The organism is Xanthomonas sp. 10-10, from assembly GCF_040182365.1.
In the GTDB taxonomy this organism is placed as follows: domain Bacteria; phylum Pseudomonadota; class Gammaproteobacteria; order Xanthomonadales; family Xanthomonadaceae; genus Xanthomonas; species Xanthomonas arboricola_F.
This window is the reverse complement of the sequence record NZ_CP144460.1, coordinates 115,343-346,028: the sequence shown is the minus strand read 5'-3', so window position 1 is coordinate 346,028 and position 230,686 is coordinate 115,343. Positions and strand designations below refer to the sequence as shown.

At 64.4% G+C, this 230,686-nt stretch carries 185 protein-coding genes, 2 other RNA genes and 2 pseudogenes (1 of these 189 only partly in view); 72 read left to right on the top strand and 117 right to left on the bottom strand.

Features of this window, described 5'->3' with window-relative positions:
- Positions 1-29 precede the first annotated feature (29 nt).
- From VZ068_RS01380 to egtB, 3 genes are read right to left on the bottom strand one after another with little or no spacing between them, the layout of a single operon-like run.
- Positions 30-299, bottom strand: coding sequence for a DUF3253 domain-containing protein (locus VZ068_RS01380; protein WP_349656667.1), 270 nt, complete (start codon positions 297-299; stop codon positions 30-32).
- A gap of 15 nt (positions 300-314) precedes the next feature.
- Entirely contained in the window at positions 315-1,301 is a 987-nt protein-coding gene (gene egtD, locus VZ068_RS01375) for an L-histidine N(alpha)-methyltransferase (RefSeq protein ID WP_349656666.1), read from the bottom strand.
- Positions 1,298-2,587 carry an ergothioneine biosynthesis protein EgtB gene (egtB, locus tag VZ068_RS01370; RefSeq protein WP_349656665.1) on the bottom strand — a complete coding sequence of 430 codons (1,290 nt, stop codon included), beginning with the start codon at positions 2,585-2,587 and terminating at the stop codon, positions 1,298-1,300. The genes egtD and egtB overlap by 4 nt, the downstream gene beginning before the upstream one ends.
- Before the next feature lie 65 nt (positions 2,588-2,652).
- Between egtB and VZ068_RS01365 the strand changes: the two genes are divergently transcribed.
- Positions 2,653-3,834: an aminotransferase class V-fold PLP-dependent enzyme gene (locus VZ068_RS01365; protein ID WP_349656664.1), complete on the top strand. Its 1,182-nt coding sequence runs from the start codon at positions 2,653-2,655 to the stop codon at positions 3,832-3,834.
- A gap of 125 nt (positions 3,835-3,959) precedes the next feature.
- On the opposite strand, the gene VZ068_RS01360 is transcribed toward VZ068_RS01365, so the two are convergent.
- The 4 genes from VZ068_RS01360 to VZ068_RS01345 form a co-directional block, all read right to left on the bottom strand.
- The gene (locus tag VZ068_RS01360; protein ID WP_349656663.1) at positions 3,960-5,432 is read right to left on the bottom strand and encodes a glycine betaine ABC transporter substrate-binding protein; all 1,473 of its coding nucleotides are present in this window, start codon (positions 5,430-5,432) and stop codon (positions 3,960-3,962) included.
- Complete coding sequence (locus tag VZ068_RS01355) at positions 5,429-6,166, bottom strand: ATP-binding cassette domain-containing protein (protein ID WP_349656662.1); 738 nt, start codon at positions 6,164-6,166, stop codon at positions 5,429-5,431. Before VZ068_RS01355 ends, VZ068_RS01360 begins: the two co-directional genes overlap by 4 nt.
- 48 nt (positions 6,167-6,214) lie before the next feature.
- On the bottom strand, positions 6,215-6,532 hold the full coding sequence (locus VZ068_RS01350) for a calcium-dependent protein kinase 21 (protein ID WP_349657623.1): 318 nt from the start codon (positions 6,530-6,532) through the stop codon (positions 6,215-6,217).
- A 67-nt stretch (positions 6,533-6,599) separates the two neighbouring features.
- Positions 6,600-7,805, bottom strand: coding sequence for a fatty acid desaturase (locus tag VZ068_RS01345; protein ID WP_349656661.1), 1,206 nt, complete (start codon positions 7,803-7,805; stop codon positions 6,600-6,602).
- A 151-nt stretch (positions 7,806-7,956) separates the two neighbouring features.
- On the opposite strand from VZ068_RS01345, the gene VZ068_RS01340 reads away from it, so the two are divergent.
- The 3 genes from VZ068_RS01340 to VZ068_RS01330 all read left to right on the top strand — a co-directional run bounded on the left by VZ068_RS01340 (position 7,957) and on the right by VZ068_RS01330 (position 11,476).
- Entirely contained in the window at positions 7,957-8,793 is an 837-nt protein-coding gene (locus VZ068_RS01340; protein WP_349656660.1) for an ATP-binding cassette domain-containing protein, read from the top strand.
- A 249-nt stretch (positions 8,794-9,042) separates the two neighbouring features.
- Positions 9,043-10,062 carry a TIGR00266 family protein gene (locus VZ068_RS01335; protein WP_349656659.1) on the top strand — a complete coding sequence of 340 codons (1,020 nt, stop codon included), beginning with the start codon at positions 9,043-9,045 and terminating at the stop codon, positions 10,060-10,062.
- A gap of 376 nt (positions 10,063-10,438) precedes the next feature.
- Entirely contained in the window at positions 10,439-11,476 is a 1,038-nt protein-coding gene (locus VZ068_RS01330; protein ID WP_259159604.1) for a patatin-like phospholipase family protein, read from the top strand.
- 733 nt (positions 11,477-12,209) lie between these two features.
- Here VZ068_RS01330 and VZ068_RS01325 read toward each other — a convergent pair.
- Both VZ068_RS01325 and VZ068_RS01320 read right to left on the bottom strand, forming a co-directional pair.
- Positions 12,210-14,411, bottom strand: a complete 2,202-nt coding sequence (locus tag VZ068_RS01325) for a TonB-dependent siderophore receptor (protein ID WP_259159605.1) — start codon at positions 14,409-14,411, stop codon at positions 12,210-12,212.
- A gap of 344 nt (positions 14,412-14,755) precedes the next feature.
- Complete coding sequence (locus VZ068_RS01320) at positions 14,756-15,238, bottom strand: Lrp/AsnC family transcriptional regulator (protein ID WP_055853825.1); 483 nt, start codon at positions 15,236-15,238, stop codon at positions 14,756-14,758.
- 128 nt (positions 15,239-15,366) lie between these two features.
- On the opposite strand from VZ068_RS01320, the gene phhA reads away from it, so the two are divergent.
- A complete protein-coding gene (gene phhA, locus VZ068_RS01315) occupies positions 15,367-16,257 on the top strand; it encodes a phenylalanine 4-monooxygenase (protein WP_349656658.1) in 891 nt (296 codons plus the stop codon).
- Between the two features lie 298 nt (positions 16,258-16,555).
- Positions 16,556-17,200 (top strand): DUF4375 domain-containing protein, encoded by a 645-nt coding sequence (locus VZ068_RS01310; protein ID WP_259159614.1) that lies wholly within the window; start codon positions 16,556-16,558, stop codon positions 17,198-17,200.
- Positions 17,201-17,503: 303 nt separating this feature from the next.
- Here the strand turns inward: VZ068_RS01310 and VZ068_RS01305 are convergent, their stop codons facing one another.
- The 10 genes from VZ068_RS01305 to VZ068_RS01260 form a co-directional block, all read right to left on the bottom strand.
- Positions 17,504-18,619, bottom strand: coding sequence for a GDSL-type esterase/lipase family protein (locus VZ068_RS01305; RefSeq protein WP_349656657.1), 1,116 nt, complete (start codon positions 18,617-18,619; stop codon positions 17,504-17,506).
- Between the two features lie 274 nt (positions 18,620-18,893).
- Positions 18,894-19,559 (bottom strand): RpiB/LacA/LacB family sugar-phosphate isomerase, encoded by a 666-nt coding sequence (locus VZ068_RS01300; RefSeq protein WP_259166813.1) that lies wholly within the window; start codon positions 19,557-19,559, stop codon positions 18,894-18,896.
- Between the two features lie 279 nt (positions 19,560-19,838).
- Positions 19,839-20,594, bottom strand: a complete 756-nt coding sequence (kduD, locus tag VZ068_RS01295) for a 2-dehydro-3-deoxy-D-gluconate 5-dehydrogenase KduD (protein WP_259159622.1) — start codon at positions 20,592-20,594, stop codon at positions 19,839-19,841.
- Between the two features lie 182 nt (positions 20,595-20,776).
- Positions 20,777-21,631: a 5-dehydro-4-deoxy-D-glucuronate isomerase gene (gene kduI / locus VZ068_RS01290; RefSeq protein WP_259166810.1), complete on the bottom strand. Its 855-nt coding sequence runs from the start codon at positions 21,629-21,631 to the stop codon at positions 20,777-20,779.
- 688 nt (positions 21,632-22,319) lie between these two features.
- Entirely contained in the window at positions 22,320-23,378 is a 1,059-nt protein-coding gene (locus VZ068_RS01285) for a LacI family DNA-binding transcriptional regulator (RefSeq protein WP_064507993.1), read from the bottom strand.
- A gap of 141 nt (positions 23,379-23,519) precedes the next feature.
- Entirely contained in the window at positions 23,520-25,103 is a 1,584-nt protein-coding gene (locus tag VZ068_RS01280) for a family 43 glycosylhydrolase (protein ID WP_259159630.1), read from the bottom strand.
- Positions 25,104-25,319: 216 nt separating this feature from the next.
- Positions 25,320-26,603 (bottom strand): TRAP transporter large permease, encoded by a 1,284-nt coding sequence (locus VZ068_RS01275; RefSeq protein ID WP_046965389.1) that lies wholly within the window; start codon positions 26,601-26,603, stop codon positions 25,320-25,322.
- Positions 26,603-27,124 (bottom strand): TRAP transporter small permease, encoded by a 522-nt coding sequence (locus tag VZ068_RS01270; protein WP_259159632.1) that lies wholly within the window; start codon positions 27,122-27,124, stop codon positions 26,603-26,605. The genes VZ068_RS01275 and VZ068_RS01270 overlap by 1 nt, the downstream gene beginning before the upstream one ends.
- 10 nt (positions 27,125-27,134) lie before the next feature.
- Positions 27,135-28,133 carry a TRAP transporter substrate-binding protein gene (locus tag VZ068_RS01265; RefSeq protein ID WP_259159635.1) on the bottom strand — a complete coding sequence of 333 codons (999 nt, stop codon included), beginning with the start codon at positions 28,131-28,133 and terminating at the stop codon, positions 27,135-27,137.
- A 37-nt stretch (positions 28,134-28,170) separates the two neighbouring features.
- Positions 28,171-28,992 carry a 2-keto-4-pentenoate hydratase gene (locus tag VZ068_RS01260; protein WP_349656656.1) on the bottom strand — a complete coding sequence of 274 codons (822 nt, stop codon included), beginning with the start codon at positions 28,990-28,992 and terminating at the stop codon, positions 28,171-28,173.
- A 138-nt stretch (positions 28,993-29,130) separates the two neighbouring features.
- On the opposite strand from VZ068_RS01260, the gene VZ068_RS01255 reads away from it, so the two are divergent.
- The 3 genes from VZ068_RS01255 to VZ068_RS01245 all read left to right on the top strand — a co-directional run bounded on the left by VZ068_RS01255 (position 29,131) and on the right by VZ068_RS01245 (position 32,968).
- The gene (locus VZ068_RS01255) at positions 29,131-30,183 is read left to right on the top strand and encodes an alpha/beta hydrolase (RefSeq protein ID WP_349656655.1); all 1,053 of its coding nucleotides are present in this window, start codon (positions 29,131-29,133) and stop codon (positions 30,181-30,183) included.
- Positions 30,180-31,802, top strand: coding sequence for a carboxylesterase/lipase family protein (locus VZ068_RS01250; protein WP_349656654.1), 1,623 nt, complete (start codon positions 30,180-30,182; stop codon positions 31,800-31,802). The genes VZ068_RS01255 and VZ068_RS01250 overlap by 4 nt, the downstream gene beginning before the upstream one ends.
- Before the next feature lie 185 nt (positions 31,803-31,987).
- Entirely contained in the window at positions 31,988-32,968 is a 981-nt protein-coding gene (locus VZ068_RS01245; RefSeq protein ID WP_349656653.1) for a rhamnogalacturonan acetylesterase, read from the top strand.
- Between the two features lie 509 nt (positions 32,969-33,477).
- Here VZ068_RS01245 and VZ068_RS01240 read toward each other — a convergent pair.
- From VZ068_RS01240 to VZ068_RS01200, 9 genes are all read right to left on the bottom strand, one after another.
- A complete protein-coding gene (locus tag VZ068_RS01240; protein WP_259159646.1) occupies positions 33,478-34,020 on the bottom strand; it encodes a hypothetical protein in 543 nt (180 codons plus the stop codon).
- Positions 34,021-34,249: 229 nt separating this feature from the next.
- Positions 34,250-34,717, bottom strand: coding sequence for a metallophosphoesterase family protein (locus tag VZ068_RS01235; RefSeq protein WP_349656652.1), 468 nt, complete (start codon positions 34,715-34,717; stop codon positions 34,250-34,252).
- Between the two features lie 167 nt (positions 34,718-34,884).
- The gene (locus VZ068_RS01230; RefSeq protein ID WP_349656651.1) at positions 34,885-36,438 is read right to left on the bottom strand and encodes a PepSY-associated TM helix domain-containing protein; all 1,554 of its coding nucleotides are present in this window, start codon (positions 36,436-36,438) and stop codon (positions 34,885-34,887) included.
- The gene (locus tag VZ068_RS01225) at positions 36,435-36,707 is read right to left on the bottom strand and encodes a hypothetical protein (RefSeq protein ID WP_259159652.1); all 273 of its coding nucleotides are present in this window, start codon (positions 36,705-36,707) and stop codon (positions 36,435-36,437) included. The genes VZ068_RS01230 and VZ068_RS01225 overlap by 4 nt, the downstream gene beginning before the upstream one ends.
- Complete coding sequence (locus VZ068_RS01220) at positions 36,697-36,996, bottom strand: hypothetical protein (protein WP_349656650.1); 300 nt, start codon at positions 36,994-36,996, stop codon at positions 36,697-36,699. The genes VZ068_RS01225 and VZ068_RS01220 overlap by 11 nt, the downstream gene beginning before the upstream one ends.
- 389 nt (positions 36,997-37,385) lie before the next feature.
- Positions 37,386-39,569 (bottom strand): 1,4-alpha-glucan branching protein GlgB, encoded by a 2,184-nt coding sequence (gene glgB, locus VZ068_RS01215; RefSeq protein WP_349656649.1) that lies wholly within the window; start codon positions 39,567-39,569, stop codon positions 37,386-37,388.
- A gap of 11 nt (positions 39,570-39,580) precedes the next feature.
- Positions 39,581-42,931, bottom strand: coding sequence for a maltose alpha-D-glucosyltransferase (gene treS, locus VZ068_RS01210; RefSeq protein WP_259159655.1), 3,351 nt, complete (start codon positions 42,929-42,931; stop codon positions 39,581-39,583).
- Positions 42,928-46,041 carry a maltotransferase domain-containing protein gene (locus VZ068_RS01205; protein WP_349656648.1) on the bottom strand — a complete coding sequence of 1,038 codons (3,114 nt, stop codon included), beginning with the start codon at positions 46,039-46,041 and terminating at the stop codon, positions 42,928-42,930. The genes treS and VZ068_RS01205 overlap by 4 nt, the downstream gene beginning before the upstream one ends.
- A 523-nt stretch (positions 46,042-46,564) precedes the next feature.
- Positions 46,565-46,705, bottom strand: a complete 141-nt coding sequence (locus VZ068_RS01200; RefSeq protein WP_349656647.1) for a hypothetical protein — start codon at positions 46,703-46,705, stop codon at positions 46,565-46,567.
- A 228-nt stretch (positions 46,706-46,933) separates the two neighbouring features.
- On the opposite strand from VZ068_RS01200, the gene VZ068_RS01195 reads away from it, so the two are divergent.
- From VZ068_RS01195 to VZ068_RS01185, 3 genes are read left to right on the top strand one after another with little or no spacing between them, the layout of a single operon-like run.
- Positions 46,934-48,676 (top strand): ShlB/FhaC/HecB family hemolysin secretion/activation protein, encoded by a 1,743-nt coding sequence (locus tag VZ068_RS01195; protein ID WP_349656646.1) that lies wholly within the window; start codon positions 46,934-46,936, stop codon positions 48,674-48,676.
- 22 nt (positions 48,677-48,698) lie between these two features.
- A complete protein-coding gene (locus tag VZ068_RS01190; protein WP_349656645.1) occupies positions 48,699-61,334 on the top strand; it encodes a hemagglutinin repeat-containing protein in 12,636 nt (4,211 codons plus the stop codon).
- A 1-nt stretch (position 61,335) separates the two neighbouring features.
- Positions 61,336-61,695: a hypothetical protein gene (locus VZ068_RS01185; protein ID WP_349656644.1), complete on the top strand. Its 360-nt coding sequence runs from the start codon at positions 61,336-61,338 to the stop codon at positions 61,693-61,695.
- Between the two features lie 65 nt (positions 61,696-61,760).
- On the opposite strand, the pseudogene VZ068_RS01180 reads toward VZ068_RS01185, so the two are convergent.
- A pseudogene (locus VZ068_RS01180) lies at positions 61,761-61,967 on the bottom strand (IS5/IS1182 family transposase); the annotation flags it as partial.
- A 79-nt stretch (positions 61,968-62,046) separates the two neighbouring features.
- Here VZ068_RS01180 and VZ068_RS01175 point away from each other — a divergent pair.
- Together VZ068_RS01175 and VZ068_RS01170 are read left to right on the top strand one after the other, a co-directional pair.
- Positions 62,047-63,161 (top strand): IS3 family transposase gene (locus tag VZ068_RS01175; protein ID WP_349656643.1). Its coding sequence is split into 2 segments (ribosomal slippage): positions 62,047-62,299 and positions 62,299-63,161, totalling 1,116 coding nucleotides; the frame shifts between segments, so codons are not numbered across the junction.
- Between the two features lie 135 nt (positions 63,162-63,296).
- Positions 63,297-63,788, top strand: coding sequence for a hemagglutinin repeat-containing protein (locus VZ068_RS01170; RefSeq protein ID WP_349656642.1), 492 nt, complete (start codon positions 63,297-63,299; stop codon positions 63,786-63,788).
- Positions 63,789-65,024: 1,236 nt separating this feature from the next.
- Here VZ068_RS01170 and VZ068_RS01165 read toward each other — a convergent pair.
- The 16 genes from VZ068_RS01165 to VZ068_RS01090 form a co-directional block, all read right to left on the bottom strand.
- On the bottom strand, positions 65,025-65,309 hold the full coding sequence (locus tag VZ068_RS01165; RefSeq protein ID WP_349656641.1) for a hypothetical protein: 285 nt from the start codon (positions 65,307-65,309) through the stop codon (positions 65,025-65,027).
- Positions 65,310-65,834: 525 nt separating this feature from the next.
- Positions 65,835-66,290, bottom strand: coding sequence for a hypothetical protein (locus VZ068_RS01160; RefSeq protein WP_349656640.1), 456 nt, complete (start codon positions 66,288-66,290; stop codon positions 65,835-65,837).
- Between the two features lie 393 nt (positions 66,291-66,683).
- Positions 66,684-67,304 (bottom strand): DUF4142 domain-containing protein, encoded by a 621-nt coding sequence (locus tag VZ068_RS01155; RefSeq protein WP_259166775.1) that lies wholly within the window; start codon positions 67,302-67,304, stop codon positions 66,684-66,686.
- A gap of 363 nt (positions 67,305-67,667) precedes the next feature.
- Positions 67,668-68,045, bottom strand: a complete 378-nt coding sequence (locus tag VZ068_RS01150) for a hypothetical protein (protein WP_349656639.1) — start codon at positions 68,043-68,045, stop codon at positions 67,668-67,670.
- Between the two features lie 594 nt (positions 68,046-68,639).
- On the bottom strand, positions 68,640-69,224 hold the full coding sequence (locus VZ068_RS01145) for a hypothetical protein (RefSeq protein WP_349656638.1): 585 nt from the start codon (positions 69,222-69,224) through the stop codon (positions 68,640-68,642).
- A 143-nt stretch (positions 69,225-69,367) separates the two neighbouring features.
- The gene (locus VZ068_RS01140) at positions 69,368-69,568 is read right to left on the bottom strand and encodes a hypothetical protein (RefSeq protein ID WP_259166769.1); all 201 of its coding nucleotides are present in this window, start codon (positions 69,566-69,568) and stop codon (positions 69,368-69,370) included.
- A 918-nt stretch (positions 69,569-70,486) separates the two neighbouring features.
- Entirely contained in the window at positions 70,487-70,837 is a 351-nt protein-coding gene (locus VZ068_RS01135; RefSeq protein ID WP_349656637.1) for a hypothetical protein, read from the bottom strand.
- A gap of 142 nt (positions 70,838-70,979) precedes the next feature.
- On the bottom strand, positions 70,980-71,537 hold the full coding sequence (locus VZ068_RS01130; RefSeq protein WP_349656636.1) for a hypothetical protein: 558 nt from the start codon (positions 71,535-71,537) through the stop codon (positions 70,980-70,982).
- 325 nt (positions 71,538-71,862) lie between these two features.
- The gene (locus VZ068_RS01125) at positions 71,863-72,486 is read right to left on the bottom strand and encodes a hypothetical protein (RefSeq protein WP_349656635.1); all 624 of its coding nucleotides are present in this window, start codon (positions 72,484-72,486) and stop codon (positions 71,863-71,865) included.
- Positions 72,487-72,541: 55 nt separating this feature from the next.
- On the bottom strand, positions 72,542-72,895 hold the full coding sequence (locus tag VZ068_RS01120) for a hypothetical protein (RefSeq protein WP_349656634.1): 354 nt from the start codon (positions 72,893-72,895) through the stop codon (positions 72,542-72,544).
- A gap of 92 nt (positions 72,896-72,987) precedes the next feature.
- Positions 72,988-73,371, bottom strand: coding sequence for a hypothetical protein (locus VZ068_RS01115; protein WP_349656633.1), 384 nt, complete (start codon positions 73,369-73,371; stop codon positions 72,988-72,990).
- Between the two features lie 124 nt (positions 73,372-73,495).
- Positions 73,496-73,732 carry a hypothetical protein gene (locus tag VZ068_RS01110; protein WP_349656632.1) on the bottom strand — a complete coding sequence of 79 codons (237 nt, stop codon included), beginning with the start codon at positions 73,730-73,732 and terminating at the stop codon, positions 73,496-73,498.
- Between the two features lie 434 nt (positions 73,733-74,166).
- Complete coding sequence (locus VZ068_RS01105) at positions 74,167-74,553, bottom strand: SymE family type I addiction module toxin (RefSeq protein WP_349656631.1); 387 nt, start codon at positions 74,551-74,553, stop codon at positions 74,167-74,169.
- Positions 74,554-75,206: 653 nt separating this feature from the next.
- Entirely contained in the window at positions 75,207-75,578 is a 372-nt protein-coding gene (locus VZ068_RS01100) for a hypothetical protein (RefSeq protein ID WP_349656630.1), read from the bottom strand.
- Positions 75,579-75,784: 206 nt separating this feature from the next.
- Entirely contained in the window at positions 75,785-76,024 is a 240-nt protein-coding gene (locus VZ068_RS01095; protein ID WP_349656629.1) for a hypothetical protein, read from the bottom strand.
- 110 nt (positions 76,025-76,134) lie between these two features.
- Entirely contained in the window at positions 76,135-76,485 is a 351-nt protein-coding gene (locus VZ068_RS01090) for a SymE family type I addiction module toxin (protein WP_349656628.1), read from the bottom strand.
- 611 nt (positions 76,486-77,096) lie between these two features.
- Here VZ068_RS01090 and VZ068_RS01085 point away from each other — a divergent pair.
- Positions 77,097-78,467 (top strand): PIN-like domain-containing protein, encoded by a 1,371-nt coding sequence (locus VZ068_RS01085; RefSeq protein WP_349656627.1) that lies wholly within the window; start codon positions 77,097-77,099, stop codon positions 78,465-78,467.
- 549 nt (positions 78,468-79,016) lie between these two features.
- On the opposite strand, the gene VZ068_RS01080 is transcribed toward VZ068_RS01085, so the two are convergent.
- The 13 genes from VZ068_RS01080 to VZ068_RS01020 all read right to left on the bottom strand — a co-directional run bounded on the left by VZ068_RS01080 (position 79,017) and on the right by VZ068_RS01020 (position 95,842).
- Entirely contained in the window at positions 79,017-79,856 is an 840-nt protein-coding gene (locus tag VZ068_RS01080; protein ID WP_349656626.1) for a putative phage abortive infection protein, read from the bottom strand.
- Positions 79,853-80,293 (bottom strand): hypothetical protein, encoded by a 441-nt coding sequence (locus VZ068_RS01075; protein ID WP_349656625.1) that lies wholly within the window; start codon positions 80,291-80,293, stop codon positions 79,853-79,855. Before VZ068_RS01075 ends, VZ068_RS01080 begins: the two co-directional genes overlap by 4 nt.
- Before the next feature lie 105 nt (positions 80,294-80,398).
- The gene (locus tag VZ068_RS01070; protein ID WP_349656624.1) at positions 80,399-81,193 is read right to left on the bottom strand and encodes a nucleotide-binding protein; all 795 of its coding nucleotides are present in this window, start codon (positions 81,191-81,193) and stop codon (positions 80,399-80,401) included.
- Positions 81,194-81,368: 175 nt separating this feature from the next.
- A complete protein-coding gene (locus VZ068_RS01065) occupies positions 81,369-81,758 on the bottom strand; it encodes a hypothetical protein (RefSeq protein ID WP_349656623.1) in 390 nt (129 codons plus the stop codon).
- A gap of 111 nt (positions 81,759-81,869) precedes the next feature.
- Positions 81,870-82,316 carry a hypothetical protein gene (locus tag VZ068_RS01060; protein WP_349656622.1) on the bottom strand — a complete coding sequence of 149 codons (447 nt, stop codon included), beginning with the start codon at positions 82,314-82,316 and terminating at the stop codon, positions 81,870-81,872.
- Between the two features lie 105 nt (positions 82,317-82,421).
- Positions 82,422-82,622: a KTSC domain-containing protein gene (locus VZ068_RS01055; protein WP_349656621.1), complete on the bottom strand. Its 201-nt coding sequence runs from the start codon at positions 82,620-82,622 to the stop codon at positions 82,422-82,424.
- Positions 82,623-82,675: 53 nt separating this feature from the next.
- The gene (locus VZ068_RS01050) at positions 82,676-83,059 is read right to left on the bottom strand and encodes a hypothetical protein (RefSeq protein WP_349656620.1); all 384 of its coding nucleotides are present in this window, start codon (positions 83,057-83,059) and stop codon (positions 82,676-82,678) included.
- Positions 83,060-83,119: 60 nt separating this feature from the next.
- The gene (locus tag VZ068_RS01045; protein ID WP_349657622.1) at positions 83,120-83,329 is read right to left on the bottom strand and encodes a hypothetical protein; all 210 of its coding nucleotides are present in this window, start codon (positions 83,327-83,329) and stop codon (positions 83,120-83,122) included.
- Positions 83,330-83,516: 187 nt separating this feature from the next.
- The gene (locus tag VZ068_RS01040) at positions 83,517-87,380 is read right to left on the bottom strand and encodes a LamG-like jellyroll fold domain-containing protein (RefSeq protein ID WP_349656619.1); all 3,864 of its coding nucleotides are present in this window, start codon (positions 87,378-87,380) and stop codon (positions 83,517-83,519) included.
- Between the two features lie 220 nt (positions 87,381-87,600).
- Positions 87,601-88,629 carry a pectate lyase gene (pelA, locus tag VZ068_RS01035; protein ID WP_349656618.1) on the bottom strand — a complete coding sequence of 343 codons (1,029 nt, stop codon included), beginning with the start codon at positions 88,627-88,629 and terminating at the stop codon, positions 87,601-87,603.
- Entirely contained in the window at positions 88,629-89,606 is a 978-nt protein-coding gene (locus VZ068_RS01030) for a pectinesterase family protein (RefSeq protein WP_349656617.1), read from the bottom strand. The genes pelA and VZ068_RS01030 overlap by 1 nt, the downstream gene beginning before the upstream one ends.
- A gap of 13 nt (positions 89,607-89,619) precedes the next feature.
- Entirely contained in the window at positions 89,620-92,820 is a 3,201-nt protein-coding gene (locus VZ068_RS01025) for a TonB-dependent receptor (RefSeq protein WP_349656616.1), read from the bottom strand.
- 241 nt (positions 92,821-93,061) lie between these two features.
- Complete coding sequence (locus VZ068_RS01020; RefSeq protein ID WP_349656615.1) at positions 93,062-95,842, bottom strand: TonB-dependent receptor; 2,781 nt, start codon at positions 95,840-95,842, stop codon at positions 93,062-93,064.
- A 284-nt stretch (positions 95,843-96,126) separates the two neighbouring features.
- Here VZ068_RS01020 and VZ068_RS01015 point away from each other — a divergent pair, with 284 nt between their 5' ends.
- The gene (locus tag VZ068_RS01015; protein WP_349656614.1) at positions 96,127-97,149 is read left to right on the top strand and encodes a sugar kinase; all 1,023 of its coding nucleotides are present in this window, start codon (positions 96,127-96,129) and stop codon (positions 97,147-97,149) included.
- A 178-nt stretch (positions 97,150-97,327) separates the two neighbouring features.
- On the opposite strand, the gene VZ068_RS01010 is transcribed toward VZ068_RS01015, so the two are convergent.
- Positions 97,328-97,615 (bottom strand): hypothetical protein, encoded by a 288-nt coding sequence (locus VZ068_RS01010; RefSeq protein WP_349656613.1) that lies wholly within the window; start codon positions 97,613-97,615, stop codon positions 97,328-97,330.
- Between the two features lie 166 nt (positions 97,616-97,781).
- Positions 97,782-98,990, bottom strand: a complete 1,209-nt coding sequence (gene fabV / locus VZ068_RS01005) for an enoyl-ACP reductase FabV (RefSeq protein ID WP_259159282.1) — start codon at positions 98,988-98,990, stop codon at positions 97,782-97,784.
- Between the two features lie 315 nt (positions 98,991-99,305).
- Here fabV and VZ068_RS01000 point away from each other — a divergent pair, with 315 nt between their 5' ends.
- Both VZ068_RS01000 and VZ068_RS00995 read left to right on the top strand, forming a co-directional pair.
- A complete protein-coding gene (locus VZ068_RS01000; protein ID WP_349656612.1) occupies positions 99,306-102,656 on the top strand; it encodes a winged helix-turn-helix domain-containing protein in 3,351 nt (1,116 codons plus the stop codon).
- Entirely contained in the window at positions 102,653-103,060 is a 408-nt protein-coding gene (locus VZ068_RS00995) for a hypothetical protein (RefSeq protein ID WP_259159280.1), read from the top strand. Before VZ068_RS01000 ends, VZ068_RS00995 begins: the two co-directional genes overlap by 4 nt.
- Before the next feature lie 837 nt (positions 103,061-103,897).
- Here the strand turns inward: VZ068_RS00995 and VZ068_RS00990 are convergent.
- Positions 103,898-104,530 (bottom strand): response regulator transcription factor, encoded by a 633-nt coding sequence (locus tag VZ068_RS00990; protein ID WP_349656611.1) that lies wholly within the window; start codon positions 104,528-104,530, stop codon positions 103,898-103,900.
- On the bottom strand, positions 104,527-105,753 hold the full coding sequence (locus tag VZ068_RS00985) for a sensor histidine kinase (RefSeq protein ID WP_349656610.1): 1,227 nt from the start codon (positions 105,751-105,753) through the stop codon (positions 104,527-104,529). Before VZ068_RS00985 ends, VZ068_RS00990 begins: the two co-directional genes overlap by 4 nt.
- 32 nt (positions 105,754-105,785) lie before the next feature.
- Here VZ068_RS00985 and VZ068_RS00980 point away from each other — a divergent pair, with 32 nt between their 5' ends.
- The 4 genes from VZ068_RS00980 (at position 105,786) to VZ068_RS00965 (ending at position 108,592) form a co-directional block, all read left to right on the top strand.
- Positions 105,786-106,283 (top strand): PEMT/PEM2 methyltransferase family protein, encoded by a 498-nt coding sequence (locus VZ068_RS00980; protein ID WP_349656609.1) that lies wholly within the window; start codon positions 105,786-105,788, stop codon positions 106,281-106,283.
- 207 nt (positions 106,284-106,490) lie between these two features.
- Positions 106,491-106,913, top strand: coding sequence for a DUF2141 domain-containing protein (locus tag VZ068_RS00975; protein WP_259159276.1), 423 nt, complete (start codon positions 106,491-106,493; stop codon positions 106,911-106,913).
- 25 nt (positions 106,914-106,938) lie between these two features.
- Positions 106,939-108,456: a carotenoid oxygenase family protein gene (locus tag VZ068_RS00970; RefSeq protein WP_349656608.1), complete on the top strand. Its 1,518-nt coding sequence runs from the start codon at positions 106,939-106,941 to the stop codon at positions 108,454-108,456.
- A gap of 61 nt (positions 108,457-108,517) precedes the next feature.
- Positions 108,518-108,592, top strand: a non-coding RNA gene (locus tag VZ068_RS00965) — sX9 sRNA.
- Positions 108,593-108,598: 6 nt separating this feature from the next.
- Here the strand turns inward: VZ068_RS00965 and VZ068_RS00960 are convergent.
- Positions 108,599-109,711: a serine hydrolase domain-containing protein gene (locus tag VZ068_RS00960; protein WP_349657621.1), complete on the bottom strand. Its 1,113-nt coding sequence runs from the start codon at positions 109,709-109,711 to the stop codon at positions 108,599-108,601.
- A gap of 391 nt (positions 109,712-110,102) precedes the next feature.
- Here VZ068_RS00960 and lldD point away from each other — a divergent pair, with 391 nt between their 5' ends.
- Complete coding sequence (lldD, locus tag VZ068_RS00955) at positions 110,103-111,263, top strand: FMN-dependent L-lactate dehydrogenase LldD (protein ID WP_349656607.1); 1,161 nt, start codon at positions 110,103-110,105, stop codon at positions 111,261-111,263.
- Positions 111,264-111,537: 274 nt separating this feature from the next.
- On the opposite strand, the gene VZ068_RS00950 is transcribed toward lldD, so the two are convergent.
- From VZ068_RS00950 to VZ068_RS00935, 4 genes are all read right to left on the bottom strand, one after another.
- Positions 111,538-112,353, bottom strand: coding sequence for a hypothetical protein (locus VZ068_RS00950; protein ID WP_349656606.1), 816 nt, complete (start codon positions 112,351-112,353; stop codon positions 111,538-111,540).
- A gap of 75 nt (positions 112,354-112,428) precedes the next feature.
- Complete coding sequence (ligD, locus tag VZ068_RS00945) at positions 112,429-115,170, bottom strand: DNA ligase D (RefSeq protein WP_349656605.1); 2,742 nt, start codon at positions 115,168-115,170, stop codon at positions 112,429-112,431.
- Between the two features lie 9 nt (positions 115,171-115,179).
- Positions 115,180-116,151 carry a Ku protein gene (locus VZ068_RS00940; protein WP_349656604.1) on the bottom strand — a complete coding sequence of 324 codons (972 nt, stop codon included), beginning with the start codon at positions 116,149-116,151 and terminating at the stop codon, positions 115,180-115,182.
- The gene (locus VZ068_RS00935) at positions 116,151-116,549 is read right to left on the bottom strand and encodes a hypothetical protein (RefSeq protein WP_349656603.1); all 399 of its coding nucleotides are present in this window, start codon (positions 116,547-116,549) and stop codon (positions 116,151-116,153) included. Before VZ068_RS00935 ends, VZ068_RS00940 begins: the two co-directional genes overlap by 1 nt.
- 153 nt (positions 116,550-116,702) lie before the next feature.
- On the opposite strand from VZ068_RS00935, the gene VZ068_RS00930 reads away from it, so the two are divergent.
- Positions 116,703-116,882: a hypothetical protein gene (locus tag VZ068_RS00930; protein ID WP_349656602.1), complete on the top strand. Its 180-nt coding sequence runs from the start codon at positions 116,703-116,705 to the stop codon at positions 116,880-116,882.
- A 105-nt stretch (positions 116,883-116,987) separates the two neighbouring features.
- Here the strand turns inward: VZ068_RS00930 and VZ068_RS00925 are convergent, their stop codons facing one another.
- Positions 116,988-117,383, bottom strand: a complete 396-nt coding sequence (locus VZ068_RS00925) for a DUF779 domain-containing protein (protein ID WP_259159268.1) — start codon at positions 117,381-117,383, stop codon at positions 116,988-116,990.
- A 450-nt stretch (positions 117,384-117,833) separates the two neighbouring features.
- Here VZ068_RS00925 and VZ068_RS00920 point away from each other — a divergent pair, with 450 nt between their 5' ends.
- The gene (locus tag VZ068_RS00920) at positions 117,834-118,403 is read left to right on the top strand and encodes a hypothetical protein (protein ID WP_349656601.1); all 570 of its coding nucleotides are present in this window, start codon (positions 117,834-117,836) and stop codon (positions 118,401-118,403) included.
- A gap of 75 nt (positions 118,404-118,478) precedes the next feature.
- The gene (locus VZ068_RS00915) at positions 118,479-119,807 is read left to right on the top strand and encodes a peptidoglycan-binding domain-containing protein (RefSeq protein WP_349656600.1); all 1,329 of its coding nucleotides are present in this window, start codon (positions 118,479-118,481) and stop codon (positions 119,805-119,807) included.
- 268 nt (positions 119,808-120,075) lie between these two features.
- On the opposite strand, the gene adh is transcribed toward VZ068_RS00915, so the two are convergent.
- The 5 genes from adh to VZ068_RS00890 form a co-directional block, all read right to left on the bottom strand.
- The gene (adh, locus tag VZ068_RS00910) at positions 120,076-121,605 is read right to left on the bottom strand and encodes an aldehyde dehydrogenase (protein ID WP_349656599.1); all 1,530 of its coding nucleotides are present in this window, start codon (positions 121,603-121,605) and stop codon (positions 120,076-120,078) included.
- A gap of 231 nt (positions 121,606-121,836) precedes the next feature.
- Positions 121,837-122,328, bottom strand: coding sequence for a hypothetical protein (locus VZ068_RS00905; RefSeq protein WP_349656598.1), 492 nt, complete (start codon positions 122,326-122,328; stop codon positions 121,837-121,839).
- Positions 122,329-122,513: 185 nt separating this feature from the next.
- Entirely contained in the window at positions 122,514-122,894 is a 381-nt protein-coding gene (locus VZ068_RS00900; protein WP_349656597.1) for a cupin domain-containing protein, read from the bottom strand.
- 127 nt (positions 122,895-123,021) lie between these two features.
- Entirely contained in the window at positions 123,022-123,321 is a 300-nt protein-coding gene (locus VZ068_RS00895; RefSeq protein WP_349656596.1) for a hypothetical protein, read from the bottom strand.
- A gap of 306 nt (positions 123,322-123,627) precedes the next feature.
- Positions 123,628-125,754: a TonB-dependent receptor gene (locus VZ068_RS00890; protein ID WP_349656595.1), complete on the bottom strand. Its 2,127-nt coding sequence runs from the start codon at positions 125,752-125,754 to the stop codon at positions 123,628-123,630.
- Between the two features lie 157 nt (positions 125,755-125,911).
- Here VZ068_RS00890 and VZ068_RS00885 point away from each other — a divergent pair, with 157 nt between their 5' ends.
- From VZ068_RS00885 to VZ068_RS00800, 18 genes and pseudogenes are all read left to right on the top strand, one after another.
- On the top strand, positions 125,912-127,114 hold the full coding sequence (locus VZ068_RS00885; protein ID WP_349656594.1) for an amino acid aminotransferase: 1,203 nt from the start codon (positions 125,912-125,914) through the stop codon (positions 127,112-127,114).
- Positions 127,115-127,816: 702 nt separating this feature from the next.
- Entirely contained in the window at positions 127,817-128,833 is a 1,017-nt protein-coding gene (locus tag VZ068_RS00880) for a class 1 fructose-bisphosphatase (protein ID WP_259159253.1), read from the top strand.
- 183 nt (positions 128,834-129,016) lie between these two features.
- The gene (locus tag VZ068_RS00875) at positions 129,017-129,775 is read left to right on the top strand and encodes a hypothetical protein (protein WP_349656593.1); all 759 of its coding nucleotides are present in this window, start codon (positions 129,017-129,019) and stop codon (positions 129,773-129,775) included.
- A gap of 287 nt (positions 129,776-130,062) precedes the next feature.
- Entirely contained in the window at positions 130,063-130,590 is a 528-nt protein-coding gene (locus VZ068_RS00870; protein WP_349656592.1) for a hypothetical protein, read from the top strand.
- Positions 130,591-131,679: 1,089 nt separating this feature from the next.
- Positions 131,680-131,802, top strand: a pseudogene (locus VZ068_RS00865) (fructose-bisphosphatase class I); the annotation flags it as partial.
- A 307-nt stretch (positions 131,803-132,109) separates the two neighbouring features.
- Entirely contained in the window at positions 132,110-132,577 is a 468-nt protein-coding gene (locus VZ068_RS00860; RefSeq protein ID WP_349657620.1) for a LuxR family transcriptional regulator, read from the top strand.
- A gap of 79 nt (positions 132,578-132,656) precedes the next feature.
- Complete coding sequence (locus tag VZ068_RS00855) at positions 132,657-133,043, top strand: hypothetical protein (RefSeq protein ID WP_259166680.1); 387 nt, start codon at positions 132,657-132,659, stop codon at positions 133,041-133,043.
- 114 nt (positions 133,044-133,157) lie between these two features.
- On the top strand, positions 133,158-133,412 hold the full coding sequence (locus VZ068_RS00850) for a DUF2164 domain-containing protein (protein ID WP_114996586.1): 255 nt from the start codon (positions 133,158-133,160) through the stop codon (positions 133,410-133,412).
- Between the two features lie 70 nt (positions 133,413-133,482).
- Positions 133,483-133,872, top strand: coding sequence for a hypothetical protein (locus VZ068_RS00845; protein ID WP_259159251.1), 390 nt, complete (start codon positions 133,483-133,485; stop codon positions 133,870-133,872).
- 321 nt (positions 133,873-134,193) lie between these two features.
- The gene (locus VZ068_RS00840) at positions 134,194-135,822 is read left to right on the top strand and encodes a TldD/PmbA family protein (RefSeq protein WP_349656591.1); all 1,629 of its coding nucleotides are present in this window, start codon (positions 134,194-134,196) and stop codon (positions 135,820-135,822) included.
- 762 nt (positions 135,823-136,584) lie between these two features.
- The gene (locus tag VZ068_RS00835; RefSeq protein WP_349656590.1) at positions 136,585-138,219 is read left to right on the top strand and encodes a TldD/PmbA family protein; all 1,635 of its coding nucleotides are present in this window, start codon (positions 136,585-136,587) and stop codon (positions 138,217-138,219) included.
- A 14-nt stretch (positions 138,220-138,233) separates the two neighbouring features.
- Positions 138,234-139,568, top strand: coding sequence for a TldD/PmbA family protein (locus VZ068_RS00830; RefSeq protein WP_349656589.1), 1,335 nt, complete (start codon positions 138,234-138,236; stop codon positions 139,566-139,568).
- Complete coding sequence (locus VZ068_RS00825; protein WP_349656588.1) at positions 139,565-140,383, top strand: DUF4159 domain-containing protein; 819 nt, start codon at positions 139,565-139,567, stop codon at positions 140,381-140,383. Before VZ068_RS00830 ends, VZ068_RS00825 begins: the two co-directional genes overlap by 4 nt.
- 247 nt (positions 140,384-140,630) lie before the next feature.
- A complete protein-coding gene (locus VZ068_RS00820) occupies positions 140,631-141,623 on the top strand; it encodes a MoxR family ATPase (RefSeq protein WP_349656587.1) in 993 nt (330 codons plus the stop codon).
- Positions 141,624-141,633: 10 nt separating this feature from the next.
- A complete protein-coding gene (locus VZ068_RS00815) occupies positions 141,634-142,530 on the top strand; it encodes a DUF58 domain-containing protein (protein ID WP_349656586.1) in 897 nt (298 codons plus the stop codon).
- A gap of 525 nt (positions 142,531-143,055) precedes the next feature.
- Positions 143,056-144,246 carry a BatA domain-containing protein gene (locus VZ068_RS00810; RefSeq protein WP_349656585.1) on the top strand — a complete coding sequence of 397 codons (1,191 nt, stop codon included), beginning with the start codon at positions 143,056-143,058 and terminating at the stop codon, positions 144,244-144,246.
- Positions 144,243-146,495: a hypothetical protein gene (locus VZ068_RS00805; RefSeq protein WP_349656584.1), complete on the top strand. Its 2,253-nt coding sequence runs from the start codon at positions 144,243-144,245 to the stop codon at positions 146,493-146,495. The genes VZ068_RS00810 and VZ068_RS00805 overlap by 4 nt, the downstream gene beginning before the upstream one ends.
- Complete coding sequence (locus tag VZ068_RS00800) at positions 146,492-148,234, top strand: carboxypeptidase regulatory-like domain-containing protein (protein ID WP_349656583.1); 1,743 nt, start codon at positions 146,492-146,494, stop codon at positions 148,232-148,234. Before VZ068_RS00805 ends, VZ068_RS00800 begins: the two co-directional genes overlap by 4 nt.
- 564 nt (positions 148,235-148,798) lie before the next feature.
- Here VZ068_RS00800 and VZ068_RS00795 read toward each other — a convergent pair.
- The 6 genes from VZ068_RS00795 to VZ068_RS00770 form a co-directional block, all read right to left on the bottom strand.
- Positions 148,799-149,236 (bottom strand): nuclear transport factor 2 family protein, encoded by a 438-nt coding sequence (locus VZ068_RS00795; protein WP_349656582.1) that lies wholly within the window; start codon positions 149,234-149,236, stop codon positions 148,799-148,801.
- A 93-nt stretch (positions 149,237-149,329) separates the two neighbouring features.
- Positions 149,330-150,703, bottom strand: coding sequence for an NAD-dependent succinate-semialdehyde dehydrogenase (locus tag VZ068_RS00790; RefSeq protein WP_349656581.1), 1,374 nt, complete (start codon positions 150,701-150,703; stop codon positions 149,330-149,332).
- A gap of 124 nt (positions 150,704-150,827) precedes the next feature.
- Entirely contained in the window at positions 150,828-151,598 is a 771-nt protein-coding gene (locus VZ068_RS00785; protein WP_349656580.1) for an SDR family oxidoreductase, read from the bottom strand.
- A 360-nt stretch (positions 151,599-151,958) separates the two neighbouring features.
- Complete coding sequence (locus tag VZ068_RS00780; protein WP_259159229.1) at positions 151,959-152,255, bottom strand: YciI family protein; 297 nt, start codon at positions 152,253-152,255, stop codon at positions 151,959-151,961.
- A gap of 46 nt (positions 152,256-152,301) precedes the next feature.
- Complete coding sequence (locus VZ068_RS00775) at positions 152,302-153,108, bottom strand: SDR family NAD(P)-dependent oxidoreductase (protein ID WP_259159227.1); 807 nt, start codon at positions 153,106-153,108, stop codon at positions 152,302-152,304.
- Between the two features lie 109 nt (positions 153,109-153,217).
- Positions 153,218-154,186 (bottom strand): enoyl-CoA hydratase/isomerase family protein, encoded by a 969-nt coding sequence (locus VZ068_RS00770; RefSeq protein ID WP_259159226.1) that lies wholly within the window; start codon positions 154,184-154,186, stop codon positions 153,218-153,220.
- 300 nt (positions 154,187-154,486) lie between these two features.
- Between VZ068_RS00770 and VZ068_RS00765 the strand changes: the two genes are divergently transcribed.
- Positions 154,487-155,464 (top strand): helix-turn-helix domain-containing protein, encoded by a 978-nt coding sequence (locus tag VZ068_RS00765; RefSeq protein ID WP_349656579.1) that lies wholly within the window; start codon positions 154,487-154,489, stop codon positions 155,462-155,464.
- A gap of 178 nt (positions 155,465-155,642) precedes the next feature.
- Here VZ068_RS00765 and VZ068_RS00760 read toward each other — a convergent pair whose 3' ends face one another.
- Positions 155,643-156,278 carry a DUF938 domain-containing protein gene (locus tag VZ068_RS00760; RefSeq protein WP_349656578.1) on the bottom strand — a complete coding sequence of 212 codons (636 nt, stop codon included), beginning with the start codon at positions 156,276-156,278 and terminating at the stop codon, positions 155,643-155,645.
- 113 nt (positions 156,279-156,391) lie between these two features.
- On the opposite strand from VZ068_RS00760, the gene VZ068_RS00755 reads away from it, so the two are divergent.
- Entirely contained in the window at positions 156,392-156,820 is a 429-nt protein-coding gene (locus tag VZ068_RS00755; protein ID WP_259159221.1) for a hypothetical protein, read from the top strand.
- Between the two features lie 85 nt (positions 156,821-156,905).
- Here VZ068_RS00755 and VZ068_RS00750 read toward each other — a convergent pair whose 3' ends face one another.
- A complete protein-coding gene (locus VZ068_RS00750; protein WP_349657619.1) occupies positions 156,906-157,709 on the bottom strand; it encodes an EcsC family protein in 804 nt (267 codons plus the stop codon).
- Positions 157,710-157,875: 166 nt separating this feature from the next.
- Between VZ068_RS00750 and VZ068_RS00745 the strand changes: the two genes are divergently transcribed.
- The gene (locus tag VZ068_RS00745) at positions 157,876-158,334 is read left to right on the top strand and encodes an SRPBCC domain-containing protein (RefSeq protein ID WP_259159220.1); all 459 of its coding nucleotides are present in this window, start codon (positions 157,876-157,878) and stop codon (positions 158,332-158,334) included.
- A gap of 13 nt (positions 158,335-158,347) precedes the next feature.
- Here VZ068_RS00745 and proP read toward each other — a convergent pair whose 3' ends face one another.
- The 8 genes from proP to VZ068_RS00705 form a co-directional block, all read right to left on the bottom strand.
- The gene (proP, locus tag VZ068_RS00740; RefSeq protein ID WP_349656577.1) at positions 158,348-159,838 is read right to left on the bottom strand and encodes a glycine betaine/L-proline transporter ProP; all 1,491 of its coding nucleotides are present in this window, start codon (positions 159,836-159,838) and stop codon (positions 158,348-158,350) included.
- A 621-nt stretch (positions 159,839-160,459) separates the two neighbouring features.
- Positions 160,460-160,789 (bottom strand): thioredoxin family protein, encoded by a 330-nt coding sequence (locus VZ068_RS00735; protein WP_349656576.1) that lies wholly within the window; start codon positions 160,787-160,789, stop codon positions 160,460-160,462.
- A 135-nt stretch (positions 160,790-160,924) separates the two neighbouring features.
- Positions 160,925-161,323 carry a host attachment family protein gene (locus VZ068_RS00730; RefSeq protein ID WP_005994775.1) on the bottom strand — a complete coding sequence of 133 codons (399 nt, stop codon included), beginning with the start codon at positions 161,321-161,323 and terminating at the stop codon, positions 160,925-160,927.
- A 106-nt stretch (positions 161,324-161,429) separates the two neighbouring features.
- On the bottom strand, positions 161,430-162,566 hold the full coding sequence (locus tag VZ068_RS00725) for an alpha/beta hydrolase (RefSeq protein ID WP_349656575.1): 1,137 nt from the start codon (positions 162,564-162,566) through the stop codon (positions 161,430-161,432).
- 298 nt (positions 162,567-162,864) lie between these two features.
- Complete coding sequence (locus VZ068_RS00720) at positions 162,865-163,905, bottom strand: AI-2E family transporter (protein ID WP_349656574.1); 1,041 nt, start codon at positions 163,903-163,905, stop codon at positions 162,865-162,867.
- 149 nt (positions 163,906-164,054) lie between these two features.
- A complete protein-coding gene (locus tag VZ068_RS00715) occupies positions 164,055-167,777 on the bottom strand; it encodes a M48 family metalloprotease (protein WP_349657618.1) in 3,723 nt (1,240 codons plus the stop codon).
- A gap of 280 nt (positions 167,778-168,057) precedes the next feature.
- Complete coding sequence (locus tag VZ068_RS00710) at positions 168,058-168,501, bottom strand: NUDIX domain-containing protein (protein ID WP_259166660.1); 444 nt, start codon at positions 168,499-168,501, stop codon at positions 168,058-168,060.
- 205 nt (positions 168,502-168,706) lie between these two features.
- Positions 168,707-169,918: an MFS transporter gene (locus tag VZ068_RS00705; RefSeq protein ID WP_349656573.1), complete on the bottom strand. Its 1,212-nt coding sequence runs from the start codon at positions 169,916-169,918 to the stop codon at positions 168,707-168,709.
- A 207-nt stretch (positions 169,919-170,125) separates the two neighbouring features.
- Here VZ068_RS00705 and VZ068_RS00700 point away from each other — a divergent pair, with 207 nt between their 5' ends.
- From VZ068_RS00700 to VZ068_RS00685, 4 genes are all read left to right on the top strand, one after another.
- Positions 170,126-170,740 (top strand): TetR/AcrR family transcriptional regulator, encoded by a 615-nt coding sequence (locus VZ068_RS00700; RefSeq protein ID WP_259159209.1) that lies wholly within the window; start codon positions 170,126-170,128, stop codon positions 170,738-170,740.
- Between the two features lie 315 nt (positions 170,741-171,055).
- Positions 171,056-171,712, top strand: coding sequence for an SDR family oxidoreductase (locus VZ068_RS00695; protein WP_349656572.1), 657 nt, complete (start codon positions 171,056-171,058; stop codon positions 171,710-171,712).
- A 110-nt stretch (positions 171,713-171,822) separates the two neighbouring features.
- Positions 171,823-172,887 carry a M4 family metallopeptidase gene (locus tag VZ068_RS00690; protein ID WP_349656571.1) on the top strand — a complete coding sequence of 355 codons (1,065 nt, stop codon included), beginning with the start codon at positions 171,823-171,825 and terminating at the stop codon, positions 172,885-172,887.
- Positions 172,884-173,195, top strand: coding sequence for a protealysin inhibitor emfourin (locus tag VZ068_RS00685; protein ID WP_259159206.1), 312 nt, complete (start codon positions 172,884-172,886; stop codon positions 173,193-173,195). Before VZ068_RS00690 ends, VZ068_RS00685 begins: the two co-directional genes overlap by 4 nt.
- 415 nt (positions 173,196-173,610) lie before the next feature.
- Here VZ068_RS00685 and VZ068_RS00680 read toward each other — a convergent pair whose 3' ends face one another.
- The gene (locus tag VZ068_RS00680) at positions 173,611-174,051 is read right to left on the bottom strand and encodes an SRPBCC family protein (RefSeq protein ID WP_349656570.1); all 441 of its coding nucleotides are present in this window, start codon (positions 174,049-174,051) and stop codon (positions 173,611-173,613) included.
- A gap of 272 nt (positions 174,052-174,323) precedes the next feature.
- Between VZ068_RS00680 and VZ068_RS00675 the strand changes: the two genes are divergently transcribed.
- Genes VZ068_RS00675 through VZ068_RS00665 form a run of 3 tightly spaced genes read left to right on the top strand, consistent with a single transcriptional unit; the run spans position 174,324 to position 177,206 of the window.
- A complete protein-coding gene (locus VZ068_RS00675; RefSeq protein WP_349656569.1) occupies positions 174,324-175,493 on the top strand; it encodes an HDOD domain-containing protein in 1,170 nt (389 codons plus the stop codon).
- 3 nt (positions 175,494-175,496) lie between these two features.
- A complete protein-coding gene (locus VZ068_RS00670) occupies positions 175,497-176,063 on the top strand; it encodes a hypothetical protein (protein ID WP_259166652.1) in 567 nt (188 codons plus the stop codon).
- 15 nt (positions 176,064-176,078) lie between these two features.
- Positions 176,079-177,206, top strand: coding sequence for an XVIPCD domain-containing protein (locus tag VZ068_RS00665; RefSeq protein WP_349656568.1), 1,128 nt, complete (start codon positions 176,079-176,081; stop codon positions 177,204-177,206).
- A 670-nt stretch (positions 177,207-177,876) separates the two neighbouring features.
- Here the strand turns inward: VZ068_RS00665 and VZ068_RS00660 are convergent.
- A complete protein-coding gene (locus tag VZ068_RS00660; RefSeq protein WP_349656567.1) occupies positions 177,877-180,168 on the bottom strand; it encodes a PAS domain-containing protein in 2,292 nt (763 codons plus the stop codon).
- A 350-nt stretch (positions 180,169-180,518) separates the two neighbouring features.
- Complete coding sequence (locus VZ068_RS00655; RefSeq protein ID WP_349656566.1) at positions 180,519-181,484, bottom strand: hypothetical protein; 966 nt, start codon at positions 181,482-181,484, stop codon at positions 180,519-180,521.
- A 162-nt stretch (positions 181,485-181,646) separates the two neighbouring features.
- Here VZ068_RS00655 and VZ068_RS00650 point away from each other — a divergent pair, with 162 nt between their 5' ends.
- On the top strand, positions 181,647-183,167 hold the full coding sequence (locus tag VZ068_RS00650) for a helix-turn-helix transcriptional regulator (RefSeq protein WP_349656565.1): 1,521 nt from the start codon (positions 181,647-181,649) through the stop codon (positions 183,165-183,167).
- A 132-nt stretch (positions 183,168-183,299) separates the two neighbouring features.
- Positions 183,300-183,479, top strand: a complete 180-nt coding sequence (locus VZ068_RS00645) for a CsbD family protein (RefSeq protein ID WP_259166645.1) — start codon at positions 183,300-183,302, stop codon at positions 183,477-183,479.
- A gap of 636 nt (positions 183,480-184,115) precedes the next feature.
- Here the strand turns inward: VZ068_RS00645 and VZ068_RS00640 are convergent.
- Positions 184,116-184,493 (bottom strand): helix-turn-helix domain-containing protein, encoded by a 378-nt coding sequence (locus VZ068_RS00640; protein ID WP_349656564.1) that lies wholly within the window; start codon positions 184,491-184,493, stop codon positions 184,116-184,118.
- On the opposite strand from VZ068_RS00640, the gene VZ068_RS00635 reads away from it, so the two are divergent.
- A complete protein-coding gene (locus tag VZ068_RS00635; RefSeq protein WP_349656563.1) occupies positions 184,452-185,756 on the top strand; it encodes an SDR family oxidoreductase in 1,305 nt (434 codons plus the stop codon). The genes VZ068_RS00640 and VZ068_RS00635 overlap by 42 nt on opposite strands.
- A gap of 282 nt (positions 185,757-186,038) precedes the next feature.
- Here VZ068_RS00635 and VZ068_RS00630 read toward each other — a convergent pair whose 3' ends face one another.
- Positions 186,039-186,662 carry a dihydrofolate reductase family protein gene (locus VZ068_RS00630; protein ID WP_349656562.1) on the bottom strand — a complete coding sequence of 208 codons (624 nt, stop codon included), beginning with the start codon at positions 186,660-186,662 and terminating at the stop codon, positions 186,039-186,041.
- A gap of 450 nt (positions 186,663-187,112) precedes the next feature.
- Here VZ068_RS00630 and VZ068_RS00625 point away from each other — a divergent pair, with 450 nt between their 5' ends.
- Both VZ068_RS00625 and VZ068_RS00620 read left to right on the top strand, forming a co-directional pair.
- The gene (locus VZ068_RS00625) at positions 187,113-188,294 is read left to right on the top strand and encodes an MFS transporter (protein ID WP_349656561.1); all 1,182 of its coding nucleotides are present in this window, start codon (positions 187,113-187,115) and stop codon (positions 188,292-188,294) included.
- Positions 188,295-188,537: 243 nt separating this feature from the next.
- Positions 188,538-188,984 (top strand): hypothetical protein, encoded by a 447-nt coding sequence (locus tag VZ068_RS00620; protein WP_349656560.1) that lies wholly within the window; start codon positions 188,538-188,540, stop codon positions 188,982-188,984.
- A gap of 6 nt (positions 188,985-188,990) precedes the next feature.
- On the opposite strand, the gene VZ068_RS00615 is transcribed toward VZ068_RS00620, so the two are convergent.
- The 8 genes from VZ068_RS00615 to VZ068_RS00580 form a co-directional block, all read right to left on the bottom strand.
- Complete coding sequence (locus VZ068_RS00615) at positions 188,991-189,530, bottom strand: hypothetical protein (RefSeq protein ID WP_349656559.1); 540 nt, start codon at positions 189,528-189,530, stop codon at positions 188,991-188,993.
- 145 nt (positions 189,531-189,675) lie between these two features.
- Complete coding sequence (locus VZ068_RS00610; RefSeq protein ID WP_349656558.1) at positions 189,676-190,038, bottom strand: hypothetical protein; 363 nt, start codon at positions 190,036-190,038, stop codon at positions 189,676-189,678.
- 530 nt (positions 190,039-190,568) lie between these two features.
- Positions 190,569-190,700, bottom strand: a complete 132-nt coding sequence (locus tag VZ068_RS00605) for a demethoxyubiquinone hydroxylase family protein (protein WP_349656557.1) — start codon at positions 190,698-190,700, stop codon at positions 190,569-190,571.
- A gap of 132 nt (positions 190,701-190,832) precedes the next feature.
- A complete protein-coding gene (locus VZ068_RS00600; RefSeq protein WP_349656556.1) occupies positions 190,833-191,240 on the bottom strand; it encodes a VOC family protein in 408 nt (135 codons plus the stop codon).
- A gap of 376 nt (positions 191,241-191,616) precedes the next feature.
- A complete protein-coding gene (locus VZ068_RS00595) occupies positions 191,617-192,879 on the bottom strand; it encodes a hypothetical protein (RefSeq protein ID WP_349656555.1) in 1,263 nt (420 codons plus the stop codon).
- A 336-nt stretch (positions 192,880-193,215) separates the two neighbouring features.
- The gene (locus VZ068_RS00590) at positions 193,216-193,623 is read right to left on the bottom strand and encodes a hypothetical protein (protein WP_349656554.1); all 408 of its coding nucleotides are present in this window, start codon (positions 193,621-193,623) and stop codon (positions 193,216-193,218) included.
- 239 nt (positions 193,624-193,862) lie between these two features.
- Entirely contained in the window at positions 193,863-194,588 is a 726-nt protein-coding gene (locus VZ068_RS00585) for an RNA polymerase sigma factor (protein WP_349656553.1), read from the bottom strand.
- A gap of 72 nt (positions 194,589-194,660) precedes the next feature.
- On the bottom strand, positions 194,661-195,014 hold the full coding sequence (locus VZ068_RS00580) for a SymE family type I addiction module toxin (protein WP_349656552.1): 354 nt from the start codon (positions 195,012-195,014) through the stop codon (positions 194,661-194,663).
- A gap of 605 nt (positions 195,015-195,619) precedes the next feature.
- Here VZ068_RS00580 and VZ068_RS00575 point away from each other — a divergent pair.
- From VZ068_RS00575 to VZ068_RS00565, 3 genes are all read left to right on the top strand, one after another.
- On the top strand, positions 195,620-195,841 hold the full coding sequence (locus VZ068_RS00575) for a hypothetical protein (RefSeq protein WP_349656551.1): 222 nt from the start codon (positions 195,620-195,622) through the stop codon (positions 195,839-195,841).
- Positions 195,842-196,013: 172 nt separating this feature from the next.
- Positions 196,014-196,400 (top strand): hypothetical protein, encoded by a 387-nt coding sequence (locus VZ068_RS00570; protein WP_349657617.1) that lies wholly within the window; start codon positions 196,014-196,016, stop codon positions 196,398-196,400.
- A 274-nt stretch (positions 196,401-196,674) separates the two neighbouring features.
- Positions 196,675-198,387, top strand: coding sequence for a reverse transcriptase domain-containing protein (locus VZ068_RS00565; RefSeq protein ID WP_349656550.1), 1,713 nt, complete (start codon positions 196,675-196,677; stop codon positions 198,385-198,387).
- A 142-nt stretch (positions 198,388-198,529) separates the two neighbouring features.
- Here VZ068_RS00565 and VZ068_RS00560 read toward each other — a convergent pair whose 3' ends face one another.
- The 3 genes from VZ068_RS00560 to VZ068_RS00550 form a co-directional block, all read right to left on the bottom strand.
- Entirely contained in the window at positions 198,530-199,381 is an 852-nt protein-coding gene (locus tag VZ068_RS00560) for a serine protease (protein ID WP_349656549.1), read from the bottom strand.
- A 369-nt stretch (positions 199,382-199,750) separates the two neighbouring features.
- Complete coding sequence (locus VZ068_RS00555) at positions 199,751-200,227, bottom strand: hypothetical protein (protein ID WP_349656548.1); 477 nt, start codon at positions 200,225-200,227, stop codon at positions 199,751-199,753.
- Positions 200,228-200,714: 487 nt separating this feature from the next.
- Complete coding sequence (locus VZ068_RS00550) at positions 200,715-201,158, bottom strand: helix-turn-helix domain-containing protein (RefSeq protein WP_349656547.1); 444 nt, start codon at positions 201,156-201,158, stop codon at positions 200,715-200,717.
- Positions 201,159-201,269: 111 nt separating this feature from the next.
- Between VZ068_RS00550 and VZ068_RS00545 the strand changes: the two genes are divergently transcribed.
- A complete protein-coding gene (locus tag VZ068_RS00545) occupies positions 201,270-202,505 on the top strand; it encodes an MFS transporter (protein ID WP_349656546.1) in 1,236 nt (411 codons plus the stop codon).
- A gap of 52 nt (positions 202,506-202,557) precedes the next feature.
- On the opposite strand, the gene VZ068_RS00540 is transcribed toward VZ068_RS00545, so the two are convergent.
- Complete coding sequence (locus tag VZ068_RS00540) at positions 202,558-203,247, bottom strand: glutathione S-transferase family protein (protein ID WP_349656545.1); 690 nt, start codon at positions 203,245-203,247, stop codon at positions 202,558-202,560.
- 181 nt (positions 203,248-203,428) lie between these two features.
- Positions 203,429-204,181 carry an SDR family oxidoreductase gene (locus VZ068_RS00535; protein ID WP_349656544.1) on the bottom strand — a complete coding sequence of 251 codons (753 nt, stop codon included), beginning with the start codon at positions 204,179-204,181 and terminating at the stop codon, positions 203,429-203,431.
- Positions 204,182-204,316: 135 nt separating this feature from the next.
- Between VZ068_RS00535 and VZ068_RS00530 the strand changes: the two genes are divergently transcribed.
- Together VZ068_RS00530 and VZ068_RS00525 are read left to right on the top strand one after the other, a co-directional pair.
- Positions 204,317-205,204 carry a LysR family transcriptional regulator gene (locus tag VZ068_RS00530; protein ID WP_104585934.1) on the top strand — a complete coding sequence of 296 codons (888 nt, stop codon included), beginning with the start codon at positions 204,317-204,319 and terminating at the stop codon, positions 205,202-205,204.
- A 172-nt stretch (positions 205,205-205,376) separates the two neighbouring features.
- A complete protein-coding gene (locus VZ068_RS00525) occupies positions 205,377-207,458 on the top strand; it encodes a M13 family metallopeptidase (RefSeq protein ID WP_349656543.1) in 2,082 nt (693 codons plus the stop codon).
- 443 nt (positions 207,459-207,901) lie between these two features.
- Here VZ068_RS00525 and VZ068_RS00520 read toward each other — a convergent pair.
- The 3 genes from VZ068_RS00520 to VZ068_RS00510 all read right to left on the bottom strand — a co-directional run bounded on the left by VZ068_RS00520 (position 207,902) and on the right by VZ068_RS00510 (position 209,528).
- Positions 207,902-207,978: non-coding RNA, sX9 sRNA (locus VZ068_RS00520), on the bottom strand.
- 60 nt (positions 207,979-208,038) lie between these two features.
- Positions 208,039-208,851, bottom strand: a complete 813-nt coding sequence (locus VZ068_RS00515) for a hypothetical protein (protein WP_349656542.1) — start codon at positions 208,849-208,851, stop codon at positions 208,039-208,041.
- Positions 208,852-208,874: 23 nt separating this feature from the next.
- On the bottom strand, positions 208,875-209,528 hold the full coding sequence (locus VZ068_RS00510) for a glutathione S-transferase family protein (RefSeq protein ID WP_349656541.1): 654 nt from the start codon (positions 209,526-209,528) through the stop codon (positions 208,875-208,877).
- Positions 209,529-209,992: 464 nt separating this feature from the next.
- Here VZ068_RS00510 and VZ068_RS00505 point away from each other — a divergent pair, with 464 nt between their 5' ends.
- Positions 209,993-211,099, top strand: a complete 1,107-nt coding sequence (locus tag VZ068_RS00505) for an ATP-grasp fold amidoligase family protein (protein ID WP_349656540.1) — start codon at positions 209,993-209,995, stop codon at positions 211,097-211,099.
- A gap of 520 nt (positions 211,100-211,619) precedes the next feature.
- Here the strand turns inward: VZ068_RS00505 and VZ068_RS00500 are convergent.
- Positions 211,620-213,260: a ricin-type beta-trefoil lectin domain protein gene (locus VZ068_RS00500; protein ID WP_259166608.1), complete on the bottom strand. Its 1,641-nt coding sequence runs from the start codon at positions 213,258-213,260 to the stop codon at positions 211,620-211,622.
- Positions 213,261-213,560: 300 nt separating this feature from the next.
- A complete protein-coding gene (locus VZ068_RS00495; RefSeq protein WP_349656539.1) occupies positions 213,561-214,223 on the bottom strand; it encodes a hemolysin III family protein in 663 nt (220 codons plus the stop codon).
- Positions 214,224-214,397: 174 nt separating this feature from the next.
- Here VZ068_RS00495 and VZ068_RS00490 point away from each other — a divergent pair, with 174 nt between their 5' ends.
- From VZ068_RS00490 to VZ068_RS00480, 3 genes are all read left to right on the top strand, one after another.
- Positions 214,398-216,893 (top strand): DEAD/DEAH box helicase, encoded by a 2,496-nt coding sequence (locus tag VZ068_RS00490; RefSeq protein ID WP_349656538.1) that lies wholly within the window; start codon positions 214,398-214,400, stop codon positions 216,891-216,893.
- Positions 216,890-218,686, top strand: a complete 1,797-nt coding sequence (locus tag VZ068_RS00485; RefSeq protein WP_349656537.1) for a ribonuclease H-like domain-containing protein — start codon at positions 216,890-216,892, stop codon at positions 218,684-218,686. The genes VZ068_RS00490 and VZ068_RS00485 overlap by 4 nt, the downstream gene beginning before the upstream one ends.
- Positions 218,687-219,353: 667 nt before the next feature.
- A complete protein-coding gene (locus VZ068_RS00480; protein WP_349656536.1) occupies positions 219,354-220,139 on the top strand; it encodes a DUF1868 domain-containing protein in 786 nt (261 codons plus the stop codon).
- A 207-nt stretch (positions 220,140-220,346) separates the two neighbouring features.
- Here VZ068_RS00480 and VZ068_RS00475 read toward each other — a convergent pair whose 3' ends face one another.
- From VZ068_RS00475 to VZ068_RS00465, 3 genes are all read right to left on the bottom strand, one after another.
- Positions 220,347-221,462: a saccharopine dehydrogenase NADP-binding domain-containing protein gene (locus VZ068_RS00475; RefSeq protein ID WP_259159136.1), complete on the bottom strand. Its 1,116-nt coding sequence runs from the start codon at positions 221,460-221,462 to the stop codon at positions 220,347-220,349.
- A gap of 57 nt (positions 221,463-221,519) precedes the next feature.
- Positions 221,520-222,368 carry a hypothetical protein gene (locus tag VZ068_RS00470; RefSeq protein ID WP_259159135.1) on the bottom strand — a complete coding sequence of 283 codons (849 nt, stop codon included), beginning with the start codon at positions 222,366-222,368 and terminating at the stop codon, positions 221,520-221,522.
- Positions 222,369-222,668: 300 nt separating this feature from the next.
- Positions 222,669-223,250: a hypothetical protein gene (locus tag VZ068_RS00465; RefSeq protein ID WP_349656535.1), complete on the bottom strand. Its 582-nt coding sequence runs from the start codon at positions 223,248-223,250 to the stop codon at positions 222,669-222,671.
- On the opposite strand from VZ068_RS00465, the gene VZ068_RS00460 reads away from it, so the two are divergent.
- The gene (locus tag VZ068_RS00460; protein WP_349656534.1) at positions 223,241-223,681 is read left to right on the top strand and encodes a hypothetical protein; all 441 of its coding nucleotides are present in this window, start codon (positions 223,241-223,243) and stop codon (positions 223,679-223,681) included. The genes VZ068_RS00465 and VZ068_RS00460 overlap by 10 nt on opposite strands.
- 493 nt (positions 223,682-224,174) lie before the next feature.
- On the opposite strand, the gene VZ068_RS00455 is transcribed toward VZ068_RS00460, so the two are convergent.
- Together VZ068_RS00455 and VZ068_RS00450 are read right to left on the bottom strand one after the other, a co-directional pair.
- The gene (locus VZ068_RS00455; protein ID WP_349656533.1) at positions 224,175-225,785 is read right to left on the bottom strand and encodes a M56 family metallopeptidase; all 1,611 of its coding nucleotides are present in this window, start codon (positions 225,783-225,785) and stop codon (positions 224,175-224,177) included.
- Positions 225,786-225,788: 3 nt separating this feature from the next.
- Positions 225,789-226,178, bottom strand: coding sequence for a BlaI/MecI/CopY family transcriptional regulator (locus VZ068_RS00450; RefSeq protein WP_064509858.1), 390 nt, complete (start codon positions 226,176-226,178; stop codon positions 225,789-225,791).
- A 516-nt stretch (positions 226,179-226,694) separates the two neighbouring features.
- On the opposite strand from VZ068_RS00450, the gene VZ068_RS00445 reads away from it, so the two are divergent.
- Positions 226,695-227,852: a hypothetical protein gene (locus VZ068_RS00445; protein WP_349656532.1), complete on the top strand. Its 1,158-nt coding sequence runs from the start codon at positions 226,695-226,697 to the stop codon at positions 227,850-227,852.
- Positions 227,849-230,686, top strand: partial view of an AAA domain-containing protein gene (locus tag VZ068_RS00440; RefSeq protein ID WP_349656531.1) — the 5' portion only. 2,685 nt of this gene lie beyond the right edge of the window; 2,838 of the gene's 5,523 nt are visible here — the first part of the coding sequence; it begins with the start codon at positions 227,849-227,851; the stop codon falls past the right edge of the window. Before VZ068_RS00445 ends, VZ068_RS00440 begins: the two co-directional genes overlap by 4 nt.

The following is a 230,686-nucleotide window of genomic DNA, read 5'->3' as shown; positions in this document are numbered from 1 at the left end:
TGTCGGCCGCTTGTCGCGCACGCCAGTCCTCAGTCGAACTGTGGCCCGCGCATCAGGCGAACCGGTCCGCGAACCTCCGGCAGCTGCACTGTCCTGCCTTGCTGGGTGACACGGACGACGCCGGCGCGTGCGGCTGCCGCGGCCACCTCGCGCACCTGCGGCATCAGGTTGGGCCACACGGCAGCGTCGTCGCTCAACGCGCGCGCCACCTCTGAGGGGCAGATTGATTGCTCAGGCTGCCGTTGTGAGAGCAAGTGCCGCATCAGCGCGGCGATCTGCGCATCACTGGGCGGTTGCACGCCTGCCCCGCGTGCTCACAGTGGGCGAAGCAGGCGCAGGCCGAACCAATCCTTTGTGTCGTTCCAACCGTGCGTGACCTTGAGCCCGGCGGCCGCGGCCAGTTCGGCAAAGCGCGCGTCGGTGTACTTGTAGCTGTACTCGACCTGCATGGCTTCGCCACCGGCAAAGACGAAGTCCTTTCCGCCCACGTGCACGCGCTGGTCGCGTTGACTGATCAAGAAGGTTTCGATGCGCCCGCGCTCGCGCGCATACACCGCATGGTGACGGAAGCCGTCCAGATCGAAGTCGCTGCCGATCTCGCGGTTGAGTCGCGCCAACAGGTTCAAGGTGAACTCGGCCGTGACACCGGCCGCATCGTTGTAGGCGGCTTCGACCAGGCTGGCGTCCTTGTCCAGATCAATACCGATCAGCGCGCAGCCATCGCTTCCCATGGTCTGGCGCATCGCGTCCATCAGGGCAATGGCAGCGGTGTCGGTGAAGTTGCCCAGCGTCGAGCCGGGGAAAAACACCACATGGCGGCGCGAGGGTCGCTGCGCAGCGGGAAGGCGCAACGGCTTGGTGAAGTCGGTGCAGACCGGCAGCATCTGGATCTGCGGGAATTGCTGGGCCAGCCGCGCGGTGCTTTCCAGCAGTGCGGTGCGCGAAATTTCCAGCGGCGTGTACGCCACCACATCGCGTAACCCCTGCAGCAGCAGCTCGGTCTTGCGGCCGCTGCCGCTACCGTATTCGACCACGTGCACTCCGGCACCGATCGCTTGTGCGATCGCCGGCATGCTGGCTTCCAGCAGTCCCAGTTCGGTGCCGGTGAGGTAGTACTCCGGCTGCCGGGTGATGGCTTCGAACAGCTGCGAGCCGCGCGCGTCGTAGAAGTATTTCGACGGCAGTGTCTTCGGGGTCTGCGACAAGCCGGCCAGTGCGTCGGCGGTGATGTCGTCTGGTTGCGGGCGCAGGTCCGTCAGCGCGGCGTGCGCGCGTTGCATGGCATGGGCGGCGGCGTTCAAGGCAGGTCCTTGGCAAGGCGCACGCCGGCAAACTGCCAACGCGCATCGGAGGGGAAAAAGTTGCGGTAACTGGCGCGCATATGACTGGCCGGCGTGGCGCAGCTGCCGCCGCGCAGTACCCATTGCGCATTCATGAATTTGCCGTTGTATTCGCCCAGCGAGCCGGGCCAGGGCGCAAAACCGGGATACGGCAGATAGGCGCTGCCGGTCCATTCCCAGACATCGCCGAACAGCTGCTGCATGCCGGTGTCCACTGCCTGGGCAGCGCGCGGATGCAGTGCGTCGGTATCGACGAAATTGCCTTGCACCGACACACCGACAGCAGCCTGTTCCCACTCGGCTTCGGTGGGCAGTCGCGCACCGGCCCAGCGGGCGAAGGCATCGGCCTCGAACAGGCTCAGATGACAGACCGGCGCATGCGCATCGCGCGCGCGCCAGCCATCCAGGGTGAATTCGCGTCCATCTGTGTCCCAGTACAACGGATGTTGCCAGCCCTGCGCCTGCACCATCGCCCAGCCATCGCTGAGCCAGGCACCGGCGCTGCGGTAACCGCCAGCGTCGATGAACTCCTGAAACTCGGCATTGGTCACGACGCGATTGGCCAAGGCGTGGGCACCGATCAGCACGCGGTGACGCGGCGACTCGTTGTCGTAGGCGAAGGTGTCGGCCTGCGGCCATGCCGCTGCGCCGATCTCCACGATCTGTTCGTCGCGCGCCTGCCAGCGCAACGTGCTGGCGACTGCAGCAGGCGGTGCCGGCGCATCGCGATAGGCCGGCTGCAGCGGATTGCTCCACAGCGCGTGCTTGATGTCGGTCAGCAGCAACTCCTGGTGCTGCTGCTCGTGCTGGATGCCCAGTTGCACGATGGTGCAGGCCTGCGCATCGAGCGCGCCATCTTGCAGGCGCTGGTGCATGTGAGTGTCCACAGCCGCGCGATAGTCGCGCACCTGTTGCAGCGATGGACGCGACAACACCCCGCGACGTGCGCGCGCATGCATCGGGCCGACGCTCTGGTAGTAGCTGTTGAACAGAAAGTCCCACGCCGGATCGAAGACGCGGTACGCAGGGTCGGCCTGCAGCACGAAGCGTTCGAAAAACCAGGTGGTATGCGCCAGATGCCATTTGCTGGGGCTGGCGTCGGGCATGCTCTGCACCATCGCATCTTCAGCGCTCAGGGGTGCGGCGAGGCGATCGCTCAGCGCGCGGGTCTGCGCGTAGCGTTCCAGCAGCGTCAGCTGCTGTTGCTGGTGGTGGCCCAGCAGAGGTGAGAGTGCAGACATCGCCATATGCTTGAGGAGCGCCTGTGAACGCGCCGTGTCGGCGGCATGGCAGCCAGCGGTAAGCTGTTGGCATGTCATCGTCTTCGCTGCCCAGCTCGCTCCCCACTCCTGTCCTCTGGGAACATCGGCAACGTGCGTTTGCGCTGTCCGGCGATGTGCTCTATCTGGATGCCGCCTCGCGTGGGCCGTTGCTGACTGCGGTGCAGGCCGCGGCGCATCGGGCCGTCGATGCGATGGCCACGCCATGGCGGTTGCCGTTCGATGCATGGCTGCACGACATCGAGCGGTTGCGCCGCTTGGCCTCCGGCCTGTTCGACAACGATGTCGATGCGGTGGCATTGGTGCCATCGGCCGCGCACGGGTTGGCCACGGCCGCACGCAATCTGCCACTGCATCGCGGCGATGCAGTGCTGCTGCTGGATGGGCAGTTCCCGTCCAACCTGCTGATCTGGCAACGGCGCTGCACCGAGGTGGGCGCACGCATCGTGGCGGTACCGACCACTGCCGGCATGGTGCTGACCGATGCGGTGCTGGAGGCGGTTGAACAGACGCCTGCGCTGCGCATCGTCAGCCTGCCGCATGCGTACTGGCTGGACGGGCGGCAGCTCGATCTGGACCGGATCAGCGCCGCGGTACATGCGCGCGGCGCGGCGCTGGTGCTGGATCTGAGCCAGAGCCTGGGCGTCATGTCGACCGACCTGTCGCGTTGGAAACCTGAATTCGTGGTCAGTGTCGGCCATAAATGGTTGCTGGGACCGATGGGCCTGGCGTGGCTGTGGGTGGCGCCGCACTGGCGCACGCACGGCGTGCCGATCGAAGAACACTGGATCGGTCGCGATGCCGGCAGCAGCTGGGAGTTTCCGGTGGCGCAGGCACCGGACTATCGCGAGGGTGCGCGGCGGTTCGATGCCGGCGGCGTTGCCGACCCATTGCGGATTGCGATGGCGACAGCCGCCTTGCAACAGGTGACGGCCTGGCAACCTGCGCGTATCGCCACGGCACTGGGCGCATTGACCACGCAGTGGGATGCGGCCTTGTCCGCACGCGGTCTCGGCCATTGGTGCACGCCCGGTCATGCGCCGCACCTGACCGCGTTACGGCCGCCAGTGCCACAGTTGGATGCGGTGGCGAAGACGTTCGGCGAACAGGGTGCGATCTGCACGCGGCGGCACGGACGTTTACGTATCGCGCCGCACGTTGGTGTCGCCGAGGATGCGCTCCTACGCCTGATTGCGGCGTTGCCGGGCGAATGAAGCGCCACGCCAGCGCATGTAGGAGCGGACCTGGCCGCGACTGGACGCGATCCGGGTAAGGCGGTGTCGCGGCCTGGTCCGCCCTACGGGCTCAGGCGCATCGGGGTCTGCGGTTGAATCGTTGCTCAACCGCGCTGGCTGAGCCGCAGGCCACGCGGAGTTGCCCAACGCTCCAGCCCTTCGAATGCCGCCTGCACCAGCAGTGCGAGGACGGCGGCGGGAATCGCGCCTTCCAGAATCAATCCGATATCGTCCAGACGGATGCCGGTGAGGATCGGCTGGCCATATCCACCGGCGCCAATCAATGCACCCAGGGTCGCAGTCCCCACGTTGATGACCGCCGCGGTCTGGATACCGGCCACGATGGTGCGACGGGCCAACGGCAATTCCACACGCCACAATCGCGTCCAGGCGGGCAAGCCGATCGCTTCGGCGGTCTGACGTAGTTCGCGCGGAATCGAGGTCAGCCCGGCATGCGTATTGCGCACGATCGGCAGCAGGCTATACAGAAACAGCGCGGCAATGGCCGGCTTGGCACCGATGCCGAACAACGGGATCATGAAGACGAACACCGCCAGTGAGGGCAAGGTCTGCAGCACCCCGGTCAGCGACAGCACTCCCTGGCCCAGGCGCGGCCGCCGCGCTGCGAGCACGCCCAGGGGCAACGCGATCAGCAAGGCAAAACCCAGCGAGATACCCACCAGCGCCAGGTGCTCGCGGGTGTTGCGCAGCAAACGGCCGATTCGCGAATCGCCTTGCGCGGTGGCCGCAACGCCCAGCCATTGCGCGGCCGCTGCAGATTCGCTCTTGCGCTCCAGCTTCACCTGCGCATTGAGTTGCTGCATGGCCGCTTCGTCGATGCGTCCCTGCAGGCCTTGCAAGGTCTGCAGCATCTTCGGCGCACGCTGTGTCAGATCCTTGCGGTACAGGAACACGGCCTGGTAGTCCGGGAAATACTGGCGGTCGTCGCGCAGCACCTGCAGTTTGTAGTACGGAATCTCCGCATCGGTGCTGTACAGATCGGTGACCTCGATGGCACCGCTCTGCAGCGCGCGGTAGGCCAGATCGTGATCCAGGCCAGTGGCGGCCTGCGGCAGGGCATAAGCGGCGCGCACGCCCGGCCAGCCGTCGGCACGCTGCATGAATTCGTTGCTCAGCCCGATCTTCAAACCCGGGTGGCGCGCCAGTTCCGACAACGTGGTGATGCCCAACGCCTGCGCGCGCTCGCGCCGCATGCCGAATGCATAAGTGTTCTGAAAGCCGAGCGACTGCGTCATCGCCAGCCCGCGCGCGTCCAGTGCCGCGCGCAGCTCGGCGTGGCTGGCCTTGGGCAACTGCAGCAGTTCTTGTGCCAGGGTGCCGGTGTATTCGGCGTAGGCATCGATCTGGCCGGTTTCCAGCGCGCGCCACAGGATGCGCGTGCCGCCGAGCTGGGCGCGATGCTGCACATCCACCCCGTCCCGCTTGCCGGCGGCAGTGGCGATTTCGCCCAGGATCACTGCTTCGGTGAAGTTCTTCGAGCCCACGGTGACCTGCGCAGCGTGTGCGCCCAGGCTGCACAGCAACAACAGCACTGCCACAACCGCACGCGCGCTCATGCGACGTCGCCGATGCTGCGCTGGGCAGTGAAAAACCGCTGCACGAACGGCTCGGCCGGGTGCTCAAGCAGCGCGCGCGCAGTGCCCTGCTGCACGACGCGGCCGGCGCGCATCAGCACCAGGGTGTCGGCCAGATACGCCGCCTCGGCAACATCGTGGGTGACCAGCACCACGGTCTTGCCGAGCTGCGCAAACAGCCCGCGCATCTGCGCCTGCAGGTCGTAGCGCACGATCGGGTCGAGTGCACCCAGCGGTTCGTCCAGCAACAGCGCCGGCGGGTCCAGCATCAGCGCGCGGATCAGGCCAACGCGCTGGCGCTGCCCGCCCGACAGCTCGGCCGGATAGCGCCCCAGCAACTCCGGCGGCAGCTGGCACAGCGCGCACAACGTCTCCAGGCGGGCATCGATGCGCTCGCGCGTCCAGCCCAGCGTCTGCGCCAGCAACACCACATTGCTGCGCGCATCCAGATGCGGAAACAGACCGCCCTCCTGGATCACATAGCCGATGCGCTGACGCTGCGCCTGCAGCCGCTCGCGTTGCAGTGGCGTGCCATCGAAGGCGACCGTGCCGCTGTCGGGCCATTCCAGCCCCACCAGCAGGCGCAACACGGTGGACTTGCCGGCACCGCTGGGCCCGATCACCGCGGTGGTGACGCCGCTGTCGAACGCCAGGCTGACGTTATCGAGTGCGAGAGACTGGCCGTAGCGCCGGCTGACCTGATCGAGTGTGAACATGCGCTCGAGCTTGCCGAAGGCGACGTCAGCCGGGCGCGAAGGCGCGCGTCAACGCGGCGGCGCCAGCAATTCGCGTGCGCTCAGATAACCATCGCCGTTGGCGTCCTGGCGTGCGAAGCGCTCGATCAAGGTGGCGCGATGCGCGGCGCGGGTAATCGGCTTGCCGCGCCGGCCAGGCAGTTCGTCGCCCTGCAGCACACCATCGTGATCGGCATCGCGCTGATCGAAGGCGTAACTCATCCAGGCCAGATATTCATCGCGGCTGACCCGGCCATCGCCATCGGTATCCATGCGCTTGAGATAGTCCTGGCTGTCCTGCACCTGTGCGTGCGCTGCGCACGCGCACGCACAGGCGAGGCATGCCATCGACAACGCGCGCGCCACCAGGCCCTTCCAGCCGCGTGCGCACACCGCAGCACGCGTACCGCTGCGCTTACCCGCCACTCAGCGCATAACCCTTGAGCCGCGCGGCATACGCCTGTAGCGCAGCATTGCCGCTGGCTTCGGCCTCATGGCACCACTGCTGCAACTGCTTAAGACGCTCGGACGCATCATGGCTGCGTGCTTCCAGCACGGCGGTCAGGCGCGCGCGGTACTCGACCAGCGTGCGCATGCGCGGACGCTGCGCCACCCAGGCCTGCAACTGCGCGCGCGCATCCGGCTTGAGCCAGCGCCCGTCATCGACCAGGCCTTTACGTAGACGCCGCGGCAACAACTCACGCAACTTGGCGCCGGTCGCAGCGGCCTCCTCGCGCAAGGCCGGCTTGAGCACGTTGCGCTGGTAATCGGTCATGGCCTGGAAGCGATGCGACAACAGCGCCTTCAGGGTATCGGCATCGGGTACGGCGATATTGGGGCGGATATCCAGCGATGGCGCCACGCGCAGCACCTTGGCCAGACCCACGGCCTGCAGCCCGCGAATCGCAATCCAGCCGATATCCAGCTCCCAGCGCCGCATCGAAAATCGCGCCGAACTCGGGAACGCATGATGGTTGTTGTGCAGTTCTTCGCCGCCGATCCACAGCGCCCACGGAGTGAGGTTGGTGGAGGTGTCGGCGGATTCGAAGTTGCGATAGCCCCACCAATGGCCCAGGCCATTGACCACGCCGGCCGCCCAGAACGGAATCCACGCCATCTGGATCGCCCATAGCGCAATGCCGGGCAAACCGAACAACACACCGTTGAGAACCAGCAGCGCGATCGGCCCGGCATTGGCGTGCGGGGTGTACAGATGCCGCTCGATCCAGTCGCTGGGCGCGCCCTTGCCGTACTGCTCGATGTCGGCGCGTTGCGTGCGCGCCTCGCGATACAGCTCCACGCCGCGCCAGAACACCTGCCTGATGCCCTTGGTCTGCGGGCTATGCGGGTCTTCCTCGGTCTCCACCTTGGCGTGGTGCTTGCGATGGATGGCCACCCATTCGCGGGTGATCATCGAGGTGGTGAGCCAGGTCCAGAAGCGGAAGAAGTGCGCCACCACCGGATGGAAATCCACGCCGCGGTGCGCCTGGCTGCGATGCAGGTACAAGGTCACCGCAAAGATGGTGAGCTGGGTAAACACCAGCAGCACCGCCAACATGCCCCACACACCCAGCCCGGCCACGCCGGCGGTCAGGAAGTCGATGATCGGATCGGACAACATCGGCAGTTCCACGGTGGCGGTGTCTCGTTGGTCGATGCAGACATGATGGGGGCGATCGCGGCAAACTTCACCCTTCGGATGCGTAGGGTGACGTCCGCTTTTCTAAAGCGGTTCACACGTGTCTTCTCCTCCACTGCCAGATGTCTTGCGTATGACTGTTGTCACCGATGTTGCCGATGATTTTGCCGATGCGACTGCGTTGATCGAACTCGACCAGGCAAGTGTGATGCGCGGCCAGGTCCGTGTGCTGCACACGTTGCGTTTGCGCATCGCGCTTGGCCAGCACACCGCCATCCTCGGCCCCAACGGCTGCGGTAAATCGTCCTTCATCAAGCTCATCACGCGCGAGTTGTATCCGTTGGCGCGTGGCGATGGTCAGCCTGCGGTGAAGGTGCTGGGACAGGCGCGCTGGCAGGTGGACCGGTTGCGCTCGCAACTGGGGATCGTCACCGGCGACCTGAGTGTCAACCTGGCCGACATGCCGGGGCTGGATGTGGAAAGCGCGGTGCTGTCGGGGTTTTTCGCCAGCTATGTGGTGCCGCCGCATCGTGAGATCAGCGACGACATGCGCGCGCGGGCGCGCGAGGCCCTGGCACTGGCGCGCGCCTTGCCGTTGCTGGACCGCCCCTATGCCGAGCTGTCGGCCGGCGAGACCCGCCGCGTGCTGATCGCGCGTGCCCTGGTCAACCGCCCGCAGGCGCTGCTGCTGGACGAGCCGTCCACCGGGCTGGACCTGGTGGCGCGCCAACACTTGCTCGACACCTTGCGCGACCTCGCACGGCAAGGCATCACGCTGGTGCTGGTGACCCATCACATCGAAGAAATCGTGCCGGAAATCGCACGGGTGATCCTGCTGCGCGGCGGCAAGGTGGTCGCCGACGGCCCGCGCGATGCGTTGCTGACCGATGCCGGCCTGTCGGCAGTGTTCGACGGCCCGGTGCGCGTGCACCGCGATGGCGAGCGCTACTGGGCCACAGTCGGGGAGTGAACCGGCGGCGCTGCTGCAACGATCAGGGTGACGCCCCGGCCGGAGGCAGGCGCCGACCAGACCCACGCCAGCGCCAGCACAACGGCTTGACCACGACCGCGACGGCCGCGTGCAGGTCCGGCAGCACGCCTGCGACGTCCAGCGGTCGCAACCGCGCCTGAGCGTCCTGCACGGCATGACCTTGGACACGGGACGCGGTGGGCGTTGCTGCGGCTAGACTCGCCGCACACACAGACAGGAGTCGTCCCGATGGCCCAGTGGTACTTCCATATTCCCGGACAGGCCGACCGCATCGGCCCGCTGGACGATGCCAGCGCCCGCGCGTACGCCCAGCGCCAGCCCGACGCACTGGCCTGGCGCGATGGACTCGATGGCTGGACGCCGGCGCGTCAGCTGGCCGACCTGCAGGGCGCCGGCAGCGCACCGCCACCGCTCGGCAGCGTCGCCGGCGCCGGGCGCGCCGATGAGATCGACTACCGCATCGTCGGCAACGACATGCAGTTTGTCGAAGTGGAACTGGACCCGGGTGAGAGCGCCATCGCCGAGGCCGGCGCGCTGATGTACAAGGATTCGGCGGTGCAGATGGACACCGTGTTCGGCGACGGCTCGCATGATGGTCAAGGCGGCAGCAGCGGCGGGCTGATGGGCAAATTGCTGTCGGCCGGCAAACGCGTGGTCACCGGCGAAAGCATGTTCACCACCGTGTTCACCCATGCCGGCAGCGGCAAGGCCAAGGTGGCCTTCGCTGCGCCCTACCCCGGCACGGTGCTGGCGCTGCGACTGTCCGAGCATGGCGGGCGCCTGATCTGCCAGAAAGACAGCTTCCTGGCCGGCGCGCGCGGCGTGTCGCTGGGCATTGCCTTCCAGAAGAAGATCCTCACCGGCCTGTTCGGCGGCGAAGGCTTCATCATGCAGAAGCTCGAAGGCGACGGCTGGGTGTTCGTGCATGCGGGCGGCACCTTGATGGAACGCGAGCTCGGCCCCGGCGAACGCATCGACGTGGACACCGGTTGCGTGGTCGCCTATCACGCCGGCGTGGACATGGACGTGCGCCGCGTGGCCGGATTGAAGAGCATGTTCTTCGGCGGCGAAGGCGTGTTCCTGGCCACCCTCACCGGCCCCGGCAAGGTATGGCTGCAATCGCTGCCGTTCTCGCGCATGGCCGGCCGCATGCTGCAGGCCGCCCCGCAAGCCGGCGGCCAGCAACGCGGCGAAGGCTCGGTGCTCGGCGGCCTGGGACGGCTGCTGGATGGCGATAACCGGTTTTGATGGGGTGAAGTGGCTGGCGGGTGTGCTGCCACTCTTCTCCCGCCGGGAGAAGGTGGCGCGTGGCGCGGGATGAGGGGCGGGCGAGGCCTGCTGCGCGCTCATTCCCATCTGGCTTCGTTCCGTCCCCTCACCCCAAGCCCCGCTCCGCGCCCCGGCCCGCGCTTGCAGCGCGGGGGAGAGGGGCTCTGGTTCCGTGCTGCATGCAGGTGGCTGCGCTCATCGCATGAATGAACCGGCTTGCTTCTCCCGCCGGAACAAGGGAGTGCAACGCCTGCCGACGATGCCGTTGTGAATGAGCTCCACTCACGCCAACCACCAGCGCCACAGTGACGGCGCGCGTGTATTCTCCCTCGCCTTTCCCATCGACGTTTTCGCCATGACTGCGCTCCGCCGCCCCCGCTCGCTTGCCCTGTTGTCCATGCTCGGTCTGCTCTGCGCCTGCGGTGGAGAGCCGCGCCCTGCAGCGCCTGCGCCGGTGGTGCAGGCGCCTTCGTCGGCTGCGGTCAAGCCGGTGAAGATCGGCATCGCGCTCGGCGGCGGCGCGGTCAAGGGCTTTGCGCATATCGGTGTGATCAAGATGCTCGAAGCCAACGGATTTGCGCCTGTGGTCGTGTCCGGGACCAGCGCGGGCAGCGTGGTCGGCGCGCTGTATGCAAGCGGCATGGATGCGTTCGAGATGCAGGAAAAGGCGGTCGCGCTCGACCAGACCAGCATCCGCGATGTGCGGCTGTTTTCCGGCGGGCTGGTGCAGGGCCAGAAGCTGCAGGACTACGTCAACGATCAACTCGGCGGCAAGCCCATCGAGAAATTGCGCAAGCCGTTTGCAGTGGTGGCCACGCGCCTGGAAGACGGCGAGCGCACCGTGTTCGTGCGCGGTAACGCCGGCCAGGCGGTGCGTGCATCCAGCAGCATTCCCGGCGTGTTCGAGCCGGTGACCATCGGCAAGTTCCATTTTGTCGACGGCGGCGTGGTCAGCCCCGTACCGGTGGATGCCGCGCGTCAGCTCGGCGCCGAGTTCGTGGTGGCAGTGGATATTTCCAGCAAGGCCAGCGGCAAGAATCCGGGCGATCTGCTGGGCACGGTGAACCAGTCGATCTCGATCATGGGCCAGCGCCTGGGCGAAGCCGAACTGAAACGTGCAGACGTGGTGGTGCGCCCCAAGGTCAACGACATCGGCTCGGCCGACTTCAATCAGCGCAGTGTCGCCATCCTGGAAGGCGAACGCGCCGCGATGGCCGTGATGCCGCAGATCCGCGCCAAGATCGCGCAGTTGCAGGCCGCGCGCAGCAGTGCCACGCGCAACGCGGCCGACCAGGCCGCAGCGGCGAAACAACAGGCCTACCAACGCTGCCTGGAACAACGTTCGCGCTGGCAGAAATTGCGCGGCAAGGACGAGGACTGCGTGGCGCCGTAAGGCGGTTGTCGTGCGGCGGCAGCTGCGCTGCGCACGATGCGTTGTCCGGTTCGAGGCAAGGGTGATCGCGGGGGCGTTGTAGCAGCCGCCGGATGCTGCGGTCACTACTCGCTGCGTACAAGCGCGCCTTTGAGTGCAATGGCGACCTGCATTACGCACGTTGGCGCGCGTGGGCGGGCTCTTTGCTGCCCGGTAGATGGTCTTGCGCATCGGCGCTGTCGGGACGGCGTCGCGGCCAGGTCCGCTCCTACGAAGCGTGGAATCTCGGCCGGATGGTGGGTGGCGGTGTCTGCCTGTGTGCCGGCGTTGCACGCCGTCGCGTGCGATGTATTGATCCAGGCGAATGCGTTTCTTTTTGCGTTGGTCGATGCTTGCAGCCGAAGCGCGGGTGCTGCGTCGGGACGGCGTCGCGGCCAGGGCCGCTCCTACGAAGCGTGGAATCTCGGCCGGATGGTGGGTGGCGGTGTCTGCCTGTGTGCCGGCGTTGCACGCCGTCGCGTGCGATGCATTGATCCAGGCGAACGCGCTTCTTTTGCGTCGGTCGATGCCTGCTGCCCAGGCGCGGATGCAGTGTCTGTCCGGCGTCGCGGCCGGAGCCGCTGCGATGCAACAGCAACATTACCTTGGGTGCTGTTTCAGGACCTATGGTTGCGACATGACCTGCGGTTGCGATGCCGGGCCGATGATCGTGGTGCATGCACCGCGCGGTGATCGGCCCGGCATCGTGGTTTCTTCAGTACCGCCAGCGCAGGGACACGCTGACAAAGCGCGGTTCGCCGTAGTTCTGGTAATCCAGGTTGGCCCAGTAGGTCTTGTCGAACGCGTTGCGTACCGCCAGCGTGGCTGTCCACTGATCGCTGATGCGGTAGTTGGCGTTGAGGTGCACCAACGCATACGGGTTCTGCACCACGGTGACCGGTGTGGTGGCGCCGCTGCCGTCGCCGGTGGGGCGTGCGATGTTGAAGCCGCGCACCGCGCTCTGCCAACTGACGCCACCGCCGATGCTCAGGCGGTCCCACGCGCCGGGCAGGCGTACCTGGGTGGACAGCTGCAGATAGTCCTCGGGCAGGTTGGCGTAAATCGCATCGGTGGGCGGGCGCGTCACCTTGACGTGGGTAAAGCCGGCGTTGACGGTCCAGCCGGGCAGGATCTCGCCGTTGAAATCCATTTCCCAACCGCGGCTCTTGGTGCCGTTGATGCCGATGTAGGCCGAATTGCCGTCCGGCAACGAGGATTCCGGCTGGGTCATGTCGCGCACCGCGAAGTTGTCCTGCTTGGCCTCGAACACGGCGGCGGTGGCCATGGCGCGACCGTCGAGCAGTTGCGCCTTGATGCCGGCTTCCAGATTGGAGCCTTCCACCGGTGCAAGCAGGTTGTTGTCCTTGTCGCGGTAGTTCTGCGGATTGAATATCTCGGTGTAGCTGGCGTAGAGCGACACGTCCGGCACGATGTCGTAGACCAGGCCCACGTACGGGGTGACTTCATCGCTCACCTGGTACCGGCCGCTGGTGCCGGTGTAGGCGCCGTTGGTGTTGAAGGCCTGGGTGCGGGTTTCCCAGGAACTCAGGCGTGCGCCGGCGATCAGCGACAACGGCTCGGCCAGGCGTAACCGAGTAGAGGCGTACACGCCGCGCTGGGTGGTGCGCGCTTCGCGGCGGGAGCCGGTGCGGCTGTAGGTCACCTCGGGGGCATCGCCATCCCAGTTGCGGATGTTGGGAATCCGATAACAGCGCTCGGGCGCGCCGCTTTCGTTGATGCACGTTCCCCAGCCGCTGGGGTACTGCTGGGCAAGGCCGTACGTGGTCGATTGCAGATCCTGCCAGCTGCCGCCCAGCACCACGTCGTGCCGGCGGCCGAACAGCGAGAACCCGCCCGACAGGTACACATCCACGCCATCGCGCGCATCGCTGGTTTCGCCGGTGCCGGTGCGCAGGAACACGCCGCTGCCATCGGCGGCAGGGTAGCCGGTGCCGTAGACGCGAATGCTTTGCACATCGCCCTTGGTGTGCGCGTAGTTGACGCGCAGCAACCAGTCCTCGCCGAAGCGTTGTTCCAGATTGGCGAATGCAGTGCTGGTTTCGCGCTGCCAGCGGGTCCATTCCGGTGCCATGTTGGTCGAGCGCGACAGATTGGCCAACCTGCCATCGGCCGCAAAGAACGGCACCGTGCCCCAGGTCGAACCGACCGGGCTGTTGTCCTGGCGCTGGTAGCCCACGGTGAGCGTGGTGCTGTCGGTCAGGTCGCCTTCCAGCACCGCCATGCCGGACATCTTGTTGTCGTGGTAACGATCGTAGTAATAGTCGCGGTCCTGCCAGGCCGCAACCACGCGGCTGCGGAAGCGGCCATCGTCGGTCAGCGGGGCGTTGACGTCGGCCTGCATGCGGCGGAAGTCCCAGGTACCTGCGCTTGCGGCAACCGAAGCGTCGAACGTCTTGCCCGGGCGCTTGCGCAGCAGGTTCACCGTGGCCGAGGGAATGCCCGCACCGGTCAGCAGGCCGTTGGCGCCGCGGATCACTTCGATGCGGTCGTAAAACACCGTGTCGTATTCCTGATTGGTCGCGCCGCTGTAGGTGGGCAGGCCATCGACCTGGAAGTCGGTGATCTGGAAACCGCGCGCAAAATACAGCGGGCGCTGGGTGTCGTAGAACGACACGTTGACGCCGGTGACATTGCGCATCACGTCATCGATGCTGAAGAGCGACTCGTCCTCCAGCCGCTGCAGCCCGATCACGCTCACCGATTGCGGCGTCTCCTGCAGCGTCAGCGGCAAGCGCGTGGTGGTGGCCGGTTGCGCGCGGCTGACCGCGCCATTGACGGTGACCTGGTCTAGCGTCTTGGCATCGGCCAGGTCGGCGGCGTGCGCAGCAGCGGGCCAGGTCAATGCGCACAGCAAGGCAACAGACAGCGGAGTCAGTGGGTGGGTCGGTGCAGGCATCGGTCTCTCATCGATCGTGGGGCGCACGCCAGGGCGTGGCGACAGGAAGCAGGCATGCGTCGGCGTGCTGCTCGGGCGACGAGCTGGCTGGCCTGGCGAGGCTGGCGGATCGACGAACAGGACGTGGCCGGAGGCGGCCGGACGTTAGGTAAATGTAAATCGTTATCGTTTGCAGGGCAAGTGCGGCGTGGTTGGGTTACGTGGGGCGAGCTGCGTGGCGGCGACAGACAAGCGGGCGTCGCAGGTCAGCCAAGCCGCTTGATCGCGCCAGGGCTCCGCGCGCTCGGGTGCGCCTTACGTCGTCGAGAACACGCTTTGCGCGCCCAGGCAAGGCAACTGCCGCGTCACGCCAGATGCGACAGCGGCAAGCCTTCGGGCGCCTTGACGGTGCGCAGGACGAAACTGGAATTGACGTCGGACACGCCGGTGGCGTTGAGCAACCGGTCCAGCAGAAACCGCGAAAAATGCTCCAGATCGCGCACCTGGACCTGTAACAGATAATCCATGTCGCCGGTCAGCGCCCAGCACGCCACCACTTCGTCCCAACCGCGCACGCCATCGGCGAACAACTCGATATCGGCCTGACCGTGCTGCTCCAGCTGCACGCGCACGAAGGCCTGCAGACCCAGCCCCAGCGCGCGCGCATCCAGGCGCGCGCCGTAGCCGGCGATGATGCCGGCGGCCTCCAGCCGTTGCGTGCGCCGCAGGCAGGCCGATGCCGACAGATTCACCTGCACGGCGAGTTCGGCGTTGCTGGTGCGTCCCTGCGTCTGCAGCAGGGCCAGCAACCGCAGATCGGTGCGGTCAAGAGCGATAGGTTGGTCCATATGTTGCGCAGCAGCAGATCGATACGCACAAATCTTGCGCGATACCGGCAGCGTTGCGCAAGATTCGCAATCCTGTTGCGCGGCGATCCGGCTAAGGTGAATCCCTGTCGCCACGGAAGTCCTGCCGCATGAACACTGCCCCGCGCCGCGTCGAAAACCAGCTCACCGACAAGGGCTACGTGCCGGTCTACACCACCGCCGTGGTCGACCAGCCATGGGACGGCTACAGCAGCGACGACCATGCCACCTGGGGCACGCTGTACCGCCGCCAGCGCGCGTTGCTGGTGGGCCGCGCCTGCAATGAGTTCCTGCAGGCGCAGGACGCCATGGGCATGGACGACAGCCAGATCCCGCGCTTCGACGCGCTCAACGCGGTACTGCAGGCGGCCACCGGCTGGACATTGGTCGGCGTGGAAGGCCTGCTGCCGGAGCTGGATTTTTTCGATCACCTGGCCAACAAGCGCTTCCCGGTGACGTGGTGGATCCGCCGCCCCGATCAGATCGACTACATCGCCGAGCCGGACCTGTTCCATGACTTGTTCGGCCACGTGCCGCTGCTGATGAACCCGTTGTTTGCCGACTTCATGCAGGCCTATGGCCGTGGCGGGGTCAAGGCGCACGGCATCGGCCCGGACGCGCTGCAGAATCTCACCCGGCTGTACTGGTATACGGTGGAGTTCGGACTGATCGCCACGCCGCAAGGCCTGCGCATCTACGGTGCCGGCATCGTGTCATCGAAGGGCGAATCGCTGTATTCGCTGGACTCGCCCGCGCCCAACCGCATCGGCTTCGATCTGCAGCGCATCATGCGCACGCGCTACCGCATCGACAGTTTTCAGAAGAGCTACTTCGTCATCGACAGCTTTGCGCAGTTGATGGAGGCGACCAGCCCGGACTTCACTCCGATCTACGCTGCATTGGCGCAACAGGCGCAGGTGCCGGCCGGCGATGTACTCAGTAGCGATGCGCTGATCCAGCGCGGCAGTGGCGAAGGCTGGAGCCGCGACGGCGACGTGTGAGGCGTTGCGCTGGTGACGCGGTGGCAGCGGTGGGGCGGCGGTGCGCTTGACGAGCGCGGCAGGTTGGTCGTGTTTGCACCGTACTGCGCTCGCTGTGGGACGCAGTGCGGTGCGATTGCTGGATTCGGCACGCAATCGCGCGCGGGCGAGTGCGTTGCCCTCACGCGCCTCGCCCAAGCGACAGCCTGACCCTGGCCAGGCGCTGCGCCATCGCGCGACGGGAATATCGGATACGTCGCGGCTCGACACCGCTGCCAGCGCGGACTATGGTCCAGATTCCCCACCTCGCCTTCGCTCAATGGACCTGACGCATCTGCGCATCCGGCGCTTGGAGCTGGACGACACCCGCCTGCTGTTCACCCTGGCCAACGGCATCCGCATCGACGAGCCGATCCAGGCACATCGATTGTTGCTCAAGGCAGCGCCGCCGCAGCGCGCGCAATGGCAGATCACCGACGACGGCCATGGCGTGAACTGGCCCGCGATCGCACCGCCCACACCGGAAGGCCTGCTCAACATGCCCGAGCTGCTGTGGCGCCGCCGCGCCGCACGCGCGCAGGCAAAGCTGGCCAGCTTGCGCGGACGTCTGGATGGGCTGTCGCCTGGCGAACGCGAGCTGGTCGCACTCGCGCGGCTGGATGCAGACATGACCGAGAGCGGCTACGCCCGCTACTTCGACCGCTGGGATGCGGCTACCCGCAGCGACGCGGTGCGCGGTCTGGCGGCGATGGGCGCGGCGCAGACCCGCCAGGCGATCGAAGGCCTGGGCGCAGTGTTCGAACGGCTGGAAGAAGACCCCGACCTGCTCAGCATCGAGGACATCCTCGACGCGATGAACGAAGCCGACCGCCAACGCGTGCAGGGCTGGGAAGAGGTCTATTACCGCCGCTCCGGCGACCTGGCGCGGCTGGGGCTGGTGCATTACGGGGTGGACAAGGCCTGAGCTGCTGCGCTGCGGTTGCCGAGCTGCGGCTTGCCTCAGCCCGCAGTCATAGCCGGCACTGCGCATCCTCCACGCCGGGCACGCGCTCCCACTGCCAGGTGTCCCCTCACAGTCTTGCCGGTCATCGGCAGAGCACCGTCGACGTCCCCTGCAGTACATCCGCGTTTGCGCTGGCGGACCAGCCGAGTGCCGAGGCATGCCGCTTGGCGATCTGCCCGGCACTGCTGCCTCCTGCCGGCACATTGGCCGCCATGCACGATGCAGCGCCTGGCTGCTGCGGCTGAACCGCATGTCGAGCTGTGCCTAGCGGGATGCTGTGTACGCCAGCAACAGCACCAACGGGTCTTCCCCGGTTTGCTGTAACGCGTGCGTGCTGCCCGGCCGCGTCAGCAGCGCATCGCCTGCAGCGACCTGGTACTGCTTGCCATCCAGCGCATACAGGCCACGACCGCTGACGATGTAATAGATCTCGTCCTTGTCGTGCAGGTGCAGGCCGATGCCGGCGCCCTTGTGCAGCACGCGTTTGCGCAGCACGAACTTCAGCTCCGGCGCGTCCGCGAAGAATGGATACGCCGTGGTGGGACCGGCGCCGCCGTGTGGCCCGGGCTGATCGCGGGCCAGGTCGCGCTCGTGCACCACCAGCGACGGATGCGCCTGTGCAGCGCGTTGCGCGGCGGTGTCGGGAGCTGCGCCGCAGTCGGCGTCGCGACGCAGCTGGGGTTTTAGCTCAGGCTGGAGCTGCGCCCAGCCGTGCACGACCAGGCAGGCGACTGCGGTGGCGCCGGCACGGCTGAAGTGGGTGCCGTCTGCCTTGTTCTGCCCGGGCACGAACAGGAAATACGGCTTGGCAGCCTGTTCGCCGAGCGCACGAATCCAGTCGCTGGAACTGGCGTTGAGATCGATCAGGCCGACGTGTTCTTCGGCAGCCAGTTGCTGCATGGCCACGGTGTAGCGGCCATGCGTGTCGAGCAATGCACCGAAGTCGTAGAGCAGGCGCGCGGCCGGGGTGATCAGAATGGGCGTCGCCCCCTGATCACGCGCAACGGCGATATAGCGGCGCAGGAACTGCACGTAGTCGGTCGTTGGGTCGGTGTAGCGGGTGGGATCTTCGCGCTTGGCGTCGTTGTGGCCAAACTGGATCAGCAACACGTCGCCGCGTTGCAATTCTTTTGCGATGGCATCAAGGCGCCCTTCGGCGATGAAACTGCGCGTGCTGCGCCCACCTTTGGCGTGGTTGTGCACCCGCCACTGGGCCGGGTCGAACCAGTCCTGCAGCATCTGGCCCCAACCAGCCTGTGGAGCGCGCTCGGCACCGTATTCGGCGGCGGTGGAATCGCCGGCGATGAAGATCCGTCGGGGCGCCGCGTGGGCGAGGTGTGCGGAGAGCAGCAGCAACGATGCGAAGAGCAGCAGACGCATGGTGGACTCCGGGGAAATGCTGAGTGCTTGACGCCGTTCCTTCTCCCACCGGGAGAAGGTGCCCGCAGGGCGGATGAGGGTGCGACTGCATTGGAACTATTGGACAGTGCCGGCGTCGTCCAAGCCTTCTCCGTTTGCAGTGCTGTCTGCCGCCGTACCCTCACACCCCCCGCTCCACGCTCCTGCCCGCACTAGCAGCGCGGGCGCTCCAATGGCGCGCAAGCGGTACCTTCTCGCCCCGGAGGGAGAGGGGCTTTAGCGCTTCGGGGGCCGGTTAAGCTGCCGCTGCTGCAGCGGCTTCGGGCTTGCCCAGTACACCGGCGACGAAGGCGCGGATCTCGGCGTCCTGGGCATTGTCGAAGAAGCACTGCTGGAAGCGCTCGCCGCCGATGGCCTGCTTGATCAGTTCCGGGTCGATGGCGCGCAGGCCGTCGAGGTAGGACTTGGCAGTGGCCTGCTTGACCTGGGTCAGGATGCCGGCGTTGGCGGCCTGCGATTCGCGACGCTCGGCCGGGTAGCCCAGGCCACGCTCGCCGCTGAAGGCCTTTTCGAAGATGTAGCGCACGTTGATTTCCGCGCCCCAGCCGTAGCCCTTGGCGAATGCCAGCGACAGCGCGTTGCCGTTGTTGACCTGCGCGAACAGGTAGGCGTCGGTCGGCTCGATGCAGTAACCGCAGAACACACCCGGGTGGGCATTGAGCGACATCATGGCGCCCTGGCCGGTGCCGCAACCGGCGACGACGAAGTCCACGGCCTTGGAATTCAGCAGCAGGCTGGCGACGATGCCCAGGTGGATGTAGGTCAGGCGGTGGTCGTTGTCGCCGTCCATGCCGACGTTGAAGACGGTGTGGCCCTGCTCGCCGGCGACGTCGTTGAGCTGCTGCAGGATCACCGGGTTCTTGGCGGCCTGGCTAAACTCGTTCATGAGTGCGATTTTCATGGGAATGCTCCGATTGGTTGGGGAAGTGGTTCGGAAAACGTTGGAAACGACGGTGTTGCTGCCAGATGCTTCGATGGCCTGCCCCTACGGCGCCTTGGCGCCAAACGACCAAGGCGTGACCCAGGAGCTGCGTGCCGTTGGTCGTGGTTGCGGGCGGGTAGCTGCCCTCATCCGCCCTGCGGGCACCCTCTCCCGCGCGCGGGAGAAGGACGTGCATCGCGGGATGGCGAGGACGGCTGCGCGCCTTGGAGGGTGCGCGCCATCGCGGTGCGATCTGGATCAGCGCGCCAGCCAGCCGCCGTCGACCGGGATGATGGCGCCGTTGACGTAGTCCGAGGCGCTGCTGGCCAGGAACACCGCAGTGCCGCCGAGGTCGGCCGGCACGCCCCAGCGCGCGGCCGGGATGCGGTCCAGGATGGACTTGTTGCGATCGGCATCCGCACGCAGCTGCGCGGTGTTGTCGGTGGCCATATAGCCCGGTGCGATGGCGTTGGTGGTCACGCCCTTGCTGGCCCATTCGTTGGCCAGCAGGCGGGTGATGCCGGCGATGCCCGACTTGCTGGCGGTGTAGGACGGCACGCGGATGCCGCCCTGGAACGACAGCATCGAGGCGATGTTGATGATCTTGCCGCGGCCCTGGGCGATGAAATGGCGGCCGGCGGCCTGCGCCATGAAGAACGCCGACTTGAGGTTGACGTTGAGCACGTCGTCCCAGTCCTGCTCGCTGAAATCCACCGCGTCGGTGCGACGGATCAGGCCGGCGTTGTTGACCAGGATGTCCAGTCCGCCCAGGCCGGCGATGGTCTCGTCGACGATGCGCTGCACCGGCTCGATGCTGATCAGGTTGGCTTCGATGGCGAGGAAGCGACGGCCCAGCGCCTTGACCTTTTCTTCGGTCTCGGTGGGCGCCTGGATGCCGGCGGCGGCGATGTCGGCGCCGGCCTGCGCCAATGCCAACGCAATGCCCTGGCCCAAGCCGGTGTTGGCACCGGTGACCAGTGCGACCTTGCCTTCGAGACTGAACGGATTGCTCATTACCTTATCGCTCCTGCTGGGTGTGCCACGTTGTGATGGGTGAGCCGCGCGGGGCGCGGCAGAGTGCGTTGATGTGGTTCGAACTGCTGCACCGCCAACGCCCAAGGTGGAGCGCGCCGACGGTGCCGGTGCCGGCCTGGATTGCAGGCGTCACCCAAGCGGACGGAGTGCGGGAACCGGGCTTACTTGAGCTGGCAGATGTCCAGCACGTGCATGTCGGTGTAATCGAGGTTTTCGCCGCCCATCGCCCAGATGAAGGCGTAGTTGCTGGTGCCGGCGCCCATATGGATGGACCACGGCGGCGACACCACCGCTTCGTTGTTCTGGATCACGATGTGGCGCTGCGCGTCGGGCTCGCCCATGAAGTGATACACACGATCGTTGGCGCCGAGGTCGAAATAGAAATACACCTCGCTGCGACGGTCGTGCAGATGCGGCGGCATGGTGTTCCAGACGCTGCCCGGCTTGAGCACGGTCAGGCCCAGCAGCAGCTGCGAGGACTGGCAGGTGGCCGGCACGATGTACTGGTAGATGGTGCGCTCGTTGCTGGTTTCCAGCGCGCCACGGTCCAGCGCCACGGCATCCTTGATCGACAGCTGTTTGGTCTCAAAACGCGCATGCGCCGGCGTCGAGGCCAGATAGAACCTGGCCGGGTTGGCGGCGTCGTCGGAGGCGAAGCTGACATCGGTGCTGCCCATCGCTACGTACAGGCCGTCCTTGGGGCCGAGCGTGTAGGCGGTGCCATCCACGGTCACGGTGCCGCTGCCGGCGCCGACGTTGATGACGCCCAGCTCGCGGCGCTCCAGAAACGGGTGGCCGGCGGCGGAGGCCGGCTCGGTCTGCCTGGGCAGCTCCAATGCGGTGCCGAGCGGCGCTGCACCACCGAGCACGAAGCGCTCGTAGTGGGTGTATTTGAGCGTCACCGCACCGTCGACGAACAGGCCGTCGAGCAGGTACAGCTCGCGCAGGTCGTCGTTGCTGGCGCCCTTGATGGCGTCGGGATGGGTGGCGTAGTGGGTCTTGCAGTACAGGGACATGCGCGATCTCCGGTGCCAAGCGCGGGGGGATTGGCTTGTACCAGGCCATTCTACCGGTACTGGTTAACCGGTGTCATTGCGCAGTGCACGATGGGGAGCTGGCCTTGCGGCGACTTGTCCCTTCTCCCTGCGGGATAAGGTGGCGCGCAGCGCCGGATGAGGGTGCCAGGCCGCGCGTCGTGTTGAAGAGCGCGGCCTGGCAGTCGGTGTGCGTTTGCGCGCTTGGTTCATCCCGCGCTTCTCGGATGGCTGCCTGCTGCCGTTTCAGATGGCTGTCTGCCGCCTTGCCCTCACCCCAACCCCTCTCCCGCAGGCGGGAGAGGGGCTTCACGGCAGCGACCGGCCGACTGCCTTCCCCCGCCTGCGGGGAAGGTGCCGGAATGACGAACTGCCTTCTCCCGCCTGCAGGGAAGGTGCCGGAATGACGGACTGCCTTCTCCCGCCTGCGGGGAAGGTGCCGGAATGACGGACTGCCTTCTCCCGCCTGCGGGGAAGGTGCCGGAATGACGGACTGCCTTCTCCCGCCTGCGGGGGAAGGTGCCCGAAGGGCGGATGGGGGCAAGCCGTTGGCCGATCGAGCCAGCTGTTCTCACCTCGACGGGCGCACTGTCCTGCAAGGTGGAGCGGAAGGCCGGCACCGCGTGAGGCCGCGGCGCGCGGCCCTCAATCTTCCGGCGCGGCGCGGCGCTCAATCTTCCGGCGGTTGGCAGGAGTCGCGCACGATCAGGTGCGGGCGCACGCTGGCGGTGGGGAGTTGCGGGGCGTTGTCGGGCTGGATCAGCATCGCCGCGGCAGTGCGGCCGGTGTCGCGGGTGTGGCGACGTACCGAGGTCAGCGGCGGCCACAGCCGCGAGGCCAGCGAGCTGTCGTCGTAGCCGATCACCGACAGCTGGCGCGGGATGCTGATGCCGGCGCGCAGCGCCACCTTGTAGATACCGGCGGCCATTTCGTCGTTACCGGTGAAGATGGCGGTGGGGCGCTTCTTGCCCAGCAGCAGCTTTTCGGCCGCGGCCACGCCCGACTCGAAGGTGTAGCCGGCTTCGACGATGCGTTCGGGCGGCAGTTCGATGCCGCGCCGGGTCAGTGCATCGGCAAAGCCGGAGGTGCGCTCGATCGAGGAGCGGTAGGCGCTGGGGCCGGTGACCAGGGCGATGTCGCGGTGGCCGAGCGAGAGCAGGTAATCGGCCGCTTCCGCTGCGCCGTCGCGGTCGTGGGTGATGACCGTCTGCGAGGTGGTGTCCAGCGCGATCGAGGCGATGCGGGTGTAGCGGCAGCCGATCTCGGCCAGCATGTCGGCCAGTGCCTGATCTTCGGAGGCGCGCGGCACCAGGATAACCCCATGCAGCTTCTGCGCCTGCGCAAACCGGCGCACGCCTTCGATGTAGCCGGGGCTGCGGCTGTCGCAGGGGTGCACCACCAGCTCGAAGCTGGAGCCGCGCAGCGCGTCCAGCGCGCCGTACTGCATGTCCACGATGTACTGCGCGGTGGGGTTGTCGTAGACCATGCCGATCAGGAACGAGCGCCGGAACGCCAGCCCGCGCGCGAGCGGGTCGGGCGCGTAGCCGACCTCGCGCATCAGCGCCTCGACCTTCTCGCGGGTGTCCTGGCGCACCAGCGGCGAGTTGTTGATGATCCGCGACACGGTCTTCTTGGACACGCCCGACATCCGCGCGATGTCGTTGATCGTGGCTACCTTGCCCTTCGGCAGGCCGGGCATTCCCTCTTCAGGCATCTTGCGGGCGGGCATAGCGGTCAACCAGTGAAGTTGATTGGATTCTACCGGCCCTGGGGCCGGCAGACCTGAGCGACGCCTGCCGCTGCACCGGACCTGCCAGGCCGGGCCTGCCGCAGCGGGGAGCGCCATGGCATGCCCGGCAGTGCAGACCGGTCAGTCCAGGGCGCGGTAGCGGAAGTTGCGGAACTCCACCTGGCCCTGCCCGGCGGCGTACAGCGCCGGTTTCAGGGCCAGGAACTTGCCGGCCACGTTGTGGTGGTAGCCGGACACTTCCATCTGCACCGGATACTTGGTCCAGGTGGTGCCGTCGGTGCTGCTGTGGATGGTGACGATGTGGCGGTTGTTGGTGACCCGCAGCCACAGGGTGCCACCGGTAGCACTGGGAGCCAGCGTGCCGGGGCGTTCCTCGCCGTAGCGGTGCATGACGAAGTTCTCGCCATTGCTGCCCACGCCGGCGTAGAGCTTGTCGCTGTAGAACAGCAGTGCCCCGCCCTGCCCGCCCGGCGCGACGGTCATCTGCACCTCGAACTGGTAGGCCTGATCGGTGGCGATCACCGTCAGCGGCGAGGCGTTGCGCGGGGCGGTGCCCTTGCCCTGCAGCCGCAACACGCCATCGCCGACCCGCAGGCGCCTGGCCTCGTCGGCGGCCGGGTTGAAGAAGGACCACTGCGGGCCCAGCGTGCTGGCGCGGAAGTCGTCCGACAGCGCCAGACCGTGCGACAGGGCCTGCCCGCTGGGCTTTTTCAACGGCGTGCCCAGGTCGCCGCCCTTGGCGACGAACCAGCCGTCCGGAGTCCATTCGATCGGGTCCAGCAAGGCCTGCCGGCCCAGCGTCCAGTAGCCGTGCTCGTAGCCGTGGTACAGCATCCACCAGCGCTTGTCGGTGCCTTCCACCAGGGTGGCGTGGCCGCGCGACCACCACGGCTCGTCGGCGCTCTTGGTGCGGGTGATCGGGTTGTTGGGCGCGTTCTGCCAGGGGCCGTGGATCGAGCGCGAACGCGCGGTGATCACCATGTGCCCGGTCGGCGGGCCGGCGGTGCCGCCGACCGCGGTGGTCATGTAGTACCAGCCGTTGTGGCGGGTGATCTTGGGGCCTTCCTGCGCGTAGCCTTCCACGTCCCAGCTTTCCGGGTACTTCCAGCCGTCGTAGACGTGCTTGGGGGTGCCGACCACCTTCAAGCCGTCGTCGGACAGTTGCACGTAATCGCCACCGCTCAGGAACAGATAGCGCTTGCCGTCCTCGCCCACCGCATGGCCGGGGTCGATGTACTTGCCAAGACCAATGTCGATCGGCGCGCTCCAAGGGCCCTTGATGTTGTCGGCCCAGACCACGAAGTTGCTGCGTTCGCCCTGGTCGCCACGGCGCGCCGGGAAGTAGATGTAATAGCGCTTGCCGTGCTTGATCAGGTCCGGCGCCCAGATCGCGCCGACGTTCTGGGTGATGGCGTGGCCCAGCGGCTGCCAGTTGACCAGATCGCGCGAATGCCAGATCGGCAGGCCCGGATAGGCGTCGAACGAGGACAGCGTGAGGTAGTAATCCTCGCCATCCTTGAGCACCGACGGATCGGGGTGATCGCCGGCCAGCACCGGGTTGAGGAAGGTGCCGTTGCCCTGATCGGCAATGCGCTGATGTTCGATGCCGCGCTTCCAGTCGGCCGCGCCGCCCAGGCCGGCACACAGCAGCAATCCGGCAGCAACCAGCCAACGCAGCCGGGATGAAGTGATACGTACACGCATGCTGTCTCCTAGTCCCCAAAGGATGGGGCGATGCGGTCACCGGCAGGCAGTACCACCGGTTGACCGAATGAGGCGGAAACCTCCCGCCAGCAGCAACGTCCTGCACGCTTGGCAAGGCGTCGCACGCGCCCGGCAGGTGTGGCATCGATGCGGCATCACCTGCCGCATCGATCCCGCCCATCCACCAGGCACCCGATCGCTCAGCGCGTCATGGCCTTACGCGCGCAATGCGCGTGGCAACCACAGCGACAGTTCGGGGAAGAACGCCACGATCAACAGCACGCACAAGGCCGCCAGCCAGAATGGCCAGATCGTGCGCATGCTCTGGGCGATAGTGATCTGCCCGATCGAGGTGCCGATGAACAACACCGAGCCGATCGGCGGAGTGATCAGCCCGATGCCGCCGGCCAGCACCATCACCAGACCGAAGTGGATCGGGTCGATGCCGTAGGCCTTGACCACCGGCAGGAAGATCGGCGTGCAGATCAGGATCTTCGGCGCCAGGTCCATGAACATGCCCAGCAGCAACAGCATCACCACGATCATCAGCAACACGGTGTTCTTGCTGTCGGCGATGGCCTGCAGGAACTTCACCGCCGCCGCTGGCACCTGCAGATAGGCCAGCAACCAGCCGAACACTGCAGCCGTGGCGATCACGAACAGGATCACGCCGGTGGTGCGCGCGGCATGCGTCACGGCGGCGAAGAACTCGGCCCAACGCAGCTGGCGATACAGCAGCGCGGTGACGATCAAGGCGTACACCACCGCGATCGCCGCGCTCTCCACCGCGGTGAAGATGCCGGCGCGGATACCGATGAAGATCAACGCGACCAGGCCCAGGCCCGGTAGTGCACCGAACAGGCGCAATGCCACCGCGCGCCAGCCCGGGAACGGCTCGGTGCCGTAGCCGCGATGGCGCGCCACCGCATAACCGGTGACCATCATCGCTGCGGTCATCAGCAGCGCCGGCACGATGCCGGCCGCAAACAGATCGGCGATCGACAGGCCGCCACCGGCCGCGGCCGAGAACAGGATCAGGTTGTGCGAGGGCGGTACCAGCAACGCCACCAGCGCGGCGGTCATGCTCACGTTCACCGCGTAATCGCGGTCGTAGCCGCGCTTGATCATCTGCGGGATCATGGTGCCGCCGACCGCCGACACATCGGCGATCGCCGAACCGGACACGCCGCCGAAGAACAGCGACGACAGCACGCTGACCTGGCCCAGGCCACCACGCACGCGCCCCACCAACGAGGAGGCCAGCGCGATCAGGCGCTCGGAAATGCCACCACGCAACATCAGCTCGCCGGCGAAGATAAACAGCGGAATGGCGATCAACGACGCCGAGCCGCTGCCGGCGGAAATCTGCTGCACCAGCACCACCGTGGGCAGGTCCAGATACAGCAACGTGGCCAGTGCGGCCGCGCCCAAGGCGTAGGCCACTGGCACGCCGATCAGCAGCAGCACCACGAAGGTTCCCAACAACATGGCGATGCCCATCAGCGCACTCCTCCGGTGTGGATCGGGCGCAGCACACGCCACAACTTGTACAAGGCAAACACCACCATCAGCGCACCGCCGATGGACAGCGGCAGGTAGTTGATGCTCTGCGGCATCTGCGCGCCGGCCATCTTGATGTCCAGGCCATCGATCAGCAGCGCGGCGCTCCACCATGCCAGCACCACGCCGATGGCGATGATCATCAGCGGGCGAATCACCTCGAATATCTTGCGCACCAGCGGCGGCACGTGTTCGCCCAGCAGGTAGAAGCCGAAGTGGCGGTTGGTGTGCACACCGGCGGCGGCGCCCAGGCTCAGCGCGGTGCTCAGCAGCAACAGCGTCACCGGCTCGGTCCAGCTGGGCGAGTCGTTGAGCACGTAGCGGGTGAACACCTGCCAGCCCTGCACGACCACCAGGCCCAGCAGCGCCAGCGACGCCACGCCAATGGCGATATCGGAAACGCGGTCCAGCGCGCGCTGCAACGGCGCGACCGGGACGGCGACGGTCTCGGGTTCGGTCATCGGGATACCTCTATGCGAAATCGCGGATGCGGCGGTACAGCGCTTCGATCTCCGGCTGCTTGCGGTACTCGGCCAGCAGCGGTGCGGCGGCGGCGCGGAACGCCGGCATGTCGACCTGGTTGAGCTTCACGCCGTAATCGATCACCTGCTTGCGCGCGACCGTTTCAGACGCATCCCACAACTGGCGCATCACCGGCACCGACGCACGCGCCAGTTCCACCACCAGGCCGCGATCGGCCGGGCTCAGCGATTCGAAGCTCTTGCGCGAGATCACCAGGATGTCCGGCGCGTAGGAGTGCTCGCTCTGCGACCAGTAATGCGCCGCCTCGAAATGCCGGCTGGACTGGAAGCTGCGCATATTGTTTTCCGCACCGTCGATCATGTGCGTTTCCATCGCCGAAAACGTTTCGCCCAGCGACATCGGAGTGGGGTTGGCGCCCAGCATGCGCATCAGCTTGAGGAAGATGTCCGAGGAGGCCACGCGCAGTTTCAGGCCCTTGAGATCTTCCGGGCGGTGCAGCGGATGCTTGGTGTTGTAGAAGCAGCGCGCGCCGGAGTCATAGATCGCCAGGCCCACCAGATCGCGCTGTTCGAAGCTGCGCAGGATGCTGTCGCCGACATGGCCGTCGATGACGCGGCGCAGATGCGGCACCGAGTCGAAAACGTACGGCAGGCACAGCGCCTGGGTGAGCGGGAAGGTGTTGTTCAACGCACCCGAATACACGCGGGTGATGTCGATGGCGCCAAAGCGCGCCATGTCGATCGCCTCCGACTCGCGACCCAGCTGGCCGGAGTGGTACTGGCGCAGCTTGAGCCGGCCATTGGTACGCGCTTCGAGCTGCTTGCCGAACCAGCGCACCGCTTCCACCGTGGGGTAGTCGCCGACGTGCACGTCGGTGGCGGTCAGCAGCTGCCCGCCGGGAATCGGCGTGGTGGCGCCGGCACCCAGCCAGGGGCCGGCCGCGGCGGCGCCGAGCCCGGCACCGAGGAAATGTCTGCGTGTGATCATTGGCGCCCTCCCAAGCGTCTGGTCACCGGGTCCACCGTTACTTGGCGGACACAGCCGTACAGGAAATGTCGCCGATGCCGGCGAAGCGAATCAGGGCACGCTGTCCCACTTCAATGTCATGGATACCGGTGGCATTGCCCGTCGCAATGAGATCACCGCGCTTGAGCGGGCGCCCGCGCCGGGCCGAACGGCTGAGCGCGAATGCGTAGGCCGCGCGCAACCCGCCTGGCAGGGTGGTGGCGCCGCCGGTACCCACCACCTGGTCGTCGATCAGCGTTTCCGCAGTCAGCGCGGACTCGTCGCGCGCCAGCCAATCGGTCACTTCCGGCCCCAGGATCAGCCCGTTGTTGTTGCCGAAATCGGAAATCACCACACGCGGGCCCAGCTTGTTGATGGTCGCCAGCGGGCTGCTGGCGATCTCCACGCCGATGAACAGCGTGGCCGGCAACGCAGCGGCCTCATCTGGCGTGTAGTCGATCTTGTCGCCCGGCGCATCGGCCTCCAGCCGAAGCACATACTCCGCCTCCACTGCGCCGAAGCCGCCGACATAGATCGGAAACTCGGTTGTTCCACCGGTAGCATTCCAGAGCTTCTGAGAGAAGATCGGGCCAAGCAGACGCTCGTCGCCGGAGGCATCGCGGCGCTCGGCGGCGATGTACCCCACCTTCCAGCCAACCACGTGGTCGTGCCACTGGCTGATGGCGATGTCCTGCACCTGGTAGGCAGTGACCAGATCGACGGGGATTTGCCCGGGAAAGTCGGGAAGCGAGGCCCCTGCACGGCGTGCCTCCACAAAGCGCTGGGCGATGTCGGACAGCGTGGATGTGGACGTTGGCGGGGTGGCGGCGTCGTTGCTCAAGGGTGTCTCCCTGATAGGTGTTTTGTTGCACTGCCAATCGACAGCGGCACGGTGTGCTGTATATGGTAAACCGGTGTCATTGGCAATGTGCAGTGCGACATTGTGACCGCGATACCGAAGTGGCCCTGGGAGGGGTAGATGCAGCAGACACGCCAAAAACACCTTGGAAACCTGGCGGTGCGGGCCCTGCGCCGCTGCCTGGCCACGACCCTGGCCGTCCTGGCAATGGCCAGTGGGCCGGCCTGGTCGGCAGAGCGCGCCAGCGCCGACACCGCTGCCGAGCAGGCCAGCCGGATCCCGCTGTGGCCGCAGGCGATGGCACCGGGGGACACCCCATTGCCGCAGCCGCAGCGCATCGTGGACCGCAACAGCGATGACGCCCTGCCCGACCGCTACATCCAGAACATCAGCCAGCCCTACCTGGTGGTCTACCGCCCCAAGCGGCCCAACGGTACCGCGCTGCTGGTCACGCCCGGCGGCGGCTACCAACGCATCGTGCTGGACAACGAAGGCAGCGCCCTGCTGCCAAGCTTCGTCGACCAGGCCGGCATCACCTTGTTCGTGCTGCGCTACCGGCTGCCCGGCGAGGGCCACCCGAACGGCGCCGACGTGCCGCTGGCCGATGCGCAGCGCGCGCTGCGGCTGATCCGCGCCAATGCGGGCCGCTACGGCATCGATCCGCAGCGGGTCGGGGTGATGGGCTTTTCGGCTGGCGGCCACGTCGCCGCCAGCCTGGCCACGCGTTATGCCGCGCAGGTGTATCCGGCGCAGGACGCCGCCGATGCGTTGAGCGCGCGGCCGGACTTCGCGCTGCTGATCTACCCGGTGATCGACATGGACAGCGCCAATGCGCATCTGGGTTCGCGCGAGCGCCTGCTCGGCAAGACGCCCAGCGCTGCGCAGGTCGGCGCGTATTCGCCGCAACGGCACGTGGATGCGCGTACGCCGCCGACGTTCTTGCTGCATGCGCAGGACGACACCGTGGTGTCGGTACGTAACAGCCTGCTGATGCACGACGCGCTGCTGCGCGCCGGCGTCCCTAGCGAACTGCATGTCTTTCCGCAGGGCGGGCACGGTTTCGGCACGGCGGCCACCAGCAGGTTGACCGTGGCGGCGTGGCCGCAGCTGGCACAGGCATGGATTGCGCACCTCGGCAAGGCACCGGCTGCCGCGCAGGACGCGGCGCGATGACCGCGCCATCCACGCCCGACGTGCGCCGACGCACGCTGCTGCGGGGCGGCTTGCTTGCCACCGCTGCAGCTGCGCTGCCGGGTTTCCCAGGCGCGGCCGCAGCAGCCCCTGCGCGCGACGACAGTACGCCGCTGGCACACGTGCGTGGCGGCGCACTGCGCGGTTATCGCGATCAAGGTATCTGCGTGTTCAAGGGCATTCCGTACGGCGGCGACACCGCAGCGCGGCGCTTTCAGGCGCCGGTGCCGGAAACGCCCTGGCAGGGCGTGCGCGATGCCAGCGCTTTCGGCGCCGCTGCACCGCAGCCCAAGGCCAGCGAACCCACCAGCGAGGACTGCCTGTTCCTCAACGTGTGGACGCCCGGCCTGCGTGATGGCGGCAAGCGCCCGATCCTGTTCTATATCCACGGTGGCGGCTACACCACCGGCTCCGGTAGCGACCCGCTCTACGATGGCGTGCGCCTGTGCAAGCGCGGCGATGTGGTGGTGATCACCGTCAATCACCGGCTCAACCTGTTCGGTTACCTGTCGCTGGCGCAACTGGGCGACGCCAGCTTCGCCGACTCCGGCAATGCCGGGCAATTGGATCTGATCCAGGCCTTACAGTGGGTGCGCCAGCATGCGGGCGAATTCGGTGGCGATGCCGGCAATGTCACCGTGTTCGGCCAGTCCGGCGGCGGCGCCAAGATCGCCACGCTGATGGCCATGCCCGCCGCGCGCGGCCTGTTCCACCGCGCCTGGACCATGAGCGGGCAACAGGTCACCGTGGCAGGGCCGCGCGCGGCCACCCAGCGCGCGCAGCTGCTGCTGGACGCGCTGAAACTTGCGCCGGCCGATCTGGCGCGCCTGCGCAGCGTGCCGGTGGCGCAACTGTTGGCTGCCGCGCAGGTGCGCGACCCGTCGCGGGTGGAAAACAGCGCGCTGTACTTCGGCCCGGTGCTGGATGCGCGCAATGTGCCGGTGCATCCGTTCTGGCCTGACGCACCGCTGCAGTCGGCGACGATTCCGATGGTGATCGGCAACACCCGCGACGAGACGCGCGCGTTTCTCGGCAATGATGCGGCCAACTTCGCGCTGACCTGGGACACCTTGCCCCCCAAGCTGGAAGCGCAGCAATACGTGGATCTGTTGCCGCAGGTGGTGATTGCCGAATACCGCCGCCTGTATCCGCACTATTCGCCGTCGGAGGTGTTCTTCGCCGCCACCACCGCCGGCCGCTCGTGGCGCGGCGCGGTCGAAGAGGCCCAAGCGCGCGCACGCCAGGGCGCACCGACGTGGGTGTACCAGCTGGATTGGGGATCGCCACTGGATGCCGGCAAGTTCGGCGCCTTCCACACCCTGGATATTCCGCTGGTGTTCGACACCATTGCCCAGCCCGGCTCACGCACCGGCGATGGCCCCGCGGCGCAGCAGATGGCCGAGCAGATGAGCGCCGCCTTGCTCGCGTTTGCGCGCCACGGCGACCCCAATCAGCACGGCCTGCCGCGCTGGAAGCCGTATTCGCTGGAACGTCGCGAGACGCTGTTGTTCGATGTGCCGAGCCGGCTGGCCAACGACCCGCGCGGCGGCGAACGACGGCTCTACCAACAAGCCCCCTTCATCCAGCGCGGGACGTTCTGACCACGTCTGTTCTGCGAAAACCAATGGACGTGCCGGATGGTCGCCACTCGCATGGGGAGGTTGTGCGTTGAAACGCAGGGAGTCGGTGATACATGCCGGTCCAGGCACCGGCCGCGCCCTGGCTGCGCTGCGCGGCTGCGTTTATTCGATCTTGCAGCAGTGTTGATTCGATCTTGAGGTGATCCATGCGTTGTGACTGCGTTGTTTCATCGCTGCTGCTGACTGCGCTGGCAGTGGCATGCCTTCCGTTCGCTGATGCCGCCGCTGCCGCGCTGGTCGACACGCCGCGCGCGTCTGCGGCATCCACCACCGATACCTCAAGAAACAACGCACCTGCCGCGGCAGCCGCGTTTGCCGCCAGCAAGATCGTGCTGGTGGGCGACTCCACCACCGCCGTGCAGGGTGGTTGGGGGCCGAGTTTCTGCGCCAAGCATGTGACCTCGTTCCTGAGTTGCGTGAACCTGGCGCGCGGGGGCCGCAGCACCTCCAACTATCGCGCCGAAGGCTCGTGGGAGATTGCGCTCAAGGAGTTGCGCAGCGGTGGTTACCAGCAGGTGGTGGTGCTGATCCAGTTCGGCCACAACGACCAGCCCGGCAAGCCGGGGCGTTCGACCGACCTGGCGACCGAGTTTCCCGCCAACCTGCGCCGCTATGTTGCCGAGGCGCGTGCTGCCGGCGCCGTGCCGGTGCTGGTGACGCCGTTGACGCGCCGGCAGTTCGAACGCGGCCAGTTGCTGGACGACCTGGGCCCCTGGGCGGAGGCCACGCGTGCGGTGGCGCGCGAACTGCAGGTGCCGCTGATCGATCTGCACGCGCGCAGCCGCGCACTGGTGCAGGGCATGGGCCCGGTGCTGGCAATGCGCCTGGCGCAGCGCCCGGCCGATCCTGCGCAGGTGCTTGCCGCGCAAGCGGGGACCACCATCGGCAAGACGCCGGCGCAGACGGTTGCGCCATCTCCCGCGTCCACCTCACCGTCGAAGAACGCGCCCACCACCAACGCCGCTGCCACCGCGCAGGACAACGCCAGCGCCGAGCCGATGGGCCAGGCCAAACTCGCATTCGACTACACGCATCTCGGCCCAGACGGAGCGGACCTGTTTGCTGCGATCATGGCCGACGAACTGGCGCAGCGGCTACCTGCGCTGCGGCCGTTGCTGATTCCCTAGAGCCAAGCCGGCAAGGGCCAGACCGGCCAGAAGCCGGCGCGGGCGCGGGCGGCAAAGGACGATGGCCTCGAGTTGCATGTGACCAAGCTGCAAGAACCCAAGCAAGGAAGGCGTTGTCTTGGGCCGCGCTTGTGGGTTTGTCGAGCACCGCTTGGGATGGGTCAGTCGTTTCAGACGATTGCTACGCGACTACGAGCGACTGCCTGAAACCTTGGTTAGCTTGCATGTCGGTATCTTCAGGATCCCCATGCTGGGAAATACAGCAACGCTCTTTCAACATTCATAACATGCTCCCGGAAGGATCTGAGCAACGCCCCCGTGAGCTTTCAACCGACAACTGAGACAATCTCCATCAAGCACAGTGTGGTTTGTCAGCAGATCGAAGACAGGCTCCTGATCGCGGCGTCTGCCAGGGCTTCTTGCGCGGGAAACCGATGATTCTTCCTTAGATAAATCCATCTCCGCCATCAACCCTCACCGACTAGAGAATGGATTCCAAACCTGGCGTGCTACGGAAAACCGGAGAAACGCTGGTATACCCAGTAAAGCCTTGACGTCTCGGTGTCATAGGCCATGACGTTGATTGCCTTTAAAGAAGCTGGAGTGTTCGGACCAAGATCATCCGCTGGGTTCGGCACCAAGGCGAAGAAAAAGCGCGACGAATTTATTCCAGGTGCGACAGGACACCCCTGGAGGTCATCTGGCGGCATTTCGAATTTAAATACATCAAATTCATCATACGTGTCAGGACCTCGGTGCCAAATCCCGCGCGCCGCGCGACCTTGCCAGAACGCGTCCGGAATATTCGCCACATCGACAGCGTACAAGTAGTACATGTCTCCGAAAAAGTAATCGTTTTTCCCGCAGACCTGCGGTATCCCGCGCAAGGACGTGACCTGCCCAAGTCCACTGCGCTGCAACTGTTCGTGCATGCTGACGATGGCATCAAGGCGTTGCTGTAGTCCCAAGACCATCCACAGCTGCACACCCGCTGCTGCGACGATCCCGCATACCAGCACAAGACGTTTCAATAGCTTGATCAGACTGCGCATCGATCACCCGAGAGTCGATGGCATTACCATCGCATGGCAGCGCACGCCACGCTAGCGACCGGGATTTCCAGCGGCGTCGAATTAGCTGGCAAGGTTGCGCTGGGGTCGCAGACCGTTGCTTGCGCCTGCGCGAGCACAGCATCTTCGGATAGCACAGCGGCAGGCCGGCGGAACCTGCGCGTGCTGCCAGGGCTCTCCAATCGCCACTCTATTGCAGTTGCCCATGGAATCAATGCGATTGAAGCACCTGCAAAGCCGCACGCGGCGGGCCATCGCCCAGCCACAGCGTGCCAATGCTGATCGGCAAGCTGAAGCGACGGGGACCGGCGCTACCGGGATTGATGTACAGCACACCGTCGTGCGTCCGTATCGATGGCTTGTGCGAATGCCCGCTGATGATCACATCTGCAGCAACATCCGCTGCCAGCGTTTTGAGATCGTGCAGCACATGGATCCGCACGCCTGCGATCAACAGGTCCAGCGTTTCCGGAAGCTGCGCTGCCCAGGGCTTGTTATCGATATTGCCGGCGATCACATGCAGCGGTGCCAGTGCCTGCAGGGCGGTGAGGATCTCCGGCTTGCCCACATCGCCGGCATGGATGATCGTCGCGCAGCCCTGCAATGCAGCCACCGCCTCGGGCCGCAGCACGCCGTGCGTGTCGGAGATCAGGCCAATGCGTAAGGCTGAAGCCGTCATCGGTTATGGGTGAGGGTGGCGGGCGATGAGGATGCACTGCCGGGTGATGCCCTCGCGTCAACGTGCTACGGAGTCGAGGCGGCAGCACCTCCAGCAGCCCAACCCCGCCATGGCAGCTGCCGCCCGCACCGTGGCGTGCCGGGTATCAGTCGACTCAGGGCATAGCCTCAGTGCGGTGCACGCGCTTTCCAGGCCCAGACGCTGTTGGGATCGCCCTGCAGTCCGCGCCGTTTGCTTGCACGCGCCAATTGCCAGTATGTCCATGCCAACACCAGCGCAATCAGGTCCACGCCGAGTACCGTGGCGTCCTGCCATGGCAGTACCAGGCCGCGCGCGGAAACACAGCTGGCCAGCGGAATCAGCGCCGTCAGACCTGCGCAGACCAGCAGCACCTCGTGCGCACCCCGTGCGGTGGGGCGGATCAGCGCCCACACCAATACGGCCGCAAAGACCGCGTAATAGACGTAACCCTCCTGTCCGGCCGGCAACAAACGCGCCGCGATGAACAACACCGAGATGCCGGCCACGCTGCCCAGACAGACACCGACCGTGAGCCGCGCCATCGCATGGGTGCGGCGTGGCTGCACGGGTTGGCGGCGCTTGCGCCGGGTTTCGATCCACAGCAGGTTGCCGCTGTAGAACAGGAAGGCACCGCCCAGGCCGAGCAGGAAGTACAGCCAGCGTACCGGCGCATGCCCGAAGTTGCCGAAGTGCAACGCCTGCAAGCCGCGTAACGCAGCGGTGCCGGGCGACATGGTGGCCGGTGCCAGCACGCGCAGCACCTGGCCCGTGGTGGCGTCCAGCGCCACACCGCCCAGCGTGTTGAGCCGGCGTTGGTCGTGATGGCCATAGACCTCCACCCGCGCATTGGCGTCGCCGGCATCGTGGAAGGCCAGAGACTCCGGCACGAAGCCCGGGCTGGCCGCGCGCGAGGCGTCGAGCAGGGTTGCGATCGGCAGCAGCGGTGCAGCGCGTCTGGCCGGCGCCACATGCGGTGCGAGCTCGAAATCTGGCTCCAGGATCTGCATCAGCTTGCCGTCGAACACCAGGAACTGAAATGGCGCCAGCAGCAATACGCCCAGACACAGCACCGCGCCGGACCAGGCAAAGATCACATGGAACGGCAGCGACAGCATGCCCACCAGATTGTGCGCGTCCTGCCACAGGCGCTTGAGGTTGGCGCCGATGCGCAGTGCGAACAGGTCCTTGAAGAACACCGGCGCATACAGCACCACGCCGCTGACCAGCGCCAGCCCGTACAGCACGCTCACCACACCGAACAGATAGGTGCCCAATACGCGCGGCAGGCCGGCGGTGAAGTGCAGGTCGTAGAGAAAATCGGCAAAGCCCACACGCTGCGGCAGCTCCAGCAGGCCGCCGTCCGGCGCGGCCTGGTACTGACGCATGCCACCGCTGGCATCGGCCTGCGCGCCATACCAGTACAAGCGCGGTATCGGCCCGTGCTCGCCGGGCAACAGCAGCAGGAACGATTCGGCCACCTGCGGATGTGTGGCGATGACCGTGTCCAGCAAGGACTGCGCAGCGACAACCGGCTCGGCAGGCGCCTTGTCCGCAACCGCCGGCGCAGCCTGCCAGGCGCTGAGCTCATGGGTGAACACGGTGATGGCGCCGGCATAAAAGGCGATGAACAAGGCCATGCCTGCCAACAGGCCCATCCAGCTGTGGACCGACAGAAACGCGCGCAAGGTCGATGCTTTCATGCGCCCGGCTCCGTCCAGCCCACTGCCTTGATGCCTGCAAGCGCGAGGTAGCACAGCAGCGTCAGCCCGCCGAGTACAACCCAGGCACGCGATGCGCTACGAAACACGAACGGCAAGGCCATCGCACCGATCCATACCGGAAACATCAGCAGCAGCCATGCCAGCGTGTAGCTTTGCTGCGGCCCCGGCAGCAACAAGGCGCACAGGCCGACCACGCCCACCGCAAGCGGCAGGCCCAGCACCACTGCAGCCAGCCACCTAGCCCCCATGGCGCACCTGTCTGCGTTGCGCACGCGCCTGCTGCCAGGCATCCAGAGACGGCAGCGCCACCGCCGCCAGCATCAGCGCCGTCGCCGCGGCGAAGATGCCGGCCCAGGGACCCAACGCTTGCGTGGCGCAGCCCAGCGACAGCAGCAGCAATACGCTGGCGCCGATGCGTAGTGCGCGCACGGACAGCCGGCGCTGCGGCCACAGGCGCTGATGCCTTGTTGCCATGTAGAACCCGAGCGCCGACGTCGCAGCGGTGAGCAGATAGCACAGTGTCAACAGGCCGCTCATGCCTGCGCCTGCGTCGAAGCGGAAAACGGCACCTCCGCACCGAGCTGCACAGGCCGCGTGCCGACACCTTGCGCGCCGACACACGGTGAACGTGCAGGCCACATGGGTGCATGCGCGCACCCAGCGATGCGCACGGCATGGATAGAGGACTCAACCAGCGAAGCAACAACAGCAATCAAGACGCCCACGCACACACTCCCGTACAAGCGGTCGACGGAAGGCATGGCGGCGGCTGTGCCCGGCAGCCCTCCCCGGGCCACCTGATTCGCGGATGACAACCTTGCTGTGCCGCCCAGTGGCGCACGCAGCAAGGTGTTGGCCGCTCCAAGGCGCGCAATCTAGCAGGTGCCACAGCGCCGGACCAGCGGTCCGGCGCTGTGTGCGGTGCATCAGCCGTGCGGCGTGAGCACGATGACGCCCAGCGGCGGCAGCAGCAGCGGCAACGATTGCGCATGCCCATGCATGGATTGATGCTCGGCTGTCACCACACCGCCGTTGCCAAGATTGGCACCACCGTAGATGCCGGCATCGCTGTTGAACACTTCGCGCCATTGGCCGCCCTGCGGCGCGCCAATGCGGTAGCCGTGCTGCACCACCGGGGTGAAGTTGATCACCACCAATACCGGGGCATCGCCGCGTTTGCCCTTGCGCAGGAACGCCACCACGCTATTGGCCGCATCATCGCCCACCACCCACGCAAACCCGGCCGGATCGTCATCCTGCGCGTGCAGCGCGGGGTATTCGACATACAGCCTGTTCAGGTCACGCACCAGGGTCTGCACACCGCGGTGGCGTGGGTCGTCGAGCAGGTGCCAGGGGATGCCGCCGTCGTGGTTCCACTCGGTGGGCTGGCCGAATTCGCAGCCCATGAACAGCAACTTGCGCCCCGGGTGGGTGAACATGAAACCCAGGTAGGCGCGCAGGTTGGCGAAGCGCTGCCAGTCGTCGCCCGGCATCCGCCCCAGTAACGAGCCCTTGCCGTGCACCACTTCGTCGTGCGAGATCGGCAGCACGAAGCGCTCCGAATACGCATAGACCATGCTGAAGGTCAGCTCGCCGTGGTGGTAACGGCGGTAGATCGGATCCAGTGCGGCGTAATGCAGGGTGTCGTGCATCCAGCCCATGTTCCACTTGTAGTGGAAGCCCAGGCCGCCGTGCGCCACATCGGCGGTGACGCCGGGGAAGGCGGTGGATTCCTCGGCAATCATCACCGCACCCGGGGTGTGCTCGCGCACCACCTCGTTGAGCCGGCGCAGGAAGGCGATGGTCTCGTAGTTCTCGCGCCCGCCATGGATATTGGGCACCCACTCGCCGGCGTTGCGGCTGTAGTCGCGGTACAGCATCGAGGCCACCGCATCCACGCGCAGGCCATCGACGTGGAAGCGTTGCAGGAACTCCAGCGCACTGGCGATCAGGAACCCGGACACCTCGCGCCGCCCGTGGTTGTAGATCAGCGTATTCCAGTCGCGATGGAAGCCCTCGCGCGGGTCGGCATGTTCGTACAGCGCGGTGCCGTCGAAGTGCGCCAGGCCGTGCGCGTCGGTGGGAAAGTGCGCCGGCACCCAGTCGACGATCACGCCGATGCCTTCGCGGTGGCAGCGATCGACGAAACGGGCAAAACCATCCGGCGAGCCGAAGCGCGCGGTCGGCGCGAACAGGCCCAGCGGCTGGTAGCCCCACGAGCCGCCGAACGGATGCTCGGTCACCGGCATCAGCTCGACGTGGGTGAAGCCCATGTCCGCCACGTACGGGATCAGGCGGTCGGCCAGGCCATCCCAGTCCAGGTCCACGCCTTCCTCGCGCAACCAGGAACCGGCATGGATCTCGTAGATGCTCATCGGTGCGTCGTGCGCCTGGCGGCGCGCGCGCGTGGCCATCCAGCCGTCATCGCTCCACTGATGCGGGGTGGGATCGGCCACGATCGAGGCGGTGCCCGGCGCCAGCTCGGCGCGACGCGCGACCGGGTCCGCCTTGGCCGGCAGCTCATGGCCATGCGGGCCGCGCAACTGGTACTTGTAATGCGCGCCAGGGCCCACGTCGGGCACGAACAGCTCCCACACGCCGGACTGGTGCCGCAGCCGCATCGGATGGCGGCGTGCATCCCAACTGTTGAAGTCGCCCACCACCGCCACGCGCGAGGCATTGGGTGCCCACACCGCAAAGCGCGTACCGCGCACGCCGTCCACCTCCACCACGTTCGCGCCCAGTGCATCGGCCAGCTGCAGGTGGTGGCCTTCGCTGATCAGGTGCAGGTCGAAGTCGCTGAGTTGCGGCCCGAACGCATACGGGTCGGCGGTGTCCTGCTCGCCGCCGGGCCAGCCGATGCGTAGCCGATACGCACCCTGCGCCGGCAATTCACCGGCAAACAAGCCTGCTTCCGGGCCGGCCTCCAGGGCGATCGTCTGCCCGTCATCCAGGACGGCGCTCACCCGCTCGGCGCCCGGCAGGTAGGTGCGCAACACCCGCCCTGCGTCGGTCGGGTGCGCGCCCAGTACAGCGAAGGCGTCGCCATGGCGTGCTTCGGCCAGGGCGCGTACCACGCCGGGATCCCATCGATTGGTCACTGCTGTCATCACTCCACTCATCATGTGTCTCCTGCACCGGCGCGTGCGCGTTGCAGGATGCGTCGCAAACCTTCGATCGGCACCATCAACCAGCCCGGGCGATTGGCCGCTTCGTAGCGCACTTCGTAACAGGCCTTCTCCACCAGGAACAGCAAGGTGGCCGCGTTGAACGCCGCCGGCGCAATCCACGGATGGGCGCTGGCGTCGAGCACGGCATGGTAAGCGTCCAGGAAGGCCTGTGTGGAGCGGCGGCGGAACTGCACCAGAAATTCATCCAGATGCGTGTCCACCCCGACGCCCGCGCGTGCGGCGGTACCTTCCTCGCCGCGTGCCGAGACTTCGCTGGCGTAATCGAGCGAGCGCAGGAAGCCGGCCACATCGCGCAGCGGGCTGGCCTTGGCGCGCCGTTCGGACAGCGGCTTGGCCGGCTCGCCCTCGAAATCGATCAGCACCACATCGTCGAAGGCCACCAGGATCTGACCCAGGTGGAAATCGCCATGCACGCGGGTCAGCAAGGAACCGGCCAGCACGCTCGGCGCCTGCGCGAGCAGGGCATCCAGCTGCGGGCGTTCGGCGAGCACCGCTTCCAGTGCCTCGCGCTCGCCCGGTTCTTCGCTGCCGGACAAGCGCGCGTTGACCATCTCCCACATCTCTTCGACCTGCCGCGCCACACCGGCCACCACGTCATTGGCAGTGGGCAGATCGATCCGCTGCGGTGCAAAGTCCGCATCGTCTGTCTGCCGCGACAGCGCTTCGTGCAACTCCGCCAGGCGCTTGCCGACCACCGCCGCAAACGCGTCGTAGCCGGCAATGGCTTCGGCGCGCGACTCGTCGGTTTGCGCGGTGGCGTATTCGTCGAAACTGCGCGCCAGATGGTCCAGCGTCCAACGCCAGGCATCGCCCTGATTGCGGATGAAGCCCTGCAGCAGTGCAATCGTGGTCACAGTACCCTGCCCGTCGACGCGGCTGACGCTGCCCAGCAGCGGCGCCGCATTGGCGTAGCCCAGCTCGGTCAGGCGGCGGCCGATTTCGATTTCCGGGTTCGCACCGATCGCCACATGCCGCAGCAGCTTGAACACCGCCTTGTCGGCGACCACCAGCGAGCTGTTGCTCTGTTCGGCCGACAACCAGCGGATGTCCGGATCGGCCGGGATTTCCAGCCTGGCCAGCGCGGGCGTGGCTTCGAATCGCACCTGGCCTTGCTGCGAGGGATCGTCGCCATCGCAGAAGTCCAGCGTCGCATCGGTCCGCAAGGCATCGATCACCCCACGCACCATCGGCTTGAGCGCAAACGCGTCGGTGAGATAGCCCACCTCGCGCCCTTGCCGCACGCGCGCCAGGGCCAGCTGCTCGGCCAGGGTGCTGGGCTGGTCGCGCTCCCACACGATGCCGATCGGCAGCATGTACGAGGCGTGGTGGCCGTCTTCCAGCTCCACGTCCAGCTCCAGCAGGCTCATCGGCTCATCGCCCGGCAGGGGAGTGCGGCGCGAAATGCGCACGCTGCGCAGCGCCTGATCCTTGGCCGAGAACCAGCGCCGCGCCGACAGCCACGCCGGCAGGATTTCGCCTTCCAGGGTGGGCAGATGCGGCAGCAATGCATTGCTTTCGTCGGTGTCGCTGCGCAATACCAGCGTGCGGTAATCCGGTAATGGCACCGGGCTGGGCACGTGCCAGTCCGGCAAGGTGCCTTCGCTGACCAGCTGGAACGCGTAGAAGCCGAACGGCGGCACCGTGAGCAGGTAGGTCAGCCGGCCGATCGGCGGGAAGCTGCCGCCGCCGATGATGTCCACCGGTACGCGGCCTTCGAACTCGGACAGATCCAGCTCCACCGCCTGCAACGTATGCGACAGGTTGGCCACGCACAGCACGGTTTCGTCCTGATGGCAGCGCAGGTAGGCCAGCATGCGGCGATTGCCCGGGTACAAAAAGCGCAGCGTGCCGCGACCGAAGGCCCGGTAGCGCTTGCGCACGCTGAGCACGCGGCGGGTCCAGGTCAGCAGCGAATGCTGGTCGCGGATCTGCGCTTCCACATTGACCGCCTGGAAGCCGTACAGCGGGTCCATCACCGGCGGCAACACCAGCTGCGCCGGGTCGGCGCGCGAGAAACCGCCGTTGCGATCGATCGACCACTGCATCGGCGTGCGCACGCCATCGCGGTCGCCCAGATGGATGTTGTCGCCCATGCCGATCTCGTCGCCGTAATACAGCACCGGCGTGCCGGGCATGGTCAGCAACAGGGAGGTCATCAATTCGATGCGGCGACGGTCGCGCTCCAGCAGCGGCGCCAGACGGCGCCGGATGCCCAGGTTGATGCGCGCGCGGCGATCGGAGGCATAGGTCTGCCACAGATAATCGCGCTCCGAATCGGTGACCATTTCCAGCGTCAACTCATCGTGGTTGCGCAGGAAGATCGCCCACTGGCAGCTCTCCGGAATCTCCGGGGTCTGGCGCATGATGTCGGTGATCGGGAAGCGGTCTTCGCGCGCGATCGCCATGTACATGCGCGGCATCAGCGGGAAGTGGAACGCCATATGGCATTCGTCGGCGTTCTGGCCGAAGTACTGCTGGGTGTCTTCCGGCCACATGTTGGCCTCGGCCAGCAGCATGCGGTCCGGGTATTCGGCATCCAGCGTGGCGCGGATCTTGCGCAGGATCGCGTGGGTCTCGGGGAGGTTTTCGTTGGAAGTGCCCGAACGCTCGATCAGGTACGGCACCGCATCCAGACGCAAGCCATCCACGCCGCGATCCAGCCAGAAGCGCATCACCTCCAGCACCGCTTCCAGCACCGCGGGGTTGTCGAAGTTGAGGTCCGGCTGATGCGAGTAGAAGCGATGCCAGAAGTACTGCCCGGCCACTGGATCCCAGGTCCAGTTGGACTTTTCGGTATCGCAGAAAATGATCCGCGTGCCTTCGTATTCCTGGTCGGTGTCCGACCACACATAGAAATCGCGCTCCGGCGAGCCGGCCGGCGCATTGCGTGCACGCTGGAACCACGGGTGCTGGTCGGAGGTGTGGTTGATCACCAGCTCGGTGACGATGCGGATGCCGCGTGCATGCGCCTGCGCCACCAGCTGCTCGAAATCTTCGATGCTGCCGTAGTCCGGATGCACCGCCATGTATTCGGCAATGTCGTAGCCGTCATCGCGGCGTGGGCTGGGGTAGAACGGCAGCAGCCAGATGGTGTCCACGCCGAGTTCGGCGATGTAGTCCAGCTTGGAAATCAGCCCCGGGAAATCGCCGATGCCGTCGTCATTGGAGTCGAAGAACGACTTGACGTGCACCTGGTAGATGATCGCGTCCTTGTACCAGAGCTGGTCGGCGACCACCGCCGACTGTTCTGCGTCGGCTTGTAAAGCGGGAACTGCATTCATGCGACCTCTCCTGCGCGGATGCGCCATAACGCGAACGGTCGCGTTGCCTCTACACGGATGTGCTGGTATTTGCCTTGCCACTCGAAGCGGTGGCCGTCCCACAGATCTTCCACGGCAACGGTGGCGTGATCGGGCAGGCCCAGCTCCCACAACGGGATTTCGATATCCGCGTCCTGGCCCGCCTGCGGGTCCAGGTTGATCGCCACCAGCACCATGCTGCGGCTGCGCGACAGGTAACCGGCGTCCAGGAACTTGCCGAAGTACAGCACCTGGTCGTTGTGCGCCTGATAGAAACGCGTGCCCAGATGCGACTGCAGCTCCGGGTGCATGCGGCGCAGCTGGTTGAAACGGGTGATCTCGTCCACGATGTCGCCGGGCGCACGCTCGGGCCAGGCGCGCAGCTGGAACTTCTCCGAATCCAGGTACTCTTCCTTGCCCGGCGCCAGCGGTGTGGCCTCGCATAGCTCGAAGCCCTGGTACATGCCCCACAGCCCCGACAACGTGGTTGCCAGCGCGGTGCGGATCAGGTGGCCGTTGCGCCCGCTGGTCTGCAGGAACAGCGGATTGATGTCCGGCGTATTGACGAAGAAGTGCGGGCGGAAGCATTCGCGTGGCACGCCCTGGTTCAACTCTTCCACATACTCCTGCAGCTCGTGCTTGTGGTTGCGCCAGGTGAAGTAGGTATACGACTGCGAAAAGCCGCACTTGGCCAGGCGGTACATCATCTTCGGCCGGGTGAAGGCCTCCGACAGGAACACCACGTCCGGCCGGCGCCCGCGGATGTCGGCAATCAGCCACTCCCAGAACGGGAACGGCTTGGTATGCGGGTTGTCCACGCGGAACAGGGCGATGCCTTCATTGACCCAGAACAGCACCGCATCGCGCAGCGTGTTCCACAGGTCCGGTACCGCACCGCTGGCGTAGAAATCGACGTTGACGATGTCCTGGTATTTTTTCGGCGGATTTTCCGCATACGGGATGGAGCCATCCGCACGCCAGGTGAACCAGTCCTTGTGGTCCTTCAACCACGGATGATCCGGCGCGCATTGGATGGCGAAGTCCAACGCCACTTCCAGGCCATGCGCACGCGCGGCCTGGATCAGGCGACGAAACCCGTCCAGCCCACCGAGCTCGGCATGCACCTCGGTGTGGCCGCCATCGGTGGCGCCGATCGCATACGGGCTGCCCGGCTCGCCATCGACCGCGGTGACCGAGTTGTTGCGGCCCTTGCGGTTGTTCAACCCGATCGGATGAATCGGTGGCATGTACAGCACATCGAAGTTCATCGCGCGGATATGCGCCAGCCGCCCGATCACATCGTCGAAGCTGCCGTGCCGCTGCGGGTCACCGCTTTGCGAGCGCGGAAACAGTTCGTACCAGCTGGCAAAATGCGCCGCGCGCCGCTCGGATTCCACCCGGTAGGTCACCGGTGTCTCGGAGCGGAACGGCTTGTCGTCGGCCAGCGCCATCGCCTGCGCGGTGTCCGGCTCCAGCACGATGGCCAACTGCTGCAACGGCTCGCGCTGCGCACCGATGCGGGTGAGGATGGCCTGCAGGCGATCGGCCAACGCACCGCTGCTGCGTGCGTGCGCGGCCTGCACCACCGCCACCGCCTCCTGCACGTCTACCGGCAGCACCGTGTTGGCCGCACGCTTCTTTTCCAGATCCGCATGCAGGGTGGCGAACACATCGCGCCAGCCTTCCACCCGGAATTCGTAGGTGCCGATGCGCTCGAGCGGAAACTCCACGCGCCAGCGATCGTTGCCCAGCGCGCGCATTGGCGCAGTGGACCAGGTCTTGGCATCGGCCGGCCGCCACAGCACCGCGACCGCGATACGGTCGTGCCCGTCGCAGAAGGCATCGGCTTCCACGCAGATGCGGTCGCCCACGGTGCGCTTGACCGGAAAGCGACCGTTGTCGACCGACGGCGTCACCGACTCGATGCACACCCGTGGCCAGGTGGCCGCGGTCTGCGCGCGCGGGCGCATCCGCGGCACTGCCAGCACATGCCGTGCCGGCACGCTGCGATAGACCCGCACTTCGCCAGGCTCCAGTGCGTCGAGCGTTGCGCCGGACAAGGTGCGGCCATCCTCGGCCAGCAGCGCCTCGGCATCGCCCAGCAGTCGCAACAGGTCCGATGCCGGAACCGGCACCACATGCCGGGTGTCGCCATTGATCAATAGCAAGGAGGGCAGACCGCCCAGTGGCTCCACCGCAACGGCGGTCAGGCCGGTGGATTCGCGCAGCAGCGGACGCAGCCGCAGGCCGGCGTGGCTGGTCGGCAGGCCGTCAGACACGCTGATCGGCGGCGGCAAGGTCTCCAGATGCGCCTCGTCGAGCAACCACGCCCCACCCAGGGCACGCGCCAGTTGCCAGTGCTGCTCGGGCGAAGCCGCACGCTTGCCATCGGGCGCGTCGAGCACCGCAACGACCTGCGACGCCAACGCACGCAGCGCCGTGTCTTCATCGAAGAACCAGCTGCCGCGCCCGTCCCACCACGCCAGCGACGAAAACGCCGCATCGAAACCGGCACCGGACAACTGCTGCAGGGCGTCCAGGCCCAGGCCAGGGGTCCACGCTGCAAACACCACCTCCGGTGCCTGCGCATGCACACGTGCGATCAGCTCGCGCCAGCGCTGTGCCGGCACCTGATGCGGCTGCAGCAGCCGAAAGCCGCCCACGCCCTGCCCCACCCACTCCAGCAGGCGCGCGCTCCACCATTCCACCAACGCCGCACCTTCCTGCGCGTAGGCAAAGCGCGCCTCGGCGACCTCCGGCGTGGCACGCGGCTGGCGTGGGTCAGGTACTGCTGTGCTGCGCGCACGAAACCACTGCGGGTTATCGCGCACCACCGCGCTGGCGCCGCCGATTTCATCCAGGCGCACATCGATCAGCAACGTCACACCCGCACGATGCGCTGCCTGCGCCGTCTCGCGCAGACGGCCGTCTAGCGCGTCGGCACCGGCCGCCGGTTCGATCAAGCGCCCCTGCGCATCGCGCGCGAACGGCGCCGCCATCACCACGTAATCGCAGCCCGCCTCGCGGGCCGCACCACAGCGCTGCTCCAGCCCGACAGACGAAGACGCATCGTTGAGAACACAGATCCGCATGGCGCCCCCTCAGCAGACAGCGGCGCGCGAACGCACCGTGACGATGGAAGCCATGCCGCACCCGCCGTGCCGCCGCGTTGCAGCGCCGTACCGATGTAGCGCCGATCCAATATCCGCCTGGATCACGCCGAGCCGCCTCGACCCCTGCCGGATCGACGCCCGACCGACCCTGCTACCTGTGACTGCACTCATGCGCAACTCCGCAACGATTCTTGACCCATGCAGTCAAGCACCTTCGTTGCGAATACCGTGTGTCGGTGGAGTTGACGAAAATCAAACAAGCGCAGCGGTGAAGCAAGGCGGGCGCAAGAGCGAGCAGTGGCTGAGGTCGGGTAAGTCACAGAACGTGGCGCAAGACATGTCTTGGGACATACCTGTTGTGTCATGTGCACGACACCATCAACACAGCGTTTGAACCACGTCGATGCCTTGCGGGTGTCGTCCTGGCCTTGCCGCAGACCCTGGCCAGATATTCAAAGCGGTGGGGGCGCCATCACGGCCGACGTGATCCGGCCCGATCACGTCAAACGCAGCGCAGATCAACAAACACTCCGGGCAGCGCAGCCAGAATTTCAAGCGATTCAATCCGGACGTCAAATGACCGCTGGCGTGCAGAAGGCAAAACAGCTGGACCCAGCGGCTTTATTTGAATAACCGCCTTCATAGCTTAATCAAATGGATCCTCAAACCAGTATTTCTGGAAAACAAGGATCCACCGTAACGAGGCTATATCTTTCATTTCGACAGATTAATTAATCGTGCTCGTATAACGCCCGGCGATAGAAGGTCAGGATTTTTCCTACAGGCAAGCTCTTCCGCCTGCATTAAAATATCGTTAGGGGCGACGCGAAAGCGTCGGTAGGTTGTTATCGAGTCGGGCGGTCATCTGCACATGGATTCAGGCACAAAAGGAAGGGCACGCATGCGTGCCACGTGGTGCATTGCGCTTTTTGCGGGCACGGCAGCCCAGGTTTCTGCGCAACAGATCGCCGATCCCGCCGCGCAGGAATTGTTGCGACAGCAGGAGCGCGAGCGTGTGCTCCGCGAACAGCAGGAGGCGCGGCCGGATGTGCGCCTGGAACGTACCCCGGACGATGGTGTGGAGCGGCTTCCCACCCATGAGTCGCCATGCTTCCGGATCGGGCGCATCGTGCTCGATGGGCAGGATGCGGATGAATTTCGTTGGTCGCTGAAAGCCGCCGATCCCCGGCAAGATCCCGCCACAGGCCGTTGCCTGGGCACCGATGGCATCAACCTGGTGATGAAACGCGTGCAGAACGCGGTCATCGCACGCGGCTATGTGACCACGCGTGTGCTTGCCGCGCCGCAGGATCTCACCGGCGGCACCCTGACGTTGTCGCTGGTCCCCGGACGCGTGCATGTCGCTCGCTTCAGTGACCCGGCGTCCGCACGCGCCGCGATCGCCAATGCCGTGCCTGCACGCAGTGGCGATCTGTTGAACCTGCGCGACATCGAGCAGGGCCTGGAAAACTTCCAGCGTGTGCCGACGGTGGTCGCCGACATTCAGATCGCCCCTGCCCAGGGCCAGGGAACCGGCCCTGGAGAGAGCGATCTGGCCATCTCATGGCAACAGCGGTCACGTGTACGCGCCAACCTGAGCCTGGACGATGCCGGTAGCGATGCCACCGGCAAACTGCAGGCCAACGGTACGCTGTCGCTCGACAATCCGCTGGGCCTCAACGAGTTGTTCTACGTCAGCCTCGGCAAGGGTGTGTTCAACGGTGCCGGCAAGGACACCGATAGCTGGACGGTGCATTACGACGTGCCCTACGACTACTGGCTGTTCGGCGTCACCGCCAGCGCATACGACTACAGCCAGGCGGTGGCCGGCGCGATCGAAACCTATGATTACAGCGGGCGCAGTCGCAATGCCGAAGCGCGCATCGATCGCCTGCTGTTTCGCAATGCCACGATCAAGGTCGGGGCATATGGGCGCGGCTGGTGGCGGCAGTCCACCAGCGCCATCGACGATACCGAGATCGAAGTGCAGCGGCGGCGCACCGCCGGCTGGGAGTTGGGCCTGAATCATCGCCAGTTCCTCGGCAAGGTCACCCTGGACGCGAGCGTCGCCTATCGGCGCGGTACCGGTGCGTTCGATGCATTGCGCGCGCCGGAAGAACTCGCCAACGCCTTCGATCCTTCGATTCCGCTCGAAGGCACCTCGCGCCTGAAGCTGATCGTCGCCGATGCCCAACTGGCGGTGCCGTTCCAGCTTGGTTCGCAACGCCTGCGCTACAGCGCCTCCTGGCGCGCGCAGTGGAACCGCACCCCACTGGCACCACAGGACCGTTTTGCGATCGGTGGGCGCTTTACCGTGCGCGGGTTCGATGGCGAGTTGACGCTCAGCGGCGACCGTGGCTGGTCGCTGCGCAATGACCTCAGCCTGGCGCTCGGCGGCGGGCTCGAAGCGTATCTGGGCGCCGATTACGGGCACATCGGTGGGCAGTCCGCGCGCTTTCAGAGCGGCGACCATCTGGCCGGCATGAGCCTGGGCCTGCGCGGCGGTTGGCAGCACGTGTCGCTGGACGGCTTTGTCGGTTCTGCAGTGGAAAAGCCCGCGAACTTCCCGACCGACTACACCACCTTCGGTTTCAGCCTGTCCTGGCGCTACTGAACATTCCACAAGGATTAGTGACATGAATCGCATCTATCGCCTGGTCTTCAACCGCGCCCTGCGCGTGTGGCAAGTGGCATCGGAATTGGTACGTGCTCCCGGTGGCAGCAAGGGTGCCGCTACCGCGCGTGTGCACAGGCGCACGATGGAGCCGCTGCAGTTTGCGCTGTTATGCGCCCTTGGCCTGGTGAGTATGGTCGACATCGCTCAGGCGCAGTCGGCTGGCCGTATCGTGGCCGATCCAGCTGCGCCAGGCGGCGAACGCCCGACAGTGCTGACCGCTCCCAATGGCGTGCCGATGGTCAACATCACCACGCCGTCGGCAGCGGGCGTCTCGCGTAACCGCTACTCGCAGTTCGACGTCGGCCGCGAAGGCGCCATCCTCAACAATGCGCGCGGGCAAACCCAGACCCAGTTAGGCGGCTGGGTGCAGGGCAATCCGTGGCTTGCCACCGGCAGCGCCAGGGTGATTCTCAATGAGGTCAACGGGCCAGCGAGCCGGCTCAACGGGTACGTGGAAGTCGCCGGACCCCGTGCGGAGGTGATCATTGCCAATCCGTCCGGCATCCAGGTCGACGGCGGCGGGTTCCTCAACGCCAGCAGGGTGACGCTGACCACCGGCACGCCCATCCTCTCCGGCGGGGCGCTGGAAGGCTACCGCGTGACCGGCGGCGCCATCCAGGTAGGCGGCGCCGGCCTGGATACCAGCGGCGCGGATTACACCGATCTGATCACCCGCTCGTTGCAGGTCAATGCGGGCATCTGGGCCAATCAGTTGCAGGCCAGCCTGGGCAACAACGTGGTCAGCGCCGATCAAACGCGTGTCGCGCCACAAGCCGCTACCGGTCAGGCACCGACCTTCGCACTGGACGTCGGCGCGCTAGGCGGCATGTTTGCCAACAAGATCTGGCTGGTTGGCAACGAACAGGGAGTCGGTGTGCGCAATGCCGGCAACATCGGCGCACAGGCCGGCGAACTGGTTGTCACGGTGGACGGCCGGCTGGAAAACACCGGTGCATTGCAATCGCGCCAGGACACCCGTATCACCGCCACGGGCGGTATCGCCAATGCAGGCACGTTGAGCGCCACGCGCGAATTGCGCGCCTCTACAGCGGCCGATCTGGACAACAGCGGCGGCGTACTCAATGCGCAACGGCTGCAGATCGATGCAGCTGCATTACGCAACCAGAACGGCACGATCGAGCAGACCGGCGTGCAGGCACTGGCGTTGAATGCCGGTAGTGTGCGTAACCGTGCCAATGGCAGCATCGGTGCAATCGCCGCGGTCGCGCCAAGCGACGGCGCAACGCCCGGCAACGGCAACGGCAACGGCAATCAGAACACCGGCGGCTTTGATGGTGGAAGCGGCGGCACGACGCCTCCCGTCAGCGGGCCGGCACCCGGCGTCGCGCCGCTTGCCGCAGGCGCAGTGACTATCTCCGGCGTGATGGACAACGATGGCGGCCGTATCAACGGCGGCGGCACAGTGTCGCTGTCGGTTGCAAATGGGCTGGACAACAGCGGCGGGCGGCTCGGCGTGTCCGCACTCACTGCGCGCGGCGATCTGGGCAACCGCGCCGGCACGCTCGCCGTCTACGGCGATGCCGACCTGCAGCTTGGTGCGTTGGCCAATGACCAGGGTCGCTTCTCGGTGGCCAATACGCTCGGCCTGGATGCACAGTCGTTGAGCAACCGCGGCGGTGAGCTGCGCCATGCCGGTAGTGGAGCGGCAGCCTGGCAGGTGCGCGGGCTGCTGGATAACCAGGGCGGCGTGCTCTCCAGCAATGCCGCAGCGCTGCAACTCAGCGCGCAAGCAGTGGTCAATGCGCAGGGCCGCATCGAACATGCCGGGACGCAAGGTCTGACGTTGTCGGCGCAGGACTGGTCCGGTGCCGGCGGTAGCATCGCTACACCGGGTGCGCTCACCTGGCGCGCAGGTGCAGTGGATCATCGCAATGCCACGGTGAGTACCACACAGCTGGACTTGCAAGCGACCAGCATCGATAACCGCGGCGGCGCGCTGCTCTCGACCGGCAACCAGCAGGCGGCCTTGCAGGTGCGCGACCGCCTCGACAACGGCGATGGCGGCACCATCGCCGGCAATGGCGATCTACGCATTCGCGCTGGCACGCTAGGCAATGCGGGCGGCCAGATTCAACAGGCCGGCAATGGCATGCTGGCCATCGATGCCACTGCACTGGAGGGTCGCGCAGGACGCCTGATCAGCAATGGTGCGCTGGCAATCAATGGTGGGCGCATCGATCTTGCACAGGGCATCACGTCCGCCCAGCAGATTGGCATCGATGCGGATGCGCTCAGTACCGCGGGCGGTCGTGTGACATCGCTGGGCGATCAAGCGCTACGGCTCACCGTGCGCGATGGCCTGGACAACCGCGATGGCAATCTCGCCAGCAATGCAGGCATTACGATCGCCGCAGGCGCTGTCGATAATCAGCGTGGCGCGCTCCTGGCGGCGGGCAGCGAAGCCGTCACGCTGGTGGTGGGGGGCGCATTGGACAACAGCGCCGGAACCATTTCCGGCAATGGCGCGGTGCAGCTGCAAGCCGGCAGCGTGATCAATCGCGGCGGCACGGTCGTTGCAGCCAATGGCGCTGCATTGCAGGTCAATGCAAGCAACCTGCTGGACAACAGCCAGGGTGGCCGCCTTGCGGCCAGCGGCGATCTCATCGCGCGCGCGTCCACGTTGGATAACCGTGCCGGCGCGATCGAACACGCCGGTACCGGCACCTTGAACGTTGAGGCCAACGCACTCCAGGGCGCAGGCGGCAAATTGCTCAGCCTGGGGGCCCTGCAGCTGGATGGCGGCGACATCGATCTGGGCGCCGGCAGCACCACCCAGGCCGAGCGCATCGTCGTCGATGCCGGCAGCCTCAGCACCGCAGGCGGCCAGCTGAGTGCGACCGGTACCGATACGTTGCGCCTGACCCTCACCGGTGCGCTCAACAACGATGGCGGCACGATCGCCGGCAACGGCGCGTTCGCCGTGCAGGCCGCGGCCCTGTCCAACCGCGGCGGAAGCCTGGTCGCCGCTGGCAGCGCCAGCGGCCGTCTCGACATCAGCGGGCAACTGGACAACGCGAACGGCCGCATTGCCAGCAATGGCAATGCTCTGCACATTGGTGCAAATCAGCTGATCAATCAGGACGGAACGCTCAGCCACTCCGGCAGCGGCAGCCTGGAGATCGCCGTCACACGGCTGGACGGCAGCAAGGGCACCATCGTGACCGGCGGCGCGTTGTCGGTGGCGGCAACCGCGATCGATCACCGTGACGCAACCATCGGCGCAGACAGCGTGCAGCTGCAGGCGCAGACCCTGGACAACCGCGGCGGACGCATTGTCGCCAGTGGCAGCACTGCGAGCGCCCTCCACGCCGATACATTGAACAATGCCGGCGGCACCGTTGCAGGCAATGGCGATTTGTCGCTCACCAGCGATCTGCTGGACAACACACAAGGCACGATCCAGCACGCAGGCAGCGGCCAGCTGCAGATCGACGCACAGACACTTGCCGGTAACGCCGGCAAGCTGATCAGCAACGGCACCTTGCACGTGACCGGCCAGAGCACCGATCTACGCAATGCCACCACCTCTGCTCGCACCATTGCGGTGGACACCGGCAACCTCACCACCGCAGGCGGCCAACTGTCGGCAAGCGGTGACCAACAGCTGCGGCTGAGCATTGGCAACACGCTGGACAACACCGGCGGCACGATCGGCGGCAACGGTGTGCTGGCGCTTGGTGCACAGACGCTCATCAATACCCAAGGGACGCTGCAGGCCGCAGCTACGGGGCAGTCCACGCTGAGCATTGCCCAGGCCTTGCACAACCAGCGGGGCAAGATCCTGCTGGCCGGTGACGGGCGCGTCACCGCGGCAAGCATCGACAACCAGGCCGGTACCTTGCACGCGGCCGGCGGCATGTTGCAGGTGGACGTGGATGGACTGCTCGACAATCGCGCACAGGGCGTGGTGTCCAGTGCAGCCCAACTCGTTCTGGAAGCCGCCACCCTCGACAACGCGGCCGGCAACGTCATCGCCGGCACCGACCTCACGCTCGTTACCGCTAACGCAATCGGCAACAACGGCGGAGCCATCCAGGCGACCAACGCACTGCGCCTGGAATCGGCCGGTCTTTCCAATCGCGCAGGCAACATCATTGGCGGCAGCGCGCTGGTCGACACGCGGGCGCAACTGCTGGACAACGCCGGCGGCACCATCGGCAGCCAGGTCGGCACGCTGGATATCCGCAGCGGCGCGCTCAACAACGCCGGGGGTCGCCTGCAGTCGCAGGCAACCTTGTTGCTGCAGACCAATGGCCAAACGATTACCAATACCGGCTCCGGCGCCAATGGCGGCATTCTCGCCAGCGGCCGCCTGCAAGTGGATGGCGGTGCATTGGATAACCGCGGTGGCGCGGTGTTTGCGCAAGGCGATGCGCGCCTGACGGTGACCAGCGTCGATAACAGCGCCGCCGGCGCCTTGAGCGCCGCGGGCAATTTCGCGCTCACCGGCACCACCATGAATAACGTCGGTGGCCGACTGCAGGCCGGGCAGAACGTCGACCTTGGCTTGAACGGTGCGCTCGACAACCAATCGGGCCTGGTCGCTGCAGGCAGCGTGCTGACCTTGAATGCGTCCACCGTCGATAACCGCAATACGCGCAGCAGTGGCGCACTGGGTCTGCAAGCCAGGCAGTTGCAGCTGCAGGCGCAATCGCTGGACAACCGCCAAGGGCAGGTCATCACCGACGCGGCAGGCAACCTGCAACTGACGTCATCGCTCAACAATGCAGGCGGCCAGATTTCCTCTGGCGGCAGTCTGGACATGCGGGCCGATGCCGTCGCCAACAGCGCCGGCCTGCTGCGGTCGGACGGCAACCAGAGCGTGACCGCGCGCAACCTCAGCGGCGACGGGCAACTGCAGTCGCAGAGCAATCTCACCCTCAGCCTGCGTGAGGGGTTGACCAATACGGGGGAGATGGTCGCCAACGGCACCCTGACCATTCAGACCGATGGCGACCTTTCCAACCAGGGCACCCTGCGCGCCGGCAACCTGGACCTGACCGCGCGCAATGTGGACAACGCCGTCAACGGGCAGATCACCGGCCAGGGCATCACCCACATCGCCACCGGCGGTCAGCTGGTCAACCGCGGCTTGATCGACGGCGCGGTTACCCATCTGCAAGCGGCAACGCTGGACAACGTCGGCACCGGACGCGTCTATGGCGACCACGTCGCGATCGCCGCAGGTACCTTGCAAAACCGTGCCGAGACCATTGCCGGTGTCACCCGTGTGGCCACCGTGGCCGCACGCGAGCGCCTGGACCTGGGTGTCGGTCAACTGACCAATACCGATCGCGGCCTGATCTACAGCGATGGCAATGCCGCCATCGGCGGCGCGCTGGATAGCAATCGCCTCGCCACCGGCACCGCACGTCGGGTCGACAATCTCGGCTCCACCATCGAGGTGGCCGGCGATCTCGATCTGCAAGCCACCACCATCAACAACATCCGCCAGAATGTGGTGGTCACCCAGACCACCACCACGCTGGCCCCGGTGCGCCTGGATCAGCCGACCTGGCGCAACAATGGCGAGAACGACACCTCCAACATCCGCTCGACGAGCAACTATGCCGCGTCCGAGGTGTACTACCTCAACCCGCAAGACATCCTGGAAGACACCCCCTACATCACCCCGGATGGCTATCAGGTGCGCCGCGCGGTCATCCGCGTCACGCCGCAGACCAGCGCCTACTTCTTCGCGCGCGGCGGCATGTATCAGGCCACCGGCGAGCGATCGCGCATGGATCCTCAATCGGGCACGCTGACCATTTATTACACTGGCAGGCAGGACAATCAGGTCAATCCGGACCAGGTGTCAGCGGGCGCGGACGACCCCTTCCGCGAGCTGTCGCAGATTCAGCCCGGCTCACCGGCATTCCGCTACAACAGCGATACCTTGCGCTATTCAAACGCCTACGGCACCTGCACCACCAATTGCGTGCAGCTGTGGGCACAGTTCGCCTACACCGATCCCGACCACATCCTGATGAACCCCCAGGGCACCGGCGGCGGCAGGCTCAGCGACAACGAGCGTTATCGCATGGCGACGCGCACGGTGGTCGAAGACGTGCTGCAACCCGGCGCGGGGCCAGAAGCGGTCATCCATGCCGGCGGCACGATGCGCATCGGTACCGATAGCTTGCGTAATGAATACGCCCGCATTGCCGCAGGCGGCGATCTGTCGATCGCCGGGCTCACTCAGAACGCCGACGTGACCAACCTGGCCTACACGCTGTTCCGCACCCACAGCTTCAGCAACGTCACCACTGCGTACAACGGCACGACCCGCAGCTGGAGCAATCCAGCGATCTCCGAACAGATCGGTCAGATCGGCAGTGCCATCACCAGCGGCGGCACGCTGAGCATCGATGTCGGCGACCTGAGCAACCTCAATCAGGGGCGCGACGCACCCAACGTGCGCGATGGCGCCGCGGTGGCCAACCTCAACATCCGTGGGTCGCAGGCAGCGCCGACCGGCACCGGCATGGGTGGCATTGCTGGCCCGGGGGGCGTGGCCACCAATGCCGCCGACCGTGCGCTGGCTGCGGCAACGCAGGCCGCAGGACAAAGTGGTGCCGGCAGCGTCGGTGGCGTAGGGAGCAGCGGCCCGGTGACGGGCGCACGCGTGGTCGATGCCGCCGGCGGCTCGCCGGACCGCATCGCCATGGGCACGCCCGATACACGCGCCCCGACCGGTAGCCTGTTCACGCTCAGGCCCGCCAGCGGCACCTATCTGGTCGAGACCGACCCGCAGTTCACCGACTACCGCAGCTGGTTGGGCTCGGACTATCTGCTCAACCAGATGGGCTACTCCGCCGATGCGCTGCAAAAACGTCTGGGCGATGGCTACTACGAGCAGAAGCTGGTGCGCGAGCAGATCGGCCAGCTCACCGGCCGGCGTTTTCTCGACGGCTACAAGAGCGACGAAGCGCAGTACCAGGCATTGCTGGATGCCGGCGCCACCGTGGGCAAGGCCTGGAACCTGCGTCCAGGTGTTGCGCTGACCGATGCGCAGATGGCCCAGCTCACCAGCGACATCGTCTGGCTGGTGGAGCAGACGGTCACCCTGCCCGATGGCAGCACCACCACCGCGCTGGTGCCACAGGTCTATCTACGCCTACGCCCTGGCGATCTGGAGTCCGGCGGCGCACTGCTGGCCGGCGCCAATGTCGACGTCAGCCTGACCGGCGGCCTGAAGAACACCGGCACCATCGCCGGCCGCCAGCTGGTGTCCATCGATGCCGGGCGCATCGAGCACCTGGGCGGCAGCATCAGCGGCAACCAGGTGGGGCTGCGCTCGGCCAGCGACATCCGCATCGAAGGCGCCAGCGTCACCGCCGTAGATGCGCTGAGCGTGCAGGCGGTCGGCGATGTCACGGTGGCCTCCACCGTGGAAACCCTGCAAGGCGGCGGCTTCCACCAGTACAGCACCACCCAGCTCGAGCGCGTCGCCGGCCTGTACGTCACCGGCGCCAACGGCAGCGGTGTGCTGTCGGTGGTGGCTGGCCGCGACGTCAACCTGCAGGCTGCGCAGATACGCAACGCCGGCACCGATGGCCTCACCCAACTGGTGGCAGGCAACACCCTCAACGTCGGCACACAGACGCTCTCGCACAGCACCAACACCACCGCCAACGACCGCAACTTCCAGCGCAGCAGCGAGACCACCCACGCCGGCACGACTATCCAGGGCGCCGGCAACGTGGTGCTGGCAGCGGGCAACGATCTGAATCTAACGGCCACGCAGGTGGGCGCAGGCAAGAGCATGGCCTTGCAGGCCGGGCGCGACATCAACAGCGTCGCCGCCGTAGATAGCAGCTCGCAGGAGCGCAGCACCGTCACCAAGAGCAATTCGCTGGCGACATCGAGCTACGACGAGAGCGTACGCGGCACCCAGCTCGGTGCCGGCGACAACATCGTCATGCAGGCCGGCCGCGACCTCACCCTGGCCTCGACCGCGGTCGCCAGCCAGACCGGCGGCATCGCGCTGGCGGCAGGCAACGACATCAAGCTGCTGGCCACGCAGGAGCAGCATGACGCGGTGGTGGATAAGGAAACGCGCAAGAAGAGCACCTTCTCCAATGAGAAGACCACCACGCACGACGAATGGCACGACAGTCTCGCCATCGGTTCCTCGCTGAGCGGCAAGACCGTCAACATGGTCGCGGGCAACGACTTGGCCGTTGTGGGCTCGACGGTGCTTGCTGAGGACAATGTGCGTCTCGCCGCAGGCAACAACGTCACCATCGAATCGGCACAGGACACCAGCAGTGAAGCGCACAGCGTTCGCCAGAAGAAATCAGGGCTGACCGGCGCAAGTGGCGGTGGTGTCGCGAGCGTGGGCTATTCCAAGTCCAGCAGCGATAGCCAGGAGTCCACACGTACCGTCACCCAGGTCGCCTCGTCGGTGGGTTCGACCGAGGGCAATCTGGTGATCAGCGCAGGCAATCAGTTGACCATCGCTGCCTCCGACATCGGTGCCGGTAAGGACGTGACCCTGGCGGCCAGGGACATCGCCCTGCTGGCGCGTCAGGACACAGTCGATCATCAGGCCAGCCAATCAAGCAAGTCCAGCGGCTTCTCGGTGGGCGTGACCTACGACCCGGGCGCGTCGTACCGCAGCGCCCGCGATTCGACCACCAAGAACATGGTCGATACCGGTTCGACCATGAGCAAGATCAGCCGCGATGCCGAAGGCGCCGCAGCCGGTACCATGGCCGCGATCACCCCGGTGGTCATCCAGGCCAGCAGCCATCGCTCCAACGCGTCGCAGACTGAAAGCACCAGCGATGCGCGCGTCAGCCAAATCGCGGCAGGCGGCAACCTCACGCTGCTCGCCAGCGACGGCTCGATCACCAGCCAGGGTACGCAAATGTCCGCGGAGGGCAATGCGCTGCTGCTGGCCAGCAAGGACATCGTGTTCGACGTTGCGCACAACACCCAGTCCAGCGGCAACGCCAGCACTGGCAAAGGCTGGGGCTTCAACAATGCCGCCGGCTTGCCGTACGGCAATTACAACCAGCAAGGCACCGGCAACGGCCAGACCGACACCATCACCGGTACGCAGTTGTCGGTGGGCGGCAACGCCAGCCTGACCACTACGCAGGGCGACATCTCCCTCACTGCAAGCAATATCGCGGCACAGGGCGATGTGAGCATACGTGCGGCCGGCGACCTGACCATCCAGAGCGGGCAGGACCTCCTGGGCAACGCCAACCAGTCCACCAGCAAGGGCATCGGTACGGTGGTCATCTCCGACACCGAGCGTTTTGCCGGCTACAACAAGAAGAACCACACCGACGACAGCGCACAGGTGGCGCAGGTGGCCAGCAACGTCGGCAGCCTGGGCGGCAATGTCAGCCTGACGGCTGGCGGTGCGTACACGCAATCGGCCAGCAATGTGGTTGCTGCCAAAAACGTGGACATCACTGCTGCCTCGATCCAGTTGCTGACCGCCAACACCAGCAGCTCCGCCTCGCAGCAGGACGACGACCTCAAGATCGGCGCGTTCGCGCGCATCAAGTCCCCGCTGATCGATTTGATCAACAACGTGGATGACGCCCGCAAGTCCGATGGGCGGCTCGGCGCGATGCAGGGCATGGCGGCAGCGGCAAATGCCTATCAAACGGCGAAGGCTGTTCAAAGTGGCTCGCTGCTCAGTGTGGAAGCAGGTGTGGGCTTCGCCACCAACGAGAGCAGCTTCAACAGCAGCAGCCAGATATCGCAAGGCTCGACCATCACCGGTGGTGGCAATGTCCGCCTGAAAACCACCGAAGGCGACCTGCATATCGTGCAGGGCAACCTCAAGGCCGGCGACACGCTGAGCCTGGACTCGGCACGCGATCTGGTGCTGGAAGCAGGCAACTCCAGCACTACCGAGCAGAGCAAGGGCAGCAATGCCGGCTTCGAAGTGGGTGTGGGTGCATCGGTGGGCGCGCAGACTGGCGTGTACGCGTACGTGCAGGCGAGTGCAGGCAGCCACAAGTCGAACGTGGACGGCAGCACTTGGCAGAACACCCAGCTGGCCGGCCAGAACATCGTCCTCAAATCAGAGGGCGACACCACACTGCGTGGTGCGGTGGTCAAGGGCGACCGGATCGACGCACAGGTTGGTGGCGACCTCACCATCGAATCGCTGCAAGACAAGCTGGATATCCAGTCCAAGGAAAGCAGCGTCGGTGGCCGGGTGCAGGTCTCAGCGGGTACCGCTTGGGATGCCAGCGGGTACGCAAGCGGCGCCAAGGCCAACGGTAACTATCTGGGTGTGGTCGAGCAATCGGGCCTGTTCGCGGGCAATGGTGGCTATCACGTCACCGCTGGCAACGTGAACCTGATCGGCGGTGCCATCGCCAGCACCAATGCCGGCGCCAGCGAACTGACCGCCGACGCGCTGACGTTCACCGATCTGAAAAATCGGATGGACTACAGCACGGTATCGGCGGCGATCAGTGGTGGTATCGGAAGTACGGGCGAAAGCGCCAAAGATGCCGACGGGAATCCCACCCAGCCCAGCGTCGGCGATCAATTCAAGAATATTGGCCACAACATCGTCAACGGCAACTACGGCGAGGCCGACTACAGCAGCTTCAACCCCGGCATCCCAGTCATCCAAAGCGGCAGCGACACCAGCTATACCCGCGCCACGCTAACTGAAGGCACTATCAAGATCGGCGGCAAGACCACCACGGCAGCAGCGACGGGCATCAACACCGATGCCAGCACGGCACACGAAGCCGTGGCGGCCCTGCCGGACGTGCGCAAGGTCCTGGGCGAGCAGCAGGCGATGGCGGCGGCGACCGGTGCGGTGATGACCACCGCCAAGCAGATTGGCGATGACATTGCTGACGCCGCAGAACGCAAGGCCGACGCGATCGAAGCGAAGTACATCGAAGGCCTGGACACGCAGGACAAGCGAGACGCCTTTAACGCGTTGACCGCCGATCAGCGTCGTGAGGTATTCACGCAAAGCAACCCAGAGTACAGCGCGGCCTCCGAGGCTAAGCAACACTGGGGCATCGGCGGCGACTACAGTCGTGCACTGCAAGCGGTCACCACCGTCGTGGTGGGCGGCGTCTCCGGCCAAAGTGCTGGCCAAGTTGCCACCAACGCATTGGCACCCTACGCCGCACAGCTGATTGGCAAAACCTTCGACCCAAACCACGGCAGCAACCCGAACGCGGTGTTGCAGCTGGTGTCGCATGCGGTGCTTGGTGCGGTGCTTGCCGAAGTCAACGGCGCGTCCGCGGGCGGCGGCGCGCTGGCAGGCGCCGGTGGCGAGCTGGCAGCAAAATACCTGACCCAAACGCTCTACGGCGACGATCCGCGTGCCATCGACCCAGTGACGGGGAAGTTCAATCCGAACCTGCTGCCGGAACAGGACAAGCAGATGCTGGTGGCCTTGTCGCAGGCGGTTGGGGCGATTGCTGGCGGCTTGGCTGGTGGCAGCTTGGCTGATGCCGCTATTAGCGCAAACATCGCTAAAAATGCTGTGGCTAACAATTGGTTATCACGCGAAGAAATCAATGCAGCAGATGTGCTGCGCAGTGCATGCGATAAAGCTGGAGGCAACGTACAGGCCTGTAAAGATGGAATCACAAGAGAAGTAGATGCGATCGATATCGCAAGAGAAAAGGAATGGATCGCTTATCAAAGCTCGGTGGCTCAGGAAATGGGTCAAGACTACATGGCAGGGGCTGGCTGGACCCGCGAGGAGTATAAGGCTGAGCAATTAAGCAGGCAGAGTACCTACTGGACGGGAACGACTATTACAGAAGATCAGGCGATATTTTCTGGGTACGGCCCTGCCCAGGAGTTGGGTTACCTGACTCGCAGCATAGGGAATAGTGCTGTTGATCTTGCCGCATTCTTCGCGCGGCCCGGTATCGATGTGACTGCGGATTTGGCAAAAAGTACCTGGAACGGACTGCTAAACGCGGGCGGCGCACTGAGAAACTATTCGCAAGCGCCGCTACCCGGATTGTATATGCAGTACGGAATCAGTGGGTCATTGACAATGACGACGGAAGAGCGCGCTCGACTCCTCGTTGCCACTGCAGCGAGTTTAGGTTCAGAGGTCGCCATGCTGAAGGTGCTGCGTATGCCCGACGCAGTTCCAGATAGAATTAAACCAGTCGAACCCAAGAAGTTTGAGCTTGCTAAACCTGATGTAAAGCGCGATCCATGGATTTCAACTTGGGACACAGATAGTGAGGCAGGGACACCTCCCGTAGTACGGTCTAATGGCGAAGCGGACGCAACATCTGGAGCGAATTACAGGAAAGACTTGCTTGCAGGGATGTCCAAACCAACCGTAGCTGATTCCAATTTATCGTCGTTGATTGATGATCTGTACCGTGATGGTGCAAAAATAGGGGCTGGAAGTACTGCCGATGCCGTTCGCTATGAAATGAGAACGGGCGAACTGGTTGGAGGAAGATCACATTCACAAAAAGCGCGGGACTATACTAGGGCGCTCCAGCGATGGCTCAAAGAAAACCCTAAGGCCTCTACAGCGGATAAATACTCAGCTATGAAGGTGATTGAAGACATGCAGAACGCACTTAAAGGAGAATAAAGTGGATTTTCATGATTTTTATCAAGATTTTATTGAGAATCTTTCGCCAAGAGACTACTCGTCCAATCTAAAAGAGTGGGGGGAGGATATTCCATGGACGCTGATATTTTCATCACTAGGAAGATATTTTGTGAATGATTTTAATTTGCTGCACGAAAAAAATAGAAATAATATTTTCCATTTAATAAAAGTGGCAATGGAAAAAAAAGGCAGCCTATCCACTTCTGTTGCGACAGGGCTTTTGGAAGAGCTACACAAATCTTCAATGAAAAATAGTGCGCTTGCCAATGAAATACGTGGCCGTCTCGATACGGAATCTTCTCGATACTTGGAAGCTTGGGCAAAGTGGTCAGAATCTTAGAGCAGCTAACAAAACCCAGGAAGAAGCCGTAGGCAGATGATGGAGCATGCAAGCGAGAGCAACGCTCAGTGGAGATCGATGCGGCGTTCAAAGCGGATGGGCAATTTGCCCATGCATGCGAACCAGGCATGCGTGCGTTCGACGACCCAGCGATGACGGCCCAACCGGTCGTTGCGCTCGATCATTTTGCGTGCAGTCCGCGCAATGATGCCGCGCTGCTTGAGGAAGGCGCGACAGCGGTCGATGTCGTAGGCCTTGTCGGCGCGCAATTCGGCGAGGCGTAAGCTCCCCCGATCGGCAGACACCGCATAAGTAGATCTTTCTGGCATCGTTCCCAAGTCAGGAGGTTCCATGCGCACATCGAAGTTCACCGAGACACAGATCATCGCCACGCTCAAGCAGGCTGACGCAGGCGTTCCAGTCAAAGACATCTGTCGCCAAGTCGGCATCAGCACGGCGACCTATTACCAGTGGAAGAGCAAGTACGGCGGCTTGGAGGCGTCCGAGCTGCTGCGGGTCAAGGAGCTCGAGTCCGAGAACGCCAAGCTCAAACGGATGTACGCCGAGTTGGCGCTCGACAACGCGGCAATGAAGGACCTGATCGCAAAAAAACTCTAGGGCCGGCGCGTAAGCGCGAGGCGGTGCGGTTCCTTATCGAGGTCCACGCGCGGCCGTTGCGCCGGTCCTGTGCATGCGTCGGGCTGTCGCGTGCCGCCTGGTACGCACCGCCTCTGGACTGGACGGTGCGCGATGCCGAGCTGATTGCCGAGATCGCGCGTTACGTTGAAGCGCACCCCAGTCGTGGCTTCTGGAAGTGCAGCGACTACCTTCGCAAGCAGCAACCAGGCTGGAATCCCAAACGCACCTATCGCGTTTACAAGGCCATGAAGCTCAACCTACGCCGCGCTGCAAAGCGTCGCCTTCCCAAGCGTGAGCGGGTGCCGCTCTACGTGCCGAGGCTGCCAGACACGGTCTGGTCGGTCGACTTCATGAGCGATGCGCTGGCATGCGGACGACGCTTTCGCACCTTCAACGTGGTGGATGACTTCAATCGCGAGGCGCTGCACATCGAGGTTGACACCTCGATCAACTCGCAACGGCTTGTGCGTGTGTTCGAGCAGATCAAACGCGATCATGGCTTGCCGCAGGTGGTGCGCTCGGACAACGGCCCCGAGTTCCTGGGCGAAGCGTTCACCAGCTGGCTCAAGACGAATGGCGTCGCACTGCAGTACATCCAGCCGGGAAAGCCAAATCAGAATGCCTTCATTGAGCGCTTCAATCGCACGTTCCGCGAGGAAGTGCTCGACCTGAATTTCTTCGCCTGCCTCGACGATGTGCGCGAAGCCGCCCACTGGTGGATGATCGACTACAACGAAGCAAGATCCCATGATTCGCTCGGCGGAATGACCCCGGTCGAGTACCGCAACAAGCACGCCGAAAGCTCTACTTTTGAAGTGCCTGCTTGACGGGGGAGCTTACGGCATGATGCGGTGGTCGATAAGGAAATCCGCAAGAAGGAAGCATTATCCGGCAAGACCGTCACCACCCACGACGAAACCCACGATAGCCTGGCAGTCACCAGTTCGCTCAGTGGCGAGAGCGTGCGTATCGCCGCCGGCAACGACCTGCTCTCCCAAGGCACGCAGATTGTCGGCACCGGTGATGTCGTGCTGGCAGCGGGCAACAACCTGACCCTTGAGACAGCGCAGAGCACGCACAGCGAGGCGCACGACAAAAAGACGGTCAAGACCGGGCTGTTCGGCAGCGGCGGCATCGGTTTCACCATCGGCAAGCAGACGGTCAAGACCGAGGCCGACATCGCCGATGTCAGCCACACCGGCACCACCGTTGGCAGCCTGGAGGGCAACGTCACCCTGGTCGCCGGCAACACACTGGCGATCACCGGCAGCGACGTGATGGCGCTTGCTGCGTCCGCCAGGAACGCGGCCAACCGAGCGAACAGACAAGGGCAGAGTGCGCGATCCAGCGGCGAACATGCAGGTAGCGGCTTCACTTGCCACTGGCAGATGCCTAGGAACCAAATGGCACAGAAAGTATTGCGATGCCCCTGGCGAGCAGGGGTCTGGCGGTAGGCAAAGACTCGGAAGCAGGTGCTTCTCTAGGTCAGCGGGCGATTCCCGTCAAGGTGTGTAGCCCCACTGCGAGATGATCGCTTCCAGGACCGCTTGATTCGGTACGCTCGCACCTGGACATGTCATCAGATATGTCCGGCGTGCCGCCGCCGTAGCCGGCGAGTCGAAGTACGGGTCCCATATCTGGATGGCGTGGAAGGCCGTTATCGGCGCTGCACATTCGGCACTCGGTGCACCGAAACCGGACACGGCGGCCATGCACAGAAACACCGAGCAAGGATCTACCGTCTGGGCGCGCGCAGGGGCGCTCAAGCCAAGGCCTAAAGCCGCAGCCAGTACGAAATTGGCGGCAGTGGTGCGTAGTTTCACGATGAATACCTCCCTGGTAGTGGTTGAAATGACATGTCTGTCTCCGAGCCGCTTACAATGAGCGTGGCTTAGCGGGACAGCCCCGGCACCGCTTGCGATGGTGTCGGCTGGGTCACCTGATTTTCCGTCTTCGCCAGAATGGCGGTGGTGAGGGTATCATGCGGCCCGCGCGGGGTGTGAGAATTCGGCACCGCCGGCTGTCCAACGCGCAGAGTGCTGTGGTAGCCAGTCCAGTGCTAAGGCGCGACGGACAAGCGCCTGCTCAGTTATCGTCCCTGGCTGCGCCACAGCCACGGCGGCCATGCTTATCAATGACCTACCCCGCGATGCGAAAGCTCAGGCGTCGCGACGGCCTGGGATCGTCAGACCGACCGTTTCAAGTTCAACTACTGGGCACATGCGTGATTCTATATGTCACTACAGCGTTTGCCGTTGAATCAGGAATTCCTATGTGGGGCGAGGCCGATTCACCCACTGCCAGAGGCTGATCAAACCGCTCGTATACTCCGGATCGTGCGCGGGCGTGTACTGGAGGTTGTAATGGCGGGAGCGTTGCCGTCATCTGTAACGAAGCGCGTCAGACGAATGGTCTTTCTCCCGCAGCACTCCAACTGCAGCCGCAGCATCCAGATCCATGATCGAGGTGCTATCGAACGACCGATAGAAAATCTTTGCGTTTGTGTAGGGTGGCCGAGCGCCGCAGGCCATGCCTGCACAAGCGGAGAGCATGAGCACCATGGCCAAACGATTGCGCAAAGGCCTCCTCCAGAACCTTACCCGTGATGGGAGCCCTGGGAAGGGGTAAGTTGACTTATTAACTACACCGAGCCCTGCTCTTGGCAAAGGGGACTTGGCTTGAGCGAATGGTTAGACGGGCGGACACTGCTCCAGCACCTGCCGAACCTCAGCGTCGTTCTCGACATTGACAGTAGCTCCCAGGAGCCATGGATAAGACGTGCGGAAAATCGGCGCTTTGTCCGAGGACGGAGCGGCCAAAAAGAAGTAGCGAGGGCCGGACAAAAGATCCTTGCGGAGGTTGTCGACATTGAAAAGACCGCCGCCGAAGCGGTACGTGAGCACCGTCGGCGGATTGGATCCGACCGTCCGGAGCACGCGTTGGACTTCTACTTTTACCTGAACTTCCTCGCACATGGTGAGGTGCTTCCCATCGCCACGGGTAGCACAGCCTGGAACTCCAACCACCTTTAAGCGAGAAGCAACACCAATCAAGACACTTTCAGCGCGGCACACTTTTTCCGAGAAAGGGGCTGCGGGTGGTGGAGTCGTCGCTCGTGCGGGAGCTACGAGTACTACAAAAAGAAGCATACAGATGCGTTTCATTCTCTCTCGACACCTAGGTATGACTTGCCGAAGCGTGAAAAACATCATCTTCAGCAAGATGTTGGCCTTGATCAACCACTAAACCCCTTGAAACGAAGTACCTGACTGTTCTCACTGGAAAGCAGAAGGCATAACTTGCTTTTTAAAGTGGGCCAGACCTCGCCTCTCAGCTTTTTGACTACGGGTTTGTTCGTATGTCAACCACTCCGGGTGGCAGGGCGCTGATAGGGATCCAAGATTGCGGTCTTTCGATGCGAGACGCGGAGATGTCTTATTGCCTATCTCGCTGACTTATAAAATAAGTGAACCTGACCCCATTTCTTTGAGGTTGATTCCTTAAGTGACCCTGCCCCCGTTCTTCGACTTGTTAGGCACTTGCCGGTCAAGCCACATGGTGTAGATGCAGCGCCCCTCCGATGCACGACAGAAGAACACCCACGTTGCCTGCTCCTTCTGCAGAGACCAAACCGAGTAGCCAAGACTTGCTTGCGCCGAGATGTTAGCCAAATACTCAGGGTACGGCACTGCGTCGGGAGGACCTCTGTGCAACCTTTGGAAAAGCTCGCCCGAGTCGACCGAGCGGAAGGAGAATTCGCCCTCCGATTGATTCAGGTCAACATTGTTACTGGTGCGGATATTGAAAGCTGACGCGGGGAGCACGTCGGGCAGCCATCCGCGACCAAAGAGTTGGTCAGCGCGAGCTTCGGCGAGAGTGGCGTAGTTGCTCTCCACAACATCCGATGTGCACGCTGCCAGAATGATGAAGCTCATAAGTGCGAGTAATTTTTTCATGGGCCTAAGGACTGTCGTACCGCCTAAGCACGGCATAAACCGATCCTCGCGAACTCCCTGACAGCAGTCAATTGCTACACGCATTTGAAGCTCATCGATTTTCCAGATATGCACATGCCGCTGCCAACAGGCGTTAGGCCGCATCCGTGTGGGCCCATCCTGTTACGCCTAATCATGCAAGGCATAACGCCCGGCAAACGGAGGCTATGTCGAACTACAAAGTGAACCTGACTCGGTTCTTCCGGCGTGTCAGCGCAGCTGGCCGTTATAGAAGGAATTGCTTTTTTCTCCCCCCCTCTTTTCAGGTGCCAAACGCTCCAAAAAAACATCGATGTCGCTGCCTTGCCGCTTGCAGACCCGGTGTGGCAGACCGGCGATCTGCCACACCCACGCTCACATCGCCTTCTTGATGGCTTCCGCCTTCGCCAGGTGCTGCTCGACGTGCGTCTTGGTCTCGGTCAGGTGCTGCTTGACCGGCTCGGTCGACGCCACCGTCATCATCTGCGTCTGGATCAGCTGCAACGCATCCTTGTGCCCGGCGATCATTGCATCGATGTAGGCCGCCGCGTAGTCGTTGCCGGGCGTCTGCCCCAGCGTAGACAGGTCCTGCTCGCCCTTGCTCTCCAGCTTCTTGACGTCCGGGGTTTCGGCCAGCGTTCCAAGCGCCTTGGTCTTTTCCAGGTTCTCGGTGTGCTCTTTCTCCATCATCTTCGCGTACTCCAGCACCGCGCCGGTGACCTTCTTGTCCTGCGCCTGCTTCGCTGCGGCGATCTCGTGGTTGTTCACCGCCCCGAGCAGGCCCAGGGCGATGTCGTCTCCGGAACTCGCACGCGCCGCGCCTTCCGGCGCCGGGCTGGCCTCGCCAACAGGCGGCGTGGTCGGGGTCGCCGCGCCACCGGTCGGCGTCGGCTCGGTGGACGCGGCAGGCGCTGCGGCCTCCTTGTCGGCATCAGGCTTGCAGCCAGCGAGCGCCAGCGCTGCGACCATGGACAGGACCAACAGTGACTGTTTCATGCTCCACTCCCTCTCGATTGAAGACAGCAGCATCTGCCTGCCCAGGTGAAGAAGGCTCATACACGTCCACTGGGTGAATCAGACACAAGCATGGGATGCGGGACGCATGCGCAACGTCGCACCATGCGCGGCACCACACCGCACGTGGCAGCGCGCGACGATGGGGATCTCTACGCTCCGTGAGGGGGACATTGCTGTCAGTTTTTTTGGAATATAAACCACTTTAGGTGGCAAAGCGTTGATAGAGATCTGAGAGCGCTTCTCCGCAGATGTTGAGCGCGGAACATGGCCATGAGCGTTATCTAGTCGGTTTATCTAAACAAGGCAATCTGACCCCGCCTTTCTTTATTCGCCCTATTTCACCTACCAAATCTCAAAAGCTCCACCTCTAGCGAAAGCTATAAATTTCTCAATAAACCCATCTTCAGAATCAGGGATGGCTACAAAAACACCAATCTCTTCAAATTTCTTAGCAATATCCAATGCTCGCTCAGTGCGATTTGGATCCGATAGATAGCGTCCCAGTGCAGCAGTTAGCTCTCTTGCGTCTGACTCAGCGACAGATTGCCCCGCATTCCAGTCATAATGTGCTCCCCAAGGGTCTGTATTGATCCAGTCAAGAGGGGGCGATGTTCCTTCTGGCTTCCATCCATAAACCGAAGCCAAGTTCAAATAAAACGACCACCCTACCGTTGAGAAATAGAATTCAGTGCCAGCTTTATTTTTAAGGTCTACACCCATATCAATCACTTATCCTACATTGAGCCGACTCCGGCCCGTGGCGTGACGATCCTGTCCGGGCTTACCCGGGCGATTCGAGTAATCCGTGGCCCCCTCCCCTGCGACCGGATCATAGCAATGGACGAGGCCGGGGAGGTGGTGCCTAGACGGTCTTGAGATGGGTCAATGGGAGCCGCACGCTTGCCCTGACCTGCCCTTCCGGTCATTGACCGCATACGCCCACACATCCGTGCTGGCGGGGGTGTGCCATCTGGGGAATGGGGTCTAGGAGATGAGGTCACGTTGACTTCTTAAGTGAACCCGATCCCATATTAATCATCTAAATCCTAGGGCACCGGGAAGTCAGAAATCACTTCCGTTGCAATGCATGAAATGCTCTCAAGCGCAGCCTTGGAAGGCTCTCCGTCGTACTCAGATCGCAACTGAAAATGCTTGGCCCGGATCAGCCTAAATCGATGCTTGTCTGAGCTGCGGATGGATCCAACCAAGCAAAGCACGCTGGAGAGATAACAGAAGAGGCGGGCAATCTTAAATATCTTTCATGCCACATACTAAATAAAACCTAACCTAAGCCGAGTCGCAAAGAGAATTTTATTAAGTTAATCCTCCGGGCATGCTACAAGGATATCTTATCTCCTGTGCTTGCCCATACGTAAAATCGATGTTTGCTTCTGGGTTGAGCGTCAGGATGATGGACTCACTGAGAGGCTGACGATCGAATAACGCCTTCACCGCATCAAGCGCTACCGGAACCTCAAAGTAGTCTTCAGCCCACTCTTTGTAGCCGGAGGGCCCGGACACGAGCAACCACAGCAGCCAATCGGCTCCGTCATCGTCAAGACCGCCGATAACTTTGCTCCAGGCACTGTCCTCTGTCCTACGCCAATAGCAGAACGTGGCGTGCTGCATCGAAAACGCCGGCTCATTGAGAAAAGACGAAAACTCGGCCGGAACTTGTGCTCGGATTTCCGATGGAATCGCGGAGCCGTCAGCAATTTCATGGGCAAAGCCCTTGATGGCTGCGCCAGCCTGGTCCAACAGCAGGAACCACTCATCGCCAGACCCGTTACGCATTGATGCCATTTCCTCTTCCGGTCCCCATGCGCTATTGAAGCTGTAGTAGCGGTAGTCCCACTCTGGGCTAAGGATGGCATCAAGCATGGCGAGTGATTGTGTCACGCGACGCAACTCCGGAATTGGCGGCAAATCGACTAATTCTTGCATAGTGCCTGAACATCCCAGCGGAGGTGTTTTCGGGTTTGATCTGCTACTGAAGCCGGAGCAGGCGGGCCTTTCGGGTGAAGCTGATGCCGTTGCCTCGGTCAGCGAGAAGATTCGTAGATTGCTGTACTCACGATCATCCCGGCGATGCCGGCGGCCGCCATGAAGAATCCCCGCCGGTCCCAAGTGGAACGAAATGGCCGCTTCTTGGGTGCGACAAGAAACGCGCCCCAGCGTATCAATCCACCGGCGCCAAGCGATAAACCAGCGATCAGCATGCAAAGAATGTAGACGATTTTCATGAAGAGCAGGCCGAGTGGGCAACGAGATCAGGCTCGTGTGCCTGCCTCCATTCTTACATGAGCGACGAGGGTGCCTGGCAAGTGGTCGAGGTGTTCCAGCATGAGATGCAAAGCGATGGCAGGATGCTCCATGTCTGCCCTCCTCCGCTCAAGGAACGGTGAGCGCGTATAGCGTGGCGACCGGCGCATGGCGCTTGACACAGCGCGTGCGGGTTCGTGCTGCGCGTGCGACACATCTGGTTAGTCCGCCACGCTGACGACTAGGGAATGAGGGAATGTAGGATATGGGGTCAAGTTGACTTATTAAGTGAACCTGACGCAGTTATTTCGGGTTGCACTCGGCCAGCGACAGCCGCATCGACGGCCAGCGTCACTGCCTTGGATGCGCTGAGCGTGCTTGCGGTCGGCGGTCGGCGGTCGGCGGTCGGCGGTCGGCGATGTCACGATGGCCTCCACCTTGGAAAGGTTGCAAGCCGGCTTCCACCAGTACAACATCTCCATGGCTCATACGATCCCCAGGGAAACGCAGTTCGCGACAGATCTGTGACACTAGAAACATTTCACGAGGCATGGACGGTTGTGGCTATTCCGGTGGCAGCACCATTTGCCATGGCCGAAACGCTTCCACCTTATGTCTGGAACGCAGTTGCAAAACTTGTATCGGGGTCTCTGTGATCATACTTCGCTCAATCTTTATTTTGATCATCCTCCAGGTCTCTGGTTGCGTGATTGGAAACGGACGCATATGCGGACCACAGACACCACTTGTGCTGTGCGATAAGGAGGCGGAGAAGGCCTTATATCACCCTACTCCCCTCAGAGATTATTGGAGAAACACGGAGACTCAGTCCGGCAGCTTAAACAGAGCGTGGATAGAGTGCGGAGGGCAACGTCATCGGTTGTTTCTGCTTCACACCATCAGTTGAACTGATTTTCGTAAGCGTCAACGTGGTGCGGGAATAGCTCGGCGTACAGCGGATATCCAATTCCGAGCGCGGCGACTTCCAGATCTTCTGCTCCAAACTCAGAAGAGCAGTCGGTAATGGAAACGGCCAGGCACTGGATCAGTTGCTTGGTGCTGGCGACTCTGACCGCAAGATTGATACCCGCCACCTCACGCCCTGCGTACTGGGTGATGGCCGGTTGCACAGCGCTATAAGTAGCGATTGGTATGAATCTGCCGAACGCAGCCCCCATGGGCGGGTCTCCCGACTCAAAGGCGGTGTGCCCGATCAGCACGGAGTTTGCGAGGATGTCGAAGCGATGCATATTGCGCAGCCTTACCTCTGTTCTAGGTTTCGCTTTGGGACATCCGGAAATGATGTCAGGTTGACTTCTTAAGTGAGCCCGACCCCGCTCTTCGTTTGACCATGGGCCATACTTTATCGAAGGCAGCTGACATTGAGAATCCTTAGGCCTGCGGCTCATAGCGCCGCTTGAACCAAGCGTCGATGGCAGCTTCGACATTGGGACAGCTTAATTTGGCCGCAGTCACGAGGTCCTCGCCCGTTTGTGGACAGGTGATGCCAAGCTCGGCTTCAAGCCAGGCGCGGAAGTTAGCCGCTGATTCCGGTTCGACTGGCGGCTGGCTCAGGTCATCGAAGCCAAGCTCGTTGTAGCCGATTCCAAACACACGAAGAAACTCACGAAAGTTCTTTGCCAGCACACAATTGTCGCTGCCTTCCGATCCCAGATGAACGATCGGGGCTGAGGTCGCATCCAGGCCGTTGCATAACCAGAAAGCGAGGATCGATCCGTCTGGGCCTGCGCCGAAGTAGGCAAACTGCGATGCCATTGCATCATCGTCGTCGAACCAGGCTCGTACCCCGCCAAAATCGTCTGGCCTTATCTTCATACAGCCGCTGATGGGATAGCCGGTCTTGTCCAGATAGTCGCAAACCATGCGTAACTCCATGGGCAAGACGGTTCCTGCGGGAACGTTTGCGGCAATGCGTTGGAACTTGGTCATCCTAGGTGTCCTTCAGCTGCGTAGCTGCGTGGCAGGATGCTCACCCGACTCCGTCACTGTAGTCAATCTGCAGATCTCCGATCTCCAGATCCGCATTGCTTGCGCGCGCTTATGGTGTCCAACCCAACATCTGGTCAAATGTAGCAGCTACTCCGCAAAACCAGATGCCTGCCAGTCACTTCCGTCTCAAACGCATGCAACGATTCGGGAGGCCGCAGTGCGCGGCGCAGTTCGACAAAACCGAAGTCACGGGCTTGCTCAGGAACACTCAAGTAGTGAACGCGGAAACGGGATCGGGTCGAATTTTTAAGTGAACCTCACCTTGTTATTCCGAAGTCTCCCCAGCCGCGTTTTTATACGTCTCGAGCGTGCAGCCTTCCATGCGTTGGCCTTTCAACACCTCCAAGTGATCGCAGACGATCGTTACCTGCGCGTCCGGCATGACCGGATCCAGCTTCGCCTGCTCTTCCTTGTAGAACGTCGCCAGATAAGACTCGTGCTTCGGGTCCGGCGTCATGAGAATGGCCGGGCCGACAATCTCCTTCGATCCGTCTGCATGGGTCTGTTGCTGTTCCATGACGCTGGTGGCAACACCTGTGAGCCGGAACCGCTTACCGCCGAATCGCTGCTTGAAGTTCCCGTCGGTGAGCCTGGCTTCCAGCAAGCCTTCATATTCGACATCAACGACCGGCATCTTCGCGCGGGCCGCAGGGTCCAGATCATGCATGTGGCTCATATAGCGCATAGCCATCCAACCGAACACGGCGAGGACGATCACGCCAATGAAATGCAGTGTGGACCGCTCCATGCGCGGGGCAGCCCTCGTGTTTTTACCGTGCAACATGCGCATGTAGTCGTCGACACTCATGCCTGGCGGAATGCCGCGTAAGCCTGGTGCCGTGCCGTGACGATCCTGTCCGGGCTCGCCCGGGTGATTCGAGTTGTCCATGGTCCCCTCCCCTGTGACCGGATCATAGCAATGGATGAGGCCGGATAGGTGGCGCCTAGACCGCCTTGAGATGGGTCATTAGGCGCCGCACGCTTTCCCTGCCCTGCCAGTCATTGAACCGACATCTCATACCCCACACGCATCCGCGCCGTTTGTTGGCCAGAAAGGAGTCCTTGCTGAGCTTTGGAGCGTACCGAATGGTCTCGAGCACGTTAATGACGCTGACCGCACGAGGTTTGGCCTTAATCGCTCTGCTTGATAGCCGCGCGAATAGCACGGCTGTAACGATACAGTCGATAGCCTTCTCTTCGCTCAGAACCTCGGGCCACCAGCCGCGTCCGAGTACCCGGTCGGTGATAACGGCAATAGTGACGCCAAACGGATCGTGCAGGGCGTTGACGATGGACAACTCGCAAGGGAGCGGGGGTCAGGTTAAGGGAACCGGGGTGAGGTTGACTTCTTAAGTGAACCTGATCCCATTATTCGGATCTTTCCCAACAACTAACAAGTTCGCAGCAACCAGCCTTCCCGTTCAAAAATTTTCATCACATATGGCAGCGTGTACTTCTGCCAAGGAATGATGGTAGCCATGTCACCTGGGTGAGTGTGTTCGCCCGCATCGAATGCCAGATAGATCTCCAAAGGCAAGTTCGATAGCGCTGGACGAGCGCGGACAGACAGCCAGTTCATTGCTGTGTCGGCTTGGCTGTAACTGAGCTCTCCCATCGCAAAATCTATAGCTACGCATCTGGCGAAAGCATTCTCAAACTCTTGCTTTTCCAATCCATAACGCAGACAGAAAGCGGCCTCTCGTTCTTCTTCAAACGCTTCAGATGCGTCGCCGTTAGTAGATTCTTTTATAAATTTCCTAAGTTCGTCTTCCATTGCATAACACCCTAGATAGACAGCGTCATCACGCGACAGCATCTTTCATCATATACAATTTTATTCGGTGCCACTACCGATTCGACAATGACCTAGCATATCTATCGTCAGCTTGAATTCACTGCTAGTTACCCGTTCTGCCAGGGGTGCTGTAACGATATAGCCGATAGCCATCTTTTTGCTCAAAACCCTCAGGCCACCAGCCGCGTGCCAGTACCCGGTCGGTGATGACGGCCATATTGACGCCAAATGAGTCTTGTAGATCGCTGGAGATGGATAACTTAAACTCCTCCGCAAGACCGGTGAAAGCATCAATGGCTACCAATGCAGAATCGAGATCGACAAACGCCTGCTTACTCATTTTTGATCCTACGTCTAAGTCGGCCAGCCGGAAGATCCGTTTGGCGTGATTGAATTGTCAGGCCTCAAACTGCATCAGCGCGAGTGGGGGCTGGGGCCACGGTAGAAGCTGCCGGCAATAGGAACTGCTCGCCAGCCGGTGAACTTGCCGAGTTGGACATGTTCGAGGACCCCAATCTAGCCAAGGACGGTTCCAGGGCCGTCGTCATCCCATAGGAAGACATGCTTACCCGGCTGCGGATGCGCTGATGCCAGTGCAGAGGGATCGAAGACGTAGAACGCGGTGTCTCCACCTCCGCCCCAGCCCTGAGCGTTGAGGTCAACCCGTACGCGGGGCATCTCTGCGGGTGGCGGGTGTCCTTGCATTGGGGCCTGGTCATCGTTGAAGGGCATGAGCGCCGCGTCATGCGATCCTCGGCGACGCGTTGGGCGCCGTCAATTGCCATCGCTCTTTGTGCCCATCCCCTTGCCACCTTCAACAGCCACGGTGACGACCAGCTCGCCGTTGCGCATGCGGATGTTGAGTTTGCTGCCGATGGTGAAGCCGAGTTGTTCCAGCCAGCGGCCGCGTAGGCGCAGCGTGGGGATGCGTTGGTGGCTGTCGGGGTAGTAGCCGTAGCCGACGGTGCAGTATTGCGGCGCGCGTGGGTGGCCGGCGCGGCGCGGCTTGCTGGGATCGGGGCGGGGTTCGGGGATGGGGGTGCGCTCAAGGTACGGCCGCGGCTTGATCGAAGGGTCGAGCGAGTGCCAGCCGATCTCGGTGGGTGGTGGCACCGTGGCGCGCTTGCGCGCTGGCTTAGGACTGGACGTGGATCGACGCATGGCAAAGCCCTCCTTGACGAACAGGCCCCGCCGCCGGGTGGCGACGGGATGTCGGGAGGTTAGAAACCGCTAACAGTCGGCGGGCGCATTTCCCCGGAGACTAGGGAACGGGGTCAGGTTGACTCATTAAGTGAGCCTGACCCCGTTATTTCTGGAGAAGATCATGAAGGTCTTCCGGCCCAGGCGAGATAATTGTTGTTGAACCATTGCATGTGGCTGTCAGCCTGAACTCAGACTTGGTTGGCTGGTCTTCGATAGTGCGAACACCGTCGATAACGCATAAGACCCCGAACAGGGTTGCATCAGCCGCCATTCGTAATGCAGCGGCAACGTTGGCTTGGTCGGCAGAATCAAGACCACGATACCAAACTGACAAACCAACGAGAGATTGAGCGGGCCTGCGACCCGGCGGGGCTTTGAGAAGTTCCAAGCAATCATGAACGGCGACATCCGCACATTCGGTCTTTAGCGCAGTAACAAAGCTGTGTGGATTCATATCTTTAGCCCTGATGCCTGAATTAAACGGAATCGCGACGCGGCATCAACTGCGATGCTGCGGTTTGCCTCCCTACACCGCTCGCTGCTCCGCGGTATCGTGCACCGCATGGGCATTGAAGATGGTTTTGCTCGGCAGCGTCGGCTTGAGTGAAGAATTAGGCGTCATGCGCACGCTGCCGTATCCGACGAAGAGCGTGTATCAGCACAATAACAAAAGGCACTATCACGAGAAGATAGAACACCTGAAATGTCGGAACGATGAAAAAATTCCAACCGCCGGTGTGGACATCTTTTACGGCCCACCACACGTTTGGTACGACGGAAAGAGCGACAAGAAAACACAACACGATCATCCTCAGCATTGGACCCGCCTTCGATGCCGGTACGAATACCAAATAGATGGCGTATGGAGCTGCTCCAATCAACGCTGTAGTCACAAATGCAGCAAGTGCAGCCCACCAGTTGTCTGTACCAGCAAATACACGCCATTCAATGGTCGTAGCCGTGAATGCGGCAGTGAGAAGCACGCAGCACCATGCAATGACCTTTGACGCCTTATCCAATCGGCTAACTGACCTTTTCATCGCCTTGACTACGAGTGGACCGCAGCAGTGCGGCATGCATGATCCTCACCGACTGATTGACGGCCGTCAATCGCTCCACGCCTCTGTAGCCAATACCCGACCCGCAGCACGGCCACGGCCTTATCGAGATCCGATTTCGGGCTCGCCGATTATTGCCAGGTGCTTCTATGGGTCGCCGCAGCTGTGCTCCATGCAACGGTCAAAGATTTCGCGCACGCATAGGCCGCATCGAAGATGGCTTGCCCGAGCGTGGGCAGCGTCTGCGCCTCCAGGCACTCCGGTTTGCTCATGGCGATGACGTCGCCATGAGCGATGAGGGTGCGTAGCAGGCGGTCGAGCTGGTCGCGTTGGTCCAGCGTGAGATGCAAGACGACGGCGGGGTGCTCCATCTGTGTCCTCCTCTGCGCGGTGAGCGGGGAGCGCGCACGGTGCGGCGATTGGCGCGTTGCGCTCGGCGCGGGGCGTGCGGGTGCGTGCTGCGCGTACGCGGCGCACCTGGTTAGTCCGTAGGTGCGACGCTGACGACCAGCTCGCCATCGCGCAGGCGGATGTGGAGCTTGCTGCCGATGGTGAAGCCCAGTTGTTCCAGCCAGCGGCCGCGTAGGCGCAGCGTGGGGATGCGTTGGTCGCTGGCGGGGTAGTAGCCGTAGCCGACGGTGCAGTGGTGCGGGGCACGCGGGTGGCCGGGGCGTGGGGGGCGGGCTTCGGTGCGGGGTTGGGGGATGGGGGTGCGTTCGACATAGGGCCGCGGCTTGATCGAGGGGTCGAGCGAGTGCCAGCCGATCTCGCGAGGCGGCGGCTCAGTGGCGCGCTTGCGCGCTGGCTTGGGACTAGACGTGGATCGACGCATGGCAAAGCCCTCCTTGACGAACAGGCCCGCCGCCGGGTGGCGACGGGATGTCGGGAGGTTAGAAACCGCACGTAGCCGGCGGGCGTATTTCCCCGAAGGGTGTTGTATTAGCCGCCCTCCCGACGCAAGCATTGCGTCGGTTGCACCTGCAAGATGCTGCAGGCACAAAAAACCCACCGGTTTGACGGAGGTGGGTACCGCTACGTGAGGAGTTTCTACGCTCCTTGTGGTAGAGATTGCTGCGGGTTTGTTGGGATGTCAAGTGCTTGGATGACCGAGCACTGATAAAGATCTGAGAGTGCGCCCTCCTGGTGCGACACGCGGGAAATATCTTGTAGTACTCATCTGGCCGATTTATCTCAGGAAGTGAAGCTGACCCCGCTTTGACGCCGTTTTGAACCTCACCCAGTTTTCTTGGCTGGAATGCTTACGTACACTGCCTAAAACTGTGCAATCGCAGATGACGCCCGTACTGTAAAATTGGGGATACCTAGAAACTGACCCAATTCTTTGTTGTTGAAAATTTTTTCTCGACTGATCGGTTTTGAACTAGATAACAATTCTCAAATATCGTGATTTTTTCACGCTTGACCAAATGTGAGGAAGAGGAAGTGAAGAATAGCTTTCCCGGTTATTACAGGCCTACAGAGGAAGAGTTTTCGGCTCTTTGGAAAAATGGGCTGGTTGTTCTGGATACTAATGTGCTCCTTGATCTTTACAGGCTTCCAGCTGGCTCAAGTAAAGAAGTGATGAGTCTTTTTCGCCTACTGAAAGGACGATTGTGGATTCCTCATCAGGTTGGTCTTGAATTTCATCGCAATCGGCTTTCAGTCATAGCTAGGGCTCACAAGGATGCCCAGGAGCTTTTTAGGGAACTCGGCAAGAGGTTTGGCGACTACAGGAGTAAAATCGACGAGCTTCAGCTTGGTAAAAGAGGGGTGGACGAGATCGATGCTTTATTACTCGAAATGGAGTCAGCATCTAAGAAGATAGAAGAGCGCTCTAAAACCGCAGTGGCCGAGCAACTCAATCCAAATGGTCAGGATTCAATACTGGAGGCACTCGAGGAAGTGCTAAAAAATTGTGTTGGTCCCGCGCCGTCTGGCCAGAGTGAAATAGAAGAAGTATACAAAAACGCAGCCGCCCGATTTTCTGTGAAAATGGGACCAGGATACATGGATGACGATAAGGACAAAGGTCTAGATCCTAAATTTATGTCTGGCGGACTAGTATTTGAAAGACGTTACAGCGACTATCTTTTGTGGACGCAAATAATTAGCCATGTTGCAGAATATAAGATAAAAAGCATTATTTTTGTGACTTCCGATGAAAAGGAAGATTGGTGGACAAAAGTTTCAGGTGGGTTTCAGGCTGGGCCTCTCCCAGAGCTGCGTGAGGAAATGAGGGCGCAGGGTGGAGTGGAAATTTTTTGGATGTATACCTTAAAAGACTTTCTTAAGAGATCTGTAGATCAACTGCATTCTAAGGTTTCGCAATTGGCATTATCTGATGTGGCGTCGGTGGATGAGCAGGCCCGTTCCTCAATCTCCAGGAGGCAGCAGTACAATGTCGAACAGCATCCTAATAATCAAGATGTAGCTGTGTTGCGTGCAATGGCGTTCCTTAATTACAGTACGATCGGGATGTATCGACGTTGTCAGCTCGCAGTAAGTGCTGAAAAGAAACCAGGATTTGCCATTTTTGTCAGTATTGATGTGCTAATGGTAGAGCGTGAATTCATAGAAAATATTATTATTCCGGCCATTGATCAATTCCGTAAGCGCGGCAGAGTCATTTCCGAGATATATATTGTCGCGACAGATCCTCAGTACTTGGACGTGGAAAATTTACTGCACAATTCGCTGCAATCTTTTTCTTTAAATGATAAATCGAGTGATGCATTGGATTTCGTTGATCTGATATTCTTTTGGGACGCTTTGGGTGAGCCGGTTCTCAATCGCCATTTCATAACTCCGTTCTAACATTCTCGATCGTCTCACGCCTTTGAAGAAATTTGATATTGAATTTATAAATTAGGATCAATTTGCAGTATTCTCAAAGAACTGATCTAGTAGCTGACTGTATGCGTAACGCTTGCAATCAGTTAACTCTGCGAGTCAAATTCCGGTTTGACTCCCTGTAGATTTACAGCTTGCTTTAGAGAGATGTCGGCAAGCTTGATTGCGAAAATGTACTCTGGAGATAACGAGGTCAGGTTGATTTCTTAAGTGAACTTGACCCAGTTCTTCAGCCGACCCAGACCGCGAACTCGGCTCGGCTAAAATCCACTCGCGGGCGTGGAAAGAAGGGGTCAGGTTGGCTTATAAGTTAGAATGACCCCGTTCTCACCCGCTCCTTGCGGTAGAGATTGCTGCGGGTCAACTGCGTTGCGTGGAAACGCGATGATTCAAAGCTAATAACGTCGTCGACAGCGAGCTCACCGAAGTGGCGGCAACCGACTTATTTGCTCCGCAACCGCCTAACGCTTGAATTAAGCCGAGCCGCGAAGCGGCTTCAGCTTGAATGAATTGTTAGAGTGCATTCCTGTCGAATGCTCTTGGTGCAATAAGGTTCAGATGAGATCGGTCCAGGGCCTTCATACGTGGCATGTTGTCGAGAAGTGAAAACTCAACAACTAGGGGTGTAAAGTTTCCCCCGTTTTCAGAGATGCAGTTATAGAAGAGCAGAAGCAACTCTTGATCGGAAAGTTGTGCCCGAATGAGGCGAATGTATGGACCGCCCTCCTGACCCTCGTCTTTAATGAAGCGAACGATGCTATAGAGGTAACGATAGTAGTGTCCTAGCTCGCTCTGATGTGTGTTCCAGAATTCTGTATAAGCAGCTGACAGCGGCTTCTTGGCTAGTTTGCTTTCGTTATACCGGGCTTCTCGCGCGCGAAAGATCTTGTTGAATCTGGTGTAGAAGACGCTGAAGCAGTCTCGGCCTTGATTCCTGTCACCCTTGTCATTGAGTAGATCAATTGAGTTGACTATTGAATTGTGGATCGAAAGCATCTGAAAGAACGTAGCCTCAAAGTTCTGCTTCTTGCGACTTTCGTTCTGTGCAGAAAGTGCGTCAGCTGATCGCTTTAGCTCTTTTCGTGTTTCCCTCAACTCGGTCTGCTGAAGGATGATGGTTATGAGCAGCCCTGTGAATGTAAGGAATGTCAAAATAGGGTTAGCAACTCCCCCAAAGAAGTCGCCCCACTCATTTGGCGTAAGGTCGCGAATCCGGAACAAGCCGATCCCAAGAACGACTAATAGAACCAGAATGGCTGAACAAAACAGATAGAACAGATGTCGATAGGAGCCTTGCCGTCGCGGTGACAACAGTGAAATGAAGGCTTTGTATGCTTTCGCGACAATCTTCATATGCGCCCTAACGCTCGAGTTAAGCCGAGTTGCGAAGCAACTTCGGCTTGAATGTATTTTTTGCTGCCAAAGCGCTGAACAAGCCGTGGCGGAGGCTTGAGCCCAGCAGCGCCGACGGATACTGTGTAATCCAGCGACTTACTCCGCGATACAACTTGAAGGAGCATCTCCTGAGCCTTGACATAAGGCTGCTTGAGAAACTGCGCCAAATTTTCAATGATATTATTTTCGCTGAGATGAACCTGAGTAAGTGTCTCAGATCGAAGGCGGCGCTCGTCTATGCGCTGATTGTCATCAAATAGTTTTAAGTGAAAAAGAATTGCTACACTTCCCCTTTCAAGCGCAGCCTTGAACTGCTCTGGGCCGATAGTGTCTCCGCTGCCAGACTCATACTGAAGGTAGACACTAGATTGTCCTTTACGTAGATCTTGATGCACGTGGGTATCTCCTTTTCCAACTAATTCCTAGGTAAGCCGAACCGCTAAGCAACGTCGGCTTGAACGAATTGTTAGGCGCGTAGAGCGGCACCCGACGGACTCTAACTAGAAGAATCTCTCCAGCTTGTAGCCGCAGGCAGCGAGCTCTTTAGACACTTCGCTTTTCCAAGCGCCGTTAGCGTCCAGGCCGACATAGACGACACCGCTGATGTCATTTGGTGTTTCGATCTCACCTTTGACTAGTGCACATACGTTTTCTCGACCGAGCTTTGCCATCAAATAACCGTGTTCGAAAACGACGTTCTGTCGCGCACGACTCTTCGGAGCAAACTTGCCCTCGTGCACTCCGCGTCCAAGATCGCAAGGCGTGTAAAGAATCAACGCAAAATCAGCCTCGTTTGCGTACCTTTCGATCTTTTCAATGATTGTCATGCCCGCACTCGCTTGCTCGTGAAGAATAATCGACTGCAGCCCGACTCTTTCAATGAATCTTGCGACCTCCTGCTTTGTCTCATTGTCGCGGCCATGAACGATGAAGACTTTGCGCTTGTTCCTTGTGGTAACAGGTCTTTCTCCATCGGGTAGTTCAGTCACTACCCTCAACGCTGGCCTGCCGAACTCCAGCTGGTCTAACAGCGCAGTGAATTCCTCAGAAAGATAGGTGCGACGTTCAGCATAGGTACCATACTTCGACTTAATAAACCCCCAGAACGATGCGAGATTGCGATTCGTCAGTACGAAAGCTGGCATCAACGGAGCCACCTCGGGATCTGCGAGAAGCTCCTTCCGAAGATTCTCGTACTCTGCCGAATCTGCAGAGCCTCCAGTCGCATGAGCAACAAGCAAATTGACCAGATAGTTGGCCTTGTCGAATCTGGTTTCTAGAAACTTTATGCTCATGGGATAAATTTCGTCGAAGGCGCGAAACGCTTGAGTTAGGCCGGACTGCAGCGCGGCACGGTGTGCTGGTATACGTCACGATTCAACCCAAGCCGCGAAGCGGTCTCGGCTTGAAGAATTTTTTGGATCTCACTTGGCGTGGTTGATCGGGCCTTAAGGCAAGTAGACTGGAAGCTCAAGCACCTGGGTGCTTTTTCTCTAAATCTTGCAACTTGTACTTAATCTCAGATTTGGCATTTGACACCGCGGACGTCCAAGTCTTGATCACGCGTGAATAATTGATTGCTGGCTTCAAGGCTTGTGCGGCATGCCTCACCGCGTATTCGAAGAAGAAACGCTCCGCATCGCTCATGCTGCGCTTCACGCCGCTAATGGTCCCGTGCGCGGAATCACGTTTAAGTTGTCTCTTAAGTTCTGCGTAGCCATTGATGCAGAGATGGTCCTCTTGCCGCGTCCGCTTCTGACGTCTCAGGAGCGACAACAGTTCGGCGCATGCCTCGTCGTAGCGACGGAGCTCAGTGGCGACGTCTAGGATGCTGGGATCATTGCTCGGCAGAGAGTTCATTTGGTGTATTCGAAGAGGTTCGCGGGCAATTACCATAATTGTGCTGTGCGGCCTAACACCTGATTTAAACCGCGCCGCGAAGTGGTGTCGGCTTGGACGAAGTGTTAGACCTCAGTCCTCGCCGCGTCCGGGCGGCCGCCCGAGGGCCTGCCGAAGCTTCGCGATCCCTTCTCCAAGCGGAGGCAACTTCACTTTCAAAGGGCCAGCTTTGAGCTCACCACCGGAGATGATTACCGCCACCGCCAAGGCGACAAACACTCCGGAGAAGATAATTGTGAGTGGATTCTCACGTCGGATGTCCACGATCTTAAGGTTGCCTTCCCCTAAATCGATCCGAGCAAAATGGGCTATCTGCTTCCAGTCCGATCCATTTACATTGCTTCTCAGCCAATCGGTATTCTCATATTCAAATTGAGGCGTCATAACTGAGCCGGGAGCGTGCAAAATAGCAGCTGCATATGCAGCGCGGAAATTGTAGAAAAATTCATTGAGCAGCCTTACATCTATGCCGCCGCCATCCGTCTCAATAATGACCTCGAAGCGCTCCTCGTTTTTCACTCTAACTCCTACACATTTGTGATTAAGGCCAAAACCTGAGTTAAGCCATGCCGCGAAGTGGCTTCGGCTTGAATGAATTGCTAGGACACACCCAAAGCCCAGCAGTTAGCACTGATAGCGGTCACGGATGTGATCGTTGTAGTAACGGCCTTTTGACCCCGCATTGCGAAACGCCTGAAATACGTGCGAGGGCACATCGCAGAAGTCGTATGTGTGGCCCTGCACGAATTGAATTTTCATACGCATGCTAGCCGGGTCGTAGCCAATAGCGCTGATGGCTGACGAGGTGACGCGAATCATATCCATCGATTTTCCTAGCGCTTGAATTGAGTGGCACCACGTCGCGGCTGCTGTTCGAATCAACTGTCAGTACTAAGCTTCGTCATCTTGCGATGGCGAGCCAGCAGCATGCGGAGTATTAGGAGTGCAGGAAATGCAAGGACAGCGACTCGCAGCTGAAGCGTCGGCGTGACGCCTTCTTTCGGCCAGAAGGAAAGCCAGATCGCCAATGCCGCGAGACAAGACAATGTCAGCATCAGCAATCGCTTGGCGACGCGTAAGGAAAACGGCATTGCCAGCGCGGGAGCGGCCATCACCAGAAATCCAATGCCGCTGATCAATGTGCCCGTCTGTCCTTCACGTACCTGGCCTGCTGCAACCAGCGCCACTAGCAGGGCGCCTGTCGCCGCGAGCATGACGCCGGCGAGGCCGGCGAGCAGCTTCAGGAGTTTTTGATAGCGCATTCTTCGCGTCCTAGTTCTTGCATTACGCAGCACTTCCGAGTGGCGTTGGCTTGAGGCCTGCTAGGACTTGTGACGCCGATAGTGGTTGTTGGTACTTGTGCTGCGGTAGCTGCCACCTTTGTGCGAGGCGCCGTGGCCTGCGCTGTAGTGGCCGCCGTGACTGGTGGTGTGGTGCGTGCCGGCGGCCCTGACGCGCGCTTGCGCGGATGCGGTAAACAAACCGATTGCGACCACACTCAGTGCCACGATGCTCCATGCCTTGCTCAACATTGTTTCTTCCCCCTGAAGAAATGTGTGGCTTTGCGGCTGCATTACATACTGCGTTACTTGATCCTCGCCGAGTTTTTGGGTTGCGTCAATGCGCTTGCGCGGTTGATTGCTGGGTTTATCGGGTTTGCCCTCATCCGCCCTTCGGGCACCTTCTCCCGCGTGCGGGAGAAGGGATTGGTGTGTTGGGTTATTGGCTGTTTTTTGCGGTTGCCGGCTTGGCTGGGGTGGGTAGAGCTAGATTATTGTTGAGGTCGGTAATCTCTGGGGTGTTGCTTTCGGTCACCACACGCAATTGCGCGGTTTTTAGATTTGCCGCGTTGGTTAGTGGCAGGCGTACCTGCGTGGTGATTGGCTGCAGATCGCGTGGTGCCGCGAGTGCCGGAAACGCGCCCCGCGCCAACTCCTTCCCACGCGCATCCTCCAGCACCACAAACCCGGCCGGTGCGTCGGCATGACCGAGGCTATGCACGGTCACCTCGATGGCGTCCGCGGTCACGCGCACATCGCCGTGGCCAATGCCCAGGTCCGGGCGTAGTTCGACAGGGGTGGTGGCTGCAATGCGTTCGAGCTGCAGGACGGTGGTGCGGCCTGCGGGGAAGTCGATGTCGATGGAAGCGCTTTTTTCGAAAGCGGCCTCTTGTTTTTTGGTGTTGCTGTCGAGCTTGCCGTCATTGGCTTTGCTCACGCCTTGGGTGATGCGCCATTGGCCGGGGGCGACGTTCCAGCCGGTCATGCTGGCGCGCTGCGCCTTGTTGGAGGTGTTGTAGGCGATGACGGTGAAGCGGTCTTGCCGGGGTGCGGGGATGGCGATGGCGACCTGGGTTGCGGCCTCTGGGTCGGCGAAGCGCCAGCTCACGGTGTGGCCGGGATAGGTTTGGTTGCGCTTGAGGGCCACGCCGCCAAGGCGTGCGCGCTGCAGGTTGACCGTGGGGGATTCCACGCGGTCGCTCCACCAGTGGCCTTCGGTGTTCATGTAGAAGTTCTGCAGTTTCTCTCTTGCCTCGCTGCGGTAAATGGCGGCGAGATACTCGAGGTTGCCGGTTTGCTCCCAGGCCACGTGGTGCGGGAAGTCCGGGGCGCTGCCGTCGTCCTTGTTGGCGGCGTCGATGAGCTTGCCGCTCCAGTCGCTGCGCTTGCCCATGACGTCGAGGAAGTTTTCGTTGAGCAGGGAGAGGCCGTTGGGGCCGCTGTTGGCGACGCGGTAGTCGATGGGCTTGAGATAGCGCTGCTCGCCGGTGAAGCGGTAGGCGGCCCAGAAGGTGTGCAAGGTGTCGGCGCCGCCGCTGCCTTCGAACAGTTCGCCGCCGCGGGTTTTGCCGGTTTGCCAGTTGATCTCGTTGGGCAGCGCCCAGTTGCCCTTGGCGTTGGTGTAGGCATGGGCGAGATAGCCGTCTGCCAGGCCGGTGACGATGCGGCGGCTGTTGGGGTCGGCGTTATAGCCGCCCAGCAGGATGGCCGGGTGCACGATGGGGAAGGAGTACGGCTTTTGCCATTGCCAGTTGGGCTCGCGGTAGACCTTGCGGCCGCCGAACCAGTTGCTGGCAAACAGCAGGTGGCCTTGCGGGTTGACCTGGATGATGGTGTCGAAGGCTTTCACCGTTTGCATCAGGCGCTCGACGGTGCGCGGGTCGCCCCAGTTGAGGTACAGCAGGGCGCTGTTGAGGTTGATGCCCTCCTCATACGAGTGCAGCTCGTCGGTTTCGATGGTGGACAGGCCGTTGGTGAACATGCCGTTGCGGTAGTTGGCCTCGGACAGCGCCAGCATGGAGGCGTTGAGCATGTCCGGGTCCACGCCCATCAGCGCGACGCCGGGCCATTGCTGCACCAGGTCCGAGTCGTCGGAGATGCCGCCGCCGAAATCGCCGTAGGCCACCTGGCGCTGCTCGATCCACCAGCGGATGTAGCGGCGGGTGGCGCTGAGGTCTTGCAGCTGCCAGAACGCCCAGGCGGGCACGCCCTTGGGCACGGTGGGCAGGTCCACGGGCAACGTGCCCTGGTTGGCGTAGCTGATGTCGTTCCAGTACTGGCGGCCGAGGGCGTGGTCCGGGTCGACGCGCAGCAGGTCGGTGATGTCGGCATCCAGCCGCTTGTAGAGCAGCTGGCGCTTGGAGGTGGTGTGCTCTTCCACCAGAAAGCCCCAGTTGTCCTTGACCTGGTTGAAGCGGTCGGCCACGTGCTCTTTGATGGCCTCATTGCGCGGCTTGAACACCAGTTGCAGCTGGGTGCCGTCGAGCGCGTTGGCATCGAAGCCGGGCGCGGCGGCGGCGATGCTGAGCATCAGGCTGTCGTTGCTGAGGATTCTGTCGCGCAGGTCCAGCCATAGCGTGCGGGCCTGCCCGGGGGCGACGGCGACCGAAACGTCGATCATGTCGCGCGCGGGCCAGATGGGGTCCTTGATGCGGATGTTGAGCGGGATGCTGCCGTTGTGGGTGGCCGGCAGGTTGAGCGCAGGCAAAGTGATGGCGATGCCGTCCAGGCCGTCGTGCATGTTCTCCCAGCCGTAGGACCAGCTGCGCATCAGCGCCTGGTCCGGCGGCGGGTTGCCCAGGCTGGACGGCACCAGGATGTGCACGATGGGCTGCTGCGCGCTTGCTGCGGCCTTGTCGCTGGGGCGCTTGCGCGCCGGCGCCTTGGTGGGCAGGGCGACCACGGTCTGGCGCTCGCCCGGCGGGTAGCGGCCGGCGATGACATCGCGCAGGGGGGCGAGGTTGTCGTAGTCGGGCTGGATGTCGCTGCGCACGGTGTAGCTGAGTTGCGCGCTGCCTTTGGGCACCTCGCCGGGCTGCACGTTGTAGGCCCAGATTTCCTGGATGGGGGTTTCCTGCGCGGTGTTGGCAAAGCGCAGCGTGCCGCCGCGGCGCTCGGGGAACTGGTCCACGCTGCGCACTACGCCTTGCTTGCGGTCGAACAGCGGCTGTGCCTGCGCGGTGGTGGCATCGCCGGCAGCGGGCGCGGTGTAGCTGGCCTGGCCATAGGCGGCGCCGCGCAGCTCGATGCGGTTGACCGGCTCGTCCGGCAGGGTGAGGTCCAGCGCCTTGCCGCCTTCGACGTAGGTGTTCCAGTCCGGCAGCTGGAAGTAGTCGTTACGCCCCGGCAGGCGCGAGCGGTTGTAGACGCCGGGCCAGGTGGTCTCGGCAATGCCGTCGGTGGCCTTCCACATCCATTGCTTGAGGTCGCGTGCGTCGGTGAATTCCACCTTGCGGATGCGGGTGACCGGTGCGGTGAGTGCGGGCGGTGCGTGGCCGTTGTCCCAGCCGTAGCGGTGCAGGAAGGCGGCGTGTTGCGCGTCGCCGCTGGGTGCTTCAGCGGTGGTGGGCTCCTGCAGGCGGGCGAGTGCGGCGGCGCCGCTGGCGTCGAGCATGCGGTCGTAGATGCGGATCTCGTCGAAGTCGCTGCCGCGCAGGAAGTTGTAGCGGCTCTGCACCTGGTGCGGCGACATCACGCGGCCGGCCAGGCCGAACTGGTCCAGCGCGGCGTCGAAGTCGAGCGCGCCGCCGTTGGTGCAGGGCGCACCGCAGTCCACGCGGGCGGCTTCCTTGCCATCGACATACAGGCGCACGCCGCGGGTTTCGTCCCAGGCGAAGGCAATGTGGGTCCACGCGCTGGCAGTGGGGTTCTTGTCGAGCTTGAACGAGACACGGGTGCGCGCGAGGTTGGCGTCGGTGACGAAGGCATCGAAGCCGTGGCCGTTCCAGTCGATGCGCAGCCAGGCCATGTCCCAGCTGGTGTGGTCGGCGTAGCCGACGCGGAAGATCACGAATGGCGCCTCGCCCACCGGGTAGCGCGAACGCCAGAAGAAGCCCAGCGTGCCGCGCTGGGTGTAGAGGTTGCCGGGCGCATTCCACGACAGCACGCCGTCGTCGGCCCATTCGATGGCGTTGCCGCGCTTGCCGGTGGGCACCAGGGCGATCTTGTCGCGGAAGTTGGGCACGCCGTCGCCGCGGGCGACATCGGCCTGCAGGTCGCGGTCGGCCGAGACCCGGAACAGCAACTCCGGTGCCGTGGGGGTGGCCGCACTTGCCGGCAGCGCGATCAGACACAACAAACCCATCCAAACCTTCAGCACACGCACCTCGTCTGGTTCAAAACCATTCTTCAAAACCACTGCCGCACCGCACAGGCGGCAGCCACTGCAACCTGCCACCGCAACGCAGCACGCGGCGCACGCTTGGCGGCGGGCACGCGGGCCGGCACGTACGAGCGTACATGCCGTGCCTGCGTGCTGCGCGCGCCAGCATGCGCCGCGTGCGGTGGTGCGATGGCTGCGTCCACTACAGCCCGTTTGCGGCCTTCCACTTGGGAATGTCGTCCTTCAACAACTTGTCCGGCCAGGTGCCGTGCCAGGCATAACCCACGCGGCGCTCGTTGGGCACCTGCATGTAGTCGGTCAGGGCCTTGCCGTCGCGGTTGGCATACAAGGGGCGTTGATTCTGCAGGTCGTAGAAGCGTGCCCACAGCGAGGCGCCCGGTTGCGCGACGAGGATCACGTCCTTGCCGGTTTCCTGGGTGGGGTCGTCGATCTTCTTGGTGGCCAGGTCGCGCATGCGGTGGGTGTCGAACCAGACACCGGCCGCCTGCACGGCGGTCTTGATCTTGGCCGACGGGTTGGGCTGGCGCATCAGGAAGCGCACGATGCTGACCGACTCGCTGGAGGCCAGCGACGCGAGCTCGTACGCGCGCGCCTTGGCCGGCTTGAGCGTGACCTCGTCGTATTGCGCGCCCCAGATGGTGAGCGTGCCGCCGATCTTGACCTGGGTGGCGAGCACGCATTCCAGCCCCTTGGCCACCGCCTGGGTGGACTTGGCGCCGTGGCTGCCACGCAGCTGCGCGCCGGCGTCGCCCTTGCCCTCGCCGATGTCCTGCAGCAGGTTGAGCACGCGCACCATGGCGTCGTCGTTGTAGGTGATCTGGTGGTGGTAGGACGACAGGTCCGGGTAGAACTGCGGCCAGCCGCCGTTGGCGTACTGCGCCTTGAGCAGGTAGTCCACGCCGCGGCGGGCGGCGGCGATGTACTTGGGATTCTTCTCGTTCTTGAAGGCGGTGGACAGGTACGTGATTTCGTACGTGGTGGCCTTGTTGTCGATGGTGGCGTCGTCCTTGCGCCCGGGTTGCTGCAGCTCGGCGATTTCCGCAGCGGTGAAGGTGCGGGTGTAGTCGACGGCCACGCCCTTGTACTGCTTGGACCAGCCGCCGGAGGCGGTCTGCAGCAGCAGCATGTTGTCGGCAATGTGGTCGGCCATGGCCGAGAGCGGTGCCAGCAGCAAGGCGCCGGTGAACGCCAAGGTAGAGAACTTGATCATCAGAACGGCCTCCAGGTGCCGAGGATGGTGTTGCGATCCAATGCAGCGGCTTGCGCGGCACTGAGCTGACGCGACCACTTCACGCGGCGCGACGGGTTGGCACCGGCGCCGCTGCTCTGGTATTCGCTGTAGCGGGCGGTGGCCTCGTTGGCGGTGTTGCCCCAGTTGTTCCAGCCTTCCGGCGGCACATGCGCGCCGAGCTGGCTGCTGATGAAACTCACGCTGGCGTACGGGCGCCACGGCCGGCCCAGGAACACGCGCGACACGCCGCTGGCAGCGGTGACGCGCGCATTGCGGAACACGAAACCGCGCGCGCTTTCCTGCGGGGTAGAGGCGGCAGTGAGATAGCCATCGCCCAGCGAGTGCAGTTGCACGTTCTCGAACAAGGCGGTGCCGGCGCCGAACACGAAGTCGACGGTGCCTTCGACATAGCAGTCGAGGAAGTACGAGAGCTTGGCGCCACGCAAATACAGCGTGTCCTGGTAACCGAGAAAACGCACATTGCGGAACGCGGCGCGATCGCCATCCACGCGCACCGCCACTGCCTGCCCGACCGGGCCTGCGTGATTGCCGAAGGCGAGTTTTTCTGCAGTGAAGTCGTTGCCGGCGATGATGACGCTGGACGAGCCGGAGGTGCCGTATTCGGTGCCGGTGGCCGGATTGATGCGCGAGGCGTAGTTGTCGTAGGTGATGATGGTCTGGGTGGGGCCGGCGCCGGTGAGCCTGAGCGCCGGGGCGTTGGACGGCACCACGATCAGTTCCTGATAGGTGCCTGCGCCGATGTTGATCTGCGCGCGTTTGCCGCCCTGCACGGCGGCGTCGATGGCGGCCTGCACGGTGCGGTAGCCGGCGCTGCCCTGCTTGGCCACGGTGTAGACCGGGTCGGCTGCGATGGCGGCGGTACTGCCGAGCGACAGCCCGGCCAGCAGGGCGGTGGCGGCGAGCGTGCGTAACACGATCCTGCGATGCGGTTGCATTGCTGTTCTCCTGTCAGAACTTGTAGCGCGCGCCGATGTAGTACTGGCGCCCGGTGACGGTGTACTTGTCGGGCAGTTCCAGCGTGGAATCGACGTAGCGGCGGTCGGGGGTGTCGAGCAGGTTGATGGCCTCGAACGTCAGCGACAGCTGGTCGTTGAGCTTGTAGGACATGTTGAAATCGACGTTTTCCACGCTGTATTTGCCGGTGACATCGGCGGTGACCAGACGCCGGCCATCCAGGTCGTAGACGTCTTCCTGGGCCAGGATGTTGTTGATGTAGCCATCGCGATAACTGGTGGACACGCGCGCACTGAAGCGGCCGTCGTCGTAGTAGACGGTGGCGTTGTAGGACTGCGGCGAGAGGTTGAGTAGGTCGCGCTCGGTGGCGGTGGTGGTGATGCTGGTATTGCTGTTGCCTGCGGTACTGAACAGGTAATTGATCTTGGAATCGACCTGGGTGTAGTTGAGCTGGATGCCGAAGTTGCGCCAGAAGCCGGGCAAGAAGTCGAAGGCCTGCTGGTAGGTCAGCTCGAAGCCCTTGAGCGGGCCGCCGGGCGTGTTGAAGTAGCTCTGCACGTTGAAGATGGTGTCTGGCGTGAAGCCTGCGGGCAGCAGGTCCAGCGAGTAGCCCATCGCTTCCCAGGTGCTGAGCACGCGGGTGCGCTGCACGTAGCTGTCGATGTCCTTGTAGAACACCGCCGCCGACAGCAGCGAGCCTTCGCGGAAGTACCACTCGGCGCTGAGGTCGTAGTTGGTGGAGCGGAACGGGTCGAGCTTGGGGTTGCCCAGGTTGATCGAGAAGAAGCGCCCATCGTCGAAATACTGCGTAGGGCCGCCGCTGACGCTGGGCGACAGATACGCCAGCGTGGGGCGCGCCATGGTCTTGGCCGCACCGAAGCGCAGCACCACTTCGTCGCTGACATCCCACGACAGATTCAACGAGGGCAGGATGTCGCGGTAGTTGTGGTTGACGGTGGTGGGCACCAGCAGGCGCTCGCCGGCCGCGGCGGTGGCGCTGGCCACGCCGAAGAACGATTCGCAGTTGGGCGAGATGGCGCCGGCCGCGGTGGCCGTGCACGGGGCATAGCCACTGGCGGCGATCTGCGTCTGCACATAGCGCACGCCCAGGTTGCCGCGCAACGCGCGCCCCCACAGGTCGGTGTTGAAGTCCAGCTGCAGGTAGGTGCCCAGGCTCTTTTCGTTGACGGCGAAATTGTTGTTGGACGAGCCGAAGTGGCCGACGTCGGCCAGGCGGTAGTCGCCACCGGGTACGCCGGTGTCGCAATCGCAATTGATGTTGAGCAGGTCGGCGACCTTCTGGAAATCCGGAATCACCCAGTTGGTGGGGAAGCTGCCGTTCAAGCTGCGGCCGAAGCCGTCCAGGTTGGTGCTCAGATCGCCCACGCCCACGCCGGCCGGCAGTGCCTGCGCCAGACGCCCGTAGGAGATGTTGCGCGACTCCGACGTGTCCATGTCGTAGTTCTTGTAGGCCAGCCCGGTGCGGAAGGTGAAGGTGGGGCTGATGTTGAATTCCAGATCCACCTTGGCGGTGTCGAAGGTGTTGCCCACCGACTGCGGGTTGAGCCGCACCTCGCTGATGTTGGTGCCGCGCGCGGTGCCGTTGCTGTTGACCGGCACTGCGCCATAGCCCAGCCACTGCCAGTTGTTGGGGTTACCCGCATCGAAGGGGAAGCTCATGCTCGGGTAATCGCCACCATTGCGGCGGTCGAGCACGAAGCCATCGAGATTGGTGTTGTCGAAACTCACCATCGAGAACTCGGGGCGTTCATAGTCCGAGGTCGAGTGGCCGACCAATGCATTCACGCGCACCTGGTCGTTGAAGCGGTGCTGCAGGTCCAGGCTGAACTGCTTGAACTCGGTGGATTCTTCGATGTTGCTGGACTCGGTGCGGAAGTCGACGTTGTCGAACACGCCATAAGTGAGGCGGTTCTGGTCGTCCACCTGCGCTTCGCGCACGGCGATCTGGGTCTTGCCGCCGAAGTTGGCGGTGCGGTGCAGGTTGGCGCCGACCGAGTCTTCGCGCTGATCCTTGTCCAGCTTGGAATACAGCATGTCGAAGTTCAGCAAGGTGTCGTCGCTGACCTTGAATTGCAGCGCGCCGGTGACGCCGAGGCGCTTGATCTCGTGGTCGGTGCGGATGTAGCGCGGGTAGCGCGGAATCCAGGCGTTGGTAGCGGTCTCGTAGGCCTGGATGTTCTCCGGCGTGTTGGCCGGGCGCGGGATGCCGGTGCCGCAGTTGGCGGCGCTGATGCCGTAACTGCCCCAGCCGTTGTTGCGGTCCTGGTTGGCCTGCGAGCCGACCCCGGCAGGGGTTTCGTTGGCCAGCGGGTTGCGCGGGGTCTGCGGGTTGTAGCCCACCGGCGAACAGAAACCGTAGGTGCCGTTGTTGGTAGCGGTGCTCTGGTTGGAGTTGCGGTAGTTGCCGTGCTCCCAGCGCACCGGGTTGTAGCCTTCCTCGCGCAGATGCCGCTCGCTGTAGGACACCGACATCAGCGCGCCGACGCGGCCATCGGCCCAGATATTGCTGATCAGGCCGGAAAAGCGCGGGTCCTTTTCGCGCGAGAGATCGTTGTAGCCGTATTGCGTGGACGCGGCCGCTTCGAAGCCGTCGAAGTCGAACGGGCGCGAGCCGCGCAGGTCGACCGTGGCGCCCAATGAGCCTTCATCCATCTGCGCCGACTGGGTCTTGCTGATGGTGACGCGGCTGAAGAGCTCGGAAGCAAACGTATTGAAGTCGAAACCGCGGCTGCGGTTGACGCCATCGCTGCCGCTGCCGGCGGTGGCCAGTGCTTCCAGCCCGTTGATGCGCACGCGGGTGAAGTCCGAGCCCAGGCCGCGCACGGAGATCTGCTTGCCCTCGCCGCCTTCGCGGTCGATAGAGACGCCGGCGATGCGCTGCATCGATTCGGCCAGGTTCAGATCGGGAAACTTGCCGATGTCTTCGGCGTAGATCGCATCCACCTGCTCCACGCTGTAGCGCTTGGCGTCGAGCGATTGCTGCAGGCTTTCGCGGTAGGTGGCCTTGACCTGCACGCGGTCCAGGTCCACCGCATCGGTAGGCGTGGTGGGCGGGCCGACGGTTTGCGCGACGGCCGTGGCCGCGTGCAGCGCCAGGACGATGGCCACCGACAGACGCGCGGTGGGCAGGCGAGCGGCCGCCAGTGAGGCGGAACGACGCGAACGGACTTGCATGATGCACTCACTCCAATGGCGCGGCTGCAAAGACGCGTGCAGCCTCCCCACGGGCCACGGGCGTCGACTCGTCACATCACCGGCCACCGTGCGGCGCGACCTTGTGTGGCGCGATGCGGTGTCTCCGGCTTGAATCACGCCCACCGCGTTGCATGCGCGCACGGAACTCCGGCGCAGGCGGCAATGCGATCAGGCGTTGGAATAGGGCCCGCTGCGCAGGTGCGCAGCGGGCGGGCAACACTTAGAACTTGTAGCGGGCACCCAGCAGGAACTGGCGGCCGGTTTCGCCGTATTGCAGCGGCAACTGGCCGGTGCGCGGCGAGGACACCCACTCGTCGGAGGCTTCGTTGGTGAGGTTGATGCCTTCCAGGCTCAGCTCCAGCTGCTTGCTGATCTTGTAGCGCAGCGAGGCGTCGATCATGGTGGTGCCGGTCATGCCGTGCACGCCATCGACGTTGAAGCCGGCTTCCGAACCCGGCGCCTGGGTCAGGTAGTCGTCGCGGTTGGTGGCCGACACGCGCCCTGCGAAGGAGTCGCCCTCGTAGAACAGCGTGGCATTCCACGACGAGCGCGACAGCCCGAGCAGATCGTTCTTCATCACCGGTGCGCCGCTGCTGGCCAAGTACTGGATCTGCGAATCGACCCAGGTGTAGTTGAGCTGCACGCCCAGGTTGGCCCACTTGCCCGGCAGGAAGGTGAAGGGCTGGGTGTAGTTGGCTTCCACGCCCTTCAATTCGCCACCCGGGGTATTGAGCGGGATGCTGAAGGCGAAATCGTCGTTGACGGTGGCACCGGTACCGGCCAGCAGTTCGGCCGGCAGGCCGCTGCTGGAGTACGGACGCACTTCGCGCGCGGTCTGGATGAAGCTTTCGATGTCCTTGTAGAACACGCCGACGCCGAGCATGGCGCCTTCGTTGAAGTACCACTCCAGGCCGAGGTCGACGTTGGTGGCTTCGATCGGGTCCAGATCCGGGTTGCCGCCGGCCACGGTGCGCGACCCGCCGGCCACGGCCACGGTGACGCCGGGGGTGAGGCTGCCCAGGCCGGGGCGGCTCATGACCTTGGCCGCACCCAGGCGCAGCAGCAGGTCGGGCATCAGCTCGGCGACCAGGTTGAACGAGGGCAGCGTGTTGTCGTACTTGCGGCTGACGGTGGTCAGCGCCGGTGCGTTGTTGATCAACGCATACCCGGTGGACTCCTGCTCGGTTTCCACATAGCGCACGCCGAAGTTACCCGACAGCGGGATGGAACCCAGGTCGGTGGAGAACTCGCCCATCAACCACACGCCGCGGTCCTTTTCTTCGACGCTGCGGCTGTTGTTGACGCGCGGGGCCACGGCGAAGGTGCCGCTGTTGCTGTAGATGCCGAACTGGTCGGCCACCGCATCCAGGTTGGGCACCACCCACGCGCTGGGGCTGCCGTTGATGCCCTTGAGCCCGGCCTGCTGGGTCAGGTCTGCCGGCACGATGGTGCTGCCGTTGGCGAAGTTGGGAACCGCCAGCTCGTTGGCGCGGCGCAGTTCGACGGTGCTGAAGGTGTAGTTCTTGGCCAGCACGCCGCCCTTGAGGCGGAAACCGGGGCTGACGTTCCAGTTGAAGTCGATCTGGCCGGTGTCGAAGTCGTTGTCCACCGACTGCGGGCGCAGGCGGATTTCGGCCAGTTCCCAACCATTGGGATCGGTCGGGTTGATGCCGTAGTTCAGCACCGGCGCGCGGTTGTTGCCGCGGTAGTCGTAGCTGTACCCGTCGACGTCGTACTTGTCCATGATGATGGTGGTCTGGATCGGGTTCTCGTGCGCCGAGCGCGAGGTACCGACCCGGGCATTGACGCTGAAGGCATCGTTGAAGCGATGCTCCATGTCGAAGCTGATCTGCTTGAACTCGGTGTTCCACTCGTCGTGGCGGTTTTCGGTACGGATGTCGACATTGTCGAACTCGCCGTAGACCAGCGCGTTGTTGCGGATCTCGCCGTTGCGCACGATGGTGGCGGGCTTGCCGTCACGCACCGCACGGCGCGGGGTGAGCCCGTCGCGGTTGCGGCTGAAGGAGATCGCTTCGATGTAGTGCTCGTCGCGCTTGGCATCGATCTTGGAATACAGCATGTCCAGCGACAGCGTGGTGCGGTCGGACGGCTTCCACTGCAGCGAGCCGGTGACGCCCAGGCGCTGCTGGTCGTGGATCTGCTGGGTGTAGCGCGGGAAACGCGGGTGGTACACGTCGGCCGAGCGCGCGGCGGCGAACGGCGAGGCGGCACTGAAGCCGCCGTTGCTGGGGCCATTGGCCCAGCGGCCGGTGTTGGAACCTTCTTCCAGCACTTCGCGCTCGGTGTAGGCCACCGACAGCAACGCGCCGAAGGTGTTGTCGGCCCAGGTGTTGGCGATCAGGCCGGCCACGCGCGGGTTGGCCTTCTCGGCCATCGCGTTGTAGGCGGCCTGGCCGCTGGCGGCGAAGGTGAAGCCGTTGTAGTCGAACGGACGTGCGGTGCGCAGGTCGACGGTGGCGCCGAGCGAGCCTTCTTCCACATCGGCCGAGGCGGTCTTGCGCGCGATCAGCTGCGAGAACAGGTCCGAGGCGAACACGTTGAAGTCGAAGCCGCGGCCGCGGTTGGTGCCGCCGCTCTGGTCGCCGGCGCCGACGGTGGTGAGCGCTTCCATGCCGTTGATGCGTACACGGGTGAACTCCGGGCCCAGGCCACGCACCGAGATGGCGCGGCCTTCGCCGGCCTCACGGGTGATCACCACGCCGGGGATGCGCTGCAGCGATTCGGCGAGGTTGAGGTCGGGGAACTTGCCGATGTCCTCGGCGACAATGGCATCGACCACGCCGGCTTCGCCGCGCTTGATGTCCAGGGCCTTTTCCACCGAGGCGCGGTAACCGGTCACCGTGACGGTGTCCAGGTCCACGGCAGGCTCGGCAGGTGATTGGGCGGCCTCTTGTGCGGCGACATGGCCGCTCAGCGCCAGGCCGATCGACAATGCCAGCAAGGTAACCGGTGTCTTCCGGTTGGTGGTCCGAAATTGCATGTCCTCCCCTCCCAAGGGTCCATGAACAACATGAATGTCTGGTTGTGAGCGGTAATGACACCGCTGGTCAAAACGACGTTACCAGCTGAATCGTCGTTCAACATCTTGCAGCGCAGCAGAAAACGTCACCAAATCTGCCCCAAAGGGGTGCAAGCGGTCACTCCAGGTCGCATCATGCCCCTGGCCCGCCAGGTTTTGCCGCGGCTAGAATGACACCGATGGTCATCCTGTCGCGCAGCGGGTTCCCCACACCGTGACGCACCACACAGCCGAGGTATTGCCGCATGAGTCACGCCCGCATCCTGTGTTTTGGAGAGTTGTTGTTGCGCCTGGGGGCGCCTGGTCACGAACTGCTGTTGCAGCAGCCGCGGCTGGACGTGCACTGCGGTGGAGCCGAAGCCAATGTCGGCGTATCGCTGGCGCATTTCGGCCACGACGTGGCCATGGTCAGCACGGTCGCCGACAACCCGCTGGGCGCGGCAGTGCTGGGCGAGCTGCGCCGGCACGCCGTGGACACGCGGCATGTGCGGCGGGTGGATGGCCGCATGGGCCTGTACTTCCTGACCACCGGGGCGATCCATCGGCCCAGCGAGGTGGTCTACGACCGCGCCGATTCGGCGTTTGCGCTGGCGCCTGCCGATGCCTACGACTGGCCGGCCCTGCTCGAGGGCGCGCAATGGCTGCACCTGTCCGGGGTGAGCCCGGCGCTGGGCGCCGATGTCGCGCAGGCCACGCTGGCGGCGGCGCGCGCCGCGCGTGCGGCCGGGGTCAAGGTGTCGTTCGACGGCAACTACCGGCCCAAGCTCTGGCAACGCTGGCAGGGCGATGCGCGCGGCATCCTGCATCAGCTGTTCGACTGCGCCGATGTGGTGTTTGCCGACTACCGCGACATCGGGGTGGTACTCGGTGGCGAGTTTCCGCAGGACACGCTGGAGGCGCGCGTGGAAGCGGCCGCGCAGCAGGCGTTTGCGGCGTTCCCGCAGCTGCAGTTGATGGCCTGCACGCAGCGCGTGGCGCATAACGTGGACCACCACAGCCTGGGCGCGATGCTGGTGCCGCGCAATGGCGAGGTGGCGCGCGCGCCCAGCGAGGAACTCACGCCCATCATCGACCGCATCGGCGGTGGCGATGCCTTCGCCGCCGGCGTGCTGCACGGCCTGATCGAAGGCTGGTCGCTGGACGACACGGTGCGCTTCGGCCTGGCTGCCGGTTGCTTGAAGCATTCGATTCCGGGCGATTTCAATCCGCTGTCGGTGGCCGATGTGCAGGCCTGCGTGGGCGATGCGCGGTTCGATGTGCGGCGCTGACGCGCCGGGAATCGGGAATCGGGAATCGGGAATCGTAAGAGCTTAGGAGCGCTGGCTTTCGGCGCTCTGTCCAGGCTTGTTGCTAACGGAGCGCGGTGCGCTCAGAACTGACGCGTTGTTGCGGCCGCAGGGCGGCGGGCAGGTGCTTGCCAGGTGTTGTTCGCTGCGCTCACGCGTTTCAGGCGGGCGCACGGGTGCGGCGTTTGTTGGTCATCCATTTGAATCCTGCGCTCAGCAGCACCACACACAGCGACGCCGGGACGCTGAAGAACAGCGTGATCAGCAAGGCGTGGTGCCAGGGCGGTGCAGAGCCGTCCTGCATCACCACGGCGCAGACGACGGCCGTGGTGATCAACAGATTGGCGATCGCCTTCAATGACCAGTGCAACCTGACGAAGCGCAGCACTACGGCGCAGGCCACGCTGACCACAACGGCCAGCACCAGAAAGGCGATCAGTTTGTCCATTGGGGGCGGGGATTTGGGATTTGGGAGTGGGGATTCGTAACAGCAAGGGCAACCGGCATCGCTTGCCGATTGCCCTCGCCGCAACGCATTTGGATTCGCCGAAGATCAGCGATGCAGCCACCCACGCTCTTGCGAATCCCAAATCCCGATTCCCGAATCCCTGCTCTCAGCTCAGCTCGACGCAGTCGAAGCTCACGTCCGTCTCCACATCGGCGTCGTAATCCACGTCGTCACGCTCGAAGCCGAACAGCTTGAGGAACTCGTGCTTGTAGCCGGCGTAGTCGGTGAGCTGGAACAGGTTTTCGGTGGTGACCTGCGGCCATAGCGCCTTGCAGGCGTCCTGCACGTCGTCGCGCAGTTCCCAGTCGTCCAGGCGCAGGCGATTTTCGTCGTCCAGCTCGGCAGGCTGGCCGTCCTGGCGATACAAGCGCTCGCGGAACAGGCGGTCCAGCTGGTCGATGGTGCCTTCGTGCAGGCCCTTTTCCTTCATGATCTTGTAGACCATGGAGATGTACAGCGGCATCACCGGGATCGCGGCGCTGGCCTGGGTCACCACCGACTTGAGCACCGCCACGTTGGCGCTGCCGCCGTGCTTGCCCAGGCGCGCATTCAAGCGCTGCGCGGTGTGGTCCAGATCGACCTTGGCCTTGCCGAGCGCGCCATGCCAGTAGATCGGCCAGGTGATTTCGGTGCCGATATAGCTGAAGGCCACGCTGCGCGCGCCATCGGCAAGCACACCGGCGCCTTCCAGCGCGTCGATCCATAGCTCCCAATCCTGCCCGCCCATCACGGTGATGGTGTCGTCGATCTCCTGCTCGCTGGCCGGCTCGATCGAGGCCTGGATGATGGTGTCCTTGTTGGTGTCGATGGCGGTGGCGGTGTAGGTGTTGCCGATCGGCTTGAGTGCCGAGCGCTTCACTTCGCCGCTGCCCGGCAGCTTGCGCACCGGCGAGGCCAGCGAGTACACGACCAGATCGACCTGGCCGCCCATCTCGGTCTTGATCAGTTCGATGACCTTTTCGCGTGCGGCATCGGAAAACGCATCGCCATTGATCGACTTGCTGTACAGACCCGCGGCCTTGGCGTGCTTGTCGAACGCGGCCGAGTTGTACCAGCCGGCGGTACCGGCCTTGCTGGCGGTGCCGGGTTTTTCGAAGAACACGCCCAGCGTGTCGGCGCCGAAGCCGAACGCGGCGGTGATGCGCGAGGCCAGGCCGTAGCCGCTGGACGCGCCGATCACCAGCACCTTCTTCGGGCCGTCGTTGCGCACGCCGCGTGCGCGCGTTGCGGCGATCTGCTCGAGCACATTGCGCTCGCAGCCAAGCGGATGCGTGGTGGTGCAGATGAAACCGCGCACTTTGGGATGGATGATCAACGTGGACTCCTGGTCAGCAAGATGCTGGCGGCATCTTAATCGGTGCACCGCATGCGAAACAGCCTGATGCGCAACACACGCTGCTGTATGGAGGGCTGCGCGCCCGGCACGACAACCGGCCAGCACGTGCATCGCCGCACTTGCCGCCATTGCGCCACGCCCCATTACGCCAGCCTGCGCACAGGCGCCGCGGCGGCGAAAGCGCGAGATCGAGCGATTGCGGCCGCAACGGCTGTGCTATTTTCCGGGCCTGCCGTGCCGTGTCTGTTGACGATTGTCCAGGCCCCTTCCAGTTGTACGACCGGTATTCGACCGATGTCCCTTCGTAGCGAGCGCGTCACGCAGCTGAGCTCCGTTCCGCGGTTCCGCCTGGGTCCGTTGCTGGTCGAACCGGAGCGGCTGACGCTGATCGACGACGGCCAGACCATCGCGCTGGAACCGCGCATGATGGAAGTGCTGATCGCACTGGCCGAGCGCGCCGGCGAAGTGATCAGCGCCGAGCAATTGCTGATCGAGGTGTGGCACGGCAGCTTTTACGGCGACAACCCGGTGCACAAGACCATCGCCCAGCTGCGCCGCAAGCTGGGCGACGACAGCCGCCAGCCGCGCTACATCGAAACCATCCGCAAACGCGGCTATCGGCTGCTGCCCAAGGTGGTGTTTCCGCAGGACTATCGCGGCGCGGTGATCGGCACCCAATCGTGGGCGCAGGGCAGCCCGTATGTGGGTCTGCAGGCCTTCGACCCGGCGCACGCAGAGGTGTTTTTCGGCCGCAGCCATGCGATTGCGCAGGTGGTGGCCGCGTTGCGCGCGCAGCTGCACAGCCAGCGCGGGCTGGTGCTGGTGAGCGGGGCCAGCGGCTGCGGCAAGACCTCGTTGCTGCGGGCCGGCGTGGTGCCGTTGCTGTCGCACACCGGCGGGCTGGATGGGCTGGAAGCGGTGGCGGTGACCTACTGCAACCTGGCGCAATGCCGCGGCGGCGACGTGCACGACACGCTCGCGCGCGCACTTGGCGAGTGGTCAGTCGCCGGGCGTGCGGTGTTCTCGCCCGCGCAACTGGCCCGGCTTGCCGAGTGGTTGCAGCACCCTGCCCCGCTGCATGCCGCCATCGGCGAGGCGATGCGGCAAGGCGGACCCGCACGCGATAGCGCACAGGCCCAGCGGCACCTGCTGCTGGTGATCGACCATGCCGAAGCCATGGTGGCCACGCTCGGCATCACCGATGCCGACCGCAGCGCGCTGGCCGCCACATTGCAGGCGCTGTGCAGCAGCGCAAATGTGGCGGTGCTGCTGCTGACCCGCAGCGACTTTTATCCGCGCCTGATCGATGCGTTGCCGGACATCGTCGAGCTCAAACGCGGCGACGGGCACGTGGATCTGCTGCCACCGCGCGATGGCGAGATCGGCCAGATCATTCGCGTGCCGGCGGCCATGGCCGGGCTGCGCTTTGAAGAAGAACACGACAGCGCCAGCCGCCTGGACGATGTACTGCGCGATGCCACCGCGCGCCAGCCCGATGCGTTGCCGTTGTTGCAGCATCTATTGCATGCGCTGCACGCGCAGCGCAGCGACGATGGCCTGCTGACCTTTGCGGCCTATCGCGCACTGGGTGGGCTGGAGGGCGCGCTGGCGCATCACGCCGAAGCGACCTTTCGTGCATTGCCGGCCGCTGCGCAAGCGGCACTGGGCGAGGTGCTGACACAGCTGAGCGTGATCCACCCCGACAGCGCGGCGGTGACCGCACGCCGTGCGCCCTGGTCGGCATTGCCGGCCGACGGTGCGGCGCACGCGCTGGTCGCTGCCTTCGTGCATGCGCGGCTGTTCGTCAGCGAGCTGGTGGCCGGCGAGCCGGGGTTTGCGGTGGCGCACGAAGCCTTGTTGCGGCAATGGCCACGTGCGGCCGAGTGGATCCACGAAAATCGCCGGCTGCTGCAGGCACGCAAGCGCCTGCAGCTGGCCGCGCAGCGTTGGGCAAGCGAGGGCCGGCGTAGCGATCACCTGCTCAACAGCGGGCGCCCGTTGAGCGAAGCGCGCGAAGCCGCGCGGCGCATGCCGCAGGACCTGGATGCGGTGGACGTGGCATTCCTGCGCGCCTGCGAGCGCTCGCAGCGACACCGCCGCGGCCTGTATGCGACAGCCGCCACCTTGCTGGTGGTGCTGGCCAGCGCATCGCTCCTGCTCGGTTGGCAGGCGCGGCAGGCCCAGCAGGTGGCAGAAGAACGCCGCGACCAGGCGCAGCAACTGGTGGGCTACATGCTGGGCGATCTGGCCGAGCAGTTGCGCACCGTTGGCAACCTCAAGCTGCTCGACAGCGTGGGCAGCCGCTCGCTGCGGTATCTGGAGGATTTGCCTAGCGCCGGCATGCAGCCGGACGAGCTGGTCAACCATGCGCGTGCCTTGCGCACGACCGGCGAGGTACTGATGAACCAAGGCAAGCTCGATCAGGCACAAGCGGCATTCCTGCGCGCCGCCACTATCGCCGAGCAAGCGGTGCACCATGCGCCGTCCTTGCTGGAGGCACGGGCAGAGACCGGGCAGGCCGCGTATTGGCGCGGGTATCTGGAGTATCAACGCAAGCAACCAGCGTTGGCGCGTGAGCACTGGTCGCGCTATCTGGCCATTGCCGAGGACTTGCAACGCACCGCACCGCACGACCCACGTTGGCAGTTGGAACTGTCCTACGCGCTCACCAATCTCGGTTCGCTCGCGCAGAACGTGGGCGATTCAGCCAGCGCCATCCCCTTGTTCACCCGCTCGATTGCGCTCAAACAGCGCGTGCTTGCCGCCGCGCCCGAGAACACCAATGTGCGATATGAGTTGATCAATGGCCTGTCCTGGCGCAGCTCGGCACAGGAGACGCAAGGTCTGCTGGCGCCGGCCGAAGCCGGGTACCGCGAACAGATCGCCATGCTGCGTACGCTGGTGGCGGCCACGCCCGATGCAGACACATGGCGACGTCGGCTGGCCACTTCGTTGCTGCTGGCATCCAACCTGGCGCTGGCACGCGGTCAAAACGCGCAAGCGCAGACCGATGCACAGGCGACCGTGGCAATCCTGCAACCGTTGGTGGCCCTGCAGCCGGATAACCTGCAATGGCAGCGCGACCTGGCCCATGCCTACGCGCAGATCGGCTGGGCGACCGCACTGGACGGACGGCCCGCGCAGGGGCAACGCGCACTGCAACAGGCCCGGCAACGCCTGGCACCCTTGCTGCAGCAGCGTCAGCCGTTGCCGGAATGGCAATGGCTGGACGCGGTGATCGCTCTGCGGCTGGCGTATCTGCAGCCGAATGCAGCGGCTGCCCGTGCGGCGGCATTACAGGCCAGCGTCGCCCGGCTGGAGGCCCTGCATCGCGCCCGGCCGCAAGATCCTCTAGGACCGACCACCCTTGCCCACGCACTGGTATGGCAAGGCGAACAACACGCCGCAGCCGGCAAGACAGCGGCAGCGCGCGCATGCTGGGAGCGCGCGGTGGCGGTACTCGGTGCCGACGCCGGTGCCAGCCACAACAAGGCCCTGCTCGATCCATGGGTCCGGGCGCAGATCCTCCTGGGCCGGCAGGCGGCAGTCATGCAACAACTCGGGTGGTTGTATCAGGCGGGCTACCGTCACCCGGGGTTCGTTTCCTTTTACGCCCCGCTCCTCAAGGAACAGACCTCGTCATGACGGAACAGGAAAACAAGATCGCGTGCCATCCCGGTACGAACATTGATTGCGCAATGTCGGTGGCCTATGTGGAGATCGGCGGCAATACCGGCCACGGGAAGTACCACTATCACTACCAGCCAGGGATGGTGCTGGTGCCGGGCCACCATCGCAACGTCACCATGCGTTACCGGTTCGACGAGGCGGTAGGCTTCAATTTCAGGATTCGCAAGCTGATCAGTTCCGACTCGCAGAATCAGATCAGCAACATCGAGTACGACCCCGACGGCCGCTGGGTCTCGTTTCGCAATGCCAACGATCGCTCGACACTGATCTTCTTCATGGTGGTCGTCGAGGACCTGCAGCGTGGGGAAACCTTCAGCTGCGACCCAGAGGTGGGCAACGATCCGCAGATCACTCCCTAGAGCTTAGGTCCCCCCCGGCGGTCACCAACGTCATACGGATACCGACAGCCGCCGCATCGCGAGGGCCGCCAGTGGCGGTCCTCGCACAGCCGAGCCCCTCGCAAGGACAGGTTGCTCGACCAGACGTCGGCCAACTCCTCGTGCGCGACATTCGCTCCCGCGCTGCCGGCGGCATGCAGCCTGCCCCGACAGGCTCGCCGGTGCTGCAGCGACGGCGCATAACGCGGTTGGCTCAACTCGCAATTCACGCCGGAAGTGCGGCCTGGATCCATGGACCTGGCAACTCGGCCTGCGTCGGGGACGACCACGCGACTGCAACGGACACCATCAACAGCAAGCCAAGATGTTGGAAGAAGCGCATGACGAGCTCCGCAGCAGACCGGAGCGCGGCGCGTTTCCGGGCGGCGCCAGTGGCCGCCGGGACACCTTCGCGGGTGGCCCGCTGCGGGACCTGACGGCAATCTTACGGTTACTGCCGGAGGCTGACGGATGCTGGAAATTGCTTTTGAAACAGCAAGATGGAGCAGGCGTCTTGAGCGAAGCCTGTTGACCCGCCAGCGCGCATGGCTTCGCCCCGTACCCTCACCCCAGCCCCCGCAGGCGGGAGAGGGGCTTTGAGCTCCTGGTTGCATCGGCTACTGCTTGTCCTCTGTCGCCTGCCGCTGCCGTCTGCCGCTGCCGAAAGCGCTTGCCCCCCACTGCCAACTCTTGATCTCCCAATCCCAACCAAACGCCGCGCGGTAGCGCCTGTACCAACCCCAATCCCAAACCCACCCTCACGCCGGCCCCGGGATGCGCTCTTACCAATCCCCAATCCCGACTCCCCAATCCCCGCCCTCAAATCACCCGCAGCGTGATCGCCTTCAACACCGCCCTGGTGCGGTCGCGGGTGCCGAGCTTTTCCAGGATGGTGGAGACGTAGTTCTTCACCGTGCCGTCGGCCAGGAACAGGGTGCGGGCGATTTCCTTGTTGGAATAGCCGCCGGCCAGCAGGCGCAGGATCGCCACCTCGCGTTCGCTGAAGGTCTCGCTCGGCGCCTGCTGGTCGCGGAACTGGTAACGCGCGCGCACCGGGTCGGTGCTGACCGGTTGCAGCAGGGTGTCGCCGGCGGCGACGCGGGCGATGGCATCGCGCAGGTCTTCCGGGGCGGCATCCTTGAGCAGGAAGCCCTGTGCGCCGGCTTCGGTGGCGCGCAGCAGCAGGTCGCTATCGTCGAAGGTGGTCAGCAGCAGTACCGGGGTGCGGTCGCCGCGGGCGCGCAGTTGCTCCAGCGCCTGGATGCCGTCGATGCCTGGCATGCGGATATCGCTGAGCACCACATCCACCGAGGTGGTGCTCAGCGCATCCAGCAATGCCTGGCCGTCGTCGGCCTCGCAGACCACCTCCACGCCTTGTTGCTGCAGCAAGGCGCGCAAGCCGGCGCGGACCAGGATCTGGTCGTCGGCCAGGGCGATTCGAAGTGGACTCATACCGGAACTCTCGCAGTCAGATGCATGCCGCCCGTGGGGGTGAGGCCAAGGTCGAGCTGGCCGTGCAAGGCCGCCAGGCGCTCGCGCATGCCGGTGATGCCATTGCCTTCGCGGATGCGCTCGGCGCGGCGGCCGTCGTCTTCGATGTCCACCCGCAGCTGCGCATTCTCGCATTGCAGATGCACCGCCACTTCGTCGGCATCGGCATGCCGCACGGCATTGGTCAGCGCCTCCTGTACCAGCCGCAGCAACATGTCGGCCACGCGGGCATCGGTGATGCGCACGTCCGGGTCGATGCGCAGGCGCAGGGCCGGACGCGGGAACGGTGCGGCCAGCGCGCGCAACGCGGTCTGCAGGTCCAGGCCCCGATCGTCGCGCATGGACTGCACCACGTTGCGGATGTCGGCCAGCAGTTCGGCAGACAGCTGCTCCAGCACCGCAATGTCGTCGCGCTGCGCCAACGCGGGGTCGGCGCTGAGCAGGCGCAGATTGATGCGCATGGCGGTGAGCTTGTGCCCGGCCACATCGTGCAGCTCGCGCGCCAGGCGCAGGCGTTCGGCGTCGCGCGCGCTGTCGGCCAGCAGCGCGCGGGTGGCCAGCAGATCGGCGTTGACGTAGGCCAGCGCATCGCGCGCGCGCTCGGCACTGCGCGCGTAGTTGGCGGTCAGCGCGGCAAAGGCCTGGAAGCTGGTGTAGATGACCACTACCAGCAATGGGCGCGAGACGTGCGCCTGCACGAAGACCGCGTACATGGCCGCATTGAGCGCCAGCATCAGCGCCAGCACCTGCGGCGGTTGCCAGCGCATCGCCGCCTGCGCGACCACCAGCACCAGCAGCACCGGCGAAGTGCCCGTGCGCGGCTCCAGCCAGACCAGGGCCACCGCCAGCACTGCCTGCAGCAACAGGGCGCCATGCTGCGGCAGCGGCCGTGGCGGCAGCAGGTAGCGCAGCAGGAACAGCAGGGTGAAGGCGATCACCGTGGGCCAGCGCCATTGCCCGTACGGCGCGAGCTCCGGGCCGAACGACAACATGACCCCGGCGATGGTGAGCACGCCGGCCAGGTTCAGCGGTTTGGTGATGTCGCGCAGGAGGCATGTCATATGACGATGCTGACCGCCACGTGGCCGCTCGGCAATGGTGCGCACGCAGAAAGTGACTTCCGGCAGGTGGGGTCGATGACCTGCGGCCCCTGTGCCGGGCGCAGCGCCTGCGCACACTGGCATCACCCCGCCATCCATTGCCCCGGAGTCACGCCATGTCTGCTTCCAGTCTGTTTCTCGCACTCAATCTGATCTGGGCTGGCCATGAAGTGCTGCTCAGCCGCCGTCGCCGCGCCAGCGATGGCGGCGCGCACGATCAGGGCACGCTGCAGCAGCTGTGGCGGGTGCTGTCTGTGGCGCTGGCCATTGCGGTGGCGCTGGCCTATAGCGGGCTGGCGTTGCGCGTGTGGGCCATCCAGGTGCTGGCACGCTGGTTCACGGTGGATGTGACCATCCAGCCAGACCAGCAACTGGTGCGCAGCGGCCCATACCGCTGGCTGCGTCACCCGTCCTATACCGGTGCGCTGATGGCCTTCTACGGGCTGGCGCTGGGCATGGGTAACGCGTTGTCGGTGGCGGCGATCGTGGTGCCGGTGACGTTGGTCTTCCTGCACCGCATTCGGATCGAAGAGGCCGCACTGCAGCGTGCGTGTCCGGTGGCCTACCCGGCCTATGCCGCGCAGAGCCGGCGCCTGCTGCCGCTGGTGTGGTGAGGTTGGCAGTCGCGGATGGCACGCAGCAGCGCTTCGCGCGCTCGCACACCGGTTCGGCATGCGCTGCATGCACGTGCGAGCAGTGCCGCACTGTCTGTCGTCGGTGTGCATCGGTCGATGTGCGACGGCCGCCACCGCAGCCAGGCTGGTGTGCTGCGTACCATCGAGCTCCACGCACCGCATCCCCATCGTTGCCAGGAGAGTTGCATGCTTGCCCGCACTTATGCCGCTGTCGCCCTCGCCGGACTGCTTGGCAGCGCTGCCGCCAACGCCGCCGATCTGGACGTGGGCGTCAGCGGCCTGCGCTCGCAGCAAGGCAAGCTGCGCGTTGCGGTGATCGCCTCGGCCGCGCAGTTCAACAGCGCACAGCCGCCGGTGCAGGCGCAAACGGTGCCGATCACCAGCGCTACGCCGCACATCCAGTTCAAGAATCTTGCCCCCGGACGCTACGCGGTGATGATCAATCACGACGAGAACAGCAACGGCAAGCTGGACACCAACCTGATCGGCATGCCGGTGGAAGGCTACGGCTTCAGCAACAACCCCACCGGCATGCGCAAACCCGACTTCGACGAGATCGTTTTCGATCTGCCCGCTGCCGGCAAACGCATCAGCGTGCAGATGCGCTGAGGCCCACGCGCGAAAGGAGCCATGCATGCACCGCCGCCGCTTCCTGCAATCGTTACTGGCCGCCACCGGCAGTGCTGCGCTGGGCGGCTTTGGCATGCGCAGCCTGCCTGCACGCGCCGCGGAAGCTGCCGCATTCCAGGCCCAGTTGCAGCGCACGCCGTGGCTGCTGGGCTGGCGTAGCGTGGTCAGCCCCACCCTGGGGCCGGCCACCGCAACGCTCCACGGCGCATTGCCCGAAGGCCTGGCAGGCAGCCTGTATCGCAATGGCCCGGCCTGGACCGAGCGCGCCGGGTTCCGCTACGAACACTGGTTCGATGGCGACGGCATGGTGCACCGCTGGTGGCTGGGCGGCGGCCAGGTGCGGCACCTTGGGCGCATGGTGGCCACCCACAAGTTCACCCGGGAGCAGCAGGCCGGGCGCTTTCTCTATCGCGCTGCCGGCACCTCCGTGCCGGACATGCAGCCCGGCCGCAACAACGACGATACCAACACCGCCAACACCTCGGTGACGATGCTCAATGGCCGCCTGTTCGCGCTGTGGGAGGCCGGTTCTGCGATCGAACTGGACCCCGATGCGCTGGACACCCTCGGCCCGGTCACCTGGCGCGAGGATCTGGCCGCAATGCCGTTTTCCGCGCACCCGTTGACCGACCACGACGGCAGCGTGTGGAACGTCGGCTCGATCAGCGTGGTCGGCTCCACCGGCGTGGTGCTCTGGCACCTGGGCGCCGACGCCACGTTGCGCAACGTGCAGTTGCTGCACACCGACGCGCCTGCCTACCTGCACAGCTTTGCGATGACCGACCGCCATCTGATCCTGGTGATGGCACCGTATCAGCGTCTGGACGGCGACGGTGCGTTCTTCGAGCAACTGCGCTTCACCCCGGATGCCCCATGCCGGATTGCGGTGGTGCCCAAGGATGCGCTGGACCAACCGCGCTGGTTCGAGGCCGACTTTGCGGTGGCCTATCACTTTGCCGATGCCTATGCGCAGCAGGACCGCATCGTGGTGCGCGCCATCGTGCACACCGATCCGGAAGAAGCCCGCTCGCCGATGCGCGCAGCCATGCGCGGCGACCCACAGGCCGCGCCGGCACCAGTGCAATTACGCAGCCTGCATCTGGACCTGGCCAATGGCCGCGCGCACTGGCAGGTGCATCCGGTGGACAACCTGGAATTGCCGCTGTTCGACCACCGCAGCCCGCGCACGCAGGGCGCGCGCCTGTACGCGCCGTGCATCGATGGCCCGAACCAGTCGCCGTTTCTCAATGCCGTGGCCGGCTACGACCTGGAACGCGACAGCCGCCAGGTGCATCGCTACGGCCCGCATGTGCTGGCCGAGGAACATGTGTTCGTCGCCAGGCCCGGCAGCACGCGCCCGGACCAGGGCTGGCTGGTGGGCACGGTGCTCGACACCCAGCGCGCACGCACCGGGTTGATGGTGCTGGACGCACAGCACATCGATGCCGGGCCGATTGCACAGGCATGGCTGCCTTATGCGATTCCGCTGGGATTCCATGGGCATTTTGTGGCGGCTGCATAACAGCGGCCCTCAAAACGGCGGTACGCAACGCCAGGCGGACGCGGCCGGTGCCCGGTGCGGCAGCTGCCTCTCGCACACGCCGGTTCTTGCGCGCCGTCGCGCCCAGCTGACGACTGCTCGCTAGGTTTTGCTGGCCGCCGAGTCAGCGGACCGGTGGCGAGTGCACGGCCGGCATGGGTTCGGTGCCGGTCGTGGCCTGTTGCCTGAGCTGCAGCGCGTAGCTCCATAGATCGTCGAACAGCTGCGCATTGACCTTGGCATCGCTGCTATCGAGCGAGGTGTTGCTGATCAGCACCACCGCATTGTCGTGCGCCAGGTCCGACAGCATCTCGGTGTGCACGCCCGGGTCCGAGCCGCCGTGGCCGATGCGGGTGACGTTGTACTTGGTGGACCAGAAGATGCCGGAGTTCTTCTCGTTCAAGGCGATGTTGTCGGGCTTGTTGGCGGCGGTGTACTGGAAACGCAGCATCTGCGCGGTGGTGGTGGCGTCCAGGATGCGCACGCCCTGGTACTGGCCGCCATCGAGCAAGGCGATGAACAGCCTGGAGAGGTCGTTGACGCTGGTGCGCACGCCGCCATCGGGATAGGTGGTCAGCTCGTACGGCGGGATCGGTACGCTCACGCCGAACTGGCTCACATACAGCGTGGCCTGTGCGGCGGCCGGCAGATCGGCGGCATGCCAGGCGGTGTGCTGCATGCCCAGCGGCGCGAAGATGCGCGTGTGCGTGTAGCGCTCCAGCGACTGGCCCACCGCACGCGCAACGATGTAGCCCACCAGGCCGGCGCCGATGTTGGAGTACTCGCGATGCGTGCCGGGTTTGAGCTGCAGATAGTTCTGCGCCCGGTAGTCGCACCCGCCGGGCGCCAGATAGCCGCGCAGGAACTCGCCCAACGGCGCGACCGGCATGCCTTGCCAGCGATAGGTGTCGCGGTAGACCTCCCAGCGGTCGGTCAGGCTGGACGTATGCGTGGCCAGTTGCCGCAAGGTGATCGGCACGTCCGGAAACTGCGGGTTGCGCACCGCGAACGGTAGGTAGGTGTTGATGTCCGCATCCAGCGCCAGCTTGCCGTCCTGCACCGCCTGCATCAGCGCCACGCCGGTCACGGTCTTGCTGATCGAGCCGATGCTCATGACGGTGTCGGGCGTGAACGGCGTGCCGCGTGCGCGGTCGGCAAAACCGATACCGCCGGTCCAGACCACCTTGCGGTCGCGGATGATCGCCGCGCCCAGGCCGACGATGCCGGCGGCGTCCATGCGTTGCTGGAGTGTGCGCGTGATGGCATCCGGCGCGGGCGGCTGGCCTGGCCCGCTCGCCATCGCCTGACCACTGCAAAGCAGACCGATCGTCAGCCCGACCCGTACCGTCCATCCCGCTGCTGTGCCTGCACGCATGGCGCCCTCCGTCCGTGATGTGCTTGCTGCAGATTCCCGGCATGGGCGGCGGTACGCGGCAACGCCGCTGCAGCAGCGCACGCAGTCTTGCAATCCATCGATTCGGACGCCAGCGCGATGCGACCAAACCGCCCGTAGGCCCGACGAAACGCCGCGCGCTCGGCTTGTGCACCGTGCCGATAGCGCAGCGGTCCCCGCGCCACACCGATGGTCTTACACTCAGCGGCTACCCCGTAGCTGTCGTCCGTCTTCGATGATCATCTCTGCCGCTTCCGATTACCGCGCCGCCGCCCAGGCGCGGCTGCCCCCCTTCCTGTTCCATTACATCGACGGAGGCGCCTACGCCGAGCACACGCTGCGGCGCAATGTCTCGGATCTGGCCGATATCGCGCTGCGCCAGCGGGTGTTGCGCAACATGTCCGACCTGAGCCTGAGCACCGAGCTGTTCGGCGAAACCCTGGCGATGCCGGTGGCCCTGGCGCCGGTGGGGCTGACCGGCATGTATGCGCGCCGTGGCGAAGTGCAGGCGGCGCGCGCCGCGGCCGCGCGCGGAATCCCGTTTACGTTGTCCACGGTGTCGGTGTGCCCGATCGAGGAAGTGGCGCCGGCCATCGGCCGGCCGATGTGGTTCCAGCTGTACGTGCTCAAGGACCGCGGTTTCATGCGCAATGCGCTGGAGCGCGCCAAGGCGGCCGGCGTCACCACGCTGGTGTTCACCGTGGACATGCCCACGCCGGGCGCGCGTTACCGCGATGCGCACTCGGGCATGAGCGGGCACAATGCATCGCTGCGGCGCATGCTGCAGGCGGTGACGCATCCGCGCTGGGCGTGGGACGTGGGCCTGCTCGGCAAACCGCACGATCTGGGCAACATCTCGGCCTATCGCGGCAGCCCCACCGGCCTGCAGGACTACATCGGCTGGCTGGGCGCCAACTTCGACCCGTCCATCGCCTGGAAGGACCTGGAATGGATCCGCGAGTTCTGGACCGGGCCGATGGTGATCAAGGGCATCCTCGACCCGGACGACGCGCGCGATGCGGTGCGCTTCGGCGCCGACGGCATCGTGGTGTCCAACCACGGCGGGCGCCAGCTCGATGGCGTGCTGTCCAGCGCACGCGCGTTGCCGGCCATTGCCGATGCGGTGAAGGGGCAGCTGAAGATCCTGGCCGACTCGGGCATCCGCAGCGGGTTGGACGTGGTGCGCATGCTGGCGCTCGGTGCCGATGCGGTCTTGCTGGGCCGCGCCTTCGTCTACGCGCTGGCGGCAGGCGGGCAGGCCGGCGTGGAAAACCTGCTGGGCTTGATCGAAAAGGAAATGCGCGTGGCGATGACGCTGACCGGCACCCACTCGATTGCCGAGATCAGCAGCGATGCGTTGAGCCGGGTGACGCGCGAGGCCGCGGTCTCGGCGTAGACGCCGTGCAGGCCTGAACGCCGTTGGCCGCGCCTGCGTGCCGATGGGCGCAATCGCCATGCATCGGCAGGGGTGCGCGGGTTGCATGCGGCGTGCAGGTACCGCTGCAGCCAGCTTGCGTCTGTCGCCATGGCAGGCAAATGCGTCCGCCAGCGGCTGCATTGCTGGCCCGACCGGACTGGCTGGGACGTCCTGTCTGCAGTGACGCAACGCGCAGCGGTCCACCCTGCGGCGTTACCGCACTCGGAGATGAGGCGCACCAGGTGCGCCTGCGCTATTCAATCTCCAGCATCTTGCCGGCCATCAGCGCCTGGGCAATGGCGAAGACGTTGCGCGTATCGGCAACGATTCCATCTGCGCCGAGCACCACGCGCTGATCCTGGGCGCCATCCATTGCCCGTTCCAGGACCTGGTTGTAGCGGAAACTCAGCAGCAGTGGACCCAGCAGCACGGCGCGCTGCGCTTCCGGCAGCGGGGCGCCGCCTGGCGATGCCTGGTGCTGGGCCGCATCGACCACCGCGTTCCACCCGGCGATATAGGCATTGGCCTCGATCGCCATGTTGTGGTTCAGCGCCTCCTGCGCCATCGCCGTTGCGTCGAACTCGGTTCCCTTGGCCTGTGCATCGCCGATACCGGCGGCCATCTTGTCCGCCAGCGTCCGCTCGAACTGTGCATGCCGTTCGGCGACCGCCGCGTGCACTGCCAGATGGGCGAGCACGAACACCAGGTTGTCTGCGGCAAGGTCGCCACTGCGCAGCGCATGTGGGCGTGGGGTCTCACGCAGTTGCTGGAGCAGCCCGCTGGTGAGGATCATCTCCTTGTCCAGAACCGCCGCGGCGAAAGGACGGTTCTTGATGACTGGCTGCGCGGTGTCGGCCACGACACGGATGCGCCTGAGTTGCCCGGCATCGACAAGTTGCACTAACTGCCCACGTAGCAGGGGCGCGGCGCGGACCGATGCCCGCACCTGCTGCGCCTCGTCATCGCTGCCTTGAATGCCGGCCAGTACAGGGTCGAGCTTGTCTGCTGCAAAGGCCGGCAGCACGCACAACCATGTGAGCACGAAGACGCAAGCGCGCATCACTGACATTGCAGAATCCCTTCATCGCAATCCACGTGTCCGCAGGCTAGCACGGCCTGCGCTGCCGCTTCCAGGCGGTGTGGATCACGCCCTGGGCAACCGTTGCTTCACCGCCAACACCTGCGCCCACGGGTCAACGCGCTGGCGCCTGGCACGGTGGATGGCCTTGTCGATCGGGAACGCATCCGGCCCGCTGATCTTGCCGAGTTCTTCCCAGCGCAAGGGCACCGCGACGGTGGCTTTTTCGCGCGCGCGCAGCGACCACGAACACACGCTGGTGTTGCCGCGGCCGTTGCGTAGCCAGTCGACGAAGATCACGCCGTGGCGCTTGGCCTTGCTCATGGTGGCCACGTAGCGCTCCGGCGCTTGCGTGGCCAGCGCCTGCGCAAATGCCTCGCAGAAATCGCGCGCCTGCTCCCAGCCCGCATCGGGCACGATCGGCACGACGACATGCAGGCCTTTGCCACCGGACAGGCGCACCGCGCTCTCCAGGCCTGCACTGCGCAGCTTGGCGCGGATGTCGCGCGCGGCAGCCACCACGTCGGCCCAGGACACCCCATCGCCGGGATCCAGGTCGAACACCAGGCGGTCCGGATGCTCCGCATCGTCGGTGCGCGATCCCCACGGATGCAGCTCCAACGCGTTCATCTGCACCAGCTCGAGCAGGCCGGCGGCATCTTCGACGTAGATGTAATCCTCGGTGCCGCTCTTCTGCCGCAGCGGAATCGCCTTGATATGCGTGCCCAGGTGGCGGCCTTCGTGCTTCTGAAAGAAGCAGTCGCCGCCGGCGCCATCGGGGCAGCGCAGCAGCGACAAGGGGCGGCGCGCGATCTCCGCCAGCACCAGCGGCGCCACTGCCCGGTAGTACTCGGCCACATCGCCCTTGCTGATGCCCAGGGCGGGAAACACCACGCGTTCGGGATGGGTGATGGTGATGCCGTCTGTGGACGTGGATTTGGACGCTGTCGACGTGAACACCGTGGATTTCGATACGCTGGACCTGGACGCTGCCGCCTTTTTGGAGGTCGGGGTCGCGCTCGTCTTCGATGCCGTCGAACGCGCGCGTTTGCTGGTGGTGCTGGTGGAGGCGTCGACTGTCGTTCTGGATGTTTTCCTGGTCGCCGTCTTGCGCGCCGGCGCAGCGGCCGTTGCCGCACCACGTTTGCCTGCAGCACGCGCCTTGCCCGGTGCGGCGCGGTCGCCGCCCAACTCGCTCATGGGTTTGTCCTCGCGTAGACGCTTGAACGCGGCCTGCCGCAGCAGGCCTTCCTTCGCCCAGCCGCGGAAGGCGACCTCGGCGATCAGCACCGGCCGGACCCAATGCACATCGCGTGGCCGCCCCGGGAGGTGCGTCGGCAATTCCAGCGTGGCGGTGTCGCTGTGCAGCGCCCGCAGCAGCGCGCTGATCTTTGCCAGCAAGGCATCGTCGAAGCCGGTACCCACACGCCCGACATAGCGCAGCGTGTTGCCCTCGCGTTGCGCCATCAGCAAGGCGCCAAAGCCACTGCGCGCACCCTTGGGATCGGTGTAGCCCACCACCACGAACTCGTCGCTGTCTGCGTGCTTGGTCTTGACCCAATCGGCGCTGCGTCCTGCGCGATAAGGCGCATCGGCGAGCTTGCTGACGATGCCTTCCCAGCCGGTGCCGGCGCTGGCCGCGAACACCTCCGGGCCGTGGCCGATCACATGGTCGCTAAACGCCAGCGTGCCTGGCTCATCGCCCAGCAACTCGTGCAGCAATTGCTTGCGTTGCAGCAACGGGGTATCGCGCAGATCCACCCCGGCCACGCCCAGCAGGTCGAACACGATGTAGCGCAGCGGCTGCACGGCGCTGCCATCGAGCGCACGTTGCAGCGCCGAGAAGTCGGTGCGTCCCTTGGCGTCCAGCACCACCAGCTCGCCATCCAGGCGCGCATCGCGCACCGGCAAGGCCTGCACTGCGCGCACCACGTCCGGAAAACGCTGTGTCCAGGCCTGGTCGTTACGTGAGCGCAGTTGCACCTGGCCATCGACCATGTCGGCCAGCAGGCGATAGCCGTCCCACTTGATCTCGTGCAACCAGCGCTCGCCCTCCGGCGCCTGCTCGCGCAGCAAGGTCAGTTGCGCGCGAAGCTCGGTTGGGCTTGGCGCATCGCGCGCCCCGTCAAGCGCCAGGGCGCGGGTCCGCCATTGCCTGGAGTCCGCACGCGCTGGACGTGCGCGTTTGCCTGCCGCCGTCGTCTTGGCGCTCGCCTGTGCCGCGGGCGCATGCCGTGCCCGGCTGGCCTTGGCACGGGTTGCCGGCGCCGCCGCAGCCGCTGCGCCTGCGGCCTGCTGGGCCACCAGCGCATCGGCATCCAGATCGGCCGCGTACGCATCGCTGCGCTTGAACAGCAGCCATTGCGGTTTGCCGCCGCGCATCTGTGTGCGTACCAAGGCAAAACCGCCGCGCAGCAGCGTGCCCTGCAATTCAAATTCCAGTTTGCCCGCGTCCAGCGCCGCCAACGCATCGCCTTCGCAGTGCCACTGTCCGTGGTCGAACACATCCACATGCCCGGCGCCGTAATGGCCCTGCGGAATATCGCCCTCGAAGCTGGCATACGACAGCGGGTGATCCTCCACCTGAACCGCCAGCCGCTTTTCGCCAACGCGCAACGAAGGGCCCTTCGGCACGGCCCAACTCTTGAGCACACCGTCGACCTCCAGACGGAAGTCGTAATGGCGCGAGCTGGCGTGATGCAATTGCACGACGAAGATCGGCTGCTTGCTGGCACGCGCAGGCGTGTCGCCGGCCGGCTCCGGGGTCTGGTCGAAGCGGCGCTTGGCGTTGTAGTCGCGCAATGACATGGGCGGGGCCTATCCGGCCTTGCGGCGTGGCGCCGCCTTGCTGGCCGGCGTCTTGGCGGTCTTGGCTGCGGTCTTCTTGATGGTCTTCTTGGTGGCCTTTTTTGCCGCTTTCCTGGTAGCGGTCTTGGCGGTCTTCTTGGCCGACCCAGCCGCCGGCGCGCTGCTCTTCTTGGCCGGGGTGCGCGTCTTGGCCTGCAGGCTCTTCTGCAGCAACGACATGAAATCGACCACGTTGGTGCTGGCGTCTTCGTGCTGCGGCGGCTCGATATCCACCTTGGTGGTGCCGCCCTTGGCCTGGATGCGCTTGCGCAGGATCTGCTCGAGTTTGCCGCGGAATTCGTCGTGGTAGTCCTCCGGCTGCCAGGTGCCGGACATCGACTCGATCAGCTGCCTGGCCATCTCCTGTTCCTTGGGCGTGATGCGGTACTCGCCCACCGCGCCGGCCGGCAACTTGAAGTCCTGCGGGTCCACCACTTCCTGCTGGTAGCGCAGCAGCAGCAGGATCAGGGCATCGCCTTGCGGCATCACCGCAGCCAGGTACTCGCGGGTGCGGATGACCACCTTGGCAATCCCCACCTTGCCGGTGTCGCGCAGCGTTTCGCGCAGCAGCACATAGCCTTTTTCGGCCTTCTTGCCCGGCACCAGGATGTAGGGCTTCTCGAAATAGCGCGGGTCGATCTCGGCCGCATCCACAAAGGTTTCCACTTCCACCGTCTCGTGGCTTTCCGGCGAGGCCGAGCGGATGTCCTGCTCTTCGACAATGACGTAGCTGCCCTTGTCGTACTCGAACGCCTTGACGATTTCCTTCCACGGCACTTCATCGCCGGTGTCGGCGTTGACGCGCTCGAAACGGATCGGCTTCTTGTCGCGCGAATCGAGCATGCGGAAATGCAGGTCCACCTTGCGTTCGCCGGACATCAACGCTACCGGCACGTTGAGCAGGCCGAACGACAGCGTGCCGGTCCAGATCGGTCGGGCCATCAGTGCGCCGCTCCATGGATGGCCGCGTCGGGGATATGGTCCAGCGCCAGCCACGCGTCCTCGACAATCGTGCGGACGTGCGGCCAGTCCAGGCGCGAGTCACCGCGCATGCTTTCCCACTGCGCGGCCAGCGCCTGCTCACAGTGCGCATCGTTACCGCGCGGCCAGTCTGCGGCGTGGGTCAGCCGGGCGAACGCGTAGGCCGGCGAGAGATCGCGCCAGGTCGGCCCGCCCCGTCGGCGGCGGCGCTGGTAGTCGGCCAGGCTATAGCACTGGAAGTCCTGCGCTACGCCCACTGCATCGATTGGTGGCCACTTGCGATGAGTCCGCTTGGCCGCTGCAGGGTCCGCCTGCGCACTGAACAGGCGACGGTCGGGACGGCGGTCCTGGGGGCGCATGGTCTGCTCCACGGTACGGCGGTGAGGGCCCACATCAGTAGCGCCGCTGCCGTGATCCAGCTGTGAGAAATCCGCATAGGTTTTGCGATTTGCGTGCCCTTCACCCCGCACGCGCTGAACTGATGGCCCTACCCAGACACCAGGAGCGGCGCCATGTCCCGCGACCCCTTACGCGAACAGCCTGCACAGCCCGGCGAACAGCACGGCAAGCGCGACGCCGAGCACTACGAAGACCGTGGTGCCGGCGATACACCAGGCCGCCTGATCCCGGCCGATGACGACACCCCTGCCAAGACACCGGGCACCGCGCCATCCACGGCGACGGATGAGTGAGTGCGTGTGCCGAGCGCTGTCTTGTTGGAAGCGTGTTGTTGCAAGGCGAACCGAAGGGCGTCAGCTTGCCGACTGGCAAGTGCTGCTGATCTCGATGCGCCTGGCTTACGCACGGCCGGCCTGCTGCAACCGTGCGAATTCATCATCCCCAAACAGCCGCGACCGCACCAGGAAACGCACGCCTTCGCCATTTTCCAGCGAGAACATGCCACCACGGCCCGGCACCACATCGATGATCAGCTGGGTGTGCTTCCAGTAGTCGAATTGCGACGCGCTGATATAGAACGGTGCACCGCCGATCTCGCCCAGCAGCACGTCGCGATCGCCGACGATGAAGTCGCCGACCGCAAAGCACATCGGCGACGAGCCATCGCAGCAACCACCGGATTGATGGAACAGCAGATCGCCATGCCGCGCACGCAGGGTGTCGATCAGCTGCAATGCCGCCGGTGTTGCCAAGACCTGCAATGGCAAACTGTTCTGGGTGATCGTGCCGTGCATCGTCCGCCTCCAGCGGCCGCGTCAGGCGGCCATCTCGCGCACGATACGCCTCTCGGCCGTGCCGGCGCGCATGCAGGCAACTGACGTTGATGTGGCCGTGGGGTGCGTCGGCCGCAGCAGTCGTAGCCACCTTCCCGGGTGTTCTGCAGCCGCTGCGCACCGCCTGGGGTCACCCGGCACGCGGGCAGCTCACGCGGCCGGCCCGCCCACGACCAGCGACTGCCCGTGCCGGGCTCACACGCAGTGTCCGCGTGAGGCCGCTACCTGCGGCAGCACGGGAAGCTGCGCGTACAAAGCGGCACTGGCAGAACGGCAGCGGCCGGTCGTCGCCGCCCTCACATGCCACTCGTACACTGCGCGCGTGTGCGCCACCCGCATCCACCCGACGCCTGCGCGTCGCATGTTGCTGGTCGCTGCGCGCCTCAACGCTCATACGGAGGGAACCACACCATGAAGCAACGCCTGCTCACCGCCGCCCTGCTGGCCCTGCTGGCCCTGCTCCTGCAAGGCTGCCAGATGCCGGAGCCCGCTGCCGCCGCCGATCCCGCTGCGCCGACCTCGGCCGCCCCGGCAACCACCACCCCGGCACCAACCACCCCGGCCGCCCCGGCAGCGGAGCGCCCCGCGTTGCCCCAGGCGGCCTGCGAGAGGACCGAAGACGGCTTCTCTGCGTTCTTGGAAGCGATCGTCGCCGATCCGGCGTTACGCGCGGCCTACAGCGCCCCGCACGTTGCAGAACGCGACCTGCGCGACCCGTCCAAGCCGGCGGAGCGCCCGAGCGCGCCGTTCCGGCTGGTCCTGATCGATTCGCGCTGGTCCTACGACGAGCCGGACAAGCAACCCGAGCAACTGTCCCGGGTCAAGCTGGAGCTCAAGCCCGACGGCGAGCGGATGCGCGCAGAGTTCATCAGGGCCGAGTTCTCCCCCGACGAAGAGGTCATCAAGACCGTCGGGGCACCGGAGGCCTATGTGTTCGACTACACGCAGCAATGCTGGCAGTTGACCCAGCATCTGCGCTGATCGGCCGCCCGCCAGGCTGCCCGCGGCCTGGCCAGGTCAGCATCGGTTGTCTCGCTATCAATAAGGAAATTGCACATGCCCAGATACACCATCGTCGAATCGGTCGGACGCGGCGTCCAGCATATCCACGACTACGAAGACATCGAGCGCCATCACCCCACGCGCGGCAACGAGCGAGGGCGCGTGTACGGCACCGTCAATGGCGAACGCGAGGAATTGCTCGGCAATTACAGGGGTGCGGCAACGGTGTCGCGCGATGGCGACCATTACGTGTCCAAGGATTTCGTGCTGCAGGCCGGTGGGGTCAGTAGTGTGCCGGTACCGGCCATCGCCAGCGGCTATATCGGGCGCGTGGATGCCAGCGACGGCATCGTGCAGATCTACGACAAGCCGGCTTCCGACCCGAGCCGTGAAATGATCGCCCAGTACCGGCATCTGGACCTGCGCAATACCCAGCTGGAAACCGGTGCACGCATCGAGTACGGGCAGTCGGTGGGCATCCAGGGCGGTTTCAACAACGGCAATCCCAGTGCGTTCGGCAAGCATGTGCATGTGGACATCAACACCGGCTATCTGCCGCAGGCCGACCGCTACATCCGCGACATCAGCAGCGGCGCGATCACCACCGATCAGCGTCCGCAACATGCCCAGCCCAATCTCACCGGCACCGCCCAGGTGACCGACATTTCGGGCAATGGCCGCACAGTCGCGGCGCCGGTTGGCACTGCGGCGGTGAGCGCCGCTCCACTGGCCGACGGCGTGCTGCGCAAGGACGAACATGGACCTGAGGTCAAAGCCCTGCAGGAACGCCTCAATGCGCTGGGCTATACCGATGCCCAGGGCCAGGCATTGGGCACCGACGGCAAATTTGGCGATCGCACCCGGCAGGCCGTGCAGGCATTCCAGCGCGATCACCAGCTGAGCGATGACGGCATCGCCGGCCGGGACACCTTCAAGGCGCTGGCCGGCGCCCAGCCACGCCAGGCCGACCCTGCCGCGGCCCCGCAGCAGCCTGAGGCGCCAGCACGCCAACCACTGGTGTCCGATCCGGCGCATCCGCAGCATGCGATGTACCAACAGGCAGTGGGCGCGCTGGAAAAGCTCGGTCCCGCAGGCGGGTTCAAGGACCGCAAGGAACTGGAGCAGGCCGCCGGCACCCTCACCCACGACGCCAGCATCAGTGGGCTGACCCGCATCGACCACGTCACCCCCAACAAGGCGGGCAATGGTCTGTTTGCGGTGGAAGGCAGACTGGACGACCCGGCGCACCGCCGCGCCTACGTCGACCGCGACCAGGCGGTGCAACAGACCCTTGAGCAATCCACGCAGAAACTGCGGCAGGATCTGCCGGCCGGCATCGAGCAGGAGCCTGCGCGCGAAACCAACCGCGCGATGGCGATGTAGCTGATCGTCGCTGCTGGCAACGCCCCGCAGGCGGCGGGGTCTGCTGCCTGCGGCGCGTTGCCGTCTGCGCAATTGACCCACCGGGACACACGACTAGCAGCTGCGACCTAAAGGCGGACCGTGTGCAGGGGCTGCGTCCGGGTGATCCGAGCCGCAGCACGCAGCGGCGCTGCCGTCGCCTATAGAGTGCCGATGGCAGCCTCGACGCGGACGCGCGGTGCCTGCGCTGCTTCTGGCGTGCCGCCCGAACAGGCGGCACGCCATCGGCTCAGAAGAACCCCAGCGCCTTCGGCGAATAGCTCACCAGCAGGTTCTTGGTCTGCTGATAATGGTCGAGCATCATCTTGTGATTCTCGCGGCCGATACCCGACTGCTTGTAACCGCCGAAGGCGGCGTGCGCGGGATAGGCGTGATAGCAGTTGGTCCATACCCGCCCGGCCTGGATCGCGCGGCCCATCCGGTACAACCGCGACGCATCGCGGCTCCACACGCCGGCACCCAATCCGTAGAGCGTGTCGTTGGCGATCGCCAGCGCTTCGGCCTCGTCCTTGAAGGTGGTCACCGACACCACCGGCCCGAAGATTTCTTCCTGGAACACGCGCATCTTGTTGTGGCCCTTGAAGATGGTCGGCTTGACGTAGAAGCCTTCGGCCAGCTCGCCATCGAGCGTGTTGCGCTCGCCGCCGATCAACACTTGCGCGCCCTCCTGCCTGCCGATGTCGATGTACGACAGGATCTTTTCCAGCTGCTCGCTCGATGCCTGTGCGCCGACCATGGTGTTGGGATCGAGCGGATTGCCCTGCTTGATCGCCGCTACGCGCTTGAGCGCCTTTTTCATGAACCTGTCGTAGATCGAGTCCTGGATCAGCGCGCGCGAGGGGCAGGTACACACTTCGCCCTGATTGAAAGCGAACAGCACAAAGCCCTCCACCGCCTTGTCGAGAAAGTCGTCGTCCTCGGCCATGACATCGGCAAAGAAGATGTTGGGCGATTTGCCACCCAGCTCCAGCGTCACCGGAATCAGGTTCTGGCTGGCGTACTGCATGATCAGCCGGCCGGTGGTGGTTTCGCCGGTGAAGGCGATCTTGGCGATGCGCGGATTGCTGGCCAACGGCTTGCCGGCCTCGAGCCCGAAGCCGTTGACCACGTTGAGCACGCCGGGCGGCAGCAGATCGCCGATGACTTCCATCAACACCAGGATCGAGGCCGGCGTCTGCTCGGCCGGCTTCATCACCACGCAGTTGCCGGCCGCCAGTGCCGGCGCCAGTTTCCAGCACGCCATCAACAGCGGGAAATTCCACGGAATGATCTGCCCCACCACACCGAGCGGTTCGTGGAAATGATAGGCAATGGTGTCGCTGTCGATCTCGGAGATGCCGCCTTCCTGTGCACGGATGGCACCGGCGAAATAGCGGAAGTGATCCACGCATAGCGGCACATCGGCATTGAGCGTTTCGCGTACCGGTTTGCCGTTGTCCCAGGTTTCGGCATAGGCGAGCAGCTCAAGGTTCTGTTCGATGCGGTCGGCGATCTTGAGCAATACGTTGGAACGCTCGGTGGTCGAGGTCTTGCCCCACGCGTCCTTGGCCGCATGCGCGGCATCCAGTGCGGCTTCAATGTCCTGTGCGTTGGAGCGCGCAATCGAGGTGAACACCTTGCCGCTGATCGGCGTGGTGTTGTCGAAATACTGACCGCCGGCCGGCGCCACCCACTTGCCGCCGATGAAGTTGTCGTAGCGCGGCTTGAAGATGGACTGCGGGTCGGTGTTGAGTGGCTTGGCAGAGGGAAGCGCGTTCATCGTGGTCTCCTGGCAGCGTGGTCCGATGCGAACGTGTATACCCGCGCAAGTGCTAGCGCAATGTCGTGTGATGCGCTATTGCGCTGCGTCATTGCGACAGCATCGCTGCAGCGTATGTGATGAGCAAAATCGCGCTGCAGTGCGTCATCGTGTGCGACCAAAGGCCACGCGCGATGTAGAAGTGCGGGCGGCCTGCGATGCGTCGGTTGCTTGCCGTGCGCAGCACCCACCTCAATCGCGCGGTGCGGGCGGCTCGAAGACGTCGGGATCGGCCATGGACGCGGCGCAATCCTGCGTTTGCCTCAGGTGATATTCCTGCAACTGCCACCCCGCCGTGGCTGATGCCGCAGCCCACCGATAGGTCCAGTGGTAGCGCATGCCCGCGCCACATGCGTCGATGGCGACGGCATCCCCGGGCTGACCATGCTCGGGAAACGCCACCTCGGTACTGGTCAGATCCGCACGACCGCCGGCACCCGAGGCGTGCGTGCGGTAACTGGTGCGCAGCTGACCTAGCGCGGCAGCACTTGCCGGTGGCTGCGCCTTGGACGGCTGCGCCAGCAACCAGCGATGCACCTCCGCCACGGCCGGACTATTGGCCAGATAGGTCCGTGTCACCTGCAGCGTGCCCTGCTCTGTAGACGCAGCGGCACCGGCAATGGCACCGGTCAGTAGGCTGGTCGCGCCAAGCGCTGCAATCGACACCGCTTGCAGGAATGTCATCCCGTGCTCCATGCGTTGTGTGCGGAAAACCGAGCCTAGCACGCTACCTACGTCTGCCTGGCAGCCGCCGCGATATGCATGACCCGCTGCGCCAAACGCAGCTCGGCGATTGCGATAACGTGCCATGCAGGGTCGCTGCGTGCATGCGATCCGATGCCGCAAGTCCCCCGCGCCGAGCGCAGCGATCAGATCCAGACGTCGTTGTCTGCGGTGTAGGCGCCACCCGCATCGCCGGTATTGACCACGCCGCGTGGCTCGACCAGCAGCACGCTGCACTCGTGCTCCGCCACTGGCCGGTGTTTGACCCCCTTGGGCACCACGTGCATCTGCCCGGCCGACAGCGCCACCACGCCATCGCGAAATTCGATGGTCATGTGGCCGTCCAGCACGATGAACACCTCGTCCGTGTCCGCATGCCGATGCCACACGAACGCACCTTGCAGCTTGACCAGCTTGAACTGGTAGTCGTTCATTTCCGCAACGACACGCGGGGAACAGTGCTGCGACAGCAAGGCGAGCTTGTCGCTGAAATCGATCGGGGCGTAGCGCATGTTCAACGGAAACATCCTTGTGCGGGGAATGCGCCTGCACGCTTAGTGCATCGTATTGCGCACAGTCACTGCTGCAGGGTGCGGCGCATTGCAGCGACACTCAATGAACAACGCGACCGGTTTTGCCCGGCGCGATGCGCGCTCATGCACCAGCGGTGCGGGTGTCTGCCGCGCGCCACGCTTGCACGGCTGCGCTTACCTGCGCACCATGACTGGCGCTTACATCGCGCGCGACAAAGGCGTACGGCTGCCTTTGCACCTGCGCGGCAAGTCGTGCGCAGGCGGCATGTCTGTCTGCCAGCACGTCGGCCTGCTCGGTTGCGTTCAACGGCAGCAGGAGCGAAACGCCTGTGACCGAGATCGTGCAGTTGATGTCCAGCCAGTAGCGGTTGTCCTCGCGCAGCAAAAACCAGTCTGCGGTGGCGTGATCGACGACGATCATGGTGGGGCCTTGCGTGGTGGGCACAGGTGGGGCGTGTCGATGGCAAACCATGGGTTAGCGGGACGGCTTCGTCGCGCCCGGGTGCGCTCCTACGGTGACGGACGCGCGTTGTTGAACGCGCGCCGCATGCGGCCGGATTCGCCGCCGAACTTCAATTACAGGCCGACCGGTTGTTGGAGAGACATCCGCATGCTGTTGTGCCGCCACGTGGCGATGCGCGCCTTGGCTGGACGGCTTTGTCGCGCCCGGGTGCGCTCCTACGGGTGACGGGCGCGTGTTGTTGAACGCGCGCCGCATGCCGGTGGCTCAGCCGCCAAAATCCCACTGCAGCCCTACCGTATAGGTGCGGTCCGGGCCGGGTTCGTAATAGCGTCCGTTGCCGTCGTTGACGATCACCGAGCCCACGTACTGGCGGTCCAGCGCGTTGTCGATGCGGGCGAAGGTACGCAGCCCGCCGAAGCTGGTGGTCCAGCGGCGCGAGGCTTCCAGGTTGACCAATGCATAGCCCGGCGCGCGCTCGGTGGCCAGGTCGTTGACCACGGTGGCGTCGGAGGCCACCGTTTCGGCGGCGAACTGCCATTGCAACGGCTGCCACTGCCAGCGCGCAAACAGCTGCTGGCGCGGCACGCCGGGCAGGCGCGACCCGCTCGCCACTGGCGCGGTGGGCGTGGCGCAGCCGCTGCTGGCGCAGGTGAGATAGCCATCGCGCACGGTGGCATCGACGAAGGTATAGGCCAGCTGCAACTGCTGGGTGGCGCCCACTGGTTGATTCCAGCTCAGCTCCGCGCCCTGGCGGCGGGTGGCGCCGATGTTGCGATAGGTGCTTCGGCCGTTGGTGTTGCTGGCCACTGCCAGCTCGTCGTCGGTGTCTGCGCGAAACAACGCCAGCTGCAGCGCCGCGCCGCTCTGGGCGCGCCACTTGCTGCCGACCTCGTAGTTGCGGCTGGTGGCCGAGCCCAGGTCCAGCGCCAGACCCGCGCCGCCGTCGTTGCGGTACCCCAGCTCGTTGAAGGTGGGCGTTTCGAAGCCGCGTCCAGCCGAGGCGTAAAAACGCAGATCGTCGGTGGCGCGGAACACGATGCCGGCTACCGGCGTGGTGGCCGAATAATCGCGCCGCCCGCTGTCGTCGGGATTGCGGCCCACGATGTAATGGTCGTCCGAGCGGAAACGCACCTGGCTATGCCGCACGCCCAGCAATGCCGACCAGCGCTCGCTCCACTGCCACCAGGCCTGCGCAAACTGATCCACGTTCTCGACCTGGTCGCGCTGATTGCGGCGCAGCGCGCCCTGCACGCCCAGCGTGGTGCCGACGAAATTCTCGTAGCCGGTGCGGTGCTGGCGTTGACGATCCACGTTTGCGCCCACGGTCAGCTGCAGGGGCCGGCCCAGGGCCTCGCCTTGCCAGGCCCAACGCGCGTCGGCACCTTCGTAATTGCTGTCCAGATCGATCACCCCGCCCGAATGCAGCGGATTGCGCTGCACCGCTACCGGCACCGCCAGGAACTGCTCCACGCTGCGCTGCCCGCCATAGGCCATCAGCCGCACCGTCTGGCTGTCGAACTGCTGGGTGAAGATCGCCCCGGCCTGCGATTGGCGCACCGATTTGCGGGTGTTGAACTGGGTGGCCACCGAGGTGGCCTGCGCCGGGTCGGCGTTGAATTGCGCGCGGGTCAGGCCCAGCGGGTCCTGCGCATCGGGCGCGTCCAGATAGTTGAGCACCAGGTCCAGCCGGCTGCCGGGTGCCAGGTCGAAGCCCAGCTTGGCGTTGACCGAGTCGCGCCTTGCGCGGCTATGGTCGCGGAAGCCGTCGGTTTCGAAATGATTGGCGGCCAGGTTGTAGTGCACCGCGCCCTGCTGGCCGAGCAATTGCGCGCCAACATTGACGGTGGCATTGCTGCCGTAGGTGGCACGCAGCCGCCACGGGTCGTCGGGCTTGCCGTCGGCGCTCCATAGTTGCAGCACGCCGCCGGAGGAATTGCCGTACAGCGCCGAAAACGGCCCGCGCAGCACTTCCACCCGCTCGGCGCCCAACACGTTGAAGTGCGACAGCTGGCCCTGACCATCGGGCATGCTGGCCGGGATGCCGTCGACCAGCAGCCGCACGCCGCGTACGCCGAAGGTGGAGCGCGCGCCGAAGCCGCGGATCGACAGCTGGGTGTCCTGCGCGTAGTTCTGGCGGTCGCGCGCCACCAGCCCGGGGATACCGTCCAGCAGCTCGGACACCTGCGCGCCACGGCGGTTGTCGTCGTCGGCCGCCACCACGGTGAACGACGCCGGCAGGTCGAAGTCGTCCACGCCGTGCACACGCGCGGCGTCCACCTGCACGGCGGGCAGTGTCTGCGGCGCGGGTGCGGGCTCGGCGGCCAGGGCGGGCGCCACGGCGCTCGCAACGAACAGACCGCACGCAGCGGCCAACAGGGTGAGTCTGGGCATGGGCATAGTGTCCCTCATCCGTACTGTGGCCGCATCGTTGCGTACGGAACGAAGCATGCTACGCCGGCCATGGGCTGCTACGATGAAGTGGTTTGGCCCAGCCGCGGCCGAGCATCCCGGAAGTACCCCACTCTTTCGTCCTTCAGCGAGTCATGCCGTGTCCTTCTTTGCAAACGTGGAACAGGTTCCAGGCGACCCCATCCTGGGCCTGACCGAGGCCTACAACGCCGATAGCCGCCCCAACAAGGTCAATCTGGGCGTGGGCATCTATTACGACGAAAACGGGCGCATCCCGCTGTTGCGCGCCGTGCACAAGATCGAGCAGCAGCTCGCGCAGGAAGCCAAACCGCGCGGCTATCTGCCCATCGACGGCCTGGCCGCGTACGACAAGGCCACCCAGGAGCTGCTGTTCGGCGCCGAGTCGGCGCTGGTGGCCTCCGGCCGCGTGGCGACCTCGCAGACCGTCGGTGGCAGCGGTGCGCTGCGCGTGGGCGCGGACCTGCTCAAGAAGCTGCTGCCCACCGCCACCATCGCCATCAGCAACCCGAGCTGGGAAAACCATCGCGCGGTGTTCGGCGCGGCCGGCTTCGAGGTGGTGGATTACACCTATTTCGACGCGGCGACCCACGGCCTGAACTTCGACGGCATGCTCGCCGACCTGGCCAAGCTGGAGCCGGGCACGGTGGTACTGCTGCACGCCTGCTGCCACAACCCCACCGGCGCGGACCTGACCAAGGAGCAGTGGAAGCAGGTCGCCGGCCTGCTGAAAGAGCGCAACCTGTTCCCGTTCGTGGACATCGCCTACCAGGGCTTCGACAAGGGCATCGAAGCCGATGCCTACGCGGTGCGCCTGCTCGCTGCCGAAGGCATCGACAGCTACGTGGTCGCCAGCTCGTATTCCAAATCGTTCTCGTTGTATGGCGAGCGCGTGGGCGCGCTGTCGGTGGTCTCGGCCACCGCGGCCGAAGCCAAGGCGGTGCAGTCGCAGGTCAAGCGCATCATCCGCACCATCTATTCCAGCCCGTCCACGCACGGCGCCGCGCTGGTGGCCGGCGTGCTGACCAGCCCGGAATTGCGCGATCTGTGGGAGCAGGAACTGACCGAAATGCGCGAGCGCATCCATTCGTTGCGTGCAGGCCTGGTCGAAAAACTGGCCACGCTGGGCTCGCCGGAATTCGAGTTCATCCAGCGCCAGGCCGGCATGTTCTCGTACTCGGGCCTGACCAGGACCCAGGTGGACCGCCTGCGCGAAGAGTTCGCCATCTACGCCGTGGGCACCGGCCGCATCTGCGTGGCCGCACTGAGCCAGCGCAACCTGGACTACGTGGCGCAGGCCGTGGCGACCGTCAGCCGGATGTAAGCAACCGCATCGCGATCGGCCACACCGGCCAATACCAGCAAACCGGGAGCGCGCCAGCCTCCCGGTTTTTTTGTGCGCGCAGCCGCCGCTCGCTCCCCTGCCCTCGCCGCGTCCTTCCCCCGCCTGCGGGGGAAGGTGCCCGAAGGGCGGATCGAGGCAAGCGCAGCGCAACCATCGCTGACCCACCACCACCCACGCACCGGCAACGCTCCCTTCCCCCCGCCTGCGGGGGAAGGCGCCCGAAGCGCGGATCGGGGCAAGCGCAGCGCAACCATCGCTGACCCACCACCACCCACGCACCGGCAACGCTCCCTTCCCCCCGCCTGCGGGGGAAGCTGCCCGAAGAGCGGATCGAGGCAAGCGCAGCGCCACCATCGCCAACCCACCACCACCCACGCACCGGCAACGCTCCCTTCAACCGCCTGCGGGGGAAGGTGCCCGAAGGGCGGATGGGGGCAAACCCAGCGCCACCATCGCCAACCCGCCACCCACGCACCGGCAACGCTCCCTTCCCCCGCCTGCGGGGGAAGGTGCCCGAAGGGCGGATGGGGGCAAGCGCAGCGCAACCATCGCTGACCCACCACCATCCCCCATTCGCGCACGTTCGATCAATCACGCTGCAAAACGCGCAGCAAGTGATCGAAATCTAACGGCGCAATGGCGACAATAGCCGCCCACTTCCTACACAGGCTGCCCGCCCCCATGTCGCGTCCCTCGCTGACCCGCTTCCTGATCGAAGAGCAACACGCCGGCCGTATCGATGCGGAATTGCGCCAGCTGATCACCATCGTCTCGCGCGCCTGCAAGCGCATTTCCATTGCCGTGAGCAAGGGCGCCCTGGGCGGCGTGCTCGGCGATGCCGGCACCGGCAACGTGCAGGGCGAGGCGCAGAAGAAGCTCGACGTGCTCAGCAACGACATCCTGCTGGAAGCCAATGCCTGGGGCGGCCATCTGGCTGCGTGCGCTTCCGAAGAAATGGACCACAGCCAGCCGGTGCCCGACCAATACCCCAGCGGCGATTTCCTGCTGCTGTTCGACCCGCTGGACGGCAGCTCCAACATCGACGTCAACGTCTCGGTCGGCACCATCTTCTCGGTGCTGCGCGCGCCCAAGGGCACCGAAAAGCCCGGCGACGAGCACTTCCTGCAGCCGGGCACGCAACAGGTGGCCGCCGGCTACTGCATCTACGGCCCCAGCACGATGCTGGTGCTTACGCTGGGCCACGGTACCCACGCCTTCACCCTGGAGCGCGAGGAAGGCAGCTTCCTGCTGACCCAGGCCAACATGCGCGTGCCCGAAGACACCGCCGAATACGCCATCAACATGTCCAACCAGCGCCACTGGGAACCGGCCATGCAGTCCTACGCGGGCGATCTGCTGGCGGGCAAGGACGGCAGCCGCGGCAAGGACTTCAACATGCGCTGGATCGCTAGCATGGTCGCCGACGTGCACCGCATCCTTACTCGCGGCGGCATCTTCATCTACCCCTGGGACAAGAAGGACGCGTCCAAGCCGGGCAAGCTGCGCCTGATGTACGAAGCCAACCCGATGAGCATGCTGGTCGAGCAAGCCGGCGGCGCAGCCACCACCGGGCGCGAGCGCATTCTGGACATCCAACCCACGCAGCTGCACCAGCGCGTGCCGGTTTTTTTGGGCTCGAAGAACGAAGTCAACGAGGCCACGCGCTATCACGTTGAGTTCGACAAGGCGCAGGGCTGAGGTTGTATCGGGCACTCACTTGCGCGACAAGTGGGTCGCCCGCCTCGCGCGGGTGACCCGCTCGTTTACTGCGAGATGACTTCACTATTTTACGTGTCTTGACGCAAGCTCAACGCTGCCCTCTATGGACGGCCAGTCTCAGCGTTGCTAGCATTTTATTGCCTATACACCATTGGACGGTCGATGAAACACCTATCCGCACTTTTATGCTTTGCTTTTTTTGCTTCGCCGGCTTTTGCATATGACTGCAACCAGTCATTGAAGTATAAATCCGAATACGCGAGCCTGACCAAGACGCCTCCTGTCGACGTCGAGTCTCTTAAACTCGGAGTAGCGTTCTTGGTGGATCGAAAAAATATCACACCAACGGCAGCGACCAACGAAGTTATCGCTATTTTGAAGAATGGAAAGTCGCCCATCGCCGCCCAGCTAGAAGAAGCGATCAGCGGCAGCGCAAACCAACTCAAAGCTGCCAACCCCCAGTCTGAGCAAGAGTGTTTGGCTCTCATGGACCAGCGTCGTGAGCATCGCAGACTTGGCCAGCAGTTGACCAAGTATCAAGTAGCCAGATTGATGGCGGCGCAACCAGCCAAACAGTTGTCGGCACCAGAGTGCAAGTCGCAGAAGCTACCAGAAGACCACACCTCAGAAATGTGCCTTATCAAGGGCGAAAATTTCGATCACATGTATTTCAGGCTTCGTGTAGATGGCCTGGAAATTTTTACGCTGGCCGACGATTATGCGGAAGATGTCGTCCTCAAACACAAGGTCTCCCGCAGCGTATCGATTGAATTCCCCTTATCCTTACAGGGCCCAGAGGAATCGACAATTCGTGGCGGCTGCCTACCTGGAAGCAAGGACGGCGCATTGACAGCTTACATATGCAATTTCACCTGGGGCCAAGTGCAGCTAGTTAATAATCTTGAGTTCCAGATTCATTAGCACCCCCCAAATTCGCGACTTTGCGGAACGTCCGCTGTTGAGCAGAAGTGGAAGACTCTACAAGAGCATGAAGCGGACCTGGTGTTTATTCGCGCAGCAGCTGGAAAAAAAATCTTGTGCCCCTCCCTTGTATTCGCAAGCGTGTCGGCTGCCAGAAATCATCGATCCATCCAGTGAATTCTCATCTGCAACAAGCCAGTAAACTGAACTTACGGCGTTGATTGCCACGCCGCTGTTGAGAGAGGCGCAGGCTCAGAGACCCTGGCGGCATACGCGGCAATTGCCGCATGACGACCGCATCCTCATCGGAGAACTCGCTTGCCGAGCGCAAATATTGTTTCCGCACCGCGAGAGCAGGCATGACCCACGTCTTTTTCGCGGCCGCACGCGCAGCAAAAGTGACTCTCATCTTTCTGGGCTCGGTGCTTCTTTCATGTGTCGCGGCAACGATTCTCAGCGGACTTTGTTTGACTCTCATTCTGGCGACGTCACGCGATAGTGGGACGGCCGGTGCGTTTTTCTTGTACTACTGCTTTTTCTCGTTTGGCATTGGCTCCCCCGCATTCTTCCTTGCAGGCGTTCCACTCCTGCACTTTTTCCCTGGACTGAAGCATGCACATCCCTACAGTGCGGGAATTGCGGGAGCGGCAATCACAGCAAGCAGCATGTTGATCCTGCGCTTGATGCATCACTCCTCAGTACCCTTTTCTTCCTGGGACACCATCGCGGTACTTGTCGCTTGCCCATCGCTTTGGGCAGGAATCGCAAGCTGCGTCTATCAGCGCACAAAGCAACTGGCGACGGAGGCGATATAATGGCGTTGGCCGCAGATTTCCGCCTGTGTACACGTGGCTGGCATCACCCATCAACCTTGCCCCCGTCAGCACTGACTGCCGGAATTACCGAAATGAGCTGATAAAGGCTCAAACAGCTTGGGGAGTGTTGAAAATGATCGAGATCATCGGCCCGTCCAGCGATATGAAGTTGGTACACAAACAGGGCGAGACAGGTCGTGAACACGCCTGTCCCGGTACTTGCCGACGCAGTCACTCTCGGAGAGGCATTGACTGCTTATACAGATTCCCAGGGTGCTTGCATCGTGCCTTACGATGGTTCCTGGGAGGACGTTCCGTTTGAGACAGGCGAGGAACCCAAGTACTTTGTGTACACGTCTACACAGGGTGGTCCACGCTTGTGGACATCCATATCGCTCGTGCGGGTGACCTACTATGCCCCAAGCAGGATGTGTACTTCAGGCTTGAAGACGGCGACCGCATCCTCATTGGAGAGCTGGTGTGTTGATTCCGAAAACTTTCGGTGCGAGTGGCCGGGATGACAAAGCCACTTCAGCACAAGGCACTCTTACTGACCGTTGCGCGGATGGTGAGCGCGGGCTTTAAGATTTGGAAGTGTCCATTTACGCTTGCTTGAGTGCGTCGGTTTTCAGTGGCATCGTCCTGTGCATGGCGGTGTCTATTTACGCCAGGGATGAGCGTTAGGCATGTTGTTTTCTTCCTTCTGCCTTCTCACTCATTTCTTTCGTCGTCGACGTGCCTGCATTTCTTGCTCTCCGCGTGCCAGTCTTGCACTTGGTATCTGGCTGAAGCGTACGCGCGCCCACGCCATGCTGCACTAACCGGGCAATCACCGCAGCGATGATCCACCTTTGCCCGTACCTGCTTGTCGGTCCGCAGAACATCGACCCTTTAGTGAAGCCGTCGGCATTGTTCTACATCGCCACACCGCTGTGGGCCGCAATTGCCAGCTGCCTTTACCAGCAGACCGTCAGACCGTCCTGGGACGCGGCGCTGCAGAGCGGCAATGCGGAACCAAACCTTGCCCGACCCAGTGATGCTGACCGCCCGCACACGTCTGATGATGGAAGCTCGCCACTGGGACGGTACGAAGGCATCCTGGACATCCAGCCCGCATAACGGCACCAGTGCGTGCCGGTGTTCCTGGGCTCACGCGATGACGTGACCGAGGCGACGCGGTATCGCGTTGGGTTCGACAAGGCGCAGGGCTGAGGTTTCGGCTTGCGCGACAAGCAACCCTGATTGATGCAGGACACCTGCCCGGTGTGGCTGCCTTTTTATGGAACGCATGCTGATTGCACCGCTGGCGATGCGCCGGAGCGCCAGAACTGCGCCAACGGCCACCTGGTGCCGTGAGTTGACTCACCGCCGCCAGGCGGTGAGTATCGCGATCGGGCCGGAGTGGGACGGTCTACGGGAAGTTGATCTACTCACAGTGCCTTGCGAACAGTCGCATGACTGCCCGCAGGGACCACGTATCGATCAGGGAGTTCACATGAAGACCGCATGTGTTGCACTGGTGGCTGCCGTCATGTTGCAAGCCACACCCGCATTCTCCGCATCAACCGCAACCTCGCCACTGGTCGGAACCTGGCTGCTGGACACCAGCAGCCTGCCGATGCCACCTGCTGCACGACCCAAACGTGTCGTCCTGGATTTCAAGCAGGTCCCCGGCAACAAATGGACAACCAGCGCCGAGATCGTCGAACACGACAACAACACCTTGCAGGCGCAATCCACGCTGTCGCTGGACGGCACGCCGGGCAAGGCATCCGGCACCTACCTGGTCGATCGTGCCGCAGTCAAAATGCCCGAGCCCGGCGTGCTGGTCATGCAGTTGATGTATCAAGGCGTGCCGGCATCCACACGCACCTATACGGTCAGCGCCGATGGCAAGGTGATGACCGAGATCGAAGCGTACTTCAAGGACGGCAACCCGATGATGCGCACGGCGTATTTCAAGCGCGTGGCAAGTCAGACCAAGTGAGCACTGTCGAGCCACGCCGCACAGCGGCGCGGCTCGATGTATTTTTGGAGCAGCGATAGTTTGAAGGCAGGGAGGCTGTATGCGACATCTTTTACCGGTTGATATTCCAGCTACGTTACGGCGCAACACGTCGGTCGAGCAGTTCCTCGGAAAAAGCCCAGTCGATGCAACGTACATTCGCCATATCGAGTTACGCCCGGCAAACGACTCCATCGAGGTGTGGATTCATGACGTGGAGGACATTGGCAGCCAGGACCATTCGGACCTGTATGACTTCATGTCTTTCGATCCGGATGGACCGGACGCCCCTGCTGCCATTTTTGCGGACGCTGCCTCTGCCGTGATGTATGCCAGCACATCCCTGGCGGCTGACCCCACGCGCTGGACCAACCTTGGGATTGCCGAGTCCGAATACCTCGACTACATTCGGGCCGGCCGGCCTGCCCGTTGGCCGGCTGCCACCTAAGCCTCGATCTCGATACCGACCAGGCAAGCGGTTGGGTTCAACAGGCACCAGTCGCGCCAAGCTGCCTGCGTCTCAATGCAAATCGTCCCGAGACCGTCGTTGCGCCGAGCCTCCATGACCAATATCAAATTCACCGAAGGCGAGCGGGCGGCGATCATCCGCAAGGTCCAGCTTTACTTCAGCGAGGAGCTGAAGCAGCAGATCGGACGCTTCGATGCAGAGTTCCTGCTCGATTTCTTTGCCGAAGAAGTCGGAGCCTACTTTTACAACCGTGGCGTCTACGATGCCCAGGCGATCATCGCCAAGCAGCTGGACGATCTGGGAGAGTCGATCTACCAGCTGGAACGTCCGACCGACTTTAAAAAGTGACTGGTCTCACCACGCGGATGCGATGACGAGAGCCAACATCCTCGTTCCTACCAGCAGGGATGGCGTGCGAATGACCATGCGGAGTTGCCGTTTCATGATTGTGCTGGTTGGTGTGCTGCTGCCCTACGCGGCGCGCCTGCCGCGCGGGGCGGAATGGCTTGCGCAATACACCGACACGGCTATCGGCGGCTGGCTGCTCTTGGGCGCGTTCAATGCGATTGCATGGGGCGCGCTGCTCGGCATCAGCTTCCTGTACCGGCGTCCGATCTCGCTACTTGTCCCCTGTGCGTTGGGCTTCGGTGCGCTGGCCTGGGCGCACGCCACGCTGGATCTGCGTGCCGACGCGCAGTCGGCGCTGGCGCTGATCTTCATCCCGATCTATGCACTGCTGCCCATCGCCGTCGGCGGCGCGCTCGGCTATCTGCTGGACCGGCGATTGCGGCACACGGCAGCACGCTGATGCACTCAGCGCATACAGTCTGCCATCGCCAGTGGTCGTGCTCGGTTCTGCTGCGGCGCTTGACGTTTCGATGTGCCGCAACGCAGAAGTGCACAAACGGTACATAGGGATCTGGATCGATGCGTGCGCTGCCGCTGCCCGCATGTCGGCGCGCCTTTCGACAGCCGCCCGGTGTCCGCATCGTATCGCCACGCACCATGCGATCTGGACGCGGACGCCGGCCCGCCGGCGCTGCCCCCTTGACCGCCAACGCCCACACCGGCCAGTCTCGGGGGCTGGCACGGCGGGGGTCGTGCCGCTCGCCTTCAACGGAGAACCGCCGTGGACCGTCGTACCTTCCTCACCTTGTCCGGCATCGGTGCAGCCGGGTTGCTGCTGCCGCATACGCGCCTGATCGCTGCCGAACAGTTGCTCACACCCAACGATGCCGTGCGCAGCCGGCGCTTGTCCGATACCGCGCTGAGCACCGCCAAGGCAGCCGGTGCCAGTTATTGCGATGTGCGCGTAGGCCGTTATCTGCGCCAGTTCGTGATCACCCGCGAGGCGCAGGTGGAGAACGTGGTCAACGCCGAATCCAGCGGCGTGGGCGTGCGCGTGCTGGCCGATGGCGCGTGGGGGTTTGCGGCCGCCAACACGCTCACCAGCGATGGCGTGGCCACCGCCACGCGCCAGGCGGTGGCGATCGCCAAGGCCAACGCGCGGCTGGGTGGTACGCCGGTGCAGCTGGCGCCCGTGACAGCGGCCGGGCAAGTGCGCTGGCGCACGCCGATCAAGAAGAATGCGATGGAGGTACCGCTGCAGGACAAGGTGGCGCTGCTGATGGACGTCAATGCGGCCGCGCTCAACGCCGGCGCCACCTTCGTGGCCTCGCGCATGTTTGCCATCAACGAGCAAAAATACTTCGCCAGCAGCGATGGCTCCTATATCGATCAGGATGTGCACCGGCTGTGGCTGCCCTTCACCGTGACTGCGGTGGACAAGGCCAGCGGCAAGTTCCGCACCCGCGACGGGCTGTCTTCGCCGATGGGCATGGGCTACGAGTATCTGGACGGCGATGCGCGCGAGAAGCACGCGCTACCTGGCGGGCTTGTCGGGTATGGAAAAAGCTACGATGCGCGCGAAGACGCCATTGCCGCCGCAAAGCAGGCGCGCGCCAAGCTCACCGCGCCCTCGGTGAAGGCCGGCAAATACGATCTGGTGATCGACCCGAGCAATCTGTTTCTTACCATCCACGAGTCGGTCGGCCACCCGCTCGAGCTCGATCGCGTGCTCGGGTACGAGGCCAACTACGCCGGCACCAGCTTCGCCACGCTGGACAAGCGCGATGCGAAGTTCCGCTGGGGCAGCGACACGGTGACGTTCGTCGCCGACAAGACGCAGCCAGGCAGCCTGGGTGCGGTGGGCTACGACGATGAGGGCGTCAAGACCAAGCAATGGGACCTGGTCAAGGACGGCATCCTGGTCGACTACCAATGCACGCGCGATCAGGCGCATCTGCTCGGCAAGACCGCCTCCGATGGCTGCAGTTACGCCGACTCGTGGTCCAACGTGCAGTTCCAGCGCATGCCCAATGTGTCGCTGGCTGCGGGCAAGACGCCGCTGGCGGTGGCGGACATGATCAAGAACGTCGAGCGCGGGCTGTACATCCACGGGCGCGGCTCGTATTCGATCGATCAGCAGCGCTACAACGCCCAGTTCGGCGGGCAGCTGTTCTACGAGATCGAGAACGGCCAGGTCACGCGGTTGGTGGAAGACGGCGCCTATCAGATTCGCACGCCGGAATTCTGGAACGCCTGCAGCGCGGTGTGCGACGAGCGCGACTTCCGTCTGGGCGGCTCGTTCTTCGATGGCAAGGGCCAACCCAGCCAGGTGTCGGCAGTATCGCATGGCTCGGCCACGGCGCGCTTCGATGGCATCAACGTGATCAATACCGCGCGTTCGTTAGGCTGAGAGCGGCTCATCATGATGTCGATTCGCAGCGTTGTTGGGTGCGATCAACAGCTTGGTCAGTCGAGGGCGCGGTGCCCTCGCCGCTCGCGGGACACGCCGCAAGTACGTCCCTGTAGGCTCGGTGGCGGCATCCATGCCGCCACACGGTCCCGCAATCGGCGAGGACACCGCACCAGAGAGTGAGTCGGTTGCTTTTTTTTAAGCCTCAGGTTGATCGCCTTGCGTTGCGAAGATGATCCGCGGCGTTCTTCAAACAAGGCACGTCATGCTTTGCTCTCACTATGCGTACCGACACTCTCGACTGGCCCTTGCCCGCCCACCGTCGCGGGACCTTACGCGGCATGGATGCCGCGTCAGAGCCTACAAGGGCGTACTTGCGGCGTGTCCCGCGATGGTAGGCGGGCAAGGGCCCTGCAGCCAGCGCGCAGATCGCCCACGCAGTTTGTCAGCCGCTCTGAACCTGCGCAGCAGCTATTGAGCGTGACGGCATCGCATCATCGTGAATAGGGCGAGCATGCACGACATCCACCACATGTTCCCGCGCGAAGCATCCATCGCACGCAACCAGCCCCGCTCGCCAGACTTGCATGCAGATAGCTGTGCCAATCGATTCAGACGAGCACAGCGATTGCCGCTGCACCCCTGCCGAAAGTCATTTGACGCAGCGTTCATCGCCCGGCAAGAATCGGCGATACCGTGCAGATACCCATCTGTGCGTCACCAGATCACCTGCGCGCCGCGCGGGACTATTGGGGAGTTGCCGTGCAGCGACGTGATTTCCTTGCCCTGACCGGGCTGACCATGGGTGGGCTGATCGTGCCGGCCTACTTCGGCAAGGCGATTGCCGCCGAGCAGTTGTTGACGCCCTTCGATGTCGGCCTCAAGAAGCGCCTGGCCGATGCCGGGCTCAATGCCGCGCGGCAGGCCGGAGCGAGCTATTGCGATGTGCGCATCGGCCGCTATCTGCGGCAGTTCGTCATCACCCGCGAAGACAAGGTACAGAACGTGGTCAACACCGAATCCATCGGTGCCGGCATCCGCGTGATCGTGGGCGGAGCATGGGGTTTTGCTGCCACCAACGAGCTGACCGAGCAGGGCGTGGCCAAGGCCGCTTCGCAGGCGGCTGCCATCGCCAAGGCCAATGCCAGGGTGCAGGGTACGCCGGTGCAACTGGCGCCGACGCCCGGCGTCGGCGAGGTCAGCTGGAAGACGCCGATCAGGAAGAACGCAATGGAAGTGCCGATCAAGGACAAGGTGGATCTGCTGCTGGGCGTCAACGCTGCCGCCACCGCTGCTGGCGCCAACTTCGTCAACTCGATGCTGTTCGTGGTCAACGAGCAGAAGTATTTCGCCAGCACCGACGGCTCGTACATCGACCAGGATGTGCACCGCATCTGGGCGCCACTGAGCGTCACCGCCATCGACAAGGCCAGCGGCAAGTTCCGCACCCGTGACGGACTGTCCGCGCCGATGGGCCTGGGCTACGAATATCTGGATGGCGCCGCCTCGGGCAAGTTCGTCTCGCCCAACGGCGTGGTCAATTACGGCCTGTCCTACGACATGAAGGAAGACGCGATCGCCGCGGCCAAGCAGGCGCAGGAAAAGCTCAAGGCGCCATCGGTGAAGCCGGGCAAGTACGATCTGGTGCTGGACCCCTCGCACACCTGGCTCACCATCCACGAGTCGGTGGGCCACCCGCTGGAGCTGGACCGCGTGCTCGGCTACGAGGCCAATTTCGCCGGCACCAGTTTCGCCACCCTGGACAAGCTCAAGGCCGGTTTCCAGTACGGCAGCGACAAGGTGCATATCCTGGCCGACAAGACCCAGCCCGGCAGCCTGGGCGCGGTGGGCTACGACGATGAAGGCGTCAAGACCAAGCAGTGGGATCTGATCCGCGACGGCAAGCTGGTGGACTATCAAGCGATCCGCGACCAGGCGCATATCCTCGGCAAGACCGCCTCCGATGGCTGCTGCTATGCCGACTCGTGGTCCAGCGTGCAGTTCCAGCGCATGGCCAATGTGTCGCTGGCCGCCGGCAAGACACCGCTGAGCGTGAGCGAGTTGATCAAGAACGTGGAAAACGGCATCTACATCATCGGCGACGGCTCGTTCTCCATCGACCAGCAGCGCTACAACGCGCAATTCGGCGGCCAACTGTTCTACGAGATCAAGAACGGTGCCATCACCCGCATGCTCGAGGACGTGGCCTACCAGATCCGCACGCCGGAATTCTGGAACGCCTGCAGCGCGGTGGCCGATGAACGCGACTACCGCCTGGGCGGCTCGTTCTTCGACGGCAAGGGCCAGCCGAGCCAGTCCTCGGCGGTCTCGCATGGCTCGTCCACCGCCCGTTTCGACGGCATCAACGTCATCAACACCGCCCGCTCGCTCGGCTGACAGGAGAAACCCACATGAGCATCCTTACCGAAGCGCAGGCCAAGGCCATCCTGGACAAGGTCATCAAATTGTCCAAGGCCGACGAGTGCACCGCCACGCTCACCGGCACCATCGACGGCAATATCCGTTTTGCACTCAACAACGTGTCCACCAGCGGCATCGTCGACAACACTGACCTGCAGGTGCAGGTGGCGTTCGGCAAGCGCGTGGGCATCGCCACCATCAACGAGTTCGACGATGCATCGCTGGAACGCGTGGTGCGCCGCGCCGAAGATCTGGCAAGGCTGGCGCCTGAAAACCCGGAGTTCATGCCGGCCGTCGACAAGCAGACCTACACCGCCAGCCCCACCTTCAGCGAATCCACCGCCGCCATCGACCCGGCGTTCCGCGCGCAGGTCGCCGCCGATTCGATCGCTCCGTGCAAGGGCAAGGGCCTGATCGCCGCCGGCTTTCTGGAAGATGGCCAGAGCTTTACCGCCTTTGCCAACAGCAAGGGCAACTTCGGCTATCAGCGCGACGCGCGCTTCGACTACACCTGCACCGTGCGCACCGAAGACGGCCGCGGCTCGGGCTGGGTGGGGCGCAACCTGAAGGACGCCTCCGACTTCAAGGCCGAGCAGGACATCCGCATCGCCATGCGCAAGGCCAGCGATTCGGCCGAAGCCAAGGCGCTGGAACCAGGCAAGTACACGGTGATCCTGGAGCCGGCGGCGGCGGCAGGATTGATCTCCTTCATGATGCGCTACTTCGATGCGCGCATGGCCGACGAGGGCCGCAGCTTCCTGTCCAAGAAAGGTGGCGGCAACAAGCTGGGCGAGCAGGTCTACGACCCGCGCGTGAACATCACCGCCGACCCGTGGGATGCGCGTGCCGCCGTGCTGCCGTGGGACGAAGAAGGCCTGCCGCGCGAAAAGATGTCCATCGTGGAAAACGGCAAGGTCGCCAACCTGCAGTATTCGCGCTACTGGGCGCAGAAGAACGGCAAGCGTGCGATCGGCGAGCCAGGCAATCTGCTGATGGCCGGCGGCGAGAAGAACATCGCAGAGCTGGTGCGCGGCACCGAAAAGGGCATCCTGGTCACGCGGACCTGGTACATCCGCATGGTCGACCCGCAGACCGTGCTGCTGACCGGGCTGACCCGCGACGGCACCTTCTACATCGAGAACGGGCAGATCAAGTACCCGGTGAAGAATTTCCGCTTCAACGAATCGCCGATCATCATGCTCAACAATATCGACGAGCTGGGCAGGCCGGTGCGCGTGGCCGGCGATGAATCCAGCTACGTGATGATGATCCCGCCGATGCGCCTGCGCGATTTCACGTTTACCTCGTTGTCGGATGCGGTGTGACTGAGAGCCGGGAATCGGGAGTGGGGAATCGGGAATGGGGGAGCGGAGCAATCTCTTCGCAGCCCGATGCTTTTCCTGCACATCCCGTTCCCGGTCTACACGCCCTGGCGGCGCGCGCGACGCGCCGTCATGTCCTTGGATTGCTGCTCGGTAGCGTCGCTGCGTTGGCGTTACCGCGGCGGGCGCGGGCGGCGGGCAATTACGATTTCTGGTTTACCCGGCTGCGCTACGACTCGGGCGATTGGGATGTGGATGCGCGTATGCCTTCCAACCTGATCACCTCGTTGATCGACTACACCCAACTGCGCGTGGACCCGCAGGAGCATGTGCTGGATCTGGCCGACCCGCGCATGCTGCAGGCGCCGTTCTGCTATCTCTCCGGGCACAAGCTGGTGGAATTCAATCCGGCCGAGCGGCTTAATTTCGAACGCTACGTGCGCAATGGCGGCTTCGTGTTCGTGGACGATTGCAACCACGATATCGATGGCTTGTTCGCCACCTCGTTCGAGGCGCAAATGACCGCGCTGTTCGGCAAGAGCGCACTGCAGAAATTGCCCAACAGCCACCGCCTCTACAGCGCGTTCTTCAAGTTCCCGGATGGCCCGCCGGCGACCAGCTTCGAGCTCAATGGCTGGGGCGACGATCTGGTGCACGACTATCTCAGGGGCATCAGCATCGACGGACGCCTTGGAGTGCTCTACAGCAACAAGGATTACGGCTGCGAATGGGATTACGACTGGCGCAACAAACGCTTCCTGGCCGAAGACAACACCCGGTTCGCAGTGAACATCGTGATGTATGCATTGACCAACTGAAACCATCATGTAGGAGCGCGCTTGCGCGCGATGCCTTCCCGGTAACGCCGCATCGCGCGCAAGCGCGCTCCTACAGGAAGTGCGGGAGATCTTTCCAGGCACGACACCACCGCCAACCGTCCGCCGTCGCACTCACCAGCCCCGCACGCCTTTGTAGGAGCGCGCTGGCGCGCGACCAAGATTTACCGGTAAAGCATCGCGCGCAAGCGCGCTCCTACGCCAGCAGCCAAATAACGAGACTTCCCCCATGACTTCCCCCAGCGACGACATCCTCACCGCACAGCTCTCCCAACTCGGCGCGCTGCGTGCCGCCCTGGCCCGGGCGGTGGTGGGACAGGCAGCGGTAGTGGAGCAACTGCTGATCGGCCTGCTCGCCGGTGGCCACTGCCTGCTGGAAGGCGCGCCCGGGTTGGGCAAGACGCTGCTGGTGCGCTCGCTGGGACAGGCGCTGGAGCTGCAGTTTCGCCGCGTGCAGTTCACCCCCGACCTGATGCCCAGCGACATTCTCGGCACCGAGTTGCTGGAAGAAGACCACGGCACCGGGCATCGGCATTTCCGTTTTCAGCAAGGTCCAATCTTCACCAACCTGCTGCTGGCCGACGAACTCAATCGCACCCCGCCCAAGACCCAGGCCGCGCTGCTGGAAGCGATGAGCGAGCGCACCGTCAGCTATGCCGGCACCACTTATGCGCTGCCGGCGCCGTTCTTCGTGCTGGCCACGCAGAACCCGATCGAGCAGGCCGGCACCTACCCGCTGCCGGAGGCGCAGCTGGATCGCTTCCTGTTGCATGTGCGCGTGGACTACCCCAGCGAGCAGGAAGAGCGCGACATCCTCAGCCAGACCACCGGCACGGCCAGCGCACAGGTGCCCAAGGTGATGGACGCGGCCAGCGTGCAGGCGCTGCAGCAGCATGTGCGGCAAGTGCATGTGGGCGCGGATCTGCTGACCTGGATCAATCGCCTGGTGCGCGCCAGCCGGCCCGGCCCGCAGGCAAGCGATGAGGTCCGGCAATGGATCAAGTGGGGCGCCGGCCCGCGCGCGGGGCAGTCGCTGGTGCTCGCGTCCAAGGCACGTGCGCTGTTGCATGGCCGGCTCGCCGCCACCCGCGAGGATGTGCTGGCGCTGGCCGCTCCGGTGATGCGGCATCGCCTGCTGCTGTCCTTTGCCGCCGAAGCCGAACAACGCAGTGCCGATGATGTGATCGCCGCGCTGCTGCACGCCGTGCCGTTCCCGGGCTGAGCGCAGCGCCATGCACTCACCGCTGCCGGCCCTGATCCCCGCCGATGTGCGCAGCCGCCTGCGCGGCCTGCAGCTGCGTGCGCGTCAGGCACAGGGCGCGCACGGGATCGGCCAGCACGCCAGCCGCAGCCGCGGCGCCGGGCTGGAATTTGCGCAGTACCGCGCCTACGAGCCGGGCGATGCGCTGCGCCAGATCGACTGGAAGCTCTACGCACGCTCGGACCGCTTTTTCGTACGCGAAGCCGAGCGCGAAAGTCCGTTGACGCTGTGGTTGCTGCTCGATGCCACTGCCTCGGCCGGGCAGGCCGACAGCGCGCGGCCGGCGCACACCCGCCTGCACACGATGGCGACGCTGGCCGCATGCGCGGCCGAAGTGGCGCTGCAGCAAGGCGATCGTGTCGGCCTGTATGCACTGCATGGCGGCGGCCTGGTCGCGGTGCCGGCCGGTGTCGGCAGCCGCCAACGCGACCGGCTGTGGCTGGCCTTGCACGGCTTGCGCGCCGGCGGCCGCTGGCCCGGGCTGGACGCGCTACGGCCGTTGTGGGAACGCATCGCCGCGCACGACCTGCTGCTGTCCATCGGCGATGGGTTCGATGAAGAGCTGGCGAGCGCACTGGAAAAATTCGCCGCCGCGCGCCGTGAAGTGCTGCAGCTGCAGGTGCTCACCTGCGACGAACGCGATTTTCGATTCAGCGGCGGGCACCGCTTTCGCGACCCGGAAACCGGCGAAGAACTGTTGGGCGATGGCGCGGCCATGCGCGAGGACTATCTGCAACGCTTCGCCGCGGCCCAGCGCGCGCGGCAGGCGCGCTGGCAAGCGGCCGGCATTGCGCATGCCGTGCATTACCTGGATGCGCCGGCCGATGCCGCGCTGCGCCAGCTGTTCGGTCGGGGTGCGGCCCGATGAGCACGTGCCTGTATGGTGTGGCGACTGCGCCGTCCATCTCGCTATCGGCCCGGCGTTGGAGCATGGCGGTGCAGCCGCCGCAGCGCCGAATGCGTGTTGCTGCCAGCGGGCACAGGCCGCAGTGGCAGGCACGCGTACCGGCGACCATCGTGTGCGGCATGTCGATGTCGGCACGGTATCCAGCACCGTGTGCGGTGCATCTGCATTGCCCGGGTATCCCCTGCGCATGAGGGCAGTGCTTGTCGACGTCGATCATGCGCATGCCATGCAGCTCTGCATGCCAATGCTGGTGCGATTGCAGTTGCAGTTGCGAGCACAGCTCACTGGGCGAGGTCTTCGCATGGGTGCAACGCCGACCACCGTCGCGCCTGCGCACGCCATGCAACCGTGGATGCAACTCCCGCTGCGATTGCGGCTACAGCGGCGGTGGCAGCTCAGCCAACAACTCCAGCATGCCCACAGACGGACGCACCACCGCAGTGCCATGAACGCACGCGCGCGCAGCGTCAGTGCAGGGGCAGGGGCATGAATCTGCTGTTGCTGTTTCCGGCCGGGCTTGCGGCACTGGCTGCGCTGCTGCTGCCGTTACTGATCCATCTGGCGCGGCGCAGCGAGCACCGGCCCACCGAGTTTGCCGCGCTGCGTTGGCTGCGTGCGGTGCCGCGCCCACGCCACCGCGTGCGCCTGGACGAACTGCCGCTGCTGCTGGTACGCCTGCTGCTGCTGGCCGCGTTGGCGCTGCTGCTGGCCGAGCCCGCGTTACGCGCGCAGCAGGATGCACGCCCGCGCATCGCGGTGAGCCCGGGTGTGGACCTGGCTGCGGCACGCGCGCTGCCACAGCCCAAGGATGCGCAGTGGGTGTGGCTGGCGCCTGGCTTTTTACCGATCGATGCCAGGGCCGATGCCACCGAGGGCACTGGTCCACACGCCGACAGTCCGCAACCGGTGGCTAGCCTGCTGCGCGAACTCGATGCCAGCCTGCCCGCAGACGCGCCGCTCAGCGTGATCGTGCCCGCGCAATGGGGCGTGGTGGATGCGCAGCGGGTACAGCTGTCGCGTGCAGTGCAGTGGCAGGTGCTGCCCGGTGCATCGCCGGTGGCCGCCACGCCTGCCACCGCGCCACTGCGCTTGCGGGCGATTGCCGACGACCGCGCCGCACCGGCCCTGCGCTATCTACGCGCGGTGCATGCCGCCTGGGCGCTGCCGGGCAACATGCCGGTGGGCGTGCCTGCCGAGGCAGTGCCGGCGCGATGGGCGCCCGGCACGGTGGTGGCATGGTTGTCGTCCACCGCTCCGCCCGCGCCGGTGCAGGACTGGGTTGCAGCCGGCGGCCAGCTGCTGCTGGATGCGGGCACGCCGGTGCCGCCCGCACTCGCCGCCGCGCTGCAGCCCGCGCTCGACCTGCAGGGGCAGCCCGTACTCGACGCCGCCGCAGTCGGGCGCGGGCGTCTGCTGCGCTGGGCCACGCCACTGCAGCCGCAGCAGCTGCCGGCACTGTTGGACGCCGATTTCCCCACCCGCCTGCACGCTGCGCTGCAACCACCTGCCATCCCGCAACGCGCCCTGGCGCAGACACTGCAACCGCAGCGCGGCAGCGCGATCCGGCTGAGTACCCCGCCGTGGCCGCTGGCATCGTGGCTGATCGGTGCGGTGCTGCTGCTGTTCGCGCTCGAGCGTTGGCTGGCCACCGCCCCGCGCAGGAGCAGCGCGGCATGAGCACGCCGGTACTGCAGCGCGCGTGGCAAGCCGCACTCCGGCGGCGCGCTGCCGGCGTGCTGGTGTTCGGCTGGCCGCTGGCGTTGCTGCCGGGTGCGCTGGCCTGGCGCATGGGCGCGCACGCAGCGGTGGGGCCACTGTTGCTGGCGGGCATCGTGCTACTGGCCATCATCGCGCTGCACTCAGCGCGGCAGCTGGACCAGACCTGGCTGATCCGTCGGCTGGATCGCGAACCGGACCTGGACGACAGCAGCGACCTGTTGTTCTTGCCGGCCGCGCAACTGGGCCCGCTGCAGGCGCTGCAACGGCAGCGGCTGGAACAGCGCCTGCGCAGCACTCCGCGCGATCTGCGCCCGGCCTGGCCGTGGCGACGCGCATGGCCCTGGAGTCTGCTCGGGCTGGTCGCCTGCGGCGCGTTACTGCTGTGGCCGCCGCGTGCGCCGCCGCCTGCCGCCCCCGCCGACCGGGTGAGCGCCGCCGGTGCCGGCAGCAGCGCTGCGATGCTGCGCCAGGCGCAGCTACGCAGCACACCGCCGGCCTACACCGGTCTTCCCGCCGCGCGGCTGCCCGGCCTGGACGCGCGCGTGCCCGCCGGCACCCGGCTGGACTGGCAGCTGCAGGTCAGCCCGGCCCCGCGCAACGTGGCACTGCGCCTGACTGACGGCCGCCTCATCCCGCTGGCCCGGCAGGGCAGCAGCGATCAGTGGCAGGGGCAATGGACCGCCACGCGCGCCAGCCTGTACCGCATCCTCATCGACGGCACGCCCGCCGACCGCCAACTGCACCGGCTGGAGGTACTGCCCGACCGCCCGCCGCAGGTGCGCGTGCTCGCGCCCGAGCAGAGCCTGGTGCTGTGGACGCCGGCCAATGGCCCCTGGACCCTGCGCTTCGAAGCCGGCGACGATTACGCCGTGGCCGCCAGCGCCGAGCTGCGCCTGACCCTGGCCCAGGGCAGCGGCGAGAACATCACCTTCAAGACCCAGCGCCGCCCGCTCACCGGCAGCGGGCCGGCCACCCGCCGCAGCTTCGCCACCACGCTGCAGCCGCAGGCGCTGGGCATGGCCGCCGGCGACGACCTGATCGCGCAGCTCATCGTGCACGACACCCGCCAGCCCGACCCACAGGAAGGCCGCAGCGCCAGCGTGATCCTGCGCTGGCCGCCACCGGAACAGAGCATGGCCGCCGGCCTGGAAGCCAGCGTCAAACAGACCTTGCCGGCCTATTTCCGCAGCCAGCGCCAGATCATCATCGACGCGCAGGCGCTGCTGAAGGAAAAACCGCGCCTGGACGATGCCACCTATCTCAAACGCTCCGACGCCATCGGCGTGGACCAGCGCCTGCTGCGGCTGCGCTACGGCCAGTTCCTGGGCGAAGAGAGCGAAGGCGCGCCCAAGGGCCCGCCGACCGCCGACGCACCGCCCACCAGCGACACCCCGGCCGATGACTTGCCCACCGCCGACATGCCGACCGCCGATGCGCCGGCCGAGCACGCCCACGACGCCACCCATCCACATGCCGATCACGATCACGCCGCTGCACCCGCCAGCGGCGCGGCAGCCCTGGACGATCACGACCACGATCACGCCGATGGGGGCCACGAGCACAGCGGCTTCGGCCAGGCGCAGGACGTGCTGACCGAGTTCGGCCACACCCACGACCACGCCGAAGCGGCCACCTTGCTGGACCCGCAGACCCGTGCCCTGCTGCGCGCCGCGCTGGACCAGATGTGGCAATCCGAGGGCGAATTACGCCAGGGCCACCCCGAGCGCGCGCTGCCGTTCGCCAACAAGGCGCTGGGCTTCATCAAGCAGGTGCAGCAGGCCGAGCGCATCTATCTCGCACGCGTCGGCACGCAATTGCCGCCGATCGATCCGAGCCGGCGCATGAGCGGCAAGCGCGACGGACTGGGCGACCGCCCCGCCGCCCTGGACACCCGACCGCCACCGGACCCCTCGGCGCTGGCGCTGTGGACCGCGCTGGGCGAAGACGGCGCGGTACCGGAGGCCGTCCTCGATCGCTACACCCGCTGGCTGCAGGGCGCCCAGGACCTGGTGCCCGACCCACTCGGCGTGGCGGCCGCGGTGGAAACCCTGCGCAGCGAGCCTGCCTGCCTGCGCTGCCGCGCGCAGCTGCGTGCGCTGGTGTGGCCCACGCTCAGTGCACCACCGGCGCCGGTGGACCGCCGCCCGGCCGCCGACGCGCGCGGCCAGCGTTACCTGGATGCCTTGCGTGGGGGGCCACCGCCATGACCACCGCACTGCCCTGGCTGGTGGCCGCCGTTCTGGCGCTGCTGGTGGTCGTCGGCTGGATCCGTCTGCTGCGCGCGCACGCAGCCCAGGCGCGTGCGCGCGCCCGGCTGTGGTGGTTGCTGGCCGCCCAGCCGGTGCTGGCGGTCCTGCTTTATCCGGTGCTGCTGCCGCCACCGCGGGCCGGCACTGCCGGCGTGCTGCAGGTGGCCACCGCAGGCACCGACACGACGCAGATCCGCCCGGGCGCGCAGTGGGTGGCGTTGCCGGAAGCCCCCCGCCTGCCCGGCGTGCCGCGCGTGCCCGACCTGGCGACTGCGCTGCGTCGCAACCCCGGCACCGCCAGCGTGGTGGTACATGGCGACGGCCTGCCCGCACGCGACCGCGATGGCCTGGCAGGGGTGGCGGTGCAGGCCGCGCTGGGCCCGCCCGTGCGCGGGCTGGTCGCGGCCTGGGCACCGGCAGCCGTCGCGCCGGGCCAGCTGGTCACACTCACCGCGCAGGTGCAGGGCGTGGCCAACGCCCAGGTGGACCTGCTCGACCCGTCCGGCCAGCGCGTCGATCGCGCCCGCCCGGATGCGCAGGGCCAGGTGCGCCTGCGTGGCCTGGCGAATGCACCAGGGCAGGTGCTGTTCGCGCTGCAGCTGCGCGATGCCGCCGGCGGCAAGCTGGGCCGCCTGGATGTCCCGGTGCAGATCGCCGCCGTGCCGCCGGCCCGGGTGGTGCTGCTGGCCGGTGCGCCGCAGCCGGAGTTCAAGTACCTGCGCCGCTGGGCCAGCGATGCGGGACTGGTGGCGCGTAGCCAGGTCAGCGTCAGCGCCGGCCTGCAGCTGGGCGATGCGGTCAGCCTGGACGCCGCCAGCCTCGACCGGATGGATGTGCTGGTGCTCGACGCCCGGCGCCTGCTGGCCATGCCCATCCCGCAACGGCAGGCGGTGAGCGCAGCGATCGCGCGCGGCCTGGGCGTGCTGGTGCAGGCGGCCGATCCGGCCGATGCCGCCACCCGCACCGCCCTGGCCGCGCTCGGGCTGGCGGTGACCGGCGGCGACGCCAGCAGCGCCGTTGCCCTGGCACCGGCAGGCACGCCTGGCGATGCCGGCACACAGACCGCCCCGCCGTCGCTGCAACGCCGCAACCTGCAGCCGCAGGGCAGCGATGCGGTGATCTCCGCGCGCGCCCGCGACGGTACGGCGCTGGGTTGGTGGCGCAGTGTCGGGCACGGGCGCATCGGGGTCAGCGTGGTCCAGGACAGTTACACGCTGGTGCTGGCCGGCCAGCGCGCGCTGCATGCGCAGCTCTGGGCGCAATTGCTCGGCGCGGTGGCACGCCCGACAGGTGCGCCAGCATCGTCGGTGCAGGAGGGCTGGTCGGGACAACGCATGCTCCTGTGCGATCTGGCGGCCGACGCGGCCGTGGGCGCACCCGATGGCAGCCGCCAGCGTCTGTTGGTCGAACGCACCGGCAACGCAGCGCGCTGCGCAGGCTACTGGCCGGCTGCCACCGGCTGGCATCGGCTGCACGGCGGACCCAGCCCACGCTGGATCTATGTGCGCGCACCCGGCGAGGCGCCGGCGCTGTACCGGCAGCAACTGCGCGCGCACACGCTGGCATTGGCCGCAGCGCACGCATCCACGCCTGCAACGACGCGCCCCGCCTCGCAGCCCGGACCGCGCTGGCCGTGGCTGCTGCTATGGCTGGCGGTGGCAACCGCCACGTGGTGGCTGGAGCGCAGGCGCGCCTGACGACCGAGGGCGTCGCTGCGAATGCCGTAGCCGATGCGCCCAATCGTTTCGTCGTCGCTGCCCTCGTACCCGTGACCCGGATGTCGCGCGCAAGCGATCCTGAGTAGCCACGGCAGTACGACAGGCGTGCTGCGGTAATGGTGCCCTTGCTTATTGCTTCCCAAGATCGCAGAACCGCACGCTGGTGTACGCCAGCGCTGCAGCGACATGGTAAGTCGGGTGCTCGCTCTCCGCCGCAGCTTCACAGCAGCGCGTAGAACATCTAATAAAACACTGTACGCACCGCCAGGCAGACGCGGACGCTGCTTGGTGCGGGATGTACGGCTCGTCCGCTGCGGTTTTCGAACGTGCCGTCCACGCTCGCCGACGATGGCGCGCTGCATTTTGCTCGCCGTTGTGAAACATCGCTGACGCGCAGCAAAGCCCTCAAGCACCGGGCGTGACAACCATCGAACGCACAGCTCCCAAGCGCGACCACACCCCGCTGACGCCGCACTGCTATGCAGTCGGTGCACGCCTGACGCGCTCGTCAGCGTCAATGTGGCCACCGTTCGTTGGCCGCGCTTACTTGGGCGGCGCAGCGCTGTGCTGGATGCGTCGCGCCAGTGCCGCACCCAGTGCATCCAGGCCCTCGCGCGGCCGCAGCATCACCACCAGTTCCACCAGCTTGCCATCGGCATCGAAGCGCACCAGGTCGATTCCGAACAGCGTGCTGTCGCCCACGCGTGCGGTGAACTCCAGCGCATGCCCGTCTTCGCCACTGAAACTGCGCAGGTACGCAAAACTGTCGAAGACGCCGAATACCAGGCGCAGCACGTCGGTCACTGCCTGCCTGCCGCGCAGCGGTTCCAGCTGCGCAGGGGTGTGATAGGTCGCCTGGGCGTCCAGCAGTGCCGGCAGCGCATCCCAGTCGCGCTCCAGCACGATGCGATGCCACCGTTGCGCGGGCGCAGGCAGGGCGTGCGGGTGGGCGTGGGTAATGGAAGATGCTTCAGGGTGCATGACGACGCTCCGCAATGGCAGTGCACGGCGAGGGATGCCGCGCGTGCAGACAAGAAAGGCGCCACGGCATCGATACGCCGGGCGCCACTGGACTCAGGCGCCGGCCACCACCACCAGCTTGCGATTGACGAACTCCTTGATGCCCACATCGCCCAGCTCGCGCCCGAAGCCGGAGCGCTTGATGCCACCGAACGGAAGTTCGGGGCGCGAGGTGGTTGGAGTATTGATGAACACCATGCCGGTCTCGATCTGCGCTGCCAGTGCACGTGCGCGCGCGATGTCGCCGGAGTAGATCGTCCCGCCCAGGCCAAACACCGAATCGTTGGCCAATGCCGCAGCTGCGGCGTCGTCTTGGACCACGAACAACAATGCCACTGGGCCAAAGAACTCCTCGTAGAAGGCCGGGTTCTGCGGCGTCACATCGGTCAGCACCGTGGGCGCATAGAAAAAGCCGGGCCGATCGATACGCTTGCCGCCGGTCAACACGGTGGCGCCATGGGCGATGGCGGCGTCCACTTGTTTGCTCAGCCCTTCCAGCCCTTCGCGCGAAGCCAGCGGCCCCAGCAGGGTCTGCGCATCCAGCGGGTCGCCCACCGGCGCCGACTGCATGGCAGTGACGAAGGCGTCGGTAAACGCCCGCGCAATGGATGCATGGACGATGAAACGTTTCGCTCCGGTGCAGACCTGGCCCGCATTGCCCAGTCGCCCGAAGATGGCGCCTTCCACGGCCTTGCCCAGATCGGCATCGTCGAGCACCACGAAGACATCGCTGCCGCCCAGCTCCATCGTTGCCTTCTTGAGCATCTCGCCCGCCCGCGCGGCCACCTTGCTGCCCGCACCTTCCGAACCGGTCAAGGCCACGCCCTGGATACGGTCGTCGCCGATCAGCTCGGCCACCTTGGCGGCGGAAATGTACAGGTTGCTCACCGCGCCCTGCGGTGCGCCTGCGCGGAGCACCAGCTCTTCGAACAAGGCCGCGCATTGCGGCACGATGCTGGCGTGCTTGTAGATGACCGGGTTGCCCACGGCGATTGCCGGCGCGACCACGCGCACCAACTGATACAGCGGGAAATTCCACGGCTCCACCGCCAGCAGTACGCCGATCGGGTGCAATTCCACAGTTGCCTGCCCCACATCGGTATGCAGCGGCTGCGGCCTGAGCAAGTCCTCTCCCATGCGCGCGTAGTAGCGTGCGATGTCTGCGCACAGATCCGCTTCCATCAGCCCTTGCAGCAGCGGCTTGCCCATCTCTTCGGCCATGGTGCGCGCCAGCAGATCGCGCTCGCTGGCGATCACCTCGGCCAGCGTGGTCAGCACCGCCAGACGCTGGCTACGGTCCTGCCGACACCAACTGGAGCGGTACAGCGCGTCGGCAGCGGCAAGCGCGGCTTCCACCTGCGTATCGGTGTGTTCGGGAAAGACGCGAGTCATTTGTTCGGTATAGGGGTTCAGCGTTCTGTACGTCATGTCTGATCCTTACGCGGAGGGATGGAGCGGAAGACAGCGGGCAACAGCGTGGCCGCAGCAACTGCGTTGCACGCCGGTATGGGAGGTTGAGAAGCGGTGCCGGCGGCAACTGAGCCTGGCGCGATCAAGGGTGATAGCGTGCGGCCGGTTCGGCATGACTGAAGCCCTTGGCAAGGGTCATGCGGGCCTGCTCGAAGGCATCCCAGTCGGCGGAATTGGGCAGCGGTGGAATGGTCACCAGCTCCTTGCGGTCGAAGCCGACCAGCGCCGCATCCACCAGCGCGTCCACCTCCATCACATCCGGGACGCGGCTGATATCCATGCCGGCACGTGTGTAGATCTCGGTACGCGTGGCGGCCGGCAACACCGCTTGCACGTGGATACCCCGGTTACCCACTTCTACGTGCAGGCTCTGCGACAGTGCCAACACATAGGCCTTGGTGGCGGCATAGATGCCTGGCGAGTACTCCGGCAACAGCGCCAGTGCTGAGGCGATGTTGATCATGGCGCCGTGGCCGCGCGCCAGCATGCCAGGCAACGCAGCACGTGCAAGCAAGGTCGGCACCAACGCATTGAGGCGCAATAGCTGTTCGAGTGCGGCGGGCTGCGCGTGCAGCAAGCCGCCGTTGAGGCTGGCACCGGCGTTATTGACCAGGATGTCGATCGGGCTGTCGCTGATGCGCTGGGTCACGCTGTGCAGCTGCGCCGGGTCGGTCAGGTCGGCGGTGACCACCTCGACGGCGACCGCATGTTCGACGCGCAGTTGTGTGGCGAGTGCGTCGAGCCTGTCGGTGGCGCGCGCCACCAGCACCAGGTGATGGCCACGTGCAGCGAACCGATGTGCGTAGACTGCGCCGATGCCACTGGAGGCACCGGTTACGAGTGTGGTTGTCATGACAATGCCTTGGTGACCGAATGGCGGAGAACGCTGCAGGGCTGGCGGGGTGCAGTCGTGTCGAAGGGCGCTGCCGCTGCCGCGACCGGCACGTAATGCGCCATCTTCAAACGGATGCGGGCAACATGCTTGACCCTGTAGCGTCCGCGAGCGGCATGCCGATCCCGAGCGATGTACGCGGCCACGTGATGCCGCGCAGCCGAATGGTACGCAGCGCTTGAAAGCGGGCAACAACGCGTCGCGAGCCGTCTTCAGGTGGGTGCGCAAGGCACCGAGCAACCCGAGCCTAGGAGTGGCACATGCCGCACCAAGCATCGACGACGCACGCCTGACGTCATTACAGAGCCCTGTCAGCTGCGCTTAATCGCGTGCCTTCAGATGCAGCATCGGGTAATGCTCGTAGTGGCCGGCACCATTACGCACGATCGGGTCCTGCGCAGTAAGCTGCTCGATCTGCTGATCGTCGGCAATGCGGTACAGCGACACGCCATACCCACCGGCCGGGTCCATCACCGGCCCATGCGCGACGATGATGCCTTGCGCCAGCAGGCTGTCCAGGAAGACGCCGTGCTGCGCCATCCAGGTCTTTTCATCTGCGCTCATGGTCTGCAGAAACTCTGCGCGCGGCGGCATGTACTTGCAAAGATAGTATTTCACTGCGGTGTCCTTGGATCGAAGGCGGTGATACGCAATGCCTGGCCGCTCAGGCGGCGCCGGCAACGCTCTTGAGAATCGAGCTTTCAAACATCTTTGGCGCATAGCTCTGCAGGAACAGGAACATGCCTGTCATCTTGCCGACCGGGTTGCTGAACTTGGGTTGCGTGGAATCGACCAGCTCGGAAATCTTCTTGACCACGGCATCGGGCTGTTCCGCCTCGTCCAGTCCCTTCTGCGTGGCAGCCTGTGCCTTGCGACGATACGCATCGTAGGCGGCGATGCCGCCGCTGGCGGCAGCCACCGCGTTCTTGCCCAGATTGGTCTTGAACCAGACCGGCTCGACCATCGCCACCTGGATGTTGAAGGCATTGAGCTCGAACCGCAGCGACTTGAAATAGCCTTCCACCGCATGTTTGGAGGCGGTGTAGAACGCAAGGTTCGGCGGGCCGATCAACGCGACGATGGAGCTGACGGTGATGATCTTGCCGGAGCGCTGCTCGCGCAGGTACGGCAGCAATGCATTGGTCACCTTCACCGTGCCCCAAAAATTGGTTTCGAACTGCTGACGTGCCGCATCCAGCGGCGTTTCTTCGGCCAGGCCGGTGAGCATGTAGCCGGCATTATTGACCAGCACATCCAGCTTCTTGATCGTGCGGAACAACACGGTCGGGAATTCCTGGATGGAGGCATCGTCGTCAATGTCCAGGCGCAGCAACTTGAACGGCACCTTGGTGGCATGCCGCTCGGGATCGCGACTGGTGCCAACAACCGTGTGGCCCTGCTTGTGCAACATCGTGGCCAGCATCAAACCAAATCCGGACGAGGCGCCGGTGACCAGAATTGTCTTCTTCATTGCTCTCTCTCCGAGCGCCAGGTAATGGTGATGAAAAAAAAGTTGGATCGAATCGATATGGTGTGGCGCAGCAGCCAGGCAGTGGCCATGGCTGCCAAGCAACGACGTGTTACTTTCCCGCGCCTTCGTGCACTCTGCGGTTACCTTCGCCGATGTAGTAGCCCATGCGGCCTTCCACGGTGGCCGGGCCGGCCTCCTGAATCAGCTTCCCGAACACCGGCATACGCGCGCTCAGGCCCGGCCACGACAACGAGCCAAGGAATTTCTGGTTGGCCGCCAAACGCTCGGCTTCCGTCGGCAAGGCGATCGCATCGATATGGCGTTTGGTTTCTACCAGTGCGGTCTTGTCGAAGCTGGCGATGCGTGCAGCAAGCGTGCTGACGAACGGCTCCAGCGCTGCGGCAGGCAATGCGCGTGTCACCCAGCCGAAACGCTCTGCGGTGGCCGCGTCGTAGTCATCGCTGCTCAGGAATGCCTCCAGCGTCTTGTCGCGCCCTGCCAGCCGCACCAAATGGTCGGGACCACCGCCACCTGGGAACAAACCCAAGCCCACTTCCGGCTGGTCGAATACGGCATCGGTGCTGGCATAACGCAGATCCATCGCCAGGGCCAGTTCGTTACCACCGCCCTGCGTGCGGCCATCGATCTGCGCAATGCTGATGAACGGCGCTTTTTGCAGGTTGGAGATCAGATCGACCCATAACGGCTTGGACCCAGCGCCGGTCTGGCTGGCAAAGCCGGCAAACTGGCTGGTGTCGAAGTGATTGATGAAAAAGCCCGGCGTGGCGCTCTTGAAGATCACCACCTTGAGCTGTGCGTCCGCGCTCAGCTTGGTCACCAGCGCATTCAATTCCACCAGGGTGCGCGGCTCGATCAGATTCAACGGCGGGTTGGCGTAGGCCACTTCGCGGATGGCCGGCGAGATCTCGCGCACCTGCCACAGCGGCATCGCATCCTGGCTGGCGGCCGAGCGATGCGCGGGGGCCGCTGGCGCGCCCGGCAGGCCGGCGGCACTGGCCATAGCAACGCTGCCAAGGGTTGCGGCAGACAACACGATCATGCGTTTGAACAGGTGCACGTGGATTCCCGAAAGGACGTGGAGCGTTGCGTGATGGATGGACATCTTTGCCAGGCAGCGGGGGGTAGCGGGGCTGCCGGAGCGCACTATGCGCGGCGATCGGCGCCAACGCTCTAGCCGATCGCGCCAACCGTCATGCCGATCGCGCCAACCTGTCGAGATCGGTTTTCTGCGTGTTTTTCAGTTGCTTACGCTGCGGGCGACACCTAAGCTTTTTCGATGATTCCTCAAAAAAACTCAACGTCCGTGCGCCCCGGCTCGATCCTCGATTACGCGATCTGGCCAGGCTGGAGATTGCTGATGCAGGACGCGGGCCTGGCCACGGCGCCGGTGCTACGGCGCGCGCAATTGCCGGGCGATCTGTTTTCGCGCGACAACGTACGCCTGACCCCGGCGATGTTTTTCGACCTTTGGCTTGCCATCGAGGCCGAAGCGCGCTCCATCGATGCGCAACTGCCCGCGCCGCTACGCATCGCGCGGGTGATGACCAGCGACTGGTTCGACCCGGAGCTGTTTGCCGCGTTATGCAGCGCCAATCTCGGCAACGCACTCGATCGTATCGGCAGTTTCGTCAAACTGATCGCACCGATGGTGATCGGCGTGGAGCGCGGCAAGACGCAGGCCAATGTCACCATCGGCTTTCTCGACCAGACCAAGCCGCCGCCCAACGTCTTTATGGCGTTCAAACTCGTGTTTTTCGTGCAGTTGGCTCGCCTTGCCACGCGCACGCCGGTGGTGCCGCTGCAGGTGGGCTGGCCATTGTCCGATGACGACAGCGATGCCGACAGGGCGCTATATGCCGCTTTTTTCGGCAGGCCGGTGAAAGTCACGACCGCACCGCTGCTGGTGTTTTCGATGGCCGACATCGAGCGCCCGTTTCTCACTGAAAATCACAAGCTCTGGGAGTTCTTCGAACCTTCGCTGCGCCAGCGGCTGGCCGACCTGGATCGCACCGCCAGCATGGTCGAACGTGTCAGGAGCGCGTTGCTCGAAGCCCTGCCTGCAGGCGAGGTATCGATGCAGGCAGTAAGCAAGCGCCTGGGAGTGAGCTGCCGGACCTTGCAACGCCGTCTGCATGATGAGGGCACCACGTTCCAGCAGACGCTGGACAAGGTGCGCGCGGCGCTGGCCGAGCATTATCTGCGCAAGACCATGATGTCCAGCGCGGAAATCGCCTTGCTGCTCGGGTTTGAAGATACCAACTCGTTCGTACGCGCGTTCCGGGTCTGGACCGGCAAGACACCGCAGGCGGTTCGCCGCGATCGACCGCAGCAATGACATGCAGCGATGGCGCAGCGTAGGATCTGGCAGGCGGTGCCTCGCGGCCACGACGAGGACACCGCAAGCGATCACGCAGCGTTGCGTGTTCGGCAATGCGAGGACGGCAGGCGCTGGCGCGGATGCGATGCAGCGCCCGCAACTGCACTGCCTGACGCGCCTCAAGCGGCACTACGCCCTAACTCCGACGCCATACCCGGCAGCGGTTGTTGGCCGGCATTTCCACATCGTCCACCAGCTGCAGGCCCACCTGCGCGGCCAGCGCGTCCACGGCGGCGGCATCGCGGATACCCGACGCCGCATCGCGTGTGCGCAGCATCGCATCGAAGTCGCGATTGCTGTCGCTGGTGAACTGACCATCGCGATTGAACGGCCCATACACCGCCAGCACCGTCTGCGGTGCCATCACCGCGGGCAGGCCCGCAAACAAGGCCTGCACCTGCGGCCAGCCCATGATGTGCAAGGTGTTGGCGCTGTAGATCGCATCGAAACCCCGCCGGCCATCGGGCTGCACGGGCAAGGTCGGAAGCGGTGCCAGCCCGGGCGAGGGCGTCAACACGGCCTGCATGGCGATCGGCGGCGGTGTGTTGGGTAGCGCGGCCTCGTCCAGCCACTGCCGCATGCCCGGCAGATGATCGGCGTGGTCGCTGGCCTGCCACTGCAACCACGGCATCGCCGCAGCGAAATGCACCGCGTGCTGGCCGGTGCCCGCGCCGATTTCCAGCACCTGGTGGCAATCGGCAAAGTGCCGCTGCAACACGGCAAGAATCGGATCGCGGTTGCGTGCGGAAGCGGGAGAGAATGGCTTGGACATCGGAAGTGGGCCTTCGAAGGCGCTCGATTATGCATGGCCGCAGCAGGATGCGAGGTCATGCGATGGGTCTCACAGGCATTGCCGTTCCCGGCCGCACGCCGGAGGAATTGGCGATGCGCATCTCATCCGGATGGATGCGCAGCATGCACTATCGCGGTGGGGGACCTACTCACGAGGATATGTGCATGAACAAGGTTGTTGCTAGTTGCACCGCGAGTCTTTTCCTGGCTGTTGCCGGCATCGCCGCCACACCCAGCGCCCAGGCGCAGGCGTCCACGGTCCTGCTCGACTGCACCGGCAGCGACTATTGCTGGGCAGGCGTGGATAGCCCTGGGTCGCCACAACCGTTCAAATACGCCTGGAGTTTCAGCAACACCGCAGGTGCGATATTCCCCAGGAACTGCAGCAACAGTTCCGATTGCTCGTTCTACTGCCCTCGCACCAGCACCTTCATCAATGCCACCGTCATGGTGAGCGACGCGAACAACCAGTTCATCGGCTCTGCCACGGCGCGCGCGCTGTGTACGCCGCAGCCCATCTGAGCAGGAACTGACAGCACCCCGTTATCGATAGATCCACATCGGATCGACAGTCCTCCTGTCCCCTGGCCTGATCGATCCGATGCTTCTAACGTGGGTGCGGCGCAGGCGGCAGCGCCTCATACGCCCGCCGCACCGCCTCCTCGCCGAACTTGCGTTCCAGCCGGCGCACGATGAAGTGCCCGCGGGCCATGGCCTGGAAGTGGCGGATAAAGACCGTGTTGAGCGTGGCGCCACTCACCGCGCCCACCAGCGGCACCGCCTGCACGGCGAGTTTTTCGCCCACGTTGACCGAAAACTTGGCGGCGATGCGCGAGACCAGCGACACCAGGGCCGGCGCACCCTTGCTGGCGAAGCCGTGCGCGGCAACATGGCGGGCGGCGGCGCTGAGTTGCTGTGCCATGGCTGCGCGCACGGCGAAATAGCCCGATTCGGCGCCATCATCCCCCACGCTGCGGCCGCCATGCGCCAGCACTTCCAGGCAGGCCAGCGCGGTGTCCGGGCTTTGCAGGGATTCGCCTTCGGCGCGCGCGATGTCGGCGATGGAGCGCAGCATCACGGTCGTGGTCAGCGGCAGCTCCACCATCAGGCCCGGCAGGCCGAAAAAGCCACCGGCGCCACCGGCCACCGCCACTGCCAGGGTGTGCTTTGTGGTGGAGGCCGGCTGCACCGCCTCGCGCTTGCCGCGCAGGCTCAGCAGTGCCGATTTCATGGCCACCTGCAGCGCGCGGCGAGTGAGCCCGTCGATGCTGCGGGTCACCATTTTCGGCAGCCGCTTGGTGATCAGGCTCTCGATCGGCGCGCCCAGCGCATTGGCCAGTTGGGCTGCTACGCCAGGGTTTTCCAGCAGCGCGTGCGCCGTGGCCAGGTCGCGCTGCGCGGCCACATCCATCACCGGTATCGGAAGCGTCGTCATGCCTGCTCTCGTCATAAGGGGCTGCGCCGATGGTACCCAGCGCCGTGTGAGCGCGACGAGCGGCTGCCCGCAAATCGGCTAGAGCTGCAATTGGCTGGCAAAATGCGCGATCATCGGCGTCCACGCAGGCAATGCCCATCAGATGAACCGTGAGATCCGCCACAGCATCGTGATCGCCGCCGCGCCCGAAGTGGTGTCCGCTGCGCTGTCCGAGCCCGTGCAACTGGCACGCTGGTGGACGCGCGAGGTGCAGCAGGCCGATGACTGCGTGCGCCTGGACTGGAGCGGCCATGGCTGGCAGGTGGTGCTGCGTATCGACGAAGGCGCCGACCATCGGTTGGTGCGCTGGCGCTGCGAGCGCTCCAACATGCTCGACACCGCAGCCTGGGAGGGCACGGTGATGCGATTCGATCTGATCTCCACCAGCGAGGGCACGCGGGTGGAGTTCGTGCAGTCCGGCTACCGCGACTCGCCGTGCCTGGAGGCCTGCACCCAGAGCTGGCGGTACTTCCTGGGCAGCAGCCTCAAACGCTATGTCGAAACCGGGCGGGGCATGCCCTACCCGGACATGCCCGACACCCGCGACCCCGCGCTGCGCTGAGCGCCGCGCGCGCTCATGCGGTGCGCGGCTGGCCTACCGACGGCGTGCCGGGGACAGGCAACTGCGCATCCACCGTGACCGGGCCATCGGCCTGCAGCAGTGCGCGCGCTTCCGCCTCGCTGGCCACCGCCGGCGGCGAGCCACGCAGCGGCAGGCCGGCGGTCTCGCGCACGAACAGCATCGTCACCAGGCCGATCGCCGCCGCACCCATCAGGTAATACGCCGGCACCAACGGGTCGCCGGTGCGCTCCACCAGCCAGGCGGTGACCAGCGGCGTGGTGCCGCCGAACAGCGACACCGATACATTGAAGGCGATCGACAGGGCGCTGTAGCGCACCGGCGTATAGAACAGCGCCGGCAACGTGGACGGCATCGAACTGGTAAAGCACACCAGCGCCAGCCCCAGCAGCATCAATCCAAGGAAGATCAGCGCATCAGAGCCGCTGCCGATCAGCAGCAGGCATGGAATCGCCAGCGCGAACAGGGCGATGCACGCGCCGATGATCATCGGCCGACGCCCCAGCCTGTCGCTGAACAGGCCGCCGACGATGTTGAGCGGCATCATCACCAGCATCACCAGGATGATCAGCAGCAGTCCCTTGCTCTCGGCGTAGCCCATGGTGACGCTGAGATAGCTGGGCATATAGGTCAGCAGCATGTAGTCGGTGACGTTGAACACCAGCACCAGGCCGACGCACTTGAGCAGCTGCGGCCAGTGCAGGCGCAGCAGGGTCATCAGGCCCTGGCCCGCAGTCTCGCGCTCGCGTTGTTCGGATTGTTCGGTGTAGGCGCGGAACGCCGGGGTTTCTTCCAGTTTCATGCGCATGTACAGGCCAAGCAGCCCAAGCGGGCCTGCGATCAGGAATGGCACCCGCCAGCCCCAATCGAGCATCTGCGCCGGGGTCACGCTCATGTGTAACGCGGTCACCGTGGCAGCACCGGCGATATAGCCGCCCAGCGTGCCGAATTCCAGCCAGCTGCCCATCAGGCCGCGATTGCGGTCGGTGGCGTATTCGGCAATGAAGGTGGCCGCGCCGCCGTATTCGCCGCCGGTGGAAAAGCCTTGCAGCAAGCGTGCGAGCAACAGCAAGGCCGGTGCCCACAGGCCGATGCGTTGGTAGGAGGGAATCAGGCCAATGCTGAAGGTGCCCAAGGCCATCAGGATCATCGTGGCCGCCAGCACCTTCTGCCGCCCGTAGCGATCGCCCAGCGGGCCGAACACCATGCCGCCGATGGGCCGCACCAGGAAGGCAACGGTGAAGGTGGCGAAGGTGGCGATCAACTGCGCGGTGGGATTGCTCGCCGGGAAAAACACCTGCCCCAGCGTCACCGCCAGGTAGCCATAGACGCCGAAGTCGAACCACTCCATCGCATTGCCCAGCGCCGCGGCGCTCACCGCACGGCGCAGCATGCCGCGATCCACCACGGTGACATCGTCGAGCTGCAGTTGGCGGCGGCGTTTGAACCAGCCGAAGTGCGAACGGATCGCGCGTGTGTCGTGCATGTGTTGGTCTCCAGGTGCTTTTCAGCTGCGGGCCACCGCTGCCCGCTCGTCCTGACAACCCACAGGACACGGCACATCACACACACACGGCAGGAGCACATGCACTGGAGAGGCCGGAGGCATTCCCGGACGGCCGCGTCAACTCAGCGGCGCTGCGGGACAGATGACCAAAGGGATGGGCGTGCGCCCAAGGGCTTGATCAGCGCGTCATGTTACTACAGCGTGCAAGTCGCTGCAGGCGCGAACGCGCGCAGTGCAGGATTTGCGCTGATTTCAGGCGTTTGCGTGATGTTGCGCAGTGCCCAAGACCGCGGCAACGCCGGCTGCGCGATGCCAATAATAAGGTTCTGATGCCTGGGCACGGCGGGTTGCGTGGCGCTGCACGCTCGGAACAGCCCACACACCTGTGCAGTTGCCAGATGGGCGCGGCACGTGCTCGGCGTGGGCATGTACGACTTCGTACACTGCAGTTCCAGGTGCATCGTCTGCAGCACTAGTTGCATCGTCTGCACGAAGCTGACGAGTGCTCGCCACGTCTTCCTGGCCGCTCCCAATGCGACGACGCGCGCAATCGGCAGGCCGCAGCGTGTAGGCAACTGCAGGCTGCAAGCGCGATGCGCATTAACCTGCGTCCAGCACCGCCAGCAGGTCTTGCAGATCGTCACGCGTCTGCGGGCGGACCGCGCGGGCGACTTCTTGGCCATCGCGCAGCAGGATCACCGTCGGCCAGAGCTTGACCCGAAACGAGCGACCAAGCGGCCGCCCTTTTCCATCTTCGAACTTGCGGTACGCCATCGCGTCGTAGCCACCGAGCACCTTCTGCAACAACGGCTGCGCCGCGATGCAATGCCCGCACCAGTCGGTGCCGAACTCCAGCACCTGCAGCCCGGCCTGCGCGTCGATCTCACTACGCTCAGGCGCCTGTGTAGCGTATTCGCGAACAAACCCCATCGATACTGCCTCCGTTACGATGCGCGACTGAACCACGACTTGCTGTCGATGGCGGTGCGCAATAAGCCCGGAACGGGAGTGTACGAAATTCCTCCCGATGCCGAGCGCCGGGCTTGCGCGATGTGATCGGGGCGCTTACGACAGGGCTCGCTGGATATCTTCCAGCGGCAGGTTGGTCAGATCCTTGGCCAGATCGCCAACCAGGCGCTGCTGTGTTTCCTTGTGCAACAACGGGCGGATGCGGCCCAGCGTGGTGGGGTCGGCCACCAGCACCAGATGTGCGTAGTCGTGCTTCAGCGCGCCATCGTTCAAGGCCTGCGACAGCTGCTTGGCAAAGGTCATTTCATCGCGGTCTGCTTCGGTGAGATCCTGCGGTGCCTTGCCGGCCGGGCCATCGTCGTCGACGTTCTGCACGTCGGTGCGCGCATGCTGGCGCAACACCACCTTGGCCTCGTTGCCGGTGTTGGTGAACCAGCGCGCTTCGCCGCCGTCGGCCACGACTACCAAGGCTCCCTGGGGAATTTGCAGACTCATCCGATTTCTCCTGTTTCGATGATCGATGCAGCAGGTGCCGCATCCGGTCGACTTCAACCTAGGCGAGAAGATGTAAGCACTGTGCCTAGCCGGTGTCAGCGCCGCGTTAGCGAGCAGCTGCCGACGCTGGCACCGGCAGGCCCAGATGCCGGCTGAAAAAGCGTGCGGTCACGCGCAACGCCTGTTGGCTTTCCGGCAACGTATCGGTGAGATGGAACGCGTGGCCCAGCCCGTCCCACACGTGCAGGTCCGACTCACGTCCCAGGTCGATCAAACGCGAATGCGTGTATGCGGCCGCGCTCAGTTCGGCCGCGCGCGTGGCGGTGATCAGCAGCGTCGGCGGAAACTGCCGCAGCACCGCATCGGAAAACACCGGAGACACCAGCGGGTCGTGAAAATCCACGCCATCGCCGTAGTACAGGTCTTCCATGATCGGCAATTGGCCGGCCGCGTCCGGCAGCAGCGCATCGTTCACTGCGGCGACCACATAGCGCGAATCGCCTCGGTAGCGGGCATCGCCGGCCGCGCAGAACATGCCTGCCGCTGCCGGCATCGGCAAACGCTCCTTGGCAAACCACGCCAGCGATTCGCCGGTGAGCACGCCACCGGCCGAGCAGCCGAACAGGCCGATGTGGGCGGGCGCATAGCGCGTGAGCGCAGCGCGATACACCGCCGCCACGTCTTGACTGGCCGCCGGGAAGCGATGCTCCGGGCCCATGCGGTAATCCACGGCAATGACCGTCATGCCGGTCATTGCCGCAATCGGGATGGCTTCCATCAGCCCGAACGATTGCGCGCTACCCATGACAAAGCCGCCGCCATGCAGCTCGATCAACAGCCGCCTGGCCTGCTCGGGCGTGCGCGTGCGCGGCTCCACCCGCAGCACGGAAACCGCGTTCCAGCGCTCGCGCGTGACCTCCACGGCATAGCGCGTGCGCAGCTGCGCGATCACCTCTTCGGCCCAGCGTTCGGTGTCGGCGCGAATGGCTGGCAGCTGCTGCAGCAAGGTGGCGTTGTCGGCCTTGGCCAACGGGTCCGCACGTGCCACCTCGGCCTGCACGTGGGCGCGCGCTGCCGGGCTGAGATACTCGGAGACCGGCAGGGCAAACGGCGCAACCTGGCGAACGCCTTCGGGCGTCGGTGTGGCGGGTGCGGCTGCAAGGTCTGCAGCCGCTGCACTCAAGGCGCAGGCGGCACCGATCAGCGCGATCAAACGACGTGTCTTCCACCACGGTGATGTCATGCAAGCCCTCCCAGGCGTGATCCGCCGTGGAGCATAGCGGCCGCGCGCGCTGCAGCGCTGTGCCGGATGTGTCGGCGTTGCCGCCGTCAGCGGCTACGATGCGGCCTGCGTACCAACGCACGCCTGGCATCCAAGGCCGCGTGCGACGCTGGGCGTACAGCGGCCAACACAACGGCCGTGCGCACGAACAGCCGGGCGCGGCCGGTGCTCGCTGCGACAGTGGCCATGCGCACGCTCCGGTGTTGGGCGCGCCGTCCACACCCACCCGGTAGCCGCTTGCAACGCCTTGCTGGCGCGCTCAGCGCGCTTTTTGCCCGGGGATGGTGGTGGGCGTGCCCAGCGCTTCCTGCACGTACAAGCGCTTGATCAGCACGTACCCCACCACCGTCAGCGGCGCGGCCAACAAGACGCCGGGCAGGCCGAGCAGCATGCCGATGCCGAACAGCGAGAACAGCAACAACACCGGCGGCAGATCCACCGTGCGTTGCTGGATCACTGGCAGCAGCAGGTTGCCTTCGATCTGCTGCACCACCACAAACAGCGCCGCAGTGGCCAACGCCATCTGCGGGCTGACGGTGAAGCCCAGCAGGATGGCCGGAATCGCCGCCAGAATCGGCCCCACGATCGGCACGAAATCCAGCAACCCGGCCACGATGCCGAGCGCCAGTGCACCGGGAATGCCCAGCGCCCACAGCCCCAGGCCAGTGAGCACGCCCACCACCGCCATCGCGATCAACTGGCCGCGCAGCCACAGCCGCAACGCGGTGCCGCTGGCCTGCAACGCATCGTCGGTGGTGGCCCGCACATGCGCCGGCAGCAACAACAGCGCGCCGCGCCGATACAGCTGCGGCTGCGCTGCCAGATACACCGCGCCGGCCAGCACCAGAAACAGATTGGCCACACCGCCGGTGATGCTCAGCGCAAAGGCACCGGCGCGCGGCGCCAGGTTGGATACGCGCGCCGGCGCCTGGCGTGTCAGTTCGTCCAGGGCCGGGCCCAACGGCCCGGCGGCGAGCCAGTCGTGAACGCGCGTCCAGGCCTGCGGCAAGGTGCGCTGCAGGGCGCCCACTTCCGAGGCCAGCTGCGACCCGAACAACCACAGCAATGCGGTGAACCCCAGCGTCAGCACGATCACCACCAGGGCCAGCGCCCAGCCGTCCGACAGGCGCGTGCGTCGCCTCACCCAGCCGGACAAGGCACGCAGCAATACCGCCACCACGATCGCACCGAACACCATCAACAACAGATCCGACAACGCCCACATCATCCACGCACAGGCCACCAGGGCCAGCACGACGATCACACGGACGACAAAGGCGCGAAGCTCGGAAGAGGGCATGGCTCACTCGCAAAAACAGATCACACCCGCCAGCCTAATCACGCTGACGAGAAGATCCCGTTGCCATGCCAATGCGCGTGCCAGCGGCCGCGGCGCGGCCGTCGGTGGGGCGGCAGCCGCGCACATGGCCCGCCTGGCTGGTGTGGCGATCAGCCCAGGTACGGCCGCTCGCTGGCAAACAGCACTTGGCGCGCAGCGTTGCGCCAGTGCGTGGGGCAACGTTCGCCCAGCACGACCACCGCCATCGTGTAAGCCATGCCGCGGCCGACCAGGCTCACCCGCCCCAGCGCCGCCTCGGCCTGCTCCGGGCTGCGCCCGGCCTGCACAGCGGCGAAGAAGCGTTCGATCCCGGCCGCATCCTCGTCGGCTTCCTGCAGGGTGATGGCCCGCGCCGCATCGGCCTGCCAGCCCTCGCGTGCGGCCAGAGCCCAGGCGCTCGGTGCGGTATAGACATCCAGCCCGGCCCCGGCCGGCAGCGCGCGCACCTGGTGCAGCAGGTCGGCCCCGGCCCCCTTGGAGGCGGCCGCCAGGCGCAGTAGCCGCGCGTGGACATCGGCATTGCCGGAGGCCTTGAGCACGGCGGTGCGCAGCTCGCCCTGGGCAAGCGCGTGATACCCCTCATACGGCGTGCCCTCGGTGCCCTTGCCGCTCTCCAGTGCCATGATCGAGGCCAGCGCGGCCGATTGCTGCGCCAGCGCCGGCAGGTCCGGGGCCAAGCCGCGGTAGCGCTGCAGGCGCGCCAACGTCACGATCACCTCGTCGCTCAGCGCCGGCGCACGCACGGCCTGCTCCAGCAGGGTTTGCGCCTGTGCCAGCTGGCCTTGCTCGATCTGCACCGCGGCGGCGGCGCGTTGCAACCACGGATCGCGCGGCCAGCGCTGCTGCGCCTGCACGAAGGCCTGGTCGCGCTGCGGGCCCTGGGTGCTGCAGCGGATCGCCGCATAGGCCAGTGCCGATGACTGCGGGGCAGCCTGGGCACTGGCGGTGTGCCGCGCACACACCTGCCCGCGTTGCGCCGGCGCGGCGATGTCCTGCTGCATGCGCAGGGCGGCCACGTCCTGCCGATCGCGCTGCAGGCGCTCGTCCAGCACTGCCGGCAGCGTCTCCGGCGCCACCCGCTGCAACTGCGCCAGCCACTGCAGGATGTACGGTGCGTCGCCGGCATCCCAGCGTGCGTGCGCCTGCATCAGCGCCAGGTCCTGCGCGGGTGTCAGCTCGCCCAGCAGTTGATGCGGCGGCCGGTCGGAAACGGCCGTCACCACATCGCGGTACTGGCTGCCCTTGCCGCTGACCGTTTGCGGCGGCTCGTCGAAGACCACCTGCGCGGTGGTGCGTTCCCAGCGTGCATTGTCGAGATGGCGTGTGCTGTCTTCCGCTGCCGCGCCATAGCTGGCGCGCCAGTGCAGCAGCAGCGCGGCACCGGCCACGTTGTAGGCGAACTGGCCGCCGTGCCCGCCGCTGGGCGCATCGAAGGTTTCGATCAGCCCGCCCGCGGCCGAGCGCGTGCTGACGTGGTGGCTTGCACGTTCTGTCAGCTGGAACACGTGGCGACCGTTGGGCGGCAGCGAGGCGATCTGGTCGTCGATGGTCACCGTCACCGTCTGCTGCAAGCCGTTGTAGGCAACCACCTCGGCCAGGCCGACTGTGCCGCCGGCCCACAGCACCCCGGCCACGATGGATGCGGCCACCGCCACGCGCGCGACGGAAGGAAACAGGCCGTCGGCGGCCAGGAAGCGCTGCCAGAGGTTCTGTTTGAGGTTGCGCTGGCGCTCCTCGCCAGGCAGACGCACCGGATAATCCGCAGGTACCGCCGCCGGGGTATCACTGCTGGACGCAGGCGCAGCGTGGCGCAACTGCGCGGCCACCGCATCTTCGGCACGCAGCAACTGCTCCAGACTGGCATCGCGCAGCTCGCACAGCGCCCCCATGGTGACCTGCACCCAGCCCTTGGCCGCGTCCATCCACGGGTTGATGTTGCTTTGGTCGGCCTCGGCCAGCCGGAACTCCGGCAGGCACTGCTGCCAGTGTTCCTTCCCCAGGGCCGCGGCCAGCGGGGCATTCAAGCGCAGGTGCGCGGCCTGCTCGTACACCCGGCGCAGCCCCCGTTGCAGCTCGTTGCACGCAGCCACCAACTGGCGCAGCTCCCTGGCGGACACCCGGCCATCGGCGATCACGCTGTGGAAGGTCTGCAGGTACAGCAGGTGCGCATCCTCCAGATCGGCGATGGTGTGGTCGGTGTAATGCAGCACGGCCAGGTAGCCACGCAACAGCTCGGGCCAGCCGCCGCCGAGGGTGGTGGCCGCGGCCAGATGCACGCTGCGGCAGCGGCGGTCGTGGCCGCTGACCCGCGCTCGCAGCACCTGCAGTTCGCCATCGAGTTCTGCGATCACCGCAGGCAGCTGCGCGCGCGTCAGGCTGGTGCCCTTCCAGGTCACCACGCCGCCGTTTGCGCGCAGCCCGCCGTCCATCAAGGCCTGCAGGCTGGCGCGTTGCCGCTCGCGTTCGCGCAGTTGCTCGATGGCCTGGCCATCCTCAGGCAGGTACAGCCCATCCAGCGCCTGCAGCAGATCGCCCTGCGGCAACGGATCGGCGTACAGCTCGGCCACGGTTCGCGCAGCGCGCGTGCAGGAGCGGCCCAGGTACAGGCCTTGATAGCGCCGCGATAACGACAAGGCCGCAAACTCGCGCTCCAGCGCTGCCAGCGACACCTCGATGTCCACACAGCTGGGCGCCTGGCCGGTGAACAGGCCGAGCGAGACCTGCTCGCGCAGCGCTTGCGCGTTGCGCAGCACGTCCATCGCCGGGCGTGCGTCGATCGGGCAGGCGATATAGTGACGCTTGAGGTTTTCTTCGCGCGCTGCGCTGGGCGGATGGGTGGCCCACATCTGCGACGGCTGCGCGATGTCGTTCTGGAACAGCCGGTACGCGTGCGCCGTCTCCTCCGGCACCGCTGGCACCACGCCGTGGCCGGGGTCGTTCAAGACCACGCGCATGTGCTCGATGATGCGCGACTGGATGGCGAACAGATCCTTGACCGGCCGGTCCTGCGCAAACTCGCGCCCGGCAAAGCGCAACGCGCGCTGCCAGCCGTCGTCGGCCGCTTCCAGCTTGTGCAGCGCATGCACCAGCGCGTCGCTGCCGGTGAGCGAGGCGGCCACCAGGTCGGCCTGGTATTCCATCTCGCGCGACAGCGCGCGCTGCGCCAGCACCACGCCGCGAAAGGCGATTTCGACCAGCGAGCGGATCGACCACACGATCAACGACAGCCCCCAGCCGATCCACGCCACACGCAGGTCGATCCGCGACAGCGTCGCCAGCAGCTTGTCCAGTGCATCGCGCTTGCCCACGATATGCGCGGCGATCTGCTGGGCGATGTAGACCCAGCGGCCGACCGCCATCGTGCGTTGGGCGAAGTGGCCGAATTCGTGGGCGAGCACGGCCTTCAATTCGCCCAGGTTCAGCACATTGACCAGGCCCAGGCCGATATCCAGATTCTTGCGCGAAGGCAGCAGCAGATTGAGCAGCGACAGGTCGTAGAACACGCCGGCGTTGACCTGCGCCGACAGATAGACCTTGTGCGGGCGCGGCGCACCGGCTTCGTCGGCCAGCCGATGCAGGAACGCGAACAGCTCCGGTTGCTCGGCCGGACGCAGTTCCAGCGCGCGGGTATCGCGTTCGGCGCGCTTGTTGAACACCAGCGCCTTGGCCATGAACACCGCCAGGAAGGCAGCGCCTGCGGCCACCAGCCATAGCCACACGGCCTGCTCGCCGCCGGAGCCCTGCACCAGCCCGGAGGCCAGCCGATACGCCGTCCAGGCGAACCACCCCAGCAATCCCAGATACACGGCAATGAAGCCGCCCAGCCCGAGCATGGCCAGCCAGGCATTGCGTCGGTATTTACTGCTGGGTGCAGTCAGCCGCTCCGGCACCACCGCCGGGCCTTGCGGATACAGCGATTCCATTCTTCAGTCCCTGTGATGAGTGACCGGGCCACACGCAGTCAATCGGCATCCCGGCCGTATAGTCGAGTCTCCGGGCGCGATCTCCCCTCGCCCCGGCAGCGCCGAAAATAGCGGACTGGCGCAGCAAAATCCATGCGCGGCGACGGGCGTGCGCTGGCGGCCACGCGCTGCCCGCCGGCGACACCACGTTTCAGTCGTGCTGCACGCGCCGCTCGGCCTGCACCTGCTGGACCGCCTGCAACGCCGAGCGGGTCAGCGGCGTGGGGAGCGCATCCAAAGCAAACCAGCCGATATCCAGCAGCACCTGCGGCTCGCGTCGTTGCGCCTGTTCGCTACCTTCGATGGTGGCCAGATACACCGGCGCCACCCAGTGCTGCGGCGGATCCATGTCCGGCTCGAAGTGGCTGACCACGCACAGCACGCGCTGCGGATGCACCTGCAGGCCGGTTTCTTCCAGCACTTCGCGCACCACCGTGGCCTCCACCGTTTCCATCCAGTCCACCTTGCCGCCGGGCAGGCCCCAATGCTCCTGCTCGGGCGCACGCCCGCGCAACACCAGCAACAAATGACCATCGGCGCGTTGGATGAAGGCACCGCAACCAACGCGCGGGCGCCACTCGGCAGAGTTGGACATCGACAGGTCTCGCAAGCTGTGGCGCGCCAGTGTCCCAGATCTGCGCGTGCGGGTAACGCGGTTACACGCAGTTTGGCACTGGCCCGGCGTGCATGGCCTGCCTGTCCAACCTGCACGACGTCCAGATGCAACGCACCGTGCCTGGGCGTCGGCGGCTGGCTACGGCGATGCGCCGCCGGGCCTGCGCGTCACGTCTCCCGCACGCCTAGTGACCAGGAACTGCTGCGCGCGCGCCAGCCGCAAATCCGTGGGTGCGGGCGGACCATGCAATTGCCCATCCGATTGCCAGCAACACTGCCATGGCAGTCGGGAAGCTCTGCGCTCCCCAGTGCTCCAGCAGCACCCCGCCCAGCACGCCACCGCCGGCGATGACGCTATTCCAGGCCACGACATTGAGCGACAGCGCGACATCGGCGCCATCGCCTGCGCTGTCGGCAAGCGCGGTCTGCAACAGGGTTGCTGCACCGCCGAAGGTCAGCCCCCAGACCGCGACGCACGCATACACGACCGGCTGCACTCCCTGCAGCAGCGCCAGGACCACCGACACCGCGAAGAACGTGGCCAGCGAGACCAGCACGGTGCCGCGCAGATGCCGTTCCACCAGTCTGCCGGCGATGCCGATGCCAAGCAGTGCCGCCATGCCGAAGGTCAGCAGCAGCACGTCCACGCGCTGGCCCAGCCCTGCGCGCGCAGCGAACGGTGCCACGTAGGTGTAGAGGATGTTGTGCGCCAGCATCCAGGCCATCACCGTGGCGAGCACCGGACGTACACCGGGCGTGCCAAGCACCTTGCGCAATGGCACCCGCTGCGTTGCCGTCTGGCCGGGATAGTCCGGCACCTTGAGCAACACCCAGGCGATCAGCGCGACCGTCAGCGCCGACATGGCCGCGAACGCGGTGCGCCAGCCGATCAGTCCGCCCATCCAGGTTCCCAGCGGCACGCCGAGCGACAACGCGATCGGCGTGCCCACCATCGCGATCGCCATGGCCTTGCCCTGCTGTTCCGGTTGCACCATGCGCCGGGCATACCCGGCAAGCAGGCTCCACGCCAGGCCCGCCGCTGCGCCAGCGAAGAACCGTGCAACCAGAGTCAGACCATAGTGGGTGGACAGGGCAGTGACGGAGTTGAACACCAGGAAGCCGACGATGGTGAGCAACAGAACGCGACGACGGCGCCAGTGCTGGGTGGCGATGGTCAACGGGATGGCCGCCAGCAGCGAGCCCACCGCATAGGCAGTGACGGTCTGGCCGGCGAGCGCGGGGGTCACCCCCAAGCCCTGGGAGATCTGCGGCAGCAGGCCGGCCGGCAGCGTCTCGGTCACGATGCAGATGAAGCCGGTCATGGCCAGGGCCAGCAGGGCGGCGATGGGCAACGGAGCAGCAGGCGCAGGTGCCGGCGGGGCCTTGGAAGCGGTCACAGGATGTCCTTGGTCATGAGCAACGGAAATTTATGTACCGAACGATATATATGTAGGCAAAAAAGAAACCCGCTGTGCGGGCTTGTCGATATCCTCGTCCAGTGACCTTGCAAGATATGTATCGATAGATATAAATCTAGGCGGGTGGCATCCGGTTGTCAATGACTTATGTATCGAATAGTATCGATCTAGCAAGCGGAGCGCGTGATGGCACAGATGGGCAGACCACGAACCTTCGATCGCGATGTCGCGGTCGAGCAGGCACTGCACCTGTTCTGGGAGCAGGGTTACGAGTCGACGTCGCTGAGCCAGCTCAAGGCAGCGATCGGCGGCGGGATCACCGCGCCCAGCTTTTATGCAGCGTTCGGCTCCAAGGAAGCGCTCTACAGGGAATGCATGGAGCGTTATCTGGCGACCTACGCGCAGGTCACCCACTGCTTGTGGGATGCCTCGCTTGCGCCAAGGCAGGCGCTGGAACTTGCCTTGCGGCGCTCGGCCAAGATGCAGTGCGAACGCGGGCATCCCAAGGGTTGCATGGTTGCCTTGGGGGTCATGAGCGCGCCATCTCCGGAACTGGCTGCAATATCGAGCCCGCTGACGCGATCGCGCGCGCGGACACGTGCGGGCATCCGCGCCTGCGTGGAGCGCGCCATCGCCAGCGGAGAATTGGCAGCCGACCTCGATGCAGCCGCCCTGACCTGCGTCTTCGACAGCTTCCTGCTCGGGCTTTCCACGCTCGCAAGAGATGGTGTGGGTTTCAAGCTCATGGAGGCAGCGATCGCGCAGGTCCTGCAGCTTTGGGATCACCACACCGCCCAATAGCCGATGACTGGCGATCGTCCGCCGCGGCATTCATCTGCATCACCCGCCTGACCCGGCGAGCAACGGCACCACGGGGCGAGCGTTCTGCAGTTCTGGATGGGCGGCGGCGTGCCAGGGCGGTGGTGCGCCCTGCCCGTTACCTACGGCCGCTGACAGCGTTGTTCGCGCATGCAAGCCTTGCCCGCTGGCTCCATCGAAAGAACCTGCGGCTCAGCGCTGCACGCGCACACCTCTGCGCTGACATCGTCTTAGCGCCGCATTGGCGAGGATGATCGCCTTCGGCGCTGTGTCGGCGCGCATCGGTTGGAGTTGTGCATGTCTCGTATCCTCGTCATCGGCGGCCACGGCAAGGTGGCACGTTTGCTCACCCCACTGCTGTTGACCGGCGGCCATCACGTCACCGCACTGTTCCGCAATCCCGAGCACGAAGGCGATGTGATTGCCGATGGCGCCACGCCGGTGGTGTTCGACATCGAACACGCCGATACCGACGCCATCGCCGCGCAGCTGGCCGGCCACGATGCGGTGGTGTGGTCGGCCGGTGCCGGTGGCGGCGATGCCGCACGCACCTATGCAGTAGACCGCGATGCGGCGATCCGCTCGATGCATGCGGCCGAACAGGCGCGCGTACGCCGCTACGTGATGGTGTCGTATCTGGGCGCCGGGCTGGAACACGGCATCGGGCCGGACGACGGCTTTTTCGCCTATGCCCAGGCCAAGGCGGCGGCCGATGCGCATCTGCGCGGCACCGCGCTGGACTGGACCGTGCTCGGCCCCGGCCGGCTGACGCTCGATGCGCCTACGGGCCGCATCGCTCGCGACCCGGGCAGCAATGCCGACGGTGGCGTCTCGCGTGCCAATGTGGCCCAGGTGATCGCCGCAGCACTGGCAACGCCGGCCACCATCGGCAAGACGGTGGGCTTTATCGACGGCCCGACCCCGATCCAGGACGCCTTGTCGCAGCTGGAATGAACGCCAGCCCTGTCGCAACCCGTTGCATGCGCGCAACATGATCAGGCCTAACGTTTTCCTAAACCCGGCCTGGTCATAGTCGCGGGCGCACCCCATTGTGGAGTCCGCTCATGTCTGCGCCCCTCGCCCCGCGCCGTGCCGGCATCCTGCCGCCGTATCTGCTGGACCATGTGGCACAGGCGGCGCCCGAGCATGCACGCCATTGCGCGCAGCTGTCCCGCCAGATCACCGCCCACCTGCGCCAGCAGCGCGCGCGTGGGCTGCTGGCACGCGCAGAGGTCCTCGCAGCGGATGCCGCACCGGCCACGCAAGCGGTGCGGCGGCGTATCTACGATGCGCAGCAAGGCACCGCCTTGCCCGGCATCCTGGTGCGCGACGAAGGCGCTGCGGCCACCGGCGATGTGGCCGTGACCGAGGCCTACGATTATCTCGGTGCCACGCATGATTTCTTCCAGACCGTGTACGGGCGCAATTCCATCGATGGCGCAGGCATGCCGTTGATCGGCAGCGTGCATTACGAGCGCGGTTACGACAACGCATTCTGGGATGGCGAACAGATGGTGTTCGGCGATGGCGATGGCGAGGTCTTCAACCGCTTTACCATCGCCATCGATGTGGTGGGCCATGAGCTCGCTCACGGCGTCACCGAACGCACTGCCAACCTGATCTACCAGGGGCAATCGGGCGCGTTGAACGAATCGGTGTCGGATGTGTTCGGCGTGCTGATCAAGCAGTACGCGTTGCGCCAGAGCGCAAGCGAGGCCGACTGGATCATCGGTGCGGGCCTGTTGATGCCGGGCATCAACGGTGTGGGCCTGCGCTCGATGCGCGCGCCGGGCAGCGCGTACGATGACCCTGCACTGGGCAAAGATCCGCAACCGGCCACGATGGCCGACTACGTCAACACGCAGGAGGACGACGGCGGCGTGCACTACAACTCCGGCATCCCCAATCACGCGTTCTATCGCGCTGCGGTCGCGATCGGCGGGGCTGCGTGGGAGAAGACCGGCCGCATCTGGTACCGCACGCTCACCGGTGGCGACCTGGCCGCCGGTGCCGACTTCGCCACCTTTGCCGCACGCACCGTCACTGTCGCCAGCACCGATTACGGCGCCAACAGCGCAGAGGCACGCGCCGTGCAACAGGCCTGGCGCGACGTGGGCGTGCTGGCATGAGTCCACAGCGGCCGCCAGTGGAGTCGGGCGTGACCCTGCGCCTTGCACGCGAGGGCGGCGTGGCGGCATTCCCGGCCATGCGCCGCGAGCGGCAACTGCCGATGGATGCATTGGACGATGCGCAGCGGCTGCACCTGCGCGCGTTGCTGGACCAATGCCTGGTGCATGCGTTGCCGCGCCCGCAGGCGGGTGGCGGCGACCGGCGCTATTTCAGCATCGCCTGGGACGGTGCCAGCGAACCGCTGCGCATTCCCGAAGAACATGCGCCGGCCGAACTCGTGCGGCTATGGAAGCAGGGCACGCTGTAGCGCGAGGTGTGCTGCACTGATCGTGCTCCTGGTGCACCGCACGCGTGCGCATCACGCGCAGACGAAGACACCGCGCAATGCGCGGTGTCTGTCGATGGAAAGTGGTCCAACTGCGGATGCCTGCACCCTTTAAGCTGCCTAGATGCTCTAGAACTGCACAGCTGGTGACGCATGGTGCAGACCCCTGCGTTAGCGTGACGTGCAGCGCAGTGGTCAGCTTGAAGACACACCCATCATTGCTGCAGTGCAGCCATCGCAGCCGACATCGCCCCGCCCCTTGCAGCAGCTGGCGCCACGCATGTTGCGCACACCCAACCTGCCGTTAGACGCGCCTGCGACAAGATGCACGCCCGATGACTGCCGGTGCGCAACACGCCCGCACTTCAGCTCCCACGCGGCACCGATGACGGCGCGCTCAGTGCGCCGGTTCCGCTTCGACCAGATGCGCCAGCAGCGTCAGCGAGTCCTGCCATCCCAGGTAACAGGCGTAGAGCGGAATCTGCTCGGGGATGCCTTCCTGCACGATGTGCACATCGGTGCCGCAGGGCAGCGCATGCAACTGCACGGTGGTCAGCATGGTGCCCGGCAACGCCGGGTCGTCGAAAACGTCGTTGTAGCGCAGCAAGGCGTTGGGCTGCAGCTCCAGGTACGTGCCGCCAAAGGCATGGCGCTGGCCGTTGGCGAAGTTGGTGAATGCCATCCGGAAGGTGCCGCCCACCTGCGCATGCAGGTGTTCGACCTTGCCGGTGAAGCCGGCCGGTGGCAGCCACTTGGCCAATGCATCGGCATCGAGGAAGGCGCGGTAGATGCGCTCGGGGCTGGCACGCACGACGCGGTGCAGCGTGACGGTGGACATGGCGCACTCGCTTGGCTGGCAGAGGACGCCCAGCATGCTACCGCGCGATGACCCTGGCGCGCAGCTGCCGCAGCTTGCACACGGCGGGCGACGCCGCATGCGCAAGGTGGCGCGCGCGCATCGCATGCATCGGTGACGGCCGGGCGTGAACGCCTGCCCGGCCGCGCTCGTCCCTGGGCACTGACGGTCACGCGATGTCCCCGCCACGGCGCGCGACATTGCCGCCACGCCCGCCATCGCCGATAGTCGCGGCACTGATCAGACAACTGCCTATGATGCTCGCGATTGTGTTGCTGCTTGTTGCCGGACTTGTTGCCGTGGCGATGATTGTCGGAGCCATCGTGTGGTGGATGCGCCTGCGCCAGGGTGCGCCCGAGCCTGCGGCCCCGGCAGTCGGTGGTTCCGCGGCCTCCGATGCGCCGGCCGCGTCAGGCGCGGTCGCGCCGGCACCCATCGCGATGGAGACGCAGGCGCCGCCGCCAGCGCCTGCCGCGGCGCAGCCCTTGCAGGCCGAGCCGCCGCCGATGCGTCCGCTGTTGCGGCGCATGTATGCCTCGGTGATGGCCGCCCCGTCGCTGGCCGACGGCAGCCTGCCCGGCGATCCCGCGCAGGCGGCCGTGCTGGACGCGGCGACCGCCGCGCTCGACCACGTCGACCTGCGCCCGCAGCTGTTGCCGCGCCGCCCGCACCTGCTGCCGCAGCTGATGCGCGCGGTCAACGACCCGGACGCGTCCGGGCGCGGTATCGCCGCGATCATCGCGCAGGACCCGGCGCTGGCGGCCAGCCTGCTGCGCATCGCCAACAGTGCGCTGTACCGCCCGCAGGGCGCTCCGCTGGAAAGCCTGGAGCGCGCGGTGGTGCACATCGGCACCGAGGGCGTGCGCCAGATCGTCGCCGCGGCGGTGATGCAACCGGTGTTGAGCCTGGACGGCGGCCTGCACGCGCGGCTGCCCGCGGCGGTGTGGGATTACGCGCTGCGCACCGCCACCGCGGCGGCCGCCTACATGCGCGGACGCGGCGGCGATACCTTGTCGGCGCAGCTGGCCGGCCTGCTGCAGGGCCTGGGCGCGGTGGTGATCCTGCGCGTGTTGCGCGATGCCTATGCCGAGCGCCCCGGCCTGCCCTACAGCCTGGAGGTGGCCGCGGCCCTGGTCGACCGCCACACCGCCGCAGTGGCCAAGACCATCGCCACCACCTGGGAGCTGCCCGCAACGCTGGGCACCGCGCTGGACGAGCAGCGCCCCGAGCACGACAGCACCTTGCTGGCCACCTCATTGGGCCGCGCACTGCGCTACGGCCGCCTGGCCGCTGCGCTGGCCATGCTGGCCCGGCATGGCGCCGAGCAGGAAGACCATGCTCTGAGCGTGCTAGCCACGCTGGAGCCGGACGACGCCGCCAACGCGGCCTTGTGGCAACGGCTGGTGGCTGCCAGCGTGGAGTAGCACGTGTCTACAGCGGCCGTGATGCGGACTTCACTGACTTCGATGACCCGGGCGAGTTATTGTTACGGCGTTCTTGCAGATCGCGCTTTATCGATTTCTGTCGTGATCTTTGGATACAAAACGCCGGATTTCGTCCTTGGGGCCAACGACCCAAGACACCGTCAGCGACCAAAATTGAATGGGGGTTGTCTCATGTGGGTGAAGATGCGATCCAGGTGCATGATCTGCACAATCTCTGCCTCCCTTTTGCTGCTTAACTCATTGACGGCCTGTGCCATGCAATCCAATCAGGAACTCGATACGGCCTCCTGGAAATCGCAACGAGGCGTTGACTTCGAAAAAAATAATCGCATCTATATGATGGAAGCCGTCGAGGGTGTAATCCATGTGGGAATGAGCAAGAAAGATGTGCTCATTCTGCTGGGCCCTCCCGATTATTCCGAAGACGGTGAGGGAACATCAACCGATGTGTACTATCTTGGAATTTCTCCATACGCAGGAGACACACAAGAGTACGACATTAAATACAAAGACGGGAAAGTGGTCAGCCACAATATCGTGCAAGGTTAAAAGGAGATAACAGGGATGTCAGACAGACTCGACCTCGATCGGATCCGCAGCACTTTTCAGGTGCAAGACGATCAAATGATCGAATACCACCCAAGGTTGGCCGGGAAACTGAATATACCGTTTTCGCCCTCGATTAAAGTCACGGCGACAGAGGGAAAGCTCATGGATGAGATGACCTGGAGTAGAGGCTTGCAAGGTCTGTTCGAGCTCAAGAACACCCAGGATCTCGCATTCAGCGAGAGTAGACGCCGATTCCCGAATCAGCCGGTACCTGACAATGTTCCAGACAATCGAGCAAAGGAGTGGCAACTCAACGATGGCCACCGTGATGCTTTTCGTCATACGTACTGGAATGCCTTGCTTGTCAAAGAATTTGGAAACGAATGGGCAGAGGCGCTTGCAACGGCACACGAAGGAATGCCGGAAAACCCTGCAAACCGCGAAGCGATGGATCTATACAACAATAAGATTGGCAGAGGCATCGCGGCGGACAATCCCGGCGCATCCGAAGAGCAGCTTGCGCAATTGGTGGGTAATGCACTGAAGGAAGGCAAGTTGATTCTTATGGATCGTAACGGGGCGCTTGCGTGGAGCGATCAAGTCCAAGTTGGCCAACACGGACTTTCACCCAAAGAAGCGATTGAAGGACACCTGAAGACGCCGGAAGTCGTACCAGCAGCACCGCGAGCATCTGGCTTTTTCGGTGCCGCTACGCCGAGCGTCGACGAGTTGACACCACAACATCCAGATCATCCTCGTTACGCCCTATATCAGCAATGCAGAGCCGGCGTCGTTGCGCTGGACCACCAACTTGAACGAGAGCCAGATGGGAAGAGTGCGTGTATGGCGGCAAGCCTTACCAACCTTGCTGTGGCAAATGGCCTAGAGCGCGTCGACCACGTAATGCTGAGCGATCAAGGCAAGCAGGCTAATCTGGGACAGAACGTGTTTGTCATACAGGGTGAACTTAACGACCCCGCTCATTTGCGCGCGCATATGTCGACAGATCAGGCAATCTCTACGCCTGTAGAAACTTCGTTTCGCGAGATGGCGCATGTGGAACAGCGCAACCAGGCTTTGCAAAGTCAACAAGCCATGGCGCAACAGCAGGACGAGCAGGTCAAAGCCATACAACGGGTATAAGTGCAGGCTGCGGCACTTGATGAGCACTTGCATCGAAACGGACGGAAATGAATGGTTTTGGTGACACTGTGCTTACTGCATCGGTAGAGCTAGTAGGGTGCGCCGGCGCCCGGCGCCATAATGCCATCGTCCAGAAGTAGGAGCAGCAGCACCGCACTTCAGGCGGACGGCCCGGGCCCAGGCAATCTGGCCTTCTTCTCGCTAGGACGCAGAGCGCGGCGGCATCGCTGGCGGCGGCCTTGCGGTCATTGTCCGCATCCTAGAAGTCATCCTTGAAACGCTATGCTTCAGTTCGGCCTTGCAGGTGTGGTATTGCTTGGGCTGCATGCTAGCCACTCGTGTCCCACGTCCGTTCGATGCTCCGCTTCCTGATTTCATGCAGAGCACCGGTGAGCGGACTCGCAAGCCTTAGCCGATCCAGCGACTCCTTGCCGACCACGCGACACGCTGGAAGACCAGGCGCAACAAAGCATCCCCGGCAAGCACTGCGAGCGTGGTGATTAGCGCATCGCGATACGCTCACCAAACAGCTTGCGCGATCAACGCCGCGACAAGTGATGCAGACCACTGCAACCGGCAACCGGCAACCAGCGCCGCCGGCCATGGACGCACGCTGCAACGGTCGCGGCGCCGGATGTCGCGGCGCAGGTGACTGCTTGTGCCGGCGCACTCATGCCTGGGCGGCGATCAGCTCCTTCACCCGTGCGGTCAGCACGCTCACGCTGAAGGGCTTGGTCAGCACCGCCATGCCCGCTTCCAGGTGGCGGTCGTCCAGCAAGGCGTTCTCGGCGAAGCCGGTGATGAAAAGGACCTTGAGCCCGGGGCGGTGGGCGCGGCCGGCGTCGGCCATCTGACGGCCGTTCATGCCGCCGGGCAGGCCCACGTCGCTGATCAGCAGATCGATGCGCGCAGCCGATTGCAGCAGGCCCAGGCCGGCCACGCTGTCGCCGGCTTCGACGACGGTATAACCCAACTCCTGCAATACCTCGCTCAGCAGCAGACGGATGGACGGTTCGTCGTCGACGATCAGCACCGTCTCGCCGGCATCGGTAGGCGTGAGTTGCAACGGGTCGGCGTGGGCATCGGGCTGGATTGCATCGCCCAGGTGGCGCGGCAGATACAGGCACACGCTGGAGCCCTTGCCCACTTCCGACTGGATCCGCACCTGCCCGCCGGATTGCTTGGCAAAGCCATAGATCATCGACAGCCCCAGCCCGGTGCCTTCTCCCAGCGGCTTGGTGGTGAAGAACGGGTCGAATGCGCGCGCCACCACGTCCGGCGGCATGCCGGTGCCGGTGTCGCCGACGCATAGCCACAGGTACGGGCCCTGGCGCATGCCCAGTTGCCGTGCCAGGTCGTGGTCGATCCAGTGGTTGCCGGTCTCGATGTGCAGCCGCCCGCCATCGGGCATGGCATCGCGCGCATTGATGCACAGGTTGAGCAATGCGTTTTCCAGCTGCGATGCATCCACCAGCGCGGGCCACAGCGCGGCATTGGGGGTGTAGTCCACCTGGATGCCCGGGCCCACCGTGCGCTGCACCAGCTCCAGGATATCGGCGATCAACTGGCTGACGTCGGTCGGCTTGGGCAGCAAGGTCTGCCGCCGCGCAAACGCCAGCAAGCGGTGCGTCAACGCCGCAGCGCGCGTGGTGGCGCTCTGCGCAATCCCCAGATAGCGCGGCAGTTCCGGGAAGCGCTGCTGCTCCAGGCGCAGCGTCATCAATTCCAGCGCACCGGAAATGCCGGCCAGCAGATTGTTGAAGTCGTGCGCCAGCCCGCCGGTGAGCTGCCCCACCGCTTCCATCTTCTGCGATTGGCGCAGCGCTTCTTCGGCCGCCATCAGCTCGCGCGTGCGCGCGGTGACGCGCTGCTCCAGCGTCTGGCTCAGGTCGCGCAGCGCGGCCAATGCACGGTCGCGTTCTTCGGACAGGGCATGGCGTGCGTCGATATCCAGCAGCACGCCGGGAAACCGCAGCGGCGTGCCATCGGGCGCATGTTCCACACGGCCGTTGGCTTCCAGCCAGTAGTAATTGCCATCGCGTCGCCTGACCCGGTACTGGTGCGCATACGCACCGCCACGCGCGATCGCAGTGCTGATCGCCGCACGCAGGCCATCGCGATCGTCCGGGTGCACGGTGGCGATGACCTGCTCCAACGGCAGGCCGGTGCGGCTGATGGACGGGTCGAAGCCGAAGGTCTCGGCAAAGGCTTCGTCGACCGAAAACGCATCGTTTGGCAGATCCCAGATCCAGGTGCCGATGATCGCGCCGGCGGCCAGCGCCAGCTGCAGGCGTTCGGCATTGCGGCGCGCAACGGTCTCCGCTTCCAGCGCACGATCGCGCTCGCTGGTGCGGTTGACCACCTCATGCACCAGGTGGGTGTTCTCGTCGCTCAGCAGCGCATGCTGCATGTCGCGGTTGCGATCGGCCGCCACCTGCGCAGTGGTTTCGATGGCGATGTTCATCAAGCCCACGATGCTGCCGTCCTCGCCGCGGATCGGCGAGGCAGTGGCATTCCAGTAGGTCATCTCGCTGATGCCGTTGCGGCGCATCGGCAAGGCGATGACCCCCTGGCCGAAGCCTTCGCCGGTCTGCATCACCCGGTCGAAGTCCTGCGCGATGGGCGCATAGGTTTCGCCCCAGACCTCGGCCACCGGCTGCCCCAGGGCATGCGGATGGCGGTCGCCCAACGATTGCAGGTACACATCGTTGTAGAACATGCGCAGGTCCGGCCCCCACAGCACCGCACCCAGCAACTTGGCGTTGAGCACCATCGACAACGCCGAGCGCAGCGATTGCGGCCAGCAGTGCGGGTCGCCCAGCGGCGTGGCCGCCCAGTCGTGCGCACGGATGGCCGCGCCCATGACGCCGCCGCCGGACAGGAATTCCAGACCGTTCGGCTCGATGGCGGAGTGCGCTGTGCTCACGTGGTGGCGGCCGTGCCTGGTTGGAAGTGGGCGCATTGTTGCATGCGCTCCTGCGCGCGATGTGCAGTGCCCGTGCGGCGTCGGCTGCCTGAGTCTGGGTTGGCCCGATGTCTGCGATGGCGCAGGCAGCGTGCTGGCCTGCAGGGTGCTGGCGACGCGGCTGAGGCGGACCCGGCGTGCCGGCACCCACGCCTGCTCCGCCCGCCACACACACAAAAACACCGGGCCACCCCTGGATGGCCCGGTGTCGAGCACGTCGCGGCATCCATCGCCGGAAGGGTTGCCCCTGCAGCTTGCTCGAGTCCTGCTCCTTCGACAGCGCCGGCTTGCGCACGGTGCCCTGCTGCAGGCCACCGTTCCCCACCGTGTGCCTTCGACGCGAGGGCTTACACCTCGACGATCGGGTCGCTGCGGCGGCCGAAACGGCCCGCGCCAAACGCGATGCCGGCACCCAGGATCAGCAGCACCAGGGTGGTCCAGGCCGCGCGCGACACGCCGCGGGCGGCCACATCACCGGCCTGGCGGGCCTTCTGCTCGGCGGTGCGCTTGAGCGCGGCATACTGCGCCATGGCCTGCTGGTAGGTCTGCGCGTAGTTGTCGGCAATCTGCTCGGCCTGCGCGCGCGGCTTGCCGGTACGGGCCATGATCAGGTTGACCAGGGCATCGCGGTCGGCGGCATCGATGGCCGGCCTGGCCTGGGCACGCACCCGGTCGAACCAGGCGGCAAAGGCATCCGGTGCCGCCTGCGGGGTCTGCGCCGCGGTGCTGGCGGTGGCCTTGCCGTCGGTGGTGGCACCTTCGGCCTGGTCCTTCAGGCGCTCGGGGGCGAGCTCGGCCTTGCCGGTCTGGCGCAGCGCCGTTTCCAGCTGGCCGCGCAGGTCGCCCCAATCCAGGTCGATGCCCTGCTTCTTGAGCTCATCCTGCACGCCGTTGCCCAGCGTCGGGGCGGCGGCGGCAATCCCCTGCCCGGTCAGCGACAGGCCCTTGCCCACCACGCCGGACACTGCACCCACCGCGCTGCTGGCCAGCGCGGCCACCAGCCAGGTGGTCAGCAGCGAGGTCAGCGCCCAGCTCAGCAGGCCGTGCGTACCGCCGCGGGAGGTGGCCAGCCGGCCGGCGACGAATGCACCCACCGCAATCGAGACGAGGGTGCTCAGGCCCAGCCAGATGCCGGCGCCGGTACCCAGCCCGCTGACCGGGTTGGCCTCGCGCAGCGGGTCGATGGTGGACGCGCCGATCGCGGTGCCCAGCACGCTCAGGGTCAGATAGGTCACCAGTGCGATGGTGCAGCCGGCGAGCACGGCGCCCCACGACATCTTGGGGGCGTAGGAATGACGGACAACCTGTGCCATGGAGTGGCCTCATTGCAGTGAAAGTGCGGCCAGTGTGGAAGCGCCGCCGGCTCGACGCCTGAGCCGGATGCACCAGTGCAGCTAGTGCATTCGCGTCAGGCAGCCGCTACCGTGAGCGCCCACTGTTGCGCTCTACCGCCGTTGTTTGCCCGAGGGTCACCCATGTCGTCAGGCAGTGAAGCCACACCTCCCAGCAGCCCGCCCAGTTCTACCAACCGTCGCCAGCTGCAGCAGATCATCACCGGCTTGAGCGAAGGGGTGATCCTGATCGAGCCGGATCAGACCATTGCCTGGGCCAACGAGGCCGCGCTGGCCATGCATGGCGCCAGCGAACTCTCCGAGCTGGGCGCCACCGTCAGCGACTACCGCGCCCGCTTCCAGCTGCGCTATCGCAACAACCATCGCTTGAACGCCGGCAACTACCCCATCGACCGCGTGATTGCCGGCGAAGTGTTCAACGACGTGGTGGTGGAAGTGTTCCGCGAAGGCAGCGATGCGCAATGGGTGCATCGCGTGCGCAGCCTGGTGCTCACCGACGCGCAAGGCGAGCCGGATTGCCTGGTGCTGATCGTGGCCGATGCCAGCGACTGGGCCAGCGCCGAACAACGCTTCGAGCGCACCTTCAATGCCAACCCCGCACCGGCCTGCATCTGCCGGCTCGAAGACAAGCGCTATATCAAGGCCAACCAGGGTTTCCTGGAAATGACCGGCTACACGCGCGAAGCGGTGGTGGGCAAGAGCGTGTTCGAAGTGGACGTGATGGAGATGGCCGACCGCCGTGAGCTGGGGCTTGAACGGCTCAACGAGGGCGCCACCATCCCGCAGATGCAGGCCGAACTCAGCCTGCCCGATGGCACCACCAAACTGGTGGTGGTGGCCGGCCAGCCGATTGAAATCGGCGAAGAAGCCTGCATGCTGTTCACCTTCATGGACCTGGAACCGCGCCGCCGCGCCGAGGTGGCGTTGCGGCAAAGCGAGGAACGCTTTGCCAAGGCCTTCCGCATCACCCCGGTACCCACCCTGATGTGCAATGCAGAGACCTTGCAGATCGTGGAGATCAACGATGCCGTGTCGCAGATCACCCAGTACGCCACTGAAGACATCGTCGGCAAGCCCATCGAGGAAATCGGCCTGTTTCCCGGCCGCCAGGCCTACCAGCAGTTTCATCGCGCGCTTGCCGAAACCGGCAGCATGCTCAATGTCGAATACGCCATTGCACGCAAGGACGGCGAGCAACTGGACTGCCTGGTCTCCGCAGAAACCGTCAGCATCCACGGCGTGCAGTGTTATCTGCTGTCGCTGATGGACATCACCGACCGCAAACGCACCGAGATGGAACTGGTGACCGCCATCGAAGCGGTGATGCAGGACGCCTCGTGGTTCAGCCAGAGCCTGCTGGAAAAACTGGCCAACGTGCGCCGCGCCAACCGGCCCAGCCAGACCACCGGCTGCGGCATCGCCGAGCTCACCGACCGCGAACGCGACGTGCTCGGACACCTCGCCGAAGGCCTGGCCGACAAACAGATTGCGCAGGCGCTGGGCGTGGCGCCCAATACGGTGCGCAATCACGTGGCGGCGTTGTATTCAAAGATCGACGTGCATAGCCGCGGTGAAGCGATCGTGTGGGCACGCGAACGCGGCTTTGCCGGCCGCAGCGCCAAACCGGCAACGCGCAAGAAGTAACTGCATCCGTTGGCGCGAATGCACCAACGCGGTTAGTGCATTCGCAACTGGGCTGGCCGAATGCGAGCGCACATCATGCTCACACCGGCCCAGACAGACTGGCCGGGTTCCCCAAACTACGAGAAACGTCCCATGGATAAGAACCGTATCGAAGGTACTGCCAAGCAGGTCAAGGGCTCGGTCAAGGAAGCCATCGGCCGCGTCACCGGCGACAAGAGCACCGAGCTCGAAGGCGCTGCCGAAAAGAACGTGGGCAAGGTGCAGCGCAAGGCTGGCGAAGTGGCCGACAAGGTCCGCGACGCGTCCAAGTAAGTGTGACGCCAGGGTTTGCGAGATTGGGAAGTGCAAGAGTGACGCGATACGTCAACCACGGTTGTCGAACAGCAACCTGTCGGCGACTTCGGTCGATGCGTAGCGTTGTTCTTCCAAGCAGAAGCTTGGCTAGTGGGACCGTCGTTGTCATCATCAAATAGCAATTTGATAATGCGGGTTATGTATCTTGATCACCTGCCTGGTGCGACAACTGGGAGCCCACAGCAGCTTGCACTCTCCATCAACTCGCTTTGCGAGCGCTCAAGCGCAGCGCACCTTCCCTGTTAAGCGACAAACAAGCAACGACGCCCCGACTCAATCGGGGCGTCGTTGTTTTATCGTATCCAGTCACAAGCCAGGTTACCTGGCCAAGCGGTAGCCAGCCAACGCACGCCCCGCAAGCCAGCCGAAGCACCTGCAGCCGCTCCCTTCTCCCCTCGGGAGAAGGTGGCCCGAAGGACCGGATGAGGGTAGGTGAAAAGCCTGATGCAACTAGGCAACTACGCATAGTCCGTTCCCTCGCCCCAACCCCTCTCCCGCGAGGACAGGGGCCAGTCACCGCTCACCTCGAGCGCCTGCATATGCGCCGCTCCCAACCTTTAACAGCGCACACACGACCTCGCTAACGTACGCATGCTAGGCGCGCGCCTTTCGCCCACGCGTGGCCGGGCGCTTGGCGATGGTCGTCCCATATTCCTGCCACCACACCGTCAGCGCCTCCATCGTCGCACCAAGTCCGCGCGCCTTGGCTGTGATTGCGTATTCAACGCGCGGCGGCACTTCTGCAAACACCGTGCGGGTGATCAAGCCATCCGCTTCCAGCTCGCGCAACTGTGCGGTCAGCATGTGCTGAGTGATGCCCGGGATCGCCTTGCGCAGCTCGCCAAAGCGATACATGCGTTGATTGAGCAGCCACATGATTTCCAGTTTCCATTTGCCCGAGAGTAGCGCGAATGCACGGCGCATTTCCTCGTGCATGTTGACCGTGCCGGTCTCAATGGTCTGCTTTTTCATACTAAGCACCAGCTATTCATCCTACTTTTCAAGGGTCATCTTAGTCGACATTCTGCGTGCATCTCGCAGCGGCGTGTCGCACACCAGATGGCCATTTACGTTTATTGGATCAGCACCGTACTGCTGTGTTTGCTCTATCTGAGCTCTGCCGCCTTGTATCTCGCCAAGGGCGAGTTCGTGCACAAGGCGCAGGCCGAGCTGGGCTATTCGGCGCCCCTGTTGGTGCCGTTCATGATCGCGATCAAGCTGCTGGCACCGCTGCTGATCGTGTCGCGCTTCAACTTGGCGTTGAGCGATCTGGCGTATGCAGGTGTGTTGTACCACCTGCTTCTGTCGGGGATGGCACACCTGGGTGTGCGTAAGCCCAAAGGCGCGCTTCCTGCGGTGCTGGGCCTGGTGTTTCTGGTCGTCTCGTTCGGCACCCAAAACCTCGCCCGCCAACCGCCTTCACCTTACGCGCCGGCCATCGCCGCGCTGCAGCCGCTGACGCCCTCATCCAACACTTCATCGCACCAGGAATCCCGCATGACACGTCTCAACGGAAAGGTTGCCATCGTGATGGGTGGCGGGCGCGGCATTGGCCGCGCCACGGCCAAGCTGTTCGCAACAGAAGGGGCCAAGGTCGCGGTGCTCTCCCTCACGCAGGCCAACATCGACGCAGTGGTTCACGACATCAACGTGGCTGGAGGCACGGCCATTGGCGTGCGCTGCGATGTGCGCGATGCAGACGCCATCAAGGCAGCGGTCAGGACGGTGGTCGATACCTGGGCCGGCGTCGACATCCTGGTGAACAATGCCTTCGACCCGTCAGCGGTGTTCTCGCCGGTCATCGACCTGTCGGCGGAGCAGCTGCAGCGCAACTTCGACATAGGCCCACTGGCGTACCTGCGCAGCATGCAGGCCTGCCACCCGTATCTGAAAGCCAGTGGCCAGGGCCGCGTCATCAATCTCGGTTCGGCGGGCGGCTTGCTCGGCATGGTGGGCTACGCCCCCTATGGCATGGCGAAGGAGGCGGTGCGCGCACTGACACGCGTGGCCGCGCGCGAATGGGGCGCCGACGGGATCACCGTCAACAACGTCATGCCCATTGCCGACACCTTCGGCAGCGACCGCCCGCCCTTGCCCAATGTGTTCGACCGCAACGGCTCGCCCGAGCATGACATTGCGCCGGTGATCCTGTTTCTTGCCAGCCAGGATGCGCAGTTCATCACCGGCTACAGCCTCACCCCGGACGGCGGCATGGTCATCGACGCGGCGCGCTAGGTCACGCACGCAAGCTGCGCCCGCGAGGCCGCGACGCGATGGTCCAGCGTCTGCCGGTGAACCGTGTGCTGAGTGATCCAGGCAGCACGCGGTGGCGCGTCGCTGCGATGCACCCCTGGATGCGCTCGCAGCCAAGCATCAAGGCGACCTTGCCTCACGCTGCGCCGCCTGATCCACACCGAGGGGTGCCATCGCAGCTATCCCCATCGCGCGGCCGGTACCGTCCCAGCTGTGCGCGCCCTGCCAGCAGCGACGTACCAGCACTGACGCCGACGCACGCGCTCACACCGGCCGATACGTCTGCGCCATGAAGCCGCTGGGGAAGGTCTTGGTGCCGACCAGCGTGAGCGCACGTGGTGCGGGCAGGCCATCGAAGATCGGCACGCCCTTGCCGAGCACGATCGGGTACACGCCCAGGACATACTCATCCACAAGATTGTGCGCAATCAAACTGCGCGCAAACGCCGCGCCGCCATGGGCGATGATCGGCTTGTTGCCCTGCATCTTGAGCTTGGCCACTTCCTGTGCAAGGTCGCCACTGGCCACATGGGCCTGCGACCAGCTCTGCGCGCCAGCCTGCAGTGGCGCGCCAGCAACATCGGCCCGTGCCTGCGCAGCCGCGAGCGCGGTAACGGCCGCTTCCAGCACTCCAGCACCCTGCGCAGAAAATACCGCCTTGGGGATCTGATTCATCGGCGGCGCAAACGGCGAGTCGGCCGTCGGCCAGAACGACGCCATCCCTGCGAACACACGGCTGCCCATGATGTGCAGGCTGGCTTCCCACGCAGTGGCGACCTTCCAGGCGATTGCCTCCTGGTCGCCGCTGAACATCCAGTCCACCTCGCCATCCGGCCCGCTGACAAAGCTGTCCAACGACACCGACATCATCAATTTCAGCTCGCGCATTGCAGGTTCCTTGTGCGCCCGGCAGGCGCGATACGGTGGTAGGCGGGACGCAGCCTTGCAACGATGACGAGCCGACTGTACGGAATTCGCCATGCGCGTGCACTGCGTTGCCTGCGGCCAAACGCACCCTCCGGCAGCAGGCGCGGCCGTGCGGTGGGGCTGGGACAGTCTTGGTTCCCGCTACTGACGATCAAAGGAGTTTCGCTGGCATCTTTTTCGGGTGCCGCCGCGGCATATGTCCAGGCACACCTCATCGACTCGCAAGCGGGAGCAGCAAGCAGATGGCTGCAGTAAGCTCAGCGCCACTACATGACTGCGTCTGATGGGGTCCCGTGCCATGCCAGCAGCCGTAGACACCAAACGTTACTCACCTTCAGCTCGACGCCCGCTGCCGATATTGCGACGCGCACGCGCAAGGCTGATCCGATGACGCACGCCGTGCCGCCACCCATGCGACCAAGCACTGCGCTGGTGGTGATTATCCTGGCGCAACTGTTGGGCACCTCGTTATGGTTTTCGGCCAACAGCGCGGCCGACGACGTGATGCGGCAATGGGGCGTGGGTGCAGCGGCAGTCGGGTGGCTGACCATGGCCACGCAGGTGGGTTTCATCCTGGGCACGTTGAGCTTTGCGCTGAGCGGGTTGGCCGACCGGTTTGCGGCCAGCCGCATCTTTGCCGTCTGCGCGATAACCGGGGCGGCGTGCAATCTGGGCTTTGCGATCTTCGCCAGCGATGTCGCCACGGGAATGGTGTGGCGCTTTGCGGTGGGGCTGTGCCTGTCTGGCATCTATCCGATCGGGATGAAGCTGGTGGTGCAGTGGGCGCCGCAGCATGCGGGCAAGGCGCTGGCGTGGCTGGTGGGCATGCTGACGCTGGGCACGGCGTTGCCGCAGGGCATCAAGGCGGTGGGTGGCGCGTTGCCGTGGCAGGCGCCGATGGGGGTGGCATCGCTCCTGGCCGTGATTGGGGCAGCGATGATCCTGCGCCTGGGGCAAGGCGCGGCTGCACCGGCACGGGCAAGCGGCACGCTGGCGTTCGGCGCGGTACTGCAGGCGTTTTCATTGAAGGACTTTCGCGCCGCCACGTTCGGCTACTTCGGCCATATGTGGGAGCTGTATGCGATGTGGACGCTGACGCCGCTGCTGATCGCGCGCGCCGGCCTGTCGCAAGCGCTTGGGGTGAGCACGGCCACGTTGGCGTTTGCGGTGATCGCCGCAGGGGCGGTGGGCTGCGTGCTGGGCGGGCAGTTGAGTGCGCGCATCGGTAGCGCGCGTGTGGCAGCGGTGGCGTTGCTGATCTCGGCACTGTGCTGCCTGGCGTTTCCATGGGTGGGTGGGCAATCTGGCTATGCGGCACTTGCGTTGATGCTGGTGTGGGGCGCCAGCGTGGTGGCCGACTCACCGCAGTTTTCCGCATTGGCTGCACGTGCATGCCCGCCTGCCATCGTGGGCAGTGCGCTGTCGATGCAGAACGCGATTGGTTTTGCGATCACCGTGGTGGCGATCGGTGTGAGCACGCGGTATGTAGACGCGCTGGGGCTGCATATCGCCTGGGTGCTGCTGCCTGGCCCCGTGCTTGGGTTGGTGGCCTTGATGCCGTTGTGGCGCAGTCGGCCCGCACCATCGGGGTGATGTGAGGCAGGAAGCAAGCACCACCCGATGTGGCGCAGTGCCCTGCGCGGCAAGGGCCATTGCAGTCGCCACAAGCGTGGCGCCAGATGCCGGGCACACGGTTGAGGTGGCCTATCTGACGTCGCGGGCATCCTTGCGTCGTAGAGGCGACGGTCGCCAGATTCAGACCCTGAGCACCAAGCGGACTGAACCACCCACGCCGGCGATGGGTGGGCTAGGATCGGTGCGGACAGGGGGAGCACCATGGACAGGATGACCACCGCGCGCGGCGTCGCGCTGATACTGACAGCGCTGTGTGTGCTTGCGTGCGGGCAAGGCGTCTACGCACAAAGCATGCGCTCAGCCACAGGCAAGGCGAACAGCAAGTACATCCCGCCGACGCGGCAGCCGTACAACTCGATGGCGCGCGACACCACGCCGTTCAATTGCGAGCAATACCGCGCGCACCCGCATCCGGGCATGGTGCGTTACTGCCAGGGCATCGAGAACATGATGCTGCGCAAGGAGGCACGCAGCCAGGGGCGTCCCGCTCCATCGGATTCCATCATCGCGCTGCCGGGCCTGGGCACGGCAGAGGCCAAACAACTGGGCTATGCCTGCGTGGGCGGGCAGGCGATGAAGCGGCTACGCAATGGATGGGAGCAGGTATCGGCTGCTGCGGGTGGGTGGCAGCGGTGTCAGGGTGGATAAGTGAACCTACTCTACGCTAGCCCTGAACAAGGCGAACATCCGCCAAGAAACCGCCATGCTGATCAGAAATGAAATCCCTACCGCTAGCACCGGAGCGAAGCGCAGTGGCGCACGGCTAAACCCTGACCACGGGAATGCCCGCTTGATCAGCAAGAACGGATATCCCAGAAAAACCGCAAACAGAGTGGGATCCCAGCTGAATCTGCTGCCGCTTGGCACGCCATTGAAGACTACGTCAAGGCCAACATAAAGCGTGTAGGCAGCAAGGCCCATGAGCATGACAGCATGGACTTTGAGCGCGGCTACAAGCTTTTCTCGTCGAATCAAGGCCAGCGCCGAGAATGCCAATGCAACGATCACGGCAGGAATGGAGACGTAGGCAATCGCAACCTCCTGCGCCATCTCCGGCACCTTGCCGGTCCTTACCAAAAGCAGGGCGCCCCCATGCGCAAGCAGCACAAATACGCACAGTACCGAGTTTATGCAGAGCATCGTCAAGGAACTGATGCTGTCCAGCTTATCCATCAACGAGTTAAGAATTTTCACCAGTACCCAATGCGTTGTGCTGTGGCGCGGAGCGGCGATTTATCGACTGACGTGTCAAGCATGCCAGTTCACGATGTTGCGCGCGACGTGCTCTCAGCCGGCAAGTTACGCCCTGCCAAGAAACCGACTGGGCCTGAATGGATTGTCAGGACGCGTGGACGGTTTCCACATGACCGACACCTTCTTGAAACATCAAAATTCGACCGGGATGCACAACCCATGGAACGTGATTGCGCCACCAAGCCGCTGCCGCCGGACTTGATCGCTCAAGAACCTCGATTGCGGCCGCGGAGTACACGATGTAGCCCGATGCCCGCCTCACCCGGCCAGTCAGCCGTGCCCAGTAGTACCCAATGCGGGTCTTGGGATGTGAGATGACCCCAACGGTGGGTAGCGAATGCACAGCGCCCGCCTCGTCCGCAAGCGGCAGCGACAGACCTACCCATTTCTCGCGCACCCATTCGGGCGCTTCTCCAGGCGGGACGGAGGTAATGACCAGAAATAACATCGAGTGTGCCTAGAGGCCCTGACACCTTGACCAAGCAGAACTGCTGAGCAGGTTCTGCACCAATGCACCGTCACGCCCTATCCAACAGCTCGTCAGGACGTGGCGGACGCACGCGAGTGAGATACGCCTTATGAGAGGCGCCAAATGCTTTGTAGTTGGAGCGCCCCTCGGTAAGGCTGATCTCTCCATTCGGGCCGCCCCATACCTCATCCGCATCGTCGTCATCCTGACCATCATCTTCCCAAAAACACACGGCACATATCTCGAAAGCTGCGCGCGCGTCGAGCGTCTTATGGCCGCAGCATGGGCATCGCAGTGGAAGATTTCGCATTTTTTCCATGTGGCCTGATGCCTGAACTAAGCCAGGCCGCAAGGCGGCATCGGCTTGATCGAATTGTCAGAAATTCTATCCGATCAACACCTGTAGCTTGCGGACGTTCCGCAACGAACTGTGCAATGCGCTCGTCGCAAGGCCCCATGTACCAAAGTTCCTTGCGGTGGATGTCGCTTATCTAGGCTCTATAGACGGATCAATCGGTCGAGCGCGCCATGAAGAGTTGCCCGCTATAGATGCTGATGGCGCCATGCTCGCCGGCGTGATTCACCTTGAGGATGCGATCGCCCAGGTCATGCGTTGCCGAAGAGCGCGTGGTTGCTTCCATGCAGTCAGGTGCCAGTTGAGGCTACCCGCGAAGCGGGTGCGGCTTGGGTGATTATCAAGGCGCGCCTGCGGCTTGCGCATGAGCGTGCCCTCACCGGGCCGCTACTTGAACGGATCATGCGATACACCAGCTTCAGGACGTGATGGCGTCGTAGCCGACAGCGCTGAATTCGATCAGGCAGTAGCCATGCCCAAAGGGATCGGCCATCAACGCGATGCGGCCCCAAGCATTGTCGCGGATCGCGTTCTCCTGGGTGGCCCCGGCAGCAATCGACCGTGCAACCGCCTGCTCGAGGTTGTCCACAACGAAGTCCAGGTGGACTGGCGTCCAGTGTCGCGCATAGGAGCGCACTGGACCCGCATTGGGAAATGTCTGGGTTCCCTCTCCTTTCGCCAGAAGATACAGCCTGGAGGACGCGCCAATGAGTTCAATCGCATCTGTGCCGAAGCGACGCCCTGGGCGCAGCGTAAACGCTGCGCAGTAGAAGCGCTCGGCAGCTTCCAGATCATCGACGTCGATGTTGACGAGCATATCCGACATGGCGCCTGACTCCGGGGATCAGCCAACTGCGAAGCGCAGCATAACGCCTGAATCAGCCAGCGCCACAGCGCGGCGCTGGCTGGAATGCAGTGTCAGGGTACGTCTTTATTGGCGCAAGCTAGCACATCGGCAGGCCAGGCTTTACCCCTGGTATCGGCAAACCCGATCTTCGGTGTAAAGGCCACAGAAACGACTGTGGCAACAGCCGCCGCCAATGTTTACTGCGCCACCCTGCCGCTCGCACTGGGCAGACATTCAGTGGGCGCTGTAGTACAGCGCCAAGCGGCATGCTTGATCAAGCCACCCAATGTTGGCGCAGCAGGGACCTGCGGCATCGCGCGCCTCAGGCCGCCGGAGATCCCTGGCCCGCTCGGGACTACCTGCTGACGCTGTCCGGGTCGGCTCTGGGGCCTGCGTTGGCGGCAACCGACTTGGCGACGTCGTTGGACATCATCGGCCTGACGCTGCCTATCGCATTCTTCCACGTCGCATTGCCGGCAATATTGGCCATCACGGTGGTGTCCAGCAGAAACGATTCCTGTCCGGTTTCCGTGTAACTGGTGACACAGGAACGCCCCAGCGTCTGCGAGCAAAGCGACCCGGTGGAGGACACGTTCTCATCCAGTGGCGCGAACACCAGATCGCCGGGTGTACTGGCGACAGGGAAGAAGTATTGGCCCTCTGGATTGAAGTAGTTCCCTTCGGCCAACAGGTTGACGTCCCTTGACGCAGTGGCGCCAAAATAGAAGTTGGACGTATACAGATTGTTCACCAGATGAATCATGCCGCCCGTGCCGATTTCCGGCGAACGCCCTGCGGTGGCGTGGAAGTGATTTGCCAGCAGGGTGATTTCTTCAGCTTCGCCGATCAGCAGCAGGATCCAGGAGCTTCGACCGTTGCAGTAATGCCCATACGCGGTCTCGCCATCAAACATGTTGTTGGAAATGGTGACTGCCTTGGCAGGGCCCCAGCCCGTCACGATCATCTGCCGGCCGATGCGTGCGAACGCGTTGTGGTCGATCCAGATCCTGCTTGCGTTATCGATGCTGATCGCATCGCCGCCAAAGACGATGCCCTCATTGAGATCGGTGATCGACAGGTTCCGCACGATGATGTTCGACACACCGCCGGTCATCGACAAGCCCGTGCCCTTGATCCCCGCCGATGCCCCGAGACCGATCATCGTCTTGTTCGAACCCACGGACAGCAGTGACTTAGCTGCGTTGTCGTAGGTCAGTGGGAACGTTGTACGACCGCTGCAGTATGACCCGGTGTCCAGAACCCGCTCCTGCTTCCCGCTCGGCTCTGCACACTGTCTGTCAGCGTAAACGCAGCCCGTGGTGGACGTGGTTCCCTGCGTTGCCGTGAAGTCGATGACGGTGTTCAGGCGGATGATGCGAGGCGTGTCGTCTATGCAGGTATAGCCCTGGTAACGCTGGCACAAGGCATTCTTGAGCTCTGCCGGTGTCGAGACATCGACCACCTCGCCCCCCGCGCCTCCAGTGGTTCCCGCGCCAAAGCCGACCGGCTCGCTTGCCAGTGCAGCGGTTGTCGTTCCAGCCACTAGGGTGGCGGTGGAAAACACGAAACCCATCACCGAACGTCTTGAGAAAATTTTTCGCTTGATGACATCGATCATGAAGAACCTTTGCGCTGGGGGGCGCTGTGTTGTGGGGGGGCGATGCGCGTTTGTCTGGCAATTGGCGGCGAGCCGAGTGGCTCGCGTTATGCCGTCGCTGCATGTCATAACGATAGGGAAATTCTCGTGTCGGGTCCCCGTTGCGCGTCACAGTAGTTGGCGCTCAAAGAGAACCCAAGGAGACGGGGGCGAAGAGCAAAGAACGGAGTCTTAACAGGATGACGTGGCGCACCCTGCGTCTGCTTCAATCGCTCTTGATCTTTTTCAGCTCTCGCCTGAAAACGAAGTCAACCTGGAGCGCTTATGCGATAAGGCGCTGATCTCATCCCGGCGCAGTTAGACCGCGCTGACGCCGACCCAAACGCGTGTCACCAGTACATAGCCGGTCAGCGCCAGCGTTGCAAAAACAACACCATTGGCGATGAGGTGAGATCGGTTGCTGCGGCTGTCAGCTTCGGCACGTTGCACTGCTTGTGCCCGATTAACACGGTAGAGCAAGAACGCCAAGCCAAGCGTGATGACTGCACTACAGGCGAAAGTGGCAGGGTGATTGGAGATGAGGTAGCCCTGCAAGAATTTCCCGTGACTCGGAACTGCAGCCTCCCAGCCAGCAGGGAGTGATTTACCTTGAAGATCGAGCGCAGCAATGGGTTTGGCTCCAAGGAACATGGACGCGGCAAAGAAGGAGACAAGCAACGGCAGCCATAGCAGCAGCTCAAGTATGTACAAGAGTGGGAACTTCATATTTTTCAGCATAGTGTCTGGTCATCCCGACCTGATAATCAGCAAGTTGCACAATCGAGCTTTCGCTCCGCATTGCGCTAAACGAACGTCTCGCGGCATCTGATCGAATGAGCACCAACCTATTGGTGACCCGAGGAGCCGCATGCCGCTAACTTAGCCGAATAGCTAAGCGCGATGAACCGAGCCAGCGCCCGGCCGGTCTCGATGCACCACCACCTGCGCAATGCATTGCCCTGACCTCACTCACCCACCGCCGCGCGGCAGGCGGCCAGGGCGCGGCTGATGTGTTTTTCCACCATCTTGACCGAGATGCCCATCACCGCCGCCACCTCGGGGTAGCTGAGGCCGTCGAAGCGGTTGAGCATGAAGGCCTGGCGGCATTTGGGCGGCAGCGCGGGCAGCGTGTGGGTGTGCAGGTGCTGCAGGGTGCGGCGGGCGTCCACCAGCTGGTCCACCGCCGTGCCAGCGGCGGCGAGCGGTTCGCTGTCCTCCAGCGGCACATGGCGGGCGGCGTGCCTGCGGTGGCGCGTGCGCCAGTGCTCCAGCACCACGTTGTGGGCAATGCGGTACAGCAGCAGCTTGTAGCTGTGGATGTCTGGCGTGTTGCGGTAGGCCAGCAGGCGCAGCAGCGTTTCCTGGGCGAGGTCGGCGGCGGTGTGCGGGTCGCGCAGGCGCCGCCGCATGTAGGTGAGCAGCTCTGCCTGCAGCTGCACCACGGCCTGGTCGAAGCGTTCCCTGGCCGGCGCGTGCTCCTCGCGCACGTGCCAGCGCGTGGTGACGCGGCCAAGCGCGTAGATACCCGCCGCGGGCGCGCGGGCCGGCAGCTCACGCATGGTGTAGGCGCTGCGGTGGCGCCACGGGCGGCTGCCGTAGCGCTCAACCGGCACCGCGCTTGCGGCGTGCATGCGCGCCGCGACCACCCGGCCGATGACACCGTGGCGGTCTGCACGCGACGCGCCGGTCATGCCCTCACTCATCATGCGACGTCTCCAGCAACGGGCCGGGCGCATGCGGTGCGCGCATGCGCTGCGGCGTGATCAATGTGGGTCTACAAGGCTGATGACCAGCTCGCCATCGCGCTGGCGGATGTGCAGCTTGCTGCCGATGGCAAAGCCCAATTGTTCCAGCCAGCGGCCGCGCAGGCGCAGGGTGGGAATGCGCTGGTGACTGTCGGGATAGTACCCATAGCCAACGGTGCACTGCTGCGGCGCACGCGCGCGGCCGGGCCGCCGTGGTGTGCGGGGTTCGGCACGGGGTTCGGGGATGGGCGTGCGCTCGAGGTAGCGTCGCGGCGGGATCGAAGGATCCAGCGAGCGCCAGACGACTTCGGTAGGCGGCTGCGCCGTGGCGCGCTTGCGCGATGGCTTGGGACTGGACGTGGATCGACGCATGGCAAAGCCCTCCTAGACGAACAAGCCCCGTCGCACGACGCAACGGGATGTCGGGAGGCTAGAAACCACACACAGACGGCAGGCCCTTTTCCGAAAGGGATTCGCATTCGCCGCTTTCCGACGCAGGTGTCACGCCGGTTACGCCTGCAAGAAACTGCAGGCACAAAAAACCCACCGGTCTGACGGAGGTGGGTGCCGCTGTGTGAGGAGTTTCTAGGCTCCTTGCAGCGAGATTGCTACGCGTTGAGTGGTGTGTCAACTGGTTGCAGCGACCCATTGGAGTGCTGCGCTTAGCCGGAAAATTCTTTTATGTAGGTGGCTTCTCCGCACCCAGACAGTCACCTCAGCTTGACCCTGCCCTGCGCCACCCGCACACTTCCAGCCGGAGCCTAGAAACTCCCCACACAGCGGTACCCACCTCCGAGTTTTGGTGGGTCTTTTGTGCTCGGCCATCTGGCTTGGCACTGCTCGGCGTTCCTACGCCGGGAGGGCGGCGAATAAAATACCCGCAAGGGGAATAAGCCCGCCGGCTGTGTGCGGTTTCTAGCCTCCCGGCATCCCGCTGCGTTGTGCAGCGGGAGCTGCCTCACGGCAAGGAGAGCGGCATGCACGACGAAACCGGCTACTGGATGTCCGAAGGCACGCAGTACCACCTGCTGCGCGTACGCGACCAACTACGCCTGCTCGCCACCTTGGCCGCACCGCGCGCCCGTGACGAAGGCTCGCTGGGGACGCCGACGATTCCACTGCAGCAATGGGCGCATTGCCTGCAACACCTGGCCGAGCAGGTGGAGGATGTACTGGAGGATCTGGGTGCTGCGCGTTAGCGGCGTGCATTGACGCATGCGTAAAGCAATACACGCACCGGCGCCTCAATGATAAGCGAACTGAACCACCCGCAATTGCAATAGGTGGGCTAGGATCGGTGCGTACAGAGGGAACACCATGGATTGGAACACCACCGCGCGCCGCGGTGCGCTGACATTGGCCGCGCTGTGCATGCTTGCGTGCGCACATGGTGCACCTGCACAAAGCATGCGCTCGTCCACGGGAAAGTCCACGTACACTTACATTCCGCCAGTGCGGCAGCCGCATAACTCCATGGCGCGTGACACAACGCCCTTCAATTGTGAGCAATACCGCACGCGCCCGGGCATGGTGCGTTACTGCCAGAGCATCGAAAACGTGACTCTACTTAGCGAAGCGCAGCGCCAAGGGCGCCCTGCGCCTTCGGATTCCATCATCGCGCTGCCTGGTCTGGGCACCGCCGAAGCCAAACAACTGGGTTATGCGTGTGTGGGCGGACAAGCGATGAAGCGGCTGCGCAACGGGTGGGAGCAGGTGTCTGCTACTGGCGGTGGTTGGCAGCGGTGTCAGGGTGGATAAGTGAACCGATCAATTCTATCGCTGGATGAGAGTCCATACGGCGACTTGATGGCATTAAAAATCAGCCTGCGTTGCGATCTCAGGGCGACAAAAATAAATCAGTTGGCTACAATCGGTAAGCCGTCTCGGCTGATGCTTAATCTGGGCTGCGTTAACGCGGTCCTTGTGTTGAGGTAATCCGCGCTCTGCGCACAGTGTCGCAACGTGGGACGCGATGGGTATATGTAAAAGACAGCCGAGGCGGCACTTGATTAATATAGATGACTTGGATAACTTGAATGAAGCTTTAGCCAGGAGCGACGTAGCTAGGTTTTCAATGCACGTTTTTGGGGTCGGCTACGATAGTATCCAAGGTGAGATATATCCTGCTCAGCAATATAGAGCCTTCCAAATCCCGAAAAAAACAGGTGGACTGAGGCAGATTTATTCACCTAGATTGACCCTAAAAAATATTCAAAGGCAGCTGCTAAAATATCTTTTGAATGTTGGTCCCGAGCCTAAAAATAGCGCTCATGGATTTCGGCTTAACAGAAGCATTGTCAGCAACGCCAAAGCACATTGCCAGCAAAGAGCGGGCTTTATATTAAATCTTGATCTGGAGGACTTCTTCCCATCAATTACCTTTTATCGTGTCAGAGGATTATTTTCCTCTCCCATTTTTGGGTTTTCCCACCAAGTTGCATCATTGGCAGCACACATATGCACGTTTAGAAACACGCTGCCGCAAGGAGCTCCAACATCCCCTTATATATCTAACATAATTGCGCGTTCGCTCGATCGAGATCTAATTGATTTGGCAAGGCGACACAGGGCCACCTATACTCGATATGTAGATGACATCACCTTTTCATTTTCCGTAAGAACTTCAGCAGCCATACCAGAAAATATTTGCTCGTTTGATTCAGGATCTCTGACCCTTGGAGCTGAACTTCAAGAGACAATAAGAAAAAACGGATTTGAGATCAATCCAGAAAAAACTCGTATGAGTACGCGCCATAGAAGAATGGAAGTAACTGGACTAAAGGTTAATCGATTTCCAAATGTCAGGCGCAAATTCTTAGACGAGATAAGGGGCGCCTTAAATGCCTGCGAGAAACACGGCTACTCGAATGCAAACTCGCTCTGGAAGTCTAGCTTTGAAAATAAAAACGGCATCTCTCAGGCTCTGAATTATAGATCGCTTAGAAACCCCAATTACATTCCTGAGCTAGCAAACTACTTAAGGGGGAAAATTCTATTTGTGAAAATGGTGAGAGGCGATGAAGACGTACTTTATAATCGTTTTGCAGACCGCTTTAATGCGGCTACAGATGGAATAACAAAAGCGCTGAAAGCTTACCCAATCGTAAGGACGGAAACTGAACTTCGCAAAGCCTGTTTCGTCGTTGTATGGGAGGGGGATTATGTTAGCCCATCCACTGGCGTTGTTTCACATGTAGGCGGCCAAGGCACTGGCTTTATTTATAACAATAATAGACTAATAACATGTGATCACGTCTTTTATGATCTTGTGGAAGACATTGCCATCCATATAAATTCGAGCGACATAGATAAACTTAAGTGCTTTGCTGTTGATCATGCAAACGCAAGACACGACTTAACACTTCTGAATTACGATCAGCATCGCGACCTCGCCTTACTTGCATTCGACGCTCCTCCTCTCTCAACAAGGCACCTCACTGCAGCACATTCTCAGGCGAAGTCAGGTGACAGGGGGCTACTTATCGGGTACCCAGATTATAGCCCCGGGCGCTCGGCAAATATTGTTCCAACTTATGTAAACAACACTTACCCAAGGCAAGGCTTGAGTAGGTTCGAGATTGCATCAACGATAAGAGCTGGCTATAGCGGCGGGCCTTATGTCGATGAAAGCTTCGGGGTTGTAGGAGTGGCGTTGCGCGGTGCTAGCCAAGATCGCGGTACTGATGAATGCCTCTCTGTAGAGGAGCTTGACAAGTGGCTGAATGAAATAAATTCCAATCCATAGCTTCAGATCCTCGTGAAGACAGGCCCGATTATAGCCTCAGCTAGCCTCTCTAAAAAATCAATTAACAAGGTTAATTTTACAGCAGGTACTCATCCGCTTTCGAACCACCAATATTCCCCGGCATGGTCCGAGCAAAGCAATATCATTTGGCAGTTCGCATCAGATCTCGCAGTACGGCTTCCATCTCCATAATTCGCGACGCCTTTATGATTAGCCCCAGATTATTAGGAATTCGAGATATAGAGATAGCACGCTGTTGAGTCGGTACATTTACAATCTCGATTTCGCCTGAAGCTGTATGCTGCGGGCCAGCGTATAAAAGACCTAGCAATTTGATCCGCAGCCCTCCCATCATTACATTACCGTCTCGTTGATTCCAGTGTCCATCGTTGTAAAGCAATACAGGGGATCCACTTGAACCAGGAAAACACGCAGCGTCGATCATGAATTCACCTCTGCCCTCATAGTCTAAATTAGGATGTGTTGCAGTAACCCCCCTTCTAATTATCGGCATATTATTTACGCTATCCCATATACCGTTTGGATATCCCAGCATAATTACATCTTCAAGAGCACCTAGATCGTCCAACTCTTCTTTGCTCGGAATTAGTGATTCGTCCAGTGTTCTAAAAAAAAGAAGATGACCCGCCCGTTCCATTTCTTCAATTAGTCCAGCGATTGGCAGGATACAAAGATCTACATCGTGATTAGGATGAAGCAACCATCTTTCTTCAAAGCGGTCTATCTTAATTTCTATATATTCTCTCATTAACGGATCGCCATTGGCATCTTTTCTAGTTACGTAGATAACGCCGGCTTCCGCCCCAGAAACGACATGTTTGTTGGTAACAATTGCCGGCACGGATCGTTCTCCTTCCTTCAAAAAGTTAAAGAAAAACCCAGACCCTGTTCCTATCTGTCCATTCGATAGAACGCATTCAATACGAACAGTACTATGAGCAAGCTGCTCGGATGTTGTGAGCTGACGCGGCATTCATATTCTCCGAATTAATAAACTTGTTCTGTAGAAAATGTAGGGCTTTGGCTTTGCTCACGGCAACTTACTTCATTCCATGTAGTTGCAGCGACAGATTCGCCCACCACTACGCCTCTAGGGCACGCGATAGCTTAGGCCTGGAAATGACTTTTCCTCTGACAGACCTGCTCGACAAGGCTTTGGTTTACGTCGTAATTTCGGGCCTAGAGCCTTGCGCACGAGTCCGCCTTGCTCGCGCCGCATCCCTCACATTGCTTGCCTAGAGTCCGGCGACAGCGGTGTATACGTCCATATCCCAACAACATTCCCATCGATACCCGGCAATTACCGTCGGGCCTTCGTCCTTTAAGGACATCTCGGGCGGCGCTAGTCGCCTTCTGACTGAAGTCGAAACACCATGCCGCCCTGTTCCGTATCTTCGCCAAAGGTGACTGTGACCGTCGCGCCTGCGTTGATGGCCTCATGACGAAAGGACAGCTCGGCGCTATGCAGTCTCAGGCTGCTATCAAATGTGGTGCCGCTCGATAGGCAGGACACCGAGTCCATTACCGTGGCGTCTGCAAACTCTGTTTGCCCATGCTGCATCAGGTAGGCGCAGACGGCCTGCGCGGCGGGGTCTCCACTGTGCTCACACCGTTTGGCGGAAAGCGCCTGCTCTTGCGCATGCTTGAAGTTGGTTCCCCACGAGGTGCGGAACGCAAAGCTGCGTGTCTGTCCCGGCTGTACTGCACGGACAAAGGCGCGCAAGACCTCGCATAACTCAGCGGCCGGGGCTGCGTGGGCGGTTGCCAACGCCGACAGCAGAATCGAAGGCGCTGCAACATAGAGAAAGAAGGCGCGCATGGCGCTCTGCTGAAAGAAGACCTGCACAGTATTGGCTCAGCCGCATTGCGCCGCAACGTCGTTCCGCGCTGGAGGCGGGGTAGGGATGCGCATGCGCCAGGTGGCTGCGGCGCGGCGAAGGCATCCCCCCATCCTCGCCGCTTCGATGCCTGCAGGGCCCATGCGCAGCCTGCCAGATAAGCGGTGGCGGCTACTCGGAGCTTCCTGTACCGGTGGAAATCGCCTGGCCCCGCACTTACATCGAAGTAATCACGCCAGGCAACACGTTATGCGAGATTTCGGCCTCTATGTGCTCCTGCCGCTTTTCGAGCTAGGCGCCGTATAGGGGCTTCGCGGGGGGAAAGTGCGGGAGCGTCGCAGCAGGCAAGGTCTCATCATCCATATCCCCGGTCCGCCACAAGACAGCCTTGAAAGGGAAAGCGCAGCCCATGGGCTGCGCTTTTTGTCGTGGGCTGATCGTAGCTATCACTGCTAGGCGCATTTCTCCTTACTTCACTTTCCGCACTTCGGTCGCGGCAGGCAACAGCACGGAACCATCGTTGGCCTGTGGCGCCATGCGCGCAATCGGCTTGCGCGTACGCTTGTCGATCAGCACCGAATGGCGTTCGCCAGGTGCAAACAGGTGCTGCTCCCCCCACTGGCGCAGCGCTACCACTACGGGAAACAGGCTCTCGCCCTGCGGCGTCAGCACGTATTCCTGATAGGCCGTGCCATCCGAGGCATCCTGGGTTTCGAGAATGCCCTGCTCTACCAGCTTGCGAAGACGGTCAGACAGGATGTTGCGCGCCATGCCCAGGCTGCGCTGAAAGTCGCTGAAGCGGCGCGTGCCATCGAACGCATCGCGCACGATCAGCAGCGACCAGCGATCCCCGACCACATTGACGGCGCGCGCAACGGGACAGGGTTCGTCGTTGATAGGACGGCGCGGCATGACTTCTCCAGACAGATAGCAACATCCAGAATTTCTGGTTGCATTTTAAAACTACGTGCCCTAGCCTTCAATGAGTTTTGTTTTGAAACCAGATTGCATGGATCGTGGCGCATGAAATCATCCCGAACTGCCGAGATGCCGCGCGGCCTGGTGCTGCTGTTTGCCGCCGCCAGTGGCGTGAGCGTGGCGAATGTGTACTACGCACAACCCCTGCTGGATGCGCTGGCCCGCGACTTCCACATCAGTCATGCCGCCGTGGGAGGCGTGGTGACGGCCACCCAGAGCGGCTGCGCCCTGGCTCTGCTGTTGCTGGTGCCACTGGGGGATCGGGTAGATCGTCGCCGGTTGATGGCGGTGCAACTGCTGGGCCTGGTGGTGGCATTGGCGACGGTCGGCATGGCGCAGTCTGCATCTGTCCTGCTGGCGGGCATGCTGGCGGTGGGGCTGCTGGGCACGGCGATGACCCAGGGGCTGATCGCCTATGCGGCCAGTGCTGCCGCGCCCCATGAACAAGGGCGGGTTGTCGGTACGGCGCAGAGTGGCGTGTTCATCGGTCTGCTGCTCGCGCGCGTGTTCGCAGGGGGCGTCAGCGATCTGGCGGGTTGGCGCGGCGTGTACTTCTGCGCCGCCGTGCTGATGCTGGTGATCGCGCTGCCGCTGTGGCGGCGGCTGCCAGCTTTGCCGTTGGCAGCCAATCCCATGCCTTACCCGCGTCTGATCGCCTCCATGCTGACGCTGCTGCGGAAAGAAAAGGTGCTGCAAGTGCGCGGCATGCTGGCGCTGTTGATGTTTGCCGCGTTCAACATCTTCTGGAGCGCGCTGGTGCTTCCGTTAAGCGCGCCGCCGTACAGCTATTCGCACACCGTCATCGGTGCATTTGGCTTGGTCGGTGTGGTGGGCGCCTTGGCGGCCGCACGTGCCGGGCAGTGGGCCGACCGTGGCCATGCCCAGCGCACCAGCGCAGCGGCGCTGGCCGTACTGCTGCTGGCTTGGTGGCCGCTGTCGCTGATGGAATGGTCGTTGTGGGCGCTGGTGATCGGCATCGTGCTGCTCGACCTGGGTGGCCAGGCGCTGCATGTCACCAACCAGAGCCTGATCTTCCGCACGCGCCCCGAAGCCCACAGCCGGATGGTGGGCCTCTACATGCTGTTCTATGCGGTCGGCAGCGGGCTGGGTGCCATCGGCACCACCGTCACCTATGCCCATGCGGGCTGGCAAGGTGTGTGCCTGCTGGGCGCGCTGATCAGCGCGCTTACGCTGTTGTTCTGGTGGCTGACGCAGCGGGTGACTCCGCAGGTTGCGGCTCAGGCCTGGCAAGCCCTTGGCACTGATGGCACTGAGGGTTAGTTGCTAGGGCAGGCATGCGACGCGGCCAGCCCTGCACGTTGGCTTTGGCTGCTTACGCCGGCACACGCACCGCCTCTGCCAGCAGGGCGCGCTGTTTGTGCAGATGCTGCTGGAAGCGGCTCGCGTAGTCCTGCGCCGCCGCGCCGATGACGCTGGGCCTGGCGGCCAGGGCGGCGCGCCATGCGCCGATGCGCGGCAGCCCTTCAAAGATGGGTGCACAGACATCGGCGGGCAGCAGGCCGAAGTAGCGCAGCAGCGGGGCGAACACCACATCGACCATGCCGAACGTGGGGCCGGCGAAATACGGGCCCTGGCCCAGCGCCTGCTCGAGCTTTTGCAGCTTGCCGCGGAAGGCGGCGCTGGCGGTGTCGGCGCTGGCCTGGTCGCTGGCATTGAGGAACTGCCAGGCGTCGGCAAAGGTGGGCGCGGCAAACTCGATCCAGGCGCGTTGCTGCGCACGTTGCAGCGGGTCGCGCGGGTACAGGCTGGTGCTGCCGCTGGTCTCGTCGAGGTAGTCGCAGATCACCGCGCTCTCGAACAGGGTGGCCACGCTGCCGTCCGGCTGGCCGATGCGCAGCAGCGGCACCTTGCCGGTGGGCGACAGGGCCAGGAACCAGTCCGGCTTGGCGTGCAGGTCGATATCCACGCGCTCGAAGGCGACAGCGTGTTCCAGCAGCACGATGGCGGCGCGCTGCACGAACGGGCACAGCGGGTGGCTGATCAGGGTGAGGGTGTTGGGCATGGGCAATGGCTCGCGTTGCGAAAGGGGGGTGCCAGGGCAGCCGTGGGCCGGCCTTGCCTGCATGGCAGAAAACGCCTGCGCCTCGCCATGCAACCGGTGCATGGCGATGCGCAGGCGCAGGTGGGTGCCGGCAGGGCGGCGATGCGCGCCGCCTGCCGACGCCTGGCGGGGGCCGCCAGGCTCAGCCGTTGAGCAGGCGCCCGCCGTCGACCACGATTTCCGACCCCACCGTCCAGCTGGATTCGTCCGAGGCCAGGTACAGCACGGCCTTGGCCACCTCTTCCGGGGTACCGAAGCGGCCCATCGGGATGCTGGCGGCGATTTCCTCGTTGAGCTTTGCACGGTAGGCGTCGGGCACGCCGAGCTTGTCGTACAGCGGGGTTTCCACCGGGCCGGGGCTGACGGCGTTGACGCGGATGCCGCGGCCCAGCAGTTCGCTGGACAGCGTCTTGGTCATGCTGAGGAAGGCGGCCTTGGTGGCGGCATACACCGACGAGCGGGCCATGCCGGCATGCACGTTGACGGAGGTGTTGAGCACCACCGAGGCGGGGTTGGCCAGCACCGGCAGCAGCGCCTGCAGCAGGAAGTACGGGCCCTTGACGTTGATGGCGAAGGAGGCGTCGAAGGCCTGCTCGGTCCACTCTTCGATCGGCACCCAGACCGAGACGCCAGCATTGAGGAAGACGACATCCAGCTGGCCGTAATGGGCCTGCACCGCCTGCGCCAGCTCCTGCTGGGCGGCAACGCTGGCCGAGTCGGCGCGCAGCACCGGCACGTCCGGCCCCAGGATGGCCTGGGCCTTGGCGATGGACTCGGGGTTGACGCCGGTGACGATGACGCGGGCGCCTTCGGCGAGGAACTGCCTGGCGGTTTCCAGGCCAATGCCGGTGGTGCCGCCGGTGATGAGGGTACGTTTGCCTGCAAGACGTGACATGGTGTGCTCCTGATGGTGCGGTGCCCGGCCGCCGCATGGCGGCCTTCGATGCGGCATCTTCGCCCCATGCGCCTGCTGCTATAAGATCCTGCGGGAACATAACCTTCATGCGCTGTGCGCATGAATCGAGGACGCATGGACCGGTTTCTGCTGATGACCTGCTTTGCCCGCGCGGTAGAGACGGGCAGCTTTTCCGCCGCCGGGCGCGACCTGGGGCTGGGCCAGCCCAACGTCAGCCGGCATGTGGCGGCGCTGGAGCAGCACCTGCAGACCCGGCTGCTCAACCGCTCCACCCGCAAGCTGGTGCTCACCCCGGAGGGCGAGCGCTATTACGCGGAGGTGCGCCGCATCCTGGATGCGGTGGGCGAGTCTGAAATGGCGCTGCGCGACGATGTGCAGCCCTCCGGGCTGCTGCGGGTGGCCTGCCCCACGGCGTTGTCGCACACCTTCGTGCTGCCGCTGGTGCCGGCGTTCTTGCAGCGGTTTCCGGCACTGGAGCTGGACCTGCAGATCAACGACCGCTACGTGAACCTGCTCGACGAAGGCGCGGAGCTGGCCATCCGCATCGGCCACCTGGACAGCAGCGCGCTGCGCGCACGCCGCATCGGCGCGTTCACGCGGGTGACGGTGGCCAGCCGCGCCTACCTGGACAGGCGCGGGGTGCCGGCCGTGCCCGAGGACCTGCGCCACCACGACTGCGTGCTGTACACGCTGCTCAGCACCGGGGCGAGCTGGCGTTTCCGCGATACCGACGTGCCGGTGTCCGGCCGGTTCCGGGTCAATTCGCCCGAGGCAGCGCGCGCGGCGGTCAGCGCCGGGCTCGGCATCGGCCTGGGTCCGGCGTGGCTGTACGAGCAAGGCCTGGCCTCGGGCGAGCTGCAGACCGTGCTGGATGCCTTTGCGCCGCCGCCGGCGCCGATGCAGATTGTCTACGCCGCCAACCGGCTGGTGCCCAAGCGCGCGCTGGTGTTCATGGATTTCATTGCCGAGGCGTTTGCAAAGATTCCGCAGCTCAACCGCTAGCGACACCCGCGCTGCGGTGGTGCCAGTGCCGGTGCGCCGCCGGCGCTTCGCTTTCCTGCACGCGTGTGCCGTTGCGGGCGCGGGAATACTCAACTTTGTTCGCCCGCGCGCAGCCTGCGCGCAGGGCTCGCCTAAGCTCGCGGCACCTTCCCCATGCACGGCTGCCACGCCCATGTTGAGCAGACACAGTCTCGCGCTTGCAACCTTCATGGCATTGAGCGGTTGCAAGCAAGCCAGCGAGCAAGCGACCGCGCCCACCGCACCCACGCCTGCGGCGGCAGCCACTGCGGCGGCACCGGCACTGGATATCAACGAACTGGATCCAGGTGCCGACGCCTGCCAGGATCTGAATGCCTTTGCCAATGGCAAGGCGCTGGCCAGGGGCATCCCCGACGACGAGGTGGGCATCGGCACCTCGTATGACGTTTACAACGCCAGCTATCGGGATCAGCACGCCATTGCAGAGGCCTTGCTGAAGGCGCAACCGGCCAGCGGCTCGGTGGAGCAGCTGGTCAGGACGTTCTACGCCTCGGGCATGGACGAGGCGGGCATCGAGCGCCTGGGCGCGGCGCCCATCCAGCAGCGGATGGCGGCGATCGATGCCTTGAAGAACGCGGGCGACATTGCCGGCTTCATCACCCAACGCCACGCCGAGGGCGACAGCGTGGTGTTCCAGTTCATTGCCCAGCCCGACGCGCAGGATGTGTCGAAGATGGTGGGCTATGCCTTGGTCCAGGGCATGACCCTGCCCGCAAAAAATTATTATGTGGATGCGCAGTACGCACCCATCCGCGAGGCCTACCTTGCGTACGTGCAGCAGTCGTTCGTATTAGCTGGCATACCGGCCGCGCAAGCAGCCGCACAGGCCAAGCAGGTGCTGCAATTGGAGAGCCGCCTGGCCGCCGCACTGCTCACGCCGGCCGAGCAGCGCGAGCCGAAGAACATGTATCACTGGCTCACCACCGCGCAGGCCAATGCGCTGACGCCGCACTTTGCCTGGGACCGCTTCATGGCAGCGCAGGGTGTCAACGGCGAGAAGGGCCTTGCGCTCTCCCAGCTCGCATTCTTCAAGACATTCGATGGGCTGTTGCAGACCGTTCCGGTGGCGCAGTGGCAGGCCTATCTGCGCTTTCATGTCATCGACACCGCAGCGCCGGCACTGAGCAAACCCTTCGTCGAGAATCGCTTCGCTTTTTACTCGAAGACGCTGGAGGGCCGGCAGGTGCAGCCGCCGCGCTGGAAGCAGGTGATCGATGCATTGAACACGACGATCGCCGAGGCGATGGGCCAGCTGTATGTTGCCCAAAAATTCCCCCCGGCCTCCAAGCAGCAGGCGCTGGCGCTGGTGGAGAACGTGCGCGCCGCCATGAAGCTGCGCATCGCGCGCGCCGACTGGCTGAGCGCTACGACCAAGGCCAAGGCATTGGACAAGCTGGCCCAGATGATGCCGAAGATCGGGTATCCGGACACCTGGCAGGATTGGTCGGGCCTGCGGCTGGACACGGGCACTTATCTGCAGAACATCGAGCGGGCCGCCGCCTTCAATCATCGCCAAAACATGGCCAGGATCGGCAAGCCGGTAGACCGGACGCACTGGGATGACGTGGCCCCGCAGACGGTGAATGCCTTCTACTATCCGCGCGAAAACAGCATCTACTTTCCCGCGGTGATCCTGCAGCCGCCGCTGTTTGCGGCAACGGCGGACGATGGCCTCAACTATGGCGGAATCGGCGGCATGATCGGTCACGAGATCAGCCATGCCTTCGATGACGAGGGCAGGCAGTTCGATGCCATCGGCGCCACCCGCAACTGGTGGTTGCCCGCGGATGTTGCCGCGTTCGACGCGCGCACCGGCAGGATCAAGCAGCAGATGAGCCGCTACGTGCCGCTCAAGAGCAGGCCGGACCTGCCCGTCAACGGGCAGCTGGTGCTGGGCGAAAGCATCGCCGACTTCACCGGGGTCACCATCGCCTACGACGCGCTGATGCTGGATCTGCAACAACACCCCGAGCGCAATGTCGCCATCGACGGCTACACGCCCGAGCAACGCTTCTTCATCAACTGGGCCCGGCTGTATCGCAATGCGCGCCGCGAAGAAGCCCAGGTAAAGGCACTCAATGCCGACCCGCATCCGCCCAGCGTGGTACGCGTCAACGCCGGGCCGTCCAACATGCCGCAGTACGCCAAGGCGTTCTCGTGCAAGGCGGGCGATGCGATGGTGCGCACCGATCAGGAGCGCGTACAGGTCTGGTGAGGCGGACGTTCGGCAGTGTGGCGGGCGCGCAGGCCGCGGTGGTGCGTGACAGTCCGCAGGGCAGGCTAATGATCAGGATGGTCGCGGCCAAGCCCGGATCCAGATGGCCGACGCAGACCAAGGCCGTGAAGCTGGATCGGCTGGGCGTACAAGGCCTGCAGTCTCCGCGTACACGCAGATTGCGTTGGCGGCAGCCTCTTGCCAGGCTGCCCGCAACGCATCTGGCGTGCTCCCGGAAAATGCGACTCTTGGCCTGTTCACATGGAGGACCGCACTTCGCAAACGCGCCGGGGCATTTGCTGCGATCCCGCAACTCACTGCGGGACGCTGATCGTCCGAACACGGCAGGCACACCAACGCGAGCGCGAGAGCTCCGCTTGTCTCCCTCGCCGGGTGGATGACCCCCGTCTCTCAGCCTGCCCGCATCGAGGGACGCTTGGGGCGGCTAACAGCACGTAGCGGGCCGTCGTCAGCGGGGTGTGGACGGCGCACTCGGAACCGGAGTGCAGGCGTGGCACCTGCCGCACCGGGCATCGGCCGCGCCGGCCTGACGGCGGCGCAGGCGTGTTGTTAGCCGCTCTTACTCCAGCGGCCGTGGAGACGGTTGCCGGTTCTTGGCGAAGGTCTGGTACAGCCCTGCAGCGCGCTCGTCGGCAGCGACGTTCTCGACGCCGCTCAGCCCCTTCGCGGCGATCGCCGAGGAGGCCTTGCCATCGCCCAGCAGGTAGGCCAGCCGCAGATACGCCGCGCTATCCACCAGATTCTTGTGTTCGGTGTCGCTGGCGTAGACCTCGGCCAGGCCGTAGTAGGCGTAGAGGTTTCCGGTGGCTGCGGCCTTGCTCAGGATCGCCAGGCCCGGATGGAAGCGGCCGCTCAGCGCGGTCCTGGTGCCATAGAGCACCGTCGCCGCGTGATTGCCCGCCTGCGATTCGGCCTTGAGCTGGGCCAGGTCCATGCGCTCCAGTCGCGCGCGTTCGGCCTGCGAGGGGTAACCGTGGGTCAGCAGCCACTGCGCTTCTGCCTGCGAGTTGGCCACCAACGGGCTGCTGATCGGGCAGGCATGTGCGCCACGCTCGCACAGGTAGAGCGTTGTGTCCGCGCCGGTTGCCGCTGGACGGGTAACCGCTGCCGGCACGGGGTCGCTTGATGCGGCGGTGCGGTCAGCCGCCGCTGCGTTGCCGCCGGGCTCACTGGCTGCTGCTGCAGCATCGGTCTGTTGCTGTGCGCGTCCGCAGCCGGCCAGGGCCACTGCAACGATCGCGGCGAAAAGGATGCAGGTCGGTTTCAACTCACTCTCCTTGTGGATGCGGTGACGACGGCAGTTGCCGGTCATCGCCGCCGTTGCGCCTGGCTGACGCGTGCCCACCTTGGCGTGCAGCGACTGCGTGGTCAAGACCGCTGCAGCGCTGCATGCGATTACGCCGGTGCGCCACCGTCGCCGTTGATCGCCCACTGCGCTGCGAAGGCGCGTTGATAGGCCGGGCGGCCTTCGCCGCGCGCGACATAGGCCTGCAGTGACGGGAACGCGTCCAGCAGGCCGGTGAGCCGGATGCGGAGCAACACCGAGATCATCAGCAGGTCGCCGGCGCTGAAGTCGTCTTCCAGCCAGGCGCTGTCGCCAAGATGGGCGCTCAGATGCTGCAGACGGCGGTTGATGCGTTTTTGCAGCAGCGGCAAGCGCTCTGCCATCCACGGTTTGTCCGCTTCCAGCAGCAGGGCGTTGCCCAGCTCCAGCATCGGCGGCTCGACGGTGTTGAGCGCGGCAAACATCCAGGCGGTGGCATGGGCACGGGCGTTGTCGTCGTGCGGCAGCAAGCCGGGATGGCGCTGGGCGATGTGCAGCACGATGGCGCCGGTTTCGAACAAGGCCAAGCCATCCTGCTCGAAGGTGGGGATCTGACCGAACGGGTGCAGGGCCAGGTGCGCCGGTTGCCTGAGCGCGGCGAACGGCAGCAGGCGCACTTGATAGGGCTGGCCCGCTTCTTCCAATGCCCAGCGCACGCGGGTGTCGCGGGCCAAACCCCTGCCGCCATCGGGCGAGCGCTCGAACGCAGTGATGGTGATCGTCATGGGTGAAAGACTCCCTGCGGCCCGAGGCTGAGGGCATAGCGTACGCCGCACGGTCCACGGCTGCGGCGGGCGTGGCCTGAGTGAAGCGCCAGCCGGTTGCCGCCACGCCCGCGCGCGTGCACAGACCACTGCGGGCACCGCGCGCGCGGAGGCCTTGCCCGGGCAGGCGGCCTCAACCTGGGCGTTGGCGCCAGCTGCCCGCCCACTGCCCGCCCCGCCCACGCCATCCAACACCTCCAACACCGGGCACCGGGCCGCCCGCCCGAATCGCTTTTGCAATGCACAACGGTCGCGGCCGGTTACCCGGTTGACGGCGTGTCTTTAGGCGTAAACCGCCAATCCCTTTGCGCAATCAGGCCGATTGAGACGTTTTGCCATCCTCGTCTCACTTCTTAGGTATACCGTGCATCACGTCACATATTTATGTGACGCAATTCACATTTATTGCCGGAGGGGGAACTGTCATGATCGATCAAGGGATGGGGTTGCAGGCGCAACTGATCGGAGCACGGGGTACGGTGGTGGGCCGGGGGTGGGCCGCGTTTTTCCCCAGTCTGGCGGCACCGTTTAGCGACATCCGCCCGCTGCGCCTGCCGCAGGCGCCCGCCCCCAGACCAAGCCGGCCTACCCTCAAACGCTTGTTGCGCAAGGGTGCGCGTTGCCTGGTGCGCACGCTGCCATGGCGGCATCAGGACCGGCTGTATTTCCTGAACACCTTCGGGCGGCTGCCCAATCTGTACCACCCCACCTGCTTCAACGAAAAAGTGCTGTACCGCAAATGCGTGCACGGCGATTACCCGCTGTATCAGCGCCTGGCGGACAAGGTGACGGTGCGGCCGTATGTGGCGGCGCGGATCGGCACGGCGCATCTGATCCCGCTGCTGCTGGACACCGCCAACCCCGACGATCTGCTGGGCCTGCCGCGCTGGGCGCAGACGGTGATCAAGGCCAATCACGGCGCGAGCATGGTGGAGGTGGTGCGCGATGAGCCGGATGCGGCGCAGCGGCAGCGCATCGTGGCGCGGTGCAAGCACTGGCTGCGCACCGACTTCTCCGACATGGAGCGCGAGATCCATTACCACAACATCCCGCCGCGCATCCTGGTGGAGCAGTACATCGGCGACGCGCAACAGGTACCGGTGGATTACAAGTTCCACATGTTCCGGCAGCCGGATGGCCGGTTCCACTACGTGCTGCAGGTGATCTACGGCCGCTTCGATACGCCGAAGCTGTCGATGACGTTCTTTGTCGACAACCTGCACACGCCGTTCCACCGCATCCGCGACGACGGCTGCTCACCGCCGTGCGCACCGGCGCTGCTGGAACAGGCGCTGGAATTGAGCAAGGTGCTGGCAAACGCCTTCGATTACGTGCGCGTGGATTGGTATATCCAGCAGGGTCAGGTGTACTTCGGCGAACTCACCTTTACCCCGGGCGCAGGCATGGTCACCGGCCTTGACCGCGGGCTGGACCGGATGATGGGCGATATGTGGGTACAGCGGCGCGCGCCGATGGAAGCGCGACTGCCTGCGTATGGCATGGGCATTGGCATGCGGGTGCCGGTGCGGTGAGGCGCCCTGCGCGCAGAGGTCACCTTCTGCGTTCGGAAGATGGGAACTTCTCAGCCTGCTGTTTGCCTACAACGGCGGGGCACGCCAACCCTGAGCGCACCGCGCCCGGTACCTCAGTGCCAGCGCCTAGTCTGGAGCGCAAGAGTTATAAAGGCAGGCCTAGGTGGGTAAAGCTTGATAGAGGGCGTTCAGCCATAGTCGGCAAGCCAGTAGGTTTCGAATACAACGTGCAAGCAAAGGGCACGCTGCATTGGATATTCGTGCTCCCCGGCAGCATCGCGCCGAATGCGGTGGTCGAAGCGAAAATGAAGAGTAACTCCAGCGTTAGGTGCGTAAAAATAATCCAGTGGAATAACTGATAACTCCCTCTCTTGTGGAACACCGCCAGTGCTCATTCAAATTTTTAGCTCGGCAATATACTAAGTTTCACTTGAAGTAAATAGAAAATTCTAGTTTTTCAGTCTTAGATGGCGCTCGGCATCCCTCACACCATCTAAGATTTTAATAACTCTAGCGCCGATTAAAATCCTGAATATGACCAGACTTGATTGGCATCTCCGGTGCATTCCCAGATGTATGTCCTAGATCCATTCACTGAGCCGCGGCCAGGATCGGCAAGACACTTGTTGCTAGCATTGCTTCGAAGCTCTCCGATTAGCTGCCACTGCTGATGTGCGCCGGCGTTGCAACTCCACATTCTAATCAGAGATCCATTATTTGCTTCACCATTAGCTACCTCTAAACATTTACCACCAAACTGCACTGAGCCATTACGACCGAGTCTCCACTTTTGCTGTGGAAAGCCATTGCAGTCCCATAGTTGGACATTTGCACCGTCAGCCGTAGAACCATTTTCAACATCTAGGCATTTCCCACCAACCCCACGAATTTCGCCGCTGATTGGATCATAGTTCCATCGCTGTTGAGTGTTACCCAACCAATCCCATAGCTGCAGCTTAGTACCATTCGCGCTGGAGCCGTTAACGGCATCTAGGACTTTCCCGTTGATGCCAACAACTGATGCAAATGTGAAATTCCACTGTTGATTCTTCCCGCCCAATTGGTCAAATAGTTGAAGTATGGATCCATTCGCTGTGCCGTATCCTGCCACATCAAGTACACGCTGACTTGGAACGCTTCGCAAGTACCCCGAACCAGCTTCAAGTGACCAAATTTGTTGCTCATTACCATTACAAGAATATTGCTGAATTGATGCACCGTTTGACTTAGCCCCACCTTCAACATCGAGGCATTTATTGCCAATGCCGATAAGAGCTCCAAATACCGAAGGAGTCGGTGTAGGAGTCGGGGGCGTTGTAGGGGGCGGGCTTGGAGGAGATGGATTTTTCGCGAGGACAAGTCCGGACGGAAAGTTGCTAGTGCATGAATTTGTAGTAGTCGTTCCAGATTGGTACCACCCACTTGGAATTGGAGATACAGGGCAAACCACAATCCCGGTGTAGGGCACCTGGATAAAATATTGCCCTAAATCGCAAGTTTGGCCATTATTGTTATAAGCCTGAGTTATTACATACCCGTTTGGCACTGGTGAGTCAGCGCAAATCAGCATCTGGTTTCGCGGCAGCTCATATCGCCGAGTAGTGCCAAGTAGCGAACCACAATTCAATGAGTCACTGTTTGAGGTAAAGACGTACCCCTCTGGTGTAGGGCTATTCCCGCACCCCAGAATGCCATTACGAGCCTGCTGGATTGTAAATTGCCCCGCTAAGCAACCTTGGGGAACTGAACTTACGTTTGTTATCACGTAGTTCTTAGCTATAGGTGAGTCAGAGCATATCGTGATGTTGTTACGGGCGGCATTGATACGTACTCGTGACTCGCCACAAACCGTCGTATTGTTGTCTCCATAAGGAGTAATTACATAAGGATCAGGTATCTTTGAGCTACGGCAGATCAACTTCCCTTCGCTCGGTGATTCCACTGCCCATGCCAGACCTGAGCCACAGTTCGAAGCGCGCTGCAATGCAGTTTTTACGTATCCTTCTGGCACGGCACTATTAGTGCATATTTGAAGTTGGGCGAAAGCTTCTTTCGAATATGTTAACGCAAAAATCATTACAAACGCTACTAATATGTTTACTAGCTTATTCATAACATTCCCCATTAGCCCTTCGGCGATAATTCCCTTACTTTCACCCATTTAGGTCACTCCGGTCACATAGCAACCTTTTGCATTGCCCCCCGCTCTGAGAAATAGAAGCCCATTCGGCAAGCATAATAAAATTTAATTTTTATTTGCTTCAACCAAAATTCGACCATACACCCCCTTCTCCACTACCCAAGATATATTTATCACACTGCTCACCGTCGCGTATAAACCAGTTTATTTTCCTCAAAAATTTGAGGGGCCCGGTTTCGGGGTTGCATTTTAAATTTTGCCATTTTTATTTGTAGAATACGCTTATAAAATGCACTTAATAGCAGCAGTTCACACCAGCCGTCAGTTAACTACCACCGGCCGCAGGCACAGCCAAATGGCATACCAGTGCGACAGCGCGCCGCCCAGCACGTGGGCGTGCCAGATGGCGCGGTTGTAGACCATGGATTTGCGCACGTAGAAGGTCACGCCCACCGTGTAGAACGCGCCGCCGGCGACGATGAGCCACAGCACCGCGCTGTCCAGGCCGGCGATCATCTGGTTGACCACCACGATCCCGGCCCAACCCAGCAGCAGGTAGATCGCCACCCAGAAGCCCTTGGCGATACCGGGCAGGCACAGTTTGGCGAACACGCCGAACAGCGCCACGCTCCAGACGGTCAGGATCATGGCCCAGCGCCAGCTGCCATCGAGCGCGACCAGAAAAAACGGCGTGTACGAGCCGGCGATCATCACGAAGATGCCGGCATGGTCGAACTTGCGCAGCATCGGTTGGCGCAGCGGCGGGGCGAAGTTGTAGGCCGCCGAGCAGGCGAACATGGTCAACAGGCCCAGCGCATACACGCAGGTGGCCAGCAACATGGTCTGGTTGGCGTGGGCACGCCACACCATCCAGGCGCCACCGACGATGGCAAGGAACAGGCCGGCGGCATGCACGATCACGTCGGCACGGCGGGCAGCGGGGGTCTTGTAGTGTGGAGCGGTGACACTGGGGGGAACGGGCACGGCGGTTCTTCAAGGTGGGGGAGCCCACGCCGTGCAGGGCAACGATGACGCGGCGGGGGCAACAGAATACCCGGCTTGCTGAATCCGCTCAGTGACACAGGCTCGCCGGTTTGGCCCCGGTCTCATACCCTGAGACACCTCCCCTGTCTCATGCCCCTCTTTGGGAGCCGCCGTATGCCTCCGTTTGCCCTCGCTCCCCGCACCGAAACCGCCGAACGCGCGCTGGCCACCACCGATGGCCGGCCCAGCCGCGATGGCGCACTGCTCACCGAACGCCTGGAACGGCGTTACCACGACCGCATCACCGGCAGCTTCACCCTGCCCGGCCGCGACGGCCGCTATGCGCCGATTCCCGCCGATGTGCCGGCCGCGCTGGCCGATGCCTTGCGCGCGCGCGGCATCAGCCAGCTTTACAGCCACCAAGCCGACGCCTGGGCGGCCACTCAGCGCGGCGAGCATGTAGCGATCGTGACGCCCACCGCCTCGGGCAAGTCGCTGTGCTACACGCTGCCGGTGGTGAGCGCGGCGATGAGCTCCGGCGCCAAGGCGCTGTACCTGTTCCCGACCAAGGCGTTGGCGCAGGACCAGGTGGCCGAGTTGCTGGAATTGAACCGCGCCGGCGAGCTGGGGGTGAAGGCCTTCACCTTCGACGGCGACACGCCCGGCGATGCGCGCCAGGCGATCCGCCTGCATGGCGACATCGTGGTGAGCAACCCGGACATGCTGCACCAGGCGATCCTGCCGCATCACACCAAGTGGGCGCAGTTCTTCGAAAACCTGCGCTACGTGGTGATCGACGAGATCCACACTTATCGCGGCGTGTTCGGCAGCCACGTCACCAACGTGCTGCGCCGGCTCAAGCGCATCTGCGCGTTCTATGGTGCCAACCCGCAGTTCATCCTGTGCTCGGCCACCATCGGCAACCCGCATGCGCACGCGCAGGCCTTGATCGAGGAACAGGTGCATGCGATCACCGAGTCCGGCGCGCCAACCGGCGACAAGCACGTGTTGCTGTGGAACCCGCCGGTGGTCAATGCCGATCTCGGCCTGCGCGCCTCCGCACGCTCGCAGAGCAACCGCATTGCGCGCATCGCGATCAAGTCCGGCCTGAAGACGCTGGTGTTTGCGCAGACGCGCCTGATGGTGGAAGTGCTGACCAAATACCTGAAGGACATCTTCGACCACGACCCGCGCAAGCCGCCACGGATCCGTGCCTACCGCGGCGGCTACCTGCCCACCGAGCGGCGCGAGGTGGAGCGCGCGATGCGCGCCGGCAATATCGACGGCATCGTGTCCACTTCGGCATTGGAACTGGGCGTGGATATCGGCGCGCTGGATGTGGTGATCCTCAACGGTTACCCCGGCAGCGTGGCGGCGACCTGGCAGCGCTTCGGCCGCGCCGGGCGCCGCCAGCAACCGGCGCTGGGCGTGCTGGTGGCCAGTTCGCAGCCGCTGGACCAGTACGTGGTGCGGCATCCGGATTTCTTTGCCGATGCCTCGCCCGAGCATGCGCGCATCGCGCCGGACCAGCCGCTGATCCTGTTCGACCACATCCGCTGCGCGGCGTTCGAATTGCCGTTCATTGCCAGCGAGCCGTTCGGGCCGATCGACCCGCTGGTGTTCCTGGAAGCCTTGGCCGAGAGCGAAGTGATCCACCAGGAAGGCGACCGCTGGGAATGGATCGCCGACAGCTACCCGGCCAACGCAGTGAGCCTGCGCTCGGTGGCCGACGGCAACTTCGTGGTGGTGGACAAGAGCGACGGCAAACAGCAGATCATTGCCGAGGTGGATTACTCGGCCGCTGCACTGACCTTGTACGAAGGCGCCATCCACATGGTGCAGAGCACCCCGTACCAGGTGGAGCGGCTGGATTGGGAAGGCCGCAAGGCCTATGTCACGCACACCCACGTGGACTACTACACCGACAGCATCGACTACACCAAGTTGAAGGTGCTGGACCGCTTCGATGGCGGCGTGGCCGGGCGCGGCGATTCGCACCATGGCGAGGTGCACGTGGTGCGGCGCGTGTCCGGCTACAAGAAGATCCGCTACTACACGCACGAGAACATCGGCTACGGCCCGGTCAACCTGCCCGACCAGGAACTGCACACCACTGCGGTGTGGTGGCAGCTGCCGCAGGCCACCCTGGGCAAGGCGTTCGCGTCCAAGCAGGATGCGCTGGATGGATTTTTAGGTGCCGCCTATGCGCTGCACGTGGTGGCCACGGTGGCAGTGATGGCCGACGCGCGCGACCTGCAAAAGGCAGTGGGCAATGGCGACGGCGCATGGTTTGCGGTGGCCGACCAGACCGGGCGTGGACAACTGCGCGGCGTGGAGGAAGGCGAGCACGACGCGGTGGAACTGCAGCAGGCCTTCGTGCCCACGGTGTATCTGTACGACAACTTCCCCGGCGGGGTGGGCCTGAGCGAGCCGCTGTGGCTGCGTCAGGCCGAGCTGCTGCAGCGCGCCGACGAACTGGTGCGGCGGTGCGATTGCAGCGCCGGCTGCCCGGCCTGCGTGGGCCCGGTGCTGGCCGCGCACGAGGAAGGTAAGGGCGAGTCGCCCAAGTCGCTGGCGTTGACGGTACTGGCGCTGTTGTTCGATGCCGATGCGCCGCTACGCCATGCCACCCAGGTGGACGACGACCTGGCGCTGGACGTGCTTGCATGAGCGTGAGTGCAGAGCGCCTGCGCTTGCTGCGTCGGCAGGCGGGGCATGCGGATGTGCCTGCGCCCGCGGTGGTTGCTGACAGCGATGCACTGCAAGGGGCAGCAGCGGCGCGTGCGAACGATGCCGACGCCGCACTTGTGCGTGAGATGCCGCAGACAGCTGTTGATGCAGCCAGGCCGGGCACATCGTCTGCGCCGATGGTGCCAGCGGCCGCAACCTCTGCTGCGGCCGATGTGCCCGCATATACGCCGGCCTTGCGGTTGTCGGATGAGCCAGGTCAGGCGGACGCAGCGCGCCGTGTTGAAGCCTTGCGCGTTGCTACGCCGACGATCACGCAGAGCGACGTGAACGCTGTGGCGCCGGCATGGGCGAGCGAGCGCGCGACCAAGCCGTCTGCGCCACAGACGCAGCCGGCATTGCTCAGGCGAGCAGCCGTTGAGACAGCGACGGTTGGCGCTATCTCAGGCGGTACGCATGCAAGCGGTGCGCACGTGGCTGCCGACATTGCGACGCCGCCAACGCAGGACCAGGCACCGCCTGCACCTGGCAGCGCCTCGGGCGTCAGTGCGGAACGTCTGCGCCTGCTGCGCCGTCAGGTCGGCGGGCTGACACCTGCATCGCGCAAGGACGATGCAGCGATACCGACGCGTGCGCAGCGTGCTGCGGTCTCCAGCGCCGCGTCACCTGCTGCACGCGCGCATGCTCGCAATACAGCGCCTGCACGCGATGCTGCCATGGCCGGCCGCTCGCATGATGTGCGCGCACAGACCGCCGCCCCGACGTTTACGCGCAGCGGCTTGCTGTCGCCCACCCCTGCACCGCCTGCGCGCGAGGCATCGGTGTTTGCGTGGGTGGAGCACGATGTGCGCCACAAGCCGGCGTTGTCATCCGCTGTCGATGTCGATGTCGAGGCAATCGATGCCGTGGAGACAGATGTCGCAAGCCGCTCGCCAGCAGCGCGCAACACAACCACGGCACCGCCGCTGCAGCAACGCACCGACATTGCCGGCTTGCGCAAGATGATCGGCCTGCGCGAACGTGCGGTGTCGACGCATCCGCCAGTACGCGCGGCGTCCACCGATCGGCAGCTGCCGGGCGACGAAATCGCACCCGGCCTGCATCTGATCGAAGCCTTCCTGCCGCAGCCGATTCCCGGCCAAGCGCTCTCGCTGGCGTTTGCCAAGCGCGAGGACGCGGTCGACCCCCTGGACCTGCTGTTCTTCGATACCGAAACCACCGGCCTTGCCGGCGGTACCGGCACACGCGCCTTCATGATCGGGGTGGCGCAGTGGTGCACCGATGCCGTGCAAGGCAGCGGCCTGCGCGTGCGCCAGCTGATGATGTCCACGATGGCCGCCGAGAGCACCATGCTGGATCTGTTCCGTACCTGGCTCACGCCGCGCACGGTGTTGTCCAGCTACAACGGCCGCTGCTATGACGCGCCGCTGTTGAAGACGCGGTACCGGCTGGCGCGACGCGGCGACCCGATTTCCGCGTTGGATCACGTGGATCTGTTGTTCCCCACCCGCCGCCGGTATCGCGGCACCTGGGAGAACTGCAAGCTCTCCACCATCGAGCGGCAGCTGCTGCGCGTGGTGCGCGAGGACGACCTGCCCGGCTCCGAAGCGCCGGCGGCATGGCTGAGCTATCTGCGCGGCGGCAGCGCGCGCAACCTGCGCCGGGTGGCCGACCACAACCACCAGGACGTGGTGACGCTGTCGCTGCTGATGCAGCGGCTGGTGGAGGTGGAGGCGCAGGACCGGGAAGTGATTCCGTTGATGGAGTCGGTGTAGCCCTCTGGGCGAGCGCGGGCGCGTTGGCGGTGCGTCGGATCGGGTTGGATCCGGATATCGGCGATGCGGTGCGTGGGTGAATGCTTGCCCGGCACCGGGGCGCCCTCTTCTGTCGCCTCTCATGGAAGCGCAGCCGCGTGCGCGTTGTGTCGAACGTGGTGATCAGCATCGGCATGCGCAGGTGCGATCGCTCGTTGTGCGAGGGCCAGCGCTCTGTCCCTCCGCAACGTTCGCCGGATGTGGAAGACGCAAGGCCGCGGCGGTGCGTCGGGTTGTCGTCTCATCGGCGGCCTTCGGATGGACCGGCCACACGACACCTGCATCCACCTGCTCGCCCGGGCCCCCAAAGGCTGCAACACGAAGGCGTCGCCGCATTCGCGAAGAAGGCAGCGGGTTCATGGCGAAAGACGGTGCGTTGTCATATGCGTTTTTACCGGCAGTCCTAGGCTTGCCGTGGCTGTTCCATTTGCAGCGGTGTTTGCCGGCATCTTGCAGGCCTGCCCACTGGCTCGTGTGCAGCGCGTCATCGCCGCCGCGCTGCGCTGCCGGCCGTTGTCGGTTCGTCAGCTCGCCGCAAGCGCCGCTATCGATACACACCAATGCACTGCGACGTGGCCGGGGTTATCGCGCATGTCGTGGCTTGACATGGAATTTGAAGGATTGCCGCATGCCGTCATTGTTGGATACACGCATCAGCCGACGTCGCCTGGTAGCGGCCGCCGCTGGCGCCTCGCTGCTGGGCTCGGCCTTGCCCGCATCAAGCGCCACACCGCCGCCGGATCTCGGGCGCAAGTTCTTGCGCTCGCGCCGGCCGATGGCATTTGCCGGCAATACGTTTCTGGGCCATCTCCAGCAACAGGGCGATGGCTACGACAGTTTCGACCGGGTGCTGGATATCTACCGCGAGCTACCCGGGCACGGCTTCGCGAACAAGTTCGCGCTGCTACCGCCCAGCAGTTATCACGCAACCCTGCTGGGCGGGGTCAACGAGATCGACCGCGCAAGCGGGCCGTGGCCAGGCGACCTGGCGCGCAATGTGGCCTTGAGCGACATCCATGCGGAGTTTCTTGCGCGGCTGAGGCAACGCACGGCGGCGCCGCTGGGTGCGTGCAGCTTTGTGGTGAATCCGGCTGCGGCCAGGACCGGCAACAACGACAACCTGCTCATCCCGCTGCGCCCTGCCGATACGCAGACCGCACAGCGCCTGGAAGCCGCGCGCCAGGCGCTGATGACGCTGACCCGCCTGCAGCGCCCGGACTACGTCAATTTCCAGTTTCATGTCTCGCTGGCCTACCTGTGCCAGACGCTCGATCGCGCAGAACAGGCGGACTATCGCGCCGCAGTGGGCAACTGGCTCAAGCGACTGGCGGCAGCGGGCCCGATCACCATCCCGCGGTTTCACTTTTGCACGTTTGCGGATATGGAGGCGTTTCGGACGGTGCGGGAGGTGTGAGGTTGAAACACGCCATCTAGGGCAGCTTGTTGCGTACCTGCCGCACGACACTGGAAGCCGCTCCTCGTGCGGCCAAAGCCCGCCGGCACGCAAGCGATGTCGCCTCTCACCAGCGCATGCACAGCGTTACGTACTCGACGCTGTGCAGTCCCGATGCCCTTGTGACGCGTGGGGTGGCGAGAGCGGTTGGCGGTTGGCGGCAGGCGGTCACTGCCACGTCTGCGTCACTTCGGTGGTCATCTGCCATGCGTCGAATTCCTGCTCGAACTCGGCCAAGGTCAGCAGGCCCATGCAGGCGTACGCACCGCTTGGCATCGCCTGCCCTGCCGCAAGTTTGCGCACCAGCAGGATCGCGGCAAAACAGGGGATCTCCGGTCCGTGCAACATCGCCGCGGTGAGATCCCAACGCACGGTGAGCGGCTGTCCATCGCGCTCGCCGGCCAGCTCCACGCGCATGCCGCCCAGGTCGGTGCCGAAGCGATCGAACCAGCGCCCCGCACGTGCGAGCGCTTGCGCCAGGCGCGACATCGGCAACGGCACGCCGCGCTGGCGTAACCAGGCCAGCGCGGCCAGGCAGCGCTGCAGGAACGTCACCTCCAGCGCGGCGCGGAACTGCACGCTGCGCACGCCGGGGTAGCGCTGCGGCAGCAGGTCGTGGTCGGGCACATCGCAGGGCGATGCCAGGCGCGGTGCCAGCTGTGCGAACTGCACGCGCTGCGGCCCCGCCCAGCCCACCACGGTCTGCCAGCGGCCCTCGCTCCACCAGGTAAACGGCGTGCCGCAGTACGACAGCACCGCGCGTACGGTGGCCAGCCCCAGCGGCGTGCCCTGCGCGGGCGCGATCACCATGCCGATGGCATGCAGGGTCGAGAAGCGCGGCAACAGCGCATCCACCACCGCGCTGGACAACGCGGGCAAGGTGCTGGCACCGCTGATCGCCACGCGGCCGGCCTGCTGTGCCAGCGCATGCAAGGCGGCCGGGAAGTCGCGCACGAACGCGCGGCCGTCGGCCAGGTCGATGTAGTGCATGCCTGCCTGCAGGCAGCACCGCGCCACTGCGTGGTCCTGGCCCTGGAACGGCCCGGCGGTGTGCACCACCACATCGGCTGCGGTGGCTGCCAGGCGCGTGGCGAAATCGTCGGCAGTGCTATCCAGCCGGCATGCGGAAATACGACCGGGCGCAGCCTCGGGCCAGGTTGCCGCGATCGCGCCGGGATGACGCCCGGCGGCAATGACATGCAGGTGCGGCAGCGCGGCCAGCGCCCGCACGATGCGCGCACCGAAGTGCCCATAGCCGCCCAACACCACCACCCGGTACGTCATCGCCTGCTCGCTTTTGCGCCAATGCTCTGCAGTATCGGCGAACCGCGGCCGCCGCGATCACCGCGCCACAGGGCTTGCCAGGCCGTTCCGGAGGGCCTCGCGCATGACCTGCCGCGCCTGGCCGTCTGCACGCGCGCTTGCCGCCGCCTGCTGCGTGGCCAGATCGGCCTGCTGCGCGGCGAGCGCTTGCTGTTGCGTGGCCAATGCCTCGATCTGCTGCCGGGTGCTGCGCTGGCTGGCGGCGTTGGCTTGCTGCGCGACGGGCGTGGTGGTGCGCGCCGCCGCATGGTCGCGTGCCAGCGACGCGCGCGCCTGCGCAACGGCAGCGGCCGCATCGCGTGCGGCCACGGCGGCCATCTGCGTCCCCAGCACCGCTTGCTGCTCGCCGAGCCGGCCCTGCCGCTCGCCCAGCGCGCCTTGGGCCTGACCCAGCTGGCTGACCGGTGCGTACAGCACACGGATGCGCTGCAGGGTGGCCGGATCGCGCACCACGTAGCTCTTGCCGCCGCTACGAAACCACAGCAATGCGCCGGTGCTGCCGGCCAGGCGACGTGCGTGGGCCAGGTCTTCGGTGGAGCCGTGCATCAGGGCCTGGCCGCCGTCCATCAGTACGTACGCCTCCTGGCCGGGGTGATCGGACAGCGTGAGTTGGCCGTAAGTGGTCACGTCGCTGGACGGCGTGCGCGTGGGTGTCGCCGGCGCGTGCGGCGCGACGGGCATCGCGGTCGCGGCAACTGCAGCGACTGCGGCAGATGCGATGCCCGGTGTCTGCGTACCGGGCACCGGTGCAGGCGCGGGTTGACCGGCTGATCGTGCGGCCAGACATGGCGTCAGCACGCTGGTGAGCGCGATCGCCAGGATGGCCGCCACGCCAGCGCGCGTCGATGCAGGGGGAATGTGCAGCATGGGAATGTCCTTGTGTGGATAAGGTGGGCAAATCTGTCGTGTGATGCGCAGGTGCTACGCACTGCGTCCTCGTGCAGCGCTACCGATTGCAATGCTGCGCAGCAGGGGCAACTGCAGGGTTCTCGCGCATGCGGTTTCGTGGTGCCCAACAAGCGTTGCTTGCCGTTCCTTGTGCCGGTGCTGTCTGGAAACATGCGTGGCGTTGCAGGCGTGGCGCACTGCCCGCAGCAGCACGTTGCGCCGCCGAAGAACGCAGCGGTAGCCGCAAGCTGCGTCCATCCCTGTTTGCTCCTGCAGCGCTCAACCCGTCACCCGCGTCGCCCGGCCGCTGGCAAGTGCCTCGCGCAGGATGCTCAGCGCCTGGCGAGTGGCCAGCCGCGTGGCGCCGGCCTGCTTGCTGGCCAGCACGGCCTGCCTTTGCGTCAACAGGCGCTGCTGCTCTAGGGTGTCGCTGGCAGCGCCCTGTGCCGGTTGCGCCGCTGTCGCCTCGGATGCCGCGGGCAGACCGACTGCGGATGCGGCCAGCTGCGCGGCAAGCGCCTGCTGGCGCGCTTGCAACCTGTCCTGGGCCGCGCGCAGTTGCAGGCTGCGTGCATAGCCGGTGCGCAGCCGATGCAGCAGGCCCGGATCGCGCACGACGTATTGCACGCCGTTGGCCCGGAACCACAGCACCCAGCCATTGGCGTTGGTGTAGCGACGCGCGGTCTGCAGATCGTCGGTGGTGCCGTGCATCAGATGGCGCTCGCCCTGCACCAGCACATAGGCATCGCCATCGTCCTGGGCGTCCTGCGCGCGGCTGTCGCAAGCGGCTTTGGTCGATATGGCGCCGGATGCGGGGTGCCTTCGGCGTGGCGTCGACAGCGCAGACCTAGGTGCGGGCATTACTGGAAAGATCGGCGCAGCGGGCGGAGCGGGACGGGCAGGTGGATGCGCGGGCTGTGCAGGCGCGGCCGGTACCGGGGCTGCGACGGAAGTGGCAGAGGCCGATGGCGGCGAACGAGCGACCAGCGCAGCACCGGGCGCAAATGCCGGAGCTGCACGTGGCGCAGGTGGCGCAGCGGGATGCGCCGGCGCGGGCGGCGCGGGCAGTAGCGGCATCGCGGCTGCGTTGGCTTCCAGTGCCGGTAATGTTGTTCTGGATGGTCCTGTTGTTGCTGTTGTTGCTGTTGTTGCTGTTGTTGCTGTTGTTGCTGTTGGTGCTGTTGGTGCTGTTGGTGCTGTTGGTGCTGTTGGTGCTGCCATCAGCATGGGCGCAGCGAGCGCGCCGAGGACAAGCAGCAAGGCACTGCGCAAGCGCCGTGGTGGGAACGTGATCTGATGCATGTGCGATCTCCTTGGGGACTTGGGTGCCGCCGGCCGGTCGCGGCCAGGCGGATGGGGAACAGCGAACACACGGCCACGGCGTTGCCGACGCTGGTTGCGTCGACACGTGCTGAGTCGATGAGCGGGCGCGTGGCCTGACCCGCCTGAGTGGGTACGGCGCCAGGTGGTGTGCGCGATCACTGCAGTGGTCGCGATAGATGGAACGGTCGATCGGGTGGAGCGGTGACGCAACGCCTGCACTGTCAGTGGACGATCCAGCGGCTGCCGGCGCTGTCAGGCCCGGCGACAGGCCGCGGTGCTGACACGCCGGTCGCCGCGGGCGCAGGACAATCGGCGATCGGCGATCACCAGCGCCATGCCTGCCAGCCACGGCGCCGCCCACCTGATGACTGCAGGCCTTGCCTCACGCTTGGGTGGTGCTCGACGCGTTGATCCATCTGGCGCGCACTGCCAGGGCAATGCGCGCCGTGGTGATGCAGGTCTCTAGTTGTCTTCGTCCGTGCCCGCAGCCGAAGGTTGGGCACGCGCGGCGTTGAGGCGGTCCTGGCGTGCAGCTTCCTTGTCCATTTCGGCCTGATGGCGGCTCAACTCGGCGGCCTGACGCGCGGCGGCGACATAGGCGTACTGCGCGTTGCGTTGTTGCAGCGCCACCTCACGGATCTGCTGCGCCGCTTCGCGCACCTGCTGCTGGGCGTCCTGCTTGGCCTGCTCCAACTCTGGTCCCAGCGAGTCCAGTTGCTCGCGTGCCTGCGCCAATGCATCCTGCGCCGCCTGCAGCTCGTCCTGCCGCATCTGTGCATGCAGGTCGCTCGCGTCGATGGCCTGCTGTGCGGCGGCGCGCGCTTCCACCTCGGCAGCCTTCGCGCTGCGGGTGGCCTCGTCGATGGCGTCGCGTACGCGTTGCTGTGCGTCGGCATCCCAGCCGGTGGCATCCATCTGCCAGCTGTCTTGCGCGTCCGGCGCATCCAGCACACCCGCCAGCACGCCGTTTGCCGGTGCCGCAGGGGCGGCCGGCATGGCCGGTGCGGCGGGCGCTGCCTGCACGTGCAGTTGCTCGGCGCCATCGGCACGACGCATGCCGTGCGGCATTGCCGGCGCTGCGCTGGCCGTGACCACGATCGGCTGCAGCGCGGGCGACGGCAGCGGCGCGGGCATGGCGACCAGGCGCAGCGGTGCCACCCCCAGGACCGCCACAGCGACCAGCGCGCGCGCGCCCCACCCCGGCGTGGCATTGGTGTTCTGCAACATGATCAGGCGGCGCTTGAGGCTCAGAAAACTCGGCGATGCGCTGGACACCCCGGCCACCGGCGCTGCGGACACCCCAAGGCTGACCAGCAGGCGGCCATAGTCGTGACGGCAGCGCACGTGGCCGGCGACCACCGCCGCATCGCAGGCCGCTTCGCGGGCGATGGCGTATTCGCGCGCAGCCAGATGCAGCAGCGGATGGAAGAAGAACAGGTGCTGCGCCAGTGCCGGCAACAGTCCCCACAGCAGATCCTGCCGACGCAGATGCACCAGCTCGTGGGTCAGCGCCATGTCCAGCTCATCGTCGCTGATGCTGGCCAGGCGGCGGGACGGCAGCAGCAGCACCGGCCGCCACAGGCCGATGAGTTGCGGCGAATCGATCTGCGCGCTCAGGCGCAACGGCGGCGCATGGCGCAGGCCGTGCGCATCGGCGGCCAGTTGCAGGGCCGCCAGCAGCGCCTGGTCGGTGCACGGCTCGGTGGCCTGCACCTGGCGGCGGCTGATGCGCCACGCCACGGCGCTACGCGCCAGCATCACCACCACACCGGCCAACCAGGCCGCCACCACCCAGCGGACCCACAGCGATGGCGAGGCACTCGGCAGGGCCGTCACCGTCGCCCCTACCGTCTGCGCCACCGGCGCGGCAGCCGGCAATACCGCCAGCTCGACCGGCGCCACGAACAGGCCCAGTACCGCCTGCAGCCCTACCATCCACCACAGCCAGCATTGCGTGGACGCCGGCAGGCGCGGCATGGCCTTGCACAACAGCCACACCACTGCCACCAGCGCGGCCGATTGCAGGCTGGTCATCGCCAGCCGCTGCACCACCACTTCGAACAGGCTCTGCATGACTCAGCTCTCCTTGCGCTGCGATTGCAGCTTGGCGACCAATGCTTCGAGTTCGGCCAGTTCGGTATCGCTGACCTCGTCGGCGCGCTGCGACATCCACGCCACGAACGGCGATACCGAGCCCTGCAGCGTCTTTTCCACGAATTGCCCCACTGCACCGCGCACCACGTCGTCCTGCCCGGCGGTGGCGCTGTAGCGGTACATGCCATCGACCTGCTTGCGCCGCAGGAAGCCCTTGGCGCGCAGCCGCTCCATCATGGTCAGCACCGTCGAGCGGGCCAGCCCGCGCGGCTCACCGAACGCGGCCGCCACTTCGCCCACGCTGGCGTGGCGCTGTTCTTCGATGTATTGCAGCAGGGCCAGCTCCTGGTCCCCGATGGTCTTCGCGCTCATGTGGTGCCCCATGACTACAGATGTCGCTACCGTAGGCCTGACTACAGCTGTCGTCAATAGGTCGGATGGCAGGGGGTCGGATGTCCGGCATGGGGCCGCGTGTCGCTGTACAGGCACGTTCGGTCGGCCAGGTCGACAAGCCTGCCGTTCCGCTTCGCAATGCCGTGCGCGCCGCTCGCTCCAGGCACGCGCGGTGCCGAGCGCGTTTGAAGAGGGAGACGATGCAGAGGGCCGGCGTCGGGGGCAAAGGGCCACTGCATCGAATGAGCGCGCCATCGTCGATGCCGTGGTCGCGCCATGGCCACCGGCGGCTCGGCCAATCACACGCGCCCCTGGATGTCTGGCGTCTGCAACGGTGTTGGCGTGGGCGCTGCGGCGGTTTGCTCACGCTTGCATCGACGATGGTTGGGAGGAGGTTGCAACCCAGCCTCCCCCACTGCGGTAGATTCCGTAACATTTGAGGTATGACCAACGGAGCTGTGGCGGATGGACCTTGAGACGACGAGCAGAGCATTGATGCCCTTGCCGTATCAGCGTGACGTGGTCGACTACCTGAAGCAGCACGAGCCTGAGGTCTGGGCGTGGGCCGGGTCGCAACAGGTCCGCGATGCGCATCTGGCACAGGTCCGCACCCATCTGCTGCGCGACACGTATCGGCTCGAACCCGAAGCGCATCCGGAGGTGCATGCGGCGCTGACGCTGGCCATGCAGCGGCTGGGGATCAGTGCAGCCGCCACGCTGTATCAGTCCGGCGGTCAGGCGATGAACGCGGCGCTGGTCTATGTGCCAGGCGAAGTGCATATCGTGCTCGAAGGTCCGGTGCTTGAACGCCTGTCTGCCCACGAGCAACTGGCGCTGTTCGGTCATGAACTGGCCCATTACCTGCTGTGGTCGCTGGAGGGCGGGGCGTTCCTGTGCGCCGAGCGCATCCTGCAAGATGCGCTCGGCGCCCATGGGGCCAGCGATAGCCACCGGCAAACCGCACGGAGTTATGGCCTGCATACCGAACTGTTCGCCGATCGCGGTGCGGCGCTCGCAGCCGATGCGTTGGCACCTGCGATCAGCACGCTGGTCAAGGTGCAGACCGGCATCGGCAATCCGGACCCGGCGGCGTACCTGCGCCAGGCCACCGAGCTGGAGGGTGCGCTGGAGGACATCAGCGCCGGCACCACCCATCCAGAGACCTTCGTCCGTGCACGGGCGCTGGAGTTGTGGTGGCAGGACGATGCGATGCTGGACGCGTGGACCGATCGCAAGCTGCGCGGCGTCCTGCGTCTGGCCACGCTGGATCTGCCACGACAGATCCAGCTGCAGACGATGACGCGCGCGTTCGTCAACTGGTTCCTGGAGAGTGCGCAGCTGCGCAGCGACGCGGTGGCCACCCAGGTGCGCATGCTGTTTGCCGACTGGGTGGCCGACGAGCCGGTCGCGCCGCCCGACCAGTTCGAAAGCCTGCAGGCCGCCGACGACGTGCGTGGGTATTTCAACGCGCTGATGCTGGACCTGGCACTGGTCGATTCCGAGCTGCGCGAGTTGGCCCTGCAACGCGCCATGGTGGTGGCGCGGGTGCTGGACAGCGAAGCGCAACTGCTGGCGCAGCTCAAACGCGACGCCGGGATGGGCAAGCGCGAGATCGACAGGCTGCGCAAGCAGGTCTGGGAGGTGCAGGCATGAGCGCATCGGACATGCCGGCGGTGCCGGGCGGCAGCTTCGCAACGGTGATCCAGGCGCAGGCTGGTGCCGCGTTTTCTACCGACGATGTGGTGTTGATGGTGCTGCCGCTGTTCCAGCAGGTGGCCGACCTGCATGCGCACGGCAAGGTCGCCGCACTGGACACACGCAGCATCTTGCTGGGTCAGGAAGGTGGGCTGCAGCTGGCGCAACCACAGGGCCAGGCGCCGGTGATGGACATCGGCGCCATCCACCGGGTGCAGCCGCATCCGGCCTCGGCCCTGAACATCGTCGGCGAGCTGCGGCGCTCGCACGACGCGAACGGCATGGAAGACCTCGCGTTGATGGAGGTGCAGGACGACCTTGCCGCCCCGATCGAGCGCCCGGTGTACCTGCCGGCGTTTGCCAGCTGGGAGTTGCAGCTGGGGCATCACGACGAAATCACCGACGTGTTCCGGCTGGGCCTGGTGCTTGCGGCGTTGGCCTGCGGGCTGGATCTGGGCGACGTGGATGACGTGCGCAGCTTCGCCGCACATCGGCGCAATCTCTTCGTGATCGCCGAGCGGCTGCACCCGGTGGTGGCTGCGGTGATCGTGGAGATGACCGCGCTCAACCGGCATGAGCGCGCCACCGACGTGGCCAGCCTGGCCACGCGTCTGCGCACCTGGCGCGACCAGCCCGAGGTACTGGATGTGCAGCGTGCGCTGGCCGGTGCCAGCGGCGCAGTGCCGCGACGTACGGCGGTGCTGTCGCATCTACGCGATCGCTTGTTCGACCTGTCGCGCCGCAATCGGCTGCTCTACTTCAAGCCAACCGCCAGCAGCGTCAACCTGACCGTGTCGAGCGTGCCGTTGATGCTGCAGGTGGAGAGTATCCAGCCCGACCACATCTGCACCTGGAGCGGGCCGTTCGCCAACGATCTGGTCAGCGGGCGCGCGGTCGATCTGCAACGCTGGCTACGGTTCGACGACCAGCCCTATCTGCCGGTGGCCTTGGACAAGCTGATCCAGGACACGCGCCGCGACCGCGCCGAGTACGGTTTCGGCACGCTGCGGCTGGTGGCGGCCTTCCTGCGTTGGCATAACCTCAAGGAAGACCCTGAGGAACGGATCGTGACGCCCCTGCTCTGGCTGCCGGTGGAGCTGACCAGGCGCAAGGGCGTGCGCGACCGCTATGTGCTGCAGGCCGAAGACGACGAGGCCGAGTTCAATCCGGTCCTGCGCCACCAGTTGCGCCAGCTCTACGACATCCGCTTGCCGGAAAAGGTGGATCTGCAGAAGACCTCGTTGGCCGAGATCCACGCCGACCTGCTGGCGCAGATCCGTCGCAGCGAACCGTCGGTGGAACTGCGCCTGGTCGACAAGCCGCAGATCCGTCTGGTGCGGCAGAAGGCGCTGCAGCGCCTGCAGCAGTTTCAGCGCCGGCGTTCGCTGGCGCGCACGGCCGCCACGACGGGCGGGCTGCCCGACTACAGCTACGCGCCCGACAACTACCGCCCGCTGGGCCGCGCGCTGTACGAACAGCGGGTGGTGCCCAGCCCGCTGCCACAGCGGTTCGAGGCCGGTGCCGCGCCGGTGGCAGGGCCGCGTCACGCACGCATGGCCGCCCCGGTCGAGGAGGTCGCCGACCGCGTGGGCTACGCACTGGGCGAGTCCGAAGGCCATCGCTACGCCTGGGACCTGGATCTGACCCAGGTCAGCCTGGCGAACTTCAACTACAAGAAGATGTCGCTGGTGCGCGACTACGCGCAGTTGATCGACGCCCCCGACGCCAATCCGGCCTTCGACCGGGTGTTCTCGATCGAGCCACGCGCTGCCGACCCCGCAGCCGCCGCGCCGCTGCCGACGCGCGCGCAATGGAACGTGGTGGATGCCGATGCCACCCAGAACGCTGCCGTCGCGCTGGCGCGTACCCGGCACAGCTTCATCATCCAGGGCCCGCCGGGCACCGGTAAATCGCAGACCATCACCAACCTGATCGCCGACTACGCCGGCGAGGGCAAGCGCGTGCTGTTCGTCTGCGAGAAGCGCGCCGCGCTGGATGTGGTGTTCCATCGCCTCAAGCAGAGCGGACTGGATCCGCTGTGCTGCCTGATCCACGATTCCCAGACCGACAAGAAGGCTTTCATCGCCGAGCTGGGAGAAGGCTACGCGCGCTGGATCGCCCAGGCGCATGGCCGCGAGGCGCTGATGGCCCAACGCGACCGGCTGGTGGAGCTGATCGATGGCAGCCAGCAACGGATCGATGTCTTCGAGCAGGCCATGAGCCGGATACCGGAGGCGATCGGCACCACCGCACGTCAGCTGGTGCGGCAGCTGATTGAGCTACCGGCCGCGCCCGCGCTGGATGGCCAGGCCTGGGAACGGCTACCGGATCTGGCCGTGTGGGAGCGTCATCGCGCGTTGGCCGCACGCATCCATGCGCAGATGCAAACACGCTTTGGCGTGCAGGGCCTGGCCGAGCATCCCTTGGGTCGACTGCACGCCGACGTGCTGGCCGATCCGCGTGCGCATGCACGGATAACCCAGCTGCTGGACGACAGCGAGGCACTGCTGGCGCAGCTGGACCCGCTGCTGGAAAGTGGCTCCAGCCTGCTCGACGCGGACATGTCGCTGGCCCAGGCACGCGCGTTCGCCGATCAGGCGCAGTGGCTGGTCACCCAGGGCCTGGCCGCACATCTGGACCTGCTCGACGACGACTCGCCGGCTGCGAGCGACTTGCGGACCCTGCGTGCGGCGCTCGACCAGAAGACCGCCGTGCTGAACACCGCGCAGCAGGCCACCGCACACTGGCGGGACCGGCTCGACCCGGCCGATGCCCGGGCGGCGCTGGCGCTG

What these genes read in the sequence shown, in the direction of transcription:
- VZ068_RS01250 (WP_349656654.1), top strand. Translation starts at nt 30,180, where the DNA reads ATGACCGCGCCATCCACGCCCGACGTGCGCCGACGCACGCTGCTGCGG.
- VZ068_RS00545 (WP_349656546.1), top strand. Translation starts at nt 201,270, where the DNA reads ATGAAATCATCCCGAACTGCCGAGATGCCGCGCGGCCTGGTGCTGCTG.
- VZ068_RS01070 (WP_349656624.1), bottom strand. Translation starts at nt 81,193, where the DNA reads ATGAGCATAAAGTTTCTAGAAACCAGATTCGACAAGGCCAACTATCTG.
- VZ068_RS01015 (WP_349656614.1), top strand. Translation starts at nt 96,127, where the DNA reads ATGAGTCACGCCCGCATCCTGTGTTTTGGAGAGTTGTTGTTGCGCCTG.
- VZ068_RS00775 (WP_259159227.1), bottom strand. Translation starts at nt 153,108, where the DNA reads ATGAAGAAGACAATTCTGGTCACCGGCGCCTCGTCCGGATTTGGTTTG.
- glgB (WP_349656649.1), bottom strand. Translation starts at nt 39,569, where the DNA reads ATGACAGCAGTGACCAATCGATGGGATCCCGGCGTGGTACGCGCCCTG.
- VZ068_RS00685 (WP_259159206.1), top strand. Translation starts at nt 172,884, where the DNA reads ATGAGTCCACAGCGGCCGCCAGTGGAGTCGGGCGTGACCCTGCGCCTT.
- VZ068_RS00570 (WP_349657617.1), top strand. Translation starts at nt 196,014, where the DNA reads ATGCTTGCGTGCGCACATGGTGCACCTGCACAAAGCATGCGCTCGTCC.
- VZ068_RS00730 (WP_005994775.1), bottom strand. Translation starts at nt 161,323, where the DNA reads ATGAGTCTGCAAATTCCCCAGGGAGCCTTGGTAGTCGTGGCCGACGGC.
- VZ068_RS00530 (WP_104585934.1), top strand. Translation starts at nt 204,317, where the DNA reads ATGGACCGGTTTCTGCTGATGACCTGCTTTGCCCGCGCGGTAGAGACG.
- VZ068_RS00655 (WP_349656566.1), bottom strand. Translation starts at nt 181,484, where the DNA reads ATGGCACAGGTTGTCCGTCATTCCTACGCCCCCAAGATGTCGTGGGGC.
- VZ068_RS01165 (WP_349656641.1), bottom strand. Translation starts at nt 65,309, where the DNA reads ATGTGCGAGGAAGTTCAGGTAAAAGTAGAAGTCCAACGCGTGCTCCGG.
- VZ068_RS01255 (WP_349656655.1), top strand. Translation starts at nt 29,131, where the DNA reads ATGCAGCAGACACGCCAAAAACACCTTGGAAACCTGGCGGTGCGGGCC.
- VZ068_RS00675 (WP_349656569.1), top strand. Translation starts at nt 174,324, where the DNA reads ATGATGCTCGCGATTGTGTTGCTGCTTGTTGCCGGACTTGTTGCCGTG.
- lldD (WP_349656607.1), top strand. Translation starts at nt 110,103, where the DNA reads ATGATCATCTCTGCCGCTTCCGATTACCGCGCCGCCGCCCAGGCGCGG.
- VZ068_RS01360 (WP_349656663.1), bottom strand. Translation starts at nt 5,432, where the DNA reads ATGAGCGCGCGTGCGGTTGTGGCAGTGCTGTTGTTGCTGTGCAGCCTG.
- VZ068_RS00925 (WP_259159268.1), bottom strand. Translation starts at nt 117,383, where the DNA reads ATGCACGGCACGATCACCCAGAACAGTTTGCCATTGCAGGTCTTGGCA.
- VZ068_RS00810 (WP_349656585.1), top strand. Translation starts at nt 143,056, where the DNA reads ATGAATCTGCTGTTGCTGTTTCCGGCCGGGCTTGCGGCACTGGCTGCG.
- VZ068_RS00920 (WP_349656601.1), top strand. Translation starts at nt 117,834, where the DNA reads ATGAAGCAACGCCTGCTCACCGCCGCCCTGCTGGCCCTGCTGGCCCTG.
- VZ068_RS01310 (WP_259159614.1), top strand. Translation starts at nt 16,556, where the DNA reads ATGGACCTGACGCATCTGCGCATCCGGCGCTTGGAGCTGGACGACACC.
- VZ068_RS01270 (WP_259159632.1), bottom strand. Translation starts at nt 27,124, where the DNA reads ATGACCGAACCCGAGACCGTCGCCGTCCCGGTCGCGCCGTTGCAGCGC.
- VZ068_RS00525 (WP_349656543.1), top strand. Translation starts at nt 205,377, where the DNA reads ATGTTGAGCAGACACAGTCTCGCGCTTGCAACCTTCATGGCATTGAGC.
- kduD (WP_259159622.1), bottom strand. Translation starts at nt 20,594, where the DNA reads ATGAGCAATCCGTTCAGTCTCGAAGGCAAGGTCGCACTGGTCACCGGT.
- VZ068_RS00975 (WP_259159276.1), top strand. Translation starts at nt 106,491, where the DNA reads ATGCTTGCCCGCACTTATGCCGCTGTCGCCCTCGCCGGACTGCTTGGC.
- VZ068_RS00585 (WP_349656553.1), bottom strand. Translation starts at nt 194,588, where the DNA reads ATGACCGGCGCGTCGCGTGCAGACCGCCACGGTGTCATCGGCCGGGTG.
- VZ068_RS00485 (WP_349656537.1), top strand. Translation starts at nt 216,890, where the DNA reads ATGAGCGTGAGTGCAGAGCGCCTGCGCTTGCTGCGTCGGCAGGCGGGG.
- VZ068_RS00505 (WP_349656540.1), top strand. Translation starts at nt 209,993, where the DNA reads ATGATCGATCAAGGGATGGGGTTGCAGGCGCAACTGATCGGAGCACGG.
- VZ068_RS01200 (WP_349656647.1), bottom strand. Translation starts at nt 46,705, where the DNA reads ATGAAGGCGGTTATTCAAATAAAGCCGCTGGGTCCAGCTGTTTTGCCT.
- VZ068_RS00745 (WP_259159220.1), top strand. Translation starts at nt 157,876, where the DNA reads ATGAACCGTGAGATCCGCCACAGCATCGTGATCGCCGCCGCGCCCGAA.
- VZ068_RS00715 (WP_349657618.1), bottom strand. Translation starts at nt 167,777, where the DNA reads ATGCTCGGGCTGGGCGGCTTCATTGCCGTGTATCTGGGATTGCTGGGG.
- VZ068_RS01335 (WP_349656659.1), top strand. Translation starts at nt 9,043, where the DNA reads ATGGCCCAGTGGTACTTCCATATTCCCGGACAGGCCGACCGCATCGGC.
- VZ068_RS00980 (WP_349656609.1), top strand. Translation starts at nt 105,786, where the DNA reads ATGTCTGCTTCCAGTCTGTTTCTCGCACTCAATCTGATCTGGGCTGGC.
- VZ068_RS01330 (WP_259159604.1), top strand. Translation starts at nt 10,439, where the DNA reads ATGACTGCGCTCCGCCGCCCCCGCTCGCTTGCCCTGTTGTCCATGCTC.
- VZ068_RS00760 (WP_349656578.1), bottom strand. Translation starts at nt 156,278, where the DNA reads ATGTCCAAGCCATTCTCTCCCGCTTCCGCACGCAACCGCGATCCGATT.
- VZ068_RS00455 (WP_349656533.1), bottom strand. Translation starts at nt 225,785, where the DNA reads ATGCAGAGCCTGTTCGAAGTGGTGGTGCAGCGGCTGGCGATGACCAGC.
- VZ068_RS00625 (WP_349656561.1), top strand. Translation starts at nt 187,113, where the DNA reads ATGCGACCAAGCACTGCGCTGGTGGTGATTATCCTGGCGCAACTGTTG.
- VZ068_RS00575 (WP_349656551.1), top strand. Translation starts at nt 195,620, where the DNA reads ATGCACGACGAAACCGGCTACTGGATGTCCGAAGGCACGCAGTACCAC.
- proP (WP_349656577.1), bottom strand. Translation starts at nt 159,838, where the DNA reads ATGCACGACACACGCGCGATCCGTTCGCACTTCGGCTGGTTCAAACGC.
- VZ068_RS01205 (WP_349656648.1), bottom strand. Translation starts at nt 46,041, where the DNA reads ATGCGGATCTGTGTTCTCAACGATGCGTCTTCGTCTGTCGGGCTGGAG.
- VZ068_RS01345 (WP_349656661.1), bottom strand. Translation starts at nt 7,805, where the DNA reads ATGTTGTCCGATCCGATCATCGACTTCCTGACCGCCGGCGTGGCCGGG.
- VZ068_RS00500 (WP_259166608.1), bottom strand. Translation starts at nt 213,260, where the DNA reads ATGGGTGAAAGTAAGGGAATTATCGCCGAAGGGCTAATGGGGAATGTT.
- VZ068_RS00750 (WP_349657619.1), bottom strand. Translation starts at nt 157,709, where the DNA reads ATGGATGTGGCCGCGCAGCGCGACCTGGCCACGGCGCACGCGCTGCTG.
- VZ068_RS00490 (WP_349656538.1), top strand. Translation starts at nt 214,398, where the DNA reads ATGCCTCCGTTTGCCCTCGCTCCCCGCACCGAAACCGCCGAACGCGCG.
- VZ068_RS00845 (WP_259159251.1), top strand. Translation starts at nt 133,483, where the DNA reads ATGACCATGCGGAGTTGCCGTTTCATGATTGTGCTGGTTGGTGTGCTG.
- VZ068_RS00445 (WP_349656532.1), top strand. Translation starts at nt 226,695, where the DNA reads ATGCCCTTGCCGTATCAGCGTGACGTGGTCGACTACCTGAAGCAGCAC.
- VZ068_RS00880 (WP_259159253.1), top strand. Translation starts at nt 127,817, where the DNA reads ATGTCGCGTCCCTCGCTGACCCGCTTCCTGATCGAAGAGCAACACGCC.
- adh (WP_349656599.1), bottom strand. Translation starts at nt 121,605, where the DNA reads ATGAACGCGCTTCCCTCTGCCAAGCCACTCAACACCGACCCGCAGTCC.
- VZ068_RS00850 (WP_114996586.1), top strand. Translation starts at nt 133,158, where the DNA reads ATGACCAATATCAAATTCACCGAAGGCGAGCGGGCGGCGATCATCCGC.
- VZ068_RS00930 (WP_349656602.1), top strand. Translation starts at nt 116,703, where the DNA reads ATGTCCCGCGACCCCTTACGCGAACAGCCTGCACAGCCCGGCGAACAG.
- VZ068_RS00855 (WP_259166680.1), top strand. Translation starts at nt 132,657, where the DNA reads ATGCGACATCTTTTACCGGTTGATATTCCAGCTACGTTACGGCGCAAC.
- phhA (WP_349656658.1), top strand. Translation starts at nt 15,367, where the DNA reads ATGAACACTGCCCCGCGCCGCGTCGAAAACCAGCTCACCGACAAGGGC.
- VZ068_RS00470 (WP_259159135.1), bottom strand. Translation starts at nt 222,368, where the DNA reads ATGCTGCACATTCCCCCTGCATCGACGCGCGCTGGCGTGGCGGCCATC.
- VZ068_RS00560 (WP_349656549.1), bottom strand. Translation starts at nt 199,381, where the DNA reads ATGCCGCGTCAGCTCACAACATCCGAGCAGCTTGCTCATAGTACTGTT.
- VZ068_RS01115 (WP_349656633.1), bottom strand. Translation starts at nt 73,371, where the DNA reads ATGGAAGACGAACTTAGGAAATTTATAAAAGAATCTACTAACGGCGAC.
- VZ068_RS00535 (WP_349656544.1), bottom strand. Translation starts at nt 204,181, where the DNA reads ATGTCACGTCTTGCAGGCAAACGTACCCTCATCACCGGCGGCACCACC.
- VZ068_RS01190 (WP_349656645.1), top strand. Translation starts at nt 48,699, where the DNA reads ATGAATCGCATCTATCGCCTGGTCTTCAACCGCGCCCTGCGCGTGTGG.
- VZ068_RS01010 (WP_349656613.1), bottom strand. Translation starts at nt 97,615, where the DNA reads ATGGACAAACTGATCGCCTTTCTGGTGCTGGCCGTTGTGGTCAGCGTG.
- VZ068_RS00710 (WP_259166660.1), bottom strand. Translation starts at nt 168,501, where the DNA reads ATGTCCAACTCTGCCGAGTGGCGCCCGCGCGTTGGTTGCGGTGCCTTC.
- egtB (WP_349656665.1), bottom strand. Translation starts at nt 2,587, where the DNA reads ATGGCGATGTCTGCACTCTCACCTCTGCTGGGCCACCACCAGCAACAG.
- VZ068_RS00890 (WP_349656595.1), bottom strand. Translation starts at nt 125,754, where the DNA reads ATGCCCAGACTCACCCTGTTGGCCGCTGCGTGCGGTCTGTTCGTTGCG.
- VZ068_RS00595 (WP_349656555.1), bottom strand. Translation starts at nt 192,879, where the DNA reads ATGATCGATGTCATCAAGCGAAAAATTTTCTCAAGACGTTCGGTGATG.
- VZ068_RS00700 (WP_259159209.1), top strand. Translation starts at nt 170,126, where the DNA reads ATGGCACAGATGGGCAGACCACGAACCTTCGATCGCGATGTCGCGGTC.
- VZ068_RS00790 (WP_349656581.1), bottom strand. Translation starts at nt 150,703, where the DNA reads ATGACGTACAGAACGCTGAACCCCTATACCGAACAAATGACTCGCGTC.
- VZ068_RS00540 (WP_349656545.1), bottom strand. Translation starts at nt 203,247, where the DNA reads ATGCCCAACACCCTCACCCTGATCAGCCACCCGCTGTGCCCGTTCGTG.
- VZ068_RS00830 (WP_349656589.1), top strand. Translation starts at nt 138,234, where the DNA reads ATGAGCATCCTTACCGAAGCGCAGGCCAAGGCCATCCTGGACAAGGTC.
- VZ068_RS01155 (WP_259166775.1), bottom strand. Translation starts at nt 67,304, where the DNA reads ATGAAACAGTCACTGTTGGTCCTGTCCATGGTCGCAGCGCTGGCGCTC.
- VZ068_RS00935 (WP_349656603.1), bottom strand. Translation starts at nt 116,549, where the DNA reads ATGCGCCCCCAGGACCGCCGTCCCGACCGTCGCCTGTTCAGTGCGCAG.
- VZ068_RS01065 (WP_349656623.1), bottom strand. Translation starts at nt 81,758, where the DNA reads ATGAACTCTCTGCCGAGCAATGATCCCAGCATCCTAGACGTCGCCACT.
- ligD (WP_349656605.1), bottom strand. Translation starts at nt 115,170, where the DNA reads ATGTCATTGCGCGACTACAACGCCAAGCGCCGCTTCGACCAGACCCCG.
- VZ068_RS00785 (WP_349656580.1), bottom strand. Translation starts at nt 151,598, where the DNA reads ATGACAACCACACTCGTAACCGGTGCCTCCAGTGGCATCGGCGCAGTC.
- VZ068_RS01025 (WP_349656616.1), bottom strand. Translation starts at nt 92,820, where the DNA reads ATGCAAGTCCGTTCGCGTCGTTCCGCCTCACTGGCGGCCGCTCGCCTG.
- VZ068_RS01220 (WP_349656650.1), bottom strand. Translation starts at nt 36,996, where the DNA reads ATGAGCGGCCTGTTGACACTGTGCTATCTGCTCACCGCTGCGACGTCG.
- VZ068_RS01340 (WP_349656660.1), top strand. Translation starts at nt 7,957, where the DNA reads ATGACTGTTGTCACCGATGTTGCCGATGATTTTGCCGATGCGACTGCG.
- VZ068_RS00695 (WP_349656572.1), top strand. Translation starts at nt 171,056, where the DNA reads ATGTCTCGTATCCTCGTCATCGGCGGCCACGGCAAGGTGGCACGTTTG.
- VZ068_RS01140 (WP_259166769.1), bottom strand. Translation starts at nt 69,568, where the DNA reads ATGAAAATCGTCTACATTCTTTGCATGCTGATCGCTGGTTTATCGCTT.
- VZ068_RS00650 (WP_349656565.1), top strand. Translation starts at nt 181,647, where the DNA reads ATGTCGTCAGGCAGTGAAGCCACACCTCCCAGCAGCCCGCCCAGTTCT.
- VZ068_RS00580 (WP_349656552.1), bottom strand. Translation starts at nt 195,014, where the DNA reads ATGCGTCGATCCACGTCCAGTCCCAAGCCATCGCGCAAGCGCGCCACG.
- VZ068_RS00985 (WP_349656610.1), bottom strand. Translation starts at nt 105,753, where the DNA reads ATGCCAGTGTGCGCAGGCGCTGCGCCCGGCACAGGGGCCGCAGGTCAT.
- VZ068_RS01265 (WP_259159635.1), bottom strand. Translation starts at nt 28,133, where the DNA reads ATGATCACACGCAGACATTTCCTCGGTGCCGGGCTCGGCGCCGCCGCG.
- VZ068_RS00765 (WP_349656579.1), top strand. Translation starts at nt 154,487, where the DNA reads ATGCAGGACGCGGGCCTGGCCACGGCGCCGGTGCTACGGCGCGCGCAA.
- VZ068_RS00640 (WP_349656564.1), bottom strand. Translation starts at nt 184,493, where the DNA reads ATGAAAAAGCAGACCATTGAGACCGGCACGGTCAACATGCACGAGGAA.
- VZ068_RS00665 (WP_349656568.1), top strand. Translation starts at nt 176,079, where the DNA reads ATGTCAGACAGACTCGACCTCGATCGGATCCGCAGCACTTTTCAGGTG.
- VZ068_RS00995 (WP_259159280.1), top strand. Translation starts at nt 102,653, where the DNA reads ATGACGGAACAGGAAAACAAGATCGCGTGCCATCCCGGTACGAACATT.
- VZ068_RS01300 (WP_259166813.1), bottom strand. Translation starts at nt 19,559, where the DNA reads ATGAAAATCGCACTCATGAACGAGTTTAGCCAGGCCGCCAAGAACCCG.
- VZ068_RS00960 (WP_349657621.1), bottom strand. Translation starts at nt 109,711, where the DNA reads ATGGACGCCGCCGGCATCGTCGGCCTGGGCGCGGCGATCATCCGCGAC.
- VZ068_RS00970 (WP_349656608.1), top strand. Translation starts at nt 106,939, where the DNA reads ATGCACCGCCGCCGCTTCCTGCAATCGTTACTGGCCGCCACCGGCAGT.
- treS (WP_259159655.1), bottom strand. Translation starts at nt 42,931, where the DNA reads ATGAATGCAGTTCCCGCTTTACAAGCCGACGCAGAACAGTCGGCGGTG.
- VZ068_RS00605 (WP_349656557.1), bottom strand. Translation starts at nt 190,700, where the DNA reads ATGGAAGCAACCACGCGCTCTTCGGCAACGCATGACCTGGGCGATCGC.
- VZ068_RS00555 (WP_349656548.1), bottom strand. Translation starts at nt 200,227, where the DNA reads ATGCGCGCCTTCTTTCTCTATGTTGCAGCGCCTTCGATTCTGCTGTCG.
- VZ068_RS00800 (WP_349656583.1), top strand. Translation starts at nt 146,492, where the DNA reads ATGACCACCGCACTGCCCTGGCTGGTGGCCGCCGTTCTGGCGCTGCTG.
- VZ068_RS00465 (WP_349656535.1), bottom strand. Translation starts at nt 223,250, where the DNA reads ATGCCCGCACCTAGGTCTGCGCTGTCGACGCCACGCCGAAGGCACCCC.
- VZ068_RS01125 (WP_349656635.1), bottom strand. Translation starts at nt 72,486, where the DNA reads ATGGACAACTCGAATCACCCGGGCGAGCCCGGACAGGATCGTCACGGC.
- VZ068_RS00905 (WP_349656598.1), bottom strand. Translation starts at nt 122,328, where the DNA reads ATGACATTCCTGCAAGCGGTGTCGATTGCAGCGCTTGGCGCGACCAGC.
- VZ068_RS01110 (WP_349656632.1), bottom strand. Translation starts at nt 73,732, where the DNA reads ATGAGTAAGCAGGCGTTTGTCGATCTCGATTCTGCATTGGTAGCCATT.
- VZ068_RS00820 (WP_349656587.1), top strand. Translation starts at nt 140,631, where the DNA reads ATGACTTCCCCCAGCGACGACATCCTCACCGCACAGCTCTCCCAACTC.
- VZ068_RS00795 (WP_349656582.1), bottom strand. Translation starts at nt 149,236, where the DNA reads ATGCACCCTGAAGCATCTTCCATTACCCACGCCCACCCGCACGCCCTG.
- VZ068_RS00720 (WP_349656574.1), bottom strand. Translation starts at nt 163,905, where the DNA reads ATGCCCTCTTCCGAGCTTCGCGCCTTTGTCGTCCGTGTGATCGTCGTG.
- VZ068_RS00590 (WP_349656554.1), bottom strand. Translation starts at nt 193,623, where the DNA reads ATGAAGTTCCCACTCTTGTACATACTTGAGCTGCTGCTATGGCTGCCG.
- VZ068_RS01045 (WP_349657622.1), bottom strand. Translation starts at nt 83,329, where the DNA reads ATGTTGAGCAAGGCATGGAGCATCGTGGCACTGAGTGTGGTCGCAATC.
- VZ068_RS00900 (WP_349656597.1), bottom strand. Translation starts at nt 122,894, where the DNA reads ATGTTTCCGTTGAACATGCGCTACGCCCCGATCGATTTCAGCGACAAG.
- VZ068_RS00755 (WP_259159221.1), top strand. Translation starts at nt 156,392, where the DNA reads ATGCGCATCTCATCCGGATGGATGCGCAGCATGCACTATCGCGGTGGG.
- VZ068_RS01305 (WP_349656657.1), bottom strand. Translation starts at nt 18,619, where the DNA reads ATGCGTCTGCTGCTCTTCGCATCGTTGCTGCTGCTCTCCGCACACCTC.
- VZ068_RS00645 (WP_259166645.1), top strand. Translation starts at nt 183,300, where the DNA reads ATGGATAAGAACCGTATCGAAGGTACTGCCAAGCAGGTCAAGGGCTCG.
- VZ068_RS00815 (WP_349656586.1), top strand. Translation starts at nt 141,634, where the DNA reads ATGCACTCACCGCTGCCGGCCCTGATCCCCGCCGATGTGCGCAGCCGC.
- VZ068_RS00480 (WP_349656536.1), top strand. Translation starts at nt 219,354, where the DNA reads ATGCCGTCATTGTTGGATACACGCATCAGCCGACGTCGCCTGGTAGCG.
- VZ068_RS00630 (WP_349656562.1), bottom strand. Translation starts at nt 186,662, where the DNA reads ATGCGCGAGCTGAAATTGATGATGTCGGTGTCGTTGGACAGCTTTGTC.
- VZ068_RS01095 (WP_349656629.1), bottom strand. Translation starts at nt 76,024, where the DNA reads ATGGAGCACCCCGCCGTCGTCTTGCATCTCACGCTGGACCAACGCGAC.
- VZ068_RS01055 (WP_349656621.1), bottom strand. Translation starts at nt 82,622, where the DNA reads ATGGATATGATTCGCGTCACCTCGTCAGCCATCAGCGCTATTGGCTAC.
- VZ068_RS00610 (WP_349656558.1), bottom strand. Translation starts at nt 190,038, where the DNA reads ATGTTATTTCTGGTCATTACCTCCGTCCCGCCTGGAGAAGCGCCCGAA.
- VZ068_RS01195 (WP_349656646.1), top strand. Translation starts at nt 46,934, where the DNA reads ATGGATTCAGGCACAAAAGGAAGGGCACGCATGCGTGCCACGTGGTGC.
- VZ068_RS00915 (WP_349656600.1), top strand. Translation starts at nt 118,479, where the DNA reads ATGCCCAGATACACCATCGTCGAATCGGTCGGACGCGGCGTCCAGCAT.
- VZ068_RS01245 (WP_349656653.1), top strand. Translation starts at nt 31,988, where the DNA reads ATGCGTTGTGACTGCGTTGTTTCATCGCTGCTGCTGACTGCGCTGGCA.
- VZ068_RS01080 (WP_349656626.1), bottom strand. Translation starts at nt 79,856, where the DNA reads ATGAAGATTGTCGCGAAAGCATACAAAGCCTTCATTTCACTGTTGTCA.
- VZ068_RS01040 (WP_349656619.1), bottom strand. Translation starts at nt 87,380, where the DNA reads ATGGGTTTGTTGTGTCTGATCGCGCTGCCGGCAAGTGCGGCCACCCCC.
- VZ068_RS01105 (WP_349656631.1), bottom strand. Translation starts at nt 74,553, where the DNA reads ATGCGTCGATCCACGTCCAGTCCTAAGCCAGCGCGCAAGCGCGCCACG.
- VZ068_RS00725 (WP_349656575.1), bottom strand. Translation starts at nt 162,566, where the DNA reads ATGACATCACCGTGGTGGAAGACACGTCGTTTGATCGCGCTGATCGGT.
- VZ068_RS01225 (WP_259159652.1), bottom strand. Translation starts at nt 36,707, where the DNA reads ATGGGGGCTAGGTGGCTGGCTGCAGTGGTGCTGGGCCTGCCGCTTGCG.
- VZ068_RS00620 (WP_349656560.1), top strand. Translation starts at nt 188,538, where the DNA reads ATGGACAGGATGACCACCGCGCGCGGCGTCGCGCTGATACTGACAGCG.
- kduI (WP_259166810.1), bottom strand. Translation starts at nt 21,631, where the DNA reads ATGTCCCTGTACTGCAAGACCCACTACGCCACCCATCCCGACGCCATC.
- VZ068_RS00870 (WP_349656592.1), top strand. Translation starts at nt 130,063, where the DNA reads ATGACGACCGCATCCTCATCGGAGAACTCGCTTGCCGAGCGCAAATAT.
- VZ068_RS01030 (WP_349656617.1), bottom strand. Translation starts at nt 89,606, where the DNA reads ATGCAACCGCATCGCAGGATCGTGTTACGCACGCTCGCCGCCACCGCC.
- VZ068_RS00660 (WP_349656567.1), bottom strand. Translation starts at nt 180,168, where the DNA reads ATGCGCCCACTTCCAACCAGGCACGGCCGCCACCACGTGAGCACAGCG.
- VZ068_RS01320 (WP_055853825.1), bottom strand. Translation starts at nt 15,238, where the DNA reads ATGGACCAACCTATCGCTCTTGACCGCACCGATCTGCGGTTGCTGGCC.
- VZ068_RS01130 (WP_349656636.1), bottom strand. Translation starts at nt 71,537, where the DNA reads ATGACCAAGTTCCAACGCATTGCCGCAAACGTTCCCGCAGGAACCGTC.
- VZ068_RS01280 (WP_259159630.1), bottom strand. Translation starts at nt 25,103, where the DNA reads ATGCGTGTACGTATCACTTCATCCCGGCTGCGTTGGCTGGTTGCTGCC.
- VZ068_RS00895 (WP_349656596.1), bottom strand. Translation starts at nt 123,321, where the DNA reads ATGATCGTCGTCGATCACGCCACCGCAGACTGGTTTTTGCTGCGCGAG.
- VZ068_RS01135 (WP_349656637.1), bottom strand. Translation starts at nt 70,837, where the DNA reads ATGCATCGCTTCGACATCCTCGCAAACTCCGTGCTGATCGGGCACACC.
- VZ068_RS00940 (WP_349656604.1), bottom strand. Translation starts at nt 116,151, where the DNA reads ATGGCCCGACCGATCTGGACCGGCACGCTGTCGTTCGGCCTGCTCAAC.
- VZ068_RS00510 (WP_349656541.1), bottom strand. Translation starts at nt 209,528, where the DNA reads ATGACGATCACCATCACTGCGTTCGAGCGCTCGCCCGATGGCGGCAGG.
- VZ068_RS00450 (WP_064509858.1), bottom strand. Translation starts at nt 226,178, where the DNA reads ATGAGCGCGAAGACCATCGGGGACCAGGAGCTGGCCCTGCTGCAATAC.
- VZ068_RS01020 (WP_349656615.1), bottom strand. Translation starts at nt 95,842, where the DNA reads ATGCAATTTCGGACCACCAACCGGAAGACACCGGTTACCTTGCTGGCA.
- VZ068_RS00950 (WP_349656606.1), bottom strand. Translation starts at nt 112,353, where the DNA reads ATGTCAGTGATGCGCGCTTGCGTCTTCGTGCTCACATGGTTGTGCGTG.
- VZ068_RS01350 (WP_349657623.1), bottom strand. Translation starts at nt 6,532, where the DNA reads ATGGCATGCCTCGCCTGTGCGTGCGCGTGCGCAGCGCACGCACAGGTG.
- VZ068_RS01285 (WP_064507993.1), bottom strand. Translation starts at nt 23,378, where the DNA reads ATGCCCGCCCGCAAGATGCCTGAAGAGGGAATGCCCGGCCTGCCGAAG.
- VZ068_RS01160 (WP_349656640.1), bottom strand. Translation starts at nt 66,290, where the DNA reads ATGAAAAAATTACTCGCACTTATGAGCTTCATCATTCTGGCAGCGTGC.
- VZ068_RS01230 (WP_349656651.1), bottom strand. Translation starts at nt 36,438, where the DNA reads ATGAAAGCATCGACCTTGCGCGCGTTTCTGTCGGTCCACAGCTGGATG.
- VZ068_RS00475 (WP_259159136.1), bottom strand. Translation starts at nt 221,462, where the DNA reads ATGACGTACCGGGTGGTGGTGTTGGGCGGCTATGGGCACTTCGGTGCG.
- VZ068_RS00805 (WP_349656584.1), top strand. Translation starts at nt 144,243, where the DNA reads ATGAGCACGCCGGTACTGCAGCGCGCGTGGCAAGCCGCACTCCGGCGG.
- VZ068_RS01000 (WP_349656612.1), top strand. Translation starts at nt 99,306, where the DNA reads ATGTCCCTTCGTAGCGAGCGCGTCACGCAGCTGAGCTCCGTTCCGCGG.
- VZ068_RS00680 (WP_349656570.1), bottom strand. Translation starts at nt 174,051, where the DNA reads ATGTCCACCGTCACGCTGCACCGCGTCGTGCGTGCCAGCCCCGAGCGC.
- pelA (WP_349656618.1), bottom strand. Translation starts at nt 88,629, where the DNA reads ATGATCAAGTTCTCTACCTTGGCGTTCACCGGCGCCTTGCTGCTGGCA.
- VZ068_RS00600 (WP_349656556.1), bottom strand. Translation starts at nt 191,240, where the DNA reads ATGTCGGATATGCTCGTCAACATCGACGTCGATGATCTGGAAGCTGCC.
- VZ068_RS00875 (WP_349656593.1), top strand. Translation starts at nt 129,017, where the DNA reads ATGAAACACCTATCCGCACTTTTATGCTTTGCTTTTTTTGCTTCGCCG.
- VZ068_RS01240 (WP_259159646.1), bottom strand. Translation starts at nt 34,020, where the DNA reads ATGCGCAGTCTGATCAAGCTATTGAAACGTCTTGTGCTGGTATGCGGG.
- VZ068_RS01365 (WP_349656664.1), top strand. Translation starts at nt 2,653, where the DNA reads ATGTCATCGTCTTCGCTGCCCAGCTCGCTCCCCACTCCTGTCCTCTGG.
- VZ068_RS00735 (WP_349656576.1), bottom strand. Translation starts at nt 160,789, where the DNA reads ATGGGGTTTGTTCGCGAATACGCTACACAGGCGCCTGAGCGTAGTGAG.
- VZ068_RS00990 (WP_349656611.1), bottom strand. Translation starts at nt 104,530, where the DNA reads ATGAGTCCACTTCGAATCGCCCTGGCCGACGACCAGATCCTGGTCCGC.
- VZ068_RS01235 (WP_349656652.1), bottom strand. Translation starts at nt 34,717, where the DNA reads ATGACGGCTTCAGCCTTACGCATTGGCCTGATCTCCGACACGCACGGC.
- VZ068_RS01275 (WP_046965389.1), bottom strand. Translation starts at nt 26,603, where the DNA reads ATGGGCATCGCCATGTTGTTGGGAACCTTCGTGGTGCTGCTGCTGATC.
- VZ068_RS01150 (WP_349656639.1), bottom strand. Translation starts at nt 68,045, where the DNA reads ATGGGTGTAGACCTTAAAAATAAAGCTGGCACTGAATTCTATTTCTCA.
- VZ068_RS01090 (WP_349656628.1), bottom strand. Translation starts at nt 76,485, where the DNA reads ATGCGTCGATCCACGTCTAGTCCCAAGCCAGCGCGCAAGCGCGCCACT.
- VZ068_RS01325 (WP_259159605.1), bottom strand. Translation starts at nt 14,411, where the DNA reads ATGCCTGCACCGACCCACCCACTGACTCCGCTGTCTGTTGCCTTGCTG.
- VZ068_RS00550 (WP_349656547.1), bottom strand. Translation starts at nt 201,158, where the DNA reads ATGCCGCGCCGTCCTATCAACGACGAACCCTGTCCCGTTGCGCGCGCC.
- VZ068_RS01050 (WP_349656620.1), bottom strand. Translation starts at nt 83,059, where the DNA reads ATGCGCTATCAAAAACTCCTGAAGCTGCTCGCCGGCCTCGCCGGCGTC.
- VZ068_RS00690 (WP_349656571.1), top strand. Translation starts at nt 171,823, where the DNA reads ATGTCTGCGCCCCTCGCCCCGCGCCGTGCCGGCATCCTGCCGCCGTAT.
- VZ068_RS01355 (WP_349656662.1), bottom strand. Translation starts at nt 6,166, where the DNA reads ATGTTCACACTCGATCAGGTCAGCCGGCGCTACGGCCAGTCTCTCGCA.